General features: G+C 65.8%; 182 protein-coding genes, 3 tRNA genes and 5 pseudogenes (1 of these 190 cut by a window edge). 73 read left to right on the top strand and 117 right to left on the bottom strand.

Features of this window, described 5'->3' with window-relative positions:
- Positions 1-111: 111 nt before the first annotated feature.
- From AC50YA_RS05650 to AC50YA_RS05575, 16 genes are all read right to left on the bottom strand, one after another.
- Positions 112-1152 (bottom strand): alpha/beta fold hydrolase, encoded by a 1041-nt coding sequence (locus AC50YA_RS05650; RefSeq protein ID WP_494981356.1) that lies wholly within the window; start codon positions 1150-1152, stop codon positions 112-114.
- A gap of 114 nt (positions 1153-1266) precedes the next feature.
- A complete protein-coding gene (pyrE, locus tag AC50YA_RS05645; protein ID WP_494981355.1) occupies positions 1267-1848 on the bottom strand; it encodes an orotate phosphoribosyltransferase in 582 nt (193 codons plus the stop codon).
- A 132-nt stretch (positions 1849-1980) separates the two neighbouring features.
- Positions 1981-4248, bottom strand: coding sequence for a gluconokinase, GntK/IdnK-type (locus AC50YA_RS05640; RefSeq protein WP_494981374.1), 2268 nt, complete (start codon positions 4246-4248; stop codon positions 1981-1983).
- A gap of 53 nt (positions 4249-4301) precedes the next feature.
- The gene (manD, locus tag AC50YA_RS05635; RefSeq protein WP_160677348.1) at positions 4302-5531 is read right to left on the bottom strand and encodes a D-mannonate dehydratase ManD; all 1230 of its coding nucleotides are present in this window, start codon (positions 5529-5531) and stop codon (positions 4302-4304) included.
- Between the two features lie 45 nt (positions 5532-5576).
- Entirely contained in the window at positions 5577-7010 is a 1434-nt protein-coding gene (gene uidB, locus AC50YA_RS05630; RefSeq protein ID WP_494981354.1) for a glucuronide transporter, read from the bottom strand.
- 263 nt (positions 7011-7273) lie between these two features.
- A complete protein-coding gene (locus AC50YA_RS05625) occupies positions 7274-8710 on the bottom strand; it encodes a mannitol dehydrogenase family protein (RefSeq protein ID WP_494981353.1) in 1437 nt (478 codons plus the stop codon).
- Positions 8707-10113, bottom strand: a complete 1407-nt coding sequence (gene uxaC, locus AC50YA_RS05620) for a glucuronate isomerase (RefSeq protein WP_494981352.1) — start codon at positions 10111-10113, stop codon at positions 8707-8709. The genes AC50YA_RS05625 and uxaC overlap by 4 nt, the downstream gene beginning before the upstream one ends.
- Before the next feature lie 83 nt (positions 10114-10196).
- A complete protein-coding gene (locus AC50YA_RS05615) occupies positions 10197-11258 on the bottom strand; it encodes a LacI family DNA-binding transcriptional regulator (protein ID WP_494981351.1) in 1062 nt (353 codons plus the stop codon).
- Between the two features lie 106 nt (positions 11259-11364).
- Positions 11365-12531, bottom strand: a complete 1167-nt coding sequence (locus tag AC50YA_RS05610; RefSeq protein WP_494981350.1) for a Gfo/Idh/MocA family protein — start codon at positions 12529-12531, stop codon at positions 11365-11367.
- A 60-nt stretch (positions 12532-12591) separates the two neighbouring features.
- Positions 12592-13452: a sugar phosphate isomerase/epimerase family protein gene (locus AC50YA_RS05605; protein WP_494981349.1), complete on the bottom strand. Its 861-nt coding sequence runs from the start codon at positions 13450-13452 to the stop codon at positions 12592-12594.
- Between the two features lie 47 nt (positions 13453-13499).
- On the bottom strand, positions 13500-14405 hold the full coding sequence (locus AC50YA_RS05600; RefSeq protein WP_494981348.1) for an ATP-binding cassette domain-containing protein: 906 nt from the start codon (positions 14403-14405) through the stop codon (positions 13500-13502).
- The gene (locus AC50YA_RS05595) at positions 14402-16276 is read right to left on the bottom strand and encodes a dipeptide/oligopeptide/nickel ABC transporter permease/ATP-binding protein (RefSeq protein WP_494981347.1); all 1875 of its coding nucleotides are present in this window, start codon (positions 16274-16276) and stop codon (positions 14402-14404) included. Before AC50YA_RS05595 ends, AC50YA_RS05600 begins: the two co-directional genes overlap by 4 nt.
- On the bottom strand, positions 16273-17214 hold the full coding sequence (locus AC50YA_RS05590) for an ABC transporter permease (RefSeq protein WP_494981346.1): 942 nt from the start codon (positions 17212-17214) through the stop codon (positions 16273-16275). Before AC50YA_RS05590 ends, AC50YA_RS05595 begins: the two co-directional genes overlap by 4 nt.
- A 107-nt stretch (positions 17215-17321) precedes the next feature.
- Positions 17322-18851, bottom strand: coding sequence for an ABC transporter substrate-binding protein (locus AC50YA_RS05585; RefSeq protein WP_494981345.1), 1530 nt, complete (start codon positions 18849-18851; stop codon positions 17322-17324).
- A gap of 191 nt (positions 18852-19042) precedes the next feature.
- A complete protein-coding gene (locus AC50YA_RS05580; protein WP_494981344.1) occupies positions 19043-20056 on the bottom strand; it encodes a Gfo/Idh/MocA family protein in 1014 nt (337 codons plus the stop codon).
- Entirely contained in the window at positions 20053-20913 is an 861-nt protein-coding gene (locus AC50YA_RS05575; RefSeq protein ID WP_494981343.1) for a sugar phosphate isomerase/epimerase family protein, read from the bottom strand. Before AC50YA_RS05575 ends, AC50YA_RS05580 begins: the two co-directional genes overlap by 4 nt.
- A gap of 222 nt (positions 20914-21135) precedes the next feature.
- On the opposite strand from AC50YA_RS05575, the gene AC50YA_RS05570 reads away from it, so the two are divergent.
- A complete protein-coding gene (locus AC50YA_RS05570; protein ID WP_494981373.1) occupies positions 21136-22152 on the top strand; it encodes a LacI family DNA-binding transcriptional regulator in 1017 nt (338 codons plus the stop codon).
- 146 nt (positions 22153-22298) lie between these two features.
- On the top strand, positions 22299-23120 hold the full coding sequence (nadE, locus tag AC50YA_RS05565; protein WP_494981342.1) for an NAD(+) synthase: 822 nt from the start codon (positions 22299-22301) through the stop codon (positions 23118-23120).
- A gap of 149 nt (positions 23121-23269) precedes the next feature.
- On the opposite strand, the gene AC50YA_RS05560 is transcribed toward nadE, so the two are convergent.
- Positions 23270-24040, bottom strand: a complete 771-nt coding sequence (locus AC50YA_RS05560; protein WP_494981341.1) for an IclR family transcriptional regulator — start codon at positions 24038-24040, stop codon at positions 23270-23272.
- Positions 24041-24239: 199 nt separating this feature from the next.
- Between AC50YA_RS05560 and AC50YA_RS05555 the strand changes: the two genes are divergently transcribed.
- The 3 genes from AC50YA_RS05555 to AC50YA_RS05545 all read left to right on the top strand — a co-directional run bounded on the left by AC50YA_RS05555 (position 24240) and on the right by AC50YA_RS05545 (position 26931).
- Positions 24240-24959 carry a CoA transferase subunit A gene (locus tag AC50YA_RS05555; protein WP_494981340.1) on the top strand — a complete coding sequence of 240 codons (720 nt, stop codon included), beginning with the start codon at positions 24240-24242 and terminating at the stop codon, positions 24957-24959.
- Between the two features lie 80 nt (positions 24960-25039).
- Positions 25040-25750 (top strand): CoA transferase subunit B, encoded by a 711-nt coding sequence (locus AC50YA_RS05550; RefSeq protein ID WP_494981339.1) that lies wholly within the window; start codon positions 25040-25042, stop codon positions 25748-25750.
- Positions 25747-26931, top strand: a complete 1185-nt coding sequence (locus AC50YA_RS05545) for an acetyl-CoA acetyltransferase (protein WP_494981338.1) — start codon at positions 25747-25749, stop codon at positions 26929-26931. Before AC50YA_RS05550 ends, AC50YA_RS05545 begins: the two co-directional genes overlap by 4 nt.
- 143 nt (positions 26932-27074) lie before the next feature.
- Here the strand turns inward: AC50YA_RS05545 and AC50YA_RS05540 are convergent, their stop codons facing one another.
- A complete protein-coding gene (locus tag AC50YA_RS05540) occupies positions 27075-27818 on the bottom strand; it encodes an ankyrin repeat domain-containing protein (RefSeq protein ID WP_494981337.1) in 744 nt (247 codons plus the stop codon).
- Between the two features lie 49 nt (positions 27819-27867).
- Positions 27868-28461: a GlcG/HbpS family heme-binding protein gene (locus AC50YA_RS05535; RefSeq protein ID WP_494981336.1), complete on the bottom strand. Its 594-nt coding sequence runs from the start codon at positions 28459-28461 to the stop codon at positions 27868-27870.
- 235 nt (positions 28462-28696) lie between these two features.
- Between AC50YA_RS05535 and AC50YA_RS05530 the strand changes: the two genes are divergently transcribed.
- From AC50YA_RS05530 to AC50YA_RS05520, 3 genes are all read left to right on the top strand, one after another.
- Positions 28697-29941 (top strand): sensor histidine kinase, encoded by a 1245-nt coding sequence (locus tag AC50YA_RS05530; RefSeq protein ID WP_494981335.1) that lies wholly within the window; start codon positions 28697-28699, stop codon positions 29939-29941.
- On the top strand, positions 29938-30564 hold the full coding sequence (locus tag AC50YA_RS05525; protein ID WP_494981334.1) for a response regulator: 627 nt from the start codon (positions 29938-29940) through the stop codon (positions 30562-30564). The genes AC50YA_RS05530 and AC50YA_RS05525 overlap by 4 nt, the downstream gene beginning before the upstream one ends.
- Positions 30565-30790: 226 nt before the next feature.
- A complete protein-coding gene (locus AC50YA_RS05520) occupies positions 30791-30994 on the top strand; it encodes a cold-shock protein (RefSeq protein ID WP_013599688.1) in 204 nt (67 codons plus the stop codon).
- Positions 30995-31075: 81 nt separating this feature from the next.
- Here the strand turns inward: AC50YA_RS05520 and AC50YA_RS05515 are convergent, their stop codons facing one another.
- The gene (locus AC50YA_RS05515) at positions 31076-32209 is read right to left on the bottom strand and encodes an acyl-CoA dehydrogenase family protein (RefSeq protein ID WP_494981372.1); all 1134 of its coding nucleotides are present in this window, start codon (positions 32207-32209) and stop codon (positions 31076-31078) included.
- Between the two features lie 163 nt (positions 32210-32372).
- On the opposite strand from AC50YA_RS05515, the gene AC50YA_RS05510 reads away from it, so the two are divergent.
- A complete protein-coding gene (locus AC50YA_RS05510) occupies positions 32373-34097 on the top strand; it encodes an AMP-binding protein (protein WP_494981333.1) in 1725 nt (574 codons plus the stop codon).
- A gap of 3 nt (positions 34098-34100) precedes the next feature.
- Positions 34101-34607: a MarR family winged helix-turn-helix transcriptional regulator gene (locus AC50YA_RS05505; RefSeq protein ID WP_494981332.1), complete on the top strand. Its 507-nt coding sequence runs from the start codon at positions 34101-34103 to the stop codon at positions 34605-34607.
- Positions 34608-34615: 8 nt separating this feature from the next.
- On the opposite strand, the gene ctlX is transcribed toward AC50YA_RS05505, so the two are convergent.
- From ctlX to AC50YA_RS05490, 3 genes are all read right to left on the bottom strand, one after another.
- Complete coding sequence (gene ctlX / locus AC50YA_RS05500) at positions 34616-35557, bottom strand: citrulline utilization hydrolase CtlX (RefSeq protein WP_494981331.1); 942 nt, start codon at positions 35555-35557, stop codon at positions 34616-34618.
- 7 nt (positions 35558-35564) lie between these two features.
- Positions 35565-36596, bottom strand: coding sequence for an ornithine cyclodeaminase (ocd, locus tag AC50YA_RS05495; protein WP_494981330.1), 1032 nt, complete (start codon positions 36594-36596; stop codon positions 35565-35567).
- 177 nt (positions 36597-36773) lie between these two features.
- Entirely contained in the window at positions 36774-37205 is a 432-nt protein-coding gene (locus tag AC50YA_RS05490; RefSeq protein WP_494981329.1) for an Lrp/AsnC family transcriptional regulator, read from the bottom strand.
- A 170-nt stretch (positions 37206-37375) separates the two neighbouring features.
- Between AC50YA_RS05490 and AC50YA_RS05485 the strand changes: the two genes are divergently transcribed.
- The 4 genes from AC50YA_RS05485 to AC50YA_RS05470 all read left to right on the top strand — a co-directional run bounded on the left by AC50YA_RS05485 (position 37376) and on the right by AC50YA_RS05470 (position 40659).
- On the top strand, positions 37376-38302 hold the full coding sequence (locus AC50YA_RS05485; RefSeq protein WP_494981328.1) for an ABC transporter substrate-binding protein: 927 nt from the start codon (positions 37376-37378) through the stop codon (positions 38300-38302).
- The gene (locus AC50YA_RS05480) at positions 38299-39291 is read left to right on the top strand and encodes an amino acid ABC transporter permease (RefSeq protein WP_494981327.1); all 993 of its coding nucleotides are present in this window, start codon (positions 38299-38301) and stop codon (positions 39289-39291) included. Before AC50YA_RS05485 ends, AC50YA_RS05480 begins: the two co-directional genes overlap by 4 nt.
- Positions 39288-40076, top strand: coding sequence for an amino acid ABC transporter ATP-binding protein (locus tag AC50YA_RS05475; RefSeq protein WP_494981326.1), 789 nt, complete (start codon positions 39288-39290; stop codon positions 40074-40076). Before AC50YA_RS05480 ends, AC50YA_RS05475 begins: the two co-directional genes overlap by 4 nt.
- A 154-nt stretch (positions 40077-40230) precedes the next feature.
- Complete coding sequence (locus AC50YA_RS05470) at positions 40231-40659, top strand: DUF1761 domain-containing protein (protein WP_160677277.1); 429 nt, start codon at positions 40231-40233, stop codon at positions 40657-40659.
- A 50-nt stretch (positions 40660-40709) separates the two neighbouring features.
- On the opposite strand, the gene AC50YA_RS05465 is transcribed toward AC50YA_RS05470, so the two are convergent.
- Positions 40710-41288 (bottom strand): helix-turn-helix domain-containing protein, encoded by a 579-nt coding sequence (locus AC50YA_RS05465; protein ID WP_494981325.1) that lies wholly within the window; start codon positions 41286-41288, stop codon positions 40710-40712.
- Between the two features lie 78 nt (positions 41289-41366).
- Between AC50YA_RS05465 and AC50YA_RS05460 the strand changes: the two genes are divergently transcribed.
- Positions 41367-42332, top strand: coding sequence for an NAD(P)/FAD-dependent oxidoreductase (locus AC50YA_RS05460; protein ID WP_494981324.1), 966 nt, complete (start codon positions 41367-41369; stop codon positions 42330-42332).
- A gap of 124 nt (positions 42333-42456) precedes the next feature.
- Here AC50YA_RS05460 and AC50YA_RS05455 read toward each other — a convergent pair whose 3' ends face one another.
- The 4 genes from AC50YA_RS05455 to AC50YA_RS05440 are packed head-to-tail and all read right to left on the bottom strand — an operon-like array spanning position 42457 to position 46791.
- Positions 42457-43233, bottom strand: a complete 777-nt coding sequence (locus tag AC50YA_RS05455) for an enoyl-CoA hydratase (protein WP_494981323.1) — start codon at positions 43231-43233, stop codon at positions 42457-42459.
- Between the two features lie 48 nt (positions 43234-43281).
- On the bottom strand, positions 43282-44196 hold the full coding sequence (gene mmsB / locus AC50YA_RS05450; RefSeq protein ID WP_494981322.1) for a 3-hydroxyisobutyrate dehydrogenase: 915 nt from the start codon (positions 44194-44196) through the stop codon (positions 43282-43284).
- Positions 44189-45292 (bottom strand): enoyl-CoA hydratase/isomerase family protein, encoded by a 1104-nt coding sequence (locus AC50YA_RS05445; protein WP_494981321.1) that lies wholly within the window; start codon positions 45290-45292, stop codon positions 44189-44191. The genes mmsB and AC50YA_RS05445 overlap by 8 nt, the downstream gene beginning before the upstream one ends.
- Positions 45292-46791, bottom strand: coding sequence for a CoA-acylating methylmalonate-semialdehyde dehydrogenase (locus AC50YA_RS05440; protein WP_494981320.1), 1500 nt, complete (start codon positions 46789-46791; stop codon positions 45292-45294). The genes AC50YA_RS05445 and AC50YA_RS05440 overlap by 1 nt, the downstream gene beginning before the upstream one ends.
- 303 nt (positions 46792-47094) lie before the next feature.
- Between AC50YA_RS05440 and AC50YA_RS05435 the strand changes: the two genes are divergently transcribed.
- Entirely contained in the window at positions 47095-47901 is an 807-nt protein-coding gene (locus tag AC50YA_RS05435) for an exodeoxyribonuclease III (protein WP_494981319.1), read from the top strand.
- 34 nt (positions 47902-47935) lie between these two features.
- A complete protein-coding gene (locus AC50YA_RS05430) occupies positions 47936-48949 on the top strand; it encodes a DUF8083 family protein (protein WP_494981318.1) in 1014 nt (337 codons plus the stop codon).
- A 65-nt stretch (positions 48950-49014) separates the two neighbouring features.
- Here the strand turns inward: AC50YA_RS05430 and AC50YA_RS05425 are convergent, their stop codons facing one another.
- The 5 genes from AC50YA_RS05425 to AC50YA_RS05405 form a co-directional block, all read right to left on the bottom strand.
- Positions 49015-50067: a LacI family DNA-binding transcriptional regulator gene (locus tag AC50YA_RS05425; RefSeq protein ID WP_494981317.1), complete on the bottom strand. Its 1053-nt coding sequence runs from the start codon at positions 50065-50067 to the stop codon at positions 49015-49017.
- A 95-nt stretch (positions 50068-50162) separates the two neighbouring features.
- Complete coding sequence (locus tag AC50YA_RS05420; protein WP_494981316.1) at positions 50163-50417, bottom strand: hypothetical protein; 255 nt, start codon at positions 50415-50417, stop codon at positions 50163-50165.
- 10 nt (positions 50418-50427) lie between these two features.
- Entirely contained in the window at positions 50428-51318 is an 891-nt protein-coding gene (locus tag AC50YA_RS05415; protein ID WP_494981315.1) for a carbohydrate ABC transporter permease, read from the bottom strand.
- Positions 51315-52352, bottom strand: a complete 1038-nt coding sequence (locus tag AC50YA_RS05410) for a carbohydrate ABC transporter permease (protein ID WP_494981314.1) — start codon at positions 52350-52352, stop codon at positions 51315-51317. The genes AC50YA_RS05415 and AC50YA_RS05410 overlap by 4 nt, the downstream gene beginning before the upstream one ends.
- A 7-nt stretch (positions 52353-52359) precedes the next feature.
- On the bottom strand, positions 52360-53649 hold the full coding sequence (locus AC50YA_RS05405) for an ABC transporter substrate-binding protein (RefSeq protein WP_494981313.1): 1290 nt from the start codon (positions 53647-53649) through the stop codon (positions 52360-52362).
- A gap of 128 nt (positions 53650-53777) precedes the next feature.
- On the opposite strand from AC50YA_RS05405, the gene AC50YA_RS05400 reads away from it, so the two are divergent.
- Positions 53778-55646, top strand: coding sequence for a glycoside hydrolase family 13 protein (locus AC50YA_RS05400; protein WP_494981312.1), 1869 nt, complete (start codon positions 53778-53780; stop codon positions 55644-55646).
- 131 nt (positions 55647-55777) lie between these two features.
- On the opposite strand, the gene AC50YA_RS05395 is transcribed toward AC50YA_RS05400, so the two are convergent.
- The 11 genes and pseudogenes from AC50YA_RS05395 to AC50YA_RS05345 all read right to left on the bottom strand — a co-directional run bounded on the left by AC50YA_RS05395 (position 55778) and on the right by AC50YA_RS05345 (position 60611).
- The gene (locus AC50YA_RS05395; protein WP_494981311.1) at positions 55778-56026 is read right to left on the bottom strand and encodes a hypothetical protein; all 249 of its coding nucleotides are present in this window, start codon (positions 56024-56026) and stop codon (positions 55778-55780) included.
- 217 nt (positions 56027-56243) lie between these two features.
- Positions 56244-56855, bottom strand: coding sequence for a hypothetical protein (locus AC50YA_RS05390; protein ID WP_494981310.1), 612 nt, complete (start codon positions 56853-56855; stop codon positions 56244-56246).
- Positions 56852-57421, bottom strand: coding sequence for a hypothetical protein (locus AC50YA_RS05385; RefSeq protein WP_494981371.1), 570 nt, complete (start codon positions 57419-57421; stop codon positions 56852-56854). Before AC50YA_RS05385 ends, AC50YA_RS05390 begins: the two co-directional genes overlap by 4 nt.
- Before the next feature lie 74 nt (positions 57422-57495).
- Positions 57496-57873: a hypothetical protein gene (locus tag AC50YA_RS05380; RefSeq protein ID WP_494981309.1), complete on the bottom strand. Its 378-nt coding sequence runs from the start codon at positions 57871-57873 to the stop codon at positions 57496-57498.
- Complete coding sequence (locus AC50YA_RS05375) at positions 57870-58061, bottom strand: hypothetical protein (RefSeq protein ID WP_494981308.1); 192 nt, start codon at positions 58059-58061, stop codon at positions 57870-57872. The genes AC50YA_RS05380 and AC50YA_RS05375 overlap by 4 nt, the downstream gene beginning before the upstream one ends.
- Positions 58058-58534, bottom strand: coding sequence for an Asp23/Gls24 family envelope stress response protein (locus AC50YA_RS05370; RefSeq protein ID WP_494981307.1), 477 nt, complete (start codon positions 58532-58534; stop codon positions 58058-58060). Before AC50YA_RS05370 ends, AC50YA_RS05375 begins: the two co-directional genes overlap by 4 nt.
- Before the next feature lie 72 nt (positions 58535-58606).
- Positions 58607-59155: a GH32 C-terminal domain-containing protein gene (locus AC50YA_RS05365; protein ID WP_494981370.1), complete on the bottom strand. Its 549-nt coding sequence runs from the start codon at positions 59153-59155 to the stop codon at positions 58607-58609.
- A 27-nt stretch (positions 59156-59182) separates the two neighbouring features.
- Positions 59183-59889 (bottom strand): annotated as a pseudogene (locus AC50YA_RS05360) (glycoside hydrolase family 32 protein); the annotation flags it as partial.
- 361 nt (positions 59890-60250) lie between these two features.
- Positions 60251-60326 (bottom strand) — tRNA-Phe (locus AC50YA_RS05355).
- A 48-nt stretch (positions 60327-60374) separates the two neighbouring features.
- Positions 60375-60448: transfer RNA gene (locus AC50YA_RS05350), tRNA-Asp, on the bottom strand.
- A 90-nt stretch (positions 60449-60538) separates the two neighbouring features.
- Positions 60539-60611: transfer RNA gene (locus tag AC50YA_RS05345), tRNA-Glu, on the bottom strand.
- A 167-nt stretch (positions 60612-60778) separates the two neighbouring features.
- On the opposite strand from AC50YA_RS05345, the gene AC50YA_RS05340 reads away from it, so the two are divergent.
- Both AC50YA_RS05340 and AC50YA_RS05335 read left to right on the top strand, forming a co-directional pair.
- Positions 60779-61828 carry a PHP domain-containing protein gene (locus tag AC50YA_RS05340; RefSeq protein WP_494981306.1) on the top strand — a complete coding sequence of 350 codons (1050 nt, stop codon included), beginning with the start codon at positions 60779-60781 and terminating at the stop codon, positions 61826-61828.
- 53 nt (positions 61829-61881) lie between these two features.
- Entirely contained in the window at positions 61882-62847 is a 966-nt protein-coding gene (locus AC50YA_RS05335; RefSeq protein WP_494981305.1) for a DMT family transporter, read from the top strand.
- Between the two features lie 48 nt (positions 62848-62895).
- On the opposite strand, the gene AC50YA_RS05330 is transcribed toward AC50YA_RS05335, so the two are convergent.
- The gene (locus tag AC50YA_RS05330) at positions 62896-63525 is read right to left on the bottom strand and encodes a class I SAM-dependent methyltransferase (protein WP_494981304.1); all 630 of its coding nucleotides are present in this window, start codon (positions 63523-63525) and stop codon (positions 62896-62898) included.
- A gap of 73 nt (positions 63526-63598) precedes the next feature.
- Between AC50YA_RS05330 and AC50YA_RS05325 the strand changes: the two genes are divergently transcribed.
- The 3 genes from AC50YA_RS05325 to AC50YA_RS05315 all read left to right on the top strand — a co-directional run bounded on the left by AC50YA_RS05325 (position 63599) and on the right by AC50YA_RS05315 (position 66560).
- Positions 63599-64027 (top strand): metallopeptidase family protein, encoded by a 429-nt coding sequence (locus tag AC50YA_RS05325; RefSeq protein WP_494981303.1) that lies wholly within the window; start codon positions 63599-63601, stop codon positions 64025-64027.
- Between the two features lie 10 nt (positions 64028-64037).
- A complete protein-coding gene (locus AC50YA_RS05320; RefSeq protein ID WP_494981302.1) occupies positions 64038-64958 on the top strand; it encodes a cation diffusion facilitator family transporter in 921 nt (306 codons plus the stop codon).
- Between the two features lie 210 nt (positions 64959-65168).
- The gene (locus AC50YA_RS05315) at positions 65169-66560 is read left to right on the top strand and encodes a C40 family peptidase (RefSeq protein ID WP_494981301.1); all 1392 of its coding nucleotides are present in this window, start codon (positions 65169-65171) and stop codon (positions 66558-66560) included.
- Between the two features lie 91 nt (positions 66561-66651).
- Here AC50YA_RS05315 and AC50YA_RS05310 read toward each other — a convergent pair whose 3' ends face one another.
- From AC50YA_RS05310 to AC50YA_RS05290, 5 genes are all read right to left on the bottom strand, one after another.
- Entirely contained in the window at positions 66652-67458 is an 807-nt protein-coding gene (locus tag AC50YA_RS05310; protein WP_494981369.1) for an ABC transporter permease, read from the bottom strand.
- A 130-nt stretch (positions 67459-67588) separates the two neighbouring features.
- Positions 67589-68587 (bottom strand): ABC transporter ATP-binding protein, encoded by a 999-nt coding sequence (locus AC50YA_RS05305; protein ID WP_494981300.1) that lies wholly within the window; start codon positions 68585-68587, stop codon positions 67589-67591.
- Positions 68584-69963, bottom strand: coding sequence for a LolA family protein (locus AC50YA_RS05300; protein ID WP_494981299.1), 1380 nt, complete (start codon positions 69961-69963; stop codon positions 68584-68586). Before AC50YA_RS05300 ends, AC50YA_RS05305 begins: the two co-directional genes overlap by 4 nt.
- A gap of 97 nt (positions 69964-70060) precedes the next feature.
- Positions 70061-72754: a PEP/pyruvate-binding domain-containing protein gene (locus tag AC50YA_RS05295; protein ID WP_494981298.1), complete on the bottom strand. Its 2694-nt coding sequence runs from the start codon at positions 72752-72754 to the stop codon at positions 70061-70063.
- A gap of 30 nt (positions 72755-72784) precedes the next feature.
- Positions 72785-73822, bottom strand: coding sequence for a universal stress protein (locus AC50YA_RS05290; RefSeq protein ID WP_494981297.1), 1038 nt, complete (start codon positions 73820-73822; stop codon positions 72785-72787).
- 419 nt (positions 73823-74241) lie between these two features.
- On the opposite strand from AC50YA_RS05290, the gene AC50YA_RS05285 reads away from it, so the two are divergent.
- Positions 74242-74850 carry an FAD-binding protein gene (locus tag AC50YA_RS05285; RefSeq protein ID WP_494981368.1) on the top strand — a complete coding sequence of 203 codons (609 nt, stop codon included), beginning with the start codon at positions 74242-74244 and terminating at the stop codon, positions 74848-74850.
- On the opposite strand, the gene AC50YA_RS05280 is transcribed toward AC50YA_RS05285, so the two are convergent.
- Together AC50YA_RS05280 and AC50YA_RS05275 are read right to left on the bottom strand one after the other, a co-directional pair.
- Positions 74847-75479, bottom strand: coding sequence for a copper resistance CopC family protein (locus tag AC50YA_RS05280; protein ID WP_494981296.1), 633 nt, complete (start codon positions 75477-75479; stop codon positions 74847-74849). The genes AC50YA_RS05285 and AC50YA_RS05280 overlap by 4 nt on opposite strands.
- 77 nt (positions 75480-75556) lie before the next feature.
- Complete coding sequence (locus tag AC50YA_RS05275) at positions 75557-77950, bottom strand: ATP-binding cassette domain-containing protein (protein ID WP_494981295.1); 2394 nt, start codon at positions 77948-77950, stop codon at positions 75557-75559.
- 110 nt (positions 77951-78060) lie between these two features.
- Between AC50YA_RS05275 and AC50YA_RS05270 the strand changes: the two genes are divergently transcribed.
- On the top strand, positions 78061-79503 hold the full coding sequence (locus tag AC50YA_RS05270; RefSeq protein WP_494981294.1) for an NCS2 family permease: 1443 nt from the start codon (positions 78061-78063) through the stop codon (positions 79501-79503).
- Between the two features lie 144 nt (positions 79504-79647).
- Complete coding sequence (gene hutG, locus AC50YA_RS05265) at positions 79648-80631, top strand: formimidoylglutamase (protein ID WP_494981293.1); 984 nt, start codon at positions 79648-79650, stop codon at positions 80629-80631.
- On the opposite strand, the gene AC50YA_RS05260 is transcribed toward hutG, so the two are convergent.
- Entirely contained in the window at positions 80628-81329 is a 702-nt protein-coding gene (locus AC50YA_RS05260) for a response regulator (RefSeq protein WP_494981292.1), read from the bottom strand. The two genes, hutG and AC50YA_RS05260, sit on opposite strands and share 4 nt — an antisense overlap.
- Entirely contained in the window at positions 81326-82948 is a 1623-nt protein-coding gene (locus tag AC50YA_RS05255; protein WP_494981367.1) for a sensor histidine kinase, read from the bottom strand. Before AC50YA_RS05255 ends, AC50YA_RS05260 begins: the two co-directional genes overlap by 4 nt.
- A 270-nt stretch (positions 82949-83218) precedes the next feature.
- On the opposite strand from AC50YA_RS05255, the gene AC50YA_RS05250 reads away from it, so the two are divergent.
- The 5 genes from AC50YA_RS05250 (at position 83219) to AC50YA_RS05230 (ending at position 87258) form a co-directional block, all read left to right on the top strand.
- Positions 83219-84229 carry a Bug family tripartite tricarboxylate transporter substrate binding protein gene (locus tag AC50YA_RS05250; RefSeq protein ID WP_494981291.1) on the top strand — a complete coding sequence of 337 codons (1011 nt, stop codon included), beginning with the start codon at positions 83219-83221 and terminating at the stop codon, positions 84227-84229.
- Positions 84226-84738 carry a tripartite tricarboxylate transporter TctB family protein gene (locus AC50YA_RS05245; RefSeq protein ID WP_494981290.1) on the top strand — a complete coding sequence of 171 codons (513 nt, stop codon included), beginning with the start codon at positions 84226-84228 and terminating at the stop codon, positions 84736-84738. Before AC50YA_RS05250 ends, AC50YA_RS05245 begins: the two co-directional genes overlap by 4 nt.
- On the top strand, positions 84738-86348 hold the full coding sequence (locus AC50YA_RS05240; protein WP_494981289.1) for a tripartite tricarboxylate transporter permease: 1611 nt from the start codon (positions 84738-84740) through the stop codon (positions 86346-86348). Before AC50YA_RS05245 ends, AC50YA_RS05240 begins: the two co-directional genes overlap by 1 nt.
- Positions 86349-86416: 68 nt before the next feature.
- A complete protein-coding gene (locus AC50YA_RS05235; protein ID WP_494981288.1) occupies positions 86417-86818 on the top strand; it encodes a universal stress protein in 402 nt (133 codons plus the stop codon).
- A 182-nt stretch (positions 86819-87000) separates the two neighbouring features.
- Entirely contained in the window at positions 87001-87258 is a 258-nt protein-coding gene (locus AC50YA_RS05230; RefSeq protein ID WP_494981287.1) for a hypothetical protein, read from the top strand.
- Between the two features lie 121 nt (positions 87259-87379).
- Here the strand turns inward: AC50YA_RS05230 and AC50YA_RS05225 are convergent, their stop codons facing one another.
- From AC50YA_RS05225 to AC50YA_RS05210, 4 genes are all read right to left on the bottom strand, one after another.
- The gene (locus tag AC50YA_RS05225; protein ID WP_056348863.1) at positions 87380-87616 is read right to left on the bottom strand and encodes a hypothetical protein; all 237 of its coding nucleotides are present in this window, start codon (positions 87614-87616) and stop codon (positions 87380-87382) included.
- Between the two features lie 160 nt (positions 87617-87776).
- Positions 87777-89369 carry a histidine ammonia-lyase gene (gene hutH / locus AC50YA_RS05220; RefSeq protein WP_494981286.1) on the bottom strand — a complete coding sequence of 531 codons (1593 nt, stop codon included), beginning with the start codon at positions 89367-89369 and terminating at the stop codon, positions 87777-87779.
- A gap of 4 nt (positions 89370-89373) precedes the next feature.
- Complete coding sequence (hutU, locus tag AC50YA_RS05215) at positions 89374-91071, bottom strand: urocanate hydratase (RefSeq protein WP_494981285.1); 1698 nt, start codon at positions 91069-91071, stop codon at positions 89374-89376.
- A 145-nt stretch (positions 91072-91216) separates the two neighbouring features.
- Positions 91217-92041, bottom strand: a complete 825-nt coding sequence (locus tag AC50YA_RS05210; RefSeq protein WP_494981284.1) for an IclR family transcriptional regulator — start codon at positions 92039-92041, stop codon at positions 91217-91219.
- Between the two features lie 219 nt (positions 92042-92260).
- On the opposite strand from AC50YA_RS05210, the gene AC50YA_RS05205 reads away from it, so the two are divergent.
- Entirely contained in the window at positions 92261-93079 is an 819-nt protein-coding gene (locus AC50YA_RS05205) for a GNAT family N-acetyltransferase (protein ID WP_494981283.1), read from the top strand.
- Between the two features lie 145 nt (positions 93080-93224).
- Here the strand turns inward: AC50YA_RS05205 and AC50YA_RS05200 are convergent.
- From AC50YA_RS05200 to AC50YA_RS05185, 4 genes and pseudogenes are all read right to left on the bottom strand, one after another.
- Positions 93225-94775 (bottom strand): annotated as a pseudogene (locus tag AC50YA_RS05200) (HNH endonuclease signature motif containing protein).
- 467 nt (positions 94776-95242) lie between these two features.
- Positions 95243-96214 carry an NAD(P)-dependent alcohol dehydrogenase gene (locus AC50YA_RS05195; RefSeq protein ID WP_494981282.1) on the bottom strand — a complete coding sequence of 324 codons (972 nt, stop codon included), beginning with the start codon at positions 96212-96214 and terminating at the stop codon, positions 95243-95245.
- The gene (locus AC50YA_RS05190) at positions 96211-96444 is read right to left on the bottom strand and encodes a helix-turn-helix transcriptional regulator (protein WP_160677130.1); all 234 of its coding nucleotides are present in this window, start codon (positions 96442-96444) and stop codon (positions 96211-96213) included. The genes AC50YA_RS05195 and AC50YA_RS05190 overlap by 4 nt, the downstream gene beginning before the upstream one ends.
- A complete protein-coding gene (locus AC50YA_RS05185; RefSeq protein ID WP_494981281.1) occupies positions 96438-96866 on the bottom strand; it encodes a hypothetical protein in 429 nt (142 codons plus the stop codon). The genes AC50YA_RS05190 and AC50YA_RS05185 overlap by 7 nt, the downstream gene beginning before the upstream one ends.
- A gap of 224 nt (positions 96867-97090) precedes the next feature.
- On the opposite strand from AC50YA_RS05185, the pseudogene AC50YA_RS05180 reads away from it, so the two are divergent.
- Together AC50YA_RS05180 and AC50YA_RS05175 are read left to right on the top strand one after the other, a co-directional pair.
- Positions 97091-98584 (top strand): annotated as a pseudogene (locus tag AC50YA_RS05180) (amino acid permease).
- Between the two features lie 89 nt (positions 98585-98673).
- Positions 98674-99308, top strand: a pseudogene (locus AC50YA_RS05175) (LysE family translocator).
- Positions 99309-99422: 114 nt separating this feature from the next.
- Here the strand turns inward: AC50YA_RS05175 and AC50YA_RS05170 are convergent.
- Positions 99423-100286 (bottom strand): SDR family oxidoreductase, encoded by an 864-nt coding sequence (locus AC50YA_RS05170; protein WP_494981280.1) that lies wholly within the window; start codon positions 100284-100286, stop codon positions 99423-99425.
- A 123-nt stretch (positions 100287-100409) separates the two neighbouring features.
- On the opposite strand from AC50YA_RS05170, the gene AC50YA_RS05165 reads away from it, so the two are divergent.
- Complete coding sequence (locus AC50YA_RS05165) at positions 100410-100811, top strand: winged helix-turn-helix transcriptional regulator (RefSeq protein ID WP_494981279.1); 402 nt, start codon at positions 100410-100412, stop codon at positions 100809-100811.
- Positions 100812-101165: 354 nt separating this feature from the next.
- On the top strand, positions 101166-101336 hold the full coding sequence (locus AC50YA_RS05160; RefSeq protein WP_494981278.1) for a hypothetical protein: 171 nt from the start codon (positions 101166-101168) through the stop codon (positions 101334-101336).
- Between the two features lie 14 nt (positions 101337-101350).
- Here the strand turns inward: AC50YA_RS05160 and AC50YA_RS05155 are convergent, their stop codons facing one another.
- Together AC50YA_RS05155 and AC50YA_RS05150 are read right to left on the bottom strand one after the other, a co-directional pair.
- Positions 101351-102100, bottom strand: coding sequence for a 3-hydroxybutyrate dehydrogenase (locus AC50YA_RS05155; RefSeq protein ID WP_494981277.1), 750 nt, complete (start codon positions 102098-102100; stop codon positions 101351-101353).
- Between the two features lie 57 nt (positions 102101-102157).
- Positions 102158-103540: an MFS transporter gene (locus AC50YA_RS05150; protein WP_494981276.1), complete on the bottom strand. Its 1383-nt coding sequence runs from the start codon at positions 103538-103540 to the stop codon at positions 102158-102160.
- 129 nt (positions 103541-103669) lie between these two features.
- Between AC50YA_RS05150 and AC50YA_RS05145 the strand changes: the two genes are divergently transcribed.
- Positions 103670-104653 (top strand): LysR family transcriptional regulator, encoded by a 984-nt coding sequence (locus AC50YA_RS05145; protein ID WP_494981275.1) that lies wholly within the window; start codon positions 103670-103672, stop codon positions 104651-104653.
- 10 nt (positions 104654-104663) lie between these two features.
- Here the strand turns inward: AC50YA_RS05145 and AC50YA_RS05140 are convergent, their stop codons facing one another.
- Both AC50YA_RS05140 and AC50YA_RS05135 read right to left on the bottom strand, forming a co-directional pair.
- Positions 104664-105614 carry a spermidine synthase gene (locus AC50YA_RS05140; RefSeq protein WP_494981274.1) on the bottom strand — a complete coding sequence of 317 codons (951 nt, stop codon included), beginning with the start codon at positions 105612-105614 and terminating at the stop codon, positions 104664-104666.
- A gap of 93 nt (positions 105615-105707) precedes the next feature.
- A complete protein-coding gene (locus AC50YA_RS05135) occupies positions 105708-106274 on the bottom strand; it encodes a hypothetical protein (RefSeq protein ID WP_494981273.1) in 567 nt (188 codons plus the stop codon).
- A gap of 189 nt (positions 106275-106463) precedes the next feature.
- Here AC50YA_RS05135 and AC50YA_RS05130 point away from each other — a divergent pair, with 189 nt between their 5' ends.
- The 4 genes from AC50YA_RS05130 (at position 106464) to AC50YA_RS05115 (ending at position 109714) form a co-directional block, all read left to right on the top strand.
- Entirely contained in the window at positions 106464-107441 is a 978-nt protein-coding gene (locus AC50YA_RS05130) for a hypothetical protein (protein ID WP_494981272.1), read from the top strand.
- On the top strand, positions 107441-107872 hold the full coding sequence (locus AC50YA_RS05125; RefSeq protein ID WP_494981271.1) for a phage holin family protein: 432 nt from the start codon (positions 107441-107443) through the stop codon (positions 107870-107872). Before AC50YA_RS05130 ends, AC50YA_RS05125 begins: the two co-directional genes overlap by 1 nt.
- Entirely contained in the window at positions 107869-108489 is a 621-nt protein-coding gene (locus AC50YA_RS05120; protein ID WP_494981270.1) for a DUF3618 domain-containing protein, read from the top strand. Before AC50YA_RS05125 ends, AC50YA_RS05120 begins: the two co-directional genes overlap by 4 nt.
- 112 nt (positions 108490-108601) lie before the next feature.
- Positions 108602-109714: a YihY/virulence factor BrkB family protein gene (locus AC50YA_RS05115; protein WP_494981269.1), complete on the top strand. Its 1113-nt coding sequence runs from the start codon at positions 108602-108604 to the stop codon at positions 109712-109714.
- Positions 109715-109911: 197 nt separating this feature from the next.
- Here the strand turns inward: AC50YA_RS05115 and AC50YA_RS05110 are convergent, their stop codons facing one another.
- The 6 genes from AC50YA_RS05110 to AC50YA_RS05085 all read right to left on the bottom strand — a co-directional run bounded on the left by AC50YA_RS05110 (position 109912) and on the right by AC50YA_RS05085 (position 115019).
- Positions 109912-110703 carry a glycosyltransferase family 2 protein gene (locus AC50YA_RS05110; RefSeq protein WP_494981268.1) on the bottom strand — a complete coding sequence of 264 codons (792 nt, stop codon included), beginning with the start codon at positions 110701-110703 and terminating at the stop codon, positions 109912-109914.
- Positions 110672-112072, bottom strand: coding sequence for a PIG-L family deacetylase (locus AC50YA_RS05105; RefSeq protein WP_494981267.1), 1401 nt, complete (start codon positions 112070-112072; stop codon positions 110672-110674). The genes AC50YA_RS05110 and AC50YA_RS05105 overlap by 32 nt, the downstream gene beginning before the upstream one ends.
- Positions 112066-113181 (bottom strand): acyl-CoA dehydrogenase family protein, encoded by a 1116-nt coding sequence (locus AC50YA_RS05100; protein ID WP_494981266.1) that lies wholly within the window; start codon positions 113179-113181, stop codon positions 112066-112068. Before AC50YA_RS05100 ends, AC50YA_RS05105 begins: the two co-directional genes overlap by 7 nt.
- Before the next feature lie 22 nt (positions 113182-113203).
- Complete coding sequence (locus tag AC50YA_RS05095) at positions 113204-113683, bottom strand: Dps family protein (protein WP_494981265.1); 480 nt, start codon at positions 113681-113683, stop codon at positions 113204-113206.
- Positions 113684-113824: 141 nt separating this feature from the next.
- Positions 113825-114502 (bottom strand): O-methyltransferase, encoded by a 678-nt coding sequence (locus AC50YA_RS05090; RefSeq protein WP_494981264.1) that lies wholly within the window; start codon positions 114500-114502, stop codon positions 113825-113827.
- A gap of 193 nt (positions 114503-114695) precedes the next feature.
- Positions 114696-115019: a thiamine-binding protein gene (locus AC50YA_RS05085; RefSeq protein ID WP_494981263.1), complete on the bottom strand. Its 324-nt coding sequence runs from the start codon at positions 115017-115019 to the stop codon at positions 114696-114698.
- Positions 115020-115139: 120 nt separating this feature from the next.
- Between AC50YA_RS05085 and AC50YA_RS05080 the strand changes: the two genes are divergently transcribed.
- Both AC50YA_RS05080 and AC50YA_RS05075 read left to right on the top strand, forming a co-directional pair.
- Positions 115140-115775, top strand: a complete 636-nt coding sequence (locus AC50YA_RS05080; protein WP_494981262.1) for a TetR/AcrR family transcriptional regulator — start codon at positions 115140-115142, stop codon at positions 115773-115775.
- A gap of 162 nt (positions 115776-115937) precedes the next feature.
- Entirely contained in the window at positions 115938-116156 is a 219-nt protein-coding gene (locus tag AC50YA_RS05075; RefSeq protein WP_494981261.1) for a hypothetical protein, read from the top strand.
- A 58-nt stretch (positions 116157-116214) separates the two neighbouring features.
- Here the strand turns inward: AC50YA_RS05075 and AC50YA_RS05070 are convergent, their stop codons facing one another.
- The 5 genes from AC50YA_RS05070 to AC50YA_RS05050 form a co-directional block, all read right to left on the bottom strand.
- Positions 116215-116553 (bottom strand): hypothetical protein, encoded by a 339-nt coding sequence (locus tag AC50YA_RS05070; RefSeq protein ID WP_494981260.1) that lies wholly within the window; start codon positions 116551-116553, stop codon positions 116215-116217.
- A gap of 425 nt (positions 116554-116978) precedes the next feature.
- Positions 116979-117290, bottom strand: coding sequence for an AzlD domain-containing protein (locus AC50YA_RS05065; protein WP_494981259.1), 312 nt, complete (start codon positions 117288-117290; stop codon positions 116979-116981).
- Positions 117287-118066, bottom strand: a complete 780-nt coding sequence (locus AC50YA_RS05060; RefSeq protein WP_494981258.1) for an AzlC family ABC transporter permease — start codon at positions 118064-118066, stop codon at positions 117287-117289. The genes AC50YA_RS05065 and AC50YA_RS05060 overlap by 4 nt, the downstream gene beginning before the upstream one ends.
- On the bottom strand, positions 118063-118551 hold the full coding sequence (locus AC50YA_RS05055) for a DoxX family protein (RefSeq protein WP_494981257.1): 489 nt from the start codon (positions 118549-118551) through the stop codon (positions 118063-118065). The genes AC50YA_RS05060 and AC50YA_RS05055 overlap by 4 nt, the downstream gene beginning before the upstream one ends.
- A 61-nt stretch (positions 118552-118612) precedes the next feature.
- On the bottom strand, positions 118613-119521 hold the full coding sequence (locus AC50YA_RS05050) for a glycerophosphodiester phosphodiesterase (RefSeq protein WP_494981256.1): 909 nt from the start codon (positions 119519-119521) through the stop codon (positions 118613-118615).
- A gap of 50 nt (positions 119522-119571) precedes the next feature.
- Here AC50YA_RS05050 and AC50YA_RS05045 point away from each other — a divergent pair, with 50 nt between their 5' ends.
- Positions 119572-120921, top strand: a complete 1350-nt coding sequence (locus AC50YA_RS05045; RefSeq protein ID WP_494981255.1) for a DUF445 domain-containing protein — start codon at positions 119572-119574, stop codon at positions 120919-120921.
- Between the two features lie 33 nt (positions 120922-120954).
- On the opposite strand, the gene AC50YA_RS05040 is transcribed toward AC50YA_RS05045, so the two are convergent.
- Together AC50YA_RS05040 and AC50YA_RS05035 are read right to left on the bottom strand one after the other, a co-directional pair.
- On the bottom strand, positions 120955-121704 hold the full coding sequence (locus AC50YA_RS05040; RefSeq protein WP_494981254.1) for a LamB/YcsF family protein: 750 nt from the start codon (positions 121702-121704) through the stop codon (positions 120955-120957).
- The gene (locus tag AC50YA_RS05035; RefSeq protein WP_494981253.1) at positions 121694-122497 is read right to left on the bottom strand and encodes a hypothetical protein; all 804 of its coding nucleotides are present in this window, start codon (positions 122495-122497) and stop codon (positions 121694-121696) included. The genes AC50YA_RS05040 and AC50YA_RS05035 overlap by 11 nt, the downstream gene beginning before the upstream one ends.
- Before the next feature lie 154 nt (positions 122498-122651).
- Between AC50YA_RS05035 and AC50YA_RS05030 the strand changes: the two genes are divergently transcribed.
- Positions 122652-124007, top strand: a complete 1356-nt coding sequence (locus AC50YA_RS05030; RefSeq protein ID WP_494981252.1) for an MFS transporter — start codon at positions 122652-122654, stop codon at positions 124005-124007.
- Between the two features lie 80 nt (positions 124008-124087).
- On the opposite strand, the gene AC50YA_RS05025 is transcribed toward AC50YA_RS05030, so the two are convergent.
- From AC50YA_RS05025 to AC50YA_RS05015, 3 genes are all read right to left on the bottom strand, one after another.
- Positions 124088-126421: a glycoside hydrolase family 65 protein gene (locus AC50YA_RS05025; RefSeq protein WP_494981251.1), complete on the bottom strand. Its 2334-nt coding sequence runs from the start codon at positions 126419-126421 to the stop codon at positions 124088-124090.
- A gap of 73 nt (positions 126422-126494) precedes the next feature.
- Positions 126495-127298 (bottom strand): HAD family hydrolase, encoded by an 804-nt coding sequence (locus tag AC50YA_RS05020; protein WP_494981250.1) that lies wholly within the window; start codon positions 127296-127298, stop codon positions 126495-126497.
- Positions 127299-127843: 545 nt separating this feature from the next.
- Complete coding sequence (locus AC50YA_RS05015; protein ID WP_494981249.1) at positions 127844-128461, bottom strand: alpha/beta hydrolase; 618 nt, start codon at positions 128459-128461, stop codon at positions 127844-127846.
- A 160-nt stretch (positions 128462-128621) separates the two neighbouring features.
- Between AC50YA_RS05015 and AC50YA_RS05010 the strand changes: the two genes are divergently transcribed.
- The 5 genes from AC50YA_RS05010 (at position 128622) to AC50YA_RS04990 (ending at position 133302) form a co-directional block, all read left to right on the top strand.
- Positions 128622-128879 carry a DUF6458 family protein gene (locus AC50YA_RS05010; RefSeq protein WP_494981248.1) on the top strand — a complete coding sequence of 86 codons (258 nt, stop codon included), beginning with the start codon at positions 128622-128624 and terminating at the stop codon, positions 128877-128879.
- 215 nt (positions 128880-129094) lie between these two features.
- Positions 129095-129898: a DeoR/GlpR family DNA-binding transcription regulator gene (locus AC50YA_RS05005; protein ID WP_494981247.1), complete on the top strand. Its 804-nt coding sequence runs from the start codon at positions 129095-129097 to the stop codon at positions 129896-129898.
- Positions 129895-130905 carry a 1-phosphofructokinase family hexose kinase gene (locus AC50YA_RS05000; protein WP_494981246.1) on the top strand — a complete coding sequence of 337 codons (1011 nt, stop codon included), beginning with the start codon at positions 129895-129897 and terminating at the stop codon, positions 130903-130905. The genes AC50YA_RS05005 and AC50YA_RS05000 overlap by 4 nt, the downstream gene beginning before the upstream one ends.
- Before the next feature lie 2 nt (positions 130906-130907).
- The gene (locus tag AC50YA_RS04995; protein WP_494981245.1) at positions 130908-132953 is read left to right on the top strand and encodes a PTS fructose transporter subunit IIABC; all 2046 of its coding nucleotides are present in this window, start codon (positions 130908-130910) and stop codon (positions 132951-132953) included.
- A 70-nt stretch (positions 132954-133023) separates the two neighbouring features.
- Positions 133024-133302: an HPr family phosphocarrier protein gene (locus tag AC50YA_RS04990; protein ID WP_494981244.1), complete on the top strand. Its 279-nt coding sequence runs from the start codon at positions 133024-133026 to the stop codon at positions 133300-133302.
- A gap of 173 nt (positions 133303-133475) precedes the next feature.
- Here AC50YA_RS04990 and AC50YA_RS04985 read toward each other — a convergent pair whose 3' ends face one another.
- On the bottom strand, positions 133476-133907 hold the full coding sequence (locus AC50YA_RS04985; protein ID WP_494981243.1) for an SRPBCC domain-containing protein: 432 nt from the start codon (positions 133905-133907) through the stop codon (positions 133476-133478).
- Positions 133907-134752, bottom strand: a complete 846-nt coding sequence (locus AC50YA_RS04980) for a class I SAM-dependent methyltransferase (RefSeq protein WP_494981242.1) — start codon at positions 134750-134752, stop codon at positions 133907-133909. Before AC50YA_RS04980 ends, AC50YA_RS04985 begins: the two co-directional genes overlap by 1 nt.
- A gap of 286 nt (positions 134753-135038) precedes the next feature.
- Between AC50YA_RS04980 and AC50YA_RS04975 the strand changes: the two genes are divergently transcribed.
- Positions 135039-135305 (top strand): DUF7218 family protein, encoded by a 267-nt coding sequence (locus AC50YA_RS04975; protein ID WP_494981241.1) that lies wholly within the window; start codon positions 135039-135041, stop codon positions 135303-135305.
- 57 nt (positions 135306-135362) lie between these two features.
- Here the strand turns inward: AC50YA_RS04975 and ku are convergent, their stop codons facing one another.
- A complete protein-coding gene (gene ku, locus AC50YA_RS04970; RefSeq protein WP_494981240.1) occupies positions 135363-136412 on the bottom strand; it encodes a non-homologous end joining protein Ku in 1050 nt (349 codons plus the stop codon).
- A gap of 40 nt (positions 136413-136452) precedes the next feature.
- Here ku and AC50YA_RS04965 point away from each other — a divergent pair, with 40 nt between their 5' ends.
- On the top strand, positions 136453-138999 hold the full coding sequence (locus AC50YA_RS04965) for an ATP-dependent DNA ligase (RefSeq protein WP_494981239.1): 2547 nt from the start codon (positions 136453-136455) through the stop codon (positions 138997-138999).
- A 157-nt stretch (positions 139000-139156) separates the two neighbouring features.
- Here AC50YA_RS04965 and AC50YA_RS04960 read toward each other — a convergent pair whose 3' ends face one another.
- Both AC50YA_RS04960 and AC50YA_RS04955 read right to left on the bottom strand, forming a co-directional pair.
- Positions 139157-139417 (bottom strand): hypothetical protein, encoded by a 261-nt coding sequence (locus AC50YA_RS04960; protein WP_494981238.1) that lies wholly within the window; start codon positions 139415-139417, stop codon positions 139157-139159.
- Between the two features lie 71 nt (positions 139418-139488).
- Positions 139489-139701, bottom strand: a complete 213-nt coding sequence (locus AC50YA_RS04955) for a hypothetical protein (protein ID WP_494981237.1) — start codon at positions 139699-139701, stop codon at positions 139489-139491.
- A gap of 502 nt (positions 139702-140203) precedes the next feature.
- Here AC50YA_RS04955 and AC50YA_RS04950 point away from each other — a divergent pair.
- On the top strand, positions 140204-141814 hold the full coding sequence (locus AC50YA_RS04950; RefSeq protein WP_494981236.1) for an MFS transporter: 1611 nt from the start codon (positions 140204-140206) through the stop codon (positions 141812-141814).
- A gap of 241 nt (positions 141815-142055) precedes the next feature.
- The gene (locus AC50YA_RS04945) at positions 142056-143135 is read left to right on the top strand and encodes an FUSC family protein (protein ID WP_494981366.1); all 1080 of its coding nucleotides are present in this window, start codon (positions 142056-142058) and stop codon (positions 143133-143135) included.
- Here AC50YA_RS04945 and AC50YA_RS04940 read toward each other — a convergent pair.
- Positions 143101-143868 (bottom strand): SDR family NAD(P)-dependent oxidoreductase, encoded by a 768-nt coding sequence (locus tag AC50YA_RS04940; RefSeq protein WP_494981235.1) that lies wholly within the window; start codon positions 143866-143868, stop codon positions 143101-143103. The genes AC50YA_RS04945 and AC50YA_RS04940 overlap by 35 nt on opposite strands.
- Before the next feature lie 205 nt (positions 143869-144073).
- On the opposite strand from AC50YA_RS04940, the gene AC50YA_RS04935 reads away from it, so the two are divergent.
- Positions 144074-144493, top strand: a complete 420-nt coding sequence (locus AC50YA_RS04935) for a YciI family protein (RefSeq protein WP_494981365.1) — start codon at positions 144074-144076, stop codon at positions 144491-144493.
- A 34-nt stretch (positions 144494-144527) separates the two neighbouring features.
- Positions 144528-145775 carry an RNA polymerase sigma factor gene (locus AC50YA_RS04930; protein ID WP_494981234.1) on the top strand — a complete coding sequence of 416 codons (1248 nt, stop codon included), beginning with the start codon at positions 144528-144530 and terminating at the stop codon, positions 145773-145775.
- Positions 145776-145918: 143 nt separating this feature from the next.
- Here AC50YA_RS04930 and AC50YA_RS04925 read toward each other — a convergent pair whose 3' ends face one another.
- The 11 genes from AC50YA_RS04925 to AC50YA_RS04875 form a co-directional block, all read right to left on the bottom strand.
- Positions 145919-147775, bottom strand: coding sequence for an IucA/IucC family protein (locus AC50YA_RS04925; RefSeq protein ID WP_494981364.1), 1857 nt, complete (start codon positions 147773-147775; stop codon positions 145919-145921).
- 62 nt (positions 147776-147837) lie between these two features.
- A complete protein-coding gene (locus AC50YA_RS04920) occupies positions 147838-148443 on the bottom strand; it encodes a GNAT family N-acetyltransferase (protein WP_494981233.1) in 606 nt (201 codons plus the stop codon).
- Positions 148440-149840 (bottom strand): lysine N(6)-hydroxylase/L-ornithine N(5)-oxygenase family protein, encoded by a 1401-nt coding sequence (locus tag AC50YA_RS04915; protein WP_494981232.1) that lies wholly within the window; start codon positions 149838-149840, stop codon positions 148440-148442. The genes AC50YA_RS04920 and AC50YA_RS04915 overlap by 4 nt, the downstream gene beginning before the upstream one ends.
- A complete protein-coding gene (locus tag AC50YA_RS04910; RefSeq protein WP_494981363.1) occupies positions 149837-151465 on the bottom strand; it encodes a pyridoxal phosphate-dependent decarboxylase family protein in 1629 nt (542 codons plus the stop codon). Before AC50YA_RS04910 ends, AC50YA_RS04915 begins: the two co-directional genes overlap by 4 nt.
- Positions 151466-151729: 264 nt before the next feature.
- The gene (locus AC50YA_RS04905; RefSeq protein ID WP_494981231.1) at positions 151730-152059 is read right to left on the bottom strand and encodes a GNAT family N-acetyltransferase; all 330 of its coding nucleotides are present in this window, start codon (positions 152057-152059) and stop codon (positions 151730-151732) included.
- Positions 152056-153399 carry an acyltransferase family protein gene (locus AC50YA_RS04900; RefSeq protein WP_494981230.1) on the bottom strand — a complete coding sequence of 448 codons (1344 nt, stop codon included), beginning with the start codon at positions 153397-153399 and terminating at the stop codon, positions 152056-152058. Before AC50YA_RS04900 ends, AC50YA_RS04905 begins: the two co-directional genes overlap by 4 nt.
- Positions 153400-153604: 205 nt before the next feature.
- The gene (locus AC50YA_RS04895; RefSeq protein WP_494981229.1) at positions 153605-154009 is read right to left on the bottom strand and encodes a DUF1304 domain-containing protein; all 405 of its coding nucleotides are present in this window, start codon (positions 154007-154009) and stop codon (positions 153605-153607) included.
- Positions 154010-154107: 98 nt separating this feature from the next.
- Entirely contained in the window at positions 154108-154959 is an 852-nt protein-coding gene (locus AC50YA_RS04890) for a class II fructose-bisphosphate aldolase (protein ID WP_494981228.1), read from the bottom strand.
- Positions 154959-156425, bottom strand: a complete 1467-nt coding sequence (locus tag AC50YA_RS04885; protein ID WP_494981227.1) for a GntP family transporter — start codon at positions 156423-156425, stop codon at positions 154959-154961. The genes AC50YA_RS04890 and AC50YA_RS04885 overlap by 1 nt, the downstream gene beginning before the upstream one ends.
- Positions 156426-156589: 164 nt before the next feature.
- Positions 156590-157489 carry an NAD(P)-dependent oxidoreductase gene (locus AC50YA_RS04880; RefSeq protein WP_494981226.1) on the bottom strand — a complete coding sequence of 300 codons (900 nt, stop codon included), beginning with the start codon at positions 157487-157489 and terminating at the stop codon, positions 156590-156592.
- Positions 157490-157577: 88 nt separating this feature from the next.
- Positions 157578-159098 carry a four-carbon acid sugar kinase family protein gene (locus AC50YA_RS04875; protein ID WP_494981225.1) on the bottom strand — a complete coding sequence of 507 codons (1521 nt, stop codon included), beginning with the start codon at positions 159096-159098 and terminating at the stop codon, positions 157578-157580.
- 145 nt (positions 159099-159243) lie between these two features.
- On the opposite strand from AC50YA_RS04875, the gene AC50YA_RS04870 reads away from it, so the two are divergent.
- Both AC50YA_RS04870 and AC50YA_RS04865 read left to right on the top strand, forming a co-directional pair.
- A complete protein-coding gene (locus tag AC50YA_RS04870) occupies positions 159244-159948 on the top strand; it encodes a FadR/GntR family transcriptional regulator (RefSeq protein WP_494981224.1) in 705 nt (234 codons plus the stop codon).
- 105 nt (positions 159949-160053) lie between these two features.
- Positions 160054-160263 (top strand): dodecin, encoded by a 210-nt coding sequence (locus AC50YA_RS04865; RefSeq protein WP_185262315.1) that lies wholly within the window; start codon positions 160054-160056, stop codon positions 160261-160263.
- Positions 160264-160324: 61 nt separating this feature from the next.
- Here AC50YA_RS04865 and AC50YA_RS04860 read toward each other — a convergent pair whose 3' ends face one another.
- The gene (locus AC50YA_RS04860) at positions 160325-160540 is read right to left on the bottom strand and encodes a hypothetical protein (RefSeq protein ID WP_494981223.1); all 216 of its coding nucleotides are present in this window, start codon (positions 160538-160540) and stop codon (positions 160325-160327) included.
- Positions 160541-160678: 138 nt separating this feature from the next.
- On the bottom strand, positions 160679-161584 hold the full coding sequence (locus AC50YA_RS04855) for a helix-turn-helix domain-containing protein (protein ID WP_494981222.1): 906 nt from the start codon (positions 161582-161584) through the stop codon (positions 160679-160681).
- Positions 161585-161783: 199 nt separating this feature from the next.
- Between AC50YA_RS04855 and AC50YA_RS04850 the strand changes: the two genes are divergently transcribed.
- The 3 genes and pseudogenes from AC50YA_RS04850 (at position 161784) to AC50YA_RS04840 (ending at position 164704) form a co-directional block, all read left to right on the top strand.
- A complete protein-coding gene (locus AC50YA_RS04850; protein WP_494981221.1) occupies positions 161784-162605 on the top strand; it encodes an aldo/keto reductase in 822 nt (273 codons plus the stop codon).
- Between the two features lie 90 nt (positions 162606-162695).
- The gene (locus AC50YA_RS04845; protein WP_494981220.1) at positions 162696-163667 is read left to right on the top strand and encodes an aldo/keto reductase; all 972 of its coding nucleotides are present in this window, start codon (positions 162696-162698) and stop codon (positions 163665-163667) included.
- Positions 163661-164704 (top strand): annotated as a pseudogene (locus AC50YA_RS04840) (SDR family oxidoreductase). Before AC50YA_RS04845 ends, AC50YA_RS04840 begins: the two are co-directional and overlap by 7 nt.
- A gap of 92 nt (positions 164705-164796) precedes the next feature.
- Here the strand turns inward: AC50YA_RS04840 and AC50YA_RS04835 are convergent.
- On the bottom strand, positions 164797-165177 hold the full coding sequence (locus AC50YA_RS04835) for a nuclear transport factor 2 family protein (protein ID WP_494981219.1): 381 nt from the start codon (positions 165175-165177) through the stop codon (positions 164797-164799).
- A gap of 49 nt (positions 165178-165226) precedes the next feature.
- Between AC50YA_RS04835 and AC50YA_RS04830 the strand changes: the two genes are divergently transcribed.
- The 7 genes from AC50YA_RS04830 (at position 165227) to AC50YA_RS04800 (ending at position 170845) form a co-directional block, all read left to right on the top strand.
- Entirely contained in the window at positions 165227-165445 is a 219-nt protein-coding gene (locus tag AC50YA_RS04830; protein ID WP_494981218.1) for a hypothetical protein, read from the top strand.
- Between the two features lie 68 nt (positions 165446-165513).
- Positions 165514-165972 (top strand): DUF2975 domain-containing protein, encoded by a 459-nt coding sequence (locus tag AC50YA_RS04825; RefSeq protein ID WP_494981217.1) that lies wholly within the window; start codon positions 165514-165516, stop codon positions 165970-165972.
- Positions 165972-166199, top strand: coding sequence for a helix-turn-helix domain-containing protein (locus AC50YA_RS04820; RefSeq protein ID WP_494981216.1), 228 nt, complete (start codon positions 165972-165974; stop codon positions 166197-166199). The genes AC50YA_RS04825 and AC50YA_RS04820 overlap by 1 nt, the downstream gene beginning before the upstream one ends.
- A 185-nt stretch (positions 166200-166384) precedes the next feature.
- Positions 166385-168943, top strand: coding sequence for a rhamnogalacturonan lyase (locus AC50YA_RS04815; protein ID WP_494981215.1), 2559 nt, complete (start codon positions 166385-166387; stop codon positions 168941-168943).
- Between the two features lie 28 nt (positions 168944-168971).
- Complete coding sequence (locus tag AC50YA_RS04810; protein ID WP_494981214.1) at positions 168972-169805, top strand: aldo/keto reductase; 834 nt, start codon at positions 168972-168974, stop codon at positions 169803-169805.
- 144 nt (positions 169806-169949) lie between these two features.
- Positions 169950-170216 (top strand): GlsB/YeaQ/YmgE family stress response membrane protein, encoded by a 267-nt coding sequence (locus AC50YA_RS04805; RefSeq protein WP_058930334.1) that lies wholly within the window; start codon positions 169950-169952, stop codon positions 170214-170216.
- Between the two features lie 110 nt (positions 170217-170326).
- Positions 170327-170845, top strand: a complete 519-nt coding sequence (locus AC50YA_RS04800) for a hypothetical protein (RefSeq protein ID WP_494981213.1) — start codon at positions 170327-170329, stop codon at positions 170843-170845.
- Between the two features lie 149 nt (positions 170846-170994).
- On the opposite strand, the gene AC50YA_RS04795 is transcribed toward AC50YA_RS04800, so the two are convergent.
- A complete protein-coding gene (locus AC50YA_RS04795) occupies positions 170995-171576 on the bottom strand; it encodes a DM13 domain-containing protein (RefSeq protein ID WP_494981212.1) in 582 nt (193 codons plus the stop codon).
- A 275-nt stretch (positions 171577-171851) separates the two neighbouring features.
- Between AC50YA_RS04795 and AC50YA_RS04790 the strand changes: the two genes are divergently transcribed.
- A complete protein-coding gene (locus tag AC50YA_RS04790; protein WP_494981211.1) occupies positions 171852-173621 on the top strand; it encodes an HNH endonuclease signature motif containing protein in 1770 nt (589 codons plus the stop codon).
- 25 nt (positions 173622-173646) lie between these two features.
- Here AC50YA_RS04790 and AC50YA_RS04785 read toward each other — a convergent pair whose 3' ends face one another.
- A complete protein-coding gene (locus AC50YA_RS04785) occupies positions 173647-174474 on the bottom strand; it encodes a putative protein N(5)-glutamine methyltransferase (protein WP_494981210.1) in 828 nt (275 codons plus the stop codon).
- A gap of 334 nt (positions 174475-174808) precedes the next feature.
- Between AC50YA_RS04785 and AC50YA_RS04780 the strand changes: the two genes are divergently transcribed.
- Positions 174809-177796: an alpha-amylase family glycosyl hydrolase gene (locus tag AC50YA_RS04780; protein ID WP_494981362.1), complete on the top strand. Its 2988-nt coding sequence runs from the start codon at positions 174809-174811 to the stop codon at positions 177794-177796.
- Between the two features lie 27 nt (positions 177797-177823).
- Here the strand turns inward: AC50YA_RS04780 and AC50YA_RS04775 are convergent, their stop codons facing one another.
- From AC50YA_RS04775 to AC50YA_RS04755, 5 genes are all read right to left on the bottom strand, one after another.
- On the bottom strand, positions 177824-178750 hold the full coding sequence (locus AC50YA_RS04775) for an SDR family oxidoreductase (RefSeq protein ID WP_494981209.1): 927 nt from the start codon (positions 178748-178750) through the stop codon (positions 177824-177826).
- Between the two features lie 82 nt (positions 178751-178832).
- Positions 178833-181085 (bottom strand): 4-alpha-glucanotransferase, encoded by a 2253-nt coding sequence (malQ, locus tag AC50YA_RS04770; protein WP_494981208.1) that lies wholly within the window; start codon positions 181083-181085, stop codon positions 178833-178835.
- 151 nt (positions 181086-181236) lie between these two features.
- Entirely contained in the window at positions 181237-182412 is a 1176-nt protein-coding gene (locus AC50YA_RS04765; protein WP_494981207.1) for a cupin domain-containing protein, read from the bottom strand.
- 41 nt (positions 182413-182453) lie between these two features.
- The gene (locus AC50YA_RS04760) at positions 182454-183434 is read right to left on the bottom strand and encodes an ester cyclase (RefSeq protein WP_494981206.1); all 981 of its coding nucleotides are present in this window, start codon (positions 183432-183434) and stop codon (positions 182454-182456) included.
- 109 nt (positions 183435-183543) lie between these two features.
- Entirely contained in the window at positions 183544-184539 is a 996-nt protein-coding gene (locus tag AC50YA_RS04755; protein ID WP_494981205.1) for a LacI family DNA-binding transcriptional regulator, read from the bottom strand.
- A 121-nt stretch (positions 184540-184660) separates the two neighbouring features.
- Here AC50YA_RS04755 and hisD (AC50YA_RS04750) point away from each other — a divergent pair, with 121 nt between their 5' ends.
- From hisD (AC50YA_RS04750) to AC50YA_RS04740, 3 genes are read left to right on the top strand one after another with little or no spacing between them, the layout of a single operon-like run.
- Complete coding sequence (hisD, locus tag AC50YA_RS04750) at positions 184661-185998, top strand: histidinol dehydrogenase (RefSeq protein WP_494981204.1); 1338 nt, start codon at positions 184661-184663, stop codon at positions 185996-185998.
- Positions 185995-186753: an SDR family NAD(P)-dependent oxidoreductase gene (locus AC50YA_RS04745; RefSeq protein ID WP_494981203.1), complete on the top strand. Its 759-nt coding sequence runs from the start codon at positions 185995-185997 to the stop codon at positions 186751-186753. The genes hisD (AC50YA_RS04750) and AC50YA_RS04745 overlap by 4 nt, the downstream gene beginning before the upstream one ends.
- On the top strand, positions 186750-187514 hold the full coding sequence (locus AC50YA_RS04740; RefSeq protein ID WP_494981202.1) for an HpcH/HpaI aldolase family protein: 765 nt from the start codon (positions 186750-186752) through the stop codon (positions 187512-187514). The genes AC50YA_RS04745 and AC50YA_RS04740 overlap by 4 nt, the downstream gene beginning before the upstream one ends.
- 95 nt (positions 187515-187609) lie before the next feature.
- On the opposite strand, the gene AC50YA_RS04735 is transcribed toward AC50YA_RS04740, so the two are convergent.
- The 7 genes from AC50YA_RS04735 to AC50YA_RS04705 form a co-directional block, all read right to left on the bottom strand.
- A complete protein-coding gene (locus tag AC50YA_RS04735) occupies positions 187610-188332 on the bottom strand; it encodes an alpha/beta fold hydrolase (protein ID WP_494981201.1) in 723 nt (240 codons plus the stop codon).
- 19 nt (positions 188333-188351) lie between these two features.
- The gene (locus AC50YA_RS04730) at positions 188352-189236 is read right to left on the bottom strand and encodes a carbohydrate ABC transporter permease (RefSeq protein WP_494981200.1); all 885 of its coding nucleotides are present in this window, start codon (positions 189234-189236) and stop codon (positions 188352-188354) included.
- The gene (locus tag AC50YA_RS04725; protein ID WP_494981199.1) at positions 189233-190105 is read right to left on the bottom strand and encodes a carbohydrate ABC transporter permease; all 873 of its coding nucleotides are present in this window, start codon (positions 190103-190105) and stop codon (positions 189233-189235) included. The genes AC50YA_RS04730 and AC50YA_RS04725 overlap by 4 nt, the downstream gene beginning before the upstream one ends.
- 91 nt (positions 190106-190196) lie before the next feature.
- The gene (locus tag AC50YA_RS04720; RefSeq protein WP_494981198.1) at positions 190197-191513 is read right to left on the bottom strand and encodes an ABC transporter substrate-binding protein; all 1317 of its coding nucleotides are present in this window, start codon (positions 191511-191513) and stop codon (positions 190197-190199) included.
- Positions 191514-191574: 61 nt separating this feature from the next.
- Positions 191575-192942 carry a histidinol dehydrogenase gene (gene hisD, locus AC50YA_RS04715; protein ID WP_494981197.1) on the bottom strand — a complete coding sequence of 456 codons (1368 nt, stop codon included), beginning with the start codon at positions 192940-192942 and terminating at the stop codon, positions 191575-191577.
- A gap of 146 nt (positions 192943-193088) precedes the next feature.
- The gene (locus AC50YA_RS04710) at positions 193089-193964 is read right to left on the bottom strand and encodes a carbon-nitrogen hydrolase family protein (RefSeq protein ID WP_494981196.1); all 876 of its coding nucleotides are present in this window, start codon (positions 193962-193964) and stop codon (positions 193089-193091) included.
- 154 nt (positions 193965-194118) lie between these two features.
- Positions 194119-194644: the 3' portion of a LacI family DNA-binding transcriptional regulator gene (locus AC50YA_RS04705; RefSeq protein WP_494981195.1), read on the bottom strand. The gene runs 479 nt beyond the window's last position; the window shows 526 of its 1005 coding nt (coding positions 480-1005); the start codon falls outside the window, past its right edge — the gene reads right to left on this strand; its stop codon occupies positions 194119-194121.

Below are 194644 nucleotides of genomic sequence, written 5' to 3'. Positions count from 1 at the left end.
GAGCTCCTGCCCCTCCGACGACAACGCATTGTCACCCGCGCCGTCAAACGCAAGATGTCCAACTGGCCACTCAAACGAATACCAAAGAAACCTAAGTAAACGGCATTGGATCTAAAAGACAGTCACCTTCGAGCCGCCGCGGGGCAGCGGGAAAAAGTCGTCCATCAGCCGCTCCACGATGGTCCGGTAGATGAGCGGATTCCAGCCAGGGCTCGCGTGCGCCGGCAGGGCGCCGTCCGTTTGCAGGTCCATGGAGACCATGTGGGGATGGAACGCTGCCGACCACGCGTCCTTGGCCGTCTGGTACCTGACCGTGCGGTCTTTCGGGTTGCCGATGTACGCCATCCGCGTGCCGCCGAGCTTGTCCACAAACCGGTTCCCGTCGAAGTGGTAGATGTACGCCGACTCGGACTGGATGAGCACACTGGACGGGGCGATCGGGGACAGCTGCTCCATGGTCTGGTCCAGGATCTGCCGCCAGGTCCGCTCGTCCTTGTGGATGACGCGCTCCCCCAGTTCGTAGCTGCCGCGGACCACGGACGGGACCCGGAAGCCGCTCTCGTACAGGAACACCACACCGTCGAACCAGCTCTCGTCCAGCACGTCGCTCCGGCTGTAGGGGCTGGAGTCCAGCAGGATGAAGTCGACCTCCACGCCGTGGAATTCCCGGAGCCGCGCGGCCACCTGGGTGGCCACCATGCCGCCGAAGCTGTGGCCATAGAAGAAGAGCTTGGTGAGCTTTTTCGCCCGGACGTGTTCGATGACGGCGATCACCACCTCATCGATGTCCAGCCCTTGATTGGAATATCCGACGGCGGCCAGCTGGCCGCGCTTGTTCAGCGCACCACGCATCGTGTTCAGGATCCAGAGCGCTTCTTCCCAGCTGGTCTTGTAGCCGGGGAAGAGGAACCAGCTGGCGTTCGGGTAGTAGGCGTCGGCGAAGTCGTCCGCGACCTGCAGGATCCTGTTGACCCGCCGCTCCGCCTGGACGCGGCGGGTAACCAGCATGTCCGCTGCCAGAAGGGCCGAGGCGCCGGTACCGGCCAGGAACCCGCGGCGCGAAAACCGCTTGAGGGCGGCGGCATTGGCAAGCAGCCGGGCATGATGAACACCAGGCTGTTCCTGCGGATCTGCTTCCTCCCTGTACGGCACACCTCTACCGTAGCCACAGCGGAAGCCGCCGCTGTAACCCCGGGGCTGGGCTACCGTGGGCGGGAGGGCTGCGGTACCCGCCAGGAGGGGCCGAGCCCGCCAGGAGAGGCCGGGCTAGGAGAGGCCCAGCTCGTCCTTGCCGAAGGCGAACAGGTAGGGCACACCGGTCTCGGCTTCGATCTTTTCCTTGGCGCCGGTGTCCCGGTCCACAATGACGGCCACGGCCACGATGTTGCCGCCGGCCTTCCGGACACCCTCAACAGCGGTGAGGGCGGAGCCGCCGGTGGTGGATGTATCCTCCAGCACCAGGACCTTGCGGCCCTCAAGAGAGGGACCCTCAACCTGGCGGCCCATTCCGTAGGACTTCTGGGCCTTGCGGACCACAAAGGCGTCCACGGTGCGGCCGGCGTCCACCGCGGCGTGCATAACAGCGGTGCCCACGGGGTCAGCACCCATGGTCAGGCCACCGGCACACTCAAAGTCGATCCCGGCGTCGTCCGTCAGTGCCAGCATGACCTGGCCCACCAGCTTGGAGGCTTCATGGTGCAGCGTGATGCGGCGCAGGTCGATGTAGTAGTCCGCCTCGGCACCGCTGGACAGGATTACCTTGCCGCGGACCACGGCAAGTTCCTTGATCAGTTCCAGCAGGCGGGCACGGGCATCAGTGTTGGAAGCAGCATCAGGGGTGGCAGTCATGGTCTCCAGTTTACTGGTTGCCGGGCGAAGATCCTGCGCTGCGCAATTGGTCTTGGGACACAAAAAAGGCCCAGCGACACGCGAATTTGCGTGTCGCTGGGCCTTTTCCGTGTCGCCAGAGGGGAACCGTGTCTAGAGCCGGGTGTCGAAGGAATCGCAGAAGACATTCTCGTTGAACGTCCCCTGGAACTCAGACTTGCCCATGATCTTCCCGATGGTGGCCCGGATGGCCTCCACGGTTCCCGCATGGGCGTGGATGGCGGTCTTGACCATCGGCACGTCAATGAGGTGGTTGGGCTGGTTCAGCGACACAAACACCGTGGGAACCTCGGTGACGTACCACGGGATCTCCGCGGCCATCGGGGTGGACCACTTGATCCGGATGGCCGCTTCCTGGGCAAAGCCCTTGACGTTGGCGAAAACAAACGCGGCGTCGTACTTGTCCGCGTAGTCGCCGGTGGCTTCCTCGGAGATGACGGACATGAAGTTCACGCCCGTCTCCCCCGCAGCTTCGCGCTGATCGGCGGTCTTGAACACGTGCACCTCGAAGCCGGCTTTTTCCAGCTCGTCCTTGACCGTGTCCAGGTACGCCAGCGGGTCCGCGCGGGTGAAGTCCGAGCCGCCGGAGATGCCATACAGGCGGATCCGCTTGTGCGTTTCCGGCCGGATGGGCAGGTTGTTCGCGGTGTCCTTGATCAGGGTGACGGTCTTGTCCGCGATCTCCGCGGCGACGGCGCGGTGCTCCGCGCTGCCGATCTTTGCCAATGCCTCCACCGGAGGAACCAGTTCGTTGCGTGCCTTGAGGTGCAGCCCCAAGGAGGCCTTGAGGGCCAGGATGCGGCGCAGGGCGTCATGCAGGCGCTGCTCGGTGATGACGCCGGACTTGTAGCCGTCCAGCATGTACTGGAAGTCCTCTTCCGGGTTGCGGAAGAACAGGAACATGTCGCAACCGGCGGCAATGGTCGCCGGAACCAGGTCCTTGCGCTTCATCGCCTGGGTCAGGCCGATCATTTGCGAGGCGTCCGTGAGGATGAGCCCGTTGAAGCCGAGCTCGCCACGCAGCAGGTCCTGGAGCAGTTCCGGAGCCAGGGTGGCGGGCAGGATGTCCTTGTCCGCCAGGCCCGGGCGGAAGTGCCGGGACAGCTCCGGCGCGCCGATGTGCCCGATCATGATGGACTGCACGCCGTGCCCGATCATTTCGCGGTACACGTGGCCGTACGTCTTGTTCCACTCGTCGTAGCCGAGGGTGTTGTAGGACGTGACCACGTGCTGGTCCCGCTCGTCCATGCCGTCGCCCGGGAAGTGCTTCATGGCGCAGGCAGTGGGTGATTCACTGATGCCGTCGAAGTACTCCTTGGCCCGTTCCACCACGATCTCCGGCGTGTTGCCGAAGGCCCGGGTGGAGATCACCGTGTTCCGCCAGTTGTAGTGGATGTCCACGATCGGGGCGAAGGCCCAGTTGCAGCCCAGGGCTGCGGTTTCAACGCCGGCAACCTGCCCCATCTGGCGAGCGATGGACTTGTCCGGGTGCGAACCTGCCTGCAGGTGCGTGGACACAAACGTGCCGTCGTCGCAGCTTCCGGCGCCACCCATTTCCGGGTTGGACGCCACCAGCAGCGGCACCTTGGTCTTGGACTGCGCGTGCCGGATGTGTTCCTGCACGGCAGCGGACGGGCCTGGCCGGTACCGCATGCCGCCCACATGGAAGTTCCCCAGCACACCGTCGAGGTACTCCGGGGAGTAATCGTTGTTGTGGTTGATGAACAGCTGCCCGATCTTCTCCTCAAGCGTCATCGATTCCAGGGTGGTGTTCACCCAGGTGACCGCTGCGTCATCGAGGTTGAACGGCGCGGCCTGGAGGTCGACGTCGAACTGGCGTGCTGGGGTGCCCGTGGCACCGGCGGTGGAGCTTCCGACGGCGGCAGTCACCGCGGCTGCGATGCCCGCCAACGCGTCGGCCACGACCTGGTCCACTGGACCGGCGATATCCACCACAATGCCGGCCTCATCCGCTTCCAGCGCTTCGAGGGTGGCCAGCTGGGACTCCAGCAGCGCGGGCGGCATGAAGTGCCCGGACCGCCCTTCAGTCCGTGCCCTAAGAACCTCTTTACTGCCGTGCAGGTGCAGAAACACCGTGTCCGGCGCCTGGGCGCGGATGGCGTCGCGGTAGCTGCGGCGAAGAGCCGAGCAGGCCAGAACCAGGCCGCCCTTGGCAGCTGCCAGTTCAGAGCCCACCGTGGCGAGCCACGGCCAGCGGTCCTCGTCGGTCAGCGGAGTGCCCGCTGCCATCTTGGCGACGTTCTCCACCGGGTGGAGGGAATCGCCGTCGAGGAACTGAACGCCCAGCTCGCGGGCCACCAGGTCACCGATGGTGGTCTTGCCGCAGCCGGAGACGCCCATCACGATGACGCGGGGACCGGTGGCTCCCGCTGTGGAGGGGGATGTCGTGGCGGTCACCAGTCGTGCACCGTTCCGTCCACCAGTCGGTTGTACGGCAGGTAGGCCTGCTGGTACGGGTACGCTGCTGCGGCTTCCTCGTTGAATTCGACGCCGATGCCGGGCTTGTCGCCCGGGTGCAGGTAGCCGTCCACGAAGGTCATGGACTGCTCGAAGACCTCGTTGGTCTTGTCGGAGTGCTGCATGTATTCCTGGATGCCGTAGTTGTGGATGGCCAGGCCCACGTGCAGCTGGGCGGCGAAGCCCACCGGGGAGATGTCCGTGGGGCCGTGGAAGCCGGACTTGATCTGGTACTGGGCCGCGAAGTCCATGACCTTCTTCAGCGGGGAAATACCGCCGAAGTGGGTGGAGGCTGCGCGCACATAGTCGATCAGCTGTTCCTTGATGATGGTCTGGTAGTCGTACACGGTGTTGAAGATTTCACCAATGGCCAGCGGTGTGGTGGTGTGATGGCGGACCCAGCGCAGTGCTTCCTGGTTTTCGGCCGGGGTGCAGTCCTCGAGCCAGAAGAGGTCGTACGGCTCCAGGGCCTTGCCGAGCTTGGCGGCCTGGATGGGGGTCATGCGGTGGTGTCCGTCATGCAGCAGCGGCAGCTCGGGACCGAATTCGTTGCGCACGGCTTCGAAGACGGTGGGCAGGTGGCGCAGGTACGCGCGGGTATCCCAGTCTTCCTCCACGGGGAAGGCGCCGCGGCCGGCGGGCTCGTAGTCGTAGCGCTCGCCCGAGGCCTGGGCCTGGGCAGCAACACCGTAGACGGCCTTGATGCCGGGGACAGCGGTCTGGATGCGGACTGACTTGTAGCCCAGTTCCAGGTGCTCACGGACGGAATCGAAGAGCGACTCGATGTCCGCGCCGGACGCGTGGCCGTAGGCGCGCAGGCCGTTGCGTGAGGCGCCGCCCAGGAGCTGGTAGACCGGCATGTTCGCCATCTTGCCCTTGATGTCCCACAGGGCCATGTCGACGGCGGCGATTGCCGCCATGGTGACCGGGCCGCGGCGCCAGTAGGAGCTGCGGTACAGGAACTGCCAGGTGTCCTCGATCCGGTGCGGATCCTTGCCGATCAGCAGCTGGGCCACATGCTCTTTGAGGTACGCGGCAACAGCCAGTTCGCGGCCGTTCAGGGTGGCGTCACCGATGCCGGTGACCCCGTCGTCCGTAGTGATGCGCAGGGTCACGAAGTTACGTGACGGGCTTGTCACGAAGACTTCAGCGGCAATGATTTTCACGGCAGATCCTTTCGGGGACTTCTGGTCAGTTGGTGGTGCTGGAAGTTAGTGGCCGGCGGTTTTGCCGGCGCCAACCGGCGTGCCGGCGTCAGCGGTGGTGCTGGGGACAGCGGTGGTGCCGGCGTCAGCGTCTTCGCCGGCGCCCACAGTTTTGGTCCGGCGTTCCTGGATCCCCTTGAGGATTTCCGCGTGCTTGGCGTCGGTCAGCGTGTACTTGGTCATAACCAGTACCGCAAGGATAGTCAGTACGGCAGGGATTGCGCCCGCGGCAATCTGAATGCCGAACAGGGCATCCGCGGTCTGGGCCGCGCCGGACTTGTAACCGCCCAGTGCCAGGGCGTACGCCGCCAGGGCGCCGCCCACAGCCTGGCCGGACTTGCGGGTGAAGGAGAACAGGGCGTACGTGATGCCCTCGGTGCGGACACCGGTCCGCCATTCGCCGTACTCCACCGTGTCGGCTTCCAGCGCCCACACCACGATGTTGACGGCAAGGACACCCACGAGGCTGATCACGAGGCCGGTAAAGCCCATCCAGACCTGGCCGGTTGGAGTGAAGAAGATGATCGCACCGCCGAGGACAGTGACCAGGGAAGAGTAGATGTAGACGCGCTTCTTGCCCACGTTACGGACCAGTTTGGGCATAAAGGCGGCCAGGAAGAAGGTAAGCGCCAGCTGGATGATGGACAGTACCGGGTACAGGTCCAGGCGGCCCAGGACGTCGCGCAGGTAGTACAGCTGCACGGAGGTCAGGGCGAGGTAGCCGGAGAGGAAGAAGAAGGAACTCAGGCACAGCATCAGGAGCGGCTTGTTGCCTTTAAGCGTGTCCATGCTCTGCTTGAACGTCACCTTGGGGACGGCGCGGTGCACTCGTTCCTTGGCGGTCAATGCGGTGAAGAAGTACAGCGCCGCTCCGATGACCACGAAAACCAGGGTGATGGTGGTGAACGTCGACTGGAGGTCGGCACCGGGCTTGATCAGCGGTGCAACGAAGATGCCCAGGGCAGAGCCCACCAGCAGGGCGCCCACCATGCGGGCCGAGCCCAGCTTTGCGCGCTCCCCCGGATCCTGCGTCATGGCGCCGGCCAGCGAGCCGTACGGAATGTTCACGAGGCTGTAGGCAAGGCCGAGGGCCGCGTAGGTGACGTAGGCGTACAACAGTGTGCCGGATTCACCCAGCTGCGGAATCGAGAATGTTGCCACGCTCAGCAGGAGCAGCGGGATGGAGCCGAACATGATGAACGGGCGGAACTTACCGAAGCGCCTGCTGTAGGTGCGGTCAACGATCCGGCCGGCGAAGACGTCGGCGAAGGCGTCAAAGAGCCTTACTACCAGCAACAGGGTTCCAGCGGCTGCCGCGGAGATACCGGCAACATCGGTGTAGTACACCAGCAGGAACATGGTGGCGGTGGTGAATGCGAGGTTGTTGGCTGCATCGCCGGCGCCATAGCCGATGATGCTGAGCTTGTTTAGCTTTTTCATGAATTGGGCTCCTTTACCCTTGCCGCCGTGTTGGCCAGCGAAAATTATTGAAATGCTATGAAGCGGTGAATCTTTGGCGATGCTGGAGTCGGCAGAATCCGCATCCGGCGCGGGTACCGCCGCGTGTTTCTCGTTGCCTGTAATCCTAGTCACTTGGCAATAAAATGGCAAGCGGTTGCCACAAATTTCTGTTGAAGCTTCACAAAACAGAAACTGCCCGGTCCAAGATCCTGGACCGGGCAGTTCGTACCGCAAATAGTCGGTTAGACGTTGCTGGCGCCCGCAGTGAATGTTCCGAGCAGGCCGGAAACGAGCTCCACTACGGCGTCGTCCGCTGCGACGGCTGGATCCACCAGCGCCAGGACCGCCCGCACGCGCTCCGTACCCGCCAGCAGGTTGGCCGCGGCCACCTCTGCTGCCAACGGATCGTGGAACGTCCCGGCCGCGGCACTGAAATCAATCCAGGCTGCGATCATCAGCGCCGCAGCGGCACCGGACTTGCCCTGGGCGCGTTCGGCCAAGAGGACGGGCACGGCCCGCATGCGCAGCTTGGTGCTGCCGTCCATGGCGATCTGGGCCAGGTGGTGGGCAATGCGCGCATTGCTGAAGCGGGCCAGCAGGGCCGCGCGGTACGCCGGGATCTGCAGGTCCGCGCCGCCGGCCGCGGCGCCGGACAGGTTCGCCTCGGCCTCGTCCCAGAAGCTTTCGACGGCGGTGAGGCACTGCGGGTCCGCGAGGGCCTGCGCCACCGTGGTGTGTCCGCGGAGCTGGCCGGCGTAGGCCAGCAGGGAATGAGCGCCGTTCAGGAGCCACAGCTTGCGGTTCTCGTAGGGCTCGATGTGGTCAACGAAGACAGCGCCGGCATCTTCCCAGCGCGGACGGCCGGCGGGGAAATCTCCGCTGAGCACCCAGTTGGTGAAGGGCTCTGCCACTACCGGCGAGTTGTCGCGGTAGCCGCAGGCGGCCTCGACGGCGGCGATGTCCGCTTCCGTGGTGCGCGGGGTGATGCGGTCCACGGACGTGCTGACAAAGCTGACGTTTTCCTCGACCCAGGCAGCGAGCTCCCCGGCCCAGGCCTGTGCCAGGCCCGCCAAGGCGTTGCGGGCTACCGTGCCGTTGTTCGCGAGGTTGTCGCAGCAGACAACGGCGAGCGGCCCGGCGCCGGCAGCCCGGCGCGCGGCGAGGGCGAAGACAAGCCGGCCCAGCGGCGTCGACGGGTTTCCGCTGCCGGAAGCCAGCAGTGCAAGGTCGCTGGCGACGTCGGACGCCGTAGTGTCCAGCTGTCCGTCGGCACCGAGCCGGTACGCCGCCTCGGTGACCGTCAAGGTGACCATGGCCGTGGCAGGCGCCGAAACGAGCTCTGCAAGCCGCTGCACGTCCGCGCCGTCTACCGCTTCAACGATGCTGCCGACGACGGAGAACGAGTCGCCGCTGTCAGCGCGCTCCACGAGCGTGAAGAGGCCGTCCTGCTCGGCAAGAGCCAGGGCAGCGTCCGGGCGGCGGCCGGTGAAAGCGGCGATGCCCCAGTCAGCGGCGTCGCTGGCCTGGCTGGTGTACCAGGCCTGGTGCGAGCGGTGGAAGGCACCGAGTCCGAGGTGGACGATCCGCACCGGCGGCTGGGCGGCGACGTGCGTGGTCCGGTTCAGCTGCGGCAGGGATTCGACTGCCTTGACCGCTGCGTCCGTCTGTTCGATGCTCACAGTTTGAAAACCCTTCGCGGGGAGGAATCAACCGTGTCCACGATGATTTCGTGGGCGCGGTCTTCACTGACACGGTGCTCGGCCACGAGGCGGGCCAGGAATGAGGCTTCGATCCGGCGGGACGCATCGTGGCGGGCGGGGATGGAGCAGAAGGCCCTGGTGTCGTCGATGAAACCGGAGGAACGGGAGAACCCGGCCGTTTCGGTCACGGCGGAGCGGAACCGGAGCATGGCATCCGGGGCGTCCAGGAACCACCAGGGTGCGCCCAGGTAGACGGACGGGTAGAAGCCGGCCAACGGTGCGAGCTCGCGGGAAAACACGGTCTCGTCCAGGGTGAACAGCACCAGGTGGAAGTCCTTGGCCGTGCCGAAGTCCTGCAGCAGGGGCCGGATGGCCGCGGTGTAGTTGGTGGCGAACGGGATGTCGTGGCCGGTGTCGGCGCCGAAGGCCTCGAACGTGGGCGTGTGGTGGTTGCGGAACGAGCCCGGGTGAATGGTCATGACCAGCCCGTCCTCCACCGACATGCGACCCATCTGGTACATCATGTGGGCTTCGAAGGTGTTGCGGTCCTCGGCCGTGGCCTTGCCGGCGCGGGCGAGTTCGAAGATCCGCTCGGCCTCGGCACGGTCCAGCTTGAGCGTTGCCGGGGTGGCCACGCCGTGGTCTGCAGAGACTGCGCCGTGCTCCACGAAATAGCGGCGGCGGTTTTCCAGGGCCGTGATGTAGCCCGTATAACCGGTTGCGCCGTCACCGGCAGAATCGACAAGGCGATCAACGTTGGCGCTCCAGGTGGGGTGGGCAATGTTCAGGTAGGCATCCGGGCGGAAGGTCGGCAGGACGCGGCCATTGAAGGAGGAGTCCTCGGCGATGGCTTTGTGGCTGGCCAGGTTGTCCAGGGGATCGTCCGTGGTGGCCAGGACCTCGATGTTGAAGTCCTTGAACAGCTGGCGGGGACGGAAGCCCGGCTCCACGAGCTTGGCGGCGATGGCGTCATAGCTGGCGTCGGCGGACATCTCGCCCAGGTCTGCGGCCAGGTTGAAAACGCTGTCGAACTGATTGCGCAGCCAGTAGCCGGAGGCCGTGCCCTCGAAGAGGGGCCAGGCATCCACGAACGTGCGCCAGATTTCGCGTGACCCGGGCGTGGTGGGACCGCCGGCGCGCAGCTTGTCCAGGGGGGCGCCGTTGGCGTGGATCAGGCGGGTGACGTAGTGGTCCGGGCTGACGAGCAGCGCTGCCGGGTCCGGGAACGGCGTGTTGTGCTCGATGACGGCGGCGTCAACGTGGCCATGCGGGGAGATAATGGGGAGGTCCTGTACGCGCGCAAGGAGGTCACGCGCAATGCTGCGCGTTCCTGGGTCGGCGGGTAGGAGCCTGTCTGGGTTGGCAGCAATCGACTGTGACATAGGTCAATAATCCGGCCTGGCACCTCATTTTGTCAACCGGTTGCCAAAGCTTGCCAAAATTCTGTCAGCGGCCCGTCCAGGACTCACTTCGTGGGCAATATCCGCCCACTGGAACCGCGCAGCACCAGCTCAGTCTCCACACTCAAGGTGCCGGCCTGTTCCCCGCTCCCGTGGAGAAAGTCCAACAGGCGTGTGGCGGCTGCCTCGCCGCACTCTCCCAGCGGCGAACGCACGGTGGTGAGCGGCGGCGTCGTGAAATCCGCGCCGAAGATGTCGTCGAAGCCGACGATGCTGATGTCGTCGGGCACCACCATGCCGGCGGCCTGGAGCTCCTGCATGAGCCCGATGGCCAGCAGGTCGTTGTACGTCAGGACCGCGGTGGCACCGCTGGCGCGGACATCACGCGCAGTCTGCCGGCCGCCGTCGACCGTTGGTTTGCTTGACTCAAGCCGCACAGCCTCAAGCCGGGACCACTCGCAGGCTGCCTGCACGCCCTCCCAACGGCGTTCAGACATCCAGGATTCCGGCGGGCCCGCCACATAGGCAATTCTCGTGTGGCCGTTGGCGGCAATGCTGCGGACCGCCTCGCTGATCCCCTTGTTGACGTCGGGCACCACGCACGGCACGCCCTGTACTTCGCGGTTGATGACCACCACGGGTTTATCCTGGGCCAGGGCGCGGATGTTGTCATCGTCCATGCGCGGGCTCGCGAGAATAAGGCCGTCCACGGTGGCCATGAGCCGCCGGGCGGCAGTCAGTTCAGTTGCCGGGGACTCCGCCGACTCGGCGAGCACCAGGGTGTAGTCCCGGCTGGTTGCGGTGGTCTCGGCGCCGCGGATGATGTCAAAGAAGGTGGGGTTGGTGATGTCCGCGACGATGAGGCCGAACGTGTTGGTCTTGCCCGTGGGAAGGGCGCGTGCGAACGGATTGACCTGGTAGTTCAGCTGGGCGGCCGCATCCTCGATGAGCTTCTGTGTTTTGGGGCTGACCCTGCCCGGCTTGCTGAGCGCCCGGGAAACGGTGGACGCGTTGACGCCGGCCATCTTGGCGATGTCGTAGATGGTCGCGTTGGATTTGCCGTCGCGGCCGCGCTTTTTGACCGAACCCGTTGATGGGGCGGTGTCCGGTGTTTGGGGTTCAGTCACCGCCCCATCCTAACGATGAAAGCACTTAACCAGGTCGCAGCTGTGGCCGTTTTGATGGTCCAAAACGGCCACAGCTGCTACTCAGCTCCGCTGCTCACTCAGGAGGTTACGCGCGCTGCGGGAACTTGCCCTCTTCGGCGATGCGCTTGTTGAGCTCGGCGAGGAACTCGTTCTCGTCGAAGTCCAGTCCAACTTCCTTGCCGGTCCAGGCGGAGAGGTGGATGGCGTTGGCCAGGCGGACTCCGTTGATGCCGTCCGAGCCCGGAGCCAGCAGCGGCGTGCCGTCCAGGATGTTGGCGGCGAAGTTCTCCAGGACGCCGGAGTGCTGGGCACCCCACGCGGACTCGAACTCGATGACCTCCGTGGTGTAGTACTCCTCCGGATTCAGCTCGCCCATAAAGAGCTTGCGGACATCGTCCATGCCCATGCCGTCGCTGAGTTCGCGCTCGGGCTTGTGCAGGCGCGTCACGGTGGCGGTCTTGCTGCCCTCTACGACGATCTTGCCCTGGTCGCCCAGGATCTCGAAGCGGTCGGTCCCGGTCAGATCGTGCGTGGCGGTGACAAAAACGCCGGTAACGCCGTCTCCGTAGTCAACCACCGCAGTCACTTCATCTTCGACGGCGATATCGCGGCGGAAGCCGAAGGCAACCTTGGAGTACACGGACTTCGGGACGCCACAGATCCACTGCCAGAGGTCCAGCTGGTGCGGTGCCTGGTTGACCAGGACGCCGCCGCCTTCGCCGCCCCACGTTGCGCGCCATTCGCTGGAGTTGTAGTAGCCCTGGGGACGCCACCAGTTGGTGATGATCCAGTTGCTGCGGCGGATCTTGCCGATCTCGCCGTTTTCCACAATCTCTTTGAGCTTCTTGTACAGCGGGTTGTTGCGCTGGTTGAACATGATGCCGAAGGAGAGTTCGGGCTTGGAGGCAGCGAACTCGTTGAGTTCCTTGACCTGCTTGGTGTAGACGCCGGCTGGCTTCTCCACCAGCGCGTGGATGTTGCGCTTCAGGGTCTCGATGCCCATTTCGGGGTGCAGGAAGTGCGGAACGCAGGTCACGACGGCGTCAACGTCGCCGCTTTCCAGCATGGCGATGTAGTCGTCATAGAAGGGAGCGTCCGGGTACGTGGCCGAGGCAACTTCCTTCTTGGCCGGATCGGTGTCGCAGATGGCCCCGATCACCATGTTGGGAACCATGCCGTCCGTGATGAACTTGGCATAAGCGCCGCCCTGCTGGCCCAGGCCGATGATGCCGAGGCGTACTTTCTTGCTCACAGTTATTTGTCCTTTTCGTCGGTTGAGCTTGTCGAAACCAAATTGCAGAAGTGGGTCCGCTTAGAAGAGCTCGGACTGGCCCAGGGCAACCAGGTTGTCGTAGGAAGTCTGCAGCGCTTCCCAAACCGTGCGGCCATATAGTTCGTCCTGCTCCACCAGCAGGTACTCGGCGCCGGCAGCCTGCGCGGCCGGGATGATGGACGCGAAGTCCAGGTTGCCTTCGCCCACTTCGGCGAACTGGACAACGTTCTTGAACTCCTGCATGAAGCCCATAAAGTCGCCGGAATCCAGCAGACCCATGGCCGACTCCGGCATTTGGCCTATCCGGTAGTCCTTCAGGTGGACCATGGCCGTGCGGCCGGCGTACTTTTCCAGGGTGCGGACCGGGTCCAGGCCGCCGCGCTGGACCCAGTGCACGTCGATTTCCATGCCCATGGCCGGGGAGTTCCCTGCAATGATGTCCAGCATGTATTTGCCGTCGAACTTCGCGAACTCGATGTGGTGGTTGTGGTAGTACAGCCCCAGGCCCTGCTCCTGAAGACGCTCGGCATATTCGTTGGCCTGCTTGGCGAAGTCAATCACCGCGCCGATGGACGTCATTGCCTCGAACGGCAGCATACCGATCCGCAGCAACTTCGAGTCCAGGCTCTTTGCGTCATCCACGATCTTGTCAAAGTGCTCCGCCAGGGAATCGCCGGGCCGGCCCTTGGGGGTCTCCATGGCCACGGAAAGGGCTGCGATGTCCATGCCCAGCTCGCTGCGGGACCGGTCCAGTTCAGCGACGTTTTCCGGCGTCATCGGGATCTGGGAGATCTCGACGGCGTTGTAGCCGATGTCGCTGACCTTGCGGAGCGTTTCGAACGCCCCGATTTCGGTGAAGCTGTCCTTCAGCATCATTGCCTGTACGCCAATTTTGGCCACGTTATTCCTCCATTGTTGTTGCTGTTGAGTTAGTTCGGGCACGAGCCCTAGGCAAGGACAGCGGCCTGCTCGTTCTGCTGGCGCTGTTCTTCGAGCAGCCGGTGACGGTCGGCACGGCGCTTCTCCTGGCGGTCCGGATCCGGCACCGGGGAAGCGAGCAGCAACCGCTGCGTGTAGGGGTGCTCGGGGTTGCGCGTGACGATCTCTGCCGGCCCCTGCTCCACGATTTCTCCACGGTACATCACGGCTACACGGTGGCTGATGTGGCGGACCACGTCAAGGTCGTGGGAGACAAACAGGTAGGAGACGCCAGTGTCCTTCTGGATCTGCAGGAAGAGATCCAGGACGCGGGCCTGGGTGGACAGGTCCAATGCGCTGACCGGCTCATCACAGACGATGAGCTTGGGAGACAGCGCCAGGGCGCGGGCAATCGCCACGCGCTGGCGCTGGCCGCCGCTGAACTCGCGCGGAAGCCGGTGGATGGCGTCCGACGGGAGGCCAACCTGGTCCAGGAGCTCCTTCACGCGCTTCTTTGCTGCTGCCAGCTCCATGCCCTGCACGCCCAGGGGTTCGGCCAGAATGTCGCCGATTTCCAGGGCGGGGTTCAGTGACGTGTAGGGATCCTGGAAGACGACCTGCATGTCACGGCTGAGGACGCGCCGCTGCTTGCGGGTGGCGTGGCTGATGTCCTGGCCCTCGAAGGTGATCTTGCCGCCGCTCACCGGCGCGAGACCCAGTACAGACCGGCCCAGCGTGGTCTTACCCGACCCTGATTCGCCCACCAGGCCCAGGGTCTCACCCTGGCCGATGCTGATATTGATGTCGGTCAGGGCGCGGAATTTCTTGGCGCGGAAACCCTTGCCTGCGTAGTCCACCACCAGGTTCTCCACGCGAAGGAGTTCTTCGCGTGCCGGGGCTGATACAGCGGCGCTTGAGGCTGCAGTTTCCGTCACAGGACATTCTCCTTAGCACTTGATGACGCAGTTGAAGACGAAGCAGCTGAAACCAGCATGGTCATCGGTTCTTTGCCTTCCAGCATCGAAGCCAACAAAGTCTGGGTATAGCGTTCCTTCGGTTCGCGCAGGATCTCCCGCACGGGCCCTTCCTCCACCAGCCGGCCGTTCTGCATGACCACAACACGGTCGCAGAGGTCAGCCACAACGCCGAAGTTGTGGGTCACCAGGATGACGCCGACGCCGAGCCGGCGCTGGAGGTCGCGGATGAGGTCCAGCACATCGGCTTGGACAGTGACGTCCAGTGCCGTGGTGGGCTCATCAGCAATGATGAGGTCCGGCTCACAGCTGATGGCGCCGGCAATCAGCACACGCTGGGCCATGCCGCCGGAAACCTCGTGGGGGTAGGCCTTGAAGGTCCGCTCCGGGCTGACAATGCCTACATCGGAAAGCAGCTTCATGGCCCGCTTGGTGGCTTCCGCCTTGGAGATTCCCAGGACACGCATCATGGGTGTCACCAGTTGGTAGCCGATTGTGAAGGCCGGATCCAGGTTACTCATGGGTTCCTGCGGAATGTAGGAAATCCGCTTGCCGCGCAGCTTGGAGAGGCGGTCCTGATTGACCTTGTCCTCACCTGGAGCGACGGTGTAGTTGCCATCGAACTGGATGGCGCCGCCCACAATGCGTGCGGTGTCCGGCAGCAGGCCCAGGATGGAGAAGGCCGTCTGGGATTTACCCGAACCGGACTCGCCCACGATTCCGAGGATTTCGCCGCGGTCAACGTGGAAGGAGACGTCGTCCACTACCTTCTTGATGGAGCCGTCGGCCTGTGGGTAGCCGACGCCGAGGTTGGTCACCTTGACGAGGTGGTGTTCGGTTCCGGCCTCGACGGCGGCAATGGTCTTGCGCGCTGACTTGGTGGCGCTCGCTGCGGCAGCATCTTCGGCTTGGTGTGCCTTCTGCCGGCGGTGCTTGATCTTCTCGCCGTCTTCCAGGGCATCGCGGATGGCGTTGCCCAGCAGGACCAGGGCGCCGATGGTCAGCGCCATGGCAAACGCGGGCCAGAACAGCAGTGTCGGCGTGAGGTAGACGTTCTTGAATCCCTCGCTGAGCATCACGCCCCAGGTTGCTTTGGCGGGATCGCCCAGGCCCAGGAACTCGAGACCGGACTGGATGGCGATGGCCACGCCGGCGATCGCGGCCGTCTGGATGATGATGGGGGCCCGTACCACGGAGAAGATGTGGCGGGTGATGATACTGAGGTCTGACAGGCCGGAGACGCGGGCGGCATCGACGTAAAGCTCGTTGCGGACCGACTGCACCGCTGATCGTGTCAGGCGGAAGTAGGAAGGGCTGATCAGGACGCCGAACGCGATCATGGCAATCCATACCGACGGACCGAACGCGGCCCGGATGGTGAGGAGGACGATCAGGCCCGGGAGGCTCATCAGGATACTGACAATCCAGTTGGAGACAGCTTCAAATTTGCCGGCGTAGTAGCCGGCCACGAGGCCGGCCGGCAGGCCGATGGCAATGGCAACGGCCGCGCAAAGGAGCGCGGAGCTGAGGGTCAGCTGTGCCCCGAAGAGCAGCCGGCTCCAGACGTCACGTCCTGAGCTGTCCGTGCCCAGGATATTGACAGCGTCCGGCGCGGCGAGGGTCTTGGAGATGTTGGCGAAGTTCTCGTCGAACGGGGCCAGGACATCGGCGAAGACGGCCATCACTGCCATTGCCAGCAGAATGACGATGGCGACGATGCCGAGAGGATTCTTGAACAGGCGTTTGAGGACTGTTGACCGGACGACTGTTCCGGTCTGGCCTGACGTTCCGGGTGCGGGCGTCAGGGCTGAGGTTTCGACGGACTCGGTCACGAGGCACGCACCTTCGGGTTAAGCCAGCCGTTGAGCAGGTCAACGATGAGGTTGACCACAATGACGACGGCGACGGTGTACATAACAACGCCCATGACCACCGGCTGGTCACTCTGGGCGGTGGCGGCGACGGCAAGCGGTCCCATACCGGGCAGGGCAAAAATCTGCTCGATGATGACCACACCGCCCAGCATGCCGATCAGCTGGAGGCTGAGCACCGTCAGGCCGGCCGGAGCGGCGCTGCGCAGGACGTGCTTGAACAGGACCTCACGCTCACCGATGCCGCGGCTGCGCAGGGTGCGGACGTAATCGCGTTCGAGCTGCTTGATGACGGCGCTGCGGATCTGCTGCGCGCCGCCGGTGACGCCGTTGATCAGCAGGGCAATCACCGGAAGGGTCAGGGAAAGCACCCAGGCGTCCGCGCCGACACCGGGCGAAATAGTGCTGGTGGCGGGGAAGATGCCCATCTGGATGGCCAGGATGGTCACCAGAATGACGCCGATGACGAAGCCGGGGACAGAGTCGCCGATGATGGCGCCGATCTGGACCAGGCGGTCCACCCAGCCGCGCTTTACTGCTGCGGCGACGCCGATGAGGGTGGCGATGATGGAGATCAGGATCATGGCTGCAATCACCATGGTCATGGTCACCGGAATACGGGTGGCGAGGGCGTTGGAGACGGGTTCAGAGGTGAACCAGGATGTGCCCAGATCCCCCTGCAGGGCGCCCGTGAGCCAGCTGAAGTAGCGCGTGATGATGGGCTGGTCCAGCCCCAACTCGGCTTCCTTCACGGCCAGCTGATCCGGCGTGGCCTGGTCACCCAGGATGTTCCGCGCAATGCTGCCGCTCGATACGTAGAGCAGGGAAAAAACGAGGATCGAGACGGCGAACAGGACTACGAGTCCGCTGCCGAGGCGCTTAAGGATGAAAGTGATCATTGCTGGCTCCATTGAACTGGCATGGATTGGTTGCCAGGTCCGGCAGCCCATCGTTGGTGGTGGGCTGCCGGACCTGCGCAGGTTTTTGTGTGGCTACGTGCCCGGTATTACTTGGCGGGCGAGTAGTTGTAGATCGATGGAACGGCCTGCTGGACCTGCGGCGTGACGGTGATCTTGGAGTTGTGGTAGTACATCTGGTTGACCCGGAACATCGGGGCGAACCAGGCCTGCTCCACAACGTACTTGTTGACTTCCTGGGCCAGCTTGCCAGCGTCCTTGCCGCCCTTCTCGACTGCATCGATCTTGGCCTGCAGCTCGGGAGTGGTGTTCTTGAACGGGTTGTAGAGGGCCTTGGTGGAGATGATCTGGTTGGTGGCAACCCACGGCTCACCCTGGAAGAGGGAGAAGAACATGGTGGTGAACTTCTGGGCGGCGACATCGCTGGTGAACGTGTTGGTGATGGCGGCACCAATGTTCACGGTGATTCCAACGTCAGCCAGCTGCTGCTTGATCACTGCGAGCTGGGTTTCCCAGCCCGGAACCGACGGGATGTCGAGGACGACGCCGGTCTCGTAGCCGGCTTCCTTCAGGAGAGCCTTGGCCTTGGCCGGATCGTAGCTGTAGTAGTTCTCCAGCTCTTCGGTCCATGCACCGCTGGCCTTGCCAAACGGCTGCGACGTGGGGGTGCCCTGGCCCATCAGGACCTGGTCCAGGATGGTCTTGCGGTCAAAGGCGTAGTTGATGGCCTGGCGGACCTTGACGTTCCCCAGCGCGGGGTTCTTGGTACCGTCGCGGTCCATCAGCAGGAGACCCTGCCAGTCCACCTCGGTGGCGACCAGGTTCATCTTGGCGCCTTCAGCCTGCTTGCCGGTCTTGGGGTCCAGCAGCGTGGCGTCCACCTGGCCCGAAACGAGGGCGTTGGTGCGGGCGGTCAGGTCAATCAGGATCTTGAAGGTGACCTTCTCGAACTTCTGGAGGTCCTTGTTCCAGTAGTCCTTGCGGGCGGTGAACACCGACTGCGAGTCCTTCACTGTGGCGGCCTTGTCCATCACGTACGGGCCGGAGCCCACGGGCTCGGTCTTGATGGCGTCGGTGCCCAGCGCCTTCGGGCTCCCCATCAGGCCTGCGGCCTGGCTGAGGTAGAACTCCAGCGAGGGATCCGGGCTCTTAAGGTTCAGTTCGATCGTGTCGGCATCCACAACAGTGACGTCGGAGACGGCGGTCAGCTGTGCCATCTGCGGGCCGTTGGCCGTCTTGAAGTGGTCCAGGTTTGCCTTGGCTGCCTCAGCATCGAACTTGGCGCCATCGCTGAAGGTCACGTCGGTGCGAAGGTCCACGGTGAGCTTCGTGTTGGTGTCGTTGTACTTCCACTCCGTGGCCAGCATGGGGCTGAGCTTGCCGTCCGGTTCCCGCAGGATCAGGGAGTCGTACGCTGCCTGGTAGGGCTGGAGGAAGTGGCCCACATGGGCCTGTGCCGGGTCCCAGGAACGGATTTCCTGAACGGCGCCCAATGTCAGGGACGTTGTCTTGGCTGCTGCCGTACCGGCGCCACCCGTAGCGCCGCCGCCGCAGGCTGCCAGTGCCAGCGCTGCGCTGACGATAAAGGCGGCAGCTGCCGCCTTGGGACCTAACTTCATTGTTGGCTCCTGAATCTGTGGAACGTGAGAGTTGCGATTGGGCCGGTGTGGCGTGGGCCACACCGGCCTTCGAGATTCAGAATACGCATGATTGCCAACTTTGGCAACCGATTGTCAATATTGTTGCAAACTAGGCGACAATCGCCGTGAATGAAACGTTCTAAACTATTCAACCGGTTGCCGTGCGTAGCTCAGGAAACTTTCCCCGTCGCGTCCGGGTAGCTCTGGCGGTAAATCTCCTTGACGATTTTCAGAGATTTCTCGGCCTCTTCAGGGTTGATCCAGAACGGACCCGAGTCGCCGAGGCGGGCATAGAAATCAGCAATGAGCAGCTCGTGCGAGACACCCCAGTAGGCGCGCCCGCCGGACTCCACCACACGCTCGGGGACCACGTCCACGCGGCCGTCCGCATAAGTGACCGTCAAGTCCCCACGAAGACTGAGAGTCGCTTTTTCCGTGACAATGTCCAGCGTGACCGGCGCGTTCACGGCATTGGCCAGCGTTGCGTAGAAGGCGCTGCGCGCACCGTTGGCGTGCTGGGCAACAAACTCCGCCGTATCCTCCACCTCGATGGTTTCGCCCAGGAACCTGGTGGCCGCGTTGCCGGACAACGAAACGACGTCGCCCACCAGCCACTGCAGCAGGTCAACAGTGTGGATGGCCTGGTTCATCATGAGCCCGCCGCCGCCACCCTCCCAGGTTCCGCGCCACGGCCGGCTGCGGTAATAGTCCGCCTCCCGCTGCCACAGCACAGTCGCTGAAGCCCCTACTACCGCGCCGAGCTCACCGGAGGACAGAAGGGAATGCATGGCCTGCGCAGTGGCGTTGTAGCGGTTCTGGAAACAGACGGCGATCTTGGCAGTGGACGCTTTGGCAGCCTCCACCAGCCGGCGGCCCTCCTCGAGCGAATGCGCGAGCGGCTTTTCCACAATCACATTCACGCCACGCTCAAGGCAGTCCGCCGCAATCGAGGCGTGCATGTTGTGCGGCGTCGTAATGTGCACAACATCCGGTCCGATGGCCTCGATCAGGCTGAGGTGATCCGGGAACCCCGGGACGCCATAGGCGGCCACAGCCGCCGCAAGGCGGCCGGGATCTGAGTCACAGACCCCGGCCAGCCGCGCGCCGTCGAGCTTTGCGATTGCTTCGAAGTGAACCGCGGAAACGTCACCGCAGCCAATAACTGCGGCCGTGAGGGGGGTCACGAAAGTTCGATTCCGTTTTTGGCAGCAAGGACCGCGAAGGCGCGGGCAGCATCGCCGAAGGCAGCCGGTCCGGAGAAACCACCCAGTTCATGGTGGCTGGCGAGGTGCGGTTCAAGGGAGGCAAAGCCTGCGTAACCGTCCGCCTTCAGGGCGGCAATGGTGGCGTCCAGTTCGCCGTCGCCATGGCCGGAGGGCACAACCTCGCCCGTGGCCATGATGGCGTCCTTGACCTGGAGGTATTCGAGGTAGGGGCGGAGCATGGCGTATCCATCGGTGTAGGGCCGGACGCCAACCTGGACGAAGTTGGCGTTGTCCCAGGCGATGCGCAGTGCGGGCGAGTCGACGGACTCCATGATGTCCAGGACGCGCTGCGGCGTATCGCCGTAAATGTCCTTTTCGTTCTCGTGCAGGAGTACGACGCCGGCGCTTGCGGCTTCAGCGGCCAGTGCCCGCATGCGCGTGATGACGTCGTCGCGGATTTCTTCCGGCGTCTGGTCTTCGCCCCGGAAGAAGGAGAAGACCCGGATGTACTTGGTATCCAGGCCCTTGGCCACGGAGATGATCTGGCGAAGGCGCTCCACCTCGTGTCCCACGGGCAGGCTGATGTCCACCTTGCCGATGGGGCTGGCCACGGCGGAAACCTTCAGGCCCTTGGCGTCCAGGATTTCCTTGAGCTCGGACACCTGCTCCGGCGTCAATTCGGAGACATTGACACCCCAGGCGCTGCGTACTTCGATGTAGCTCGCGCCCAGTGCCAGCAGGACAGCGGCCTGGACGGCGGGGTCCGGATCCACTTCATCGCCGAAGCCTGAGAGCGGCCAAACGGTGCTTGCTGTTTCGGTTGTTGCTTCGGTCACGGGAATCTCCTTAGGTGTGCCCGCGACGGGACAGCCTAGGTGCCGCTCCGGCGCGCGGGTGACTCAATTCACAAAAAGTGCTGGCTTTAGTCTAGACACGCCCCCTGTCAATGACAACCGATTGCCAAATGATTGCATGCTGTGGCAATCTAGGAGCTACAGGGCTGTGGCAACCGTCACAAGCCCCCTGTCATCCCGTTCAGTGAGGAGCGCGCCATGGCGATGCAAGCAGCCGGAACAGACCGCCCTGCCACCATCCACGACATCGCCGCGATCTGCGGCGTGGCCGCATCCACCGTGTCTCGCGCACTTTCCACTCCGGACCGGGTCAACATCCGCACCCGCGCCCGCATCGAAGCGGCGGCCGCAGAGCTGAACTACACGCCGAACAGCCAGGCGAAGGCCCTGAGCTCCGGCCGCACCGGCGCCGTCGGCGTCCTGGTGCCGGACATCACCAACCCCTTCTATTTTGACCTCATCCGGGGCACCCAGCTGCAGCTCAAGGCGGCCGGCTACACCCAGCTGCTCGTGGACACGGAAGAGTCCGACGAGGTGGAGGCCTCCACCATGGAGCAGCTGCGCAAGAGCGCTGACGGAATCATCGTGGCCGCGTCCAGGCTCAGCGATGAGGCGCTGCTGGCCGCCGCCGCCAAGATTCCCATGGTGACCATCAACCGCGACGTAGCCGGAGTTCCCGCCGTCGTTATTGACACGCCGTCCGCCACCAGCCAGGCATTGGACCACCTGATTTCGCTGGGCCACACCCGCATCGCCTACATGGCCGGCCCCCTCACGTCCCAATCCAGCACTCTTCGCTGGATAGCCCTGGCGGCCGCCGCCGAGGACCGCGGCGTGGAAGTGCTCAGGCTGGGACCATTCGCCCCCAAGACACAATCAGGTGCCGCCGCAGCAGACGCGGCCGTGCACTCCGGCGTCACCGCCTGCATTGCCTTTAACGACCTCATCGCCATCGGCATGCTCCAGCGGCTGCGCGAACGTGGCATCCGGGTCCCGGAGGACATGAGTGTGGTGGGCTGCGACGACATCTTCGGCGCGGACTTCTGTAATCCCCCGCTAACAACCATGGCTTCCCCGATCGAACAGGCCGGCCGCGTGGCCGTGTCCATGCTCCTGGCCCAGCTCAACCCGCTGGCGGGCGGTGGCAGCCGCAGCCGATCGCTGATGCCCACGCACCTGACCGTCCGCGGTTCAACCGGAGCGGCACCGGGAACGCGGTAGCTCCGGGGCCCAAGCGCCCGCTCGCGCTTGTAGGCCCCAAGTGGCCGTTCGTGCGGGGGTTCTCAAGTGTCCTTTCGAGCAAAACCGTGCGAGGTTCGGGTGGACACAGTTGAGCGTTGTTGACAGCGCTGACTAGGCTGGATCACATGCGCGAACTCCAGGCCACCATCATCGAAGAAATGGGCGTGCAGCCCCGGATCGACCCCGCCGGGGAGGTGCGCAAGCGGGTGGCTTTCCTCAAGGATTACCTCCGGGCAACCCACACGAAGGGCTTTGTCCTGGGCATCTCGGGCGGGCTGGATTCATCCCTCGCCGGCAGGCTGGCCCAGCTGGCCGTGGAGGAGCTGGCGGCCGAAGGCGTGGAGGCCAACTTCGTCGCCGTCCGCCTTCCCTACGGCGTCCAGCACGATGAAGACGACGCACAGGCCGCTCTGGACTTCATCCAGGCCAAGACGGAATGGACCTTCAACATTTCCGCCGCCGTGGATGGCTTCGAGGACGAATTCGAGAAGACGGTCGGCAACGGCATCTCCGATTTCCACAAGGGAAACACCAAGGCCCGCACGCGGATGATCGCGCAGTATGCGCTGGCCGGCGAGCACAACTACCTGGTGATCGGCACCGACCACGGCGCCGAGTCCGTCACCGGCTTCTTCACCAAATTCGGCGACGGCGGCGCGGACATCCTGCCGCTGTTCGGCCTCAACAAGCGCCAGAACCGTGAACTGCTAGCGGAGCTGGGCGCCCCTGCCCGGGTCTGGGAAAAAGTACCCACCGCCGATCTCCTGGACGGCAAGCCCGGACGCACCGACGAGGACGAACTGGGCCTGAGCTATGACCAGATCGATGACTACCTCGAAGGCCGGGAGATCCCCGAAGCGGCCGCTGAGCTGATAGAGCAGAAGTACCTGCGCACGCGCCACAAGCGCACTGTTCCTGTGACGATCTTCGATACATGGTGGAAATAGGGCTGAGCCAAGGTATGCCGGGTCGGGCTGTCAGCCGAACCGGGGCACGTTGAACCCTGTCTGGACCGGTCCCGCCCGAAATACCGGCGTGTCCGTGTCAAAGTGCCCGACGACGGCCCTCGGGACATCTCAGCGGCGGCAGCCCGGGACTAGCGGCCACTCAGTGTGGAGCTGATCCGGTGGGCTTCCTCCATCAGCAGTTTGCCGAGGAACTCCTGCCGATCCGGCCGGAACCGGGGTTCGATGCCGGTGAGTGAAAGCGCGCCGACCGGCCTGCCCAGCTGGTCGAACACGGCCGCTCCCATTCCCCAGCTGCCCTCAAGCACCAGGCCGGGATTCACTGCAAAGCCATTCAGCCGGGTCCGTTCCAGATTCCTGCGCACCACGTCCACGCCGTGGCCTGCTGCGAAAGTGCCGGCGTGCTGGTCCCAGCCGGACAGGATGGCGTCCTGTTCCTCATCCGGGAGGAACGCCATGATGGCGGTCCCGGCCGAGGCCACACCCAGCGGAAACCGTACTCCCTCGTGCAGCACGAAGGAGCGTACCGGGAAGCTGCCTTCTTCCCGGAGCACACAGACCGTTTCCTGGCCCCTGCGGATGGAATAGAAGGCGCTTTCGCCGGTCTCCTCCGCCAGCCGGCGCAGGCCTGGCCGCGCCAGGTCCTCAAACGGGAAGCGGGCCGCCGCTACCGAGCCCAGCAGGAAAATCTCCGGGCCCAGGATCCAGCTTCCGCTGCGGGCATCGTGGTCCAGGAGGCCCTCAGCGGCGAGGGAGGCCAGGAGCCGGTGGACGGTGGGACGGGTCAGCCCGGACTCCCTGACCAGGCCGGAAATCGAGCTGCCCTCCGGCTTCCGGCCGACAAGCCGGAGCAGTGACGCCACGCGGCCCACTACCTGCGCCCCCTGGACTGGATTTGTCATTCAGCTCACCAATTCTCAAGAAATTCTCCACAATGTGGACGACTCAAAGTCTAGCGTCCACGCTGTGAGATATCTCCCTTGCTGGCAGAATTGCGCCGTTGACAAGCTTTCTCGGGCGCCCTAGGCTCCTTCTCTAGACCCAATGTCCACAAAGTGGATAACCCGAATGGCTCTGCACGCTCGATGACGAGGAGACGGAATGTCCAAACTTAAATCCAACGCCGCCGCTACCCTGGCGGACGTGCTCCAGGACGGCGTGACGCTCGCCGTCGGCGGATTTGGCCTGAGCGGCATCCCGGCGGACCTCATCGAGGCAGTGCGGGATTCCGGCGTGCGCGACCTGACTGTGGTGTCGAACAACATGGGCGTGGACGGCAAGGGCCTGGGCGTGCTGATCGAAGCCGGCCTGGTCCGCAAGGTGATCGCATCCTATGTCGGCGAGAACAAACTCTTCGCCGAGCAGTACCTCGCCGGCCTGCTTGAGGTGGAGTTCACCCCGCAGGGCACCCTGGCCGAGCGCCTCCGCGCCGGCGGCGCCGGCATCCCCGCCTTCTACACCAAGACCGGCGTGGGAACGCTGGTTGCGGAAGGCAAGCCGCTGGCAGAGTTCGACGGCGAAACGTACGTTCAGGAGCGCGCCATCCGCGCCGACGTCGCACTGGTCCACGCGCACACCGCGGACACGGAGGGGAACCTGATCTACCGGTACACGGCCCGGAACTTCAACCCGGTAGTGGCCACCGCCGGCCGGGTGACCATCGCCGAAGCCGAAGTCATCGTGGAGCCGGGCGCACTGGATCCGAACCACATCGTCACCCCGGGGGTGTACGTCCAGCACCTGGTCCAGGCGAGCGGCCGGGTGAAGGACATCGAACAGCGCACCGTCCGTTCCCGGGAAGCGGCACCAATCCCCGCCTGAACGTCTACCCCGGTCTGCCCCACCCCAGCGCGAACGAACACTTAAACCCCCGCAAACTTTTGAACCCCAAGAAGAACCCCATGGCCTGGACCAGGGATGAAATGGCTGCCATCGCGGCCGAGGAACTGAACGACGGCGACTACGTGAACCTGGGCATCGGCATCCCCACGCTGGTGGCCAACAACCTGCCCGACGGCGTCCGCGTGGTCCTGCAGAGCGAAAACGGCCTGCTCGGCATGGGCCCGTTCCCCTATGAGGGCGAGGAAGACGCCGACCTCATCAACGCCGGCAAGCAGACCGTCACAGTCCTGCCCGGCGGCAGCATCTTCGACTCCGCCACGTCCTTCGGGATGATCCGCGGCGGCCACGTCAAGGTCGCCATCCTGGGCGCTATGCAGGTCTCCGGCAACGGCGACCTCGCCAACTGGACCATCCCGGGCAAAATGGTCAAGGGCATGGGCGGCGCCATGGACCTCGTCGCCGGCACACCGCGCGTGGTGGTCCTGACCGAGCACAACGCCAAGGACGGCACCGCAAAGATCGTCACCGAGTGCACCCTGCCGCTCACCGGCCTGCGCTGCGTGGACCGGATCATCAGCGACCTCGCCGTTTTTGATGTGATCAAAGCGGACGACGCCGGCGGGCGGCAGCTCACGCTGACCCGCCTTGCGCCGGGGGTCACCGAGGAGGAAATCCGCGAAAAGACCGAAGCAGAGTTCAGCGTCGCCCTGGAATCAGCCCTGAATGAGCCCGCACTGAACGAATCAACCCTCGAAGGAGCCACGGCATGAGCCTCAAGGAACAGTTCGGCAAGGATGTCCTGCTCACCGGATGGGGCCACAGCAGGTTCGGCAAACTCACCGACGAGACCCTCGAGTCCCTGATCGTCCAGGTAGCCACCGCGGCCATCAGCAACGCCGGGATCGAGCCCGGCCAGATCGATGAAATCTACCTGGGCCAGTTCAACTCCGGCATGATGCCGCTGGCTTTCCCGTCCTCGCTGGCATTGCAGGTCTCGGACCAGCTGGCCAACGTCGCCGCCACGCGTGTGGAGAACGCCTGCGCCTCCGGGTCGGCCGCGTTCCAGCAGGGCACGAAGTCGCTGCTGGCCGGGACGGCGAAGACCGTGCTGGTGATCGGCGCCGAGAAGATGACGCACGCCGGCGCCGACGTTGTTGGCGCCGCCCTGCTGGGCGCTGACTACGACATGGCCGGCCAGACGTCCACCACCGGCTTTACGGGCCTGTTCGCGGACGTCGCCAAGCACTACGAAAAGCGCTACGGACCTGTTTCCGACGTGCTGGGCACCATCGCAGCCAAGAACCACCGCAACGGCGTGGATAACCCCTACGCCCAGCTCCGCAAGGACCTCGGCGAGGAATTCTGCCGCACCATCTCGGACAAGAACCCCATGGTGGCCGACCCCCTCCGCCGCACCGACTGCTCCCCCGTGTCCGACGGCGCCGCCGCCGTGGTGCTCAGCACCTCGCCAACCGGCGGGGCCGCTACGCCGGTCAGGCTGGCCGGTTTCGGCCACGCGAACGACTTCTTTCCGGCCGAACGGCGCGACCCCACCGCCTTCGCCGCCACCCGGGTGTCCTGGCAGCGCGCGCTGGGGATGGCCGGCGTCGGACTTGTTGACCTGGACTTCGCTGAGGTCCACGACTGCTTCACCATCGCCGAGCTGCTGATGTACGAGGCCATGGGACTGACCGAACCCGGCCAGGGCGCCCGCGCTTTGCAGGAAGGGTGGGTTTTCAAGGACGGAAAGATGCCCATCAACGTCTCCGGCGGACTCAAGGCCAAGGGCCACCCCGTCGGCGCCACAGGCGTATCCCAGCACGTCATCGCCGCCATGCAGCTCACCGGGACCGCCGGCGACATGCAGCTCGCCAACCCGCGCCGCGCCGCCGTCCAGAACATGGGCGGCGTAGGCATCGCCAACTACGTCAGCGTCCTCGAGGCCGTCTGAGAGGTGGGCGCCGGGGCAAGCACCGCCGTCCTGGGCTGCATTGAGGCCGTTTTCCGCTGGCACCGGCCAAACGTCGGCGTGTCCGCACCAATGTGCCCCGCGACGGTCAGGACGGAAGCCCCGGCCACAGAATCACAGGCCGGCTACTGGCCGTGGCCGCGAATCAGGTTGGCGATCTCCACAAAGCCCAGCCGTTCGGCGTTCTCCAGGGCGGTCCGCCCCTGAGGATCGCGGACGTTGGGGTCTCCACCGGCGTCGAGGAGCTGGCGCACCACGTCCTGCTGCCTGGGCCCACCATCGTTGAGCAGGATGGCCTCCTGCATGGCGGTCCAGCCCAGGTTGTTCACATGGTTCACTGGCACCCCGGCTGCCAGGAGGATGCCGACCGTCTCCACATGGCCGTGCTCGCTGGCGGGAATCAGCGCCGTCCCGCCGTAACGGTTGATGCTGGCAACGTCCGCTCCTGCGCCCAACGTCAGCTGGAGGACCTCATTGAAGCCCTCGGCCCCGGCATAGAGGAACGCGGAATCCTGGACGGCGTCCTTGGTGTTCACGTTGCCGCCGCGGCCGATGAGTTCGCCGACCAGCGCCACGTTGTTGGTCTTCGCAGCGGCGATCAGTTCCTGGTCCAGCCGGGCCTGGGCTTCGGCCGAAAGGGCCGGTGGCTTCGTGGCGTCCGATGCGGTGGAGGCAACCGGGGATGCAGCCGCTGGTGCTGAAGAACCGGACGGTGGCTGGCTGCCCGGGCTGGCCAGGACGGAAGACGGCGGCGACTCCAGCCGCTGCGGCTCTCCCGGGTTCCCCTGGCACGCAGCCAGGGAACCTGCCACTGCAACCGCCACGATGAGCATGGCCGATGCCCCGCGCGACCGGCGCCGGGTCATCATCCGCCAAGTCCTGAAGTGCCAGGTCCTGAACCGCCGCAGGGAGCCGAGCCTACTTGGCCGGGCTGGCAGCCGCAGCGGCAATGGCCTCGGCGCCGGCGGTGGCGCAGGCCTCGTCCAGATTGCCGTCGGGGGCGCCGCCCACGCCGATGCCTGCCACGGAGACACCGTTGACCTTGAGCGGGACGCCACCGGCGAGGAACAGGGTGCCGGGGAGGTCGGCAATGCTGGGCCCGTTGCCGTTGATGCGTTTGGCCAGCTCACTGGTGGGCGCACCGAAGGCGGCCGCGGTGTAGGCCTTCTGCTGCGCTGCCTGAATTGTGTGCTCGGCGGCGTTGTCCCCGCGCAGGAGCGCCTGGACGGTGCCGAACCTGTCCACCAGGGCCACCGTGACGAACGGCAGCTTGTCCGCCTGGCATTTCGCGAGGGCTGCCCGGACGGCATCGGACGAGGCGCCAACGGTGATGCGGTTCTGCGCCACGACGGTCTCCGGCGCCTGCGGGATATCAACGGCGGGTACCACGGCGGGGGCGGCGGCAGGGGCGCCCGCCTGGTTGGTACCGGCATTGGCTGCAACGGTCAGCCCTCCGGTCAGCAGCAAAGCTCCTGCGGCGGCAGCGGCTGCAATCTTGTTGGACTTCTTCACGGTGTTCTCCTTGGGTTGATGGAGCCACGTTGGCTGAATGGGGCTCACGTTGGCGGAATGCCCTGATGGGCATCGGCTCCATCCATCCTGTCCAGGCCAGCCGGAACAAACATCGGGCCTTCGGCTGCGCCCCGCTCCCCCGGAAGGCCAGCAGCATCAGCCAAAAGGCTGAGAGACCAGCAACGGCGCGGGCAATAGCATGGGAGAGGAACTCCCCTGACCTGAACCGGACCCCATGCCCTCCCCTGCCACTCCCCGTGAAACCCTGACCACCGGATCCGCCCGGCCCGCCGAACCTGCCTCGGCAACTGGCCGGTTCGGCCGGATCGACACCGCCGTCCACCTGGGCTTCGCTGTCCTGCTCGTCGCGTCGTCCGTCCGCTATGTCATGCGGCACAGTCTTCCGGACAACCTTCTCGTCCTTGGCCTGGCAGGAGCAGTGTGCGCCCTGTATGCCGTGATCGCTGTATTGGCCCGGCAGAGACGCCCGTGGGCTGTCTGGATGCTCGTGTTTGTGGCCGTCTGGGCTGTGCTGGTCATTGCCGCACCCAGCTTTGCCTGGTGTTCCTTTGCGATTTTCTTCCTGTGCCGCACCGCCTTCACTGGCGCCGTGGGCTACGTGGCGGCGGGCGCGACGGCGGCCGCCACCGCCGTCGGGCTGTTCCGGCTCAGCGACGGGACGGACCTCGCGATGCTGCTGGGGCCGCTCGCCGTGGGTGTGATGCTGACGCTGATCTATGACCGGATCGAGCACGACGCCGCGGAGCAGCGCCGTCTCCATGCCGAGGTATCGCTGGCACAGGGGCAGCTGGCGGCCAGCGAGCGCAGGGCCGGCACCATCGCCGAACGAGAGCGCGTCTCGCGCGAGATCCACGACACCGTGACGCAGGGCCTGGCCAGCAGCCTGCTGCTCCTGGAGGCCGCGGACCGTTCGTGGCCCGGCCAGGAATCACGGCAGGACCTCAACCAGGCTACTCAGCTGCTGCGCCGGAGCCTCTCCGAGACCCGCAGCCTGGTCCACGAGCTCGCCTCCCCGGGCCTCGACGCGTCGCCCCTCCCCGAGGCCCTGCGCCAGGCGGCCGCCCAGTACGTCCCGCACGCCCGGCTCCTGGTCACCGGCGAACCGAGGGATGTCCCGGCGGAAGTCCGGCACACCCTGCTGCGGGTGGCGCAGAGTGCGGCCGCGAACATCCAGCGGCACGCAAACGCCGGCACCACAACCCTGACGCTGGGGTTCCTTCCTGACTCGGTCACCCTTGACATCTACGACGACGGGACGGGCTTTGATCCCTCTGCGGCAGCACCGCCGTCGGACGCCGGAGGATACGGGCTGCGGGCCATGCGACAGCGCGTGGAGCAACTGGGCGGGGTATTCTCGGTTGAAAGCACCCCCGGCGAAGGGACCATCGTGGCCGCACAAGTGCCGGCTCGGGTGCAGTCAGCGCCATCTGCGCAGCACACCACCCGGGACGAGGCATGACCGGCATCACCGTCCTCCTGGTGGACGACCACCTGGTGGTCCGGAGCGGACTCAAGGCACTGCTGGGCACCCAGCCTGACTTTGACGTGGTGGCCGAGGCCGCCTCCGGCGAGGAAGCCCTGGAACTGGTGGAACAGCACTCCCCTGCGGTGGTGGTGATGGATCTGGCCATGGGCGCCGGAATGGACGGAATCGAGGCCATCAGGCGGCTGAGGCAGCGCAACAACCGGCAGGCCATCCTGGTGTTCACCACGTACGATTCGGACGCAGACATTGTCCGGGCGGTGGACGCTGGCGCCATGGGATATCTCCTCAAGGACGCCGCCCCGGATGAAATCTTCGCCGCAATCCGCGGAGCAGTTCAAGGGAAGAGCGTGATGAGCGCCCCGGTGGCCTCCCGGCTCTTCCAGCAGCTGCGCAATCCCGACGAGGTCCTGACACCCCGGGAGGCGGAGCTGCTGAGCCTCCTGACCGAGGGGCTCAGCAACCGGCAGTTGGGTCAGCGGCTCTTCATCTCCGAGGCCACGGTCAAGACCCATCTGGCGCATATCTATGCCAAACTCGGCGTGGAAACCCGCGCAGCTGCCATCGCAACGGCCATCCGCCGGGAGGGTATGCGCTAGCCGAGGGCAGTCAAGGCAAACACATCCCCGGAGCCGGGTGGCAGCTGACTTCGGCGGTTCGGGCGCCCGGTTCCCGGGTACCACTTCAGTAACAGCAGTGACACTCGATGACTGCAGCTATTGCACGCCCACCCCGCACCCCCTAGGTTTGAGAGAGCGGACTACAGACTCCGCGTCTGCCTGCCGTCCGAGCAGGACCAGAAAAGGGTTACAAAGGAAGTTAGCAATGGCAACAGGCACAGTTAAATGGTTCAACGCTGAAAAGGGCTTTGGCTTCATCGCTCCGGACGACGGATCCGCCGATGTTTTCGCGCACTACTCGGCAATCGCCAGCAGCGGCTACCGCTCGCTGGATGAGAACCAGAAAGTCGAATTCGATGTGACCCAAGGTCCCAAGGGCCCGCAGGCAGAGAACATTCGCCCGCTCTAAGGTTCTGATCAACTGCCCTGGCCGTGCTGCAAAGCATGGACAGGGCAGTTTTTTGTTAAGTTGTTTATTACCCGTGAATTTCTAGACGAAGGCCGATTTTCCGGTGACGGCCCGGCCCACAATCAGCGAATTGATTTCGTAGCTGCCCTCATAGGTATAGAGGATTTCGGCATCACCAAACAGCTTGCCCATTTCATAATCCGAGCTGATGCCGTTGCCGCCCAGCAGCGACCGTCCCATCGCCACTGACGCACGGGCCAGCCGGGTGCATGTGGACTTTGCCATGGCCGCCTGGGCCATCTCCAGCTTGCCGTCCGTCTGGATCCGGGCGAGCTGGGCCATCAGTGCCAGCGACGCGGTGGCGTTGCCCAGTATTTCCGCAAGTTGCTGCTGGACCAGCTGGAAGCATGCCAGTTCCTTGCCGAATTGCCTGCGTTCCAGTGCGTAGGAACGGGCGACGTCGAAGGCGGCCAGCTGAATGCCGGCACCCTGCCAGCCAACCCAGGCGCGCGAATCCCGCAGGAGGTCGTTGGCTTTGGAGAAGTCCGTGGCGCCCGGCAGCATGTTGGACGCCGGAATCCTGACGTTGTCCAGCACGATGTCCGCGTTCTGCATGATCCGCAGGCCGATCTTGTTGGCAATCTTGGTTGCCCGGTAGCCAGCGCGGTCCGTCTCCACGATGAAGCCCTTGATGTGCCCGTCCGCTGCGTCGCGCGCCCACACCAGGGCAAAGTCCGCGATGGTCCCGGAGCCGATCCAGCGTTTGGCGCCCTTGATCACCCACTCGCCGTCCTCCAGACGCGCGGATGTTTCCAGCCCGCCGGCGATGTCCGAGCCGTGCTCGGGTTCGGTCAGGGCGAAAGCGCCCAGCTGGGTAAAGGTTGTCAGGCCAGGCAGCCACCGCTGCTTCTGTTCCTCGGAACCGAGGGCATCGATCATCCCCACGATCAGTTCGTTGTGGATCCCCACCAGGGCCGACAGCGAAACGTCCGCCCTGGCCACTTCGACGTACATCAGGCCCTTGAAGAGTTTCGAGGTGCCGTCCGTCTGCAGTGCGCCGAGCCCGCGCTTGCCCAGTTCCGCCAGTAACCCGAACGGGAATTCCTCGCGGTTCCAGTAGTCAATGGATGCCTGCCGCACGGTGGACTGCAGGAACGCCCGGATTTCCAGATAGCGCACGCGCTCCGCTGCGGGCAGGAGGTCCACGATGTGCATCAGGTCTGCCTCGGCAAACGGCGGGGCGCCGGTCACAACACGCTCACGTCCTTGTGGCTGCACGCTTCACATCCCTTCGGTCTTCCAAACCCTTGGATGTCCTAGTATATTGCACAGGGACGAATCTTTAGTGATGCGCATCACTGGACGAAAGGTGTCCCCCTTGTCAGTCACCGATGACTTCCGCGAGGCACGCGACCGCATGCTGGCGCTCCGAACCGACTACCACCAAGCCGGACGCGAGTTCGAATGGCCGCGGTTTACGGAATTCAATTTTGCCCTCGACTGGTTCGATCAGATCGCCGCAGATCCTGAGAAGGCCAACAATCCGGCCCTGGTCATCGTGGAGCAGGACGGCTCGGCCACCCGGCAGAGCTTCGCGGACCTGGCCGCCCGTTCCAACCAGGTGGCCAACTGGCTGCGAAGCCAGGGAATGCGCCGCGGGGACCGGATGATCATCATGCTGGGCAACCAGGTGGAGCTCTGGGAGCTGATGCTGGCCGGCATCAAGCTGGGCATTGTCCTGATCCCCACCACCACTCTGATGGGGCCGGAGGACCTGGCCGAACGCGTGGAGCGCGGCGAGGCGGGCTGGGCCGCCGTCGGGCGTTCCAACATCGGCAAGTTTGCCGGCGTTCCCGGCGATTACCGCCTGATCGAAATCGGCGGGATCGGCGCAGCCGCCAACGCAGAGGCCCTCCAGTACACGGAATCGACGACGGCGGCAGTCAACTTCACGGCCGACGCCCCCACCCAGGCGGACGAGACGCTGCTGCTGTACTTCACCTCCGGAACCACATCGAAGGCCAAGCTGGTGGAGCACACGCACACGTCGTACCCGGTGGGGCACCTCTCCACGATGTACTGGATTGGCCTGGAACCTGGTGATGTCCACCTGAATGTGGCGTCGCCGGGCTGGGGCAAACACGCGTGGTCCAATTTCTTCGCCCCGTGGATCGCGGAGGCCTGCGTTTTTGTCTACAACTATGAACGGTTCGACGCCCGTGCCCTGATGGAGCAGATGGACCGCGAGCGCGTCACCAGCTTCTGCGCCCCGCCCACGGTCTGGCGGATGCTGATCCAGGCGGACCTGAAAGTGCTGAAAACCCCGCCCACCAAGGTGGTCTCCGCGGGCGAGCCTTTGAACGCCGAAGTGATCGAACAGGTCCAGCGCGCCTGGGGCCAGACCATCCGGGACGGCTTCGGCCAGACCGAAACCACTGTCCAGGTGGCCAACACGCCCAGCCAGCCGATCACCATCGGCGCCATGGGGCGGCCGCTTCCCGGCTACGACGTGGTGCTGGTGGACCCGAACAGCGGGGAAGAAGCCGAGGACGGCGAGCTCTGCCTCCGCCTGGACCCCCGGCCGGTGGGGCTGATGAAGGGCTACTACGGGGACGCGGAGCGGACCGCCGAGGCGTTCCGGGGCGGTTATTACCACACGGGCGACATGGCCAGCCGGGACAAGCGCGGCGTCATCACATACGTGGGCCGCGACGACGACGTCTTCAAATCCTCCGACTACCGGCTCTCGCCGTTCGAACTGGAGAGCGTGCTGCTGGAGCACCCGGCCGTGGCCGAAGCGGCAGTGGTTCCGTCGCCGGATGCGCTCAAGCTCTCCGTCCCGAAGGCCTACGTTGTCCTGGTGTCCGGACTGGAGCCGGGGCCGGAACTGGCGGAGGACATCCTCCGCTACTGCCGAGAACACCTGGCGCCGTTCAAGCGGATCCGGCGGCTGGAATTCGCGGCACTGCCCAAGACCATCTCGGGCAAGATCCGCCGCGTGGAACTGCGGCACCATGAAGAGCTCCGGCATGGCGGGGGCACCCATCCCGACGGCCTGGGAGTGGAGTACTCCGAGGCGGATTTCCCGGGGCTGAAGGGCTGAGGGATGGCCGCGCCACTGCCCCGGGACCCCATCGCCGACGCCCAACGGAACTGGGAAGAGCACGGCTGGGCCGACGTCGCCGCTCCCATGGCCGCGATCACCGCGATCATGCGCACCCAGCAGATCCTGCTGGCCCGGATCGAGGGCGCCCTGAAACCGTTTGGGCTGACCTTCGCCCGCTACGAACTGCTCGCGCTCCTCAGCTTCGCCCGCAGCGGCGCGCTGCCCATGAACAAGGCGAGCGCCCTGCTCCAGGTCCATCCCACCTCGGTGACCAACGCCGTCGACCGTTTGGAAGGCTCGGGACTGGTGGCCCGTTCGCCGCATCCTACTGACGGCCGCACTACCCTGATCGAGCTCACCGTGGAAGGGCGGATCGTTGCCAAACGCGCGACGGCGGTGCTCAATACGGAGGTGTTTGGCCAGTCAGGTTTCGACGCGGCCGGCGTGGACCAGTTGATCCGCATCCTGGGCACCTTCCGCCGGAATGCCGGGGACTTCACCGGCTGAAGACCGGCTCAGTCTCCGATGCCGGCGAGGACGGGCCTGCGGTCGAGGTGGATTCCGGCGATCATGCACCGCACGGAGCCTCCGGCCAGTTCGATGGTGGGAACATCGACGGGCAGCAGGGTACAGCTGCTCTCTATGATGGCCTTCTGTTCCGCCGTCAGGCTCCCCAGGGCCCGCCCGGACAGCGCCAGCACGCGGCCCTCCCCGCCCTGGAGCTCGATCGCGTTGCCTGCGAAATTGAGGATCTGGTCGTGGCTCAGCTCGATCACCGTCCGTCCCCCGCCGGAAAGCCGTTCCACCACCTCGCGCCGGCGCTCCGCCGACGGGATCAGGCCCAGCCCGACCATCGCGAACTCCGTCGCCACGGACATCATCACATTCGTGTGGTAGACGGCGGTGCCATCCGCGTCGGCCGCGTCGAACAGCATGGGCTCATAGCCGAAGTTCGTGCAGAACCGCTCCAGCGCGACGGGATCGGCCCGGCGGGAGCGTGCGGCGTATGCCACACGGCCACCGTGGTCCAGGACCATTGCTCCCGTTCCCTCCAGGAACACGCGGTCCATTTCCAGCCCGGAGTAGTCGATAACGTCCTGCACACGGTAATGGGTCTTGAGGAAGTCAAGAATGTCGCTGCGGCGTTCGTGGCGGCGGTTGGGGGCGTACATCGGGAATATCCCAACGTGGCCGCCCGCATGCGTGGAGAGCCAGTTGTTGGGAAACACGCTGTCCGGGCGGGTTTCGTCATAGTCCTCGAACACGTGCACCGTGACGCCGGCTGTTTCCAGCGCCTCGGCCAGCCCGGTCACCTCATTGCGGGCTGCCGCGGCAAGCGTTCGCCGGTCCACGGAATGAGCCGACATCTGGAAGGCATTGTCCGCTGCCGTCGCCGGGTTGGGCATGAAGGTGTGCGGCCGTACGAGGACGACGGCGGACGGGGCTTGAACTGACATCGGAGACTCAGGAGCCAACCGGAGAGAGGGCACCCACGAGGCCGAACAGGTTCTTCGGGTCCTCCGGGCTTGCCACGAGGTCGATCTCGACGAAGAAGTCGGTGCCGTCGACGGCGTCGCGCACGAACCGCAGGGCCGAGAAATCCTCAATGGCAAAGCCGACTGAGTCGAAGATGGTGATCTGCGCAGCCGCCGTGCGCCCGGGCACCCTGTCCGTCAGGACCTGCCAGAACTCCGTCACGCCAAAGCCGGCCGGCATGTGCTGGATCTCCCCTTCGATGCGGGTCTGGGGGGCGTACTCCACGAACACGTCGCCCAGTCCGAGGATCGCCGGTTCAAGCTCGGTCTTCCCCGGGCAGTCCCCGCCGATGGCGTTGAGGTGGACGCCCGGTTCAATCAGGTCCGCCGTGAGGACGGTGGCGTTCGCCTTGTCCGCGGTGCACGTGGTGATGACATCGGCCCCGCGCACCGCGTCCGCTGCGGACGTGGCGATCGTAATGTCGAATCCCAGGGGTGCCATGTTGGCCACGAACTTCTCCAGTGCGGTGGGGTCGGTGTCCCATACCCGGAGCGTGGAAATACCCAGGGCGCTGCGGAACGCGAGGGCCTGGAACTCGGACTGGCTTCCGCTGCCGATCATCGCCATGACGCGCGAGTCGGCACGGGCCAGCTTTTTCGCCACCATGCCGGACGTCGCCGCGGTGCGCAGCGCCGTCAGCACCGTCATCTCGGTAAGGAACGTGGGGTAGCCGTTGTGGACGTCGGCTAGGACGCCAAACGCCGTCACGGTCTGGAACCCACGCGCGGGGTTGGACGGGTGCCCGTTGACGTACTTGAAACCATAGGTCTCGTGGTCGCTCGTGGGCATGAGCTCGATGACGCCGAACGGCGTGTGGCTGGCGACCCGGGGCGTCTTATCGAACGATTCCCAGCGCCGGAAATCATCCTCAAGGTACTGGATCATTCCGGAAATGATGTGCTCCGGACCGCGTCCTGCAGCCCAGCGCACCATGTTGTGAACATCGACAAAGCGCGTCATCTGCGCCCCCTAATTCTCTAGTTATCCACTGATGCCACAACTCTAGGGTTCGGCGATATGCAGGCTCAATTGCCGAACAGCAAGCTTTCTGTTGAATATCTGAGCATAATGACGAGAAGTATTGCGCATTATGTACGCCGGGTCGTCTGGATCCCGCATCCCCGGATCCCCGGATCCCTAGCGCAGCACCGAGCTGAGCAGGAGGCTCGTCTCGCTGTTGACAATGCCGTCGACCCCCCGGATCCGCCCCAGGACCTGGTCGAAGCCGATGAGGCTCTCGGTCCGGAGCTCTGCAACCAGGTCCCAGCCTCCGTTGGTGGTGTGCAGCGCCGTGATTTCCGGAAAGCCCCTGAGCTGGCGGATGACCCTGTCCGTAGTCCTGCCCTCCACGGCGATCAGGGCAATGGCGTGGATCGCCAGAGGATCGAGCTCGTCGCGCACCCGGACCGTGAAGCCGACGATGGTCCCCGACGCGACCAGCCGCTCCAGCCGGCTGTTGATCGTGGCCCGGGCGACATCGAGTCTGCGGGCCAGGCTGGCCACCGAGGCCCTGCCGTCCTCACGGAGGGCGGAGAGGAGCCTGCGATCAAGGTCAGTGAGGGGGGTCATCGTCATAATGTATATCGGGATTCATCGTTTTGTGAGTTTTTTCAATGAAAAGTTGGTTTTTTAACCATTGAGGATGCACATCACCCAACCGTAGTGTTGTCGCAGCGGTGACGCAGGACACAAGAAACGCTGCCGCCACTCCGCTCTCACCTAGTTCAAAGGGTAAAAAGATGCCGTCTTCCTTCATGCCGTCGCTGAGGCTCGCTGCCGTTGTCGCAGCCGCCGCGCTGGCCCTCACCGGTTGCACCAACGCCTCGCAGACCGCCGCAGGCTCCTTGTCGGAGCCTGCCGGCTTCGACCCCTCGGCAATCGAGAAGGACGAAGCGCTGGCCGCGTTGGTTTCCCCCGAGCTGAAGGCAAAAGGCGCCCTGACCGTCGGCTCCGACACGTCCTACGCCCCCGCCGAATTCCTGGGTGCCGATGGACAGGCGCCGCAGGGCTATGACGTCGACATCGCCAAAGCGATCGGTGCGACCCTCGGCCTGAGCACCAAGGTTGAGACGGCGGAGTTCACCGGCATCCTGCCGGCACTGGGCCCCAAGTACGATCTCGGGATCTCCTCGTTCACCATCAACCCCGAGCGCGCCCAGACCGTGAATTTTGTCAGCTATTTCAATGCAGGCGTGCTGTGGGCCGTAGCCAAGGACAACCCGAAGAACTTCGCGGTGGAGGATATCTGCGGCAAGAAGGTGGGAGTCCAGACCGGCACCGTAGAGGAGGATCCTGATGTGTCCGGCCGCTCCCGCAAGTGCGTCGCCGAGGGCAAACCCGCTATCGACATTGTCACGCTGAAGAACCAGACAGACGTCACCACGCGCCTGGTCAACGGCAGCATCGACGCCATGGCCGCAGACTCGCCGGTCATCGGTTACGCCCTGTCCCAGACCGGGGACAAACTCCAGACACTGGGCGAAGTCTACGACGCCGCACCGCAGGGAATTGCCATTGCGAAGTCGGACACTGCGTTGTCCGAACTCATCGGCAAGGTTATGAACAAGCTCATCAACGATGGCACCTACGGGAAAATCCTGGACAAATGGAACAACTCCAAGGGCGCCGTGTCCAAGTCTGAAGTGAACCCGGTGGTGGGCAGTTGAGCACACTAACGCCGGGCAAGACCACAACCGTCGCGCCCGGGCAACGGCGCCGGGGACCGGAACTCATCAACGCCGTTCCGGTCCGGCACCCCGGCCGGTGGGCCGCGGGCGCTATCATCCTGCTCTTCGCCGCCATCATGGCCCAGAGCGTGTTCACCAACGCCAACTTCCGCTGGGAGACTGTGGGGAAGTACCTCCTGGACGTTCTGGTGGTCCAAGGCATCGGCTGGACGCTGCTCCTCACGGTGCTCTCGATGATAATCGCCATTGTGCTGGCCGTGCTGCTCGCCTTCATGCGCCAGTCCGACAACCCGCTGTTCCGGGGCGTGAGCTGGGCCTGGGTCTGGTTCTTCCGCGGAACGCCGGTCTACACCCAGCTCGTCTTCTGGGGCCTCATTTCGGTGCTCTATCCCAAGATCGCCGTGGGCGTTCCGTTCGGGCCCGAGCTGTTCAGCTTCAGCACACAGGATGTGGTCACCGCCTTTGTGGCGGCGGTCCTCGGCCTGGGGTTGAACGAGTCCGCGTACCTTGCCGAGATCTTCAGGGCGGGCCTGAAATCGGTCGACCCGGGCCAGATGGAAGCCGCCGAGGCTTTGGGCATGCGCAAGTCCAAGATCATGTGGCGCATTATCCTGCCCCAGGCCATGCGCGTGATCGTTCCCCCGACCGGCAATGAAACCATCGGAATGCTTAAGACCACCTCGCTGGTCCTGGCAGTGCCTTTCACCCTGGATCTCACGTTCGCCACCAACGGAATCGCCAACAGGAGCTACCTGCCCATTCCCCTGCTGATCGTCGCCGCTGTCTGGTACCTCGTTATCACCAGCGTTCTCATGGTGGGTCAGTTCTACATCGAACGCCACTTCGGCAAGGGTGTGGACAACCTCGCTCCCGCGCCAGTCCAACCCTTACAAGCCCCCGCCAGCGCCCTCGCCGCCCCGGCAGCCCACGCACCCCACGCAGCCCGGAAAGAGGATGAGGTTCTGTGACCATCACCAGTGACGTCGTGACGAAGGAAGCCCTCGTCCGGATTGACGGGGTCCATAAGTACTTTGGCAGCCACCATGTGCTCCGCGGCATTGACATGACGGTCCGGCAAGGTGAGGTTTCAGTGCTGATCGGGCCGTCCGGGTCCGGGAAGTCCACGCTGCTGCGCTGCATCAACATGCTTGAGACCATCAGCGCCGGGCGGATCCGCGTCAGCGATGACCTCATCGGCTTCCGCGAAAGCCGCGGGCGCCTCCATGACCTCACCACCAAGGAGATAGCAGCGCAGCGGCGGGACATCGGCATGGTGTTCCAGAAGTTCAATCTCTTCGCCCACCGTACCGCGCTGCAGAACATCATCGAGGCACCCACCCAGGTCAAAGGACAGTCCAAGGTGAAGGCCAGGACGAGGGCCATGGAGCTGCTGGACAGGGTCGGCCTGGCTAACCACGCCAATCACTATCCCGCCCAGCTCTCGGGCGGCCAGCAGCAGCGCGTGGCCATTGCCCGTGCACTGGCCATGGACCCGGAACTGATGCTTTTCGACGAGCCCACCTCCGCCCTCGACCCCGAACTGGTGGGTGATGTCCTCAACGTGATGAAGGACCTGGCCAAGTCCGGCATGACCATGATCGTGGTGACCCACGAGATCGGCTTCGCCCGGGAGGTCGGTGACACGCTGACCTTCATGGACGGCGGCGTCGTCGTCGAAAGCGGCGACCCGCGCCAGCTGATCGCCGACCCCCAGCACGCCCGGACCCGGGAGTTCCTTTCAAAGGTCCTGTGAGATCCGGGCCTGCCTCCAGTGCAACGTCTGGCGACGTCGGCGGCCGAGGTTAAACACCAAGCGCCGTCTGGCCGGGAACGCGGCCCGGCCGTCCCCTAGACTTCGGTGGAGCGGAGCGTTCGGATGGAACGGGCCTGGACCTGAGGAGTACACAATGATTCCGGAGATCAACTTCTGGGGCGTGCTGGTGGCCACCTTGTCCAGCATGGTGGTCGGGTCCGTCTGGTACACGCCAAAGGTGTTCGGCACCTACTGGATGCGCGTCGCCAAGGTCACGCCCAGCGGGGAAGCCAAGGATGCCGTCAAACCCATCCTGATCACGCTGGGGGTCAGCTTCGTCAGTGCCTGGGTCCTTGCCGGTTCCGCCGCCATCTCCCAGCACTTCTACGGCGGAAATTTCCTTCCCAACACCCTGATCACGGCCACCATTCTCTGGGCCGGGTTCACGGCGGCCCGCTTCATCACCCACGATGCCTTCGAGGGCCGCCCCGCCCGCCTGACGCTCCTGAACTGCGCCCACGAACTGGCCACCTTTGAAGTCATGGCCCTCATCATCGGCCTGTTCGGGATCAGCGCGGCGTAGCCTGCCCCGCTCCCCGACAGCTACCGGCGGAGCCGCTCCCTCGGACCTGCTCAGCCGGGGGCCGGCTTCGCGCGGACGTGCATTCTCTCGCCCTGGCGCCCAAAGAGGCTGATGAACTCCACCGGCCGGGCATCCGCCCGGCCGAACCAATGCGGGATCCGCGTGTCGAACTCCGCCGCTTCGCCGGGAGGCAGCACGATGTCCTGGTCCCCGAGCACCAGCCGCAGCTTGCCGTTGAGCACGTAAATCCATTCGTAGCCCTCGTGGACCTGAGGTGTCGGCTCCTCTGGACTACCTGCGTTTAGGACGAGCTTGTAGGCCTGCACGCCACCGGGCCGACGGGTCAGCGGCACAATGGTCATCCTCTTATTGATGATGGGCCGCAGGTGAACCCGCGGATCCCCGGTTGTGGGCGCGCCCACCAGTTCGTCCAGCGGAACCTGGTGCGCTTTGGCCAGGGGCAAGAGCAGTTCCAGATTGGGCCGCCGCTGTCCTGATTCCAGCCGGGAGAGCGTGCTGACCGAGATACCCGTGACCGTCGAAAGCGCAGACAGGGTGGTGTCGCGGCTGATCCGCAGGGCGCGGAGCCGCGGACCGACGGCTGCAATGACATCATCAAGTTCATCCATGCTTTCAGTTTGCCACTTCAGCAAAGAAGGTTGCCATCGTCCGAGCCGCCATCGACGATGGATGTGGAGGTAAGAAAAATGACAAAATTGAACAACACATTGGTGGACGTCGTCATTGTTGGCGGTGGTGCAGCCGGCTTGAATGCGGCCCAGATGCTGGGCCGGTCACGCCGGTCGGTACTGGTGGTGGACGGCGGTGAACCCCGGAATGCACCGGCCGACGCGGTGCACGGCTTCCTGTCCCGCGACGGGATCAGCCCTGCCGAGCTGTACCGGATTGGCCGCGCCGAGGCGGCGTCCTACGGCGGCCGGTTCCTCAACGGGCAGGTGGTTGGCGTCACCGGCTCCAAGGGCCGCTTTTCGGTAGCGCTGGAGGACGGAAGCATGGTCCGCGGCCGCAGGCTCCTCATCGCCACCGGGCTGGTGGACGAACTGCCGGACATACCGGGTTTGCGTGAACGCTGGGGCAAGGATGTCCTGCACTGCCCCTACTGCCACGGCTGGGAAGTCCGGGACCAGGCCATTGGCATCCTTGCCACCGGACCGCTCGCGGCCCACCAGGCACTACTTTTCCGGCAGTGGAGCGCCAACGTCACACTGTTCCTCAATGACGCCCTGCAGCCCACGGACGTGGAACTGCACCAGTTGGCAGCGCGCGGCATTACGGTGGTTGACGGCTGCGTGGACTCCCTTCTGGTGGAGCGGGACAGGCTGACCGGAGTCGCGTTGATCGGCGGCAGGGTCGTGGCAGTGGACGCTGTGGTGACGGCACCCCGATTCATGGCACGGACCGCTGCCTTTGCGGAGCTGGGACTCAAGGCCGTCCAGCACCCGACCGGAATGGGCGAACACCTCGACACCGACGACGACGGAGCCACCGGCGTGCCCGGGGTGTGGGCGGCAGGCAACGTCACGGATCTCCGCGCGCAGGTGCTGTCCTCGGCAGCCGCCGGGGCGTGGGCCGGCGTCGGCATCAATTCGGACCTGATGGCGGAGGAACTGGCGGAAGCCGTCGCGGCGCATCAGGGCAGCCTCACCGCCTAGCCCGGCGTGGCATCAGGCGCGACGCGTTTGTTGCCTGGCGACGCGCAAATGTCCTGGCGCTACTGGATTTCCAGCAGCGCCAGGACATTAGCGCGTCGCAGGGATGTATGCGCGTCGAACTTGGCTAGCGGTGGGTAAACTTGGGCTGGCGCTTTTCCGTGAAGGCGGCCATGCCTTCTTTCTGGTCCTCGCTGGCGAAGAGCGAGTGGAAGATCCGGCGTTCGAACAGGACACCCTGGGCGAGGCCCGTTTCAAAGGCTGCGTTGACGGCTTCCTTCGCGAGCATGGCCACGGGCTTGGATTTGGACGCGATGACCTCCGCGGCCTTCAGCGCCTCCTCCACAACATCCTCCGCGGGCACCACGCGCGAGACGAGGCCCGAGCGCTCAGCCTCCTCTGCGCCGATGAAACGCCCAGTGAGGATCATGTCCATGGCCTTGGCCTTTCCCACGGCCCGGGTGAGCCGCTGCGAACCGCCCATACCCGGCAGCACGCCGAGGTTGATCTCCGGCTGGCCAAACTTGGCGTTGTCCCCGGCGATGATGAAATCGCACATCATGGCCAGCTCGCAGCCGCCGCCCAGCGCGAAGCCGGACACCGCCGCGATGACAGGGATCCGCAGCCGTGTGAAGTCCTCCCAGCCCCGGAACCAGTCGGCGGCGTACATGTCCATGTAGCCCTGCGAGGCCATTTCCTTGATGTCGGCCCCGGCGGCGAACGCCTTGCCCGAGCCGGTGACCACCACCGCGCCCACGCCGGGATCGGCGTCCATGGCGGTGACGGCTGCCACGAGCTGGTCCATGGTGGCCTTGTCCACGGCGTTGAGCGCCTCCGGCCGGTTGAGCGTGACCAGCCCTACCCGGCCGCGCTGTTCCACCAGGATGTTCGTGTACTCCGTCATGCCTGACCTTTCAGCTGTTTTGGGATGTTGCTAGTGCTGCGATTGGTGCTAGTGCTGCGATTTGTCGCGGATATCGGTGATGATTCCGGAGAAGTCCCGGCCGGCTCCGCCTTCAGCGGCAAACGTATCGTAGATTTCCGAGGCGAGCGGTCCCAGCCGGGCCGCTACCCCCGTACTTTCCAGCGCATTCAGCGCGAGCCGCAGGTCCTTCGCCATCAGGGCCCCCGCGAAGCCCGGCTGGTAGTCGCGGTTCGCGGGGCTGGTGGGGACCGGCCCCGGAACCGGGCAGTTGGTGGTCAGGGCCCAGCATTGTCCGGAGGCGTTGGAGGCGACGTCGAAGAGCGCCTGGTGCGTCAGGCCCAGCTTCTCGCCCAGCACAAAGGCTTCGCTGACCGCGATCATGGAGACCCCCAGGATGAGGTTGTTGCAGATCTTGGCAGCTTGGCCGCCGCCGTGTCCGCCGCAGTGGACCACCCGTTTACCCATCACCTCGAGCAGCGGCCGAACGGCCTCGAAGTCCTCCGGCTCGCCGCCCACCATAAACGTCAGCGTGCCGGCTTCGGCACCCACCACACCGCCGGAGACCGGGGCGTCCACAGCCCGGTGGCCGGCCGCAATGGCGAGCGCCGAGGCTTCCCGTGCCTCGTCCACGTTGATGGTGGAGCAGTCCAGGAACATGGTGCCGGGCTTCGCCTCCGCCAGCAGGCCCGGCTGTCCCTCCGCGCCGCGGTAGGTGTCCAGCACGTGCTGTCCGCTGGGGAACATGGTCAGGACGACGTCGGCACCGGCGATGGCGTCCAGCGGACTGGCCACCGTGGGAACACCGTGTTTTTGGGCGGCGTCGAGGGCGGCGGGGACCACGTCGAAGCCAGCCACTGTGTAGCCGGCCCGGACCAGGTTCACTGCCATCGGCCCGCCCATGTGGCCCAGGCCCAGGAAAGCGACGGTGATTTGTTCAGGCATTGTCCGGCTCCTTTGTGTGCAGGTTGAGCTCCCGGTCCCCCAGCGGCGCGAAGAACCGTTCCACGTCCGTCGCGTGCACCTCGTGCAGCGTGGCCGGCTTCCATTGCGGCGTACGGTCCTTGTCCACCACTTGCGCGCGGATCCCTTCGCGGAAGTCCGGCGCCGCCAGGAACCGAAGCCCTACCCGGTATTCCTGCGCCAGTGCTTCGTCCAGCGTCAGTCCCTTGGCCCGGCGGAGGGACTCCAGGGCCACCTTCACGGCGGTGGGCGACTTCGCTTCGATGATGGTGGCGGCCTCGGCGCCAGGCTCCCCGCCCTGCGCCCCGTCCACGGTCCGCAGGCGCCGGACGATGTCCTCCACGTCATCGCTGGCATAGGCTGCGTCGATCCAGTCGCGCTGCGTCTCCAGCCCGGAGGGCGGCGGGTCCTGGGCAAAGCGTACGACGGCGGCTACCGCACTTTCGTGTTCGAGCGCGGCCGCCAGCTCCGGCAGGCTCCCCGACGGGACAAAGTGGTCCGCGAGGCCCAGGAACAGCGCATCCGCCCCGGTCAGGTGCGCGCCGGTCAGGGCCGCATGGGTACCCGACTCCCCAGGGGACTTCGCCAGCAACCAGGTCCCGCCGACGTCGGGCACAAACCCGATGGTGGTCTCCGGCATCCCCGTCCGGGTCCGTTCAGTGACCACACGCACTGAGCCGTGCGCGGAAATCCCCACGCCGCCGCCCAGCACCAGTCCGTCCATAAAGGCCACATAAGACTTGGGGTACGCGGCAATCAGGGAGTTCAGCCGGTATTCGGCCTGCCAGAAATCAGCCGTTTCCGTCCCGCCGCCAAGGATGTCCCGGTAGATCGCCACAATGTCGCCCCCGGCGCAGAGGCCCCGCTCGCCGGCGCCGTACACCAGGACGGTGGCCACGCCGTCGTCGTCCGCCCAGGCGGTGAGCTGCTCCAGCATGGCGGCCACCATGCCGGCGTTCAGGGCGTTGACGGCTTTAGGCCGGTTAAGCGTAATGATGCCCAGGTGGCCGCGGCGTCCGAAGAGCACCTCCGCGGTGCCTGCTTCGGGGGTGCCTGCTTCCGGCGGGCGGCCGGTCATCAGCTGCCTTCCGGCATGATGAAGCTGGCGCCCTGGCGGATCCCGGACGGCCAGCGCGTGGTGACGGTCTTGGTCTTGGTGTAGAAGCGGAACGCATCGGCGCCGTGCTGGTTCAGGTCGCCGAAGCCGGACGCTTTCCAGCCGCCAAACGTGTAATAGGCGATGGGCACCGGGATGGGCACGTTGATACCCACCATTCCCACCTCCACCCGGCTGGCGAAGTCCCGGGCGGCGTCGCCGTCGCGGGTGAAGATGGCCACGCCGTTGCCGAATTCGTGCTCGGAGCACAGCCGGAGGGCTTCGTCGTAATCGGCGGCGCGGAGCACGCTGAGGACGGGTCCGAAGATTTCCTCCTGGTAGATCTTCATGTCCTTGGTGACGTTGTCGAAGAGCGTGGGTCCCACCCAGAAGCCGTCGTCGTAGCCTTCCACGGTGAGGCCGCGGCCGTCGGCCAGCAAGGTGGCACCCTCGTCCACGCCGGACTGGATATAGCCTTCGATCCGTTCCTTGGCACTCGCCGCCACCACCGGCCCGAAGTCCGAGTCCTTGTCCAGGCTGTGGCCCACCCTGAGGTGTTTGACGCGCTCGGCCAGCTTGGATACGAGCGCGTCCGCGGTCTTCTTCCCCACCGGGACGGCCACGGAAATGGCCATGCAGCGCTCGCCGGCGGAGCCGAAGCCGGCGCCGATCAGGGCGTCGGCGGCCATGTCCAGGTCCGCGTCGGGCATGATCACCATGTGGTTCTTGGCCCCGCCGAAGCATTGGGCGCGCTTCCCGTGGGCAGCGGCGGTGGCGTAGATGTACTGTGCGATGGGCGTTGAGCCCACAAAGCCGATGGCCTTCACACGCGGGTCCTCCAGCAGCGCATCAACGGCTTCCTTGTCCCCGTTGACCACGTTGAACACCCCGTCCGGCAGCCCGGCCTCGGTGAACAGTTCGGCCAGGCGCAAGGGAACCGAAGGGTCCCGTTCGGAGGGCTTGAGGATGAAGGCATTGCCGGCGGCGAGGGCCGGGCCGGACTTCCACAAGGGGATCATGGCCGGGAAGTTGAACGGGGTGATGCCCGCGACTACCCCGAGTGGCTGGCGAAGCGAGTGGACGTCGATGCCTGCACCGGCGTCGTCGGAGAATTCTCCCTTAAGCAGGTGCGGGGCGCCCGCCGCGAACTCCACCACTTCAATGCCGCGCTGGATATCGCCCTTGGAATCGGCGAAAGTCTTCCCGTGTTCGGAAGACAGCAGCGTTGCCAGTTCATCCATGTTCTCGTTGACGAGGTCAACGAACTTAAGCAGGATCCGGCCGCGGCGCTGCGGGTTCATGGCGCCCCACTGGACCTGCGCTTTCTCCGCGGCGGCCACCACGTTCCGGACCTCCTCCCCGCTGGCCAGGGGCAGGCGCGCCTGGACTTGGCCCGTGCAGGGGTCAAAAACGTCACTGAAGCGGCCGGAGGTCCCCGTCACCCGTTGGCCGTCCACGTAATGGGATAGTTCGCGCACCATGATGGAATGCTCCTTCGCATGTGATCCAGGTCATCTCTGCAAGCGAATATACTCGGACTTCCTACTAAATTCCAGACTGTCCCGAACCCTCGTGGCGCACGCTGTCGCCGTCGCCGCCATTTTGTTGCGGCACCCCGTCCTGGGGCACTTTGACCCGTATCCGGGGCGCCGCTGCACGATTCAACAGCGTGTCTGCGCCATAGTGCCCCGTTTCTGCGGGCACCGGCCGACAGGCTGACCGGAACCGACCCCGCCGACGCCCCGGCAACGCCTCCGGGCAACAAGTTCGGTAAGTTAGGGACTGTGAAGATTGCTACCTGGAATGTGAACTCCCTCCGTGCCCGCGCCGACCGTGTGGAGGCCTGGCTGCAGCGCAGCGATTGCGACGTCCTGGCCATCCAGGAGACCAAATGCAAGGACGAAAACTTCCCGTGGGAGCTGTTCGAACGCATGGGCTACGAGGTGGCCCACTTCGGTGTGAGCCAGTGGAACGGGGTTGCCATCGCGTCCCGGGTTGGCCTGGAGGACGTGGAGCGCACGTTCCTGGACCAGCCTCCGTTCGGCAAGGAAGGCAAGGACCCCGTCCAGGAAGCCCGCGCGATGGCTGCCACGTGCGGCGGCGTCAGGGTCTGGAGCCTCTACGTGCCCAACGGCCGCTCCCTGGACGACGAACACATGCCGTACAAGATCAAATGGCTCGAATCCCTCAAGGACCACGCCCAGAGCCTGGTCGCGGCGAACCCGGACGCACAGGTTGCGCTGATGGGCGACTGGAACATCGCGCCCCTGGATGAGGACGTCTGGGACATCGACCTCTTCCTGTCCCAGGGCCATACCCACGTCAGCCCGCCGGAGCGCGCGGCTTTCCACGCTTTTGAAGGGGCGGGCTTCACCGACGTGGCACGCCAGTACACGCCCGGTCCCGGCGTGTACACCTACTGGGATTACACCCAGCTGAGGTTCCCCAAGAAGGAGGGGATGCGCATTGATTTTGTCCTTGGCTCCCCCGCCTTGGCGGCCCGCGTCACGGGCGCATCGATCGACCGCGAGGAACGCAAGGGCAAGGGCGCCTCGGATCACGCCCCCGTTCTGGTGGACCTGGCGGACTGATGGCTGCAGCCGGGGCCCAGGAAGGGAGACTGTAATGACGGGAAACCTCTACAGGGGTCAGGCTGGCTTGCCGTTCTCCTCCACCCTGCGCGTTTACGAACCGCTGGAGGCCTTCCCGGAAGGACAGCAGGACGCCATCCGGACCGCCGGTGCCCGCACGGCCTCCCGGGCCGCCGTCGAAAACGCCGAACTGCTGGCCTCGCTGGGCCGGATCACCCGCTCCGGCGGGGACCCGTTCCCCACCGGGCGGACGGATCTGGTCCGGGTGACCAGCATTCCCGGCGTCCCACCCGGGCCGACCCGGCAGGCAGGGACGTCCGACGCCGGTGCTGCCGCCGGCCCCGGTGCTGCCGCCGGCCCGGGTGCCGAAGCCGGCCTGGGCACCGGGATAGGCTCCAGTTCCGGACCTGGGCCTGACGCTGGGGGCGCTGGGAGCGACGCCGGGACCGGGCGCGTCCTGCTGTACTGCCCCAGCCAGCTGGTCCTGCGCGCCGGCCTCGCTGCGAATGCGCTCATGGAAGGCATCCACGGCCCGCTGGCCGAAATGCTGATTCCGGAAGAGCAGCGGGACAAGCACCAGGAGCGGATCGACCAGGTCAAAGCCCGTGACGGCGCCATCCGCGTGCATAGCCGCGCCTCCACCTGGGGCATCCCCTTCAGCTGGTTCTCGCTGTTTATGGAAAGCGACCATAAGGACGTGGTGGAATCGGGCGGGCGCATCCTCACCGTCAGGGTGTGGGCTCCCATCACCGAAGCCATGGAGCGGGCACGGTACGCCGTGGCCCACCTGGCGCTGGCCGCCCCGGACCTGGACATGCTGGACGACCTCGCCCAGCTGACCGTATGGCTGGAGCTGTTCCACGTCAATTCCATGGTGGAACTCGACTACGGCGCCGTGGCGGACAAGGTGTACCCGGACGAGTCGCCCATGGACATCCGGCTGGGCATTGAATGCCTGGCCGAGGGCGATATGACGGGCGCCGCGGCGGCCTACCGCCGGCTGGCTTCACGCTGGATTCCCATCCGGCAGCTCGCCCGCGCGTCCTGACCGCTGCCTCGTGACGGCGGCTTCCCGGCCACGGCTTCCTTGCTGGGATGCTACGCAGTGCCTCCTCAGGAAGGAGGCGGCGCCGTCGTACGCCTGACGATGAGCTGGTGGGGCGCGACGGCGGACTGGACCGCCCCGACCGTGCCGTCCAGTTCATCGAGGAGCATCTTGGTGGCCAGCTCGGCCTGTTCGTCCGGCCGCTGTCCCACTGTGGTCAGGCCCATCGCGTCGGAGAAATCGTGGTCATCGATCCCCACCACCGAGAGGTCCTCGGGGACCCGTACGCCTACGCGGGTGGCTTCGAAGATGACGCCCATGGCCATTTCGTCGGACGCGCAGAAGATGGCGGTTGGCTTGGGGCCCGGCCGGGCCCAGAGGCGCCGGAAGGCCTCCTGTCCGCTGCGGACCGTGAAGTCTCCCCATTCGTCCCACTCGGGGCGGGTGGCCAGCCCCGCTCCTGCCATGACGTCCTTGAAAGCCAGGATCCGCACGCGGGGAACGTCGAAGTTAAGGTCCGTTTCGTCGTCGCCGTGCAAGAGGGCAATATCCCGGTGGCCGAGGTCGATCAGGTGCCGGACGGCGGTGGAAGCGGCCGCGTAGTCGTCGATGCCGACGTACGCGCACTCCTCCACATGGCCGCCCACCACGATCAGCGGGATATCAATCTTTTGCAGGTGGTCCAGTTCCTCGTGGCTGAGCGCCATACAAAGGACAAGCAAGGCGTCAATCTGCTTATAAACCATGGTCTTGCTGAAAAGGCGTTCACGGTTGCTGCCGTGACCGCCCAGGTTGAAGAGCGAAAGGTTGTAGTGGCGGGCGTGGAGTTCGCGGTCCGCGCCCTCAATGGCCTTGGAGAAGAACCAGCGGCTCACGAACGGGGCCAGGACGCCAATGGTCTTGGTGCGGCCGGTGGCCAGTCCTGACGCCGACGACGACGCCACATAACCCAAAGCACCCGCCACCTCGAGGATCTTCTCCCGGGTGGCGGGCGAAACCCTTGGAAGCCCGCGCACGGCCCGGGAAACGGTGGCAGTGGATACACCGGCGGCTGCTGCCACGTCCTCAATGCTGACGCCGCTGTGGCCACCCCGTTGAGACCTCTCAGCCATGCGTGCCACCGTTTCCCCTTATCGACTGTCCGCAGAAGCCTAATGGCTCGCTGCGGAATTGCCCCCTCGCGCGTACCGGGGCAACGTATATGACGGAGCAGCCGTCAGCCTCGGCGCGTCGCCGTCCTCCTGGGAAGGCGCCTGCGCAGCCTGATCATCCCGTACAGCGCCAGCAACATGGCGAGCAGGCCGACCGCCCAGCCCAAGGCGGGCTGGGCCGTCACCTCCATCCAGACGGTGACCACCAGGAGCACCACCGCCCAGAAGCCGAGGAATCCGATGATGATGTCGAAGTCCTCGCCCGAGCGGACACGGCGGTGTTCGCGCCGTACGTTGCCGAGATCGGACTTTTCGCTCACGGCTCCACCGTCACTTGACCGCACCGGCGGTGAGGCCCGCCACGATCTTGCGCTGGAAGACGAGTACCAGGATCACCAGCGGAATGGTGACGATGGTTCCTGCGGCCATGATGGCTGTGTAGGGAATCTGCATCGGCTGCGCGCCGGCGAAGTTCGCAATTGCCACTGTGACCGGCTGCGTCGTGTCATTGGAGAGCTGGCTAGCGATGAGGAATTCGTTCCAGGAGGAGATGAATGCCAAAATCGCCGTGGTAAAGATGGCCGGTGCCGCGAGCGGCATGATCACCTTCCGGAAAGCCTGCCCCTGCGTACATCCGTCCACGCGTGCTGACTCCTCGAGTTCCCACGGCATTTCGCGGAAGAAGGACGTCATGGTGTACACGGTCAGCGGTAGCACAAACGAGATGTTCGGAATGATCAGCGCCTGATAGGTCCCGATCCAGCTGATCGTGGTGAACAGCTGGAACAGCGGGGTGATGAGGGCGACGCCGGGGAACATTGATGCCCCCAGGATGAAGCCCAGCACCAGGAACTTGCCCCGGAAGTTCAGCCGTGCCAGCGCGTACGCCGCAAAGACGCCGATCACCAGCGAGATGATGGTGACCACAAGCCCGATGAACACACTGTTCAGCAGCGCCTGGCCGAAGCGGTTTCCGAATGAAGTATCGAATGCCGTGTTGAAGTTATCGAGCGTGACGTGCGAGGGCAGAAGCGAGGTGTCGTAGGTATAGGCGACTTCCCGGAAGGCCGTCACCACCATCCAGTAAGCGGGAGCGAGGCACCAGATCAGAATGACCGCGGCGCTGATGTAGGTACGCCCCTGCGCCCATTTCTCCCGGTTCTGGGCCGTCTTCCGGCCCTTGTCCTGCTGGGCGCGGAGGGCCGTCGTTGCGGTGGTCATTTCTTACCCTTACCCGTGCCGGTCTGCTGCTCCACGACGTTCGCCCCAAGGAACCGAACGAAGATGAAAGCGACAAGGAAGATGATGATGAAGGTGATGGTGGACAATGCGGCGGCCGCGTTGAACCCTTGCCTGATCTGGTTGATCACCAGGATGGACAGCGTAGTGGTGTTGTTGGCGCCGCCGGTCAGGATGTACGGAAGGTCGAACATGCGCAGGGCGTCCAGGGTGCGGAAGAGGATTGCAACCATGAGCGCCGGCTTCACCAGCGGAAGCGTGATCATCCGGAAGCGCTGCCATGCAGATGCACCGTCCACCTTTGCCGCCTCGTAGACCTCGGCCGGGATCATCTGCAGGCCCGCCAGGATCAGCAGGGCCATGAACGGTGTGGTCTTCCAAACATCGGCGATGATGACCGCCCACTTGGCTGGCCATTCGCTGCCAGTCCACAGAATCGTGGTGTTGAACATCTTGTTCGCGATGCCCTCAAAAGCAAAGATGAAGAACCACAGCTTGGCCGTCACTGCCGTGGGGATCGCCCACGGGACCAGCACTGCGGCACGGACCATACTGCGGCCTTTAAAGGTCCGGGCCATGATGATTGCCATCCAGAAGCCCAGCACGGTTTCCAGCGTTACGGTGACGATCGTGAAGAAAAACGTGGTGGCCGTGGCCGACCAGAACTGCGAGCCAAGGGTTCCGGGCGGGCATGAGAGTGTTCCGCCGCCGGGCGCCGCGCACTGCTGGGAAAGCCAGTTGACGTAGTTCTGGATGCCTGCCGGGCCGCCGGCGGTGAACAGTCCCGTGACGGGGTCAAGGCCGGCGTCCTTCTGGAAGGACATCACGATGGCACTGATGATCGGATAAATGATCACGATGCCGAGGGCGATGATGGTGGGGGCCAGGAGCCAGGAAGCCCACCGGCCCTGGCTTGCAATCCTGTTGTCCTCGCCTACACCCTTGGGCGCGTGGTGGACTGGGGTCCGGCCCGACGCCGGTGACTTGACCGGCGTCGGGCCTACTTCGGTTGCCATGGCTGAACTACGATCCTGCGCCAGCAGACTCGATGGACTTCTGCATGTCAGAAAGCGCCTGTTCCACGGGCTTCTCGCCCTTGATGGCCGCGTACGCGTTTTCCTGGATGGCCTTGGTGACGGCCGGGTAGAACGGCGTAACGGGGCGCGGCACAGCGTTGGAAAGTGACTCCTTCAGGACCGGCAGGTACGGAAGCTTGGCCACGAGTTCCTTGTCATCGTAGAGCCGGGTCAGGACCGGAGCGAGTGACCCCTGCGTGGCGTAGAACTTCTGGGTTTCCTCGGACATGATGAACTTCATGAAGTCCAGCGCCGTGGCCTTGTTCTTTGAGTAGACGCTCATTCCCACGTTGTGGCCGCCGAGGGAGGAAGCACCGGGGCCGGACTTGCCGGGAAGCGGAGCCAGGCCGAGCTTGTCCTTGACAAGGGAGGAAGCTTCGGTGGTTGCCAGTTTGTAGACGTATGGCCAGTTGCGGTGGAACAGCAGCTTGCCTTCCTGGAATGCCTGGCGGCCCAGCTCTTCCTTGTACGTGATGGCTTCCTTCGGGATGTTTCCATCCGCATAAGCCTTGGCAAGGGTTTCCAGGCCGGCCTTGGCACTCGCCGTGTTCAGGCTGGGCTTGCCGTCCTTGTCCAGGACGGACCCGCCGGCGGAGTTGATGGCCTCGGACGCGTTCACCGTCAGGCCTTCATACTGCGCGTACTGGCCGGCGAAGCAGCCGATGTTGTTGGCTTTGGCGATGGAGCACATGCTCATCATTTCGTCCCACGTCTTCGGCGGCGTGGGTACGAGGTCCTTACGGTAGTAGAGCATCCCGCCGTCGGAGCTTTGCGGAGCCGTGTATAGCGTGCCCTTGTACGTCGCGCCGTCGACGACAGGCTTCAGGACATCGTCCGTTTTCACTGCCATCTTGTCCTTGAGCGGCTGCAGCCAACCCTTGGCCGCGAACTCGGCGGTCCATACGAGGTCAACGCTCATGACGTCGTAGTTGACGTTCTTCGCCTGGAAGTTCTGGACGAGGTCATCGTGCTGCTGGTCCGCGCTCTCGGTCTGCTCTTTGAAGGTGACCTTTTCGTTGGGGTGGGCGGCGTTCCACTTTTCGATCAGGGGACGGACAACGTTGCTGTTGTCCTTGCCCTGTACATAGGTGATGGGCCCGCGGCCCTCGAGGTTGGCGTCGGCATCTGTGCCGCCGCCGCCGGTGGTTCCGCCGCCTCCGCCGCCGCCGCAAGCCGAGAGCGTCAGGGCCAGGATGCCGGCAGTTGCTGCCGGGAGTAAGAATTTACGGGATTTCATTGCTTGAGGCTCCTCGCTGAGTGACAAGAAAAAACTGAAGTGCGCTTGATGTGGTGACCATCACACTAGTAACGTTGCGGTGAGAAATGCAAGCGTTTACATCAAACCGTTACCTGATAGGGAACCAAATGCTCCGTCCGTACGTTCCTACCCCCGGATCCGCCCTTACCTCATGGTGGGCCAGTGCCGTGGTATACCAGATCTACCCGCGCTCCTTCGCGGACGCCGACGGCGACGGCATGGGCGATCTCCGCGGAGTGACGGCGCGTTTGCCTTATCTGCGGCGTTTGGGCGTGGACGCCGTGTGGCTTTCACCGTTCTATAAGTCACCCCAAGCTGACGCGGGTTACGACGTAGCCGACTACCGGGAAGTTGACCCGCTTTTCGGCACCTTGACCGACTTCGATGCCATGTTGCAGAAAGCTCACAGCCTGGGGCTGAAAGTCATTGTGGACCTTGTTCCAAACCACACCTCGGACGAGCACGTCTGGTTTCGGAAAGCCCTGGCTTCCCCGCCGGGATCCGCACAGCGGGACCGCTACATTTTCCGTCCGGGCAAGGACGAGGTCCCCGCTTCCGGCGATGGCAACCTGGCACCCAACAACTGGAAATCGATCTTCGGCGGCCCGGCGTGGAGCCGGGTCACCGAGGCCGACGGCGGCCTCGGTGAATGGTTTCTGCATCTTTTCGATACCAAACAGCCGGACCTCAACTGGGACAACGCGGAGGTCCGGGAGGAGATGCGGTCTGTGATGCGCTTCTGGCTGGACCGTGGAGTGGACGGCTTCCGGGTGGACGTTGCACACGGAATGGTCAAGGAAGAGGGCCTTCCCGATTGGGATGGGGTGGCAGCAATGGTGGAGGGCACTTCCGAAGCGGCTCCCGGGTCCCAGCGCACGCTGCCAGGCGAAGCTCCGGGAGCGCATTCGGACGCGCAGGAACCACACCGTTCGGTGTCACCGCTGTATCCACCCTCGCCGTTCTTTGACCAGGACGGCGTCCATGACATCTACCGCGACTGGAACCGTCTCCTCGCCGCCTACGGTGGAGACCGCATGCTGGTTGCGGAGGCCTGGGTGGAACCGGCGGAGCGGCTGGCCCGGTACATACGCAAGGACGAAATGCAGCAGGCCTTCAACTTCGATTTCCTCCTGGCCGGCTGGGATGCTGCGCGCATGGCCCAGGCCATCGAGGCGTCCTTGAACGCTGCAGCTTCGGTGGGAGCGCCGTCGACCTGGGTCCTGAGCAACCACGACACCGTCCGGCACACCACCCGGTTCGGGCTGAAGGATCCCACCACCTTCCCTAAGGGCATCGCCGCGAAAGACGAACAGCCTGACGCAACCCTGGGGCTGACGCGCGCCCGCGCAGCCACCTTAGTCTCTTTGGCGCTGCCAGGGTCCGCCTACATCTACCAGGGCGAGGAACTGGGGCTACCGGAGCACACCACGCTGCCGGATGAGGCCCGCCAGGACCCCACCTTCTTCCGGACCAACGGTGCGGAAATCGGCCGCGACGGCTGCCGGGTGCCTCTCCCCTGGAAAGCGGATGAGCCCGGTTACGGCTTCGCCGAGGCGTTCGCCACTGCCCCCCCGCTGTCCGACGGCGATGCGTCCGACGGCGGCGCCGGTCACCGCGGGTCTGCGGGCAGTACGCCTGCCGCCCCGTGGCTCCCCCAGCCCGATTCCTTTGGCGAGCTGGCGGCAGACCGGCAGGACGGCGTCCCAGGTTCCGCTCTGGAGCTGTACCGTTCAGCGCTGGAGATGCGCGCAACCCACGGCCTGGGGTCCGGAACCTTCCAATGGGCTGACATCCATCAGCCCGCGCAAGGCATACTGGCGTTCCATAACGGTAACGTCCTGGTTCTGGCCAACCTCGGCACACGCCCTGTCCGGATTCCTCAAGGGTTCTTGGTTGCGCTGTCCAGCGACCCCCAATCTCCGGCGTCGCGGGCCGAGGTGGCGCCGGACTGCACGGCCTATCTGCTCGCCGGCTAATACGGGGCGGACTCGGGGCGAAACTTAAAGGCCGCTACCTGATGGTCGGCACAAAAAAAGGACACCGCACTCCTTTGGGGAGCGCGGCGTCCTTTCAGGTGTGTCTCTTTCAGAAAGGCTGAGACGCCAGCTTATCTGGCGCTCTTGAACAGCCCGGCGATCTTGGCGCCCAGGCCCTTCACGTTTTCGGCGACGCCACCGGCCAACTCCTTGGCGTTTTCGGTAACGTCACCAGCCAGTTCTTTGGCGTTCCCGGCCACGTCTCCGCTGAAGAACTCCTTGACGTTCCCCGTGGCCTCGCCTGCGAACTCCTTGGCTTTCCCGGCTGCGCCTTCGATTCCGTCTTTGGCCGCTCCGCTGCCATTTACTTCTTCGCTCATGCTGTTCTCCTTGGTTTCCCGGCAATTCCATCCGGACGGTGGGTGCCCCGGTGACAGACGATGTCCGTCTGCATCGGGAAGATCAGTTGTTCCCCGCATCACACTAATCCCATTGGTCCCACTGTGTGCAACACCTTGGGCGGCCTCGAGTCACGATGGCTCATTGACATGACAGCAGCGGCTGGCGCGAGGTAGTGCGGTCGAAGGAAAATGAACACTAACGGACGCGTTCGGCCCGGCTGAACCGTGTCCTGGCCCCGGCGCCGATGTGGATCAGGACGGGTGTCTGTTTTCCCACCACCTGGTCCAAGGCATCCACGAGGGCAGAGACCTCGGCCGCCAGAAGGTGCGGCGCCACGCCCTGGCGCGGCTGGAGCCGGATTTTCAAGGCCGGGCTGCCCTGGACATCGTAGGTTGCCACCGTGGCACCCGCCAGATCGGGCCGTTCAGCCAAGGCGTGCTTCAATGCCTGTTCGGCCACTCCCCCGCTGATCCGCACGTCTCCGGCCACAGTCCCGGGATCGTACTCGGCCACAAGCAGGTTGCTCCGGCCTTTGCCCTGCTGCGCGATCCAGGCAACCATCAGCCCGATCAGAATCACCAGGGCAAGGGCCATCACAATCCAGAGCCAGCTTTCCGGCCGTCCCGGAATGCGGGTGTTGTCGAAGGCCTGGTTAAGGCTGTTCCAGGCGGATCCGGACCAGGCATGCCACCAGGTTCCCACGGCTGGAACGGTGGCCAGCAGGACGAGCAGGATGCCCACGGCGAGCAGCTTGAGTCCGAGGATGCCCAGCAGGATCCTGTTGAGGAGTGAGGGTGTGGCCGTCATGCTCCGATCACTCCTATGGTGGAAATGTTGACGCGGACGTCAGGCACCGGGACCAGTGACATCCCGCTGAGTTCGTCCTGGACCGCGGCCAGCACCGCCGTTTCGGCCACTGGAACCCCTGAGGTGGGGCGCACGTTCACGATGACCTGCCGCCGGGACACCACCACCATGACCTGTTCCGGGGTGACATTGGCGGCGAGCCGTGCGCTGCGCGCCAGGGCGGAGGCGATGACCTCGTCGTCGACCACCACGGCGGACGAACCACCGGTGCCGTTCAGCACGTGCCGGGCGCGTCGTCCCGGCAGGACGGCGTTGAGCAGGAAAAACAGTCCGACCATGGCTACTACGGCGCCGCTGGCACCGAGCAGCAACGGCGGGATGCCCGCCGGAAGTGCAACGATGCGCTCCGCCGCCAGTTGTGGTTCGATCAGCCAGGCCGGCTGTCCGATGGCGTGCACGGCCGATTCGAGAAGACCGTAGCCGGCCAGCCCCATCACCAGGACGGCTGCCAGCGTTGCCACTGCTGCCCGCGGGGAATGGGTTTCCCGGTAGACGACCCTGCGCATGTCGGGTTGCCGGTCAGGCCGGGCGCGGCTTGCTTGCCTCGAATCCGCCCAGTCCTGGTCAACTGATCCACCGCTCACTGGACCCTGCCTCCCTCGATCGGCTTCACGCCACTGATGCGGATGTCCACCCTGCTGAGACGGGCACCGCTGAGGGCTGTAACCGTCGAAAGGATCCTGGATTTAGCAGCGACCGTCCGGTCCCAAATGGAACCGCCGAACGCGGTGACCCGGCCGGCGTCCCTGAGCACGGTAGCCAGCGGCGGGATCCTGATCGGTGACACCAGCGACAGAGCCAGCAGGCCGTCGTCGTCCGCCCAGTCCGCCCGGACATCGTGGGGATCCACACCGAGGGCTTCCGCGGCCGCCGTCCTGGCAAGGCTGGTCAGGGCCTGCGTGCTGATGCGGTTGTGTCCGCTCAGGACCTGCCCCGCGAAGGGTGCAGCTGACGTCATGACGAGGAGCGCCGGCCGGTGATGGCATCCAGGACGCCGCGCAGGTCCAGTTTCCCTTCCGCAGCGCGGCCCAGGAGGGCGCCTATGGCCATAAAGAGGAGCGAGACCAGGAAGCCCCACAGCCCGAACTGGAAGGACATAAACGCCACGAATGCTCCCATGCCGATGCCCACAACGGTCAGGTTCACAGCAGTGCCTCCCTCTCGGCGACGCCAAGGGCTCCGGCCTTCGCCGGCGGCGCCACATAGACATCGGTTATTTCGACGTTCACTTCAATGACCTGCAGGCCGACCAGTTCCTCGACCGCGCGGTAAACGGCTGATCTGACCTGATCTGCCAGGGATTGCAGCGGCGTGCCGTAGGAGGCCACCAGGCTGATGTCCACCGCCACCTGCGTCTCGCCGACTTCGGCCCGGACCCCGGCAGCATGGTCCGAACTGCCGACGGCGTCCCGGAAGGCTCCCAGCGCACGGGACGGGGCCGAGCCCAATGAGTAGACGCCGGGCACGGCACGGGCTGCGATGCCGGCAACTTTTGCCACGGCGGTCTCAGCGATCACGGTGCGGCCATGCCCGGGTACGGGCGCCTGGCTGGCGGCGTGGTGGCTGGTAGCAAGCCGGTGCTCGACGCCCGCATCGGGTTGTGGATTCTGGTATTCCATCAGACACGTCCCCTTCTGTTGTTCCCAACCCTATCCCCTGCGTGTTGGAACGCGGGGGATACCCGCGGCAAGTCAGGACAGCTTCCGGCCGGTCAGCGAAAATCCGGCTTTACCGCCTTCGCTGAACACCGAAGCATCCGTGTTGGGCCAGTCCGGCAGGAAGAGATCTGTGATGACCGTGCCGCTTTCGGGGGCGAATACTTCCACTGATGAGGTGTCCAGCAGGATCCGCAGCTTCGGTTTTCCGTCCACCAGTGGCACCCCCACCTGGTGGTAGGGGCTGAACTTGTCCGAAAAGTTTGAGGTCCCTGCCGGGGACCGGTCAACCGTCAGCGTGCCGGACTGCGCCTGATAACTGATCTTGAGCCCGCGCAGTTCGATTCCTGCCTCCGCACCACCGTCCGGCGTCAGTTCCACGTCCAGGAGTTGGGACCTCGAGGAGAAGTCCTCCCCCAGCGGCTTGCTGCCATCGGCAACGGTGAGTTGCCGCTCGGCGGAAGCTCCGCTGGACAAAACTCCAGCAGGGACGGCGGCGATGGACGAGCGCAAGGCGGGCTTGCCGCCGTCGTCGTTGCTGCTGCCGCTGCCCCTGGAAAGCGTCAGCTCGCGGGGAATTGCCATGGCGCCGCGCCAGGGGGTGGTGGGCATCTTCTGGGCGTAGTCCCAGTTCCCCATCCAGCCGAAGAGGACGGGCTTGCCGCCGGGGGCGCCGGAAATGGTGGTGGCCGCGTAGAAATCCGCGCCGTAGTCCACCCATTGGTGGTCCTCCAGCGGAGCGTCCGGACTGGCGGCACCCTCGGCGCGGAACGTCACGCCGTCGAAGTCTCCCGAGAAGTACTGCATACCTGAACCGCCGGCTATGCCGCCCGGGTTGATGCTGAGGAGCATGACCCAGCGCCGCTCGTTCGTCCCTTACACGGGAACCTCCAGGAGTTCGGGCATTTCCCACAGTCCGCCCTGTGCGCCTACCCCGGAAAAGTCGCTGAGGAAGTCCCAGTGCAGCAGGTCCTTGGACTTATAGATCTTCACCACGTGGTCGTCGGCCACGACCGTGGTCATGACCCAATAGTGTCCCGGCTCGTACCAGGTGACTTTGGGGTCGCGGAAGTTCTGCGAAGAGGGCTGCAGATCCACGACGGGATTACCCTGGTACCGGTGTCCACCACGATGGAGCCGGAGAAGATTCCCTCAGTCTCCGTGGCCTCCATGGCCCCCGGCTCTTCCACCCAGTGCACCAGATCCGTGCTGGTGGAATGGCCCCAGGACATGTTGCCCCAGTCGTTGCCCTTCGGGTTGTACTGGTAGAACGCGTGGTAGGTGCCGTCTTCGTACACCAGGCCGTTGGGATCATTCATCCAGTTCTTTGACGGCGTCAGGTGCGCGGCCGGTCGCCAGGGCTCGCTGGCCGACGGCGATCCGGCACTTTGGCCGGACCCCTCACCGGGGCGGTTCCCGGCGTCGGGATTCCCGTCGTGATTCTGCGAATCAGGGGTGCAGCCAGCGGCGGTCACCGCCAGGAGCAGGGCGACGACGGCGGACAGCGCCGGTCGGCCGGACCTGCGTCTGTCCGAGCTGCTGTGGTGCGGCCGGGAAGCGGTGAAGAAAACATGGGAGTGGGCCCGGGGCCGTTTTGGCGTCGCAAAGGGCCGCCACGGAGCAATCGATGATGTGGTTAAAGAAGAAAAGCACCAGCTCCGAAGAACTGATGCTTCCCAGTGGTGGCTCCGACCGGCGTCGATCCGGTGACCTTTCGATTTTCAGTCGAACGCTCTACCAACTGAGCTACAGAGCCTAGGTGACAAGTCACCTTGACCACCGGAATTTCTTCCGGCAATCAGAGCGACCCTGACGGGACTTGAACCCGCGACCTCCGCCGTGACAGGGCGGCGCGCTAACCAACTGCGCTACAGGGCCTTGATTTTTATGCTTCGCGGCATGGCTACCGCTTTTTTCAAGGCTTCCAGCCTACCAGACGTTTTCAGCCTGCCAGACCAGTTCCTTGCGTACCCCCAACGGGATTCGAACCCGTGCCGCCGCCGTGAAAGGGCGGTGTCCTAGGCCGCTAGACGATGGGGGCCAGAACCCGTTCGGCACAAAATAAAAGGCTTCGAGCCGTGGCTCTCAGTCTTGTCGTTTGCAGTTGCTCCGAACTGGACTCTAAAACTATAGGGCCTCGGTGGGAATAACTCAAAATCGGCTCGCAGACACCTGACTGATGCGGCCGGAACAGGCGAAGATGGACAGATGGATGCCGTCGCCGCACTCAATGAAATTGCTTTCTGGTTGGAACGGGAACGCGCTGCCACGTTCAAGGTCCAGGCCTTCCGGAAGGCGGCCGGGATTATCGCCGGGCTTGACCCTTCCGAGGTGGCAGCCCGGGCCCGGGACGGCAGGCTCAAGAGCATGAAGGGCATCGGCGACAGAACCTACCAGGTGGTCCGGCAGGCCGTGGACGGCGAGGTGCCCGAGTACCTTGAGGATCTTCGCCAGCGCAGCGGGGCGCCTCTGGCGGACGGTGGGGCCGAGCTCCACGCGGCACTCCGGGGCGACCTCCACAGCCATAGCGACTGGTCCGACGGCGGCTCCCCCATCCAGCTCATGGCAGACGCCGCCCGCCTGCTGGGCCGCGAGTACCTGGCACTGACAGACCACTCCCCCAACCTGACCATCGCCAACGGACTCAGCGCCGAGCGCCTAACCGAACAGCTTGACGTTGTGGCCGCCATCAACGACGCCTCCGCAGTTGACGGCGAAGAGGACGGATTCCGGCTCCTGACCGGCATCGAGGTGGACATCCTGGAATCCGGCGAACTGGACCAGTCGCCGGAGATGCTGGACCGGCTGGATATTGTGGTGGCCAGCGTCCATTCCAAGCTTCGGGCGGACCGCGCCACCATGACCCAGCGGATGCTCCAGGGCATCCAGAACCCCCGGACCAATGTGCTGGGCCACTGCACCGGCCGCCTGCTGGAGGGATCCCGTGGCACGCGCCCGCAATCGGACTTCGACGCCATGAAGGTGTTTGCCGCCTGCGCCGAAAACAATGTGGCGGTGGAGATCAACTCGCGCCCCGAGCGGCAGGACCCGCCGGACGACCTGATCCAGCTGGCCCTCGACGCCGGCTGCCTGTTCTCGATCGACAGCGACGCCCATGCTCCGGGCCAGCTCGACTTCCTCCAGTACGGTGCGGCCCGCGCCTCGCACAACCGTGTTCCCGCGGAGCGCATCGTGACCACCTGGCCACTGGAGCGGCTGTTGGAATGGTCGGCCCGGGATTGGCAGAAACTCGACTAGACGTGACCGATTCCCGCCGGCTGCCGGCGTTGCCGCGGGGATAGATTGGCAGCATGGTTTCAAACACCCCCGCCAGGGCAGCAACATCGGCTTCCCGCGCAGCAACATCTACGGCGCTTCGCCCACCGCCTGGCCGTTCCAACGCCCTAGGCGTCGCTGCCGTGGTGGTCACCGTGGTGCTCTGGGCCTCGGCATTCGTGGGGATCCGGGCCATCGGCCCCACCTTCTCCCCCGGCTCCCTGACCCTGGGCAGGCTGGCGGTTGCCGCCGTCGTGCTCGGCGCACTGGTGCTCCCGCAACTGGCCAAAAGCAAGCTGTTGCCGCGGGGCCGCGAATGGTGGCCCATCCTGGGGTACGGCGTGATGTGGTTCGGCGGCTACAACGTGGCCCTGAACGCGGCAGAACACCTGCTGGACGCCGGGACCGCCGCCTTGCTGATCAACGTCAACCCCATCCTGGTTGCCATCATGGCCGGATTCTTCCTCAAGGAGGGCTTCCCGCGCTGGCTGATTATCGGGAGCCTGGTGGCGTTCAGCGGAGTTGCACTGATCGCGCTCGGATCGGGCTCAGGTTCCGGGGAACGTTCGACGGCGGATATGGCGGGCGTGCTGCTCTGCCTCCTCGCCGCTGTGCTCGCCGCCGTCAGCGTCATCATCCAGAAGCCGGTGTTGCGGAAGTTCCCGGCGGGCCAGGCCACCTGGTTCGGCATCATGGTGGGGGCTGTCTGCTGCCTTCCCTTCAGTGGCCAGCTGGTGTCCGAGCTGCAGTCGGCACCGCTGCCGGCGACCCTGGGCCTGGTGTATCTGGGCATCTTCCCCACCGCCATCGCCTTCACCACCTGGGCGTACGCACTGTCCCTGATTGACGCCGGAAAACTGGCGGCCACCACATACCTGGTGCCGGGCACCACCATCCTGATCTCCTGGCTGCTCCTCAGCGAAGTCCCCGCCGTGCTGGGCCTCGTGGGTGGGCTGGTCTGCCTGGTGGGTGTTGGCCTGACGCGCCGCAGGTCCCGGTAAGGGGCTTCATTCAGTCGAGCTGGTGGTGAAGGCCGCGCTGGGCTGAGCTCAGCGAACCGTCGGCCGCGGCACTGCCGTCCCCGCGATGATCGGCGTGGCCAGGGCAACCGCCGGGGCCTCCAACCTGCTGACTTCCGTGAATTCGAACCCGGCTTCGCGGATGGATGCCACCGTGTTCCGGTTGAGGTGGCACCCGGGCGCCACGCAACGGCCCCAAAAACCGTCCAGCCTGTCCTGCCAGCGGGCGGCCCGGCCCTGTCCGCGGACATGTTCCAGCACCGCGAGGGTCCCGCCAGGTTTGAGCACCCTGCGGGCCTCCAACAGGGCAAGCCGCTGATCCGGCACCGAGCACAGAACCAGGGTGAACACGACGGCGTCCGCTGCGCCGTCCGGCAGCGGCAGGTGCTCCGCGTCGGCGTCGGAAATCTCCACCGGAACCGATGACTCCCCGAGTCGGGAGCCCAATCTGGCCCGCATGTAGCGGTCCGGCTCCACGAGGATCACCCGCTCAGCGTGGCGGAAGTGCCGCACGTTGGCCCCGGTGCCTGCGCCGACGTCCACTACTGTTCCTGTCAGCCCGGAAAGCAGCCGCGCACGGCGAGGAGCGAGCTCCCGGCGCTCCACAGAGGCCGACAACGTGTCGTAGGTGGCAGCAAAAAGAAAATGGCGGACGGACATCCGGCTCCTCACTGGGCGGTCAGGGACGGGTTCCAGTATGCGCGCCAACCCGGCTGCGGACTAGAGTCTGCTTATGCCCGCCAACCTGCCGCCCGGTCTGCCCATCATCCCGGACGGCCTGCAAGAGCCGCGTCCGTTTGAGATGTCCGCTGACGATTTCGAGGCCGCCGTCACGGATGCCCTGGGCCTGATCCCCGCCAAGCTTGCGGCGGCCATGGACAACGTGGCGGTGTTTGTCGAGGACGACTACGTGCCCGGCCCGGGCGAGGATCCGGACACCGTTCTGCTGGGCCTTTACGAGGGTGTTCCCTTGACGGAGCGGGATTCATGGTGGGATGCCGGTTCGCTGCCGGACCGGATCACCATTTTCCGCCAGCCCATCCTGGACATCTGCGGGTCCCGCGACGAGGCGATCCAGGAAGTGGCTGTGACGGTGGTCCACGAGATCGCCCACCACTTCGGCATCGACGACCGGCGGCTGCACGAGCTCGGCTGGGACTAGCCTTGTAGGCATGGGACACGACCACAGCCACACACACGGGATCACGGCGACAGGCCGGCACCGCAAACGGCTCATCGCCGTCCTCGCCATCACCTTGGCGGTGGTGGTGGTCCAGTTGGTGGGCGCTGCCCTGTCCGGATCATTGGCCCTGCTGGCGGACGCCGGCCACATGCTCTCCGACGCGGCAGGCGTGACCATCGCACTTCTGGCTGCCTGGATTGCGGGACGCCCGGCGAGCGACCAGCGGACCTACGGCTACCAGCGTGCCGAGGTCCTGGCCGCCCTGGCCAACGCGCTGATCCTGATTGTCATCTCGGTGGTCATCTTCACCGAGGCCATCCGACGGATCGGCTCCGCGCCCGAGGTCCACACCGACATCATGCTCTTCGCCGCCATCCTGGGCGCGGTAGCCAACCTGGTCTCGCTGCTGATCCTGCGCGGCGCACACCAGGACAGCCTGAATGTCCGCGGCGCCTACCTTGAAGTGCTGGGCGACCTGCTGGGCTCAGTCGCCGTCATCGTTGCTGCCCTGGTCATCATGTTCACCGGATACCAGGCCGCAGATACGATCGCCTCCGTGCTCATCGCCCTGATGATCCTGCCGAGGGCCTGGAGCCTGCTGCGCGATGTGGTGGACGTCCTGCTGGAGGCGACCCCCAAAGGCGTGGAGGTGCAGATGATCCGCGAGCACATTCTCAGCGTTGACGGCGTGGTGGACGTCCATGACATCCACATCTGGACGATCACGTCCGGCGTGCCGGTATTTTCGGCCCACGTGGTGGTGGAGGACGGCGTCCTTAATGCCCGCGGCGCCGACCAGCTCCTCGACAAGCTCACCACCTGCCTGGGCTCCCACTTTGACACCGAGCACTGCACTTTCCAGCTGGAGCCCGCCAGCCACTCGGAGCACGAATCGCGCCAGCACGCCTGATCGTCGGGCCGAGTCCGCACGGACTCGGCCCGACACGCCGGACCAGATGTGCCGGAATCGCACTCTTGTTGTTTATGTTATTGATGTGACCAGTGTTGCCAAAGTGCACCTGCTCACGTAGCCTCGGACTGCTGGGAGATCAGCAGAGGGGCTCCTTGTGCCGCCACCAGACCTCGCTCCCCCAGCCTTACTGTGTGCGAGGTTCTGCGAATGGGTTTGACCGGATCCGGCCTGAAGGCCGCCGTGCTGTGCACCGCCGTCGTACTTTTCGGCACCATGACCCTCCCCGCCCAGGCAGCGCCGCTGCAGCAGTCTCCGGCTGTCCAGCGCCCGGCGTCGCCGGAGCTTCCCACCCCGGAGGACATCGCCACAGCCAAGGCGAGTGAACGCGCGACGGCGGATCAGGTCGCCATCATCGAACGCCTCCTCGCAGACGCCACCCGCGCCCAGCAAACCACGTTTGCCTTGTCGCTGCAGGCCAACAACGCCTACGGCGAAGCCCTGGTGGAACTGCAGGACCGCAGGACGGCGGCGGAAGTGGCCACGGCCAAGGCCACCGCCGCGACGCACGAGCAGGACAGGACCCGGACGCAGGTAGGCCAGCTCGCCGGTAACCTCTACCGCAACGGCGGGCTGAGCCCTACGCTGGGCACGTTCGTCAGCGGCAACGCCGAAGCCTTGCACCAGGCCGCGACGCTGGAAGCCATTTCGGCCAGCCGGAGCCGTGCCTTCGAATCCGCCGCATCCGCAGCGTCCGCAGCGCAGTCCCTGACGGCCGCCGCCGACGATACCAACCGGGCCGCTGACGACGCCGCCCAAAAGGCTGAAGCCCGTAAGGAAGAGGCCGAACAAGCCAACGCCACCCAGGCCAAGGCCGTAGCCGAAGCCGCGGCGCAGCGGACAATCCTCGTGGACCAACTCGCACAGCTGCGGAACACTACAGTGGCCCTAGAATCAGCTCGCATTGACGCCTTGGACCGCCAGCACGAGGAGGCCAGGCTCGCCGAACTGACTGCGTCTGCTGACCGGGCCGCGGCGAGGCAAGCAGCAGACCGGCCTGCCGCCGGACCGGCCGCCGGCGGGAACCTGCCGGCCGCACCGGCCCCTGCACCTGCTCCCGCGCCAGCCCCAGCGCCAGCGCCTGCCCCGGCTCCCGTCCCCGCACCCGCGCCTGCCCCGGCCCCAGCGCCCGCACCAGCACCCGCGCCTGCCCCGGCCCCGTCGCCGGGCGGCTCCAACGAGACAGCCATCTCCGTGGCGATGTCAAAGGTAGGGTCGCCGTACTTCTACCAATACGGTGGCACCGGCCCGAACGGCTTCGACTGCTCCGGCCTCGTGCAAACGGCCTTCGCCGCCGCGGGCAAGTACCTGCCGCGCACCGCTGCGCAGCAATACGCAGCAGCCCCCGTCCACGTGCCGATCTCCCAGGCACAGCGCGGCGACCTGCTGGTCTGGGGCTCAGCACCGGGCTTCTATCACGTGGCCATCTACCTGGGCAACGGCCAGGTAGTGCAGGCCCTGAACCCGGACGAGGGCATCGGCGTGACCCAGTTGAGCTGGATGGCCGGGATGCAGCTCCACCCTTACGCAGCCCGCTACTGACGCGGCCGGGGCTGCCGTGCGGGACTTCAGCCTCAGCGCTCAAGCCTCCAGGGGTCAAAGCGCAGGACATTAAAGCTCAGAACTTCCAAGCTCAGGACAGAACGTCCTTGGTGACAAACCGGCCATAGGCGAGCGCCCCGAACACCGCCACGTAGCCCGCCTGCAGCAGCACGTTGCTGGCAAAAGAGTCCCACAGCACCGGCTGCCGCAGGACATCAGCGAAGCCGAACCAGTAGTGCGTAAACAGCCAAGGGTGCAGCCATTCCAACTGCGGCAACTGGTCCAGCACCTGGGAGACCACCGACAGCACCACCGTGGCGGCCATCGCGCCCACCGGGACCACCGTCAGGGTGGACAGGAACAGGCCGATCGCCGAGAGTCCGGCCAGGGACACCGCAAGATACGCAGCAATGAGGACCAGCCGCAGCGCGGCCTCAGGGGGCTGGACGACGTCGCCGGACAGGAGCGTCACCGGCCCGACGGGAAACAACGACGCTCCGATCGCTGCCCCGGCAAGAGCCACCGTGACGGGCGCGGCAATGCAGAACGCCAGCGCGCCGGCGTACTTCACCAGCAGCAGGCGGACCCGCCCGGCGGGCGCCACCAGCAGGTACCGCAGGGTGCCCAGGCTGGCTTCGCCGGCGATGGTATCGCCCGCCACCACCCCAATGGTCAGGGGGAGGAACAGCGGCACGGAGACCAGCATCGCCGTGACCGCCACAAACAGCCCGTTCTGGCTGATCCGGTCCAGGAAGGCCGGTCCCCTCCCGGGCGGAACACTTGACGAGAAACGGACGGCGACGGCGATCAGCACCGGTATCGCGGCGAGGGCCACCAGCATGGCCGCTGTCCGGCGGCGCCGGAAAAGCGTCTTCAGCTCAGACGCCAGCAGGGACAGGCTCGAGGCAGCATTGGAGGCACCACTGGCATCTGAAACACCACTGGCACCTGAAGCACGGCTGGCATCAGAACCACTTTTGGCTGCAGGCAAACTCCCGGCTGCCGGAACATTACCGGCATCAGAAGCACTATTGGGCAATGTCGAACCCCTCCCCCGTCAGCGCAACAAAGCGCTCCTCCAGGCTCTCGCGTTCAACGGAAAAGCCCCGCACCCGCACCCCTGCCGCCACGAGCTCCGCCACAATGTCCTCCGGGGCCTCAAGCCGGGACGCAGCCGCGACGGCGGTCAACACGTCCCCGTCCGGTTCAGGCGTTCCGGCCTCAGGGCTTCTCACGGGGGACATGCCCAACCGCAGCAGGACCTCACTGGCCGTCCCGACGTCGGGCGTTAACAGGCGGATCCGTGTCTCGCCTGCCTGGCGGAGCTCCGCCAGCGGCCCCTGGGCCACCAGCCGTCCGGCACTCATGATGGCCGCGTGCGTGCAGATCTGTTCCACCTCTGCCAAAAGGTGGCTGGAGACGAAGACGGTGGCGCCGTCGGCGGCCAGCGACCGGACCAGGCTCCGCACTTCCCGCGTTCCCTGCGGGTCCAATCCATTGGTGGGCTCATCGAGCACCAGCAGTTCCCGCGGCGACAGCAGCGCGTTGGCGATCCCCAGGCGCTGCTTCATGCCCAGGGAGTAGGCGTGGACCCGCTTGCCGGCGGCGTGTGAGAGACCCACCCGCTCAAGCGCGGCAGCAACGCGGGCGGTCCGGGTAGCGGGCGCCGCATGCCGGCTGGCGGCGTCCAGCCGGTGCAGGTTGGCGGTGCCGGAAAGGAACGGATAAAACGCCGGCCCCTCCACCAGGGCGCCCACCCGCGGCAGGACCTCGTGCAGGCGCTGAGGCATCGGCAGGCCCAGGACGCTGACGGTTCCGGCCGACGCCGCGGCAAGGCCCAGCAGCATCCGGATGGTGGTGGTTTTGCCGGAACCGTTGGGGCCCAGGAATCCGAACACGGCACCGTGGGGCACGGCGAGGGCCACCTTGTCGACCGCCAGCTGGTGGCCGAAGCGCTTGGTCAGGCCTTGGGTCTCGATGGTCAGCCCGGCCGTCCCGCTCCAGGAGCCCTCCCCGGCCCCGGTCACGCTGCGCCGGCGGCGGCCTGCAGCCGCTCCGCCGGGACCATCCCGACAAAGATCCTGCCGTCGTCGGTCAGCAGGACGTTGACCAGTGCCGTGGACAGGAGCCGTCCGCCGGGCACGACGACGGCGGCCTGGGACAGGAGCGGATCCTTCAGTATGGATTCAGTCAAGGCAGCCCCTTGGCCGTCTGGCGCCGCGGGGAACCCGATCACGGTTTCCCAGCCCTTGCCGGTCACCGTTGGCTGGAGTGCATCTGGGTGCCGCAGGCTGGCGTCGCTGCCGGGAATCTTGTCCGGGGCGGACTGGTCCGGCGGGGCGGACTGGTCCGGCACAGGGGGCTTATCCGGCGCGGGAACCTGATCCGGCGTGGCGGGCTGGTCCGGTCCCCCGTCCGGGACAACGCCGGGAGTAATCCCTCCGGGACTGGGCGGCAGGGCCGGCACGCCGGGCCGGAGCGGGAGCGGTGGTACCTGCAGCTCCTTGACCGTGGTGCCTGGCGGGGCAACGAAAGTAAACAACGAGTCGTCCGGGGCCGCCAAGGACAGGCTGGTGAAGCCAGCCTCAAAAGCCGGTTCCGCCTGGCCGCGTGCCATCACCGATACCCGCAACGGCATTCCCGTCTCGCCGTCGACCGCGATGGCGACCTTCTCAACCAGCGTCCCCTGCGTCCTCGGCGCCAGTGCCAGGCTGTACGCGGACCGGCCGGCAACTTCGACGTCCGGACCCACCGTCACCTCGGTGGAACTGTCCACAACGGCGAGGAACTTCCGGGCCAGGTCCTCGGGTGTCGGCAGTTCAAGTGGGCCGGGCAGGTCCTTGCCGGGCAGGATGGGCATGGACGGAACGGGCAACGGCAAGACAGGCGTCGGCAGTTCCGGGCTCGGCAGTTCCGGACCGGGCACAGCGGGAACTTCAGGGACCGGAAGCGGCAGGTCGCTGGCGAACGCCGGCAAGGCCAGGTGGGCGGCGCTGTTGTCCTTGGAGTTGTAGAACCACACGTCGCCGTCCCGCCGGATGACGTCCCGTTCAGCCAGCCGGTCCATCACCTGGACCCGCATCTTTGTTGGCCCATCCATAAATATCCGGGCGGTGTGCTCACCCGTTAGGAACTCCAGGATCGAGGCGGCTCCACCAGCCGACACCGGTCCGGAGGTGGGACCGGCTGCCGGCAGTTCGGGCAGGCCGAGCTCGGCGGATTGCTCGACTGTTCCGGAGAATGACCGGGTGCTGTGCTGGCCCAGGAGGGTCAGGACCTCAGCCGGAGACTTTTGTGGCAGCGGATCGCCGGCCCGCGCCGGAATGGATCCCACCAGCACGCTGGCGGCGATCACTGCAGGTACAGCTGCGGCAGGCACCCATCGCAGCCATGCGCGGTTCATGCCAGCCCTGCTTCATCCTTGGAGCCCATACTTCAGATTACGCCTGGTGACCGCCGCGCACACGTCTCTTCTGGAAGTCATGCCGAGGGCTCTCCGGCTACGAAGGCACCACGGTACCGGCGCCGCCGTCGACCGTTATTTCCTGCCCGGTGGAGAGCCGAAGCGTGGCGTCCGGGACGCCCACCACCGCCGGGATGCCGTACTCCCGGGCCACTACGGCTCCGTGGGAATTGGGGCCGCCCATCTCCATCACGAGTCCGCCCGCAGTGAGGAACAACGGTGTCCAGCCGGGGTCCGTGGACGGCGCCACCAGGATTTCTCCCGGTTCCAGGTGCGCGCCCACGGGGTCGAGGATCACGCGGGCAGTCGCAGTGACAACACCGGTCGACGCCGGACTGCCGGTCAGTGCCCCCGGCACCGTGGATGCCGCCGCAGCGTCGCCGGATGGTACGGCTTCCGGTTCCGTGCCGTCCGACAGCAACACCCGGGGTACGTGGCGCCGTTCGAGTTCCAGGGCGTAGTCTGAGCGCCGCTGCGCCACCAGGTCGCGGAGGTCGGCTGTGGAATTGAGACCGGCCCTGGCTTCGTCCAGATCGAGGAAGAAGACGTCATCAGCCTCGGCTACCGCCCCGGCCGCGGCCAGCGCTGCACCGGCCAAGGCCAGTTGTTTCCGCACTTCGGCGAGGCCCACTACCAGCTGGTATTTGGGCAGTTCGCGCAACCCGGCAAAAAGTCTGGCCCGCCGCAGCGCCGCCCGGACCAACGTCCCGCGCAGCCGGCCGCGAATCCGCGCCTCCCCGACGAGGCGGTCAACGCAGGTTTCGGCTTCTTCTGCGGCGTTGCTGAACTGGGCATCCGGTGCCAGCGCGGAACCCTCAAGCCGCAGGTAGTTGGCCAGGACACCAAGGATGTGGGTGGGGTCATCGGACCAGCGCGGCATGCCGACGTCGATCTCGGCCACGGCACGGTGCCCGTACTGGCCCAAAAACCGCGCCAGCCCGGACTGCAGCACGGCGGGCATTCGGCCCGCACGGAACTCCGCGGCCAGCGCGGCGGGTTTCCGGTCCGTCACCGCAGCGCGGGAACCGCCGTCGTTCTTAATCACCTGGGCGAGGCGCCACAGCTCCAGATCCATCTCGGTGGTGACGTTGTTCGGCAGCCCGCGGAGCACCACCTGCAGATCATCCCACCGGCCGCCGCCCAGCAGTTTTCCGACGAGCGCCATCGCAGCGAAACCCAGCGCCGGGAGGGGCAGGATGGACGGAACCACTGAGAAAATGCGCGTGCCGAGCAGGTGTTCTGCGTGGTCCAGCCGCTGCAGCGGGGTGAGGCCGGCGGGCGGCTCGAGGGAGTCGGCGAACTCGCGCGCCCGCCGGTTGGTCCGGCGGAGAGCCGCGTCCGGGCGGAAGACGGCCCGGAGCAGCGTCTCCGGCACCCGCGCATGCACCGCCGCCGGCACAACGTGCCGCAGCAAGCCCAGCGGCGTCCGGCGGGTCACGGAAAACCGCGGGTCCTCGAACACCTTGCGCAACACCGTGGCCGAGCGCGCTTCCATCACATCAAAGACCTTGGGAACAATCCGCCGGCCGGTGGTGCTGCGGGCTGCTGCTGTCAGGTCGAGGTAGATTCGCTGGCCCGCCACAGCATAGGGCGACGGACCCTTGCGTGGCTCGGGCACGTCGAAATACGCCGCGCGGGCCACCGAGGAGGCAATGAGGCGGAACGCTGACAGGCCCATGGGCGTGATGGGGCGGGTCAGGCCCTGCGCCAGGCTGAAGCAAAGGTAAACGCGCGTGCCCTCCCCGGCGGAGGCCCGCTGCGGGACGGGGAACAGCGTGGTGATGGGCCGCGACTGGGTCAGCCAGAGACGTCCGTCGCCGGCGATGGCCCATTCAATGTCCTGCGGCGAGCCGAAGTGACCCTCCACCAGGTGGCCCAGGGCCGCCAGCTCGGCGGCCTGCTTGTCCGTCAGGCAGGCCGCGGCCCCGCCATTGCTGAGCGCCAGCGTCCGGGTGCCGCCGCCGGGGATCGGCCGGACCGCGATGCGTTTGTCCCCAAGCCGGCGTTCCAGCACCCGTCCGGTGAGCGGGTCGACGACGAAATGGTCCGGGTTCACCGCCCCGGACACCACAGCCTCGCCCAGCCCTGGGCTGGCATCGATCACGGCCTGGCGCCGGCGGCCCGTCAGCGGGTTGGCGGTGAAGAGCACACCGGCGGCGGTGGCATCCACCATCCGCTGGACCACCACGGCGAGCGCCACCGCAGCCGGATCGATTCCCCGGCTTGCCCGGTAGCTGACGGCCCGGTCCGTCCAGAGCGAGGCCCAGCAGTCACGCACGGCTTTCACGACGGCGGCGGCCCCCACCACATAGAGGTAGGTGTCCTGCTGGCCGGCGAAGCTCGCCGACGGGAGGTCTTCAGCCGTGGCCGAGGACCTGACGGCCACTGGAACGTTGTCGCCCAGGGCTGCGTAGGCCTGTTCGACGGCGGCGGCCACCTCGGTGGGGACCGGGGCGTTTTGGATAATGCCCCGTGCCCGGGACGCCAGCGCGGCCAAGGCGGGGAGGTCGCCGTCGGGCGTTGCCTGAAGAGCCGCGTGGACCTCGGCGAGCGTGCTGTCCGCGGTGGCCTCGCGGTAGGCCTCCGTGGTGAGGCAGAAGCCGTCCGGCACGGGCAGGCCAGCGCTGAGCAACTCCCCCAGGTTGGCCGCTTTGCCACCCACGAGGGTAACCATTGTTGCCCTGACCGCCGCCAATCCGAGGATGGGAGGCGGGCTGCTGGTGTCAGGCATATTAATGCCTCCTGCCGCGAAGGTGTTGGGTCAGGCTGCGCCGGGGATCGGTCCGTACTGCGCCCGGTCCGCCAGCCGCGGATCGTCGCGGTCCGGAACCACCAGGACCGGACTCTTGGCGTGGTGCAGCACGCCACCGGAGGTGGAGCCCAGGAGCATGCCGGTGAACCCGCCACGGCCCCGGGTGCCCACCACTACGAGTTCCACGTGCCGGCTGGCCTCCACGAGGACGTCCACTGCCGAGCCGTCCAGCAGCTCCGACTCCACGGAAAGCTTCGGGTAGTGGCTCTTGAGCCAGGCCATCCCGGCGTCAAGTTGGATCCGGATGTCATCGAAGAGGGCTTTGCGGTCCATGGGGGCCGGAACCCAGGCCAACGAGCCGCTGAACTGCGGCACCGCACAGATCACTCGCAGGGTTGCCCCGAGCCGTTCAGCCTGGTCTGCAGCCTCCAACACGGCGATCCGCGCCTGCTCGGACCCGTCCACGCCCACCACTACAACGTTCTCGACTTGCTTGTGCCCTGGTTTGGCCTGCTCGGCCCTGATGCGCTTGTCTTCGGTGGTTTCGCCCAGCCGGTCCGAACACACCAGCGGCACCGTGACCGTGGGGCACTTGGCGTGTGCCGGCAGGGCGCTGCTCACCGAGCCCAGCAGGCGTCCCACAAATCCACCACGGCCGCGGGTGCCGAACACCAACAGATCAGCTGTCTCGGACATTTCCAGGAGCACGCCCGAGGCGTCCCCGTTCTCCACGGAGCCGTCAACCTCGATGTTGTAGCCGGAAACCTTGTCCAGCGCCTGCTTGACGATCGCTTCAGCACCCTCGCGGATCACTGAATCATCCACGGTGGCGTAACCGCCGTCCAGCCCGGACGCCGCAAAAATCGGTACTGAATACGCGGTGACAATATGCAACGGGCGACGACGGCGCTCGGCTTCCCGGGCTGCCCACACCAAAGCGCACTGGCCGTGGTCGGAACCATCCACCCCCACAACAATCCCCACCGGAGCCGCCGAATTTCCGGCCCTGTCCTGTTCCGGATCCGGATGCAACTCATGTGCGCCCATGGGGCCGCCTCCTCGCGATACTGCCTTATGTTGCGGCTATTCTGCCAGACGCGGCGCCCTCCGCCCGCACCGGCCGCGATGTGGGCCCCGACGGGCTGGAGAACCCCGCTTCCGCTTCTCACTATTCTCGGTCCGTGGACACTTAGCAAGCGGCCGCGGGCCGCTGGATGGCCGGTTATCCACAGCCCACGGCGAACGGAGCGGGAAGCGTATTCATCGCGGAGAAGAATGTTTGTGTTTGGGCTATCCACGGCCCTGAATGTTCTGTAGTCTTCGAGGCATTGCCGGTCCGCCGACGCCCAATTCAAGGAGCGTCCCGGGCCGGTGCTGCGGCCGGACTTTGGGGGTAACGGAACGCATGCGGGGCGACGCTGCCTGCATCCGAAAGCCTTTGAAGGAGGAAAACTGTAGTGTCAAGCATGCCTGTGAATGGCGGGACCGAACGGACTACCACGGTGATCATCGGCACAGGGCTCTCAGGCCTGGCTGTTGGCGCAGAATTGCGCCGCCGCGGCGTGGACGCCATCGTGGTGGACGGGCTCGACATCCTCGGCGCCGGACAACCGGCCAACACCGCTTCACTGCAGCGCTGCGACGCAGCAGACTCCGACTCCCTCCGGGAACGCAACGAGATCCTCCGCCACCTGCGCAACTACGCCGCCAGCCACCACATGGATGTCCGCAACACCACCCGGGCGGTTCAGCTGACCATGGTGGGCGGCGCATCCGAGGGAACAGCCGCCGGCTCCCCGTCCGGCCAGTGGGAAGTCCACACGCCCAACGGAATCCTGCTGGCAGACAACATTGTGCTGACCCGGTGCGCGCATAGCCAGCTGCGGCGTATGCTCAGCGACTTCGGGATCACGGTTGGCCGGAACCTGGTGGCAGCCATGCGGCAGATCGGCATCTACCTCGTGGGAGTAGGCGAGCTCATCACGCCCTCACCCAAGGAAGTCCTGCGTCAGGCGAAGACCGTGGGTCAGGCCATTTCAGCCACGGTCCACCCGGAAAGCGTCGCCGCCGTCTAGGCCTGTTCGGTTTCGTCGTCTTCGCTGCCTGCGGTGAGGCGGCGCTTCGCGAGGATACCAATGGCCACCAGCAGCCCCACGGCCACTGCGGCAAAGATCACCAGGCTCCAGGGGAACGGCTGGGACGCGCCTTCGGCCGCGGCCGGAGATGCCACGGTTCCCGGCTGCGCGGTTCCCATCGTGGGAATAGCGGCCGACGGCGATGCTCCCGCCGCCGATGTTCCCGAGGGCGCGGCTCCCGCCGCAGCGGCGGTCGCCGTGAAGCCGAAGGTCCCCTCGATCGGGTGGGAATCCGAGCTGACCACCCGCCAGGCCACCGTGTAGGTTCCGGCCATAGCGCCGGCCTTGAGCTTTTGCGTGGCCGTGCTGTCCACGATCTCAACAGCGCCGTCCGCCCACTCAGCACCGGCGGAATCCTTGACGGAGAACTGTGCGCCGATGCCCAACGGGTTCTTGTTGAACGTCACGGAGACCTGCTCCGGCGCCGTGGCCACCGTGGCACCCTGAGCGGGACTGCTGGACTCGGCGGCATCGTGCGCCGAGGCCGGAGCCGCGAATCCCAGCACCGCGGCGGCGAAAACGAACGTCCCGAGCACAACGCTCAGCAACTGGCGGCGGATGGATCGCATAGGTGTACTGCTCCCTTGGGTTGGCGTCCTTCAAGCCTAGGCGAACTTCCGTAGGCGAACTTCCCGGGCACGGGCGTTCAGCCGGCGACGTACGCCGCGAGGTGCTTGCCGGTGAGCGTGGACTTGGTGGCCACGAGCTCGGCGGGAGTTCCCTCGAAAACGACCTTGCCGCCGTCGTGCCCTGCACCTGGGCCAAGGTCGATGATCCAGTCGGCGTGCGCCATGACGGCCTGGTGGTGCTCGATGACGATGACCGATTTGCCGGACACGACAAGCCGGTCCAGGAGGCCGAGGAGGTTTTCGACGTCGGCGAGGTGGAGGCCGGTGGTCGGTTCGTCAAGGACGTAGACATCACCCTTCTCGGCCATCTGGGTGGCCAGCTTGACGCGCTGCCGCTCCCCGCCGGATAGCGTGGTGAGCGGCTGGCCCAGCGTCAGGTAACCGAGGCCGACGTCGACGAGCCGGTCCAGGATCTTGTGGGCCGCAGGTGTGCGGGCCTCCCCTTCGCTGAAGAAGACCTCGGCCTCTGTCATGGACATGGCCAGCACCTCGGAGATGTTGCGGCCGCCCAGCGTGTATTCCAGCACTGAAGCCTGGAACCGCCGGCCCTCGCAGTCCTCGCACGTGGACTCGACCGTGGCCATCACGCCCAGCTCGGTGAAGATGACGCCAGCGCCGTTGCAGGTGGGGCAGGCACCTTCGGAGTTGGAGCTGAACAGCGCCGGCTTCACGCCGTTGGCTTTCGCGAAGGCCTTGCGGATCGGCTCGAGCAGGCCTGTGTACGTGGCGGGGTTGCTGCGGCGCGAGCCCTTGATGGCGCCCTGGTCAACTACCACCACGCCGTCACGTCCTGCCACCGACCCGTGGATCAGCGAGCTCTTGCCCGAACCTGCCACACCGGTCACCACGCAGAGCACGCCGAGCGGAACGTCGACGTCGACATCCTGGAGGTTGTGGGTGGAGGCGCCACGTACCTCGAGGACGCCGGTCGAGGTACGCACGGATCCCCTGACCTTCGCCCGGTCATCGAGGTGTCGGCCGGTGATGGTGTCGCTCCGCCGCAGCCCCTCCACACTGCCCTCGAAGCAGACGCTGCCGCCCGCGGTGCCGGCGCCGGGGCCAAGATCGACCACGTGGTCGGCGATGGCGATGGTCTCGGGCTTGTGTTCAACCACCAGCACGGTGTTGCCCTTGTCGCGCAGCTGCAGAAGCAGCTGGTTCATCCGCTCAATGTCATGCGGGTGCAGGCCGATGGTCGGCTCGTCGAAGACGTAGGTGACGTCCGTGAGGGACGAGCCCAGGTGCCGGATCATCTTGGTCCGCTGGGCCTCTCCGCCGGAAAGGGTGCCTGCCGGGCGGTCCAGCGAGAGGTAGCCCAGCCCTATTTCGGCGAAGGAATCCAGCAGGTGCTGCAGTCCGTTGAGGAGCGGCGCAACCGACGGCTCGTCGAACTCGCGGACCCACTCGGCCAAGTCGCTGATCTGCATCTCGCAGAGATCGGCGATGTTCTTGCCCTGGATCCTCGACGACCTGGCCTCGGGGCTGAGCCGTGTGCCCTCGCACTCGGGGCAGGCCTGGAAAGTGATGGCGCTCTCCACGAAGCGCCGCACGTGTGGCTGCATCGCCTCGACGTCCTTGGACAGCATGGACTTCTGGATCTTGGGGATGATGCCTTCGAACGTGAGGTTGATGCCCTCAACCTTGATCTTGGCGGGCTCGGAGTAAAGCATCGTCTCGAGCTGCTTCTTCGTGAACGTGGCAATCGGCTTGTCCATCGGGAGGCCCATTCCCTCGAACAGCCGGCCGTACCACCCGTCCATGCTGTAGCCGGGGACGGTCAGTGCACCGTCGCCGAGCGACTTGGTGTCGTCGTACAAAGCGGTGAGGTCAAAGTCGGAGACCGAGCCCATGCCCTCGCAGCGCGCACACATGCCGCCCAGGTAGACGGCATTCTGCACCACCGCTTTCTCCACCCGGCCACCGGCCTTCTCGGTGCTCATCACACCGCTGGCCTTCCGCGTCGGGACGTTGAAGGAAAACGCCGTGGGCGGCCCAACGTACGGGGTTCCCAGCCGGCTGAAGAGGATCCGGAGCATGGCATTGGCGTCCGTGGCAGTGCCCACCGTGGAGCGGGGGTTCGCGCCCATCCGCTCCTGGTCAACGATGATCGCCGTGGTCAGCCCTTCGAGGTGGTCCACGTCGGGCCGCGCCAGGTTGGGCATAAACCCCTGCACAAAGGCGCTGTAGGTCTCGTTGATCATCCGCTGGGACTCCGCGGCGATCGTGGCGAACACCAGTGAGCTCTTGCCCGAGCCGGAGACGCCCGTGAACACCGTCAGACGGCGCTTCGGGATCTCGATGCTGATGTCCTTGAGGTTGTTCTCCCGGGCACCCTGCACACTGATCAGATCGTGGCTGTCGGCGACGTGCGCCGCGGGGAGCTGCCGGTCTGTCGATGTGTCAGTAGTCATGGTGTCTCCAACATTTGCTCGGCATTGTGAGGTTCCTGACAGACATTCTAGGCGCGGTCCCCCCGCCCTCTAGGATCAAGTAACCCCCAACAACACATCCCGGAGGACTAATGCTTAAGCAGGGCTCTGCCTTGGACCGGTACTTCAAGATCTCCGAGCGGGGGTCCAACCTCTCCCGCGAGATCCGCGGCGGCTTTGCCACATTCTTCGCCATGAGCTACATCGTGGTGCTTAACCCCCTGATCCTCTCCGGCCCGGATTCCAGCGGCAACACACTGGGTTTTGCCGCAGTGGCCGCTGTGACGGCGTTTGTGGCGGGCATCCTCACCATCCTGATGGGCGCCTGGGGCAGGCACCCCTTCGCGCTGGCCGCGGGCCTGGGCGTGAACGCGTTTGTGGCCGTCACGGTCGCCACGAACCCGGGCCTGACGTGGCCGGACATGATGGGCCTGGTGGTCCTGTCCGGCGTGACCATGATGATCCTGGTCCTCACCGGCTTCCGGACCGCCGTCTTCAAGGCCGTCCCGGACGGGCTCAAGACCGCCATCGTGGTGGGCATCGGACTGTTCATCGCCCTGATCGGGTTGGTCAACGCCGGCTTTGTCCGCCGGATCCCCGACGCTGCCGGCACCACGGTTCCGGTGGGCCTGGGCTTCGACGGCAAGCTGCTGGGCTGGCCCACGGCCGTCTTTGTTTTCGGCCTGATCCTCACCATCGCCCTGGTGGTCCGCAAGGTCAAGGGCGCCATCCTGATCGGCATCATCGCCTCCACCATCATTTCCGTGATCCTGGAAATGACCCTCCACATCGGCCCCAGCTTTGACGGCACCACCGCCAACCCGCAGGGCTGGTCCCTGGTGGCGCCGTCCTTTACGGAGTGGAGCGCCCCGGACCTGTCGCTGATCGGCAAGGCCAACCCGTTCGGCGCTTTTGAACACCTGGGCTTCGTGGCCGCCACGCTGCTGGCCTTCGTGATCCTGCTCAGCATCTTCTTCGACGCCATGGGCACCATGGTGGGCCTGGCCAACGAGGCCGGCACGGTGGACAAGGACGGCAACATCCCGGACGTGGACCGGGTGCTCCAGGTGGACGCGCTCGGGGCCATCGTGGGTGGCGGCGCCTCCGTCTCCTCGAACCAGATCTACGTTGAGGCCGGCGCCGGGATCGGCGAGGGTGCGCGGACCGGCGTGGCGTCCATCGTCACCGGCCTGCTGTTCCTGGTGGCCATGTTCTTCACCCCGCTGATCAACCTCGTTCCGTTCGAGGCTGTGGCTCCTGCCCTGGTGGTGGTGGGCTTCATGATGGTCTCCCAGGTGGGCAAGATCGACTGGCAGGACTGGGGAATCGCCATCCCGGCCTTCCTGACCTTGACCCTGATGCCGTTCACGTACTCCATCGCCAACGGTCTCGGCGTAGGCTTCATCGCATTTGTACTGATCCGGACGTTCCAGGGCCGGGCTAAGGATGTCCACCCGCTGATGTGGGCGGTGGCCGCCGCGTTCCTGCTGTTCTTCGCCGTCGGTCCGATCGAGGCCGCACTGGGCATGCCGTAGCGCCGGACACTGCTGGTCCACTCCGCCTGGACGGCATGTCCTCTCGGCGCTACTTAACCCCTGTTGCGCCTGGTTTCCGGGATTCCGGACAGCCCGACGGCGGCGCTGCTGGTTTTCCGGCCCGCGCTGCGGTGAGCTAGGGGGATGGTTTCTCCTGAGCTCACCGTTGACGTTTCCCCGCAGCCCTGGTCGGGGCGGTTCGATGGCGACGGCGCCGAGCACCGCCGTTGGTGGCAAGCGGTTTCGCCCTACGCACCCGGTGCTGAATCGGCTGACATTCCGCGGGAGGCACCCTCCGCAAACTCCGCCGCTGTCCCCGCCGTGATCCTGGGCTTCGCCAGCGACGAGGGTGTGCGCCGCAACAAGGGACGGACCGGAGCCGCGCTGGCGCCGGCAGCCATCCGGTCAGCGCTCGGCCCGCTCGCCTTCCACCTTGACCGCACCGTGTCCGACGCCGGGGACATCGTGGTCTCTGACGGCGCCTTGGAGGCCGGCCAGGCCCGCGCCGGGCACGCGATCACCGCCATGCTCGACGCCGGCCACCTCACCGTGGTGTTGGGCGGCGGGCACGAGACCGCGTTCGCAAGCTATCTTGGCGTAGCCGGATCTGACGCAGTGCGCGGCGGAAAGCGGCTTGGCATCCTGAATCTGGACGCGCACTTCGACCTCCGCGATGAGCCCCTTCCCAGCTCGGGCACGCCGTTCCTCCAGATGGCCGGGGCGGAAGCCGCCGCGGGGCGCGCATTCTGCTACGCCGTCGTCGGGATTTCCGAGCCGAACAACACGCGGTCACTATTCAACACGGCGGATCGGCTGGGCGTGCGGTACCTGCTGGATGAGGACTGCACGGCGGAGCGCGTGCGGACGTTTGTGGCGGACTTCCTGGCAGGCGTGGACGTGCTGTACCTGACGATCGACCTGGATGTCCTGCCGGCGTCGGTGGCTCCCGGTGTGAGCGCACCCGCTGCCTACGGCGTGCCGCTGCCCGCTATCAGCGCGGTCTGCCGGCAGGTGGCGGAGAGTGGCAAGCTCCTGCACCTGGACGTGGCCGAGCTGAACCCGGAGTTCGACGTCGACGGCCGGACCGCCAAGGTTGCCGCGCGGCTGGTGAACACGCTGCTGCGCTAAGTCCCGCGGCTGGGGATGCTGGCGGCTGGCGGCTGAGCCTTGAGCACGTAACGCCGCTCGGGCCTGCCCACGCCGTACTTGAGCCGGACCTCCAGGACGCCTTCGTCGTGGAGGTACTCAAGATACCGGCGCGCACTGACCCGGGACGTGCCCAACTCGACGGCAACTTCGGCGGCGGACAGGTCGCCGTCGGCCTCGTTCAGGGCAGCTTCCACCAGCTTCAGTGTTTCGATGCTGCAACCCTTCGGCAGCGGCCGATCGGTCCGGTCCAGCCCGAACACCCGGTTCACATCCGACTGCTCCGCCACATCCTTGGCCGAGTCAAGGCCCTGGTAGGCGCTGCGGTAGTGCTCCAGCCGTTCCTGCAGGTCAGTCTGCGAGAAGGGCTTGATGAGGTAGTGCACAATCCCGCCGCGGAGGGCTTTGCGCACCGTGTCCACCTCGCGGGCCGCGCTGATCACCAGGACATCCAGTTCAGGGGCCACCGCGCGCAGTTTGTGCATAAGGTCCAGGCCGTTGATGTCCGGCAGGTGGATATCGAGCAGCACCAGGTCCGGTTGCAGCCTCCCGGTTTCGATGACCGCCTGGGCGCCGGTGTGGGCCACCCCGACGACGGCGAACCCGGGAGTGCGCTGGATGAACCCTGCGTGGACCTTGGCCACCATAAAGTCGTCATCGACGATCAGGACTTTGATCATTGCGGCAGTCTCCGTGTTCGTTCCGGTCTGTTTGGTTCCGGCCGTGTTCGTTCCAGCCGGGTTCGTTCCAGCCGGGCGGTGAAGACCGCCCCGTTGTCGTTGGTTACCGTGAGGTCGCCGCCGCCGCGCCGGCAGACCACCCGGGAGAGCGCCAGGCCGAAGCCCCGGCTCCCGCTCGGGCCCGGGTCCTTGGTGGTAAAACCCTGCTGGAAGATCTCCCCCGGATCCCCGGTGACGCCGGGGCCGGAATCGCGGACGGTGACCGTGACGCCGTCGGCTGTGTCCTCCACGAGCACTCTCACCACTGCCTCCGGAAGCCCGGTGACGGCGTCGAACGCGTTGTCCACGAGGTTCCCGACGACCGTGGTCAGGTCCCGTGACAGCTCATCGTCAACGCGCTCCAGCCCGGATTCAGGATCAAGCTGCAAGCTAACCCCGCGTTCGGTGGCCAGGCTCGACTTGGCGATCAGGAGCGCGGCGAGCGCCGGGTCCTCGATGCGGCTGGTGACCTCATCGTTGAGCCGGGTTCTGTCCAGCGTGGCACCGTTGACGAACTGGACCACGGAATCGTACTCCCCGATCTGGATGAGGCCGGAGATCACGTGCAGCTGGTTGGCAAATTCGTGGGCTTGGGCGCGGAGCGTGTCGGTGGCCGTCCGGGTGGCTCCGAGTTCCCGCTCAAGTGCGGATAGTTCGGTGCGGTCGCGCAGTGTGGTGACGGAGCCGATGTCGCGGCCGCGCGAAAGGATGGGAACCCGGTTCAGCACCACCAGCCGGTCGCCAACGAGCACCAGCTGGTCCGGCTCCGGCTGCTCGCGGGTGAGGACATCCTTGAGCGCGGGCTCCACGGACAGGCCGGCGAGCCGCTTGCCCACGCAGTCAGCGGGGAGGCCCAGCAGCGCGCGGGCGCTGTCGTTGGCCACGGTGATGCGCTCGTGCGGGTCCAGCGCCACCACCCCTTCCTTCAGCCCATGCAGCATGGCCTCGCGGTTTTCCACCAAGCCGGTGATTTCGCTCGGTTCCATGCCCAGGGTCTGCCGCTTCACCCGGCGGGAAAGCAGCAGCGAGCCGGCAACACCCAGCACGCTGGCTACACCGAGGTAGGTGAGGAGGTTGGGCACGGCGTCCCCCAGCCGCTCCAGCCAGGACGGATAGCTGCGGCTGATGGACGCGATGCCGATCATCTTTCCGGCGTCGTCCAGGACAGGGACGTGGGCGGACAGCGCCTCCGCACCGGACCCGCCCACCACGCCGGTCCATGACCTGCCTTCCATCACGCGGCTGGAGCCAAGTTCCATCGGCTGGCCCAGCATGCTGGGATCGGACGATGCAACCACCGTGCGGTCCAGCTTTGCGAGCGCCACGTTCGAGGATCCGGATACCGTCCGCACCGACTCGGCCACGGCGGGAAGGGCTGACCCGCCGCGTGGTTCGCCATGGGGAAGCAGCTCACGCACCGTGGGGTTGGCACCGAGCGCTTCGGCGGCGGACAGCGCACGGCGGCCCTCGATCCGCTCAAACGCGGCAGCGGACTGCGCGAGCGAAATGGCCACCACGGCGACAAGGACCGCGAGGACAATCAGCAACTGCAGAACCAGGTACTGCCCCGCGAGGGACATTCCTCTTCGTCGAGCCACGGGTTCTTTCCTCTGCTGGGCTGGCCTCTGGTGGTCAGGTACCGGAACTATACCCCCACCGTACCGGGCCGGACGGTTACTGAGTGGACGGCAACAGAGGGGGATCAAGATTGTGGTGGCCCGCCGGAAACGTGAACGCAATGAACTTAACTTTCTCTGCGTACACAAGAGTGATGCCGATCACTTACGGCCCTAGCATCGGAACTACAAGTCAGCCCCTGCTGATCAGTTTTGATTGAAAAGAGGAACACCATGCGCCAAATCCGCGCATTGCGAATTGCCGCCGTCGCCGCCGGCATCGCCCTGATGGCCACCGGCTGCGGTGCCACCGGCAAAAGCTCCACCGACGGCGCCAGCTCCGGTGCCGCAGCGGGCCCCGTGACCGGTCTCCAGATCATGGTCCCCAACACTCCCGGCGGCGGTTACGACACCACCGCCCGCGTGGCGGCAAAGGTTCTCGACGACGAGAAGGTCGCCACCAACACCGAGGTCTTTAACCTGGCCGGCGCCGGCGGAACCGTGGGCCTGGCCCGGATTGTCAATGAAAAGGGCAACGGCGACCTCACCATGCTCATGGGCCTTGGCGTGGTGGGCGCCAGCTACACCAACAAGTCCGAGTCCAAGCTGACGGCCACCACTCCGCTGGCCAAGCTCATCGAAGAGCCCGGCGCCATCATGGTCAACAAGGATTCGCCCTACAAGACCATCAATGACCTGATCACCGCCTGGAAAGCCGACCCCGGTTCCATCAGCGTGGGCGGCGGATCCTCCCCCGGCGGCCCGGACCACCTGCTGCCCATGCAGCTCGCCGGAGCGGTGGGCATCGATGCCACCAAGGTGAACTTCGTGTCCTACGACGGCGGCGGGGACCTCCTCCCGGCCATCCTCGGCAACAAGGTGGGCTTCGCAGCGTCCGGCGCCGGCGAGTACCTCCAGCAGATTCAGTCCGGCGAGGTCCGCGTCCTGGCAACCAGTGGCGAAAAGCGGCTCGACGGTGTGGACGCACCCACGCTGAAGGAATCGAACATCGACCTGGTATTCACCAACTGGCGCGGCATCGTGGCCCCTCCGGGCATCACCGACGCGGACAAGGCCAAGCTGATCGCCGCCCTCGAAAAGATGCACGGCACGGCCGCCTGGAAGGAAGCCCTCAAGACCCACAGCTGGTCCGACGCCTTCATCACCGGCGACGAATTCAAAACCTTCCTGAGCGAGCAGGACAAGCGGGTGGCGGACGTCCTGACGAAGCTTGGCCTGACGTGAGCTCCTCACCAACTTTGGCCGCACGGCTAAAAGGCCGCTCCGAGCTGGGGGTAGCCCTCCTGCTCGGAGCGGCGGGCGTCCTGGTCCTCGTCGACGCCATTGCCCTGGTGACCCCGTACTCGAAGTCGGACCCGGTGGGACCGAAGACCCTGCCCTACCTCGTGGCCGGACTGCTGATCGTCTGCGCCGTCCTTCTGGCTGTCAACGTACTCCGCGGCGGCAAAGGCGAAGCGGAAGGCGGCGAGGACGTGGACCTCACACACCCCGCCGACTGGAAGACCGTCCTGCCGCTGGTTGGAGCATTCGTCGCCAACATCCTGCTGATCGACTGGGCAGGATGGGTGATTTCGGGAACCGTCCTGTTCTGGGGCAGCGCGTGGGCCTTGGGAAGCCGGCACTACATCCGTGACGGCATTATTGCCCTGGCCCTCTCCGTGCTCACCTTCTACGGCTTCTACCTGGGCCTCGGAATTCCGCTGCCCGCCGGCCTCCTGGAAGGGGTTCTCTGATGGACGTCTTCTCCTCCCTTATGGACGGCTTCGCCACCGCCCTGACCCCCATGAATTTCCTCTACGCCGTCATCGGCGTACTCCTGGGCACCGCCGTCGGCGTCCTGCCGGGCCTGGGCCCGGCCATGACCGTTGCCCTGCTGCTCCCCGTCACCTACGTCCTGGAACCCACCAGCGCCTTCATCATGTTCGCCGGCATCTACTACGGCGGCATGTACGGCGGCTCCACCACCTCCATCCTGCTTAATACGCCGGGTGAATCCTCCTCGGTGGTCACGGCCATCGAAGGCCACAAGATGGCGAAAGCCGGCAGGGCCGCGCAAGCCCTGGCGACGGCAGCCATCGGCTCCTTCGTGGCCGGTACCATCGGCACAGCCCTGCTCGCAGTCTTTGCGCCGATCGTGGTGAAGTTTGCGGTCAGCCTGGGCTCGCCCAGCTACTTTGCGATTATGGTGCTTGCCCTCCTGGCAGTCACCGCCGTCCTTGGATCATCCCGGCTGAGGGGATTTGCCTCACTGGGCCTCGGACTCGCAATTGGCCTGGTGGGCATCGACTCCGTGACGGGTCAGCGCCGGCTCACGTTCGGCCAGCCATTGCTGGCTGACGGATTGGACATCGTGGTGGTCGCAGTGGCCATCTTCGCCGTCGGCGAGGCACTGTGGGTCGCCGCGCACCTGCGCCGCAACCCGCTGCAGGTCATTCCCGTAGGCCGTCCGTGGATGGGCAAGGAGGACTGGAAACGCTCCTGGAAGCCCTGGCTCCGCGGAACGGCGTTCGGCTTCCCCTTCGGCGCGCTTCCGGCCGGCGGGGCCGAGATCCCCACGTTCCTCTCCTATGTGACCGAGAAACGCCTCAGCAAGCACCCCGAGGAGTTTGGCCACGGCGCAATTGAGGGCGTGGCCGGGCCGGAAGCAGCCAACAACGCTGCAGCCGCCGGCACCATGACTCCCCTCCTAGCCCTGGGCCTGCCCACCAACGCCACGGCCGCGGTGATGCTGGCAGCATTCACCTCGTACGGCATCCAGCCGGGGCCGCAGCTGTTCGCAAGCCAAGGACCGCTGGTGTGGGCCCTGATCGCGAGCCTCTTCATCGGCAACTTCCTGCTCCTGATCATCAACCTGCCGCTGGCGCCGCTGTGGGCCAAGCTCCTGCAACTCCCCAGGCCCTACCTCTACGCGGGGATCCTCTTCTTCGCCACGCTGGGCGCCTACTCGGTGAACCTGCAGGCCTTCGACCTGGTGCTCCTGCTGGCGCTCGGCGCCCTGGGCTTCATGATGCGGCGGTTCGGACTTCCCGTCCTGCCGCTCATCCTCGGTGTCATTCTGGGTCCGAGGATCGAAGGTCAGCTTCGCAAGACGCTGCAGCTCAGCGCCGGCGACCCTGCCGGCCTCTGGAGTGAGCCGATCGCCGTCGGCGTTTACATCATCATCGCCCTCATCCTCCTGTGGCCGCTGCTGTTCAAGCTGATCCGCCGGAACCGCCCGGCAGCAGTGCCGGCAGGGGTGCCCGCACCCCGCTCCGGCGCTACCGAACCGACGGATGCTGGCGGCAGCGGCAGCCATGGCAGCCACCGCGCCGATGCCACCTCACGTGGCGACGGGGACGGCTAACCGGACCTGAGCATCAGCCCCGCATCCGCCCCGCAGCAGAATCAACTGACAGAAAAAGAGGTACAGCCATGACGATCGTGGTGGGATATGTCCCTACCCCAGAGGGCGAAGCGGCCTTGACCCAGGCCATCGCCGAGGCCCGGAAAGCCAGCGCCACCCTGCTGGTCATCAACTCCTCCAAGGGTGATGCCCTGGTGGACAACCGGTACGCGCAGGAAGACGAGATGCAAAGCATCGACCAACGCCTGGCATCCCACGGGATCGACCATGTCATCAAGCAGCCGGTCCGGGGACATGATGCGGCAGCGGAGGTTCTTGAGGCCGCGGAGGAGCATAACGCCGAGCTCATCGTGATCGGCCTGCGCCGACGCACGCCGGTGGGCAAACTGATCATGGGCAGCACGTCGCAGCGGATCCTGCTCGAGGCTGACTGCCCCGTTCTGGCCGTCAAAGCCGGCATGGCGGGCTGATCCAGGCACAACCTTCAATCCGATGTTTGTTCGCTGAACCGCACCTTGACGGTGCGGTTCAGCGAACAAACTTCGGATTTTTGGCGTCTGCGTGTGCGAGATAGCAGTCATCTGACATCTGTAGCGCCGTAGCGGGTACAGTTGATCGAGCCCTTTGGCACGAGACACAGAAAGTTCGGCATATGACTACAGCTACATTGGAACGCCCCCAGGCCGCCGTCGCGGCCGTCGAAGCCCCGGCTTCCCTGTCCATCGACCTGCAGTTTTCCACTGCGCACGAGATGCACGAAGGCCTGGACAAGGCTGTTGCCACGCTGATTGAGCCGGCAAAAGACGCGGCCTGCGGCATCCTTGTTACGCGACTGCGCCCGGGACGATTCACCGTTGCCCTGGACGAGTCAGTCCCCTTCGGCAAAACGTACGAAAGCATTGCGGCCTGAGCCGATTCGGCCCTAGATCCGCCGTTCGATCCGGACTTCGTTCCAGCCCGAGATCCACGCAGAGAGTCCCCGCCCTCCAGTAAGGAGGGCGGGGACTCTTTTGCGTTTTGGTCTTGCGTTCTTAACTCCTGCGGACTTCTACACCGTCGGATTTAAGGAAAAGTTCCTTCTCTGACGGAGTGGCCGGCACGAGCCACAGCACGTTCCCGCTCTGCGATACTTCTTCCACTTCGCCCGCCGCAATGACGTGCGCGTGTTTGATGATTTCCACCCGGTCCCCAGCCTTGAGCGTTCCCCACTCCGAGATGGTGGCCGAATGGACATTGCGCCTCGACAGGACAGCCCCGCGTGCTTTCATTTGAACTTCTACCCCTTTGTATACGTCCTGCGCCACAGCCTCGTTGATGTGACTTTTGTTACACCTTCAGTTCTACTACACTCCCGGCGCCCAGATGTACGTGTCGCACCATATTTCGACATTGGTCGAATTTCGCAGCAGGACCGAAGAATATTCCCGCTCAGGCAAGAATTCCGACGGCGGATTCGGCGGCTGCGCGGACCTTCCCTGAGGCAACCAGACGGTCAGCCGCCTCCAGCTCGGGCGAGAGGAACCGGTCGGTTCCCGGGCCCTCGACGACGGTCCGCAGCACCCCGATCACGGCCGCGCCTGCCGGCCCCGGGGTGAGCTCGCCGTCGGACAGCTGCGTCCGCATGTCGATGGCACGGGCGCTCGTCACCAATTCGATGGCCAGGACGCGGCGAAGGTTCTCCACGGCTTTGCGCAGCTTCCGGGCCGCGTGCCAGCCCATGGAGACGTGGTCTTCCTGCATGGCGGAGCTGGGGATGGAATCCACCGAGGCCGGGACGGCCAGGCGCTTGTTGTCCGAGACCAGCCCTGCTTGTGTGTACTGCGCGATCATCAGGCCCGAGTCCACGCCCGGATCTGCGGCCAGGAACGCCGGCAGCCCGTGCGAACGCGCCGGGTCAAGCATGCGGTCCGTGCGGCGTTCGGCGATGGAGCTAAGGTCCGCGACGGCGATGGCCAGGAAGTCGAGCACATAGGCCACCGGTGCGCCGTGGAAGTTGCCGTTGGAGCTAACCCGCCCGTCCGGCAGGACCACCGGGTTGTCGATGGCCGCGGCGAGCTCACGGGATGCCACGAGGGCCGCGTAGTCCACCGTGTCCCGCGCGGCGCCGGCCACCTGGGGTGCGCAGCGCAGCGAGTAGGCGTCCTGGACTTTGGAATCCCCCACCCGGTGCGAGGCCACGATCGGCGAGTTCGACAACACGCGCAGCATGTTGTCCGCGCTGGCGGCCTGTCCCGGGTGCGGACGCAGCGCCGCATGCAGCTCCGGCACGAAGACCTGGTCCGTGCCGAGCAGCGCCTCGACGCTGAGCGCGGCGGTGATGTCCGCCGTCGTCAGCAGTTGACGGATGTCCGCGATGGCCATCAGGAGCATGCCCAGCATGCCCTCGGTGCCGTTGACCAGGGCCAGGCCTTCCTTCTCAGCGAGGGTGACCGGTTCGATGCCGTGCCCGGCGAGCAGCTCGGCGACAGGCGCCTCACCCCGCCCGCCGTACGTCACGCCGTCGGGCCCTTCGGCCTGGCCCTCGCCCATCAGCACCAGGGCGCAGTGGGACAGCGGGGCGAGGTCGCCGGAGCAGCCGAGCGAGCCGAACTCGCGGACCACCGGCGTGATGCCGGCGTTGAGCACGTCCACCATGGTCTGCAGGACGACGGGGCGGACGCCGGTGCGGCCGGACGCGAGGGTCTTGGCGCGCAGGAACATGATGCAGCGGACCACCTCGCGTTCCACGGCCGGGCCCATGCCGGCGGCGTGGCTGCGGATCAGCGATTTCTGCAGCTGGGTGCGCAGCTCGCTGGGGATGTGCCGGTTGGCCAGCGCACCGAAGCCGGTGGAGATGCCGTAGGCGGGGGTCTCGCTGTGCGCCAGTTCGTTGATATGCGCGCGGACCTTGGCCACCGTGTCCAGGGCCTCCCGGGCGATGGTCACCTGGGCGTTGTGGCGCGCGACGGCGACAACGTCCTCAGGCGTGACGCCGCTGGAGCCGAGGGTGACGGTGAGCGCTTCGTTCGTGGTGAGAGTCATGGTGCTACTTGCCTTCGTTCATGGGGATGCGGACGCCGCGCTCTTTGGCGACGTCGACGGCGCGGTCGTAGCCGGCGTCGGCGTGGCGGATGACGCCCATACCGGGGTCGTTGGTCAGGAGGCGTTCGAGCTTCTGCGCGGCGAGGTCGGTGCCGTCGGCGACGGAGACCTGGCCGGCGTGGATGGAGCGGCCGATGCCGACGCCGCCGCCGTGGTGGATCGATACCCAGGTGGCGCCGGAGGCGGTGTTGAGGAGGGCGTTGAGCAGCGGCCAGTCCGCGATCGCGTCGGAGCCGTCCGCCATGGCCTCAGTCTCGCGGTACGGGGAGGCGACGGAGCCGGAGTCGAGGTGGTCGCGGCCGATCACGATGGGCGCCTTGACCTTGCCTTCCTTGACGAGCTGGTTGAACAGCAGGCCGGCCTTGGCGCGGTCGCCGTAGCCGAGCCAGCAGATCCGGGCCGGCAGGCCTTCGAACTCCACACGTTCCTGTGCCGCGTCGATCCAGCGGTGCAGGTGCTTATTCTCGGGGAAGAGCTCCTTGATGGCCTTGTCCGTGACGGCGATGTCCTGCGGGTCCCCGGAGAGAGCGACCCAGCGGAACGGGCCGAGACCTTCGCAGAACAGCGGGCGGATGTAGGCCGGGACGAAACCGGGGAATTCGAAGGCGCGGTTGTAGCCGCCCTTGCGGGCCTCGTCGCGGATGGAGTTGCCGTAGTCGAAGACCTCGGCGCCGGCGTCCTGGAACTCGACCATGGCCTGGACGTGCTTGGCCATGGACGCCTGGGCCTTCTTAGTGAAGCCTTCCGGGTCGGCGGCGGCCTCGCCGTGCCATTCCTCCACCGTGATGCCCTCGGGGAGGTATGACAGCGGATCGTGGGCGGAGGTCTGGTCCGTGACGATGTCCACGGTGAGCTCACCCGCGTTGTGGCGGCGCAGGATCTCGGGGAAGACCTCGGCGGCGTTGCCGACGTAGCCCACGGACCAGCCGCGGCGCTCTTCCTTGGCCTTGAGGACCTTGGCGATCGCGGTGTCGAGATCGGTTTCAACTTCGTCGAGGTAGCGCTTCCCTGCGCGGCGGCGCAGGTGGCTTTCGTCGACGTCGACAATCAGGCAGGCGCCGTCGTTCAGTGTGACGGCGAGCGGCTGGGCGCCGCCCATGCCGCCGCAGCCGCCGGTGAGGGTCAGGGTGCCGGCGAGGGTGCCGTCCTCGTCACCGGTGAGTTTGCGGGCGATCGCGGCGAAGGTCTCGAAGGTGCCCTGCAGGATTCCCTGGGTGCCGATGTAGATCCAGGACCCTGCGGTCATCTGGCCGTACATCATCAGGCCCTCGGCCTCCAGCCGGCGGAATTCGGGCCAGTTGGCCCAGTCGCCCACGAGGTTGGAGTTCGCCAGGAGCACACGAGGCGCCCATTCGTTGGTGCGGAAGACGCCGACCGGTTTGCCGGACTGGACCAGGAGCGTCTCGTCCTTTTCCATGGTTTCCAGTGTGCGGGTGATGGCGTCGAACGCAGCCCACGACCGCACGGCGCGGCCGGTGCCGCCGTAGACCACCAGGTCATCGGGGCGTTCGGCCACCTCGGGGTCCAGGTTGTTCATAAGCATGCGCAGCGGGGCTTCCGTCTGCCAGCTCTTGGCGGTGAGCTCAGTGCCGCGGGCTGCTTTGACCGGGCGGGCACCGGTGGTGAAATCGGCGGGTGCCATGAGGGGCTCCTTCTCGTGTTGGTGCATGGGGAAGAGGTTCTGTATCAACTAAAGCCGTTCCAGGCCGGGCCGGACAGGGCTTTCGGAGGGGTGGTGTCCGGGATTCCAGACTGCTGCAATTCCTGCTGGGCGGTCGGCGTCAGCGCTACTTGGCGGGGCGGCCGTGGATGCGGACGGAGAGCTCGTCCGCTACTTTCTGGACCCGCGCGGCGAGCGCCGGCCATTGGTCGGCCGGCAATTTGTCCTCGAGGAACGTGACGGCGACTGCCGCCGTCGGCCATCCCACGTGGTCCGTGACAGCGGCGGCAATCGAGCCGAAGCCCGGCGTCACCTCGCCGTGTTCGGTGGCGTAGCCGCGCTGCCTGACCCGGTCCAGGTGCGAGGACAGCGCGGAGTACTTCATGATGGCGCCCTCCACCTCATGCCGGGCGGTGAACGCCTCGGCATTCGGGTACAGCGCGCGGACCTGCGACTTCGGCAATGCCGCGAGAATGGCGCGGCCGCTGGCGGTGAGGTGGCTGGGAAGCCGGACGCCGACGTCGGTCACCAGGGACGGGCGGTTCTTGGCCCGTTCCTCCACGATGTACAGCACGTCGCGCCCGTGCAGCACTGCCAGGTGTGCGCTCTCACCGATCACATCCACCAGCGATGCCAGCAGCGGCCGGCCCAGCCGGGACAGCGGTTCCTGCCGCGAATACGCCGAGCTCAGCTCGAAGGCGCTGATCCCCAGCCCGTAGCGCTGCTCCTCGTGCAGGTGGAGGACAAAACCGTTCGCCTCCATCACCCCGAGCAGGTGGTAAACGCTTGAGCGCGGCAATCCCAAGGACGTGGCAATGCTCGACGCCGCCATCGGCCCCCGCTTGGAGGCCAACAGTTTGAGGATACGAAGGGTGTTCTCGGCAGCGGGGACTTTGGACGTCGCCCTTGATTCGCCGCCGGCCTCAGGCCTGGCTTCCGTGCTCGACACCACTGTGCCCTCCGTTATTTTCTCGCGGGGCTTCCGGCCATGTCCGGGATCCCGTACTTAACCTTGCGCCCATGGCAGGTCCTTTCATCGCCACTCAAACACAGCCTGTGTCCGGAATCCCAGACAATGGCCTTGGGCGCGGACCCGGTCCCGGGATGTTGAGCCCCAGGCTTCCCTCCCGGTCCGCTCGGGTCCGGCGGCGCTGGTCGTAGGCTGAAGCGTATGGCCTCAACCACGGACATCCTTGCCGCGTACGATTCCCAGCTTCGCCGGCTGGTTCCGCCAACGATTCCGGCAGGCCACGACTATCAGCTGCTGGGCCCACTGCAACGTGTGACCGGACAGCGGCGGGGCTTCATCGAGTCGGCTCATGACCTCGGCGTGGAAGGCGGGACGCTCGACAGGATGATCGTCGAGCAGCGTGACTACTTTGCCGGCCGTGGAGAAGCCGTCGAATGGAAGACCAGGGCACATGATCTCCCGAATGATCTGGAGGCTCGCCTCCGCGCAGCGGGCTTTGTCCCGGAAGACCGCGAGACCGTCCTGGTGTGTGAGACGTCTGCAATGGCCGGCGGCACTGCGGCCGCGAAAGGTATTCGGGTGAGACTGGCCCGCGAACGCCCTGACCTGGAGCGCATCGCGGTCATGAAGTCTGAAGTGTGGGCCGCCGACTACAGCTGGGTGGCTGCTGATCTGCATGACCGGCTGGCCTCGGACCCGGAAAACCTGGTGGTCTTCATGGCCGAGGCCTCGGGGGAAGTGGTGTCGGCAGCCTGGCTGGAGATCAATCCGGGCACGGACTTCGCTGGTTTATGGGGCGGCTCGACATTGCCTGCATGGCGCGGGCGGGGGATCTACAAGACCTTGGTGTCGGCGCGGGCTCAGGTGGCGGCTGCCCGTGGAGTGAAGTACCTGCAGGTGGATGCCTCCGCTGACAGCGAGCCGATCCTGCGACGATTGGGATTCAGGGCAATCACCACCACCACGCCGTTTGTGTGGACTCCTCCTACGAGCGGCGATAGCCCTGGAGCACTTGGGTAGAGTGCCCGCTATGGACGAAAAGAGCCGCCGCATCACTAAGACGTGCCCTTGGACGCCGACGGTGTGGTGCCGTGGTGGCCGGAGGAACGGCGTCACGTCACCCTGCACCAGATCCTGGTCCGCATGATTGTGGAAAGGGCCCATGCTAGACGCTGACGTTCACTGGGGTCGGAGAAAGCGGTCTATCCGGGAACGTGTCTTCTGACAGGGGCTGGTCTGGCTGCTGGCCTTCGGGCAGGGACAGGTCGCGGGGCGGGTTTCGAGGATCCGGGGCAAGATCTTGACGTGTTACTTTTTCGCCAATTTCTTGATGCCCCAGCTGTTCTACGATCTGTTGTGGCCAGTCAGGTGGTTCCCAGTCGGGGTGTTCGCTGGCGTAGTGCCGTCCGGTGGGTGATGTCCAGCCGGGTGGTTCGTTCTTTGTGGCTGCTTCGGGTATCCATCCGGTGGTGTGGCGGAGTCTGTGATGTTTGGGTCAGGGCTGGCCGAGGTTGCTGATCCCGGTGCTGCCTCCGTGGGCCCAGGCGAGGAGGTGGTCGGCCTCATTGTCCAAAGACTGGTTGCTGCAGCCGGGGAACGGGCACTTCCCATCCCGCAGTCGCAGCCATTGGCGTTGGGCTTTCGTGAGCCGATAGCTCGTACGCCCGATCTCCAGCGGAGCTCCGTCGCGGGGATCTGTCAGGACCCGGCGAAAGGACTCTGCGCCGTCGGCGACGAGACGCCGGGCCATGGACTGCGGGATCGGTCCGTATCCATCCAGCATGGCCGTTTCATCCGTGACACCCAACAGCGAAAGCACCGGGACCGTGACCAGCACCTGCGCCCGCGGCGACGGAACACCCCCGCCCGTGCTGCCGTCACTGTCGGCCGCATCACCTGTAGCGCTGAGGAGCCAGGTCGCGGCGGTGTCGGCGCGGAGTTGGCTGAGCGTCCGGTCCTCATCGGGCCCTTGGAGGGCGCGGGCGGCGGCGGTGGTGCGGTCCCAGATCCCCGCGGCCTGGTCGGCGGGGAGGTAGGCGGAGAGCCAGGCCATGCCGTCGCGGTCCGGGGCATACTCCAGTCGTCGATCGGCGGCGCAGCGGGTGTGGCGTTTTTCGATGCTGACCGGGTGGTGGCGTTCCCGCCACGTACGCGCCTTATGCCGGAACCGGGACGCGACGAGCTCCCCAGTCGGGCACCCCCGGGCAGGGTTCGGCGCCTCGGGATCCAGAAAGTGCGCCTCCGGCGCCTTGGCACCGGCGGGGTCGAGGTTGGTGGTTTCGTCGACCATGATCCGGGCGTGCTGCCACGAAATGTTTCCGGACTGCAGGGCGGACAGCGTCAGCGGCAGGGCCGTGGTCAGTTCGTGGGCTTCGGCGAGCAGGGCACCCGCGGCGCGTTCGCTGACCGTCAGCACGCAGGCCACCTCCGCAACCACAGCCATTTCCTGGGCCGTGCGGTCCTGCAGGGACGCCCCGGGGGCCGCCATAGTCCTTGTGGTGTCGGTGAACCCGGCCGCGGCGTGCACTGTCAGGGCTGCCGTCTTTGCTTGCAGCCGGGCAGCCTCCGCCAGGATGTCCAGCCAGTCATCCGCCCGTTGCCGCATTGAATCAGCACCGGCCACACCCTCGGACCCCATCCCGCGGACCAGCACACCCACAGCAGCGACGGAAGACTCAATGGCCTTCAACACCTCTACTGCGGCCGTGATTCCCATACTCACAGCATCCCGGGAGCGTCTGACAACGCGGGCGCAGCGGATGTCCCAAGTGGATACCCTGCGACCAACCGGGTCTTCAGCGCACTGCACTTCGCTTCCAACCGGGCGATCTCGGAGATCCCGGCCAAGGACGCGCCCCTTCGGGCCAACGCATCAACGTGCGCCCCATACAAAGACGCTCGTGGCCCAGTCAGCGACGTGGCGAATTTCCGTTCGAGCGCGGCGAGCGACGCGGAAATTGCCGCCATGGCTTTTCTATTCTCAGCGTCCCAGGCTGCTCTGCTTTCCATACTTACAGGATCTCGCGAGGGTCCGACAAAACCCGCGTGGATGGATGCCTATGTGCATAACTCCGTTGGCATCATTTCCATAGCGCCGGAGCTGAGGGGTTCAGGTATCCCTCCGAGCGAAAGGGGGCGCCTGTTAACTGTCCTCTCGCGCCGAGGATGGGAGGTTGAAGAGCGTCAGATGCTGACAACTACCTTGCCGCGGGCCCGGCCCTCGTGCATGTATTCAACGGCAGCCGGCGCCTCAACGAGCGTGTAGACCTTGTCCACAGCAGGCTTCACACTGCCGGCCTCAATAAGCGTGGTCAGCGCCTCGAGATCCCGGTAATTCTCCGTCGAAACAAGCCCCTTGAATTTCTGCCCGGAGAACAGCGACACCAGCGGCGCACCCATCGAACGCTCAAACCCGCCGGTCAGCTTCCCACCGCCTTCACCGCCGACGATCACCAGTGTTCCCCGCGGTGTGAGTGCTTTCCGCAGGACTGAGAGCGGCCGGTTGCCGGCGGTATCCAGGATGACGTCGTACAGGAGCCCTGCGCCGGCAAAGTCGTCCCGGGTGTAATCGATGACGTGATCGGCGCCGAGTGACCGGGCCAGCTCCACTTTTCCGGTGCTGCAGACTCCGGTGACCTCTGCACCGAATGCCTTCGCCACCTGTACCGCAAAGGACCCGACTCCCCCGCCAGCGCCGATGATCAGCACCTTCTGGCCGGTACTGACCTGTCCGGCATCGCGGACGGCCTGCAGTGCCGTGACGGCGGAAATGGGCGCGGCCGCGGCCTCTTCGAACGTGAGGTTTGCGGGCTTCGCGGCAATGCGGCCCTCCTTGGCGCACACAAATTCCGCGAAGGACCCCTCACACGTGCCGAACACTTCATCGCCAGGCTGGAAGCGCGTCACGCCAGCCCCTACCGCCTCCACGACGCCGGCCACCTCGCGTCCGCGGACGGGGACCTTGGGCTTCTTCAGCCCGAAGCCGAAGAGCCGGATCAGGTACGGCCGCCCGGTCATGAGGTGCCACATGCCCTGGTCGACGCCGGCCGCGCGGACTCGGATCAGCACCTCGCCGCTGCCCGGTGCCGGCTGCGGAATGTCCCGTAGTTGGAGCACATCGGAATTCCCGTAAACGTCCTGCACGATTGCTTTCATGATGCGTCTCCTTCGTGGTTCGGGTACTGGAACACGTCCTCGAGCGGCACGCTGAGCACATGGGCGATCTGGAAGGCCATCTCCAGGGACGGCGAGTACCGGCCCTGTTCGATGGCGATGACGGTCTGGCGGGTGACGCCTACACGCTCGGCCAATTCGGCCTGCGTCATCTCGCCCCGTTCGAACCGCAGGCGCCGGATGGAATTGGTCACCCGCGTTGGCTTCACCACGGCTGGAACCCCCGGCGGTAGGCGACGATCTTGGCTACGGAGCCCAGGATGGCGGACAACACAAACGTCAGGTAGATGACGTTTGCGATCCAGAAGTGATCCACCTCGGCCATCGCCAGGAGCAGCGCCGCGACGCCGCCGATGACCACAAACGACTGCCCGATGTACTCGCCGAAACGGTAGATCTCCCGGTCTCGCTGGTCCTTCTTTCCGGCCTCCTTGGGCGAAAAAATGCCCAAGAGTATGTGCAGGGCGATGGACGCAGCAATGGATGTCCCAATGGTCCACAGCAGTGGAGCCACGTACGGAACCTCGGCAACGGGCATAGTGCCGGCCAGGCCCAGGACGATGGCCAAATACACGCCATAAGAGCCCGCGGCCACCACCCCCATGATCCAGGCGCTCTTCTCTTCGAAGGACATTTCGGCTCCTGCCATCCCACCAGATGTAAAACAAAGCTGACATCTCAAAAGTAAAGAAAATCAGACATGATGTCAATAGTTTTGGACTCCCCAAGAAAAGAAAAGGCCACACACACCCCCAGTCTGAGATGGAAGACACCAACCGCCCGTGAGTCTCATCACCTGGGGCGCCAAAGTGGTCTGCTGGTTGGCGATCCCCCTCCCAATGACGAGAAGGTATTTGTATGCAGCAAGCACCAAGCGCCGCCACGCAAGACGCAAGCCCAGCCGAACAGCCCAGGCCGGGATCCGCCGTCGCGCACGTCCTGAACCGGGGACTGAGCGTCCGCCATATCCGCTTTATGGCCCTCGGTTCGGCGATCGGAACCGGCCTGTTCTACGGCTCGGCCTCCGCCATCCAGAAGGCGGGCCCGGCCGTCCTGCTCGCCTACATAATCGGCGGCGCGGCGGTGTTTATGGTCATGCGGGCCCTCGGCGAGATGGCCGTCCGCCACCCCGTCTCGGGCTCGTTCGGCCAGTACGCCAGCCGCTACCTCGGGCCGCTGGCAGGGTTCGTGACCGGCTGGACCTATGTCTTTGAGATGGCGATTGTGGCCATCGCGGAGGTCACGGCTTTCAGCATCTATATGGGCTTCTGGTTTCCGCAGGTGGACCGCTGGATCTGGATTCTGGCCATCATCTGCTTCTAGGCCGCACTGAACCTGCTCAGCGTGAAGGTCTTCGGCGAGCTCGAGTTCTGGTTCTCGCTGATCAAGGTGGTGGCCATCATCGCCATGATCGTCGGCGGCGCCGCCATCATCGTGTTCGGCTTCCAGGCGGGCGGCTCCACCGTGGCGCCGGGGCTCGGCAACCTCGTGGAGCACGGCGGGCTGTTCCCCAACGGCTTCGAGGGGCTGCTGGCCTCATTCGCCGTGGTGATGTTCGCCTTCGGCGGGATCGAGACTCTCGGCATCACCGCCGGCGAGGCCACGGACCCCAAGAAGGTCATCCCCAAGGCCGTGAACACGGTGCCGGTCCGCGTCCTGTTGTTCTACGTCCTGACCCTCGGCGTGCTGATGAGCCTCTTCCCCTGGAACGAAATCGGGACCGACGGCAGCCCGTTCGTCCAGATCTTCAGCGGCCTGGGCATCCCGGCCGCACCGCACATCCTCAACGCCGTGGTGATCACCGCCGCGCTCTCCGCCATCAACAGCGACATCTTCGGCGCCGGCCGCATCCTGTTCGGGCTGTCCGGCCAAGGCCACGCGCCGGCAGTTTTCGGCAAGGTCTCGCGTCATGGCGTGCCGTGGATGACAGTGGTAATGATGGCCGGGATCCTCCTGGTGGGCGTGGTTCTGAACGCGGTCATTCCCGAGGACGTCTTTATCCTGATCGCCTCGATTGCCACGTTTGCCACCGTCTGGGTGTGGGTCATGATCCTGGCTTCCCATGTCGCGATGAAGCGGGAGATCGCCCGGAAGGCCCTGCCGGCGTCGGAATTCCCGTCCCCCTGGTGGCCGGCGGCCTCCATCCTGACCATCGCGTTTATGGCGCTGGTCATCGCTGTCCTGGGCGCCTTCGAGGACACCCGCGTGGCACTGTACGTGGGAGCGGTGTGGCTGGGGCTTTTGGTCCTCGCCTACCGGCTGTGGGTCAGAGGTGACGGACGACGCCGGGCCGAACTTGTGGACGAAACCTCACCGCTGCCGGTGGTCACCTCAGCCCGCGGCCACCAGTAAGGTCGACGGGTTCAGGCGCCGCCCGTTCAACAACAAAGGCTTCAGCGACAAACTACTGCCCGCCGGCCCCGCCGGAGCTAAGATCAGGCATGGTTCCGCTCTCAAACCTGCTGGCGTTTGCGCTGGCATCCGTGGTGTTGATCGCTGTCCCCGGACCCAGCGTGCTGTTCGTGATCGGCCGTTCCCTTGCCCTTGGCTGGAGGGGCGGCGTCCTGACGGTACTGGGCAACGCGACCGGGCAACTGGTGCAGGTGGCTGCAGTTGCGTTCGGAGTGGGCATCGTTGTGGCGCAGTCCGTGGTCCTCTTCAGCGTGGTGAAGCTGGCCGGGGCTGCCTACCTGGTCTATCTGGGCATCAAGGCCCTCCGGAACCGGCGGCATAACTCATTCGCCGATCGCCAGCCGGTGGCCTCCTCGGCAAAACGGCTGGTGGCGGAAGGTCTGGTGGTGGGTGTCACCAACCCCAAATCAGTGGTGTTCTTCGTAGCGGTACTGCCGCAGTTGTGGACTACCCGTCCGGGGCCATTCCGTTCCAGCTGGCCCTGCTGGGGGCGGTGTTCCTGCTGATCGCCATAGTTTCAGATAGCCTCTGGGCCGTCGCCGCAGGTTCGGCCCGCCAATGGTTTGCCCGTTCCCCCCGCAGGGTTTCAGGTGTGGAGGCAACAGGCGGGGCCTTGATGATCGGTCTGGGCGGAACGTTGGCCCTGACCGGCAGCAAGTCCTGACCACCCCCAACGCTCTCTCACTTCTGGGGCGATTTGGCGCAACGCTCTCTCACATGAGGTGAGAGAGCGTTGGCCCAAACAGTGCAGGATGTGAGAGAGCGTTGCGAAGTCTGATTAGGCCGAAGCGAGCGCCGAACGGACGGCAACCGGCATCGGCGTCGTGGGCCGGCCGATCAGTTCGCGGAGGTCCGAGCCGCTGACCAGGAGGTCGCCCCGCGCAATGCCGAGGTCCGAGTCCGCCAGGATGTCGGCGAAGAGCTCCGGCACGCCGAATCCGGCAAGGAGTCCGGCGTAGTCGCTGGCCGGAAGGTCCTGGTAGACCACGGGCTGGTTGGCCGCGGTGCTGATTTCCTGGGCCAGTTCGGTGAGCGTGAAGGCGTGGTCCCCACCGAGCTCGTAGATCTTGCCGGCTTGGTTTTCGGCAACAAGCACGGCTGCGGCGGCTTCGGCGTAGTCCGCCCGGGACGCGGCACTGATCTTGCCTTCCCCGGCGCTGCCCGCAAGCGCGCCCTGGGCCAAGGTGCCCTGCAGCTGGTCGGTGTAGTTTTCGAGGTACCAGCCGTTGCGGAGGATGGCGAACGGTACGCCTGCATCCTGCAGGATGGCCTCCGTTGCCTGGTGCTCAGCGGCCAGCTTCATGCCGGTGGTATCTGCGTTGGCGATGCTGGTGTAGGCGATCAGCTCCACGCCCGCCGCTGCTGCTGCCTCAATCACCGTGCGGTGCTGGTCCACGCGCTGGCCAACCTCGCTGCCGGAAATCAGGAGGACCTTGCTGGCGCCTTGCAGTGCCAGCGCCACTGAGGCGGGGTCCGCATAGTCCATCGGCTTGACCTGGACGCCGCGCGCTGCGAAGTCGGCCAGTTTTTCGATGGACCGGCCGAGAGCCACGATCTCTGCTGCCGGAACATTGCGCTGCAGGAGGGCCTCGACGACGTGGCGGCCAAGCTGTCCGGTTGCTCCAGTGATGACGATGCTCATGGGTTGGTTCCTTTCACCATTTCTTAGGGGGTCACCCTCCACAACCAGCCCTCCCGCCAATTACTTCCTGAAAGACAGTACGCACTTTTAGGTAAGGTACTCACCTTTTGGTAAGTTATGGGCATGGAAGCAACCGTTTGGCCCGCCAGCCTGCCGGAAGATCTACGGGCACACTTGCCGGAAGGATTGGCCGACGGCGTGTTCCCGGCCGGGTGCCCCAGCCGCACGGTGCTGGACCACATCACCAGCAAGTGGGGAGTGCTGATCCTGCTGGCACTCTCGGAAGGCGAGCAGCGCTGGAGCGAACTCCGGCGCCGCGCCGAGGGAATCAGCGAGAAAATGCTGGCGCAGACCCTCAAGACCCTGGAGCGCGACGGCCTGGTGCTGCGGAAGGCCCAGCCGGTCATCCCGCCCCGCGTGGACTACAGCCTGACCGAACGCGGATATGAGCTGTCCGGCCTGCTCGTCCCCCTGGTCACGTGGGCCTATAACAACGCCGACGACATCCTCAACGGCGAGCGCTGATTCTCGGCCAGTACTGATTCCCGTCCCACGCCTACGCCTACGCCAAAATCTCCTAAGTAGGACTCGTCCGCAAAGACGAGTACATGTTACTGGTGTGACTGGTGTGAATAGCGCCTAGCGTAAATGTAAGGTGCCAGCCAGGAATAGGAGGACCATCCTCTGCTGGGAGCTTTCCGGCAACCGCACCGACAGTGAGCGGACGAGCGCCGCGCTGAAGGAGTTGTACCGATGGTCAACGCTGCCCGTAATCCGGCCCGACACGAACCTCATCACGATTCTCAACACGACCGCCGAGTCGACGCCAGCGCGAGACAACCGCGCCTTATGGCAAGGGCCTGGAACCGCGTCCGTGCGGTGCCAGGCCCAGCAAGCCCCTACAAAATCGGTGACGCCGTGGTGGGCGACGATCCCTTCAACGGCCGGCACGAGGGTGTGGTCATCTCGCGGACAGCCGACTCCGTGGGCATGGGAACCGCAGAGGGCGTTGTCTACTACGATCCCCGTCAGGTCAGACGGCAGGAGTAGGCAACCGGCCCGGCCTACCGCGCCGACCAGCCGCCGTCCATCATGTAGCTGGACCCGGTGACCATGCCGGCATGATCGGACGCCAGCCAGGCCACCAGGGAGGCAACTTCCTCCGGTTCCACCAGGCGTTTCACGGCGGACTCGGTGAGCATCACCTTGGCCAGGACCTCGGACTCGGGAATGCCGTGCACCTTGGCCTGGTCCGCGATCTGCTTTTCGACGAGCGGGGTCCGGACATAGCCCGGGTTGACGCAGTTGGAGGTGACCCCGTGCTCCCCGCCTTCCAGCGCAGTCACCTTGCTCAGCCCTTCCAGTCCGTGCTTGGCGGAAACGTACGCGCTCTTAAACGGGGAGGCCCGGATTCCGTGCACGGAAGAGACGTTGATGATGCGGCCGAAGCCGTTGGCATACATGTGCGGGAGCGCGGCCCGGATCAGCAGGAAGGGGGCCTCGAGCATAAGCGCGATGATCCGGCGGAAGTCCGCCGGATCAAACGCTTCGATGGGGCTGATGCGCTGGATCCCGGCGTTGTTCACCAGGATGTCGCAGTCCAGGCTCAGGGTGGCGAGCGCGTCCACGTCCAGCAGGTCAACGGCCCAGGCAGTGCCGCCCACTTCATCGGCGAGGGTGGCAGCGCCGGCGGAGTCGACGTCGGCCACTACCACCTTTGCCCCACGGGCGGCGAGCTCCCGGACACAGGCAGCGCCAATCCCGCTGGCACCGCCGGTCACCACGGCCTTGCGGCCGTTCAGTATGTTTTCCATTGCAGATCCGCTTCCCATCGTGTGCTCAATATCCTTGCCGAGAACAGCTCAAGCAGCTCAGCGTGAGCCAGCCGGGAGCAGTCCCTCGCGGGCGGCGTCGGCCTTGTCCACGTCCTCCAGCGCGATGCCCTTGGTTTCCTTCAGGCTCAGCACCGCCACTGTGGTGATCGCGCAGGCAACCACGAGGTAGATCGCCGTGGGCAGCCAGGAACCGGTGTCCTTGAGCCGCTGGGTCGCCAGGAGCGGCGCCAGCGAACCGGCGAAGATCGAGGTGACCTGCGAGCCCAGCGAGACGCCCGAGTAGCGCATCCGGGTGGGGAACAGCTCGGCCATGATGGCGGGCTGGCCCGCGTACATAAAGGCGTGCAGGCACAGGCCGATGGTCACGGCGAGGACGATCACCACGGCATTGCGGGTGTCGAACATGGGGAAGGCGAAGAACGGCCAGGCCGCCCCGGAGATGGCGCCGATGAGGTAGACGGGCTTGCGTCCCAGCTTGTCCACGAGCCGGCCCACCTGCGGGATGACCAGGAAGTGGATGACGTGGGCGATGAGGAGTGCCAGCAGGAGCGAGGACGTGTCGTACTTGTGCACGCTCTTGAGATAGACAATGGCGAAGCTGACCACCAGGTAGTACATGATGTTCTCCGCGAAGCGCAGCCCCATGGCCTGCAGGATGCCCTTGGGGTACTTGCGCACCACCTCGAAGACGCCGTAGCTGACAGCCTGCTCCTTCTCCACGAGGGCTTTGGCCTCCAGGAAGATGGGCGCCTCGGTGACGTGCGTGCGGATGTAGTAGCCAACGAAGACGATCACGGCGGAGAGCCAGAATGCCACGCGCCAGCCCCAGCCGAGGAAGGCCTCGGGGCTCAGGGTGGTGGACATGATGAACAGCACCAGTGTTGCCAGGAGGTTACCCACCGGCACGGCGGCCTGCGGCCAGCTGGACCAGAATCCGCGGGACTTGTTGGGGCTGTGTTCGGCAACCAGCACCACCGCGCCGCCCCATTCGCCGCCGAGCGCGAAGCCCTGGATGAAGCGGAGGGCAACCAGCAGCGCGGGAGCCAGGTAACCGATGTCGGCGAAGCCCGGGAGGCAGCCCATCAGGAACGTGGCCACGCCGACGATCACAATGGTCAGCTGCAGCGTGGGCTTGCGGCCCAGTTTGTCACCGATCTGGCCGAAGACGATGCCGCCGAGGGGGCGCGCCACGAAGCCCACCGCGTAGGTGAGGAACGCCTGGATGATGCCGTCCAGCTCGTTGCCGGTGGCGGGGAAGAAGTACTTCCCGAAGACCAGGGTGGCTGCGGTGGCGTAGAGGAAGAATTCGTACCATTCCACCACCGTGCCCACCATCGAGGCGGCCACAATCTTCTTTAGCCCGGATCCCTTGGGTGCGGATCCGGCGGCGTTGTCCGCCGAGCGTTGCTCTACGCTCATGAGTTTCTCCTTAGTGTCCACTTTGACACGCGCTGTGATCCACAGCACTAATGGCTCCACTGAGTATTACTGCACAAACATGCGCCTTCAATGACCAATCCAGCACCAACTGTGTGCACAATTGCAGATATGAAGGCGAATCCCGATGACCTCCTGGTCCTGCTTGCGGTATCCCGCTCCGCAAAATTTACGACGGCGGCGCAAGTGTTGGGGCTGAACCACACCACTGTTTCGCGCCGGATAGCCGCCTTGGAGAAGGCGCTCGGCGGCCGCGTCCTGGCCCGGGCCGCCGGCGGTTGGGAACTGACGGAACTGGGCACGGAGGCCGTCCGGGTCGCCGAACAGGTGGAGTCGGCGGTGAGTGCGCTGGGACCGGCAGGCAAGGCGCCGGACCCGATTACCGGCGTCGTACGCATGACGGCGACTGACGGCTTCAGCGCCTACGTCGCCGCACCAGCCGTGGCGCGTCTGCGCCGGAAACACCCGGGACTGAGCGTAGAAGTGGTGACCATGACCCGGCGGGCACTGCAGCAGCGTTCCGGCCTGGACATCGAAGTGGTGGTGGGCGAACCGCAGGTCCACCGGGCCGAAGCCGTGCAACTGGGCGAATACATGCTGGGGATGTATGCCTCGCGTGCCTACCTCGCCGAGAACGGGACGCCGTCGAGCGTTGCCGAACTGACGGAGCATCCGCTGGTGTACTTTGTGGATTCGATGCTGCAGGTGGACGACCTGGACGCACCCCGGCGGCTGGTGCCGGCCATGCGCGAAGGGCTTACGTCCACCAACGTGTTTGTCCATGTGGAGGCCACCCGCGCCGGCGCCGGCATCGGATTCCTGCCGTGCTTTATGGGCAATCTGCACAACGATCTGGTCCGGCTGCTCCCCGACGACTTCGCCGAATTGCTCCCTTATTGGATGGTGCTGCGGCCGGATTCGATGCGCCGCCCCGCCGTGGCCGCCGTTGTGCAGGCATTGCGCGACCAGACGGCGGCGCACCGGGACGCCCTGCTGGGTCGCGCTCAGTCCCCATCGATTGCTCCCCACCGGCCCCCTAACCTCACAAGTTCGGCCAGGGAACCCCGCCAGCGTGGGCCCAAACCGCCCCCCTGAAAAAGGGCCGCTACAGAGCAACCGACGGCGCTGCCGGGTCGTGACGCACCGGGGAGTTCGCGGCGAAGGCGCGCACCTGGGCGTCGTTCCAGATGTGGGCCGGGACGGCACCGCCCAGGAGCCGGCGGGCCAGCTGCGGGTCCCCGTCCAGCGGGGTGTCGCTGCCGGCCATCACCATGTTGCCGTAGCGGCGGCCCTTCAGCATGGCGGGGTCGGCGATGATGACGGTGTGTGCGAACGCGGCCGCGATGGTGGCGGCGTCTTCCCGCGCATTCAACAGGCTCGGGGCGTCGCCTGAGTTCACCACATAGATACCGCCCGGCGACAGGACCCGCTTGATGTGGTCATTGAACTCGGCGGTGGTGAGCGGCCGCGGCGTGAGTGAACCGGAAAATACGTCGCGGATGATGAAGTCGCGGCTGTCCGGCGTGAGCGTTTCGGTGACCTCGCGGGCCTCCCCCACGCGCAGTCGCAGCAGCGGTGCCTTGGGCAGGTCGAACCAGCCGCGGACATACTCGGCCAGTTTGCCGTCGAGTTCCACCACCACCTGCCGGGCGTCCGGATAGGCGGTGTGGAAGTACCGGGCCAGGGAACAGGCCCCGCCGCCCAGATGCAGCCCGCGCAGCCGCTCGGTCCCGCCCGCGGTGGGCGCGACCGCCTTGGCCCCGCCCTTTCCGGACTTCGGCGGCCAACGTGACTCAATCAGCGCCGCCATCCAGCGCATGTACTCAAAATCGAGGAACAACGGATCGGCGAGGTCGATGTGGGAACTCATGACACCGTTGATCTTCAGGAGCCAACCGTTGGAGTTGTCCTGGTCCGCAATGAGCTCGCAGTCGCCGGTATCAATGTAGTAGACGCCCTCAAGGGGGCCATCAGGACGGGTTCCCTTGGGCACCTCGATGACACCCGCCGTCGGACGCTGGCTGTTCCGGCCGCCTGACTTGCCGCGCTTTGCCATTACCCGCGTGCCGCTTCCGTCATGGATCAACCCTAATTGACTGCCCTGCGTCAGCGGTCCGGCACGGCCTCGGTCCGGGCGGCGGGAACAGGGTTAGCTTGAGAGCGGCCGGTCCCTGCCTGCCCGGTCACGGTCCCGGTCACGCCGAAGTTCCTCCGCCCGGGTGGCGTCGGTGTGCGCCTCGCGGTCCGGATGCCCTTCTCCGTCCGGATGTGTGTCGCCGTTCGATCGCGTGTCGCGGTCGGGGTCCGGCCGAAGCTCCTCCGCCCGGGTGGCGTCCGTACGCGTGGCGTCGGCACGCGCGTCCCCGTCCTGATTTAGGTCGGGGTCCAAGGCGTCAGCCTTCTGCGTGCGCTCGGCCACGTCCTCCCGGAGTGACCTGGCGTCGTCGGCCTTCTGCTCGGCTTCCTGTTTCAGCCGCGCCGCCTCAACCTGGGCCTGCTCCGCATCGGCGCGGGCACGGCTGGCCCGGGCTTCGTTTTCACGCGCCTCGAGCTCAATATCCTCGGCTTTCCGGCGCATTTCGGCGGCCTTTTCGCGATGCGATTCGTCCCGCTTCTGCTGCATGGCCCGACGGCGATTCCCGGTCACCAGAACCAGCACGATCAGGACCACCACGACGATGCCAACAATCACCCAAACCCAGGTTGTTGTGTCCAACGCTGCCCACCTCTTTCCACTTCGGTGTGACGGGGTCCCTGCGATGCCAGGGCGGCAGGCGATGTGGACCCGTTTGAAATTCAGGTAGGAAGGGTACTTACCTTCCGTTAGTAACCATGCTTACTATTTTACGGCCAGTATCGCTGGTTCTGATCAACAACCAGCCTTCTTTGGAAAGAGAGAGCGAAGATGACAGAGAACCAATGGCCCGAGGACTCGGGTTACCCGGCTCCACCGGCCGCCCTTGGAACCACAGGAGAACGCGCCCCCAGTACGTTCCCCACAGCAGCGCCGCCGACAGGCGGTACGCACGGGACGTCCCGCACGGATGCTGCCAAGGAAGAAGCCGGAGATGTAGCGCGGACCGCGGCGGATTCCGCACAGAACGTGGCGGAAACCGCCAAGTCAGAAGCGGCGAACGTCGCGTCGGAGGCGAAGGCGAATGCGAAGGACCTCCTGCAGCAGGCCCGCTATGACCTCACCGAGCAGGCCAGCGCGCAGCAGCAGAAGGTAGCCAGCGGCCTCCGGTCAGTCTCGGACGAACTGCACGCCATGGCGCGGGCGTCAGACCAGCCCGGAGTGGCCACAGACCTGGTCCGCCAGGCCGCGGAGCGTTCCTCCTCGGTTGCCGCATGGCTGGACGGCCGCGACCCCGGATCGCTCCTGAACGAAGTCAAGAGCTTCGCCAGGCAGCGTCCCGGGACTTTCCTGCTCCTGGCCGCAGGTGCCGGCGTCCTCGCCGGGCGCCTCACCCGCAGCCTCAGCGCAGGAGCACCGGAGTCCGCCACGACCAGGGCCGGCGGCCGATACGACGCGACCGGGCAATACGGCACCGGTGGCCAGTACGACGGCACCGGCGGCCAATACGGCGCTGGCCCGGCCGGCTATACACCGTCGGGCGGTGGCACTGTCCCGCCGCCGCCGGTACAGTTGCCCGGCCCGGCCACCACCACGGCAGGGTTCGACGGCGGCGCGCCGGGGAGCAGCTACGGGGATCCTTCGCGTCCCGCCAGTCCCTTGGACAGCCCCCAACTCGCGGAACAGCCCTCCTCCGGGGACCGCCTCGCCGACGATCCCCTGGGCGAACGCGATCTCGCCGACGATCCAATGGCCAACGACCCCCTGACCCGGGACCGTTCCGCGGACGGTCAGGCTGGCAGGCCGTGATGAGCGGCCAGATTCCCGAACCTCCCCCCTCGGCGGCGCACCAGAAGGCGGACAGCACGTCGCTGGGCGATCTGCTCGGTGAGGTGACCCGCGACCTGTCCACGCTGATGCGCCAGGAAGTGGAGCTTGCTAAGGCCGAACTGAAGGAGTCCGCCAGCAAAGCCGGCAAGGGCGGCGGCATGCTCGCCGGCGCCGGCGTGGCCGGACACTTTGTCCTGCTGTTCCTGTCGATCGCCCTCTGGTACGCCTTGGGCGAGCTGATGGGACTCGGCTGGTCCGCCGTCGTCGTCGCAGTCATCTGGGGCGTCATCGGCGCGGTGCTGGCGTCCGTGGGCCGCAGGGAGCTCAAAACTGTAAAGGGCATGCCCCAAACCGCTGAAACACTCCAGGAAATTCCCCCAACCCTAAAACCCGGTGAGGTAAAACGATGAGCGAGAACCCGGACGCAATCCGTTCAGATATTGAAGCAACCCGCGCCCGCCTGGGCACCAACGTGGACGCGGTGGCGGACAAAGTGACGCCGTCCAACATCATCCGGCGCCAAAGAGACAACGCCACAGAAACAGTGAAGGACGCCGTGTTCGGAGTGAAGGAGAGAGTCATGGGAACAGCCGACGACGTCACCACGCCCGTGCACGGTGGCACCCACGCCCGCACCGACAGTGCAGGCAACGCGCTCAGTGAAGCGGGCGCCGCCATTGGTGATGCCCCGCACCAGGTGAAGGCCAAAACGCAGGGCAACCCGCTTGCTGCAGGCCTCATCGCGTTCGGCGCCGGCCTGCTTTTGTCCTCGCTGATCCCGGCGAGCGAGAAGGAACGCGAAGCAGCGGATGCCCTCAAATCGGCCGCCGAACCATTGACCACCGAGCTGACCGAGGCCGCGAAGGACATGGCCGAAGGCTTAAAGGAACCGGCCCGGGAAGCAATGGAAAACGTCAAGGCTTCGGCCGCAGACGCTGCCGAGCATGTCAAGGCCGAAGGCCAGGTAGCCGCTGCAGACGTCAAGGACCGCGCCACTGACGCCAAGGACAACGTCCAGAACACGTAACGGCGCCAGCCCATAGCGGCAGGGCCAGCATCGCCAGCAGCACAGACAGGCCGGTTCCGTCTCCCCCCGGCGGAACCGCCCTGCCCGTTTTACCAACCCGAGAGGACACCCCATGGCCGCTCAAGACTCATCCGAAACCAGCACTGCCAAGGCGGACCAGGCACCGGCGCCCGACGACTCCCGGAAACCGGACAGCCCTACCGATGTCACTAAGCCTTCTTGGAAGTACATAGCCAAAAAAACCCTTCGGGAGTTCACCAAGGACCAGTGCCCGGACCTCGCTGCTGCCCTGACGTATTACGCCGTGCTGTCCTTGTTTCCTGCGATGCTCGCGCTCGTTTCCCTGATCGGCCTTTTCGGGGACCCTGAGAAAACAACCACTGCCCTGCTGGAGATCGTGCGGGGCTTCGCCCCTGCTGAGACGGTGAACACCGTTAGCGGCCCAGTTGAGGAGTTAGCTAACGCACCCGCTGCCGGGCTGACACTGATCATCGGGCTCGCCACCGCGCTCTGGTCCGCCTCGGGGTACGTTGGTGCTTTCAGTCGGGCAATGAATCGGATTTACGAGATCGATGAGGGCCGTCCGTTCGTCAAGCTGCGCGGAACCATGCTCGCTGTTACGCTCGTCGCCGTAGTCATCGTGGCCCTCCTGGCAGGCATGCTGGTGCTCAGCGGACCTGTGGCAGAGGCAGTCGGCGGCCTCATCGGGCTCAGCGGTGCGTTCCTCACCGTCTGGAACATAGCAAAATGGCCAGTAATGGTGGCGCTCATCATCGTCATCATCGCGGTGCTCTACTACGCCACGCCCAACGTCAAACAACCGAAGTTCAAATGGATGAGCCTTGGCTCCGGGATAGCCCTGTTCATCTTCCTGTTGGCTTCTCTGGGGTTCGGCTTCTACGTTGGTAACTTCGGAAACTACAACAAGACCTACGGTGCGCTCGGCGGTGTGATCGTCATGCTGCTCTGGCTGTGGATCCTGAACATGTCGCTGCTGTTCGGGGCAGAGTTCGATGCCGAGATGGAGCGGGGTCGCCAGCTCCAGGCCGGAATCGAGGCTGAGGAGACCATCCAGCTGCCGCCCCGGGACACCAAGAAGAGCGAGAAGATGCAGGAGCAGGAAGAGGACGACATCCGGCGCGGCCGCGAGCTGCGTGAACGCCACCGGAACGGCGCGGATCAGGCGGAACCGGACGCGGAACCCGACCGCACCAAGCGGGACTAGGCAGGGCCCGCCACTTGGAGGAAAATCAATATCAGCAGATTCCTTCAAGTTTCCCGGGGCCGTGACGTCCCGGGTATCAGGCGGGGTCGGCGGCGAGGTGGCCTCTTCTGAGACCGAGGCCAGTCCCCCCAGTCGTCGTCGGCCCCCTCATTTTGTTCGCTGCTCAGCGTGCATGTGGTTCCAAGGTTCATGCTTGCTCAGCGTTCGAACGCCACGGCGGACTCCATGCCAAGGGCCAACAGATAGGCGCCGAAGCCCTGCGGCGCCCGGGCCTCGGTCCGCCCGGAAGTCAGTACCCGGACCGTGTCCGTGGACGTTATACGGAACCCATGGCGGCGCAGCCGTTCCACCAGCGCACGGTCCTCCTGCGAGCGCTGACGGGGAAAGCCACCGGCCCGCTCATAGGCCGAGGCCCGTACCCCGAAGTTCGCACCGTACACATGGGGGTGGTCCTCCCCCATCGGATGCCGTATTTGCCAGCGCCTCAGGAGTTCGCCGTCCATGCCCGCCGGATCCGGTTCCACGGTCCCCAAGACTGCATCGGCGCCACGGTCAGCCAGTTCCACCTGACGCAGGAGCCAGTTTGCCGGAACGCAGGAATCGGCGTCGGTATTGGCCAGCCAAACCCGTTCGGCGGCCCGCTCGCGGCCCGCCCCCGCACGGTCGGGTAAGTGTCCCGTGAGGAGCACGTTGATGCCTGCACGCCGGCTCCTCCCGACACTGCGGAACGCGACCGGCATCAGGGTGACGCGGCCGTCCGCCGCAGCAAAACGCGCCGCCACCGCGCCCGAGCTGTCCGTGCAGGCGTCCAAGACCACCACGATGGCGACGTCCGTGTCCGGCTGGCTGTGCTGCAGGGCATCAGCTGCGGCACTGACCGCTGCCAGGGCACGTGCCAGGTGCGGTTCCTCGTTATGGACCGGAATAACCACGGCAACCTGCTCGATCCTGTCCACGTCAGGACACCGGAGGTCCGGGATCGCCGGCATCGCCGGGAGCCACCAGTGTTTCCAGCACAAAATCGCGTTCCTGGTAGAGAGCGGCGGTGGGCCACCGCAGCCGGCTCCGGGCCAGCACGTGGACGGAGTCGCCGTCGAGCTCCCACCCGGAAACCGGGTGCCGCCAATGGCACAGCAGCAGCGTGCCGCCCGGCGCCATCGATTCCTGGATCCGCTGCAGCAGCAGCTCCAACTCCGCAGGCGACAGGTAGTAGCCCACCTCGGAGACCACCACAAGGTCGTACCTGCCGCCGGGCCAGTCAGCAGGGAGCGTCAGCTGCCGCGTGGAGACCCCGGGAAACGACGCGAGCCGCCTGGCCGCAAGCTCGAGCGCGGTGCTGCTGGCATCCACGGCAAGCAGACTGGTGCATCTGGTGGCCAATTCGGCGGTCAGAGTTCCGATGGAGCATCCAACTTCCAGGCCCGACCGGTAGTTCTCCTGCGGCAGTGCGGCGAGGGTGAGGGCGCGCTTGCGCCGCTCGTACCAGCTGGTGGTGTACTCCCAGGGGTCCGCGGACTTCGAGTGCACGGCGTCGAAGATCCGCTGCGCGTCGGCACTGGTGTGGGGAGGGGATTGAACCGGGTGGGCCCCGGGCGGCGTCCAGGCGAATGTCTCAAAAGTTCGCCTGAAATATTGCAGCAGGCCCTCGCCGAGGAGCACTTCGTCCCCGGGCAACCCGGACAGCGGACGTACCTGGCTCGTGTGTGAGTCCATGGCGGACCGCTTCGCCCCCTGCTGTTCAGCACCCAGCGGAACGCGCCACCAGGACCGCCAGGCCGGATCCTCCGGGGAAGCCCACAGCCAGTACCAAATGGGATACTCCAGCAGGGCGTGCCCACCTTCGCCGGCGACGTCGGCGGCCACCGCTCCGAGGGCGTTGTGGTCCGCGTGTCCGTCGTCACGATACGGGGCCACAATTGCCAGTTGCTGCGGTGGTCCGGGATGCCGGCCGATGGCCTCGCGCAGACGGTCGGCGATTTCCGGTGTCCACTCCTCCAGGCCCCGGTCCGGCAGCCGGAGGAAACGCCAGCGTCCGGCCAACCCCAGGACGCCCATCGCTGCCGCAAACTCCTCAAGTCGTACGGCGGCGAGCTGTTCAGGCGTGGTTGTCGCCGAGTCCGGGTGCGAGCCCTCCCCCGCGGTGCACAGCAGCACCTCGACGTCGGCGCCCAGCGAGTGCAGCAGCGCCAGCAGGCCGCCGGCGCCCAGAGTCTCGTCGTCGGGGTGGGCAGCCAGCATCACGAACCGCATGGCAGCCAATTCCTGCTGCCCCAAGGGCAGCTCCGCCATCGCCGCGAGCCCGCTCGCCGCCCAACGGGCCTCGTCAGTCCCTTGGTCCGTGTGCGAGAAGGTCACCACAGATGCTCCCCGTTCAGTGTCAGCTTTCCCAGCTGAGCATCGTCCCGCATGGCATGGTGCTGGCGCACGTACAGTGCAAGGTCCGCCATGCGCTTGGCATACGGTTCGTCGAACGCCAGCGGCGCCGGTCCCCGGTTCCGGCCGACCAGGGACAGGACACGCTCGACGGCGGCAGCTACGGTTCCGCGCACGCGTAACGCTTCGCTCCACGCACTCCGGTCCGCATCCTGTATTTCTTCGCCGGCGGGCAGGCCGCCGTCGTTGGACAGCTGGCCGTCGTCGATCAATGCTGCCGTACGCGCAAGATACTGAAGCGTGGCGGTCAGGATCCTGTCTGTTTCGCCCAGGGCAGCCAGCGCGATCTGGTCAGGTTCGCGGCCGGACGCCGCGGCGGCGGCCAAGGAGTCCTTGTAGTCCCGCGCCACGCCCACGGCGCCCCCGAGCCAGCAGGCAGCTACCCCCATGCCACCCCAGGCAAAACCGGGCCGGCTGAAATACCAGCCGTCGCTGCCCAACTGTTGTGCGGGCACCTGGCTGAAATGGACCGTCCCACTAGGAATCTCCCGCAACCCGCGGGCCACCCATGCCGGGTCCTCGCACGTCACGCCCGGATCCCGGAGGTCCACCGCGAAGGCCGCCCTGCCTCCGGCTTCAGTGTGGGCAGTGATGACAGCCCGGTCCAAGAGCGGCGCCAGTGAACACCATGGCTTTGAGCCGTTCAGCAGGATTCCAGCCTCGCCCGCCTTGGCCTCCAGGCGCGTATCCGGGCCTTCCGCGGCAAACACTCCCCACGCACCCACGCGGTCGGCCGGATCGTGGCCCGCCTGATAGTTCCCTGTCTGGGCAAGGATCGCTTGGGCATCCATATGCGGTTCAAAAACGCGGCCTGCGGCAACGTCCACGGCGGAGACGGAAGCGAGCAGCTCCCAGAGACGGGCAGTATGCCCGCCCCCTGGCTGCGGCCAGTTGTCTCCCGCGTTCCGGGCCAACGACAGCAGCGCGGGGACGTCGCCTGCCGCGGAGGCCACGGAGTCGAGCAGGGGAACCGTCCAAGCCAGTTCCGTTTGAGTTGAGACCATGCGGACAGCCTGGTGGGATGACGCAGGCATGCTGCTGCCTCTCCGGCCCGGCCTACTTTGCCGCCGGTTCGGTGACCGACGCGGACGGAGTCATGGTTTCCGCGTTGACCATCCACGCGAGCTGTTCCAGGCGCTCAATGGCGGCATGTAGCAGGTCGGTGCTGGTGGGATCCTCTTCATCCACCTCATCGTGGACATCCCGCATGGTCTTCACCGTCCGCTCCAGCCGGGCCGTGACCAGTTTGACGGCGTCCTTCGTGGAAATCAGCCCGCCGGTGAGCTCATCAAGGCGTGTGTCTGCGGCTACGGTCTGGCTCCGTCCGTCGGGCAGGGCGTGCAGGGCCCGCATCCGCTCCGCCACCTGGTCGGCAAACAGCCGGACACTGGCGATGATCTCGTCCAACTGCAGGTGAAGGTCGCGGAAGTTGGTGCCCACGATGTTCCAGTGGGCCTGCTTGGCCTGGAGATGGAGCTCAATCAGGTCCGTGAGGACCTGCTGAAGGTTGCTGGCAAGGGTGGGTGACGCTTTCATCGTGTTCCTCCACTGCAGGCGGTTCCGGACGGGACATAGGCCGGACAGTCATTCTAAGCATACTTAGCAATATTCGGGATGAACGGATGCTGTCTGCGCCCAGGACTCAGCCGCCTGCGGTTAGATGCCTGCGGTCAGCACTCAGCGGACGCGCGCCAAGGCGAACCCGTCCCAGCCTTTGGACCCGACAGTCTGGATCACGGTGGCATCGAGATGAGGATGTTGGCCCAGCAGTTCCAGGGCGCTGATGATCCCAGGGGCGTTGACCTGGTCCATGGAAGGATCCAGGACCGCGCCCTCCCAGACGGCGTTGTCCAGGACCACCACGGTTCCAGGCCTGCCCAGGCGCACGGCCCATTCGAGGTACGCTGCGTCGTTTTCCTTGTCCGCATCGATGAACACAAAATCGAACGGCTCCTGGCCCTCCGCCTGCAGCGCGGCCAAAGTGTCCAGGGCGGCGCCCACCCGGACCTCAACCATGTCCCCCAACCCCGCCACGTCCACATTCGCCTTGGCGATGTCCGCGTGTTTGGCGAGGTATTCGCACGTCACCAGCCGGCCGCCGTTGGGCAGCCCCTGCGCCATCCAGATGGTGCTGAACCCCGCCAGTGTACCGATCTCCAGCACCCGCCGGGCGCCGGACAGTTGGACCAGGAGCTTAAGCAGCTTGCCGGCGTTGGGCGTCACTTCAATGGGCGGCATCCCGGCGTCGACGGCGGAGCGCACCGCCTGCTTGAGCGCACTATCGGGGTGCACCACGGTAGCCGTGAGGAAGTCTTCCACTGCTACCCACCCCGGCTGGGACTTGTGCTCAAACATGGCCACAGTCTGGCACGCAGGCAAGCGACGGTCTAGGACTCGGCGCAGGAACCGTCGGTGGGGCGTCACGCGGAGCAGGCTTTTTGCCCGGCCCAATTGTCACATCGTTGACTTGATGCAGGCGCGGCGCCCGGCAGGCGCCAAAAGCATGCCTGGCGTGACAGGTCGGCCAGCCGTCCTCCCGTGGCCTCGCTCAGGAACCGTCTGCGAGGGCCTCTTCGAGGCGGTCCACCTTGGCGCTGAGCTCGCCCTTATAACCGGGCCGGATGTCTGCCTTGATGACCAGTGAGACGCGGCTGCCAAATTCTCCGACGGCTTCGGTGGCGCGCTTAACGACGTCGAATACCTCGTCCCATTCGCCCTCGACAGTGGTGAACATTGAGTCCGTCTGGTTGGGCAGGCCCGACTCCCGGACGATCCGCACGGCGGCCGCAACGGCGTCGTGCACTGAAGCGTCGGTGGGACGCGATCCCCCGGCGGGTGTACCGGACGGGGCGACTGAAAATGCAAGCAACATAGGGCAAGTCTGTCATGCAGCCCACCATGAAACGGGTTTGGCGAGGCTGGCGAAGCGTCACATAGCCGGCTACCCTCCGGTAACCAGGAAGGCTGCCTGCGGCATTGCTAACCTGAACGAATGAGCATTGCTGTCGTCCGCAAGCCACTACGCGCAGACGCTGCCCGGAACGTGGACAAAATCATCCTGGCCGCGCGCCAGTGCTTCCGCGAGCATGGTCCCGAGGTACCCCTCCAGACCATCGCACTGACGGCGGGCGTGGGCCCGGCCACCCTGTTCCGGAACTTCGCCGACAAGGAGGAGCTGGTCCTGGCCGCCCTCAACCGGCAGCTCCGCGAGACCGTGGACCCCGTCATGGCGGACGCGTTGGCTGACATCGACGCAACTGCGGGACTGCTGCGCGTCCTCGAAGCCATCATGGCCGCGGCCAGCGCTGATGCCAACCTGCTGGGCGCCGTTGCGGGCCGCCGCGAACTCCTCACCGGCATCACCGGCTCACTGATGGATTCCATGAGCATCCTGCTGGGCCGCGGCCAAGGTCAAGGCACACTTCGTTCCGATATTTCCATGACTGACATGTTCCGCCTGCTCGCCATGCTGATCGGCGTCGTGGACACCATGGAGCCGGGTTCCGATGCCTGGCGCCGCCCCCTGGCACTGATCGAGGACGCCATCCGCACTGAACGGCCCCACCGCCCGCTGCCCGCGCATGTGCCGCTGCCCGCCCCGCAGCTGCAGGGTCCACAGTTCACCTGACACCCCGCGCCTGAGCACCCTCCGGCACACAGCCACGGCCCCCCATTGTTGGTGTCCAGACGTTGGATTAGACTCAGGTAGGGTTACGCAGCCAGCCTCTGAATCTTCACAGGGAGCACTAGTGAAACACGTCCAGCGCGGCCAATCCAAGGCCATCCGCCGATGAACCACATGCACTTGTCCCGGTTCATCCACGACCCCCGCGGCCCGGAGGTGATCCTTCCTTCGCTGGCAGCGGAGGACCTCGCCAATTTGCTGGACGCCCTCTACCAAAACCTCGACACTCCCGCCCCGGAATTCGGTGCGCAGGTGTGGTACGAGCTGGCCGTTGAAGAAAGCGCCCGCCGGACCGGGTCGCCAGAGGATGAACAAACGGCCTGACCGGCCTACGGGCCGAACCCCGGGTGTGGCACTGCGGAGCTGACGATGATGACCCCAGTCAGCCGGCGTCGCCCTCGGGGGTTCTTTCTTGCGGCCGCGTTTCTCCGGGCTGGGTTTCCCGGCGCCCGGCATTGTCTTTACCCTCCGGCTGGTGGGGCTCCTGGTCGTGCTTGTGAGGCTCATGATCGTAGTCATGGGGCACGTGTTCCTTGGCCTCCAACAGGTGCTGCTGCAGCTTCTCCTCCGCGTCGCGGCGTCGCCGGGAAGTATCCCTCAGTTCCCGCGTCGATTCGGAGACACTGGTGTCGTACACCGGCCGCGGCTTCGGGTCCGAACCCTGGGGGTTGTCGGTTCCGCTGTCCGGATCTGGTGCGTTGGGCTCAGGCTGATCATTCATCTATGTGGCTCCTTTAGGCGTTGCAAACCGCATCACGCCGACATTCTTCCGGCCGTCAATCGTCCGGTTCCGTTTCCCGGTTTCGGAGTTCGGCCCGAACCGCCGCGTGCAGGGCGGTCATATTCGCTTCCTGGCTGAGGTCCAGGGCCAGTCTTATGCGCTCGGAAAGTAAATCCAGGTCCTCTGGCGGCAGGTCGGCCAGGGACCGGAACCGGGTAAAGAAGCGCTTGACCGGCAGCCCTGCGCGCCATCCGTCAGATGCCTGACGGCGGGCTTTGCGGGGTCTTGAACCGGCTGGGTGCAGTCTTATCTCCATGGTCAGCGCTCTCACGAGAGTCCACGGCCAACTGCATAGCCAGGCCCAATGCTACAGCGCATGTGAACCGCACCACCAGTGGTTTGGTGTCGGTTTCACATGATGGGCGTCAGTTCCATCCGATGAACCGCAGCAGCGCTGCGGCACCGGCGCCCACCACGACCACCACAAGGAAGGGCGCCCGGAAAGCCAGTGCGACGGCGGCGGCGGCGAGGGCCCCCAGCCGCGCATCGGCGGCCAGGGTCTGGCCGGACGCCACGGTGTTGACGATGGTCAGGGACGCCAGCAGTCCGATGGTCATGGTGCCGGCAATACGCGACATCCGGGGGTCCTTCAGCAGCTTTGCCGGGACGAAATAGCCCACTAGCTTCCACGCGTACGCAAGGACGCACGCCAGCAACAACCAGAACCAGAGATTCATGTGCCCGCCTGCCCTGCCTGCCCGTGGCCGTCCTGATACGTGTCAGAATGCGTGTCCCGGCGCCCGTGGTGCCGGTCGTAGGGATCCACGTCAGGTTCCAGGCCTTCGTCACTGCGTCCGTGGCTGAACCAGCCGATCAGCGCAGCTACGACGGCGGCAATCAGGATGGGCACGCCCGCGGGAACGAACGGGACGGCTACTGCCGTGGCCAGCGCGCACACGACGGCAATCGCCACCGGTTCCCGGCCCTTGAGCCGCGGCCACAGCAGAGCAAGGAATGCGGCCACGGCGGCACCGTCCAGGCCCCACTGTTTCGGATCGCCCAGTCCGCTTCCTGCGAGGGCCCCCACTGCGGTGAACAGGTTCCAGAGTACGTAGATGCCAATGCCGGCCGTCCAGAAGCCACGGCGTTGCTCATCGGGATCAGTCTGCCCGCTGCTCGTAGCGGTCGACTCGTCAATGGTGACCTGCGCGGCAACATACCGCCGCCAGCCCGTCGGATGCAGGAGGGCGTTGAGCTGCATGCCGTAGATGCCGTTCCGCATGCCCAACAGCGTGGCTGCACTCATGGCCGCAATTCCGGAGCCTCCGCCCGACACCACACCGATGAACGCGAACTGGGAACCGCCGCTGAAGAGCAGCAGGCTGAGCGCCATAGTCTGCCAGAAATCGAGTCCTGAGGTGACGGACAGCGCTCCGAAGGACACTCCGTAGAGGCCGGTGGCGATGCTGATGGATAGGCCCACGCGCACGGCCGGGGACTGGAGCAGCTTCACCGCCGTCGTCCCGGTTTCCGCAGGCTCCAGGCCCACAGGATCAGCGGCAGCTGAAGCGGCAACCGGACGGTGTGCACCTTGCGCTGCGTCGGGGAGCCCGTGGGGCCGTAGGCGCGGCGCAGTGCGTCCACGTGACCGGCCAGGAATACCGCGAACATTGCCGTCACGGCCGTGGCAGTTGCCCGCCTTGTCACCGGGATCAGGAGGCCGACGGCGGCACCCGCCTCCAGCAGTCCGCTCACCGCAATCCATTCCTCCCGTGACATCACCGCCAGGGGCCGCTTGCCGCCGTCGGGCGTTGGTACTTCGCGCCCCTCCGGCGACTCGTCGCCGGCACTTGGCGCCTCGCGGCAAAGATAGTCAGGGACCACCTGTTCGAAGAACCGTGGCTCGCGGAAGTGCTTCATGGCGCTGGTCATCAGCAGCGCGCTCATGGCCGCCGCGGAGACTGTCTGGGTGGCCCGGGCGGACCAGCGAAAAGGCATGGGTCCACTCAATCACAGCACCGCCCCGGGGGCTAAACACCAGCCCCCGACCGGAAGCGGCTCAGGACGGCAGCTGGACCTGTTGCCCGCTCGGCTGAAGCTGCGCCAGCACACTGGCAGGTTTGTTCGTGGTGATCTCGTGGATCCCCAGCCCCTGGCAGAGCGCCACATCCCGCTCCGAATCCACGGTCCACACGCGGAAGCGGCGGCCGGATTCCAGCCAGCGCTGCACGGTCCGGGCGTGCTCGCGGACGTACATGATTCCCGGCCCCGCGAGTCCCACCTCGCACTCGTCCAGGATGCGTTCGCCTTCCAGCTGCGCGGCCTTCATCACGTTGGCGAGTGCGCCGCCAGCCAAGGGGCCCAGGCTCAGTTCGTCGCGGAGTTCGTCGACGTCGATGTCGTCCACCAACTGGCAGATGAATTCGGCCGGAACGCTCCGGAGCAGATGCTTCACCGAATCCGGGCTGAAGCTCATGAACGTCACCCGGACGTTGTCCACCGTTGACGTGCCGGCGTCCCAGCCTTCGCCCCGGAGCACGTCCAGCACACGGTCTTCCAGTTTCAGCTGGTAGGGGCTGGGATGCTTGAGCTCGATTGCCAGTCCGATCGGCCGGCCAGCGCCGCGCAGTATGTCCAGGAGTTCCGGCAAGGTGAGGAACTGCTTAGACCGGGCGCCGTATTTCTCCGGGATCCTGGCGCCTTTCCAGGACGAAAAATCCAGCAGCCGCAGCTCTGCCAGCGTTCGGTCCGCAACGGGCCCGGTCCCGTCCGAAGTCCGGTCGAGGTTGGCGTCATGCAGCAGCACGGCGTGCTGGTCCCGGGTGAGGTGGACATCGCACTCCACCCCGTCCGCGCCGTCGGCTACCGCCTGCAGGTAAGCGGCGCGCGTGTGCTCGGCAAATGCCGCGCTGGCGCCCCGGTGGGCAAAAACCAGTGGCCGTTCCGGCACGGACTCCTCGAATGTCATGAGGACACGCTAGCGGACGCGGCCCGGCGGCGCGGGGCTAGGCTGGGCACATGCAGGTGAACTCTGAGCCAACTACCCGCCAGTCCCCGCCCGGGCCCGCAGGTCCCGCGCCGCTGTCCCCGAAGGCGAGGGCCGCCGTCGTCGATCATCAGCTCAGCGCAGGGGATGCCGAAAAGGCGGCAGCGCTGCGGAAAATGAAGCTTGTGGCGCTGGGACTACTCATTGCCATGGCGGTCATTTTTGTGTTCGCGTTCGCGCTGCAGAAGGAGTATCCGTGGCTGCAGTACGTCCGCGCAGCAGCCGAGGGCGGCATGGTGGGCGCACTGGCCGACTGGTTCGCCGTGACCGCGCTGTTCAAGTACCCCATGGGCATCAAGATCCCGCACACCGCCATTATCCCGCGCCGCAAGGACCAGATCGGGGCGTCGCTGGGTGAGTTTGTGGAGACCAACTTCCTGTCCGAGCAGGTGGTCCAGGATAAGCTGGCCAGTGTGAACGTCGCCCGGAAGGCCGGCCAGTGGCTCGCCGGGCCGGGTGGCGCCGAGCGTGTGGCGAAGGAGGGTGCCGCCGTCATCCGCGGTGCGTTCAAGGTTTTGAACGACGACGACGTCCAGGCGGTCATCGAGGGAATGGTGCGTAAGCACCTGCTGGCTCCGCCGTGGGGACCGCCGGTGGGCAGGATGGCGGAACGGATTTTTGCCGACGGGCACCACCACAAACTGGTGGACCTGCTGGTGGACCGCGCCGCGGACTGGGTGGACGACAACCACGAAACCGTCAGCCGGCTGGTCTCGGACCGCTCCCCCACCTGGGTCCCGCAGTTCGTGGACGGGCTGGTGGGCGACAAGGTTTACGTGGAGATCCTCAAGTTCGCGCGCGCCGTGCAGTCCGACCCGAACCACCAGGTGCGGCAGCAGATCGACAAGTACCTGAACGACCTCGCGCAGGACCTTCAGCACGATCCCGCGATGATCGCCAGGGCCGAGGACATCAAGGCACAGGTTCTGGGAGACCCCGAGGTCCGCGAATTGGCCTCCCGCACCTGGGGAACCGTAAAGGGCGCCCTGCTGTCTGCGGTGGACGATCCGGATAGCGAACTGACGGTGCGGTTCAAGGCAGCCGTACGCGACTTCGGTTCACGCCTGGTCAACGACACCGAACTTGCCGGCAAGGTCAACGCCTGGATCGGCGACGCCGCCGGCCACCTGGTGCGGACCTACCGCTCCGACATCTCTGGCGTGATCACCGATACCGTGGCCCGCTGGGATGCCGAGGAAACGTCGCAGAAGATCGAACTCCAGGTGGGCAGGGACCTGCAGTTCATCCGTATCAACGGCACTGTGGTGGGCTCGCTGGCCGGGCTGGTCATCTTCAGTGCGGCGCACCTGGTCTTCGGTTAGCCGCGCCATTCCAAAGCAACGCAGTAGACAGGACTACGCGAATGATTCCAGCTCTACGCCGGCCGCTTCGAGTCCGGCACGAACACCGGCGGCCATCTCCACGGCCCCAGGGGTATCGCCATGGATGCACAGGGAATCGGGCCTGACCTGAACCACCGTTCCGTCCACGGCCACAACTTCGCCCTTCGTCGCGAGCCGCACGGCGCGCTCAACGATCGAGTCGACGTCGTGCAGGACCGCACCCTCCTGGGAGCGCGGCACCAGGGTCCCGTCCGCCTGGTAAGCGCGGTCCACAAAGGCCTCAACAAACACCGGGTGGCCGGCTTCCTTGGCCTGGATCAGCAGCTGCGAACCCGGCAGTCCGAGGATCGGCAGGCCGGGGTCATAAGCCTGGATGGCGGCAACCACGGCGGACGCCTGCTCGGCGTCGTGAACCAGGCGGTTGTAAAGGGCTCCATGCGGCTTGACGTAGTCAACGGAGGCACCCACGGCGTGCGCCACGCCGTCGAGCGCGCCCAGTTGGTAGAGGACGTCGCCGAACAGCTCGTCGAAGGACATGTCCAGCGACCGGCGGCCGAAACCAGCCAGGTCCCGGTACCCCACGTGCGCACCCACGGTCACATCAAGCTCGAAGGCGGCGCGGCAGCTGTCCAGCATGGTGATGGGGTCCCCTGCGTGGAAGCCGCAGGCCACGTTCGCGCTGGTCACCAGCCGGAACATCGCTGCGTCGTCCCCCATGTTCCACGAGCCGAACGATTCGCCGAGGTCAGCGTTAAGATCCAAGGTTGTTGCCTTCCAGAGTAAGTTTGTCCGGTTCCGCCGCCACGGCTTTGAGCTCCCCCGGGATAGTGTCCGGCATGGGGCCGAAAGCTTCCTTGGCGGTCGACACCACGGCGCGGCCCATTATGAGGTTACCGGCACCGCCCACCACCGCGCCGATGCCGAACGGAAGCGCACGGCCAAGCAGCGCAGTGCCTTGGCGTTTGAGCAGGTTCTTGAGGAAGGCCTTCTGGATCTTGTTCCGAATGGCACCGAAGCCCGATGGCATGGACTTGGTCAGCACGTTGCCCCACGCCTGGGTGGTGCTGGCTCCCTTGCCCATGGCCTGGCCGCTCAGGGTTCCCAGCAGGGCAGTGCCTTCTTCGCCGAGCATAATGGCCATGACCATGGTGCTGGCCTTTTCCGGGTTGGTCAGCCGGATGCCGTGGAGTTCCGCCAGCGAGGTGGCATAAAGTGCCGTGGCTTCGAGGAAGCCAACGGTAGCCGCGGCGGAGAGTCCCAGGGAGGCCACAGTTCCGACGCCGGGTACAACGGCAGTTGCCCCGACAATCGCACCGCCGCCGGTCACCGCCCGAAGGTAGTCGCGTTCGAGGATCTCCGCGAGCCTGGCGGCGCTGGCGCGCGGGTGTTTGCGTTGCAGCCGCCGGACGTAGGCAAGCACCAACGGCCGCTGGATTTCCACTGCCCGGAGGAGCATGTTGTGGACTCCGGGTTTCGGTTTGCCGTCCGCGTCGAACACCGCGTTGTGGGCGGTCTCCTGTGCGATACGTACTGCGGGATTGCTGCGCTTGGCCATGGTCACCTCTGCTTCGGTACTGCTCGTGGCTGCCGGCAGTTTTGGCTGCGGCCCTGCCTTAACACTAAGGGTGCTTAAGACTAAGCGGTCCCGGCCCCAACCGAACCACGCCTCTTCAGTTCCGCCAAAAACCGGCCGAGCCTAGACTTGCCCTATGCCCACACTCCAAGCCCTGCGACCCTTTGCGCACCGCGAGTACCGGGTCCTCATCGCGGCGCTGGCCATCTCCATCTTCGGATCTGGAATGTGGGCTGTCGCCATGGTCTACCAGGTGATCCACCTCGGCGGCGGCCCGCTGGAACTGTCCCTGGTGGCCACTGCCGGCAGCATCGGCCTGGTGGCCTTTGTCCTCGCGGGCGGGATCGCCGCTGACCGAGTACCGCAGCGGCTCCTCATCATTGCCGTCGAAGGTGCCAACCTCGCCGTTATCGCGGCGATCAGCGGGCTGGCCATGGCAGGGTGGCTGCAGCTGTGGCACCTCGCCGTAGGCAGCTTCGTCCTGGGCGTGGGCGCCGCGTTCTTTTTCCCCGCGTACTCCGCGATCCTGCCGCGGATTCTGCCGCCCGAAGACCTGCTGGCTGCGAACGGCATGGAGGGGACCATGCGCCCCATCCTCCAACAGGCGGCCGGACCGGCCGTCGCGGGCGTGGTGGTGGCGGCGCTTTCGCCGTCGCACGCCGTGACCGGGGTGGCCACCTGCCACCTGCTGGCGTTCATTGTCCTGAACTTCCTGGGGCGCCATGCCCTCGAGGCGCCAGCGAACGGGGCCGACGGCGGGGCTCACGTCGGGGCCGAACGCGGGAGCGCCGGGGCCGACGCCGACGCGTACACAACAGGCGCCTCGAAAACGTCCTTTTTCCATGACCTCCGCGAGGGCGTCAGCTACACCATCCGCACGCCGTGGCTGCTGTGGACGCTGCTGTGGGCCTGCGTTTCGGTGCTGTTCCTGATTGGCCCCATCGAAGTGCTGATGCCATTCGTGGTCCGCGACCAGCTCGGCGGAGACTCGCGCATGTTCGGCTTCCTGCTTGCCGTTATAGGCGTGGGCGGGGCCGCTGGCTCGCTGGTGACCGCGTCGCTGAAACTGCCGCGCCGCTACCTCACGGTCATGATGGTGTCCTGGGGCGCGGGCAGCCTGCCACTGGCCGCCGTCGGCATTCTGGACAGCTTCTGGACCTTGGCCGCCGCGATGTTCGTCTTCGGAGCCACCGGCAGCGTGGGCATGGTCATCTGGGGCACGCTGCTGCAACGACGCGTGCCCAGCCACCTGCTGGGACGCGTCTCCAGCCTCGACTTCTTTGTGTCCCTCGCGCTGATGCCGGTCTCCATGGCACTGGCGGGACCGGCAGCCGAGGTGTTCCCCATCTGGGCGATCTTCCTTTTCGCCGGGGGCGTCTGTCCCGTCCTGGCGGTGATCGCCATGATCGCCGCCCGGATGCCCGCCGACGAACTGGCCCACCCGCTGGACAGGCCAGCAGAAGTGGAACGCACGACGGCGGCAGTAGACTGACGCGCCCCTGCACCGGAGGCGCGCAATCACCTCAGGCGGGCAACCACCTGAGGCGCGCAATCGCCTCAGGCGCAGGCGCCTCACCTCACAATGGGGAGGCTCGCCGTCGGGGGCCCGCTGGGGAAGACAGTACGTTCCGGAACCTCAAAGGGATCCAGGGCGACCCGGACCGCTTCTTCACCAATGCTGTGCACCTGGCCGCGAACATCCACGTCGAGCGGTCCGCCGCTGCTGACGCTGAGCGTGAGTGCACCGGCGTCGAGCTCCACCAGCAGGAGCCGGCCCTGGATCTTCAGGTGGAAGGTCAGCGCCTCCCACTCGGCCGGAAGCCGCGGATCGAAGAACGGCAGGTGGCCCTGGTCCCGGAGCCCGGCAAAGCCCGAGACCAGCGAGCTCCAGACTCCCCCGGCGGAGGCGATGTGCACGCCGTCGATCGTGTTCCCGTGGGTGTCGTCCAGGTCGATTAAAACGGCGTTCGTGAAGTGCTCCAGGGCAGCTTCGGGGTGTCCCACCTCGGCAGCCATGATTCCCTGCACGCAGGCCGAGAGGGTGGAATCGCCGGTGGTGATGGGGTCGTAGAAATCGAACGCTCGGCGCTTCTCATCGGCGGAGAAATCCTGCCACTGCAGGAACATGGCCAGCACCGTGTCTGCCTGCTTCAGTACCTGGTGCCGGTAGATCACCAGCGGGTGGAAGTTCAGCAGCAGCGGGTACTTGGACCGCGGAGTGGTCCAGTCCCACGATTCCAGGGTCATGAAGTCGTTGTCCTGCGAGTAGACCTGCAGGTCTTCGTCGAAGGGCAGGTGGATGCGGTTGGCGGCCTGCTCCCACAGCTCGCGTTCGGCGTCGTCGATCTCCGGGTGGTCCAGCGCCGCGGCGGCGCGCAGGTTAAAGCGGGCCATCACGTTGGTGTACAGGTTGTCGTTGACAACGGCCGTGTATTCGTCAGGACCGGTGACGCCGTGGATGTGGAAGAGCCCGTCCTTGCCGAAGAAGCCCAGGGCGCCCCACATGCGCGCGGTTTCGATCAGGAGTTCTGCGCCCATGCCCTCGCGGAAGGTTTCGTCGCCGCTGGCCCACAGGTAGCGGTTGGTGGCAAAGGCGATGGCGGCTGCGATGTGGAACTGCGCCGTGCCGGCGGCGTAATAGGCGCTGGCTTCAAGGCCGTTGATGGTGCGCCACGGGAACAGTGCGCCGTCCACGCTGAGCTCCTTGGCCCGGATCTTGGCTGCCGGCAGCATGTCGTGCCGGAACTCCAGGACCTGGCGGGCGCCGTCGGGGTTCGTATAGGTGAGGTAGGGCAGGAGGTACACCTCCTGGTCCCAGAAGTAATGCCCCTCATAGCCTGATCCCGTGACGCCCTTCGCGGGGATGCCGGCGATGTCGGCCCGCGCAGTGGCCTGGGCCAGCTGGAACAGGTTCCAGCGGATGGCCTGCTGGAGCTCGGGCTGGCCGCCCACCACGATGTCCGAAGTGGCCCAGTAAGCCCGGTAGTGCTCGCGGCTCTCGGCGAAGATGTCCTCCACAGACCGGAGCCCGGCTTCGGCGGCCTCCGCCGCGTCCCGTTCCGAGTCCTGGACGCCGCGGCCGGCGGCATAGCTGACGCTCTTTTCCAGCCGGAACGGCTCCTGGGCACCGACTGCCAGGACATATCGGACGCTGCTGTCATCCTCGCCCGCCACGGTCTCGAAAGGCTGGTGGCCGGCCGAGGTCCAGTGGTCCACGGCGATTCCCACGCGCTGCCCGGATTCCGCCGCTTCCCAGGAGAGACGGAGCGAGCCGTCGCCGCCGTCGGTCCTTACCGGCAGCAGGACCCGGCCTGCGTGCCGGCCTGCCCGGCGCGGGTCGTGCGCCGAGTGGTCCTCCACAGGCTGGTCCTGGCGGTTGATGACGGACGACGTCACGTCGGCGGAGACCTCGCGGTCCGAAGCTACTTCCAGCGAGATGCCCAGGCTGCCGCGCGATGCGAAGCCCACGGCGCGGCGTTCGGTGGTGGTCACCGTGGCGCCGGACCGGCACAGCCAGGTGATGCGGCATTCGTAGATGCCGGTGGCGAAGTCAACGGAGCGGCGGTAGTCCAGGACGGCCGATTCGGCGAGGGTGAGGCTCTCGCCGTCGATGATCACCGTGAAGTTGTTCGCATCCGGGATGTAGATGATCCGCTGTCCGGTCCGGGCGAAGCCAAACGCGTTCTCCGCATGCTTGATGTCCCAGATCTCGTGCAGGCCGTTGATGAAGCTGCCCGGCAGGTCGGCATCCGCGGCCGCCCAGTGGGCGCCACGGATACCCAGGTGCCCGTTGCCCAGGGCAAAGAGCGTTTCCAGCGTGCCAGCGCTGCCCGGCTGGTGGCGTGTTTCCACAAGCTGCCAGGGGGTGTTGGGGAACCGTTCACGGTCCGCGGTGATAAGAGCCATGGTGTTGGGATCCTTTGGCGTTGTGCGGGGCGGGGAGGTGCTTCGGCCGGGGAGCGTCAGGCGGCGATTGGCGTTAGAGCAGTTCGTTGAGGTCGTTGACCACACTCGTGGCCCCGGCGTCGAGCAGGGTCTGCCGGCCGGCGCCGCGGTCCACGCCGATCACCGAGTGGAACTGCCCCGCGTGTCCGGCCCGGACGCCCGAGACGGCGTCTTCCACCACCACGCATTCTTCGCTAGGCAGTCCCAGCAGTTCCGCGGCGTACTGGTACGTGGCCGGACTCGGTTTGCCGGGCAGGCCTTCGGCGGCGGCAACCACGCCGTCCACCACTATTTCGAAGTGCCCGTTCAGGCCGGCGGCCTTCAGGACAGCCGGTGCGTTCCGCGACGAGGAGACGACGGCGACCTTGAGTCCGCGGTCCACGGCGGCTTCCAGGAAGCGCACCGAGCCTTCAAACGGCTCGACGCCGGCGCTGACGATGTCGTTGAAGACCTTGTTCTTGCGGTTGCCCAGTCCCTGGACGGTGGCGTTGCCTGCGTCCTGCCGGGTGGCGTCCTGCCGGGTGGCGTCCTGCCCGGCGTCCTCGGTGGAACCTTGACCGGTGGTGCCGTCACTTGGCGCGCCTTCGGGGAGCACGATGCCGCGGGACGCGAGGAAGTCCCGGACGCCGTCGAACCTGGGCTTGCCGTCGATGTGATCGAAGTAGTCGTCCTCGCGGTAGCCGGGCACATCCGGACGGGACGCCAGGAAGCCCTCGAAGAGTTCCTTCCACGCCTGCTCATGGACGGTGGCCGTGGGGGTCAGCACACCGTCGAGGTCGAACAGGATGGCGGAGGCCGTGGTCCAGCTGGTGCTTCGGGTTTTCAGAACGTCAGTCATGCGCGGTGTCCTTTCAGACGGCGGGCAACAAGCGGGCTGCCGCGGGCGGGATGTCAGTGGGCGGTACTACACGGGCAGGATCGTTGGGCGGAACGTAACTAAGCAGATGCAGAGCAGGCAGAAAATCGGTGGGCAGCACGGAGGGGTCCGAACAGGAGCGGGGAGGGCGGCCACAATGCCGCCGTCAGCAGGGGCGGCTATGGGCCAGGATGAAAACCACGGCGGACCGGTGGGCTGCTGTTAAACGTCTTCTACCATCATGGGCGCCTTGGCACGGCCTGACAACCTGGCGGAGCAGCGCCGGCGGCGCAAGGCGGGCAGGAGGCCTGGGACGTGGCATGTGTCCGACTTCCCTTTCCGATGGTTTCAGCGGCCCGCAGGAGTGGGCCAACGACGAGTGTAAGCGCTTACAAATTTGGCGCGCAACTGTTTTTTCTCCGTTGCCATTCTTGGGCACGCGCCGTGCCGGGCACAGAAGTCAGCCGGGCCCGCCGTGAACCGTGCACGCCGTTGAGCCGTGCCTGCAGTTGAGCCGTGCCTGCAGTTCAGCTGAGGACGTAGTGGCGCAGGAAGGCACTGACGTCCACCATCTCCGTCTTGCTCATGGCGTGACCCATGCCGGGATACGTCCTGGCGGTCAGCCGGGTGTTTTCGTTCAGCCATTGCCCGGTGTAGGCCGTGGCGTCCTCATTGATCACCAGGTCCGCTTTGTCCCGTCCCCAGAAGAAGGGCGGCGGGGCCGTGAAGGATTCGGTCAGCGACAGCAGTTCGTTTTCCAACACAAAACCAGAGAGGCCCACCGTTGCCTTGTAATCCGCGGGATGGAGCCGCAGCAGCGTGCTGGCCATGGCCATTCCCTGGGAATAGCCCAACAGACTCACGCTGCTGTGCTGGCCCCTGACTGAGTTGATCCACGTCTGGACGGTGTTGGTGGCGGTGATGACATCCGCGAAATCATTGGCCAGGAAGTAGTCCAGCAGGAACCAGCCGTAGTGGTCGCCGATCACCATGGGGGCCCGCAGCGCGACACACGTGAACTCCGCCGGCAGGTATTCGAACAATCGCACCATCCGCGACTCATCGGTGCCGTAACCATGCATCATGACCAGCAGCGGCGTGCCGTCCCGTTCAGCCTCCGGCTTGGACCAAACAACTGTCTCCATCGGATCAGCCTAGCCAGCGCCGGGCCACTGAGCAGGCGCGACGCTCACCCCAGGGCCCGGCCAATCATTGAATCGCACCCGGCAGGGCTGTAGCGTGAGCGTACGACAGCATGCTTATCAAGTTCGGCACCACACGTACTCGAACAACAAGGAGCAAGTCATGAGAATCGGTTCCTCCATCTTCCTTATTGCACTCGGTGCCATCCTGGCCTGGGCCGTCGCCCCCGGACTGATCCCGTTCATAGACCAGGTCATGGTCGGCTACATCCTGATCGCCGTTGGCGTGATCGGGCTGATCGCCTCCCTCATCCTGGCCTCACCGGGCCGCAGCCGCCGGGTCAGCGAAACCCGTTCGGTGGTTGATCCCAACACCGGCGAGCGCATCACCCGCAACGAAAGCCGCGACGGCGGCATCTAGGCTCCAAAACCACCCGGACGCCGGGCCGGACCACCACGGTCCGGCCCGGCTTTTCCGTTTCCGCGTGGAGACCCGGCCCAGTTTTCTGTGTTTTTGTGGCTTTCGTTGACAAACCAACATAGACACAGATAAAGTCAAGTAATTCAACATCATGTGATGCCAGTCACTGGACAACAGGGCACTGGCGATCCAGCACTTTACGCAATGGAGGGTACGTGTTCGCCGAGGAGCGCCAGCAGAAGATTGCCGAGCTAGTCGCCGGCACCGGCCGGGTCAGCGTGACCATGCTGGCGGAGCGCTTCCGCATCACCACCGAAACCGTGCGCCGCGACCTCGCCACCCTTGAAAACACCGGCACCGTGCGCCGTGTCCACGGCGGAGCAGTTGCCGCCGACCGCTTCAGCACCACCGAGGAAAGCATCAACGAACGGACCATCCAGCGCCCGGATCAGAAGGTGCGCATCGCCCAGGCGGCCCTGGCCCTGATCCCCCAGGCAACGTCCGGCAGCATCCTGCTCGACGCCGGTTCCACCACCGAAGCGTTGGCCGACCTCCTCTCCCGACGCGCCGCCGTCGTACCTTCCGCTACCGAACCCGGCGCCGAACTCGTGGTCATCACCCACGCCGTGCCCATTGCAGCGAAGCTGTCCACCGCTCCCGGTATCGCCCTCCAGATCCTGGGCGGCCGGGTGCGGGGTCTCACCCAGGCCGCGGTGGGGCAGTCAACCGTGGAGGCGGCGCAGCGGATGCGCCCGGACATTGCCTTCATCGGCACCAATGGCATCCACCCCAGCTTTGGCCTCAGCACTCCCGATCCTGAAGAAGCCGCCGTGAAGGCAGCCTTCGTCCATTCGGCGCGCCGCATCGTGGTGCTGGCCGATTCCTCCAAGCTGGACGCAGAAACCCTGGTCCAGTTCGCCTCCCTGAAAGATCTGGACACCTTGATCACAGACAGCGAGCCCGGCCCCGAACTGGCGGCAGCCCTGACCGAGGCCGGCGTTGACGTGGTGATCGCATGATCGTCACCTTCACGGCCAACCCCAGCCTGGACCGCACGGTGGCCCTGCCCGGACCCCTGGAACGCGGCGAAGTCCAGCGCGCGGTCTCGGTCAGCCAGGAATCCGGCGGCAAGGGCGTCAACGTCTCCCGCGCCCTGGTCGCCTCCGGCCTGGACACAATCGCAGTGCTTCCGGGCGCCGAGAGTGATCCCGTCCTCGCCGGGCTGCTCCACGATGGCGTGCCGTTCGCCGCCCTTCCCATCGACGAGCCGCTTCGCACCAACGTGGCACTCACCGAGCCGGGCGGCGTGACCACCAAGATCAACGAGCCCGGACCCATCATGGATGCAGACCAGCAGGAAGCCCTGATCGGCCTGCTGCTGGAACGCGCCCGCGGCGCCAGCTGGGTGGTCCTGGCCGGTTCCCTGCCGCCCGGCTTCCCGGACGACTTCTACGCCACGGTCACCCGGCGGTTGCGGACTGCAGCGGGTGACGGCACACCGCTCGTCGCCGTCGACTCGTCCGGCGGCCCGCTCGTCGCCGCCGTCTCCGGCCCCTCGCCGGATGGCACTTCACAGGCCGGCGTGTCCGGGAAACCGGACCTCCTCAAACCCAACGCCGAGGAACTGGCGGAACTGGCTGCTGCAGCCGGATTCGCCACGGCGTCCACCGCGGACGAACTCGAAGCGGATCCGGAGGCCGCCGCAGCGGCCGCCGCCGCCGTCGTACGTTCCGGTGTGGGTGCTGTGCTGGCAACTCTCGGATCCAAGGGAGCTGTCCTGGTAACGGCCGACGGCGCGTGGCTGGCCACGCATCCTCCGGTCGCCGCGGTCAGTACTGTCGGCGCGGGCGATTCATCGCTGGCTGGCTATCTGCTCGCCCACGGCCAGGGCGCCGCCCCGGCCGATTGCCTCCGTCAGGCAGTGGCACACGGTGCCGCCGCCGCCTCCCTGCCGGGTTCCACTGTCCCGGCAGTCCACCAAACCACCCCGGATGCCGTAACCATCACGGCCCTTCGAAAGGATTGACAGTGACTCAGCTCATCACCACCGAACTGGTCGAGCTCGACCAGAACCTGGGCGCCTCGCCCGAGGACGTGATCCGGCACCTGGCCAGCAAAGTAGCTGCCACCGGCCGCGCGTCAGAAGTTGAAGGCCTCTTCGCCGACGCCTTCGCCCGCGAACAGAAGACAGCCACCGGCATCCCCGGCGGCATCGCCATCCCGCACTGCCGCTCGGCTGCGGTCATCGAACCCACGCTGGCCATGGCCCGGCTCAACCCCAAGGTGGACTTCGGCGCCAAGGACGGACCCGCGGACCTGATCTTCTTCATCGCTGCGCCCGACGGCGCGGACCAGGAGCACCTCAAGCTCCTGTCCAAGCTGGCCCGGTCCCTGATCAAAAAGGACTTCACCGCGGCGTTGCGTGCGGCGTCTTCCCGCGAGGAAATCGTGGAACTGGTGGACGGCGCCCTGGCGGACAAGCCGGCATCCCACGCGGCGGCCGTGCCCGCTGAAACGGCGCCCGCTGCCGTTTCGACAGACGCGGTTTCGACAGGCTCATCCACCGGCGCCACCGCAGGTCCCAGGCGGCTCGTGGCTGTGACCGCGTGTCCCACCGGCATTGCCCACACGTACATGGCCGCCGATTCCCTCGTGGCCGCAGCCCAGGAAATGGGCGTGGACCTGCAGGTGGAAACCCAAGGTTCCTCCGGCGCGAAGCCGCTTGACCCTGCCGTCATTGCCGCCGCCGAAGCCGTGATCTTCGCGGTGGACGTGGACGTCCGCGGCAAGGAGCGCTTCGCCGGCAAGCCCGTCATCAACGCCCCCGTCAAGCGCGGCATCGACGAGCCCGCCAAGATGGTCCAGGAAGCACTCGCTGCCGCTGAGAATCCGAATGCGCGCCGCGTCCCCCACTTCGGGGCGGAGGAACAGGCTGAGAACGAGGCCACAGAAAAGGGTGAGCACATCGGCCAGAAGCTGAAGAAGGCACTGCTCACCGGTGTCAGCTACATGATTCCGTTCGTGGCCGGCGGCGGTCTGCTGATCGCCTTGGGCTTCCTCCTGGGCGGCTACGACATCACGGCCGTCGCGGACAAAGTGGTGGTGCAGAACAACTTCGGCAACCTTCCTGAAGGCGGCCTCGCCATCTACCTCGGCGCGGTCATGTTCAAGATCGGCGCCCTGTCCATGGGCTTCCTGGTTCCCGCACTGGCCGGTTACATCGCGTACGCGATCGCCGACCGTCCCGGCATCGCACCGGGTTTTGTTGCCGGCGCCGTCGCAGGATTTATGGGTGCGGGCTTCCTCGGCGGCATCGTCGGCGGCCTGCTGGCCGGCTACATGGCGCACCTGATTGGGACCTGGCAGGTACCGCGCTGGCTGCGCGGCCTGATGCCCGTGGTGATCATCCCGCTGCTGGCTTCCATCTTTGCCTCCGGCCTGATGTTCCTGGTCCTGGGCGGTCCGATCGCGGGCCTCACCGCGGCACTGAATTCCTGGCTGTCGGGCATGACCGGCGCGTCCGCCGTCGTTCTCGGAATCATCCTTGGCCTCATGATGTGCTTTGACCTCGGCGGCCCGGTCAACAAGGTTGCGTACGCGTTTGCTGTTGCCGGCCTCAGCGCCGGCAGCGCCACCAACCAGGCGCCGTGGCAGATCATGGCAACCGTCATGGCTGCGGGCATGGTGCCGCCGCTGGCAATGGCCCTGGCCACCACGCTGGACAAGAAGCTCTTCAGCCTGGCCGAGCGCGAAAACGGCAAGGCGGCCTGGCTGCTGGGCGCGTCCTTCATCTCCGAAGGCGCCATCCCGTTCGCCGCGGCCGATCCGCTGCGCGTCATCCCCGCCAGCATGGTGGGCGGCGCCGTCACCGGCGCTCTCTGCATGGCCACCGGCGTCACCTCGCAGGCACCCCACGGCGGTATCTTCGTGTTCTTCGCCATCGGTAACCTGGTGATGTTCGTCGTCGCCATCCTGGCCGGAACCGTGGTCAGCGCGCTGGCAGTCATCGCCCTCAAACGGTGGGCTGCAGCCAAGCCCGCTGCTACCGTGGAGTCCGTTCCCGTAACGGTCTGACCCCCGGCCTTACCCACCACAGATCCACGGCGCTGAACGAACAAGGCGCCGAAAGACAAAAGGAGCAAGAATGTCAGAACGCACCGCAACCGTCGCCAGCCGAGTAGGCCTGCACGCCCGCCCCGCCGCCATCTTTGCCGAGGCCGCCGGCGAGTTTGACCTGGACATCACCATCGCCCGCCAAAGCGAGCCGGTCGATGAGGCAATGGACGCCGCGAGCATCCTGTCCCTCATGAGCCTGGGTGCCTCCCACGGCGACGTTGTGGTGCTCCGCGCCGAAGGTACCGGCGCGGATGATGCGTTGGACCGTCTGGTCCAGATCCTGGAAACGGATCACGACGCCGAGTAGCGGCTCTGCCCCAGCGGCCGCCGTCGCGCCTGTCCCCCGCTTTGGGGAAGGTACGACGGCGGCCGCTGGTTTTTAAGCGTCTGGCCCCGGCCCCAACTAGGTCGCAGTAGGTGTCGTTATGGACGCTCATAACGACGCTCATAACGACACGTACTGCTACTCACTTGGGCTGCTTAGCCGCGTTCGGCGATCTTCTTGACGTCCGCCACGAGCATGTCCCACATGCCCTTGGAGTGCCCTGCCGCGTCTTCGTTGGCGTTGTTGTCCTGCGAGAGCGTGAGCGTTGTTGCACCATCCTGGTCCTCGAGAGTCCAGGTGAGGGTGTGGTAATTTTCCGGGTTGTCTTCCTCGCCGCCCAGCGGACTGAAGTGCGTGTGGACCAGCTTGCGGCCGGGATCCACCTCGAGGATCTCGCCCTTATCTTCGTAGGGTTTGCCCTCCCACTCGCCACGCCAGGCGATGGGCCCGCCCACCGTCCAGTCCGTTTCCAGGTCCGCGCCGAACATAAATTCCTTCACGGCGGCCGGATCGGTGATGACCTTCCAGACGCGGTCCGCCGGAGCATCAATGGTGATGGCGGATGTTGCCACAAAGTTCCCTGGCATTACTTGACCTCCTTGGCGGTGAACAGCAGATATTCCCATCCCATTTGCCATACGGCATCACCGTGGGCTTCGCCAAAGGAATCAGCCAGTTCGGTAAGGGCCTTGTCCAGGGCCTGCGCCTTGCCCTGGTCCTCGCCAATGAACTTGTAGACCGAGATGGTAGGACCGTAGTGGGACTTGAAGTACCGCAGGAAGTCCTCCGGCTGGTGGAAACTCCGGATAGCCAACGTGCGCTTTTGCGCCTGGATGTCGGTGATCCTGTCGCCGAAGAGTTCCCGCACGTGGTCCTCGCTGCCCCACAGCGGCGGCGGCTGGGCTCCGGGCGGAGGCGGCGGCGCGAACGGCTTCATGGTGGCAAACATCCTTCCAATGAAGCCTTCGGGCGTCCAGCTGAGCAGGCCGATGGTGCCGCCGGGTTTGCAGACCCGCACAATTTCGTCCGCTCCGGCCTGATGGTGCGGAGCGAACATGACGCCCAGACAGGACGTGACCACGTCAAATGCGTCGTCCTCGAACGGCAGCGCCTCGGCGTCCGCTTCCACCCATTCAAGCCCAACGCCGCGATCGGCAGCCTGCCGGCGCCCGGCGTCGAACAACTCCGGGGTGAGATCGCTGGCCACCACATGGGCACCCATCATGGCCGCAGGGATGGCCGCGTTACCGGCGCCGGCGGCCACGTCCAAAACGTGCTGCTTTGGCTTGATTCCACAGGCATCAACCAGAATGGCCCCGAGATCCTGCACCAGTTCACTGGCCAGTGCCGGGTAATCCCCCGAGGCCCACATGGCCCGATGCTTTTGTTTCAGTGCCCGGTCTGCCTCGTCTGCGTCCGCTTTGTCATTCATGGTGGCGCCCCTCTCCTTTGACAGGCTTTTCCTTTTGACAGGCTTTTCCTTTTGACAGGCTTCGAGTGACAGCACGCTGTTGCACAGGGCTGTGATGCGACCCATTGTGGCCGCAGCGGCGCGGGCTGTAAAGCGTCTGGAGCTTCGGGCTCACCATGAAGGCAAGCTGCCTTAGCGTTTCCTTGTGTTTCTGCAGTCCCGGAATTAGCGTGGAAGCCTGACCAGCGAAGACGGTGCTACGGCGTCCAGGATGTCGAAATCCTGGTCCCGGTTGAAGGAGGACTGCATGCCCGGCAAAAAGAACCCGAGCCTGAAAGATCCTGAACTCTACGAGGAACTGCGCGAGGACGGCGCGTCCAAGCAGAAGGCCGCCCGCATCTCAAACGCGGCCGCCAAAAAGGGTCGCTCGGCGGTGGGCCGCAAGGGCGGGAAATCCGGCGCTTACGACGACTGGACCGTCCAGCAACTCAAGGCCAAAGCGAAGGAAACAGGCCTCACCGGCTACTCAGCCAAAAAGAAGAGCGAGCTTATCTCCGCCCTGCGGAACTCCTAGGCGGCGGCCATCTCCCCCACCGCAGGCAGCTCCCGGACCGCCCGTTCGCGGACCGCCTCAAGCACCCTTCCGCGCCCGCGTGGTGGTGGCCTTCGCAGCAGGCTTTGCAGCCGCGGACTTGCTGGCCGCGGTGGACGTGGTGGCGGTCTTGGTCCCGGAGGACTTCGCCGCAGCCGGCTTGGCACTCGTTGCTTTGGTTCCCGCGGCCTTTCCACCGGCTCTGGCGGGAGCCTTCCTGCCGGAACTGCCGGCACTCTCTTCCGTATCGGCGTCGTCCACGTCCCCGGAGGCCGCGTCCTCAGAGGCGGCAGGCTTCGTGCCGCCGCGCTTCCGCTCCAGGCTGCGCTTCAGCGCCTCCATCAGGTCGATGACCTCGCCGTTGCCGCCATCACCCGCTTCTGCGCCGAACGTTTCGTCGGTATCGAGCGAATCGCCCTTCTCCAGTTTGGCCTCGATGAGCTTCCGGAGCTGCACCTGGTAGTCATCGGTGAAGTGCTCGGGTTCAAAATCGGCGGCCATGGACTCCACGAGGGCGGCGGACATCTCGCGTTCCTGGGCGGAAATCCGGATGGACGTGTCCAGGGCCGGGAAGCTGGCCTCCCGGACCTCGTCGGGCCACAGCAGGGACTGCAGCACCAGAACGTCGTCCTTGATGCGCAGCGCCCCCAGCCGGGTCTTCTCACGCAAGGCGAACTGGACGATGGCCACGCGGTCCGTATCCTCGAGCGCGCGGCGCAGCAGGACGTAGGCCTTGGGCGACTTGGAATCCGGCTCCAGGTAGTAGCTCTTCTCGAACATCATCGGTTCCAGCTGCTCCGACGGAACAAACTGGACGACCTCGATCTCGTGGCTGTTCTCCGCCGGGATGGACTTGAGCTCATCCTTGGACAGGACCACCGTCCGGCCATCGTCCTCAAACGCCTTGTCGATGTCCGAATAGTCGATGATTTTGCTGCACACCTCGCAGCGGCGCTGGTACCGGATCCGGCCGCCGTCGGCATTGTGGACCTGGTGGAGGCTGATGTCGTGGTCTTCGGTGGCGCTGTAGACCTTCACGGGCACGTTGACCAGGCCAAACGCGATGGCACCTTTCCAGATGGCTCTCATCCCTCAAGTGAACATCACGCGCGGCCGGAGGTGAAGACCCATGGCCGGCCCTAAAGAGCGCGTCCGGGTGGCGGGGCGGGAACTGACTCTCACCAACCTGGACAAAATCATCTACCCGGAGACCCGCACCACCAAGGCCGATGTCCTGGCCTACTACGCCGCCGTGGCCCATGTCCTGATTCCCGCGGCAGCCAACCGGCCCGCCACCCGCAAGCGGTGGGTCAACGGGGTGGGCACCGCCGGGCAGCCCGGCGAGGTGTTCTTCCAGAAGAACCTGGAGGACTCCGCACCCGGCTGGCTCCCCCGCGCCGCCATCAAGCACAAGGACCGGACCATCTACTACCCGATGGTGAACGACCCCGCCACGCTCACCTGGTTCGGCCAGATCAATTCGCTGGAAATCCATGTGCCCCAGTGGCAGGTGGACTCCCACGGCAAGCAACTGAACCCGGACCGCCTGGTCCTGGACCTCGATCCCGGCGACGGTGCAGGGCTTGAGGAATGCGCCGAGGTTGCCAGGCTGGCACGCGCCATCCTGCAGGACGTGGGCCTGGAGCCGGTGCCGGTGACCAGCGGCAGCAAGGGCATCCACCTCTACGCGGGCCTTGACGGAACTCAGACCTCTGATCAGATCTCGGACTTTGCCCACGAACTGGCCCGCGCACTGGAGGCGGACCACCCGGATCTCGCAGTCAGCTACATGAAAAAGACGCTGCGCAAAGGCAAGGTCCTGGTGGACTGGAGCCAGAACAGCGCCGCCAAAACCACCATCGTGCCGTACTCACTGCGCGGCCGCCTCACCCCCACGGTGGCCGCCCCGCGGACCTGGCAGGAGATCGACTCCCCCAAGCTCCAGCACCTCGACTACAAGGCCGTGCTGCGCCGGGTGAAGGCGGGCAAGGACCCGTTCGCCGCCGTCGCCCGCGGAACCCCGGATTGGAAGACGGACGACGGCGGCGCGCACGTCCGCCTGGAGCGGTACCGGTCGATGCGCGACCCGGAGGCGACGCCGGAGCCGTTCTCCGGCGCCTCGTTCTCCGGCGCCTCAGGGACCGGGGACACGTTTGTGATCCAGGAACACCACGCGAGCAGGCTGCACTTCGATTTCCGGCTGGAGCACGAGGGTGTGCTGGTGTCGTGGGCCCTGCCGAAGGGCGTCCCGGAATCCGGCGAGAAGAACCACCTGGCGGTCCAGACCGAGGACCACCCCTTGGACTACGCCACTTTTGAGGGCACCATTCCCAAAGGCCAGTACGGCGCCGGCGAGGTCACCATCTGGGACCACGGCACGTATGAACTGGAGAAATGGATCAACGGCCGGGAGGTCATCGCCACGCTGACGGGTGCCGAGGGTGGCGGCCTGGGCGGAACCAGGAAGTTCGCCCTCATCCACACCGGCCGCGGGCAAGGCAAAGATACTGAGGGGCAATGGCTCATCCACCTGATGGACAAGGACCACCACACATTCCATCCGCGGCGGGACCCGGCGGAGGACGAACCGGCGGAGGATGAACCGGCGGAGGACGGTTCGGATGGTGACCTGGCGGAGGCTTCGGCGGAGAACGACACTTCCGCGAAGAAGCCTGCCGTCGAGGGTTCGCCGGCCCCTGCCGCGCCTTCCCCGCTTCGTGCTGAAGATTTCAGTCCCATGATGGCAACGTCCGGCACCGCCGCCGACCTTCACGGCAGCGACTGGGAGTTTGAGCTGAAATGGGACGGCGTGCGAGCCCTGCTGGTCGCGGACGAAAAGAAGGTCCGCATCTTCAGCCGCAACGGCATCGACGTCACCGCAACCTACCCCGAACTGACGGACCGGACCTGCTGGCCGGAGCAGGCGTTCGTCGCCGACGGTGAGATCATCGCCGTCGGGCCTTCCGGCAGACCCGACTTCGGGCTGCTCCAGGGACGCATGAAACTGACCCGGCCCGTCGACGTCGCAAAGGCCCGCGCAGCAATCCCTGTCCGGCTGATGCTTTTTGACCTCCTGTCCGACGACGGCGAGGACCTTCGCCGGCTGCCTTTCGCGAAGCGGCGGCAGCGGCTGGAGGAGTTCCATCACCCGTCGGAGTGCCCCGTGGAGCTGTCCGCCGTCCTGGACGAGAGGATCGAGCACATCCTGGACAGCGCACAGGAGCTGGGGCTGGAGGGTGTGATGGCCAAGCGGGCCGACAGCCGCTACGTCAGCGGGCAGCGCACCCGGACGTGGATCAAGATCAAGCTGGAACAGACCCAGGAAGTGGTGGTGGGTGGCTGGCGGCCGGGCAAGGGCGGGCGGCAGAGTTCGGTGGGTTCGCTGCTGGTGGGCATCCCCGACGGCAACAGGCTGCGCTACGTAGGCCGGGTGGGCAGCGGGTTCAGCATGCGCGAACTGCAGGAACTCCGGCAGAAAGTGGACGATCTGGCGCGCAAGACGTCACCGTTCGAGGACGTTCCCGTTGAGGATGCCTCGGACGCCCATTGGGTGACGCCCCGGCTGGTCGGCGAGGTGACTTTCGGGGAATGGACAGGCAGCGGGAAGCTCAGGCATCCGGTGTGGCGGGGATGGCGGCTGGACAAAACCGCCGACGAAGTGGTGCCGGAGGCTTAGCGCCGCGGCCTGGTGCTGCTGAGCTGCCGACGCGCAAATTCCTCCAGGACTCGCAAAATCTCCTGGGACACAGAAAAGGTCTGGCGACGCCCGAATTCGGGTGTCGCCAGACCTTTTCTGTGTCGTCAGGTCAGATGCGCGTCGTCAGCGCGGCTTCCTAGGACGAGTGCGGCATCTGCGGGCGGCCGGTGCGGTGCACGGCCGTGACTGCAGCCTCGTGGCCCGCCCGGCCATGGTCTGAACCCTGCTCCTTGGGGTGCCGGTGCTTGCCGTTGCCGTCCGGCCACTGGTGTTCGCCGGCCATCGCCGTGGTCACCGCAATGGTGGCCGGGTCCGGCATGGCCGGGGTGTCCATGGCTGCCGCGAGATGGCCCGCGACCTCCGGTTCAATCTTTGCTCCAGCATGTTTCTCAGCCATTTTTTCTTCCTTCCGCAATGAAATGAAGTGGTTACCAATAGTAGGTCTGGCCTGCTGTCCGGGCGCTGGAATTACCAGCGGACCTTCTTTTCGGCCGGTCCCTGCTTGCCGCTGACGTGCGTGGGCTTGTGGCTCTTGCCGACGCTCTGCAGCCCGGCGTCGCCGCCACGGGATTTGCTGGCGAGCATGGCCCGCTGTGCTTCGGTCAGCCCGGCCCGGATGCCCTTGGCTTCGGCGTCGTCCGGCGCGGATTCGGGCTGGCTGGGAGTGTTGTTTTCAGTCATTTGGTGGAACCTTTCTGAGGAGAACCAGTGTGTCTGACGAGATCAGCTGGACGGGGCCGGTGGTACCAGGCCGCAGGCGTCCGCCTACTCAAAAATCAGTGTTCCCATGGCTCAACAATAGGCAGTTTCAGGCCCGGTTGTGAACCCCCGGTTTCCGGCCCGTATGTAGGGCCGCGTGGCGGTCTGCAAGGAGCTCTGGACTGGTGCCCGGATGGCCGTGGCGGCCGTCACTTTCCCGCGCAAATCAGGGGAAAAATGGCACCAAAAATGGGTCGTGAACAAAAAGATTCCGTAACGATGGGCCCGAACCGCCCTAATCCCAATGATGACGGGGCGAGAGCAGCCAAAAGAAATCCCTGAAAACCGGTGGAAACCCTCTCTAAGGAGGGCACTTTACGGTATATAACTCTCATTTGCCATGGAATCCGCGTAAAATTGAAGGCCTGCCCAGAGCGGGGCAGCTACAAGTCGCAAGCAAATGACCTCCATAGGAGTCGCCCAAATGCCCACAGACCGAAGCACGACCGACTCTTCAGCAGGTGTGAACAGCGCCAGCCGACCCAACGATGCAGCACCCAACAACGCACGACCTACCGCGCCAACAAGTGCGCGGAAACCTAAGATCCTTGCACGTCGCCGACTCAAAGAGTCCGACGTGAATGTTGTCAACCAGCCCATGCTGAAAAAAGCGCTCGGCGGAACCATCGTGGGTAACACCATGGAGTGGTTCGACGTCGGCGTATTCGGCTACCTGATCACCACCATGGGACCCGTCTTCCTTCCAGAGGCCGACAAGTCCGTCCAGACGCTGTTCCTGCTTGGAACGTTCGCTGCCACTTTCATTGCCCGTCCACTCGGCGGCGTTGTGTTCGGCTGGCTCGGCGACAAGATCGGGCGGCAAAAGGTACTCGCCGCAACACTGATGATTATGGCTGCGAGCACGTTCGCCGTCGGGCTGCTGCCCGGATACGCGCAGATCGGCATCTGGGCCGCTGCGCTGCTGGTGATCCTGAAGCTGGTACAGGGCTTCTCCACCGGCGGTGAATACGCCGGCGCAACCACCTTCGTGAGCGAATACGCCCCGGATAAGCGCCGTGGATTCTTTGCAAGCTTCCTGGACATGGGCAGCTACCTCGGCTTTGCCCTGGGTGCGGCGCTGGTTTCAGTCCTGCAGCTGACCCTTGGCCAGACAGCCATGGAGGAATGGGGCTGGCGCATTCCCTTCCTGGTTGCAGGTCCGCTGGGCCTCATCGCCATCTACTTCCGGAACAAAATCGAGGAATCCCCTCAGTTTCAGGCCACCCTGGATGCCCAGGAATCCATCGGGCAAGCTGCCGCAGCAGCTGACGTGGACGCCGCCAAGAGCCCGGTCGGAATCGTCAAAGCATATTGGCGCTCGCTCATTGTGGCGATGGTCCTTGTTGCCGCTGCCAACACCGCCGGCTACGCCTTGACGTCATACATGCCCACGTACCTCACTGAATCCAAGGGCTACGATCCGGTCCACGGCACGCTGCTGACCATTCCCGTGCTGGTGATCATGGCCTTGTGCATCCCGCTGACAGGCAAGTTGTCCGACCGCATCGGCCGCCGGCCAGTCCTGTGGATCGGCGCCATCAGCACCGTGGTGCTGGCAACCCCAGCGTTCCTGCTGATCGGCGTCGGCGACGTCTGGTCCACGCTGGCGGGACTTGCCCTGATCGCCTTCCCCGTGACGTTCTATGTGGCGAACCTTGCCTCGGCATTGCCGGCACAGTTCCCGACAGCCAACAGGTACAGCGCCATGGGTATCGCCTACAACTTCGCCGTTGCCATCTTCGGTGGAACCACCCCGTTCATCGTTGCTGCGCTGATCAAGGCCACCGGCGATGACATGATGCCGGCCTACTACCTCATGGTGACCTCAGCCATCGGAGCTGTGGCCATCTATTTCCTGAAGGAATCAGCCAAGCGTCCGCTGCCTGGCTCCATGCCCAGCGTGGACACCCAGGCTGAGGCGCGCGAGCTCGTTGCAACTCAGGACGAGAACCCGCTGATCGACCTGGCCGACATGCCGTTCGAATCCCAGGACGTCACCGATGCCGCGGCCGCTAAGGTTCCGGCCGGAGTCTAGGCAACAAACCGAAACAGAAAACCGGCCTGTCCGGGCCGTCTTGTAGCCCGCGCTCAAAGGCCCGTCCCGCGCGTTTTCCTTGGGGGAAGCACGCAGGTCGGGCCTTAGCCGTGCCCGGCCCGGCCGTGCCCCGCCTGCGGTGGCCACGGCCCACGCGACGCCCTGTGACCCAGCTAATGGTCACCATTCCGGGCTTCTGCTAATTTTCGAACAAGGGTCTGAAGGATAGGTGGTGTTGGCTGTGCGCAGAGTCATGGCCCATGCCCGCACGCTGCATGCGCTGGGCCCGGCGAACAACGACCGGCTCTCGGCCGTACGGGTTGCCCTCAGCGTGGCAGTGCCCTCCCTGGTACTCCTTGCCATTGGCCGCCCCGAGCTCACCATGTACGCAGTGTTCGGTGCCTTGACCGGCATGTACGGACGCTCGGAATCCCATCAGCTTCGCCTCAAGCACCAGTCGCAGGCGGCAGTGGTCCTGGTCAGCGGCATTGCGGTGGGCGTATTCCTGTCCGTCAACCACATCCACTCCTGGTGGCTGGTCTTGGTGGAGGGTTTGCTGGCCGGTGTTGGCTCCCTGTTCTCCGACAAGGTCCGGCTCAAGCCGAACGGACCGTTCTTCGGCGTCCTGGCACTGGGCGCCTGCGCCTCGGTCCCAACGAGTGTGCCGTTCCTGACGGCCGTGCTGATCGGTGCAGCTTCGGCCGGGTTCTCGATCCTGGTGGGCTTCGCCGGCTGGCTGCGGGTCCGGGCCTGGCAGGCGGGCGCCGTGCGGGATGTTCCGCGCCTCAGCGGTGAACTCCGGCAGGCAGCGCTGGTGCACGCCGCCCGCTATGTCCTGGCCGTTGGTGCCGCCGGAACCATCGGAGTGCTCAGCGGCAGCGGACACCCGCACTGGGCGATGGCCGCGGCCGCCGTCCCCCTCGCCGGAGCCGACCTGCCCAGCCGCGTCCACCGCGGGATCCACCGCATCGTGGGGACGTTCGTCGGGTTGGCGCTGGTCGCCGTTGTACTCTTCCCGGGGCCGCTGTCCCCGCTGCAGTATTTCCCCGGCCACACCGCCGCCGTGCTGGCGCTGCTGGTGATCGCGTTCCAGTTCCCCACCGAGCTGTTCATGGCGCGGCACTACGGCTGGGCCATGGTCTTCTTCACCCCGGTGATCCTGCTCATGACGCAGCTTGCCTCGCCCATGGACCCGGGCCTCCTGGTCACCGAACGCGCGGTGGAGACCTTTGTGGGCGCCGTGATCGGCATCGCCGCGGTGGTTGCCATCCGCGCACCGCGGAAGGCTACTGCTTCGGGCGTCGAGGCGGCCCGGAGGTAAGCCGCGCCGGCAGAACGCGCGAGATGGAAGCCACGAGTTTGTAGCGCTTCGTGGGGATCGAAACGCCCTTCCCGCGGGCGTTGTCGGCCAGGCCGTCCCGGACCACCCAGTCCGCCCGCAGCCACATCCAGTGCGGGGCGACCGTTTTGTCCATGCCCATGCGCTCGTGGAATTCGGTGTGTGTGAATCCGGGGCACAGTGCCGTGACGTGCACGCCTCGCGGTCCGTAGGCCAGGTTGGCCCAGCGGCTGAAGCTGACCTGCCAGGCTTTTGCAGCCGAGTAGCTGCCGCGGTTGGCGAAAGCCGCCACGCTGGCCACGTTGATGATCCGGCCGGAATGCCGTTCCAGCATCCCCTGCAGCGCGGCATGGCAAAGCTCCATGGGGGTCTGCACGTGCAGGCGGAGGTGCCTTTTCTCGTCCTCCAAGGAATTGCTTTCGAAGGAGTGCAGCAGTCCGATCCCCGCATTGTTCACCAGGATTTCCACCGGCCGCGCGGCGTCCGTGAGGCGCCCGACGACGGCAGCCACCCCGGCGTCGTCCGTCAGGTCGGCGGGCAGCACCTCAGCGGAAACGCTGTAATCACGCTCGAGTTCATCAGCGATCTGCTGGAGCCGGACGGCGTCGCGGGCCACCAGCACCATGTGGTGGCCTTCCTGCGCGAGCTGTCGGGCGAACTCCGCGCCGAGCCCTGCTGTTGCGCCGGTGACGAGCGCGGTGGTGGGTGTCTCCATGCGCCCAGACTAGCCGTATTTGTCCTCACCGAGGTGGCAGTTTGCGGCAATGTTGGGCGCCGCGACTGCCGCGAAGTGCCATCTCGACGCACGCTCAGAAGTTCAGGAAAAATTCTTCGATTCATTGTCGATCCGGCCTCGCGCCGTTCGACCTATGGGTGAGAGGGTCGAAGGGCGACCTTCCACAACCAAGGAGATGATTGAGATGGCCAAGTACATGCTGATCATGCGGGCAACCGACGTGTCCCTCGCGAAGTTCACGGACGTCGACTTCACCGAGGCCATGAACGCCATGGGCAAGTTCAACGACGAACTGATCCGTGCCGGTGTCCTGCTGGCGGCCGAGGGCCTGGAGGATCCGAAAGAGGGGGTCGTGGTGGACTTCACCGGCGAAACACCGGTGGTCACCGACGGCCCTTACGGGGAGACCAAGGAACTGTTCGGCGGCTTCTACATCCTCGATGTGGCGTCGAAGGAGGAAGCCATCGAGTGGGCCAAGCGGGCACCGATGACGGCCGGCACCAAGACCGAAATCCGCCGGGTGCCCACCATCGATGAGTTCCCGCAGGACAACGAATGGATCCAGAAGGAGCGCGCCTGGCGCGAGCAAACCGGCCAGCTCTGATCCGGCAGTTCTCTCTCGACAGCTCTGACCGACAGTGAGCGCAGCAGAGGCGCGGGGCGCCGTCGAGGCGGTGTGGCGGATGGAGTCTGCCCGCATCGTCGGCGCCCTGGCCCGCTATGCGGGCGATTTCCCGCTGGCCGAGGATCTCGCGCAGGAAGCACTCGCCGAGGCTCTCGTCTCCTGGTCCGTCAACGGGGTACCCGCCGAACCCGCCGGATGGCTGCTCACTGCCGGCCGCCGTCGTGCCATTGACACGTTCAGACGGCGGGCCGCACGGGACGGAAAGTACGCGTTGCTGGCCCGCGACCTCTCGGCGGAGGAACCCGGAACGGATGCGTTGTTCGACCCCGCCGCGATCGACGACGACGTGCTTGCCCTGATGTTCATCTCGTGCCATCCGGTGTTGTCCAGGGAGGCCCGGATCGCCTTGACGCTGCGCGTGGTGGGCGGGCTGGGCAGCGAGGAGATCGCCAAGGCCTTCCTCGTGCCCGTGGCGACAATCCAGGCGCGCATCACCCGCGCCAAGAAGACGCTGGCCGCGGCCCAGGTAGCGTTCGCGGTCCCCGAACCGCACGAGCGGGCTGAACGGCTCGGCTCGGTGCTTCACGTCATCTACCTGATCTTCACGGAGGGCTCCTTCGCGTCGGGTGGCGAGGAATGGATCCGCGCCGGCCTGGCCGGCGAGGCCCGCCGCCTGGCCCGGGTGCTGGTGCGGATCGCGCCAGAACCCGAGGTGTTCGGGCTGCTCGCACTGATGGAACTCACCGCTGCGCGGTTCCCTGCCCGAATCGACGCGTCCGGGCGCCCGGTGCTTCTGGAAGACCAGGACCGACTGCGGTGGGACCAGTCCGCGGTCCGGCGCGGACGTGCAGCGCTGGCCAGGGCAGCGGGATCCGGACGCGGGCTGGGCGCCTACGGTCTCCAGGCATCCATCGCCGAGTGCCATGCCGTGGCTCAGTCGGTTGCCGAAACAGACTGGCAGCGGATCGTCATCCTCTACGAAGCCCTCGGACGGCTCGCCCCGTCCCCGGTCATCGAACTCAACCGTGCGGTCGCCGTCGCGATGGCATCCGGCCCGGCGCACGGACTGGAGCTGGTGGAGGCGATCGCCTCGCGCGGCGAACTGGCGGGCTCACACCTGCTCCCCGCGGTCCGTGGCGAGATGCTCACCCGGCTCGGCCGCCGTGACGACGCACGGTCCGCGCTCCTGCACGCCGTTGCGCTGTGCGGGAACGCCGCCGAGCGCGCGGTGCTTCAGCGCAAGGCGAACGAGCTCGCCTGACCCCGCCCGCTGGGTCCACGGTCCGGCACTCGCAGCGGGCCGCTGCCGGATTCTGCTCCATCATTCCGGTATGCCCCGGGACCGGGCCCGGAATCACGGGCCCACCTGGCCGAAACCCGCGAATGATGGAGCAGAATCCGACGCTACGCGAACCTGGCGAGCGGGTTGGCGAGCCGGCCGGCCATCTGCAGCCCGCCGGACGGGTCCGTGAGGTCAAGCATCTCCTGGTTGTTCCGCAGCTGCAGCCGGTTCAGGCACGACAGTTCAAAGTCCGCGGCGAACAGGTCATGGCGGGCGAACTGGTCCGCCAGCTCCGGGTTCTCAGCCTGGTAGTCCCGGATGACCCGGGCGGCCGTGCCCCAGAACTCCTCCTCGCTGAGTTTCCCGTCCTCCACCAGCAGGGCACCGAGGAAGCGGAAGATGCAGTCGAACACATCCGTGAAGATGGCCAGCACCTTTTCGGCGTCGGGAATGTCCACCTGGATCCGTGATACCTCCGCGGGCAGGTCCAAGCGGTTCCCCATCACCACGATTTCCTCGGCGATGTCCTTCATAACCGCCCGCTCGGGCACGCCATCCTCAAGCACCAGGATCACGTTCTCGCCATGCGGCATAAAGGCGAGTTCGTACCGGTAGAGGCAGTGGACCAGCGGGACGAGGTAGGCCTCGAAGTAGCGGCGCAGCCATTCGGCGGGTTCCAGTCCGGAGCGCTCGATCAGGGCAGACACCATCGGCTTGCCGGCCGCATCGACGTGCAGCAGGGACGCCATGGTGGCAAGCTGCTGGCCGTCCTCGAGCAGCGGGAGCGGACTTTCCCTCCACAGCGCCGACAGCATCTTCTGGTAGGGCGAGCCTTTGGCGGACGCGGCCTCGTAGTAGCTGTTGTGGTAGCCGATCGCCGCGATCTCGCTGATCATGGCCAGGCCGCGCTTCTGCAGGGCTGCGTCTGACCGGATCAGGTCCTGCAGCCAGTCATTGATGGCGGGGGTTGCCTTCATGTACTGGGGCGAGAGTCCGCGCATAAAGCCCATGTTCAGGACGGACATCGCCGTCTTGACGTAACTCTTGGCGGGTGCGGCCGTGTTGAAGAACGTGCGGATGGACTGCTGGGCCTGATAGCTGTCTGCGCCGGTCCCCAGGTGGATGATGTGCTGCTGGGCGATTTCGGCAGCGAACGTGATGGTGAGCTTGTTCTCCCACTGCCAGGGATGCACCGGCATCAGGAAGTACTGTGCGGGGTCCACGCCCTGGGCCGCGAATTCGGTGTCAAACGACTGCAGCGCAGCGGCGCCGAGCTCGGCCTCCAGGTGGGCGCGGTAGTCCAGCCCGGCGCTGGCAGTGAAGACAGCCTTGCTGCGGTGGACCCCGATCCACTCGAGGCGGACTGGGGCTCCGGTTTCCGGCGCGAACGCCCGGTAGTCGCTGATGCCGAAGCCCAGCCTGCCGTTGTTGGCCACGAAGCACGGATGGCCCTCAGTCATGCTGCGTTCGATGGCCTGGAAGTCGGCCGCGGGGTCGGTGCCGCACGTGACCCCTGCCACGAGTTCCTCGGCGGACGGCTGTCCCAGCCATTGCTTGTAGGAGTGGCCAGCCAGCGTGCTGCTGATCTCCTCAAGGTACACCGGGAGCATCTCCTCGCGGATCCCCAAGGTGTCCTTGAACTCGGTGATGAAGCGCAGCGCATCGGGGGCGGCATCCTCGCCGCTGCGCGTGCAGTGGATGGATGCGGCGTCCACCGACCAGTGCTCCAGCTCAAGAACGCGGGCCGTGAACGAATATGCCGTGAGGCCGTCGTCGCTGCGGACCACGTACACGGCGGGCTCCTCCGGACCTGTGGCACCCCCGCCGGAGCCCAGGCGCTGCGGCGCCAGGATGCGTTCGTGCAGGAATTCGGCGAGTGCCTTGCGGACCAGGTGGCGGTTGGCTGCAGCCCAGCGCTCGGGCGCCAGGTGGGGAACGGTGTTGGCGGTGCTGTCCGGCCGGTCGGCGGCGGTGTCAATGTCGGCGGAGTCAATGTCAGCGGCGGACTTTCGCACAACGGCGGGGTCCAGTTCGATGGTGGTCACAGTGATGCTTCCTGGTGGATCGGGGCGGAAAGGTCATGGAAAAGATCTTGGGAATGGTCTTGAGGGTGGCTCAGGGCTGCGCGGGCGGCGAGGTAGTCCTGGCGTGTGCAGAAGCTGAGCAGCGCTTCCTTGTCCGGCAGGTTGACCACCCCCGCCGGCTGGAAGCCCAGCCGCTCGTTGAGCACATGGATCTTGGAGTTTCTGGCGTCCGGTTCCACTACCACGCGTTCCACGCCTGGTTTTTCGAACAGCCGCTCCAGCACGGCGTCCATCACCGCGGCCGTGTACCCCGGTTTGGGATCTCCCGACGGCGGCGCCACCAGCAGGTGCATGCCGATGTCGCCCTCCTGCACGGCATAGACCGCGGCCAGCGGCGAGGCGGCCGGCAGGTATTCCTCCATCAGGAAGGCGAGGACGCCGTCGTCGTTGATCCCCAGCAAGGCATGGTGATGCCCCGTTGCCTGGATTTTCGAGTATTCCTCCACTACGCCGTCAACGGTGGAGGACAGCATCCCCCAGAACGACGCGTACGGCTGGGTCACCCAGCTGTGGAGGAGGGGTGCGTCGGCAACGGCGTCAACGCAGCGGAACGTGAAGCTCATGCGGACACGTCCACTGTCTGGGTAGGAATCTGTTCCGCGTTGGGAAGGGCACCGGCCACAGCCGCAGGACTGCCGGGCACGCTTGCCGGCGCGCCGAACTGCTGGAACGCGATGCCGCGCTCCACGGGATAGACCTCGCGGCCGGTGATCTCGCGCAGGATGCACGAGTTGCGGTAGGCAGCCATGCCGAGGTCCGGGGTGACGAAGCCGTGCGTGTGCAGCTCGGCGTTCTGGACGAAAATTTCGCCGGGTTCGACGCCGGTGCTGTAGTTGCGTGCCACGGCGAACCGGCCGGCGGTGTCCCTGGCAATCCGGTCCTGGATGCCGGCCAGGAAGTCCGGCTCCCGGTACGTGTAGCCGGTGGCGAGGACCACTGCTTCGCTGTCCAGTACGTAATCGGCGCCCTGTTCCTCGTGCCGGAGCTGCAGGGTGTGGGAGCCGGCGGCGGGGTCCCACGCGGCGCCGGTGAGCGACGAATGGGTCAGGAGCTGGGTGTCCACCATGCCGGAGAGGCTCTTGGTGTACAGGAGGTCGTAGATGGCGTCGATCAGCTCGGAGTTGATGCCCTTGTACAGGTTCTTCTGGCTCTTGATGAGGCCGTCGCGCTGGTCCTGAGGCAGCCCATGGAAGTAATCCACGTACTCCGGCGAGGTCATCTCCAGCGTGAGCTTGGTGTACTCCAGCGGGAAGAAACGCCCGGACCGGGTGACCCAGTTCAGCTGGTAGCGGTAGGTGTCCATGTCCTGCAGGAGCTCGTAGTAGATTTCCGCGGCGCTCTGGCCGCTGCCCACGATGGTGATGCTCCGCTTGGCCTGCAGCTCACTCTTCCTCGACAGGTAGTCGGCGTTGTGAAGGACAAGTCCACCGACGCCGTTCGCGGCCGCCTCGACTATTCCGTCACAGGACGCCGGTACGTACGGCAAGGTGCCGGTGCCCAGCACCAGCCGCCGGGCCAGCAACACCTCGGGCCCGTCCGGACCTTCCACCGAAAGGCGGTACACGCCGGCGTCGTACGTTATATCCAGCACAGCTGTTCTAAAACGTACGGAGCGCAGCTGGCCGGCCACCCACTGGCAGTACTGGTTGTACTCGGCGCGCAGCGGATAGAAGTTTTCGCGGATGTAGAAGCGGTAGAGGCGCCCGGTCTGCTTGAGGAAATTCAGGAACGAATACGGCGAGGTGGGGTCGGCAAGTGTCACCAGGTCCGCCATAAACGGCACCTGGAGGTGGGCCGGCTCCAGCATCATGCCGGGGTGCCAGTCGAAGGATTCCCGTTGTTCCAGGAAGACGCCGTCCAGCCCGTCCACCGGCGCGCTGAGTGCTGCGAGTCCCAGGTTGAAGGGCCCGACGCCGATCCCGGCGAAGTCGAAAATGCGCGGTGCGGTGGAGGTGCTCATGCGGACACCTCGCTGGTGCTGGCATTGGCCAGCAGCTGCGCGCCGGTGCGGCGCAGCAGCTCGATGATCGCGCTGATGTCCTCCAGGGTTGCTTCGGCGTTGAGGAGGGTGAACTTCAGGTAGTGCCTGCCGGCCACCTTGGTGCCTGCCACTACGGCCTGCCCGGACGCGAAGACCGCCGCGCGGATGGCCGGGTTGAGGGTGTCGGCCGCCTCCTCGGAAAGCCGGCCGTGAGCGTCAGTGAGACCGGCGCCGGCAAGCGCACCAGCGCCGGACACAGCGCCGGTCACCCGCGGCCGGTACCGGAAGACCAGCGTGCTGAGCTGCGGAGCGGCGGCGAGTTCAAAGTCGTCGTCGGCCACAAGCACTGATCCCACACGGGCGGCGAGATCGATCGCTTCATCAAACAGGGCGCCGATCGCATCCGCGCCCATGATGCGCAGGGTCAACCACAGCTTGAGCGCGTCAAAGCGCCGGGTGGTCTGGATGCTCTTGTCCACCTGGTTGGGGATCTCGGCCAGGGCGGCGCTTTCCGGGTTCAGGTAGTCCGCGTAGTAGGCGACGTGCTGCAGCATGGCGCGGTCGCGGACCAGCAGTGCACTGGAGCTGACGGGCTGGAAGAACGTTTTGTGGAAGTCCACGGTGACGGAATCGGCCAGGCGGGTCCCGTCCAGCAGGTGGCGGTAGCGGCCGGAAACCATCAGCCCGCCGCCATAGGCCGCGTCAATGTGGAACCAGGCACCGTAGGCGCGGGCCAGAGCGGCGAGGTCCGCGAGCGGGTCCACGGCACCGAAGTCGGTGGTCCCGGCGGTGGCCACAACCGCCATCGGTACCAGCCCGGCGTCGTGCGTTTCCGCCATGGCCTCCGCGAGCGCGGCCGGGTCCATCTTGTGGTCCGCGGCGCACGGGACGGAGATGACGGCGTCGAAGCCCATGCCCAGCATGGACGCGGACTTCTGGATGCTGAAGTGGCTGTCCGCTGACGTGAAAATCCGCAGCTTTTCCAGCAGCGCGGGCAGCCGGAGTCCGGCGTTGGCTGGCTCCTGCCGCAGTCCGGCAACGGCGTGGTTGCGCGCGATCAGCAGCGCCTGCAGGTTGGACTGGCTGCCGCCGGAGGTGAACACGCCGTCGGCTGCAGCCCCCAGTTGCAGCCGTTCGGCGGTCCAGTCGATGAGCCGGCGCTCGATCATGGTGGCCCCGGCGCTCTGGTCCCAGGTGTCCATCGAGGAGTTCACCGCGGACAGGATGGCCTCCCCCACCAGCGCCGGGATCACCACCGGGCAGTTCAGGTGGGCCGCGTATTTGGCATCGTGGAAGTAGATGGCGTCCCGGAGGTAGACGGTCTCAAGTTCCTCCAGGGCCGCGGCAGTGTCCGGGAGCGGCTGGTCCAGGTCCACGGCGCCGATGCGCGCCTTCATTTCGGCAGGCCCGACGCCGGTGAACGGCCGGGTGGTGCGGTCCAGCTTGGTGGCCACGGCGTTGACGCCCTGCAGCACCTGCGCCACGTACCGGGTGGAGTTCCTGGTGTTGAACAGATGGTTGGTGGCAGCGAGGGCCAGCTCCACGCGGGAGCCGAAATCCTGCCCAGGCAGGGTTTGGCTCACCCGATTTTCATCCACGTACATCTCATCAACACGGGGCAGCAGCGGCACAGTGGTCATCCTTAGTTCGACGTTGGGGGTCTTTAGCAAGGTAAGCCTTACTTAGGTGAACCTTTTCGTCAAACTTTAGTGACTTATTTATCTTAAGCCGTGGGAATACGGGTGTTCTGCGGGCGGGAGCGCGTCATTGACTGGCCCCGATCGCTAATCGGGTGCAAAATACTCCGCGCGAACGGACACTTGCTGCCCTCCGGAGGGAGTTTCCGGGGCTTAAGTGACTGTGAGGCGCTAGTTGTCCGGCCAGTCGATGTGCTGTTCGTAGCCCTTGTGGTTGCGAAGGTAGCCGGATATGAACGGGCAATGCGGGATGATCCGCTTACCCGAGGCCACCACGTCGTCGAGCGCGAAGTGAGCCAACACCTTGCCCAGGCCCTGGCCCTTGAAGTCTTCGGCGGTGTCGGTATGGAGGAAATCCACATGTCCGGGCAGGTCCCGGAAGAAGGACTGGACGGCGATCTTCCCGCCCACCCGCAGCTCGTAGCGGTGATGCTCGTCATCCCTGGACAGTGAGACGTCAGGGCTGAACTTGTCCTCTGTGGAAATCATGTTCTCAGTCATGGTTCGACATTGGCACTACTTGGCCCCGCTGGCAATGGCCCGTCAGGCTGGCTGCCATCGTGGCCGACCCGTTCGGCACGGACATCGCCGGGGACGCGTTCCGGCATCCTGCCCAGCAGCAGCACGGCCAACACAAAGCATGCTGCACCACCTCCGAGCAGGCCCAGCGTCAGGCCGTTGAGGGCAGCGTCCGCCACCGGAATGAAGACGACGACGGCGGCCGTCACCACCGCGGCGGCGGGCCTGCCGCGGGTGTGGACAGACGCCGTCGGACGTTCCTCAAGGCGGCCGAACGCGGCCAGCACCGGGAGCAGGAGGCCTACAACCCCCAGGAGGACGAGCGGACGGGCCCACCACCATTCAGGGGTGCCTGCCGCGGGCTTGGGGAAGTCGGTGAGGAGCAGGAGCCCGGACATGGCCACCAGCAACGGCAGGTGCCAGAGGTACACGGTCATGGAGCGTCGGCCGGCGACCATAACCACCGCCCGGACCCAGCGCACCCCGGAAACCCAGCCGAGCCCCGGCCGGAAAAGCTGAAGCGCGGCAGCCTGGGACACGCCCAGGAGCAGCAGGCAGAGGTTGGGCGGGTTGAGGTTGACCAGCATGTTTCCGGGGTAGAGGCCAAGGCCGGTGACCAGCCCGAGCAGCAGGTTGGCCGCCACGATGATCCCCACCAGGCCGGAGCGCGTGAACCTGGCGAGGTGACCGTCGGCCATCAGGAAGCCGAGCTGCTGCACGGCGCACCACAGGAAGACAAGGTTTGCGTAGGCGAGCATCGGGAGGGCTCCGCGGAAGCAGTCGACGGCCACCACGAGGGCGGCCAGGACGGCAACGGTCAGCCAGGGCGCGCGGTGATGGAACCGGGCCAGGAGCGGGATGTTGAGCTGGGCGGCAAGGTAGGCGGCGAGGAACCACAGGGGCATGCCGGCCCCGGTGGCCATCAAGTGGACCACTTGGGAGTCCACGCCAAGCAGGAGCGCCGCCGACAGGCCCAGGAACATCATCGCCAGGAGTGCCGCCGCCGGGCGGATCAGCCGCAAGAGCCTGGCCTGGGCAAACTCGAAGCCGGTGCCGCCGCGGGCTTTCAGCCGCTGCCATGACTGCAGGCCAGTAGTGCCGCCGGTCACGAAGAACAGCGGCATCACCATAAGGATCCAGATGACCGGCACGAACCAGGGCTGATCGCCCAGCGTATTTACGGTGGTCACGGTGCCGTCCGCGTGCAGGACGGGGCTGACCATCATGCAGTGGCCCACCACCACCAGGGCCAGGCAAACGAACCGGAGCAGGTCGATGGCCAGGTCGCGCGGGACCGCCTGCTCACCCTGCAGGGCAGGCATAGACCGTCTGGCCGGCCCGTGCCGCGCGGTTGAACCCTCTTCCTTCACACCACTCACGTGCAGTCCCTACAAGCGCCGATGCTGTTGTTGACTCAATTGTCCGCCCGCGATGCGCTCCCGGCGAGAAAAGCGTGTTCCCGGCCAAAAACGGGCACCGCGTTGCCTCAGCAGTGGTGGCCTCAGTAATGTCAGTCAGCAGTGTCAGTCAGCCAGTAACGGCCAGCAACCCAAGCACGACGGCGAGCAATGGCGTCGCGCCTTGCGTCACCGCGGCGCGGAGGTACTTTTTCCCGCTGAGCGCCAGCACGGCAGCGGCGAGCAGCATGGAGCCGCAGCAGCTGAAGATCAGGGTCCAGCCGACCACTGGCTGAACGGAACCTTGCGGGGCAAACGCCACGCAGCCCACGCCGATGAACGCGCCGATGGCCAGGAACAGGTTGTAGAAGCCCTGGTTGTAGGCGAGGGGTTTGGTGGTCTCGGCGTCGGCCTGGGAGGCGAGGCCGAAGCGTTTCCAGGTGACCGGCCTGGTCCACGTGAGGGACTCCATGGTGAAGATATACACGTGGAGCGCGGCGGCGATAAACGCAAAAAGGAGGGAGACCAGGATCATGTGCTGATCCTAGCCTCCCCACTCCCCCGCACCCCGGAGTTTTGGTCCAGATAATGCGGGTTGCGCGCCGGCGAAGTCGCTTATCTGGACAAAAACTCTCAGCGGGTGAGCATGCCTAACGCCGACGTGGCGAATTCCCTTGCCGAGGTGTCCCAGTGGCCCAGCAGGCCCTGAAGGTTCTCGCCGTCGGCCCGGTGCACCGGAAGCTGGTCCTGGAGCCTGGACAGCACGCCCGTACGGAGCTCGGTATTGAAGTTCACCTTGCCCACGTTCATCGCGGCGGCCTTGACGAGCTCGCCCGCCGGAATGCCGGACGCGCCGTGGAGCACCAGCGGGATATGCGTCCGCACGGCAATGTCCTGCAGGACGTCCCAGCGGAGCTGCGGCTCGCCTTTGTACTTGCCGTGGACGTTGCCCACCGCAACAGCCAGCAGTTGCGCCCCAGTCCGGGCCACAAAGTCCTCCACCTGGGCGGAATCAGTCAGGCCAGCCACTGCCACCCCGGACTCGTCCGCGCCGAAGGCCCGGTCCTCGTCACCGGCCAGGCCGCCGAGTTCCGCTTCAAGCACGACGCCGGCACCCAGCACAGCGCGCGCCTCACGGACCAGCGCAATGTTGTCCTCGTACGGGAGGGAGGAACCGTCCGCGAGGACCGAATCCGCCCCCGCGGCGACGGCGTCGGCCATCACCTGCAAGTCTGTCGCGTGGTCCAGCTGGACCGCCACCGGAACGGACGCGGCGTCTGCCAGTCCGCGGAGCGCGGCGATCAGGCGCAGGCCGTTGGACGTGGCGGCCGTTTTGGGGGCCACCAGCAGGATGACCCCGTGGCCCGCGTCCTCGGCCGCGCCCACAACGGCGAGCGCCGTGGTGAAGTCGTAGCAGGTGAAGGCGGGAACGGCCGAGCCCTGCTGGAGGGCTGTGGTGACCAGGTGGTCGAGACGGGTGCGCATCAGACGCTCAAGCCGCCCACCAGGATCCAGGCCACGTAGGTCAAAGCGAAGCCGGCCACGCCAAGGATGGTGGTGAGGACGGTCCAGGTCTTCAGGCCGTCGGAAACGGTGAGGCCGTAATAGCGCACCACGGTCCAGAAGCCGGCGTCGGTCACGTGGGACAGGCCGAGCGCGCCGAAGCCGATGGCGATCACGATGACGGCGATCTGTGCCGGCGAGTAGCCGCCTTCCATCACGGCTGAAGTCAGCAGGCCGGTGGTGGTGACGATGGCGACGGTTGCCGAACCCTGGGCTGCACGAAGGGCCAGGGAGATGACGAAGCCGAGCACAATGACCGGCAGGCCCAGGTGGTCCAGCGTCTGGGACAGCGCGGCACCGATGCCGGAGGTCCGCAGGACCTCACCGAACACGCCGCCGGCCGCGACAACCATCAGGATGGAGGCGATGGGAGGCAGCGCGCCTTCGAAAATCTCGCCGGTTTCCTTCAGCGACCAGTTGCGGCGGACCGCCAGCAGGAAGAAGGACAGCGCAACGGCCACAAGGAGGGCGAAGAACGGATTGCCGATGAAGGCAGCCAGGCCGTACCAGGAGTTGTCCTTGGGGATGGTGAGTGTGCCCAGGGTGCCGATGAGGATCTGCACGATCGGCGCGGCGATGAGGAAGATGATCAGGGCCGGACGCGGCGGGGCGATGCCGACGGCGCCGGGGCCTTCGTGGCCAACCTTGACCAGCGAGTCGGAGCCGAATTCGTCCACCTGCGCCTTGACGCCGGGGAGGAGCTCGTACTCTTTGCGGTTCATGATGCTGGCAACCCAGTAGGACAGGAATCCGAGCGGGATGCAGATGAGCAGTGAAATCAGCGTGATGAGCCCGATGTCGGCGCCGAACACACCGGCGCCGGCCACAATGCCCGGGTGGGGCGGCACGGCGACGTGGATGGAGAGCATAATCCCGGCCATCGGCAGGCCGAACTTGACCGGGTGCACGTTGGCGATCTTCGCGAAGGCGTAGACGATCGGGACGAGCACAATGATGCCCACCTCGAAGAACACGGGAATGGCCACCAGGAAGCCGACGGCGGTGAGCGCCACCGCGACGCGCTTGGCGCCGAGCTTCTCGGTGAAGTGCGCGGCGAGCGACTGGACGCCGCCGGAAACCTCGATCATCCGGCCAAGGACCGCGCCGAGCGCGATCAGCAGGGCCACCTTGCCCATGGTTCCGCCCACACCGTTGGCGACGACGGTGAAGACGTCCTTGAGCGGGATCTGCGAGGCAACGGCCACGGCGATGCTCACGGTCAGTAGGGCCACAAAGGCCTGGATCCTGAAGCGGATGATCATCACCAGCAGGACGGCGATGCCGATCGCCGCGATGGTGAGCAGCAGCGGAGTGCCAAGTTCTACTGCGGGTTTGATAGCGGGGGCGTCGGCCGCCCGCACTATCAGGGGGTTCATCAGGTGGTTCATGACGGTGTCTCCTTTGACGAGCCAGTCTTCCAGAAGACGGGCAATCAGGCGCTAGCTATTTCTGTCGGGGAACGCTCTTGCAGGGGAACGCTGGGAGGTACGACGACGGCGGAGGGGGGACCGCCGTCGTCGCACGTTTTTAGGAGGTGCTTTAGCCGTGGCGCTTAGGCGGTGCGTTTGGTGGGGGCCACAACCTTGATGACTGCCGAATCGTCTGCGGCGGCGAGGCCCTGGGCCTGGCCCAGGAGGTAAAGCTGCTCGGCGGCGGCGGCAACGGGGGCTGCCAGGCCGGCGGCGCGGGTGGCCTTGCCCACGATGCCCATGTCCTTGACGAAGATGTCCAGGCGGGACAGGACCTCGGCACCGTCCTCGGTGTAGGCCTCAAGGATGCGCGGGCCACGGTTGGAGAGCATAAACGAACCTGCCGCGCCCGCCTCGAGGGCTGCGAGGGTCTTGGCCTGGTCCAGGCCGAGGGCGTCGGCGAGGGCCATGGCCTCGGCGGCCGCCGCGATGTGGATGCCGCAGAGGAGCTGGTTGACGGTCTTGAGGGCCTGGCCATCGCCGGGCTTGTCGCCCACCACAGTCAGCGTGGAGGCCAGCAGCTCGAGGACCGGGCGGGCCTTCTCCTGGGCTTCCCGGGACGCACCCACCACGATCAGCAGGTCGCCTTCGCCGGCGCGCTTGGGGCCGCCGGACAGCGGCGCGTCCACGAGCTCAACACCGTATTCGGCAAGCTTTTCTACCGTCGCGGGGATGGCTTCCGTGCCCACGGTGCTGCCGAGGATGACGACTGCGCCCGGCTCCAGGACGGAGGCCACGCCGTTCTCGCCGAAGAGGACATCGTTGAGCTGCTCGCCGTTGCGGACCGCCAGGAGCAGGGCGTCGGCGCCCTTGGAGGCTTCCCGGGCGGAGGCGAAGGTGCGGATGCCGGCTTCTTCGGCGAGCTTCAGGCGCGACTCCGCGATGTCGAAGCCGTGGACGGTGAGCTCGCTGGCCAGGCGGGTGGCCATGGGCAGGCCCATGGCGCCGAGGCCCAGGACGGTGATGGTGTAGTTGCTGGTCATGGTGTTCTCCTCTGAATACTGGCGGGTGGTGGGCCCACGCCTGCCGGGTTCCCTGGCCGAGCTTGCGAGGCTAGGGGGCAGGTGGGGATTAGAAGGTGTTGCTGAGCTTGCGGGTGACGTCGGCGAGGGACTGGTCGTCGCCCACGTTGCCGGCGAACACGATGTACGGGATGCCCTTGGCGGGGCCGTCCACCGGCTCCCAGAGCGAGACGATGCCCGGCAGCATGGGACCGCGGACAATGGCGTGACGGATTTCCAGGCCGTGGGCGGCGACGTCGGAGGACGTGATCCCGCCCTTGGCGATGACGAACCGCGGCGGGAACGTCTTGAGCGTCCGGTTCACCACAGCGACGACGGCGGCGGACACGGTGCGCGCGATCCGCAGGCTTTCGGCGGGGTTGTCAGTCCTGATCAGCAGGCGGCTGGTGTGGACGATCACATCTCCCCCGTGGAGCGCCTCCACGACGGTGTCCACTGTCTGGTCCAGGTAGGAGTCCGCGGCGCCTGTTTCGGTTTCGGCGGCGAGTAGTTTCTCGGCGTCGATCTCCACAATCCGCGCGGCGCGGTGCTGCTCGGTCAGGGCCTTGAGCTGGCGGGTGGTGACGCCCACGTGGGAGCCCACCACGATCAGGCCGCCCGCCTCTGACGGGGTGTTGCCGGAGTAGGCTTCGGCGCCGGTGAGCTCGGTGCGGATTTCCTGGCCGATCCGGGCACGTACAAACGGTGGCCCCACGCGGTACAGGAGGTTCTTGCCGCGGCGTTCGGCTTCTTCCAGGCCCAGGGACAGGGCGCGGAGATCGTTTTCGGTGACGATGTCGGCGACGATCGGCGTGGAGTTGGTGGCGGGCTCAATGGCATCAGCGATGGCCTTGGCGGTGATCTGCGGATCGCCGTCGGTACCGTCACTGGAGGCTCCAGCGCGGATGATGTTCAGGTCAAGGACGATCACGGATTCCGCAGCGAAGCGGCCCTGCGACTTCTCTTCCACGTATTTGGTCATGTCCGAGTTTGAGAAGCCGAAGCTGGCGTCCTTGGCGAATTCGGTCTCGGCCACGGGGGTGAGCTTGCCGGCGTCGTCCCCGGTGCCGCGCATGTAGTGCACGCCGCCGATGGTCACGCGGCCAGCGTCGGGGAACGCCGGCACCAGCACAACGCCGTCGGTGGCTTCTCCGCTGACGTCAGCAACGGTGGCGGCGATGACGTCGGGCTCCAGCGGGTAGTGGCCGCGGAGCGTGGAGTCGCTGCGGCTCACGAAACCCAGCTTCAGGCTCGAACCGGCTTTGGTGTCTGCGGCCCCCGCGGCGGCCAGCGCGTTGCGGACCACTTCCTCGTTGCGGGCTGCAGCTTCAGCGGGGTCCAGGCTCCGGGTGTTGGTCAGCACGTAGACGGCGGGCTTCGCCTGGCCAAAGGCCCAGATGAAGTCCTCGACCTCCCAGCGGGTGAGCACGGGCAGGTCCGCAACGGACTGCGTTCCGGTGGGGTCGTCGTCGAGCACTACGAGCATCCGGGGGGTCTCCGCGCTGGACGCGGCGACGGCGTCGGCAACAAGGCGGGCGGGAATCCGGACTTCGGCCGGGAAGGCGGCCAGGATGTCTGCTTCAAGCGTCACAGTGCACTCCGTTGTGTGGAAATCTATGAATTAAGGTAACTGTAAGATGTCTGACATCTAACATTTCAAATCAGTGTGGCACAGGACATAGAAACGCGCAAGTAGACTTGTCAGACATATCTGGCGACGGCGGCAAGGGGGACATATGGCACGGAAATCACTGGCGGGCGTTGTTGCAGACGAACTCCTGGACCGGATCATTGCCGGGGACTTTCCACCCGGATCCAGCGTGCCCGGCGAGCTTGAACTCAGCGCCAGGCACGAGGTGAGCCGGATGACGGTGCGCGAGGCCATGAAAACCCTGGAAGCGCAGCGGATCCTCAGCGTGGAACGCGGCCGCGGGACGTTCGTTAACCCGCTGAACCGCTGGGCTTCGCTGGAAGCTGTCCTGCGCGCCGCGTCGGAGGGCCAGAACGAAGCCGCCGCCTCCGTGCAGCTCATTGAACTGCGCCGAATGCTGGAAACCGGGGCGTGTGAGCTCGCGGCCGCCCGGATCAGCGACACCGACATCCAGACGCTGTTCGGCCATGTAGCGGCAATGCGGGCCGCCCATGAGGTCAATGAGGTGGCCGCCTTTGTGGAGGCTGATCTGGCATTCCATGACCTGATCCTGCGCGCCTCGGAGAACGTTTTTGTGGCGGTCCTTTTCGCGCCGCTGCACCAGGTGCTGGAAAAGCGCCGAGCCGAAACTTCGGCCGTGCCCACCATCCAGGAGCACGCAATCGGCCACCACCAGAACATTGCCGAGGCGCTGGAATCACGCAACCCAAGCCGGTCGCGGGAAGCCATGGACCTGCACATGCAGCAGACCCTGGATGACCTCAAGAACCTGGTCCTCGAAGCTCCCTGACCAGCATCCACTCCGAAGTATTGGGTCTGGCCACGCCCGAGAAGTGCCACTAGTGTTCAAGGACGGCCCGCAACCGGGAATCGAAGGCGATCACGAGGAGCGAAGTTGTCCAACCACACGTACAGCATTACTGAAATTGTCGGCACCTCCGAAGAAGGCGTGGACGCGGCAGTCCGGAATGGGATCGCCGAGGCCTCCAAGACCCTGCGCAACCTTGACTGGTTCGAAGTGAAGGAAATCCGCGGCCATCTCGAAGATGGCAAGGTTGCCGACTGGCAGGTGCGGGTCAAGCTCGGTTTCCGACACGAAGGCTGACCCTGCCTGAGTTTTCGGAGTGATGGCCGCGTCCTTTGGGCGCGGCCATCACTTTTTAGCTTCAGTTGGACGAGGCAACGCCTGCGGTGCGTCGGAGCCAGACGGTGGGTGCGCCGTCGAACGCGGGGAAAACATGGCCCTCGAAAAACGAAAGGACCGTTTGGGGGTCGGTTGCCGGGCTCCAGAGGCCGGAAGCCGGGCAGTGCGAACCGGTGGCGGCCTGGCTGCGGCTGGCGGCAGTGGCCTGGCGTTCGTTGAGCAGGGCGATGCGTTTCATCGTTGAGACCATCCTTGGTGGAGAAAAAGTTTGTTACTCCAGCCTAGGAACGATGCGATCCGATCCCAATGGGCTCCTGGCCAGAATCCTCCTGTTGTGCTGGCCAAATGTACAGCGCAGGCCACGGGCGGCCGCCAGTTACTCCCGGTTTTCAGGGACAGCGGGCGCTGCCCCCGCTACAGTCCGCCGCTGCTGCGCCGACTCCGCATCGGCCTCCTCGCCAAGGCTCAGCAGCGCCAGTGCGTCCGACGACGGCGAGCCTGGTTTTGCGGAATACACCCTCAGCGTCTGGTCCGGATCGTCCGGAAGGACCAGGTTCTCAAAGTTCAGTTCCAGGTCTCCGACGGCGGGATGATGGAGCCGTACGCTGCCGGCGGACCGCGTGGCCACGCGGTGCCCTGCCCACCATTGGCGGAAATGCTCGCTGTGGACAGCGAGCTCGCCGACCAACTGGTTGGACTGCGGGTCGTTGGGATGCCGGCCGACATCCACGCGGAGGGCACCGGCCGCTTCTGCAGCCACGGTTTTCCATTCGCGGAAGAGTTCCCGGGCACCGGGATCGAGGACCAGCCACCTGGTGAGGTTGCGTTCGTGCGCCGGCAGGTCCCGAAAATCCGTGAACAACAGGTAGGCCATCCGGTTCCCCGCCAACACGTCGGTCCGGCGGCCCAGCACCACGGCCGGGATGTCCCCCACCGCTTCCAGGAGCTGCCGCAGTGCCGGCCGTACTGCCTGAACCGGTCCGGGTGAACGTGTGCTGGCCGCACAGTTTTCCAGGAGGTCCATCATGTGCGCGTGTTGGCCCGCGTCCAGCCGGAGGGCGCGGGACACGGAATCCAGCACAGAGCGCGAGGGGTGGATGTTCCTGCCCTGCTCCAGGCGGATGTAGTAGTCCGTGCTGACACCTGCAAGCCGTGCCACTTCCTCGCGCCGGAGGCCGGGAACCCGGCGCGCGCCGGAGGTGGCTTCCGCCCCCGCATCGTCCGGGCTCAGCCGGGACCGCATGGCCTTCAGGAATTTTCCGAACTCGGCGCTCTGACCCATGCCCCTATTCTGCACGCCCTGGCAGGCACTTCCTACAACGAAGGTAGGACTGCCGGTCCTAGGAAAAACAGGGACACGGTCAGGGACTGACTATCAGCGCGAAAGTACATAGGCTCGTATTGGAGCAATTCCCGAAAGCGGTTTCCGGCCGGCCATCCCGCGCCGGGAACCACCCCTTCAGCACTATGAGGAGTCCCCCATGTCAGAAATCCCGCTGAACAACGGCGTCACCATCCCCCAGCTCGGCTTCGGCGTTTTCCAGGTTCCGCCGGAAGACACCCAGCGGATTGTTGAGGATGCCCTGGCAGCCGGCTACCGCCACATCGACACGGCCGCCGGGTACCGCAACGAAGCAGGCGTGGGCGCTGCCATCGCAGCCTCGGGCATCCCGCGCGAGGAAATCTTCGTGACCACCAAGCTCCGCAACGGCGACCAGGGCCGGGCCCGGGACGCATTCCAGGACACCCGCGAGGCGCTGGGTCTCGACTTCGTGGACCTCTACCTCATCCACTGGCCGATTCCGTCGCAGGGGCTCTATGTCCAGGCATGGAAGGAGCTGGAGAACCTGTATGCCGCCAAGGAGATCCGCGCCATCGGCGTCTCGAACTTCCTCTCGGACCACCTGGACACCCTGCTCGAATCCACGGACGTAGTACCTGCCGTGAACCAGATCGAGCTGCACCCCAGCTACCAGCAGGCCGAACTTGCCGCCAAGAGCCGCGCTCTCGGGATTGCGGTGGAGGCCTACAGCCCGCTGGGCCAGGGTGGCGACCTCAACGGAAACGCCGTCACCGCTGTTGCGCAGGCGCACGACGCCACCACCGCACAGGTGGTCCTTGCCTGGCACCTTGCCGCGGGCACCATCGTCATTCCCAAGTCGGTTAACCCGTCCCGTATACGCGAAAACTTCGCGGCCGCGTCCCTGACGTTGACCGACGACGAGCTCGCGTCGATCACCGCCCTCGAGCGGGGCGCGCGCATCGGTTCCGATCCCGCCGTCGCCGCTTTCACGCAGCTGTAGCCACCGCTGACCGGGCCTGCCGGCACCAATTCCGGCCAGCTCGGTCACCGGGTTCCGATAGGTCCAACCACCAACGAAGGATCCCTCCCCATGCAGTACACGCACCTGGGCCGCTCGGGCCTGAAAGTCTCCCGCCTATGCCTGGGCACCATGAACTTCGGCCCGCACACCGACGAAGCTGACGCGCACAACATCATGGATTCCGCCCTGGACGCCGGCATCAACTTCTTCGACACCGCCAACGTCTACGGCGGCAGCGGGCACCGGGGCTGGACCGAGGAAATCATCGGCCGCTGGTTCGCGAAGGGCGGCGAGCGCCGCGAACGGACCGTCCTGGCCACCAAGCTGTACGGCACCATGACCGACCGCCCCAACGAGTCCAAGCTGTCCGCGCTGAACATCCGGCGCGCCCTGGACGCCAGCTTGAAGCGCCTCCGGACGGACTACATCGATATATACCAGTTCCATCACATCGACCGGGACACGCCCTGGGACGAGATCTGGCAGGCCATCGAAGTGGCCGTCCAGCAGGGCAAGATCCTCTACTCGGGCAGCAGCAACTTCGCCGGCTGGCACATCGCCCAGGCACAGGAAGCCGCCCGCCGCCGGAACTACACCGGGCTGGTCAGCGAGCAGTCCATCTACAACCTGTTCCGCCGCGAAGTGGAGCTCGAGGTCATCCCCGCGGCACAGCAGTACGGCCTGGGCCTGATCCCGTGGTCCCCGCTCCAGGGCGGGCTGCTGGGTGGCGTCCTGAAGAAGGAACGCGCGGGCGTCCGGCGCGCCGAAGGGCGTGCTGCCGAAACGCTCACGAAGCACCGGGACCAGATCCAGCAGTTTGAGGATTTCGCGGACGTCCTGGGGAATGAACCCGGTGACATCGCGCTCGCGTGGCTGCTGCACCAGCCTGCGGTCACGGCACCGATCGTGGGACCGCGCACGCAGGAACAGCTCGACGCCGGCATCCGGGCTCTGGAGGTCACGCTTGACGCCGACGCGCTCAAGCGGCTCGACGACATCTTCCCGGGCCACCGCACCGCACCGGAGGACTACGCATGGTGAATCTCTTGGATCCCGCGGCCGACACGGTGGCACCACGGAGCATCCTCTTCCTGGGCGGCACCGGGGTGATCAGCGCCGCAGCGGCGGAACGCGCCGTCGTACTGGGACACCGGGTGACCATCCTCAACCGCGGCCAATCCAGCAAGCCGGTACCGGATGGCGCGGAGGTCCTGCACGCGGACATCCGCGACCAGGACGCTGTGCGGGCGGTGCTGCAGGGCAGGGAGTTCGACGCCGTCGCGGACTTTATCGCCTTCACTCCGGACCAGGCGCGGTCCAGTATGGAACTGTTCCGGGGCCGGACCGGCCAGTACGTGTTCATCAGCACGGCGTCGGCCTACCAGAAGCCGCCCACCCGGCTCCCGATCCTGGAATCCACGCCGCTGAAAAACCCGTTCTGGCAATATTCACGGGACAAAATCGCGTGCGAGGACCTGTTGTTCGAGGCCTACCGTTCGGACGAGTTCCCCGTCACCGTGGTGCGTCCCTCGCATACGTACGACCGCACCAGAGTGGGCCTGGTGGGTGGCTGGACAGACATCCACCGGATGCGCACCGGCCAGCCCGTCATGGTGCATGGTGATGGCACTTCCCTCTGGACGGTGACGCATGCCCTGGACTTTGCGAAGGCCTTCGTGGGACTGCTTGGCCGGCCGCAGGCAGTGGGCGAGAGCTACACCATCACCTCCGACGAATACCTGCCCTGGAATTAGATTTACGGCCTGTTTGCCCGGGCGGCAGGGGTTGCCGATCCCGAACTGGTCCATGTGCCCTCGGAAACCATCGCCGCGCACGGCGCCGGGCACAGTCCCCACCTCGGGCCAAGCCTCCTCGGCGACCGCGCCCACTCCGTCGTTTTCGACAACGCCAAGATCAAAGCCCTGGTGCCCGGCTTTGCTGCCACCATCCCCTTCGCGGACGGGACCCAGGAGATCGTTGACTGGCACGACAGCCACCCCGAGCTGCAGGTGGTGGACCAATCGTTCATGGATCTGAGTGATCGGCTGATCAGGTGGGCGCGAAGGGCGGCTGACTGACGGCGGGATGACAGCGCGGCCGCGGCGCCCGCGGCAACCCGGTTGGGGAGCCTCCGGCGGCGCCGCGGCGTTAGGCCTGTGGTGCCGCGGTGCTAGGCCTTTTCAACCCACTGGGCCCGCCATTCGGGTGCCTCGAAGGTTTCGCTCCAGTAAGCCGTCTCCTTGGAGATCCTGCCGTCCCGGAATTCGAAGATGAACACCGTTTCGTACTGCGGCCCGTTGTAGTCCAGCAGGGCTTCGGCCACCACCAGGTTCCCGCCGCTCAGCATCCGGCGTGGCGTAATAGTGGGCAGCTGCGGGAAGGCGTTGTAGATTCCCCGCCGGTTTTCCGCGCCGCGCACAAGCTCCCCGGATTGCGGCCAGTGCATCACCGCGTCCTCGTGAAACAGCTCGTCCATGACCTCAATACGGCGGTCGTTGATGCAGGCGATCAGCCGGTTGACCACGTCTTCATTAGCGTTTGCTTCAACCACGGTGTTGTCCTGATTCCTCGACGATATAGGGACCGCTAACCCTTGCATTGTGCTCCTGAAATCCGACATGCACCACGGCCTGCGGCTCCTCTCCCGGCAAGGACTGCGCGCTCCTGCCCAGTTGCTGGCGGCCAACCTGCCGACCTGCCGTGGCACGGCCTGGTTGCCCGCCTCGGACCGGAGCAACCGGGCGGGAGCGCACGCAGGGTCCGCACACGCGACCCGCGCCTCCTTGCGGGCCCTTGCCGGATACATCGAATATCGATAGCTTTGCATTGTTATTCGATACCCTAGGAGACCCAATGGGAAAGCTGCTCCACCCTCGCCCTGCGCGCCGTGCTGGCGCTTGCACTCGCCGGCTCATTGTTTGTCCAGGTCTGGATGGTGCCGCTGCTGTCCACCGACCTGGAGGAGTCGGGCACGGACGCGGGCGTGCGCATTCTGGCCCTCGTGATTGTGGTGCTGGGCATTGCCGCCGTACAGGTCACCCTGGTGTGCGTTTGTCGCCTGCTGACGATGGTGCGGCACGGAACAGTACTCTCCCACGCCGCCTTCCGGTACGTGGACGTCATCTTCTGGGCCGTCGCGGCGGCGGCAGTATTGGTGTTCGCGCTTGCCGTGATGCTCGCGCCGGGTGACGCGGCTCCCGGCGTTGTGCTGCTGATCTGCGGGGTGTCCCTGCTGATTGCGGGAGTGGCCCTGATCGTTCTGGTACTCCGGGCGCTACTGGCCCAGGCGGTGGCCCGCGACGCCGAGGCGAACCACCTGCGCGCCGAGCTGGGCGAGGTGATCTGATGCCGATCGTTGTTGACATCGATGTGATGCTGGCCAGGCGCAAAATGCCCGTGGGTGAACTGGCGGACCGGATCGGAATCACCACGGCCAACCTTGCAGTCCTCAAGAACGGCCGCGCCAAGGCCGTGCGCTTCACCACGCTTGAGGCGCTGTGCGATGTCCTCGACTGCCAGCCCGGGGACCTGCTCCGCTGGGAGCCTGCGGAAGAGGACGACGCGACGGCCTGACTGGGGGCAGACCCGAGGCCGTCAACCACCCCGAACACGCCATCCCGGAATCTGCTCAGCCGTGGCATTTACAACGTTCTAAATACTCGGGATTCCCGCCGGGCGCAAGGCTTGATTTGTGGCCCACACCACCACTAAGTTACTGGGGAAGCGTTTTCCCAATCCAAAATTGAAAGGATTCACTGATGAATCCGAGCAGGAAATCCGCGCGCCGCTTTTCGGTGGCCACAGCTGCGGGCCTTGCCCTGACCGTGGGGTGTCTGACCACCCCGGCAGCCGCCGTCGAGCCTTCCACGAAGCCTGCTACGGCAGGCGTACAGCTGGACTATCTGGACCGCGGGCTGGTTGCTGCCGGCACATCCGAGGGCGTCTTCCTCAGCTGGCGTCTCCTGGGCCATGAAGCAACCGGCTCGTCCGCCACGGGCCTCACCGGCACCGACTTCAACGTGTACCGCGACGGCCAGAAGCTGGTAACGGTCACGGACAGCACGAACTACCTTGACGCCGGCGGAACCGCGCGGTCGGCATATGACGTGCGTGCCGTCGTCGGCGGCGTTGAAATCGACCGGAGCGCCACCGCCACCTCCTGGGGCGGCAACTTCAAGGACATCCCGCTGAAGAAGCCGGCCGACGGCGTGACGCCCGCCGGCCAGGCGTACACCTACTCGGCCAACGATGCTTCGGTCGGAGACGTCGACGGCGATGGCCAGTACGAGTTTGTGGTCAAGTGGGATCCCAATAATTCCAAGGACGTCTCCCAGGTGGGCTATACGGGGAACACCTACGTGGACACCTACAAAGCCGACGGCACGCTGCTCCACCGGATCGACCTGGGCGTCAACATCCGGTCCGGCGCCCACTACACCCAGATGCTGGTGAACGACTTCGACGGCGACGGACGCTCGGAAATGATGTTCAAGACAGCCCCGGGAACCAAGACCATCTCCTACAATCCGGACGGATCCGTGGCCGCAGAGTCCTTCATCTCGCTGCTGCGGAAGGACCTCGACGCCGGGTACGCCAACTCCGACGACTACCGGATGAGCGCCGCCGACTACTACCAGCACATGGTGGACACGTTCATGGGCTGGAGCGACCACCCTGAGGTGAAGACCGGCAACTGGCCCGCCACCCTGGAAGAAGCGTTCGGCATCGCCCCGCAGTACCAGTACCCGCTGTCCCGGACAGATGCCGAAGCGGTGACGGACTACTTCATGGATGTCTACGCGCCGGCCCGGAGCGCCCGGAACACCCTGCGGGCCTTTGAGGGCTTCATCGTTTCCGGCCCGGAATACCTCACCGTCTTTGAGGGCGCCACGGGCAAGGAACTGAAGACGATAGCGTATGAGCCCGGCAGGCACGACGACGGCCTGATGTGGGGCGACTACGCCATGGCCCGGATCGAACCCGGCAACCGCGTGGACAGGTTCCTGGCCGGCGTCGCGTATTTGAACGGCAAGAAGCCGGCCGCCATTTTCGCCCGGGGCTATTACACCCGCAGCACACTTGCCGCCTACACCTGGGACGGCGCCAACCTTTCCCCGGTCTGGAACGTGGACTCCGGCTGGACGCCCATGACCAACCCCTTCAACGACAGCCCGCACGGCCGGGACGGCACGGACCCCGGGTTCGGCACGCTCACCACGCAGGGCTTCCACTCCCTCAGCGCCTCCGACGTGGACGGTGACGGCAAGCAGGAAATTGTGTACGGCTCGGCCACCATCGACGACGACGGCTCGCTGCTGTACAGCTCGTCCGACACCATGCCGCCCGCCAGCGCCACCCCGGGAGAGGAGGCCCGGCTGGGTCACGGCGACGCCATGCACGTCACGGACATCGATCCGGCCCACCCCGGCAAGAAGATCTTCACGGTGCATGAAGGCGGCACCTACGCCCCGTACGGCTACGCCATGCGCGACGCCGCCACCGGCGAGGTGCTGTTTGGCGCCTACTCCGGGAAGGACACGGGCCGCGGCATGATCGGCGACGTGGATCCGGCCGTGCCTGGCATCGAGAACTGGGCAATTGGCATGCAGTCGGCTGACGGTGACAAGCTTTCCGCCACCACCACGCCGGGCACGAACATGAGCATCAAATGGGCTGCCGACATGACAACCCAGATCATCAACGGCTCCGGCGACCAGACCCCCACCATTGACGACTGGAAGCACGGCAGGCTGCTCACGGCCACGGACACCCGGACCAACAACGGCACCAAAGGCACACCGAGCCTGGTTGCAGACGTAGTGGGTGACTGGCGCGAGGAAATGCTGGTCCGGACGGCCGACAGCTCGGCGCTCCGCATGTACATGAGCACCGAAGTGACCAACCACAAGCTCTACACACTCATGCACGACCCGCAGTACCGGGCGGAGGTGGCCCGGCAGAACACCACCTACAACCAGCCGTCCTACACGGACTTCTATCTGGCCTCAGACATGGACTTCGGGAATGTGCCCCTCCGCGCGGCCTGGCTCCCGGGCAGCGTGAAGGCCCTCCAGCAAACTTTGGAGGACCTGGTTGAGTCCGGCGACGTCGCGGGCCCGGTGGCCAAGCAGCTGGCAGCGAGTGCGCAGCAGGCGGCAAAGGCAGTGGACGACGGCGATTCCTCCCAGGCGGCGCAGGCCATCCAGCGCTTCGTGAAGTTCCTGGGCCAGCAAAAGAAGCCCGATCAGGTATCGGACGCGGCACGGACAGTACTCCACCACCAGGCCGGAAATATTCTCCGGGCATTCGAAGGCTAGGACGGCGAAACCACGGCAGACTGTTGAAATGACACTCTCACCGCTCATCACGCTCAATGACGGCCACAGCATCCCGCAGCTGGGGCTCGGCACCTGGCCGCTGGACGACGAACAGGTGGCTGCCGCCGTCGTACATGCCCTGGAAGCCGGGTACCGGCACATCGACACGGCAGTGAAATACGGCAATGAGGAAGGCGTAGGGAACGGCATCCGCGCTGGCGGGGTGGACCGAAGCGAAATCTTCGTCACCACCAAGCTGGACGGCCAGTTCCAAGGCGAGGACCGCGCCGTGGCGGGGCTGGAAGGGTCACTGGCCCGCCTGGGGCTGGACTACGTGGACCTGCTGCTGATCCACTGGCCGCTCCCTGCGCGTGATGATTTCGTCTCGACGTGGAAAACGTTCGAGCGGCTGCAGGCGGAGGGCAAAGTGCGGTCCATCGGCGTCTCCAACTTCAAGCCGGCACACCTGGAACGGTTGCTGGCCGAAACGGACGTTGTGCCGGCAGTGAACCAGATCCAGCTGAGCCCGGCGATTACCCGCGAGGCGGAACGGGAGTTCAATGCCGGGCACGGAATTGTCACCGAATCGTACAGCCCTCTGGGCGGGTCAGGGGCCAGCCTGCTGACCGCTCCCCTCCTTGGGCAGCTGGGCGAAAAATACGACAAGACCCCGGCTCAACTCGTGCTGCGCTGGCATATTGAGAAGGGACTTGTCGTCATTCCTAAATCGGGAAATCCCGAGCGGATGCAGGAAAACCTGGACATCTTCGACTTCGCCCTGGATCGGCAGGATCTCGCGGAACTTGCCATCCTGGACGATGGGCCCGGCGCTGGCAACGATTCGGACGCAACAGGGCATTAAGAGGTGCCGGGAGGGTCCCGGTCAGACTTTCCATGGGGATTCGGAGTGGCGAAAATAAACTAAGCATGATTAGTATTAGGGCAGAGGGATGAAGCGTACCCGGGATCCGGGGACCTCCCTGATGTAGGAAGAAGGAACGACAAAATGGGTTTCTTTGCATTTTTGATTCTTGGCCTTATTGCCGGTGCGATCGCTAAGGCGATCCTTCCAGGCAAGCAGGGTGGCGGCTGGATCATCACCCTCATTCTGGGCGTTGTCGGGGCATTCCTCGGCGGCTGGCTCGGCGGACTGCTTTTCAATGCGCCGCTGCAGGAGTTCTTCTCGCTGCAGACCTGGCTGCTCGCGATCGCCGGCTCGATTATCGTGCTGCTGGTTTACAGCATGGTCACGAAGCGGAGCGTCCGCAGCTAGCTTCGTCACCGGCATAGAACCGGCCCCGGGACAACAAGTCCGGGGCCGGTTTTCTTTCCCCGGCCAAGCGGATCGGGGACTGACACCTTCTCAGAGAGCAGGAGTTCACTATGAAATCTAAACTTCTTTTGGGTATTGGCATCGCGGCAGGTTACGTCCTTGGATCTCGGTCCGGCCGGGCAGCGTATGACAAGCTCAAGGCCAGGGCGGCGAGCATCTGGGACAGCAAGCCGGTCCAGGACAAGGTCAGTGCCGCCACTGAGGCCATCAAGGAGAAGGCTCCCGATGTGGCGGAACAGCTGGGTGAGGCCGCGCGCCGGGCGGGCACTGTCATCAGCTCGGCCGTCCACCACGACGCCGCATCGGGCAACAGCAAGTCCAAAACGTCCGACGCCGGCGCTTCGGTGGGTGCCTCCGGCACCGCTGCAGCTGGTCCTGCTGCGGCCGGTACTGCTGCGCTTGGGGACCACGTTCCCGCCCACAGCACGCACCCGGAAACGGTGAACCTGGGGACATCGGACGTTGAATCGGACCCCGCCCTTAATGACACCCCGGGCCAGGACTGGTCCGGCGAAGGCGGCGCCACTGCTGCCGGCGCAGCAACGAACATTGATCCCCGACGGGAATGATCCGGGATCGTTGCCGGGACGTTACGCGGGATTCGTCGTGTGACACGGAAGCCACGTTAAAATTGTGCTAAAAATGGTCGTTGCTGGCCGCCGCGCTCCTTGGGGGACGCGGCGGCCAGCAGCGTCTCACGCCATGGCCACATGCCGGCTCAGCTGACCAGCTCGGCGGCACCGAACGACACGCTGAACTGAACGCACCACAGGTCTACTGACGGGTACTTGGACAGATCAACGTCGGCGGGAATCTGGTAAACCTGATTGCCCTGGTTTCCCTTGATCAGGCCGAGGTCGTAGTAATCAGCGGAGCCGGCGGTGAACCACCCGGCCGTCCCTTCCATCACGTGCGCGGCACTTAGCCAGACGTGCACATCCGGACCATTGGACGTATCCAGGTTTTCGAGCGTGACGAGCCTGGCCCCGTCAGGCTGCTGGACGATCCGGACAGTTCCCGTGGTCGCATGTTCATGGCTGATCAGAGTACCCACTGCGAGCTGCACCGGACCCGCAGGTATGGGTGCCGGCGTCGGACTCGGCGCAAGGGGTGTGGGCGTGACCGGTTGTCCTTGCGCGGGACCGCTGGCCACGATGGGGAGCTGTTCATCCACCTTCACGTCCACAAAAAGGAGCCAGGGCTTGAACAGCAGAAGCCCGACCACCAGTCCTACCGCTGCAAAGGCCGCCGCAGCGATGATCCAGGTCCGGCGCCGGTTTGGACTTTGCTTTCCGCTCATGGACTCATCGTCCGCGTATCCGATGACCGGTGCAACGGACCCGCCGTAACCGGGTCCGCGGCCTTTGCGGCGACGGCCGCAGCACGGGCCTAAATGTCGTACCCCCTTGGCAGAGTATTCCTATGGAGGCTTTCGGGGATCAGCTTGCGGGGAACGACGGCGACGGCGGCACTACCGCCATTCTGACGCCTGCCGGTTCGCGTGTCGGCGGCGCTTTCAATGCTGCACTATTCGACGGCGGCTTAAATGTCGTACCCCGTTGGCAGAGTATTCCTATGGAAGCTTTCGGGGATCAGTTTGCGGGGAACAGCGGTGTTACTGCCGTTCTGACGGCAGACGCCGGCATGGCTGCGGCGATGGCCTCGGCGAACGCTGCTGCCGCGTCCGCTCCCGGGACGCTGGCGATGGCCGGCTACGTCGAAGCCGCCGACTTCGCCGGCCTCGTTGAGGACCTCTCCCGGACCGTGGACTACCTCCAGATCCTCGCCGCGGGCGCCGTGGACCGCACTCGCACCCAGGCCATCACTGCCGCGGCAACAACCCGCACCACCCGGCCATGGATCACCGGCTGGGACAACAGCGTCGAAACCATCCACGAAACCGATGCCGCCTGGCCCTCCCGCACCGGCTTCGATCGCTGTGGGCAGGCAGCACAGTCCGTGCCGTCCGTTCGGGCATCAACTGTGGGGTCACCGGCCGATGACGGCTGCAAGAACACCGCCGAATTCCTGCGCCTCCGGCTGCGGATCGGGCGCAGCGAAGCCCACCGCCGCGCCCACACCATCCTGCCCGCCACCACGCTCACCGGAGACCCCGTTCCCCCACTCAGGGAACACCTCGCCGCAGCCCTCTCCCCCACACCGAGCACGGCAGACACCAGCGCCGACGCAGACGCCATAACCCCGGTTCAGGCCGTGGCAGGGTCCGGGCCCGTGGTCTCCTCCCGGGCCGGGACCATCATCAGCGCCACCCTGGACCGCCTCAGCCACCACACCACCCCGGAGAACCTGGACCGGATCGAACACGACCTCATCCACACCGCCGCCACCGCGGACCCCGACTTCCTCGCCCGCGTCGCCCGCCGCTGGGCCGACACCCTCGACACCGACGGCACCGAACCCACCGAAGAAGCACTCCGCCACACCCAAGGCGCCTTCATCCGCAAACCCCGCCACGGCCTCCACCACCTGGAAATCTTCGCCACCACCGACCAATTCGAACACCTCGCCACCGTCATGAACGCCGCCACCAACCCCCGCACCACCACGGGCACAGAAACCGGCACGGGGACCACGACGGGGACCACCGCCACGGGCGCGGAAGCCGGGTCCGGGACCGGAACTCCCGACACCGGGCAGGGCAACAACGTCTGGCAGGACAACGACCTCGACCTGGACCGGCGCACCCGCTCCCAGAAACAACTCGACGGCATCGTCGGCGCCCTCAAAGCCGCCCTGAGCACCAACCTGCTGCCCACTACCGGCGGGAACCGCCCCCAAATCCTCGCCACCATCAGCTACCACGACCTCCTCCCCCACCAGACCACAGCCAATGGCTTAGACACGGACGCCGGCATTGGCGCAAGCACAACCACGGGCACGGGCAGCTTCACGTTCACCGGGCCCGTCGCGGCAACCACCCTCCGCAAACTCGCCTGCGACGCCGACATCATCCCCGTCCTGCTCGGCACCAGCGGCGAAATCCTGGACCTCGGCCGCAAAACCCGGCTCTTCACCCCCGCCCAACGCCTCGCCCTGACCGCCCGCGACCAAGGCTGCACCTTCCCCAACTGCACCATCCCAGCGCCCTGGTGCGAAGCCCACCACATCACCTACTGGTCACACCACGGCCCCACCAACGTTGGCAACGGAGCCCTGCTCTGCTCCCATCACCACCACCTCATCCTCAAAGAACAATGGACCATCCACACCCGCAACGGCGTCCCCTGGTACACACCCCCACGCCACATCGACCCCACCCAAAAACCCCAACAAAACCACTACTTCAAACCACCACCACCACCACCGCCCTGCGCGAATAGGTGAGAGCAGCGCGAAATGGGCAGCTCTCCTAAAGTCGGGACCGTCCGACTACAACGGTGCCGTCCAGTCCTTCCGAGCGGACAGTCCTGACCACGAAGCCCGCCCTCGCCAGGATCCAGGCCGTCCCTGCGGCCTGCCGCTCGCTGGTTTCGATGATGAGATTCCCGCCGGGCCGCAGCCATTCCTTGGCCTCGGCGGCAATGCGGCGGTGGAATTCGAGTCCGTCAGGGCCGCCGTCGAGCGACCACAACGGTTCGTGCTCACGTGCCTCGTGCGGCATGGAAACAATAGCGCCGGTGGGTACATAGGGGGCGTTGACAGCCAGCACAAGGACCCGTCCCTTGATGGCCGCCGGCAGTGCCTCGAACAGGTCACCCTGGTGGACTTCACCACCCACACGGTCAATGTTCCGGCGGGCGCAAGCCACCGCGGCCGGGTCAATGTCCGCCGCATGGAGCTCCAGCCCCGCAATCCGGGAGGCGATGGCAGCACCCACAGCACCGGACCCGCAACAAAGGTCCACAACGACGGCGGGCTCCGAGCCATCCTGGCGCTCGCGCATCGGGTCCGCCAAGAGCAGTGCTACGGCCTCCTTCACCAAGAGCCCGGTGCGGCGGCGCGGGACAAAAACCCCGACATCGAGCTCGATCCGGAGTCCGCAGAACTCTGCCCAGCCGAGGATGTGCTCCAGCGGATACCCGGCAACGCGCTTCTCCACCGCCGAAGCGATCTGGGCCGGGCCGGACACTGCGGTCAGGAGAAGCCGGGCTTCCTCCTCCGCAAAGACGCACCCGGCCGAGCGAAGCCGCTCAGCGATCCCCAAAAGGGACTCAACATGAATTTCAGTGGCTGACATGGGTACACCTTCCCCGAACTGATGGGCTCCGAGCACCGTCGCCCGCCTCTGAATGTACGCGAAGGTAGCCTCCGGCGGCATGTCTAAAAAGACTGGATTTATTCAGTGCAAGCGCTTACAGTGTGCGGTGGTTCACATGGCGATCGTTCCGTGATTGCCGCGCGAACCGCACATCTGACCGCCAACTGACGCCCACACTCACATCTCCCCAGCACCCTGTACAGCATCGCCGCTACCAGGAAGGTCTCCTGACGTGAACACACGCACCCGCAGAGGCTCCATCCAACGCCTCAACTACCCGACGACATCATGGCTGGGACTGCTCAGCACAGCCATGCTCGTGTCGACTTCCGTCCTCCCTGCGCACGCGGCGCCGGGCCCGAAGGACCCGGGGTCATCGTCGGCCCTTCACTCACTCCGCGCCCCGGTGACGGACGAGAATTTCTACTTTGTGATGGCCGACCGCTTCAGCAACGGAAACGCAGCCAACGACGACGGCGGGCTAGGCGCCGACCCTATGGTGTCCGGCTACGACCCCACGAAAAAGGGCTTCTACAACGGCGGCGACCTGGTGGGGCTGCTGGACAAGATCGACTACATCCAGGGCCTGGGGACCACGTCCGTCTGGCTCACCCCCAGCTTCAAGAACAAGGCGGTGCAGCCCGAGGACAAGTCGGCCGGCTATCACGGCTACTGGATCACCGATTTCACCCAGATCGACCCCCATCTGGGCTCCAACGACGACTTGACGGCCCTCATCGATGAAGCCCACTCGCGCGGCATGAAGGTGTACTTCGACATCATCACCAACCACACCGCGGACGTGATCGGCTACGAAGAGGGCGCCCGCAAGACCTACGTTTCCAAGGACGCCGAGCCGTACAAGTCGGCTGCCGGCGACGAGTTCGACGACCGCGACTTCGCAGGGACGGAGGCTTTCCCGGAGCTTGATGTCAAGGCGTCCTTCCCCTACGTTCCCGTTCTGGACCCGTCAGAACAAAACCTGAAGGTTCCCGCCTGGCTGAACGATCCCACGCTGTACCACAACCGCGGCGACACCACCTTTACCGGCGAGGACTCGTACTACGGCGACTTCTTCGGCCTGGATGACCTCTTCACCGAGAACCCCAAAGTGGTGGACGGCATGGCGCAGATCTACAAGACCTGGATCGGCGATTTCGGGGTGGACGGCTTCCGGATAGACACCATGAAGCACGTCAACAACGAGTTCTGGCAGGACTTCGGCCCGGAGGTGCTCAGCTACGCCAAGGCACAGGGCAAGGACGAGTTCTTTATGTTCGGCGAAGTCTTCGACACGTCCAAGTCCTTCACCTCGCAGTTCACCACCCGCAACCAGATGCAGGCCGTGCTGGACTTCCCCTTCCAGGAGGCCGCCCGGAACTTCGCCTCCAAGAGCCAGGACACCCGCTCGCTGGAGACCTTCTTCGCTGGCGACGACTGGTACACCGACGCCGATTCCAACGTCTACCAACTGCCCACTTTCCTGGGCAACCACGACATGGGCCGCATCGGCAGCTTCATCGCGGCCGACAACCCGGGGTCGGCCGACACGGAGCAGGTGGCCCGGGACCAGCTGGCGCACGAGCTGATGTACTTCTCTCGCGGCAACCCGGTGGTCTATTACGGCGACGAGCAGGGCTTCACCGGGCCCGGCGGCGACCAGGACGCGCGGCAGACGCTCTTCGCCAGCCAGGTGCCGGAGTACCTCGACGACGACCTGCTGGGCACCGATGCCACGCACGCCACCGACAACTTCAACGCCGGCCACCCGCTGTACTCCAAGATCAGCCAGCTCGCCGCCCTGACCAAGGAACACCCGGCCCTGCGCGACGGCGCCCACCAGCACCGCTACGCCTCCGACGGGCCCGGGATCTACGCCTTCTCCCGCACTGACGCGGAGGACCAGCGTGAGTATGTCGTAGCCCTGAACAACAGCGAACAGCAGCAGACGGCTGACGTGCCCACCTATATCGGCAAGCGCGGCTACACACGGATTTACGGCGCGGGCGCGGATGAAGTGAAGACCGCAGCGGACGGAAAGCTGACGGTCACCGTCCCGCCGCTGTCGGCCGTGGTCTACCAGTCATCGGGCCGCATTCCGCACTCCAAGGCGGCTCCCGCCGTCGCGCTTCAGGAACCTGCCGCGGCACCGGCGGATAACGGCCGGATCAACGTGACGGCCGACGTCGGCGGTGCTTCGTTCTACGAGGTCACCTTTGAGGCCAGGACGGCAGGCGGTGGCTGGGCGCCGATCGGCACCGACGACACTGCGCCGTACCAGGTGTTCCACGATGTCGCTGCCTTGGATGCAGGCACCGTTCTCGAATACCGCGCCACAGCGCTGGACAACGGGGGCCACAGAGCCACCAGCCAGTCCCGGGCAACCGCAGTTCCGGCGCCGGCCCTGACTATGCAGAAGCCGCTCGAAGGAAGCAGCGTGAAGGGGGCCGTTGAACTCAGCGCAACAGCCGATCCGGAAAAGTCCAGCCACGTTGTGTCCTTCGAGCGCAGCGTGGCCGGCGGCGAATGGACGGCCGCAGGATCCGATGACTCCTCACCGGTGTACTCGGTCACCGATGACCTGGCATCCGTGGGTCTCGCGGACGGCACGAAGGTGCAGTACCGCGCCACGATGACCGGACCAGGCTTCAGCGTGGTCAGCGAGCCGCGGACTGTAACCGTTGGCGACGCACCGCAGCCGGATTCGGTGACCGTTGCCGGGTCGTTCAACGCGGAGATGGGCTGTCCGAAAGATTGGGACGAAGCCTGCCCAGCGGCGTTCATGACCCTGGACCCGGCGGACAACATCTGGCGGCTCACGGTAGACCTGCCCGCCGGGCGGTACACGCACAAGGCAGCGCTCAACGGCAACTGGGATGTGAACTATGGTGCCGGCGGAGTCCTTGACGGCAGCGACATCGTGTTGGACCACCCCGGCGGGGCCGTCACGTTCCGCTACGACAACGGCACGCACGTCCTCAGCGCCGGGTACGCCTCACAACAGCCGGGTGCTGTTGCCATCGCGGGAAGCCTGGACAACGAACTCGGGTGCGCCGCCGACTGGGAGCCCACCTGCCACCAGGCCCAGTTGACGCTGGACCCGGCAACGCTGGTGTGGAAGCTGTCCGTGCCGGACCTGCGGGCCGGCACGTACGAGTTCAAGGCGGCGCTGAACCGCAGCTGGGACGTGAACTATGGGGCTGACGGCGTGGCCAACGGGGCCAACATCTCCCACACGCACGACGGCGGGGCGGTCACCTTCCGGTACGACCACGCCACCCACCTGCTCACGACGGGCTAGGGCTCGCCGGGCTACCAATGTCACGGGCTAGGGCTTGTCGCGGGCCTGGGTGCGTACCGTTTGCCCCAGGCCCGTGACGAACCGACGGATGGCCAGCTCGGCAGTGGGCGGCTCGCCAAAGAACTGCCGCTGAAGAGTGGTGTCCGCGACGTACCGGCCTGTCTGGAACCACGCGATCATGGCAGCCAGATCCTTGGCCATGGGGTTGACGGGCGCCAGCAGTGTCCCCGCGGCCCGCACAATACCGGTGGGGACGGACCGGACGCGAAGGGGCCGGCCGGTGAGCCGCCCCGCGGTGTCCGCGACGTCCTGCATGCCCACTGGCCGGTCCCAGCCGATGTCGATGCGCCGGCCTTCCAGGCCCGGAAGGTCAACCGCCTCCGCAAGATAGCCGGCAAGGTCGGAGGTGAGCACAAAGGTCAACGGGATCCGCGGTGATCCGATCCAGCTGAGCCGCCCTTTTCTGAACGGGTCGCCACCGAACCGGGTGACCTGGTCCAGGAACGCGCCCGGCCGAAGCGCCACGAACGGGACACCGAGTTCCTCCAGTCGGTCTTCGGTCAGCTTCTTATGCCAGAAGTGCGGAACCTGCGGGGTCTGGTCGCAGGTGAGGATGCTGGTGAGGACAAACCGCCGGACGCCCGAGCGGCTGGCCGCCTCCACGAGGTTGATGTTGCCCACCGTGTCAGTCTTGGGGGTGTCACCCTTGCGGTGCCTGGTATAGCCCGCCGCCGAGGTGATCACGGCGTCGACGCCCTCCATCGCGCGCAGCAACGACCAGGGATCCATCATGTCGCCGCGCGCGATCTCCACCCCGGCAGCTTCGAGCACGGAGGCAGCCGAGCCTGGCCGCACCAGAGCGCGCACTTGCTTACCGCGTTTGAGGAGCTCCGTGGCAACCTGGCTGCCCAGCATGCCGGTGCCTCCCACTACGAGAACGGGCCCGTCGGTCATTTGGGATCCTCCTTGAAGGCACGCACACCACGTCCGGCTGCCTGTTCACATTGTCACCCCGACGCGCTGCGGCCCACCAGCATTATTCCCCCAGCGCCTCCGACAATGCACCCAGCAAAGCGTTGAACCGCGGGTTGGCAGGAAGGTCATCGATGAACACCGGCTTTCCGTCCGGACCGCCGAGAGGGACCTGCCAGTTCGGGTACAGCGCCTCGGTGGTGCCGGGCTGGTTCTGCACCCGCCGCTCCCCCACCGCATCCACCAGTGCCACCCCGAGAAGGACCGACGGCGTCTGGGCCAGCAGGCGGTGCAGCGCCTCTATGGTGCGCTCCTCGCTGCCGGGGCCGCCGTCGCCGTCGGGACCAGGGCCGCCAACGCCGGCGCCGTCCTCAGGCAGCAACCCGCGTTCCCGCAGCAGCCCCATCATCTTTTCCAGCGTGGCCGTGTGCTCCGCCCGCTCTTCGGCCTCGGAGCGTTCCAGCAGGCCCAGCCTGCTGCGGAGGGCCACATGGTCGCCCGCCAGGTAGCCGGCGGTGGGCGGCAGGTCGTGGGTGTTGACGCTGGCGAGGGCCTGCGTCCGGTACCGCTCCGGCGGCAGCGGGGAATCGCCGTCGTTCTCGAACCAAAGGATGGACGTGCCCAGGATGCCGCGGGCAGCGAGGTAGTCACGCACCCACGGCTCGAAGGTTCCCAGGTCCTCGCCGATCACCACGGCGCCGGCGCGCTGTGCCTCCAGCGCCAGGATGCCGATCAGTGCTTCGTGATCGTACGTGACGTAGGCGCCGTCGCGCGGGGAGTTGCCGGCCGGCACCCACCAGAGGCGGAACAGGCCCAGTACGTGGTCCACCCGGATGCCACCGGCGTGCCGGAGCACCGTGGAGAGCATGTTGCGGAACGGCGCGTAGCCGACCTCCGCCAGGCGGGCCGGATGCCACGGCGGCTGGTTCCAGTCCTGGCCCAGCTGGTTATACATGTCCGGCGGCGCCCCCACGCTGATCCCGGGCGCCAGGACATCGTGGAGGGTCCAGGCATCGGCGCTGCTCAGGTCAACGCCCACGGCAAGATCGTGCACCACACCCAGCCGCATCCCTGCCCGGCGCGCCGCCTGCTGCGCATTCTCAAGCTGTTCGTCACAGATCCACTGCAGCCAGCGGTGGAACCCAATCCTGTCCGCAAGCTTCCGGCGCAGCGACTCCGCTTCAGCGGATCCCAACGCGCAGTCCGGATCGGTCCACAGCGGATGGTCCGGTGCCAGGTCTTCCCGGATGGCAGACCACAGGGCGAAGTCATCCAACCCGGCACCGGAGATCCGGCAGAATTCGTCGAACGCTGCCTGCCGTGCCGGCGAGCGCCGGGCGTGATACAGCAGTTCCAGGGCCTGGAGCTTGGCGGCGTACACGGCGTTGCGGTCCAGCCGTTCGCCGTCCTTGTTCAGGACCTGGACCTGCTCCTGCAGCCTGTCCACAGTTGCGCGCTTACGCGGCTTCAGGTAGGCGATTTCCGGGATGGCCTCCACCCGGATGTACAGCGGGTTGAAGAAGCGCCGTGTGGACGGCGAGTACGGCGAGGGCTGGACCGGCGGGACAGGTTCCGCGGCGTGCAGCGGATTGACCAGGACATAGTCTGCGCCACGGGCGCCGCTTATCGTGGCGAGGTCCGCGAGGTCGGCGAAGTCGCCGATCCCCCAGGACCGTTTGGACCGCACGGAATAGAGCTGCGTGGCCAGGCCCCACCCCCGACGCTCCACCAAGGAATCGGCGGTGGTGAGCCGCGCCGGAACCACCACCAGCGCGCCCTCGGCTGTGACGCCGTCGGACTCTGCCCGCAGTGTGTGCCAGCCCAGCGGTAACCCCTCCGGCACGGCGAAGGTGGCCCGGCCGGTGGGCACGCCATCCACATCCTGGGGCGGCACCCAGACGTCCTGCTGGACGGCGTCCACAGGCATACCTGCGCCGGCCTCGAGCACAACTGTCAGGCGGGCTGTGGAACCGTCCCGGACGTGGACGGGAACCAGCGCGGGTTCGCCCTGTTGAATCACGACGGCGGGCGGCAGCATCCGCCGCCACGGCGCCAGTTCCGCCTCGGCCAGGGCACTTTCGATCACCTGATTCGTGTGTGCCGGGACGCCCAGCGCCGCCAGGACCTTGATCAGAGTCTCCGCCGCGACGCTGTGCGGAAGCCCATCCCAGCCGTGGAACGACGTGCCAACGCCGTGGGCGTCCGCCAACCGCTGGAGAAGATGGCGGTCCACGGGCTCATGACCGGCCGCATCACCGTCGCCAGGAGGAACCGGCGCTCCGGAGAACTGAGCGTACTGCTGGTCTGGAGCCTTCATGAATGTCCGCCTCGTCTGTGTGACCCGAACTTACCTGCCACACGGGAGCACACTGCCCCCGCGCAATCTGTTGGTTCCGATTATTGCAGGACGAACGGCGAGGCGTGGGCGGCCGCTGTAGTCACCGCGGCCGCCCTTGGCCGATACTGCGTCAGTCGTCCTCTGCGGCGCCTTCCATGACGGCTGTGGGTGCGAGGTAGCCGTTGGGGTCGATGACCCAGCCGGCGTCGTGGGCTGCGGCTGCCACGTCGGGTGCCCAGTCAAGGCGTACGCGGTCATCGCCCGGGTTGATCACCAGGAGCTCACCGGTGCGGGGGGCCGGGGCGGTGTCGCTTCCTTCAAGGCATCGGAATTCCCGCCAGCTGTTGGCCGGAACGGAGAATGAATCGGAGGGGCCGAGTTCCAGTGTGGTGCCTGCGTCCGCGTTGAGGGTGATGGCCCAGCGTCCGGATTTGACGAGTACCACCTGCGGCCGGTCGTGGCGGTGCTGAAGCACGCCTTCGCCCTGTTGTGCCCGCAACCAGGCAAGGTTGAAGCTGTGCGGCTCGTGGATCGGCGGGACCTGACGGCGGTCCTCGGACATGCCGTAGCCGATCACGGTGCTCAGTTCCGCGCCGCCGCCCGGCAGCGCGTTGCATAGGAGTGCGTGCCGGCTATAGGTGCGGTCACCGGGCTGGATGACGCGGGAACGCATCTGCTCGGGTGTGTAGCTGGTGAGCTCATCGATGAAGTGCTGTTGCATTGGTTTGATGAGCGCGACGTCCTCGGGGAGTTCGTCGCCGGCAACCGTGTCGATGAGGCGGTTGTCTGCGGTGAGGTGCAGCCCGTAGGACTCGGCCTCCCGGAGGACGGACGGCCCCCAGATGATGCCACCGGTATCGTCCCTGCCGAGGACTGTGTAAAGAAGCCCCTCGTCGGGCCCCTCGTTAGTGAAGCCACGGAAGATCCACGTTGGGACGGAGATGATGTCGCCGTCCTTGGCGACGTACTCTCCTTGCTTGCCATCTGCACCCCAGCGGAGACGGAACTCCCCGCCGAGGTTGATGAACACTTCGGCGGTGAAGTGCAGGTGCAGGTTGTTGCTGATGCCATTGGGCATCCCGGCCGCGCCTGTGTTGAAGCCGTGCGGCTCGGTCAGGTTGACGTACTGGTTGGGGTTCTGGGACACGCCGGGGCCGACGAAGGCGTAGTTCTCCTTCTTGTCCGATCCCGGGGTCCGGCAGTCGATGAACGCCGCGTTGCATGCGACCCAATCTGTGCGACGGATAGTCCTTCGCTGGATCTCACCGCTGTCGATGTTCTGCTCTGAATCAATGGTGCTGGTCATGATGATCCCTCCTTCGGGGATGTCGATCGGTAGATCGGGGGTCAGTAGATGTTGGCGCCCGGCTCTGGGCCGTCGCCGCGGGTGGCGTTGATCTGCGCCCGGATGGCGATGTCGTCCCACAGTTTGACTTCGTTGACGATCCGGCCGTCCTGGACGAGGAATTGCGAGATGCCCAGGACGTCCACCGGTTTGCCGGTGACGGCGCCGTAGCGGGCCTGGCCGATGTAGTCGCCCGTGAACTTCCATGTCACGGCGATCCGAAGGCCGCCATAACGCGGGTGGTTGTGGGTCTGGATGTCGCGGACCTCGAACTGGCCGCCGGGGAAGGCGTCCAGGAACCGCAGCAGCTGCCGGCGGTAGCCTTCGGGGCGGATGATGAGGTCGTTGCCGACCGTGTGGAGTGTCAGGTCCCGGACGAAGAATTCATCGACCTTCTTGAGGTCACGGTCGTTCCACACCTGCTGGATCATGGCCAGGACATTCTCGACGTCGCTGCGGTAGTCGTCCGGCCGGGGACCGGAATCGCCTACGGCGATGACGTCTGCCGGTGCGGATTCGGTGAACGATCCGGTGTAGCCCCGGAACGCCTTTGTCCGCGCAAGCTCATCGGGATCGAGGCCCTGGGCCAGTGCATGGGCGAGTTCATCGCGGACCACCCATTCCTCGACCATCCGGCCCCGGCGGTACAGGCAGTTCGCGATGGTGCGGCCAACCACCTTGAAACCGGCCTCGCCGGAGAGAACGAGGTGGGAGCTGAGGAAGGCGTCGTCGCCGCGGGCCTCCCAGATCACGTCGCCGGCCTGGCCGATGTGGTCCGGTGCCTTCGAGATGCGCATTAGGCATCCTTCGATGACTTCCTGGCGCGTGAGGGACGTGCCGTAGGAGCCATGAACGATGGAGTCGGGCTCGTAGTTGTCGCGGATGAAGCCGATCTGGCGCTCAACCCAGATGTAGTCGGTGACCTCCCGGATGAAGTCGTCAGGATCGTTGTAGGGCTTGTAGGCAGCGGGGTCGAGAGACACGCTTTCACTCGCTTTCAGGAACTCAGTTAGGTGGGTACAACAGCGAGTGTATGCGTATGCACAACGTGCTGGCAACCCCTTTTCGCTGAACTTCTCCGTCAGCGACGGGTCAGCGAATACGCCCCAACGTGTCACGCATGACCAACCGGGACTGGAAGGCGGACTCCTCGACAGGCCGGCCAGGGCTCTCGATCCGCTCGACGAGCAGGTCGACGGCCCGCCGCACCATGGCGTCCAAATCGTAGGCGATGGAGGTCAGCCGGATGATGGGCCAGGAGGCGGAGGGAAGGTCGTCGAACCCGACGATCGATACATCGCCGGGAACGTCTGCGCCCGCGCTGCGTGCGGCATTGAGCGCACCGAACGCCACCACGTCGTTGCCGCAGACGATGGCCGTGGGCGGCTCGGGCATGTTCAGGAATCGCTCCGTGCCGGCCTGGCCGGTGGCCGTGTCGAACGGACCTCGATGGACATAATGCGCGGGGATCGAGATGCCAAGCTGGGCCAGTGCCTCGCGCAGTGCAATTTCGCGGTTGACGGCGGTACTCGTGTTGGCCGGACCGAGGATTGCAGCTATCCGGCGGTGGCCCCGCTCGAAGAGGACTTGGGCGGCCTCGCCCATGCCCTGAGCGGGATCCACCACGGCCGAATCGGCCCGGACGGCGGCGGATGTCCGGTTGAAATACACGAAGGGAAGTCCGCGGTCGCGCAGCCTGAGCGGCACCACGGAGTCGATCGTGGAGGTCGCCAGGAGCACGCCGTCGAGCCCGTTGGAAATGAGCCGCTCCGCGACAACGTCGTTATCCGCCGCCTCCGTGTGCAGCATGAGCTGATAGCCCCGCGACTCCAGCTGGTGGAACGCGGGCGCAATGATATGCGGATAGAACTGGTTCTCAAGGTCCGTAAGCAGGAGGCCGATGCGCCGGGTCCGCCCGCTGGACAGGGCCCGCCCGGCGTCGCTGGGGACGTAGCCCAGCCGCTCGGCAGCCTTGCGGACACGCACTTTCGTTGCTTCGGAGACACGTGGATCGTCCCGCAGTGCGCGGGACACGGTCGGCTGTGAAACGCCTGCGAGCTGCGCGACATCACGGCTGGTGACAGTCATCTAGTTCTCCCTACGGTCTTCGGCGTCACGGACGCCGCAAGGTTCTATCGAATCAGACTATTGACCTCAGTGTTGGCCCGTTCCTATTATAGACATACGTATGCAACAACGAGGAGTAATTGTGGTTAAGTACCTGAAGCAAGCACCGTCCAAGTCCTTCGCAGACACGAGCCACGCGGACGTGGCCGAGCGCGTCGGCCAGATCATCGCGGAAATCCGATCCGACGGCGACGCGGCCGTCCGCAAGTACGCCGAACTCTTCGACAAGCAGACCGCTGATTCGTTCCGGCTCTCGGACGCCCAGATCGAAGAGATCATGGGAACCCTCGACCAGCAGGTCATCGATGACATCGTCTTCGTCCAGAACCAGGTCCGCACCTTTGCCCAGGCGCAGCGGGACTCGATGCAGGACGTCGAGATCGAGACCCTTCCGGGGGTCTTCCTCGGCCACCGGCACATTCCGGTGCAGGCCGCCGGCGCGTACATTCCCGGCGGCAAGTACCCCCTGACCGCCTCGGCACACATGACGATCATCACCGCCAAGGTCGCAGGAGTCCCCCGGGTCGTGGCCTGCACGCCGCCGATCCGCGGTGAGATACCGGCCGCGACGATCGCCGCGATGAAGCTGGCGGGTGCCGATGAGATCTACCTGCTGGGCGGTGTCCAGGCTGTCGCCTCGATGGCGCTCGGCACTGAATCGATCAACCGCGTGGACATGATCGCCGGTCCCGGCAACGCCTACGTCGCAGAGGCCAAGCGGCAGCTTTTCGGCGAGATCGGCATCGACCTCTTTGCCGGGCCAACCGAGATCCTCATCATCGCGGACGCAGCCGCCGACCCGTTCGTTGTCGCCGTCGACCTCCTCTCCCAGGCCGAACACGGACCGGACTCACCCGCGATCCTCGTGACAACCTCCGACAAGGTGGCCCGTGAGGCGCTCGAGCATATCGAACGCATCCTGCCGGACATGCCGACGAAGGACTTCGCCGAGCCTGCATGGCGGAACTGGGGCCAGGTCATCGTCGTCGACGACCTCGATGAGGCGTACAGTGTCGCGGACCAGTTCGCGGCAGAGCACGTGCAGGTCTTCACTGCGGACCCCGCAGCGGCGCTGACCAAGATGCACAATTATGGTGCCCTTTTCCTCGGCGAGAACACGTGCGTTTCCTACGGCGACAAGGTCATCGGGACCAACCATGTCCTCCCCACCCTCGGAGCTGCGAGGTACACGGGCGGCCTGTGGGTCGGAAAGTACCTCAAGACCGTGACATACCAAACCATCGAGAATGCCGAGTCTTCCGCCGAGTTGGGCAGGATCCTGGGCCGGGCCGCACGCGTTGAACTTTTCGAGGGACATGCCCGCTCGGGCGATGTGCGCGCCTGGCGTCATGCCGGTGAGAGGTTCGAATGGATCGACCGCGCCCTCTCGGGCACCACCCCCGCGGGAGCGACTCGATGACATCGCTCTCCGGCCGCACGGCGCTCGTCACGGGCGGCGGCACCGGCCTCGGCGCGGCCATTGCCCGGGCCCTTCACGACGCCGGTGCCGACGTGGTGGTCGCAGGTCGGCGACAGACGCCCCTCCAGGAAGTCGCATCAGGGCTGGGAGACGGCGCAAGCTGGCGCATCGTCGATGTGGCCGATCCCGCCTCGGTCGACCAGCTCGAAAAAAGCCTCCGTGGGACCGAGGTGTCCATCCTCGTCAACAACGCCGGGATCGCCGGACCTGTCGCGCCGCTGACCGATATCACTCCGGACGAGTGGGACGAGGTGTTCGACGTCAATGTGCGCGGCACGTTCCTCATGTGCCGGGCTTTCCTGCCTTCCATGATCAGCCGCGGTAACGGGGACGTCATCAACCTCGCCTCAGTGTCCGGCAAAAGACCCCTCATCCGCCGGACACCGTACTGCGCCTCCAAGATGGCCGTGATCGGGCTCAGCTCAACCCTGGCCTTCGAAGTCGGACCCGCAGGCGTGAACGTCAATACCCTCTCCCCGGGGCCAGTGGACGGGCCCCGGATGGACCGTAACTTCCGCCTCGAAGCTGAACGGACCGGGGCCAGCTACGAGCAGGCACAGGACATCTTTGTCTCACGCGCAGCCCTCGGCCGGATGGTGACCGAGGGAGAGGTCGGCGCCGCGGTGGTCGCGATGCTCGGCATGCCCGGCCTCTGCGGTGCCGACGTAGACCTCTCTGCGGGGATGGTCGCATGAGGACCCAACGGCGTGCCCTGCGCAAGCGCATCCTCGCTGGCGAGCGCGTCTGCGGCGTGCTCCTCCGTATGCCCTCGGAGGAGCTGGTGGAGATGCTTGCCGTGGCGGGGTTCGACTTCATCCTGATCGACTGTGAGCACGGGCCGGCCGATGCCGTGCCGCTGCGCCAGCACATCGCTGCGGCGGCCATGCACGGCGCGGACGTCCTGGTGCGCGTCGGGGAGGGCGAGGACGCGCTGATCCTGCGGGCGCTGGACAGCGGTGCGGCAGGGGTGGTTGTACCGCACCTGGACAGCGCGGAGCAGGCGCGGGACGTCCTCGCCGCTGCGCACTATCCCCCACGCGGACGCCGGGGCTTCGCGACCTATGGGCGTGCCGGGTCTTACGGAGCCGTGAGCGGCCCGGACCACAAGGCGCGGCTGGCTGAGGAGACCCTGGTGATCGGCATGATTGAGTCGCCGCTCGCGGTATCCGCGGTGGACAAGATCGTGGCCGTCGATGGACTCGACGGCCTGATGCTCGGAGCCGCTGACCTGGCCGCGTCCAGCGGCCCCGGGGACCTGTCGGTGCCGGAATCGCGGGTGCGCGTCAACGCTGCGCTGGCCTCGGCCGGATCGCTGAGGCTGGACCTCGTGGGCGATGCGGAGGCTGCTGCCGCTGCCTACGCCGATGGCGCACAGATGGTGGCGTACAACCTCACACAGGCGCTGATGACTCAGTTTGCCGCGCTCCTGGAACCCCGCCCACTCCCCTCGCCCTGACCAGCCACGAAAGAACCGGCCACCCCGTCCCGCTTCAGGCGGAGGCGCGGTGGCCGGTTCTTTTGGTTCCCTGCTGCAACGATCTGTGGATGTCGCTAGGCGTTCAGCCAGGACTTGAGGAGCCGGCCCACCCCCTCAGGGCGTTCCATGGGTGAAAGATGGCCTGCCCCGACGGAGGCCAGCCGCGCCCCCGGAACAGCCGCTGCGATGTCCTGATGGAACGTTGGCGTGCAGATCGCGTCGGCCGTGCCCGAGACGACGAGTACGGGCATCCGCAGGTCCGGGAGCGCAGCGGATTCATCGACCCTGGTGGCCTGCATGCGCAGTTGGGCATCGAGCCGTGCCGTGCCGGTGTCATCGCCCATCCGCAGGACCCGTTCCGCCAGGCCAGGATCCCGTTCCAGCGCCGGGCCGCTCAGGAGCGCGTCAAGGATGCCGCGCTGGAGGTCCCTCGCGGTGTCCCCGTCGTCCAGGCGGTCCCGCCACGCGCGCCAACTTTGGCGCTGCACCGCCGTGGGGGCCTTTGCGTTGGTCGAGATCAGGCAGAGGCGCGTCACCCGTTCCGGGGCCTGCCTGCACAGCGCCATGCCAACGATCGCGCCGAGGGAGAGCCCTGCCAGTGCGAATCGCTCCGGCAGGGTGTCGAGCAGGGCCTGGACCTGCTCATCCACGCTCGGTTCATCAAGGGTGGGCATGATGGACCCCTCGAGCCCGCATCCGGACCACAGGTCGGCCGTGCAGTTCATGCCGGGGAGCAGGACAAGGGGAACGCGGAAGTCCGCCGTCGGTGACGGCGGACGCGCGGTTAATGACTGCATCGCTTCCTTAAGCCCTCGCTTAGCCCTTGACGGAGCCGTCGCTCAGGCCGGCCACCAGGTACTTCTGGGCGACGAAGGAGATGGCGATGACCGGCAGGGTCAGCAGCATCGCCGCCGCCCCGGCCTGTTGGAGCATGGGCAGGGTTTGCCCGAGCTGTGTCGTGATGAAGACGGGCACGGTCTTCGACGACGTGTCAGTCAGTACGAGCGCGGTGAGGTACTCCTGGAACGCGAAGAGGAAGACAAAGATACCGGCCGTGAGAATCCCCGGCTTCATCAGCGGGATCATGACCCTGCGCAGCGTGCCCAGGCGGGTGCAGCCATCAATCATTGCCGCCTCGTCCAGCTCCTTCGGAATCTCCGCGAAGAAGTTTCGGAGGAGCCAGATACTGAAGGGCTGGTTGATGGCGACAAGGGCAGCCGCCAGCGCGAATGTCGTGTCGTAGATCCCAAGCGATCTGCTGATCTCGTACATGGGGAGTACGACGGAGAAGCGCGGGAGGGACCGGAAGATCAGTGCCAGCAGCAGCAGGATCGCCGAAACGTACCCCGGGAAACGCGACAGCGCATATGCCGCCGGGATGCCCAGGACCAGCGCCACGATGGTCGAAATGACGGCCACCACGACCGTGTTGATGAGGTACTGGGCGAAATAGGTTGTTTCCCACAGATCCTGGAAGGCCTTGAGCGTTGGCGTGTAGCCGGTGAGGACGGGTGGGTTGGCGAATGCGACGTCGGTCGGCTTGGTGACGGACAGCGCGGTCCAGATGAACGGAGCCAGCATGATGACGGCTGTCAGGATGAGCAGGACCGCAGAGATGCGGCTGGCGGCCGGCCGTCGTCGTGCCGTAGGTGCCGATTTGATGACGCTTCCGACTGGGGTCTTGATGGTGTCGGCGATCATGATTTGGCCTTCGCTTCCTTGAGGAGTCCCCGGATGAACGGGAACAGGCAAACCAGGATGAGGAGGGTGGAGAGCACGTTGATCGCGCTGCCGAGGCCGAGTTGCGCGGACCCGTCGCGGAACGCCGTGTCAAAGACGTAGAGCATGATCGACTCGTTGCCGATGGTGTCCGCCTGCGGGGAGAGTGGAATGAGGTTGTCAAAGGTGCGCAGCACATCCATGATCGTGATCAGGCATACGAAGCCCAGGATGCCCCGGATGGTGGGGATGATGACGTAAAGGTGCGTCTTTCTTGGCGATGCGCCGTCGATGGTGGCCGCCTCGCGCAACTCTTTGGGCACGCCCTGCAGGCCAGCAAGAATCATGAGCATGGAGAACGGCAGCAGGTGCCACACCGTGTGTGCCATCACCATGATCCGGTTGGGCCACGTTTCCGTGAACCACAGGATGTTCTGGCCCGTCAGCGCCTGGATGACGTAATTCACCGCGCCACCGAAGTTCTGGTCAAAAAGCCACGAGAACGAAACCGCGCCGACAACGTTCGGCAGAACGTAGGCAACGAGCATGGCACCCAGAATGTACGGGCGGAGCTTGCCCAGGCCGTTCATTCCCGTCGCGATCAGGTATCCCAGCACCAGGATGGTTGCGGTCACGATGACCGTCAGCAGCAGGGTGAACAGCACCGCGCGGCCGAAGCGCGCGTCGGTCAGTGCCTGGGTGTAGTTGGACAGCCCGATGAAGTCCCCCGGGGAGCCGTATTCCACTTTTTGGAAGCTCCATTGAATGGTACGGATTAACGGGAGCACCAGCAGGCCCAGCATCACGAGCAGGCTGGGGCCCATCAGTAGCGAGAACTCGCGTCTTCGCATCGCTCATTTCCTCTCGATTGTGTCGAGTATGTCGCGGTGTGCGGCCGTGGCCGGCGGACTGCCTCAGCACTCCGCCGGCCACAGCCCGCCGTCAACTGCCCGCTATTGCTTTTTCCGCAAGGCTCTGCATTTGCTGCATGCCCGCTTCGATGTCCACCTGGCCGGTGATGACCTGCACCAGGACGGGCCGGATGGCGTTGGTGACCGGAGCCCCCAACGGGTGGCCCGGCGTCGGCATGGTCTTGACGATTGTTGCGTTCGCCGCCGCCGCGTACTTGGAGCTATCGTCGCTGACCATGCCTTCCCGCGCGGGGTAGGCGGCCGGCACGGATGCCTTCGATGCGTCCTCGCTGACCGAGGCCGCCATCATCTGGAAGAGCAGGTCCTTGTCCAGCTTGGTGTTCTTCGGGATGGACCAGCCATCTACCGAGAGGCGGCTGTAAAGGTGTGGAGAACTTCCTTCGACGGCAGGCGGGGCAGCAAACGCGAACTTGTCTGCGAGCTTCGTGTTGGCCGGGAGGGTGAGGTCGTTCATACGGCCTGAGAACATGATGGCCATCGCGGCCGTGCCGTTGAACATCTGCTGCTGGACCTTCGGCTGGTCAAACGTCGTCACCTGGGGATCCATGTACGGCAGCAGGGACTTCATCCCCTCAAGCGCCTTCCGCGACTCCTCGGAGGTGAACTGCGGCTTGCCGGATGAATCCAGGAAGTCCTTTCCGTTGGAGTTCATCGCGGCCTGGTAGTTCGTAGAGATGTCGGCCGTCGCATTCCACGGCAGGGCGATCGGGAACTTGATTTCGCCCTTGGCCTGGATCGCCTTCGCAGCGTCAATCATCTCCGCGAAAGTAGTAGGCGGCTTGAGTCCCAGCGAGTCGAAGACATCCTTCCGGTAGGCGAGTACGTACATCTGTGCCTGCATGGGGAGCCCATAGAGCTTGCCGTTGTATGACATCGCCGAGCGCATCTCCTTGCTGAGGGCGTTGAGCTTGTACTTGTCGGCGTACTTGGCGACGTAGTCATCGAGCGGTTCAATGTCATCCTTGGCAGCGAAGCCGGGAACGACGAAGCCGTAGGTCTCGAGGATGTCGTAGCTGCCCGTATCGCCGGCGAGGGTCGCCGTCGTCTTGGTGACCTGGCCGCCGAAGTCGATGGGGTCGTGCTTGAGCGTGACCTTGTCGCGCGTGCAACTCTTGACCATCGTGTTGGTGAACGGATCGATCGCCGACGAATTGTAGGCGAGGACGTTCACGGTCGTGTCGGCGGCGGGCATCGTGTAGTCGCACTCTACGGCTGTGGCGGCCTGGTCCCCCGTGCGTGAACCTGCGCCGCAGGCCGTGACTCCGGCGAGGCTGGCCACAACGGCAAGCGCCGCGGCGCCTGTCCGGAGGTGTTTGTGGAATCGCATGATATTTCCTCTTCTGGTGGGGTGCTGGCGGGAGTGGGGCAAGTTTGACCCACCCGGTTGTTTATACGTATGTATCCCTAGGTCCTGCCACAACGCCACTAGCGTCCTGTGCGCGGAGGAGGTCGAGGCGAAGCTGGGCGCTGTCGCGGTGGGCCGGCATCTGCTCGAAGTCGGCAATGGTGACCACAGGCCCTGCCTGCGCCATGGTGGCCTCCCGCGTTGCCCGCTGGTAGGTGAGCTGCTTGAGGAACCGGGCCACCGACAGGCCCTCGGTGTAGCGGGCACCGCGGCCTGTGGGCAGGACGTGGTTGGTGCCCGACATGCCCTTGTCGGCGTAGGCAACGGTGGACCACTCGCCAAGGAACAGCGATCCATAGTTTCTGAGGTTGTCGAGGTAGTAGTCGGGGTCCGCCGTCAGGATCTCGAGGTGCTCGGGAGCCAGGGTATCCATGACTTCGATGGCGGTCCGCGGGGAGTCTGCAACATAGATCGAGCCCCAGTCGCGCCAGGCGGCACCGGCGATTTCGCCGGTAGCAAGTCCCCGGAGCTGCCTTTCAATCTCGATCTCAACCTCGGCCGCGAGGCGGTGCGACGTCGTTACCAGACACGCGGGAGACGTCGGCCCGTGCTCGGCCTGCGCGAGCAGGTCCGCGGCAACCATGGCTGCGCTGGCGGTGTCGTCGGCAATGACGGCCACTTCGGAGGGGCCGGCAAGGACGTCAATCCCTACCGTTCCGTACAGCTGGCGCTTGGCCTCGGCCACGTACGCGTTGCCGGCGCCGACGATCATGTCCGCCGGGCTGGCGTCGAGGAGCCCGAAGGCCATCGCGGCCAGGGCCTGCACGCCGCCCAAGGCGAAGATGCGCTCAGCCCCGGAGATCCGCGCCGAGTAGAGGACGGCCGGGTGGACCTGGCCGTTGTTGGAGGGAGGTGTGCATGAGACGATGTTTGGCACGCCGGCCGCCCGCGCAACGCCAACGGTCATGAAGGCACTTGCGAGCAGGGGGAACCTTCCGGCCGGCAGGTAGGCGCCCACGGTGCCGACCGGGACGTATTTCTGGCCGCAAACGACGCCCGGGATGACTTCGTCCTCGAAGTCTGTCAGGCGCGCCCGCTGCATGTGGGCAAAGCGCTGCGTGCGCTCGGCGCCGGCGTTGAGCGCTTCCCGCAGGTCGGCGGGAAGATCCGCGGTGAGCTTATCGGCGTCGGCCGGCGTAATCTCAAACGCCGTTCCGCCCTTCCAGCCATCGAGCCGTTCGGCATAGTCGCGCACGGCTTCGATGCCCTTCGCCTCGATCGTGGAGAGCATCGCGGAGACGGTGGAGATCACCTTGGGATCGGACTGCGCAGCCACATCGGGACGGTTCGGTTCGCGGACGACGGTCACGGCGCCGGAGAGGCGCGATTTATCTGCATAAGTGAGGTGCATACGTATACAGTAATGACTTAGGACACCTGTGACAAGAGGCACATCAATGCGATTTCAGCCCGCTCATCCGGCGGCTTGCCTTTCCCGCTGTTTGTCCATCGATTGTCCTACCGCTTGCCCGAACGCACCCCGCCCGGCCCCCGGGCTCAGGAACGCGGGGCCGGCAGCCAGGTTGCCGGGTCGATGCGGCCACCGTAGACGGGCAGCTCGATGGCAGGCTCTCCGGGCTGGAACTGGGACCACATGCGGGTCACTCCAGCAGTGCCCTCCGCCCGCACCCGGTCGACCGCGCCCAGGTCCAGCTCGGCCGCCAGCAGTGCCGGAGCCGCGTCGGGCGCCTCCGCGATGACGGCGCCCTCGGGATCAACGATGATGCTGCGGCCTTCCCCGGTCGGCCCGCCGCAGTTGACGCTCACGACGAAAACCTGGTTCACGATGGCGTTCGCCCGTGCAAGCACCAGCTCGAGGGCACGGTCCGGCGTCGTCGTCTTGACAACGTTGAGGATGACGTCGGCACCCATCCAGGCGAGCTGGCGGGTAGCCTCCGGGAACCAGGCGTCGTAGCAGATGTTGAGTCCCACCCGTCCTGCCCCGCCGAGGTCGACGACGACGAACTGGTCGCCGGGGTCGTAAGGCTCGTGCGGGCGCCAGGGGAAGATCTTCCGGTAGCTTCCTGCGAGTTCGCCTGCGGGCGACAGCACAACCTGGGTGTTGAAGAGCTCGCCGCGCGGCCCGGCCTCGCATAGGCTTCCCGGGACGAGCCAGACGCCCAGCCTCCGCGCCAGGTCCGCAAGGCCCACCATACGGGGTCCGTCGAGTGGCTCGGCGGCGGCGCGGAGAGCGTCGGTCCGGTGGCGATCGGGAGAGCCGTCGCCGAAGAGGTGAAGCTCGGGAAACACCAGGAGCTTCGTGCCGGGATTGCTCTCCAGGGCTCTGGCGGCCTCATCGGCAAAGGCTTCAAGGGGAGCTCCGATGAGCTGCGGCGGAGCCTGGACGGCGACGAGGGGAAGGTGGCGTTGCACGGGGAACCTCGATTCATTTGCTGCAAGAGCTCAGCGAATCATCGTTGATCCGCTGGGGGCTTGTGCGTGCAGGCGCACGGTCCGAATGCGTCGAGCGGACAGTCGAAGGCCCTGTCGAAAGTCTAAGGGGAACCGAGCCAGTTCAGGATTGACCCTACGGTGCGGATTCCCGGATCTCAAGCGCAAAGCCAGCTTCTACATGAACACCGGCTTCCCCCGCCTCCAGCCCGTCAATCCGGTCGATCAGCAACGCGACGGACCGTTCCGCAATCTCGTCCATGCCGGGCGACACAGTGGTGAGCGACGGCGAGGCGAACTGTGCCTCGTTGATGTCGTCAAAGCCCGCCACCGCAACGTCCTGGGGCACTTTCACGCCACGGACAAGCAGTTCATGCATGGCGCCCAGGGCCAGGGCGTCGTTCAGGCCGAACACTGCGTCGAACGGAACGCCGCGCTCCAGGAGGCCGGCGACGGCGGCTGCTCCCCCGTCGCGGCGCCATTCGCCGGGTGCCACCAGGTCCGGGTCAAACGGGATGCCGGCGCCGTCCAGGGCTCTCCGGTAACCGTTGAGCCGCAGTCCTGCAGAGCCCGCTGACTCCCGGGGCTGGGCGCCGAGTACGGCAATACGACGGCGGCCTCCGGCCAGCAGGTGGGCGGTGAGGGCGTGGGCGGCGTCGTGG

Source organism: Pseudarthrobacter sp. RHLT3-21, from assembly GCF_059383495.1.
The sequence above is the reverse complement of the archived record's forward strand: the minus strand, read 5'-3'. Positions and strand labels throughout refer to the sequence as shown.

Bases quoted from the DNA above. Each gene is read 5' to 3' on its own strand.
- AC50YA_RS04905 (WP_494981231.1), bottom strand. From the start codon at position 152,059: ATGACTGAGAACATGATTTCCACAGAGGACAAGTTCAGCCCTGACGTC.
- AC50YA_RS04765 (WP_494981207.1), bottom strand. From the start codon at position 182,412: ATGACCAGCACCATTGATTCAGAGCAGAACATCGACAGCGGTGAGATC.
- AC50YA_RS04815 (WP_494981215.1), top strand. From the start codon at position 166,385: ATGAATCCGAGCAGGAAATCCGCGCGCCGCTTTTCGGTGGCCACAGCT.
- AC50YA_RS05065 (WP_494981259.1), bottom strand. From the start codon at position 117,290: ATGAATCTCTGGTTCTGGTTGTTGCTGGCGTGCGTCCTTGCGTACGCG.
- AC50YA_RS05205 (WP_494981283.1), top strand. From the start codon at position 92,261: ATGGCCTCAACCACGGACATCCTTGCCGCGTACGATTCCCAGCTTCGC.
- AC50YA_RS05490 (WP_494981329.1), bottom strand. From the start codon at position 37,205: ATGACCCCCCTCACTGACCTTGATCGCAGGCTCCTCTCCGCCCTCCGT.
- AC50YA_RS05325 (WP_494981303.1), top strand. From the start codon at position 63,599: ATGCCCGCCAACCTGCCGCCCGGTCTGCCCATCATCCCGGACGGCCTG.
- hutH (WP_494981286.1), bottom strand. From the start codon at position 89,369: ATGACTCTCACCACGAACGAAGCGCTCACCGTCACCCTCGGCTCCAGC.
- AC50YA_RS05045 (WP_494981255.1), top strand. From the start codon at position 119,572: ATGCAGGTGAACTCTGAGCCAACTACCCGCCAGTCCCCGCCCGGGCCC.
- AC50YA_RS05300 (WP_494981299.1), bottom strand. From the start codon at position 69,963: ATGAACCGCGCATGGCTGCGATGGGTGCCTGCCGCAGCTGTACCTGCA.
- AC50YA_RS05050 (WP_494981256.1), bottom strand. From the start codon at position 119,521: ATGACATTCGAGGAGTCCGTGCCGGAACGGCCACTGGTTTTTGCCCAC.
- AC50YA_RS05090 (WP_494981264.1), bottom strand. From the start codon at position 114,502: ATGTTTGAGCACAAGTCCCAGCCGGGGTGGGTAGCAGTGGAAGACTTC.
- AC50YA_RS05165 (WP_494981279.1), top strand. From the start codon at position 100,410: ATGGAAGCAACCGTTTGGCCCGCCAGCCTGCCGGAAGATCTACGGGCA.
- AC50YA_RS05035 (WP_494981253.1), bottom strand. From the start codon at position 122,497: ATGGCCAAGCGCAGCAATCCCGCAGTACGTATCGCACAGGAGACCGCC.
- AC50YA_RS05250 (WP_494981291.1), top strand. From the start codon at position 83,219: ATGCGCCAAATCCGCGCATTGCGAATTGCCGCCGTCGCCGCCGGCATC.
- AC50YA_RS05195 (WP_494981282.1), bottom strand. From the start codon at position 96,214: ATGAAAGCAATCGTGCAGGACGTTTACGGGAATTCCGATGTGCTCCAA.
- AC50YA_RS05455 (WP_494981323.1), bottom strand. From the start codon at position 43,233: ATGACGGAGTACACGAACATCCTGGTGGAACAGCGCGGCCGGGTAGGG.
- AC50YA_RS05255 (WP_494981367.1), bottom strand. From the start codon at position 82,948: ATGTCCCTCGCGGGGCAGTACCTGGTTCTGCAGTTGCTGATTGTCCTC.
- ctlX (WP_494981331.1), bottom strand. From the start codon at position 35,557: ATGTCAGTTCAAGCCCCGTCCGCCGTCGTCCTCGTACGGCCGCACACC.
- AC50YA_RS05395 (WP_494981311.1), bottom strand. From the start codon at position 56,026: ATGAGCGAAGAAGTAAATGGCAGCGGAGCGGCCAAAGACGGAATCGAA.
- AC50YA_RS04955 (WP_494981237.1), bottom strand. From the start codon at position 139,701: ATGACTGAAAACAACACTCCCAGCCAGCCCGAATCCGCGCCGGACGAC.
- AC50YA_RS04790 (WP_494981211.1), top strand. From the start codon at position 171,852: ATGGAAGCTTTCGGGGATCAGTTTGCGGGGAACAGCGGTGTTACTGCC.
- malQ (WP_494981208.1), bottom strand. From the start codon at position 181,085: ATGAAGGCTCCAGACCAGCAGTACGCTCAGTTCTCCGGAGCGCCGGTT.
- AC50YA_RS05155 (WP_494981277.1), bottom strand. From the start codon at position 102,100: ATGGAAAACATACTGAACGGCCGCAAGGCCGTGGTGACCGGCGGTGCC.
- AC50YA_RS05000 (WP_494981246.1), top strand. From the start codon at position 129,895: ATGATCGTCACCTTCACGGCCAACCCCAGCCTGGACCGCACGGTGGCC.
- AC50YA_RS04720 (WP_494981198.1), bottom strand. From the start codon at position 191,513: ATGCGATTCCACAAACACCTCCGGACAGGCGCCGCGGCGCTTGCCGTT.
- AC50YA_RS04965 (WP_494981239.1), top strand. From the start codon at position 136,453: ATGGCCGGCCCTAAAGAGCGCGTCCGGGTGGCGGGGCGGGAACTGACT.
- AC50YA_RS05260 (WP_494981292.1), bottom strand. From the start codon at position 81,329: ATGATCAAAGTCCTGATCGTCGATGACGACTTTATGGTGGCCAAGGTC.
- AC50YA_RS04730 (WP_494981200.1), bottom strand. From the start codon at position 189,236: ATGATCGCCGACACCATCAAGACCCCAGTCGGAAGCGTCATCAAATCG.
- AC50YA_RS05430 (WP_494981318.1), top strand. From the start codon at position 47,936: ATGACGGGAAACCTCTACAGGGGTCAGGCTGGCTTGCCGTTCTCCTCC.
- AC50YA_RS04725 (WP_494981199.1), bottom strand. From the start codon at position 190,105: ATGCGAAGACGCGAGTTCTCGCTACTGATGGGCCCCAGCCTGCTCGTG.
- AC50YA_RS05330 (WP_494981304.1), bottom strand. From the start codon at position 63,525: ATGTCCGTCCGCCATTTTCTTTTTGCTGCCACCTACGACACGTTGTCG.
- AC50YA_RS04810 (WP_494981214.1), top strand. From the start codon at position 168,972: ATGACACTCTCACCGCTCATCACGCTCAATGACGGCCACAGCATCCCG.
- AC50YA_RS05485 (WP_494981328.1), top strand. From the start codon at position 37,376: ATGCCGTCTTCCTTCATGCCGTCGCTGAGGCTCGCTGCCGTTGTCGCA.
- AC50YA_RS04785 (WP_494981210.1), bottom strand. From the start codon at position 174,474: ATGTCAGCCACTGAAATTCATGTTGAGTCCCTTTTGGGGATCGCTGAG.
- ocd (WP_494981330.1), bottom strand. From the start codon at position 36,596: ATGACGCGCTTTGTCGATGTTCACAACATGGTGCGCTGGGCTGCAGGA.
- nadE (WP_494981342.1), top strand. From the start codon at position 22,299: ATGCGCGAACTCCAGGCCACCATCATCGAAGAAATGGGCGTGCAGCCC.
- AC50YA_RS05465 (WP_494981325.1), bottom strand. From the start codon at position 41,288: ATGGATGAACTTGATGATGTCATTGCAGCCGTCGGTCCGCGGCTCCGC.
- AC50YA_RS05225 (WP_056348863.1), bottom strand. From the start codon at position 87,616: ATGAAAGCACGCGGGGCTGTCCTGTCGAGGCGCAATGTCCATTCGGCC.
- ku (WP_494981240.1), bottom strand. From the start codon at position 136,412: ATGAGAGCCATCTGGAAAGGTGCCATCGCGTTTGGCCTGGTCAACGTG.
- AC50YA_RS05280 (WP_494981296.1), bottom strand. From the start codon at position 75,479: ATGCGATCCATCCGCCGCCAGTTGCTGAGCGTTGTGCTCGGGACGTTC.
- AC50YA_RS05290 (WP_494981297.1), bottom strand. From the start codon at position 73,822: ATGGGCGCACATGAGTTGCATCCGGATCCGGAACAGGACAGGGCCGGA.
- AC50YA_RS05545 (WP_494981338.1), top strand. From the start codon at position 25,747: ATGAGCCTCAAGGAACAGTTCGGCAAGGATGTCCTGCTCACCGGATGG.
- AC50YA_RS05115 (WP_494981269.1), top strand. From the start codon at position 108,602: ATGGCCGCTCAAGACTCATCCGAAACCAGCACTGCCAAGGCGGACCAG.
- AC50YA_RS05530 (WP_494981335.1), top strand. From the start codon at position 28,697: ATGCCCTCCCCTGCCACTCCCCGTGAAACCCTGACCACCGGATCCGCC.
- AC50YA_RS05445 (WP_494981321.1), bottom strand. From the start codon at position 45,292: ATGACCGGCCGCCCGCCGGAAGCAGGCACCCCCGAAGCAGGCACCGCG.
- AC50YA_RS05560 (WP_494981341.1), bottom strand. From the start codon at position 24,040: ATGACAAATCCAGTCCAGGGGGCGCAGGTAGTGGGCCGCGTGGCGTCA.
- AC50YA_RS04850 (WP_494981221.1), top strand. From the start codon at position 161,784: ATGTCAGAAATCCCGCTGAACAACGGCGTCACCATCCCCCAGCTCGGC.
- AC50YA_RS04895 (WP_494981229.1), bottom strand. From the start codon at position 154,009: ATGATCCTGGTCTCCCTCCTTTTTGCGTTTATCGCCGCCGCGCTCCAC.
- AC50YA_RS05185 (WP_494981281.1), bottom strand. From the start codon at position 96,866: ATGTCCTTCGAAGAGAAGAGCGCCTGGATCATGGGGGTGGTGGCCGCG.
- AC50YA_RS04795 (WP_494981212.1), bottom strand. From the start codon at position 171,576: ATGAGCGGAAAGCAAAGTCCAAACCGGCGCCGGACCTGGATCATCGCT.
- AC50YA_RS05385 (WP_494981371.1), bottom strand. From the start codon at position 57,421: ATGCGCAGGGTCGTCTACCGGGAAACCCATTCCCCGCGGGCAGCAGTG.
- AC50YA_RS05075 (WP_494981261.1), top strand. From the start codon at position 115,938: ATGAACCACATGCACTTGTCCCGGTTCATCCACGACCCCCGCGGCCCG.
- AC50YA_RS05520 (WP_013599688.1), top strand. From the start codon at position 30,791: ATGGCAACAGGCACAGTTAAATGGTTCAACGCTGAAAAGGGCTTTGGC.
- AC50YA_RS05505 (WP_494981332.1), top strand. From the start codon at position 34,101: ATGGCCGCGCCACTGCCCCGGGACCCCATCGCCGACGCCCAACGGAAC.
- AC50YA_RS05070 (WP_494981260.1), bottom strand. From the start codon at position 116,553: ATGAATGATCAGCCTGAGCCCAACGCACCAGATCCGGACAGCGGAACC.
- AC50YA_RS05365 (WP_494981370.1), bottom strand. From the start codon at position 59,155: ATGGCAATTCCCCGCGAGCTGACGCTTTCCAGGGGCAGCGGCAGCAGC.
- AC50YA_RS05640 (WP_494981374.1), bottom strand. From the start codon at position 4,248: ATGGGCGTCTCCGGCTGCGGCAAGACCACCATCGGTGACCTGGTGGCC.
- AC50YA_RS05515 (WP_494981372.1), bottom strand. From the start codon at position 32,209: ATGCACATCGTGGACCTCCTGCCCGCAGCGGAGCGCGTGCGCTATCTG.
- AC50YA_RS05570 (WP_494981373.1), top strand. From the start codon at position 21,136: ATGCAAGCAGCCGGAACAGACCGCCCTGCCACCATCCACGACATCGCC.
- AC50YA_RS05140 (WP_494981274.1), bottom strand. From the start codon at position 105,614: ATGGCAAAGCGCGGCAAGTCAGGCGGCCGGAACAGCCAGCGTCCGACG.
- AC50YA_RS04950 (WP_494981236.1), top strand. From the start codon at position 140,204: ATGCCCACAGACCGAAGCACGACCGACTCTTCAGCAGGTGTGAACAGC.
- AC50YA_RS05590 (WP_494981346.1), bottom strand. From the start codon at position 17,214: ATGATCACTTTCATCCTTAAGCGCCTCGGCAGCGGACTCGTAGTCCTG.
- AC50YA_RS05025 (WP_494981251.1), bottom strand. From the start codon at position 126,421: ATGGCTCTTATCACCGCGGACCGTGAACGGTTCCCCAACACCCCCTGG.
- AC50YA_RS05130 (WP_494981272.1), top strand. From the start codon at position 106,464: ATGACAGAGAACCAATGGCCCGAGGACTCGGGTTACCCGGCTCCACCG.
- AC50YA_RS05295 (WP_494981298.1), bottom strand. From the start codon at position 72,754: ATGCCTGACACCAGCAGCCCGCCTCCCATCCTCGGATTGGCGGCGGTC.
- AC50YA_RS04870 (WP_494981224.1), top strand. From the start codon at position 159,244: ATGGCACGGAAATCACTGGCGGGCGTTGTTGCAGACGAACTCCTGGAC.
- AC50YA_RS04820 (WP_494981216.1), top strand. From the start codon at position 165,972: ATGCCGATCGTTGTTGACATCGATGTGATGCTGGCCAGGCGCAAAATG.
- AC50YA_RS05340 (WP_494981306.1), top strand. From the start codon at position 60,779: ATGGATGCCGTCGCCGCACTCAATGAAATTGCTTTCTGGTTGGAACGG.
- AC50YA_RS05460 (WP_494981324.1), top strand. From the start codon at position 41,367: ATGACAAAATTGAACAACACATTGGTGGACGTCGTCATTGTTGGCGGT.
- AC50YA_RS05120 (WP_494981270.1), top strand. From the start codon at position 107,869: ATGAGCGAGAACCCGGACGCAATCCGTTCAGATATTGAAGCAACCCGC.
- AC50YA_RS04915 (WP_494981232.1), bottom strand. From the start codon at position 149,840: ATGAGCACCTCCACCGCACCGCGCATTTTCGACTTCGCCGGGATCGGC.
- hutU (WP_494981285.1), bottom strand. From the start codon at position 91,071: ATGGCACCCGCCGATTTCACCACCGGTGCCCGCCCGGTCAAAGCAGCC.
- mmsB (WP_494981322.1), bottom strand. From the start codon at position 44,196: ATGCCTGAACAAATCACCGTCGCTTTCCTGGGCCTGGGCCACATGGGC.
- AC50YA_RS04800 (WP_494981213.1), top strand. From the start codon at position 170,327: ATGAAATCTAAACTTCTTTTGGGTATTGGCATCGCGGCAGGTTACGTC.
- AC50YA_RS05315 (WP_494981301.1), top strand. From the start codon at position 65,169: ATGGGTTTGACCGGATCCGGCCTGAAGGCCGCCGTGCTGTGCACCGCC.
- AC50YA_RS04990 (WP_494981244.1), top strand. From the start codon at position 133,024: ATGTCAGAACGCACCGCAACCGTCGCCAGCCGAGTAGGCCTGCACGCC.
- AC50YA_RS05525 (WP_494981334.1), top strand. From the start codon at position 29,938: ATGACCGGCATCACCGTCCTCCTGGTGGACGACCACCTGGTGGTCCGG.
- AC50YA_RS05230 (WP_494981287.1), top strand. From the start codon at position 87,001: ATGACTACAGCTACATTGGAACGCCCCCAGGCCGCCGTCGCGGCCGTC.
- AC50YA_RS05030 (WP_494981252.1), top strand. From the start codon at position 122,652: ATGCCCACACTCCAAGCCCTGCGACCCTTTGCGCACCGCGAGTACCGG.
- AC50YA_RS04980 (WP_494981242.1), bottom strand. From the start codon at position 134,752: ATGAATGACAAAGCGGACGCAGACGAGGCAGACCGGGCACTGAAACAA.
- AC50YA_RS05415 (WP_494981315.1), bottom strand. From the start codon at position 51,318: ATGACCACCGCAACGACGGCCCTCCGCGCCCAGCAGGACAAGGGCCGG.
- AC50YA_RS04780 (WP_494981362.1), top strand. From the start codon at position 174,809: ATGCTCGTGTCGACTTCCGTCCTCCCTGCGCACGCGGCGCCGGGCCCG.
- AC50YA_RS04920 (WP_494981233.1), bottom strand. From the start codon at position 148,443: ATGAGCTTCACGTTCCGCTGCGTTGACGCCGTTGCCGACGCACCCCTC.
- AC50YA_RS05555 (WP_494981340.1), top strand. From the start codon at position 24,240: ATGTCCAAACTTAAATCCAACGCCGCCGCTACCCTGGCGGACGTGCTC.
- AC50YA_RS04755 (WP_494981205.1), bottom strand. From the start codon at position 184,539: ATGACTGTCACCAGCCGTGATGTCGCGCAGCTCGCAGGCGTTTCACAG.
- AC50YA_RS05145 (WP_494981275.1), top strand. From the start codon at position 103,670: ATGAAGGCGAATCCCGATGACCTCCTGGTCCTGCTTGCGGTATCCCGC.
- AC50YA_RS05380 (WP_494981309.1), bottom strand. From the start codon at position 57,873: ATGACGTCAGCTGCACCCTTCGCGGGGCAGGTCCTGAGCGGACACAAC.
- AC50YA_RS05335 (WP_494981305.1), top strand. From the start codon at position 61,882: ATGGTTTCAAACACCCCCGCCAGGGCAGCAACATCGGCTTCCCGCGCA.
- AC50YA_RS04985 (WP_494981243.1), bottom strand. From the start codon at position 133,907: ATGCCAGGGAACTTTGTGGCAACATCCGCCATCACCATTGATGCTCCG.
- AC50YA_RS05015 (WP_494981249.1), bottom strand. From the start codon at position 128,461: ATGGAGACAGTTGTTTGGTCCAAGCCGGAGGCTGAACGGGACGGCACG.
- pyrE (WP_494981355.1), bottom strand. From the start codon at position 1,848: ATGACTGCCACCCCTGATGCTGCTTCCAACACTGATGCCCGTGCCCGC.
- AC50YA_RS05285 (WP_494981368.1), top strand. From the start codon at position 74,242: ATGCCTGTGAATGGCGGGACCGAACGGACTACCACGGTGATCATCGGC.
- AC50YA_RS04910 (WP_494981363.1), bottom strand. From the start codon at position 151,465: ATGTACGTGGATGAAAATCGGGTGAGCCAAACCCTGCCTGGGCAGGAT.
- AC50YA_RS04975 (WP_494981241.1), top strand. From the start codon at position 135,039: ATGCCCGGCAAAAAGAACCCGAGCCTGAAAGATCCTGAACTCTACGAG.
- AC50YA_RS05055 (WP_494981257.1), bottom strand. From the start codon at position 118,551: ATGCCTTTTCGCTGGTCCGCCCGGGCCACCCAGACAGTCTCCGCGGCG.
- AC50YA_RS05440 (WP_494981320.1), bottom strand. From the start codon at position 46,791: ATGGTGCGCGAACTATCCCATTACGTGGACGGCCAACGGGTGACGGGG.
- AC50YA_RS05085 (WP_494981263.1), bottom strand. From the start codon at position 115,019: ATGTTGCTTGCATTTTCAGTCGCCCCGTCCGGTACACCCGCCGGGGGA.
- AC50YA_RS04845 (WP_494981220.1), top strand. From the start codon at position 162,696: ATGCAGTACACGCACCTGGGCCGCTCGGGCCTGAAAGTCTCCCGCCTA.
- AC50YA_RS05080 (WP_494981262.1), top strand. From the start codon at position 115,140: ATGAGCATTGCTGTCGTCCGCAAGCCACTACGCGCAGACGCTGCCCGG.
- AC50YA_RS04740 (WP_494981202.1), top strand. From the start codon at position 186,750: ATGAGGACCCAACGGCGTGCCCTGCGCAAGCGCATCCTCGCTGGCGAG.
- AC50YA_RS04735 (WP_494981201.1), bottom strand. From the start codon at position 188,332: ATGCAGTCATTAACCGCGCGTCCGCCGTCACCGACGGCGGACTTCCGC.
- AC50YA_RS05470 (WP_160677277.1), top strand. From the start codon at position 40,231: ATGATTCCGGAGATCAACTTCTGGGGCGTGCTGGTGGCCACCTTGTCC.
- AC50YA_RS05010 (WP_494981248.1), top strand. From the start codon at position 128,622: ATGAGAATCGGTTCCTCCATCTTCCTTATTGCACTCGGTGCCATCCTG.
- AC50YA_RS05585 (WP_494981345.1), bottom strand. From the start codon at position 18,851: ATGAAGTTAGGTCCCAAGGCGGCAGCTGCCGCCTTTATCGTCAGCGCA.
- AC50YA_RS04935 (WP_494981365.1), top strand. From the start codon at position 144,074: ATGGCCAAGTACATGCTGATCATGCGGGCAACCGACGTGTCCCTCGCG.
- AC50YA_RS04745 (WP_494981203.1), top strand. From the start codon at position 185,995: ATGACATCGCTCTCCGGCCGCACGGCGCTCGTCACGGGCGGCGGCACC.
- AC50YA_RS05390 (WP_494981310.1), bottom strand. From the start codon at position 56,855: ATGACGGCCACACCCTCACTCCTCAACAGGATCCTGCTGGGCATCCTC.
- AC50YA_RS05540 (WP_494981337.1), bottom strand. From the start codon at position 27,818: ATGATGACCCGGCGCCGGTCGCGCGGGGCATCGGCCATGCTCATCGTG.
- AC50YA_RS05400 (WP_494981312.1), top strand. From the start codon at position 53,778: ATGCTCCGTCCGTACGTTCCTACCCCCGGATCCGCCCTTACCTCATGG.
- uxaC (WP_494981352.1), bottom strand. From the start codon at position 10,113: ATGTCACAGTCGATTGCTGCCAACCCAGACAGGCTCCTACCCGCCGAC.
- AC50YA_RS04805 (WP_058930334.1), top strand. From the start codon at position 169,950: ATGGGTTTCTTTGCATTTTTGATTCTTGGCCTTATTGCCGGTGCGATC.
- hisD (WP_494981197.1), bottom strand. From the start codon at position 192,942: ATGCACCTCACTTATGCAGATAAATCGCGCCTCTCCGGCGCCGTGACC.
- AC50YA_RS05320 (WP_494981302.1), top strand. From the start codon at position 64,038: ATGGGACACGACCACAGCCACACACACGGGATCACGGCGACAGGCCGG.
- AC50YA_RS05240 (WP_494981289.1), top strand. From the start codon at position 84,738: ATGGACGTCTTCTCCTCCCTTATGGACGGCTTCGCCACCGCCCTGACC.
- AC50YA_RS04890 (WP_494981228.1), bottom strand. From the start codon at position 154,959: ATGCGCACCCGTCTCGACCACCTGGTCACCACAGCCCTCCAGCAGGGC.
- AC50YA_RS05370 (WP_494981307.1), bottom strand. From the start codon at position 58,534: ATGGAATACCAGAATCCACAACCCGATGCGGGCGTCGAGCACCGGCTT.
- AC50YA_RS04775 (WP_494981209.1), bottom strand. From the start codon at position 178,750: ATGACCGACGGGCCCGTTCTCGTAGTGGGAGGCACCGGCATGCTGGGC.
- AC50YA_RS05405 (WP_494981313.1), bottom strand. From the start codon at position 53,649: ATGAAATCCCGTAAATTCTTACTCCCGGCAGCAACTGCCGGCATCCTG.
- AC50YA_RS04940 (WP_494981235.1), bottom strand. From the start codon at position 143,868: ATGGAGACACCCACCACCGCGCTCGTCACCGGCGCAACAGCAGGGCTC.
- hutG (WP_494981293.1), top strand. From the start codon at position 79,648: ATGGTTTCTCCTGAGCTCACCGTTGACGTTTCCCCGCAGCCCTGGTCG.
- AC50YA_RS05095 (WP_494981265.1), bottom strand. From the start codon at position 113,683: ATGAAAGCGTCACCCACCCTTGCCAGCAACCTTCAGCAGGTCCTCACG.
- AC50YA_RS05410 (WP_494981314.1), bottom strand. From the start codon at position 52,352: ATGGCAACCGAAGTAGGCCCGACGCCGGTCAAGTCACCGGCGTCGGGC.
- AC50YA_RS05125 (WP_494981271.1), top strand. From the start codon at position 107,441: ATGAGCGGCCAGATTCCCGAACCTCCCCCCTCGGCGGCGCACCAGAAG.
- AC50YA_RS04880 (WP_494981226.1), bottom strand. From the start codon at position 157,489: ATGACCAGCAACTACACCATCACCGTCCTGGGCCTCGGCGCCATGGGC.
- AC50YA_RS05100 (WP_494981266.1), bottom strand. From the start codon at position 113,181: ATGCCTGCGTCATCCCACCAGGCTGTCCGCATGGTCTCAACTCAAACG.
- AC50YA_RS04855 (WP_494981222.1), bottom strand. From the start codon at position 161,584: ATGGGTCAGAGCGCCGAGTTCGGAAAATTCCTGAAGGCCATGCGGTCC.
- AC50YA_RS05270 (WP_494981294.1), top strand. From the start codon at position 78,061: ATGCTTAAGCAGGGCTCTGCCTTGGACCGGTACTTCAAGATCTCCGAG.
- AC50YA_RS05170 (WP_494981280.1), bottom strand. From the start codon at position 100,286: ATGAGCATCGTCATCACTGGAGCAACCGGACAGCTTGGCCGCCACGTC.
- AC50YA_RS05235 (WP_494981288.1), top strand. From the start codon at position 86,417: ATGACGATCGTGGTGGGATATGTCCCTACCCCAGAGGGCGAAGCGGCC.
- AC50YA_RS04885 (WP_494981227.1), bottom strand. From the start codon at position 156,425: ATGAACCACCTGATGAACCCCCTGATAGTGCGGGCGGCCGACGCCCCC.
- AC50YA_RS05020 (WP_494981250.1), bottom strand. From the start codon at position 127,298: ATGACTGACGTTCTGAAAACCCGAAGCACCAGCTGGACCACGGCCTCC.
- AC50YA_RS05275 (WP_494981295.1), bottom strand. From the start codon at position 77,950: ATGACTACTGACACATCGACAGACCGGCAGCTCCCCGCGGCGCACGTC.
- AC50YA_RS05550 (WP_494981339.1), top strand. From the start codon at position 25,040: ATGGCCTGGACCAGGGATGAAATGGCTGCCATCGCGGCCGAGGAACTG.
- AC50YA_RS04860 (WP_494981223.1), bottom strand. From the start codon at position 160,540: ATGAAACGCATCGCCCTGCTCAACGAACGCCAGGCCACTGCCGCCAGC.
- AC50YA_RS04900 (WP_494981230.1), bottom strand. From the start codon at position 153,399: ATGCCTGCCCTGCAGGGTGAGCAGGCGGTCCCGCGCGACCTGGCCATC.
- AC50YA_RS05110 (WP_494981268.1), bottom strand. From the start codon at position 110,703: ATGCCGGCGATCCCGGACCTCCGGTGTCCTGACGTGGACAGGATCGAG.
- AC50YA_RS05150 (WP_494981276.1), bottom strand. From the start codon at position 103,540: ATGAGCGTAGAGCAACGCTCGGCGGACAACGCCGCCGGATCCGCACCC.
- AC50YA_RS04960 (WP_494981238.1), bottom strand. From the start codon at position 139,417: ATGGCTGAGAAACATGCTGGAGCAAAGATTGAACCGGAGGTCGCGGGC.
- uidB (WP_494981354.1), bottom strand. From the start codon at position 7,010: ATGAAAAAGCTAAACAAGCTCAGCATCATCGGCTATGGCGCCGGCGAT.